149 protein-coding genes, 1 other RNA gene and 3 riboswitches (1 of these 153 running past the window's edge) are annotated in these 176,629 nt (G+C 29.9%); of the genes, 127 read left to right on the forward strand and 23 right to left on the reverse strand.

Annotation, left to right across the window (positions count from 1 at the left end; all coding sequences use genetic code 11):
• Together eno and secG are read left to right on the forward strand one after the other, a co-directional pair.
• Nucleotides 1–246: the 3' portion of a phosphopyruvate hydratase gene (gene eno, locus EG57_RS0204290; protein ID WP_032076048.1), read on the forward strand. It extends 1,050 nt beyond the left edge of the window; the window shows 246 of its 1,296 coding nt (coding positions 1,051–1,296); the start codon falls outside the window, past its left edge; it ends in the stop codon at nt 244–246.
• A 93-nt stretch (nt 247–339) separates the two neighbouring features.
• Entirely contained in the window at nt 340–576 is a 237-nt protein-coding gene (gene secG, locus EG57_RS0204295) for a preprotein translocase subunit SecG (protein ID WP_007060553.1), read from the forward strand.
• Nucleotides 577–614: 38 nt separating this feature from the next.
• On the opposite strand, the gene EG57_RS0204300 is transcribed toward secG, so the two are convergent.
• Nucleotides 615–1,130 (reverse strand): DUF6241 domain-containing protein, encoded by a 516-nt coding sequence (locus EG57_RS0204300; protein WP_032076049.1) that lies wholly within the window; start codon nt 1,128–1,130, stop codon nt 615–617.
• Nucleotides 1,131–1,526: 396 nt separating this feature from the next.
• Here EG57_RS0204300 and rnr point away from each other — a divergent pair, with 396 nt between their 5' ends.
• Nucleotides 1,527–3,692 carry a ribonuclease R gene (gene rnr, locus EG57_RS0204305; protein ID WP_032076050.1) on the forward strand — a complete coding sequence of 722 codons (2,166 nt, stop codon included), beginning with the start codon at nt 1,527–1,529 and terminating at the stop codon, nt 3,690–3,692.
• 112 nt (nt 3,693–3,804) lie between these two features.
• Here the strand turns inward: rnr and EG57_RS0204310 are convergent, their stop codons facing one another.
• Nucleotides 3,805–4,584, reverse strand: coding sequence for a response regulator (locus EG57_RS0204310; protein WP_032076051.1), 780 nt, complete (start codon nt 4,582–4,584; stop codon nt 3,805–3,807).
• Nucleotides 4,585–4,906: 322 nt separating this feature from the next.
• Between EG57_RS0204310 and smpB the strand changes: the two genes are divergently transcribed.
• The 9 genes from smpB to EG57_RS0204350 all read left to right on the forward strand — a co-directional run bounded on the left by smpB (nt 4,907) and on the right by EG57_RS0204350 (nt 15,372).
• Entirely contained in the window at nt 4,907–5,380 is a 474-nt protein-coding gene (gene smpB / locus EG57_RS0204315) for an SsrA-binding protein SmpB (protein WP_032076052.1), read from the forward strand.
• A gap of 208 nt (nt 5,381–5,588) precedes the next feature.
• Nucleotides 5,589–5,949: a transfer-messenger RNA gene (ssrA, locus tag EG57_RS25675) on the forward strand.
• Between the two features lie 597 nt (nt 5,950–6,546).
• Entirely contained in the window at nt 6,547–8,445 is a 1,899-nt protein-coding gene (locus tag EG57_RS0204320; protein ID WP_242859808.1) for a sensor domain-containing diguanylate cyclase, read from the forward strand.
• Nucleotides 8,446–8,687: 242 nt separating this feature from the next.
• Entirely contained in the window at nt 8,688–8,996 is a 309-nt protein-coding gene (locus tag EG57_RS0204325) for a UPF0175 family protein (protein ID WP_032076054.1), read from the forward strand.
• Nucleotides 8,989–9,504, forward strand: coding sequence for a PIN domain-containing protein (locus EG57_RS0204330; protein ID WP_032076055.1), 516 nt, complete (start codon nt 8,989–8,991; stop codon nt 9,502–9,504). The genes EG57_RS0204325 and EG57_RS0204330 overlap by 8 nt, the downstream gene beginning before the upstream one ends.
• 379 nt (nt 9,505–9,883) lie before the next feature.
• Nucleotides 9,884–10,606 carry a response regulator transcription factor gene (locus EG57_RS0204335; RefSeq protein ID WP_032076056.1) on the forward strand — a complete coding sequence of 241 codons (723 nt, stop codon included), beginning with the start codon at nt 9,884–9,886 and terminating at the stop codon, nt 10,604–10,606.
• A 9-nt stretch (nt 10,607–10,615) separates the two neighbouring features.
• Nucleotides 10,616–11,995, forward strand: coding sequence for a sensor histidine kinase (locus EG57_RS0204340; RefSeq protein WP_032076057.1), 1,380 nt, complete (start codon nt 10,616–10,618; stop codon nt 11,993–11,995).
• A 176-nt stretch (nt 11,996–12,171) separates the two neighbouring features.
• Nucleotides 12,172–14,664, forward strand: coding sequence for an ABC transporter permease (locus EG57_RS0204345; protein WP_032076058.1), 2,493 nt, complete (start codon nt 12,172–12,174; stop codon nt 14,662–14,664).
• A 21-nt stretch (nt 14,665–14,685) separates the two neighbouring features.
• Nucleotides 14,686–15,372: an ABC transporter ATP-binding protein gene (locus EG57_RS0204350; RefSeq protein ID WP_032076059.1), complete on the forward strand. Its 687-nt coding sequence runs from the start codon at nt 14,686–14,688 to the stop codon at nt 15,370–15,372.
• A gap of 320 nt (nt 15,373–15,692) precedes the next feature.
• On the opposite strand, the gene EG57_RS0204355 is transcribed toward EG57_RS0204350, so the two are convergent.
• The 3 genes from EG57_RS0204355 to EG57_RS0204370 all read right to left on the reverse strand — a co-directional run bounded on the left by EG57_RS0204355 (nt 15,693) and on the right by EG57_RS0204370 (nt 19,381).
• On the reverse strand, nt 15,693–16,235 hold the full coding sequence (locus EG57_RS0204355; protein WP_032076060.1) for a PadR family transcriptional regulator: 543 nt from the start codon (nt 16,233–16,235) through the stop codon (nt 15,693–15,695).
• Between the two features lie 169 nt (nt 16,236–16,404).
• Nucleotides 16,405–17,643 carry a flavodoxin family protein gene (locus tag EG57_RS0204365; protein WP_032076062.1) on the reverse strand — a complete coding sequence of 413 codons (1,239 nt, stop codon included), beginning with the start codon at nt 17,641–17,643 and terminating at the stop codon, nt 16,405–16,407.
• Between the two features lie 457 nt (nt 17,644–18,100).
• Nucleotides 18,101–19,381 (reverse strand): PucR family transcriptional regulator, encoded by a 1,281-nt coding sequence (locus EG57_RS0204370; RefSeq protein WP_032076063.1) that lies wholly within the window; start codon nt 19,379–19,381, stop codon nt 18,101–18,103.
• A gap of 223 nt (nt 19,382–19,604) precedes the next feature.
• Here EG57_RS0204370 and EG57_RS0204375 point away from each other — a divergent pair, with 223 nt between their 5' ends.
• Nucleotides 19,605–20,555, forward strand: coding sequence for a flavodoxin family protein (locus EG57_RS0204375; RefSeq protein WP_032076064.1), 951 nt, complete (start codon nt 19,605–19,607; stop codon nt 20,553–20,555).
• Nucleotides 20,556–20,674: 119 nt separating this feature from the next.
• Here EG57_RS0204375 and EG57_RS0204380 read toward each other — a convergent pair whose 3' ends face one another.
• On the reverse strand, nt 20,675–21,328 hold the full coding sequence (locus tag EG57_RS0204380) for a flavodoxin family protein (protein WP_032076065.1): 654 nt from the start codon (nt 21,326–21,328) through the stop codon (nt 20,675–20,677).
• A 132-nt stretch (nt 21,329–21,460) separates the two neighbouring features.
• Between EG57_RS0204380 and EG57_RS0204385 the strand changes: the two genes are divergently transcribed.
• Nucleotides 21,461–21,841 carry a winged helix-turn-helix transcriptional regulator gene (locus EG57_RS0204385; RefSeq protein ID WP_032076066.1) on the forward strand — a complete coding sequence of 127 codons (381 nt, stop codon included), beginning with the start codon at nt 21,461–21,463 and terminating at the stop codon, nt 21,839–21,841.
• An 83-nt stretch (nt 21,842–21,924) separates the two neighbouring features.
• On the forward strand, nt 21,925–22,368 hold the full coding sequence (locus EG57_RS0204390) for a GNAT family N-acetyltransferase (protein ID WP_032076067.1): 444 nt from the start codon (nt 21,925–21,927) through the stop codon (nt 22,366–22,368).
• Nucleotides 22,369–22,518: 150 nt separating this feature from the next.
• Here the strand turns inward: EG57_RS0204390 and EG57_RS0204395 are convergent, their stop codons facing one another.
• Together EG57_RS0204395 and EG57_RS0204400 are read right to left on the reverse strand one after the other, a co-directional pair.
• Nucleotides 22,519–24,051, reverse strand: a complete 1,533-nt coding sequence (locus EG57_RS0204395; protein WP_032076068.1) for a methyl-accepting chemotaxis protein — start codon at nt 24,049–24,051, stop codon at nt 22,519–22,521.
• A 37-nt stretch (nt 24,052–24,088) separates the two neighbouring features.
• Nucleotides 24,089–25,075, reverse strand: a complete 987-nt coding sequence (locus tag EG57_RS0204400; RefSeq protein WP_032076069.1) for a 3-oxoacyl-[acyl-carrier-protein] synthase III C-terminal domain-containing protein — start codon at nt 25,073–25,075, stop codon at nt 24,089–24,091.
• A 132-nt stretch (nt 25,076–25,207) separates the two neighbouring features.
• Nucleotides 25,208–25,296, reverse strand: a riboswitch (cyclic di-GMP riboswitch).
• A 621-nt stretch (nt 25,297–25,917) separates the two neighbouring features.
• On the opposite strand from EG57_RS0204400, the gene EG57_RS0204405 reads away from it, so the two are divergent.
• The 17 genes from EG57_RS0204405 (at nt 25,918) to EG57_RS0204485 (ending at nt 45,678) form a co-directional block, all read left to right on the forward strand.
• Nucleotides 25,918–26,793 carry a pirin family protein gene (locus EG57_RS0204405; RefSeq protein ID WP_032076070.1) on the forward strand — a complete coding sequence of 292 codons (876 nt, stop codon included), beginning with the start codon at nt 25,918–25,920 and terminating at the stop codon, nt 26,791–26,793.
• A gap of 220 nt (nt 26,794–27,013) precedes the next feature.
• Nucleotides 27,014–29,407, forward strand: a complete 2,394-nt coding sequence (locus EG57_RS0204410; protein ID WP_032076071.1) for a BglG family transcription antiterminator — start codon at nt 27,014–27,016, stop codon at nt 29,405–29,407.
• Between the two features lie 66 nt (nt 29,408–29,473).
• A complete protein-coding gene (locus EG57_RS0204415; protein ID WP_032076072.1) occupies nt 29,474–29,785 on the forward strand; it encodes a PTS fructose transporter subunit IIB in 312 nt (103 codons plus the stop codon).
• 49 nt (nt 29,786–29,834) lie between these two features.
• Nucleotides 29,835–30,914 carry a PTS fructose transporter subunit IIC gene (locus EG57_RS0204420; protein WP_032076073.1) on the forward strand — a complete coding sequence of 360 codons (1,080 nt, stop codon included), beginning with the start codon at nt 29,835–29,837 and terminating at the stop codon, nt 30,912–30,914.
• Between the two features lie 15 nt (nt 30,915–30,929).
• Nucleotides 30,930–31,781, forward strand: coding sequence for a class II fructose-bisphosphate aldolase (locus EG57_RS0204425; protein WP_032076074.1), 852 nt, complete (start codon nt 30,930–30,932; stop codon nt 31,779–31,781).
• A gap of 50 nt (nt 31,782–31,831) precedes the next feature.
• Nucleotides 31,832–32,698 (forward strand): ketose-bisphosphate aldolase, encoded by an 867-nt coding sequence (locus tag EG57_RS0204430; protein WP_032076075.1) that lies wholly within the window; start codon nt 31,832–31,834, stop codon nt 32,696–32,698.
• 149 nt (nt 32,699–32,847) lie between these two features.
• A complete protein-coding gene (locus EG57_RS0204435) occupies nt 32,848–33,726 on the forward strand; it encodes an ROK family protein (RefSeq protein WP_032076076.1) in 879 nt (292 codons plus the stop codon).
• 380 nt (nt 33,727–34,106) lie between these two features.
• Nucleotides 34,107–35,411, forward strand: coding sequence for an ATP-binding protein (locus EG57_RS0204440; protein ID WP_152563668.1), 1,305 nt, complete (start codon nt 34,107–34,109; stop codon nt 35,409–35,411).
• A gap of 22 nt (nt 35,412–35,433) precedes the next feature.
• The gene (locus EG57_RS0204445) at nt 35,434–36,153 is read left to right on the forward strand and encodes a LytR/AlgR family response regulator transcription factor (protein ID WP_032076077.1); all 720 of its coding nucleotides are present in this window, start codon (nt 35,434–35,436) and stop codon (nt 36,151–36,153) included.
• Between the two features lie 1,039 nt (nt 36,154–37,192).
• Nucleotides 37,193–38,632 (forward strand): L,D-transpeptidase family protein, encoded by a 1,440-nt coding sequence (locus EG57_RS0204450; protein WP_052037736.1) that lies wholly within the window; start codon nt 37,193–37,195, stop codon nt 38,630–38,632.
• A gap of 274 nt (nt 38,633–38,906) precedes the next feature.
• A complete protein-coding gene (locus EG57_RS0204455) occupies nt 38,907–39,542 on the forward strand; it encodes a CatB-related O-acetyltransferase (protein ID WP_032076078.1) in 636 nt (211 codons plus the stop codon).
• 25 nt (nt 39,543–39,567) lie between these two features.
• Complete coding sequence (locus EG57_RS0204460; RefSeq protein ID WP_032076079.1) at nt 39,568–40,272, forward strand: alpha/beta hydrolase; 705 nt, start codon at nt 39,568–39,570, stop codon at nt 40,270–40,272.
• Between the two features lie 64 nt (nt 40,273–40,336).
• Nucleotides 40,337–41,029 (forward strand): response regulator transcription factor, encoded by a 693-nt coding sequence (locus tag EG57_RS0204465; protein WP_032076080.1) that lies wholly within the window; start codon nt 40,337–40,339, stop codon nt 41,027–41,029.
• 7 nt (nt 41,030–41,036) lie between these two features.
• Nucleotides 41,037–42,026, forward strand: coding sequence for a sensor histidine kinase (locus EG57_RS0204470; protein WP_032076081.1), 990 nt, complete (start codon nt 41,037–41,039; stop codon nt 42,024–42,026).
• A 176-nt stretch (nt 42,027–42,202) separates the two neighbouring features.
• The gene (locus EG57_RS0204475) at nt 42,203–43,054 is read left to right on the forward strand and encodes an undecaprenyl-diphosphate phosphatase (RefSeq protein WP_032076082.1); all 852 of its coding nucleotides are present in this window, start codon (nt 42,203–42,205) and stop codon (nt 43,052–43,054) included.
• A 15-nt stretch (nt 43,055–43,069) separates the two neighbouring features.
• Nucleotides 43,070–43,816, forward strand: a complete 747-nt coding sequence (locus EG57_RS0204480) for an ABC transporter ATP-binding protein (protein ID WP_032076083.1) — start codon at nt 43,070–43,072, stop codon at nt 43,814–43,816.
• Complete coding sequence (locus EG57_RS0204485) at nt 43,816–45,678, forward strand: FtsX-like permease family protein (protein WP_032076084.1); 1,863 nt, start codon at nt 43,816–43,818, stop codon at nt 45,676–45,678. The genes EG57_RS0204480 and EG57_RS0204485 overlap by 1 nt, the downstream gene beginning before the upstream one ends.
• Nucleotides 45,679–45,747: 69 nt before the next feature.
• Here EG57_RS0204485 and EG57_RS0204490 read toward each other — a convergent pair whose 3' ends face one another.
• A complete protein-coding gene (locus tag EG57_RS0204490) occupies nt 45,748–46,455 on the reverse strand; it encodes a YoaK family protein (protein ID WP_032076085.1) in 708 nt (235 codons plus the stop codon).
• A 458-nt stretch (nt 46,456–46,913) separates the two neighbouring features.
• On the opposite strand from EG57_RS0204490, the gene EG57_RS0204500 reads away from it, so the two are divergent.
• The 12 genes from EG57_RS0204500 (at nt 46,914) to EG57_RS0204555 (ending at nt 59,001) form a co-directional block, all read left to right on the forward strand.
• The gene (locus EG57_RS0204500) at nt 46,914–47,312 is read left to right on the forward strand and encodes a cytidine deaminase (RefSeq protein WP_032076087.1); all 399 of its coding nucleotides are present in this window, start codon (nt 46,914–46,916) and stop codon (nt 47,310–47,312) included.
• A 42-nt stretch (nt 47,313–47,354) separates the two neighbouring features.
• Nucleotides 47,355–47,999 (forward strand): deoxyribose-phosphate aldolase, encoded by a 645-nt coding sequence (gene deoC / locus EG57_RS0204505; protein WP_032076088.1) that lies wholly within the window; start codon nt 47,355–47,357, stop codon nt 47,997–47,999.
• 168 nt (nt 48,000–48,167) lie between these two features.
• Complete coding sequence (gene deoB, locus EG57_RS0204510; protein ID WP_032076089.1) at nt 48,168–49,349, forward strand: phosphopentomutase; 1,182 nt, start codon at nt 48,168–48,170, stop codon at nt 49,347–49,349.
• Nucleotides 49,350–49,366: 17 nt separating this feature from the next.
• Nucleotides 49,367–50,668 (forward strand): pyrimidine-nucleoside phosphorylase, encoded by a 1,302-nt coding sequence (locus EG57_RS0204515; RefSeq protein ID WP_032076090.1) that lies wholly within the window; start codon nt 49,367–49,369, stop codon nt 50,666–50,668.
• A 203-nt stretch (nt 50,669–50,871) separates the two neighbouring features.
• Nucleotides 50,872–51,543, forward strand: coding sequence for an Ig-like domain-containing protein (locus EG57_RS0204520; protein WP_032076091.1), 672 nt, complete (start codon nt 50,872–50,874; stop codon nt 51,541–51,543).
• A gap of 214 nt (nt 51,544–51,757) precedes the next feature.
• Entirely contained in the window at nt 51,758–52,351 is a 594-nt protein-coding gene (locus EG57_RS0204525; RefSeq protein WP_032076092.1) for a 50S ribosomal protein L25, read from the forward strand.
• A 367-nt stretch (nt 52,352–52,718) separates the two neighbouring features.
• Entirely contained in the window at nt 52,719–54,740 is a 2,022-nt protein-coding gene (locus EG57_RS0204530; RefSeq protein ID WP_032076093.1) for an HD domain-containing phosphohydrolase, read from the forward strand.
• A gap of 220 nt (nt 54,741–54,960) precedes the next feature.
• Nucleotides 54,961–55,941 carry an efflux RND transporter periplasmic adaptor subunit gene (locus tag EG57_RS0204535; RefSeq protein WP_032076094.1) on the forward strand — a complete coding sequence of 327 codons (981 nt, stop codon included), beginning with the start codon at nt 54,961–54,963 and terminating at the stop codon, nt 55,939–55,941.
• 18 nt (nt 55,942–55,959) lie between these two features.
• Nucleotides 55,960–56,610 carry an HlyD family secretion protein gene (locus EG57_RS0204540; RefSeq protein ID WP_029159074.1) on the forward strand — a complete coding sequence of 217 codons (651 nt, stop codon included), beginning with the start codon at nt 55,960–55,962 and terminating at the stop codon, nt 56,608–56,610.
• A gap of 14 nt (nt 56,611–56,624) precedes the next feature.
• Nucleotides 56,625–58,214, forward strand: coding sequence for a DHA2 family efflux MFS transporter permease subunit (locus EG57_RS0204545; protein WP_029159073.1), 1,590 nt, complete (start codon nt 56,625–56,627; stop codon nt 58,212–58,214).
• Nucleotides 58,180–58,668, forward strand: a complete 489-nt coding sequence (locus EG57_RS0204550) for a MarR family winged helix-turn-helix transcriptional regulator (RefSeq protein WP_032076095.1) — start codon at nt 58,180–58,182, stop codon at nt 58,666–58,668. Before EG57_RS0204545 ends, EG57_RS0204550 begins: the two co-directional genes overlap by 35 nt.
• Nucleotides 58,669–58,842: 174 nt before the next feature.
• On the forward strand, nt 58,843–59,001 hold the full coding sequence (locus EG57_RS0204555) for a zinc-ribbon domain-containing protein (RefSeq protein ID WP_007063126.1): 159 nt from the start codon (nt 58,843–58,845) through the stop codon (nt 58,999–59,001).
• Between the two features lie 65 nt (nt 59,002–59,066).
• Here EG57_RS0204555 and EG57_RS0204560 read toward each other — a convergent pair whose 3' ends face one another.
• The 3 genes from EG57_RS0204560 to EG57_RS0204570 are packed head-to-tail and all read right to left on the reverse strand — an operon-like array spanning nt 59,067 to nt 61,888.
• Complete coding sequence (locus tag EG57_RS0204560; protein ID WP_029159071.1) at nt 59,067–59,858, reverse strand: ABC transporter ATP-binding protein; 792 nt, start codon at nt 59,856–59,858, stop codon at nt 59,067–59,069.
• Nucleotides 59,858–60,910, reverse strand: a complete 1,053-nt coding sequence (locus EG57_RS0204565; RefSeq protein WP_032076096.1) for a FecCD family ABC transporter permease — start codon at nt 60,908–60,910, stop codon at nt 59,858–59,860. Before EG57_RS0204565 ends, EG57_RS0204560 begins: the two co-directional genes overlap by 1 nt.
• Before the next feature lie 24 nt (nt 60,911–60,934).
• Nucleotides 60,935–61,888 (reverse strand): ABC transporter substrate-binding protein, encoded by a 954-nt coding sequence (locus EG57_RS0204570; RefSeq protein ID WP_032076097.1) that lies wholly within the window; start codon nt 61,886–61,888, stop codon nt 60,935–60,937.
• A 154-nt stretch (nt 61,889–62,042) separates the two neighbouring features.
• A riboswitch (cobalamin riboswitch) is annotated at nt 62,043–62,216 on the reverse strand.
• 115 nt (nt 62,217–62,331) lie between these two features.
• Nucleotides 62,332–62,435, forward strand: a riboswitch (purine riboswitch).
• Nucleotides 62,436–62,631: 196 nt separating this feature from the next.
• Between EG57_RS0204570 and EG57_RS0204575 the strand changes: the two genes are divergently transcribed.
• The gene (locus tag EG57_RS0204575) at nt 62,632–64,032 is read left to right on the forward strand and encodes an NAD(P)/FAD-dependent oxidoreductase (RefSeq protein ID WP_032076098.1); all 1,401 of its coding nucleotides are present in this window, start codon (nt 62,632–62,634) and stop codon (nt 64,030–64,032) included.
• 90 nt (nt 64,033–64,122) lie between these two features.
• Here EG57_RS0204575 and EG57_RS25350 read toward each other — a convergent pair whose 3' ends face one another.
• Nucleotides 64,123–66,012 carry a cell wall-binding repeat-containing protein gene (locus EG57_RS25350; RefSeq protein WP_052037738.1) on the reverse strand — a complete coding sequence of 630 codons (1,890 nt, stop codon included), beginning with the start codon at nt 66,010–66,012 and terminating at the stop codon, nt 64,123–64,125.
• 154 nt (nt 66,013–66,166) lie between these two features.
• Between EG57_RS25350 and ytaF the strand changes: the two genes are divergently transcribed.
• Nucleotides 66,167–66,781 (forward strand): sporulation membrane protein YtaF, encoded by a 615-nt coding sequence (ytaF, locus tag EG57_RS0204585; RefSeq protein ID WP_029159067.1) that lies wholly within the window; start codon nt 66,167–66,169, stop codon nt 66,779–66,781.
• 45 nt (nt 66,782–66,826) lie between these two features.
• Here the strand turns inward: ytaF and EG57_RS0204590 are convergent, their stop codons facing one another.
• The gene (locus EG57_RS0204590) at nt 66,827–68,668 is read right to left on the reverse strand and encodes an APC family permease (RefSeq protein ID WP_032076099.1); all 1,842 of its coding nucleotides are present in this window, start codon (nt 68,666–68,668) and stop codon (nt 66,827–66,829) included.
• A 349-nt stretch (nt 68,669–69,017) separates the two neighbouring features.
• Here EG57_RS0204590 and EG57_RS0204595 point away from each other — a divergent pair, with 349 nt between their 5' ends.
• The 15 genes from EG57_RS0204595 (at nt 69,018) to EG57_RS0204660 (ending at nt 90,178) form a co-directional block, all read left to right on the forward strand.
• Nucleotides 69,018–69,290, forward strand: coding sequence for a hypothetical protein (locus EG57_RS0204595; RefSeq protein WP_032076100.1), 273 nt, complete (start codon nt 69,018–69,020; stop codon nt 69,288–69,290).
• 212 nt (nt 69,291–69,502) lie between these two features.
• Complete coding sequence (locus EG57_RS0204600) at nt 69,503–70,372, forward strand: tRNA 2-thiocytidine biosynthesis TtcA family protein (RefSeq protein WP_032076101.1); 870 nt, start codon at nt 69,503–69,505, stop codon at nt 70,370–70,372.
• A 147-nt stretch (nt 70,373–70,519) separates the two neighbouring features.
• Entirely contained in the window at nt 70,520–73,834 is a 3,315-nt protein-coding gene (locus EG57_RS0204605; protein WP_032076102.1) for a cell wall-binding repeat-containing protein, read from the forward strand.
• A gap of 343 nt (nt 73,835–74,177) precedes the next feature.
• Nucleotides 74,178–75,230: a cell wall-binding repeat-containing protein gene (locus EG57_RS0204610; protein WP_032076103.1), complete on the forward strand. Its 1,053-nt coding sequence runs from the start codon at nt 74,178–74,180 to the stop codon at nt 75,228–75,230.
• A 692-nt stretch (nt 75,231–75,922) separates the two neighbouring features.
• Nucleotides 75,923–79,984, forward strand: coding sequence for a cell wall-binding repeat-containing protein (locus tag EG57_RS0204615; protein WP_052037739.1), 4,062 nt, complete (start codon nt 75,923–75,925; stop codon nt 79,982–79,984).
• Nucleotides 79,985–80,043: 59 nt separating this feature from the next.
• Nucleotides 80,044–80,712, forward strand: coding sequence for a hypothetical protein (locus EG57_RS0204620; protein WP_032076104.1), 669 nt, complete (start codon nt 80,044–80,046; stop codon nt 80,710–80,712).
• A gap of 27 nt (nt 80,713–80,739) precedes the next feature.
• Nucleotides 80,740–85,359: a beta strand repeat-containing protein gene (locus EG57_RS0204625; protein WP_032076105.1), complete on the forward strand. Its 4,620-nt coding sequence runs from the start codon at nt 80,740–80,742 to the stop codon at nt 85,357–85,359.
• A 365-nt stretch (nt 85,360–85,724) separates the two neighbouring features.
• Nucleotides 85,725–86,087, forward strand: a complete 363-nt coding sequence (locus tag EG57_RS0204630) for a hypothetical protein (protein WP_032076180.1) — start codon at nt 85,725–85,727, stop codon at nt 86,085–86,087.
• Between the two features lie 291 nt (nt 86,088–86,378).
• Nucleotides 86,379–86,990: a hypothetical protein gene (locus EG57_RS0204635; RefSeq protein ID WP_032076106.1), complete on the forward strand. Its 612-nt coding sequence runs from the start codon at nt 86,379–86,381 to the stop codon at nt 86,988–86,990.
• 3 nt (nt 86,991–86,993) lie between these two features.
• Nucleotides 86,994–87,353, forward strand: coding sequence for a hypothetical protein (locus EG57_RS0204640; RefSeq protein WP_032076107.1), 360 nt, complete (start codon nt 86,994–86,996; stop codon nt 87,351–87,353).
• 2 nt (nt 87,354–87,355) lie between these two features.
• Nucleotides 87,356–88,252 (forward strand): tyrosine-type recombinase/integrase, encoded by an 897-nt coding sequence (locus EG57_RS0204645; protein WP_032076108.1) that lies wholly within the window; start codon nt 87,356–87,358, stop codon nt 88,250–88,252.
• A 354-nt stretch (nt 88,253–88,606) separates the two neighbouring features.
• On the forward strand, nt 88,607–88,975 hold the full coding sequence (locus EG57_RS0204650; protein ID WP_152563669.1) for a hypothetical protein: 369 nt from the start codon (nt 88,607–88,609) through the stop codon (nt 88,973–88,975).
• Between the two features lie 26 nt (nt 88,976–89,001).
• The gene (locus EG57_RS0204655) at nt 89,002–89,475 is read left to right on the forward strand and encodes a JAB domain-containing protein (RefSeq protein ID WP_032076181.1); all 474 of its coding nucleotides are present in this window, start codon (nt 89,002–89,004) and stop codon (nt 89,473–89,475) included.
• Nucleotides 89,476–89,646: 171 nt separating this feature from the next.
• Nucleotides 89,647–89,793: a hypothetical protein gene (locus tag EG57_RS26475; RefSeq protein WP_161782698.1), complete on the forward strand. Its 147-nt coding sequence runs from the start codon at nt 89,647–89,649 to the stop codon at nt 89,791–89,793.
• A gap of 76 nt (nt 89,794–89,869) precedes the next feature.
• Nucleotides 89,870–90,178, forward strand: coding sequence for a DUF960 family protein (locus tag EG57_RS0204660; RefSeq protein WP_032076110.1), 309 nt, complete (start codon nt 89,870–89,872; stop codon nt 90,176–90,178).
• Nucleotides 90,179–90,219: 41 nt separating this feature from the next.
• On the opposite strand, the gene EG57_RS0204665 is transcribed toward EG57_RS0204660, so the two are convergent.
• Nucleotides 90,220–90,582: a helix-turn-helix domain-containing protein gene (locus EG57_RS0204665; RefSeq protein ID WP_032076111.1), complete on the reverse strand. Its 363-nt coding sequence runs from the start codon at nt 90,580–90,582 to the stop codon at nt 90,220–90,222.
• Nucleotides 90,583–90,740: 158 nt separating this feature from the next.
• On the opposite strand from EG57_RS0204665, the gene EG57_RS0204670 reads away from it, so the two are divergent.
• From EG57_RS0204670 to EG57_RS0204685, 4 genes are all read left to right on the forward strand, one after another.
• Nucleotides 90,741–90,941, forward strand: coding sequence for a helix-turn-helix domain-containing protein (locus EG57_RS0204670; protein ID WP_242859807.1), 201 nt, complete (start codon nt 90,741–90,743; stop codon nt 90,939–90,941).
• Between the two features lie 114 nt (nt 90,942–91,055).
• Complete coding sequence (locus tag EG57_RS0204675; protein ID WP_032076113.1) at nt 91,056–93,545, forward strand: M28 family peptidase; 2,490 nt, start codon at nt 91,056–91,058, stop codon at nt 93,543–93,545.
• 319 nt (nt 93,546–93,864) lie between these two features.
• Nucleotides 93,865–94,059: a helix-turn-helix domain-containing protein gene (locus EG57_RS0204680; RefSeq protein WP_032076114.1), complete on the forward strand. Its 195-nt coding sequence runs from the start codon at nt 93,865–93,867 to the stop codon at nt 94,057–94,059.
• A 116-nt stretch (nt 94,060–94,175) separates the two neighbouring features.
• Nucleotides 94,176–94,481: a hypothetical protein gene (locus EG57_RS0204685; protein WP_032076115.1), complete on the forward strand. Its 306-nt coding sequence runs from the start codon at nt 94,176–94,178 to the stop codon at nt 94,479–94,481.
• 223 nt (nt 94,482–94,704) lie between these two features.
• On the opposite strand, the gene EG57_RS0204690 is transcribed toward EG57_RS0204685, so the two are convergent.
• The gene (locus tag EG57_RS0204690) at nt 94,705–95,244 is read right to left on the reverse strand and encodes a helix-turn-helix domain-containing protein (protein ID WP_152563670.1); all 540 of its coding nucleotides are present in this window, start codon (nt 95,242–95,244) and stop codon (nt 94,705–94,707) included.
• Nucleotides 95,228–95,677, reverse strand: coding sequence for a hypothetical protein (locus tag EG57_RS0204695; protein WP_032076117.1), 450 nt, complete (start codon nt 95,675–95,677; stop codon nt 95,228–95,230). The genes EG57_RS0204690 and EG57_RS0204695 overlap by 17 nt, the downstream gene beginning before the upstream one ends.
• A 240-nt stretch (nt 95,678–95,917) precedes the next feature.
• Between EG57_RS0204695 and EG57_RS0204700 the strand changes: the two genes are divergently transcribed.
• From EG57_RS0204700 to EG57_RS0204810, 25 genes are all read left to right on the forward strand, one after another.
• Nucleotides 95,918–97,000, forward strand: coding sequence for a hypothetical protein (locus EG57_RS0204700; protein WP_032076118.1), 1,083 nt, complete (start codon nt 95,918–95,920; stop codon nt 96,998–97,000).
• 163 nt (nt 97,001–97,163) lie between these two features.
• Nucleotides 97,164–98,066 carry a hypothetical protein gene (locus EG57_RS26480; RefSeq protein WP_052037740.1) on the forward strand — a complete coding sequence of 301 codons (903 nt, stop codon included), beginning with the start codon at nt 97,164–97,166 and terminating at the stop codon, nt 98,064–98,066.
• A 62-nt stretch (nt 98,067–98,128) separates the two neighbouring features.
• Complete coding sequence (locus EG57_RS0204710; protein ID WP_032076119.1) at nt 98,129–99,847, forward strand: DUF927 domain-containing protein; 1,719 nt, start codon at nt 98,129–98,131, stop codon at nt 99,845–99,847.
• 929 nt (nt 99,848–100,776) lie between these two features.
• Complete coding sequence (locus EG57_RS0204715) at nt 100,777–101,640, forward strand: tyrosine-type recombinase/integrase (RefSeq protein WP_032076120.1); 864 nt, start codon at nt 100,777–100,779, stop codon at nt 101,638–101,640.
• 20 nt (nt 101,641–101,660) lie between these two features.
• Nucleotides 101,661–102,413, forward strand: a complete 753-nt coding sequence (locus EG57_RS0204720) for a hypothetical protein (RefSeq protein ID WP_032076121.1) — start codon at nt 101,661–101,663, stop codon at nt 102,411–102,413.
• A 150-nt stretch (nt 102,414–102,563) separates the two neighbouring features.
• Nucleotides 102,564–103,004, forward strand: a complete 441-nt coding sequence (locus tag EG57_RS25360; RefSeq protein ID WP_052037741.1) for a HEPN domain-containing protein — start codon at nt 102,564–102,566, stop codon at nt 103,002–103,004.
• On the forward strand, nt 102,971–103,312 hold the full coding sequence (locus tag EG57_RS0204730; protein ID WP_032076122.1) for a nucleotidyltransferase domain-containing protein: 342 nt from the start codon (nt 102,971–102,973) through the stop codon (nt 103,310–103,312). Before EG57_RS25360 ends, EG57_RS0204730 begins: the two co-directional genes overlap by 34 nt.
• Nucleotides 103,313–103,548: 236 nt before the next feature.
• Nucleotides 103,549–107,502, forward strand: coding sequence for a beta strand repeat-containing protein (locus EG57_RS0204735; protein WP_152563671.1), 3,954 nt, complete (start codon nt 103,549–103,551; stop codon nt 107,500–107,502).
• A gap of 369 nt (nt 107,503–107,871) precedes the next feature.
• Nucleotides 107,872–108,234 (forward strand): hypothetical protein, encoded by a 363-nt coding sequence (locus tag EG57_RS0204740; protein ID WP_032076184.1) that lies wholly within the window; start codon nt 107,872–107,874, stop codon nt 108,232–108,234.
• Nucleotides 108,235–108,524: 290 nt separating this feature from the next.
• Complete coding sequence (locus EG57_RS0204745; RefSeq protein WP_032076124.1) at nt 108,525–109,130, forward strand: hypothetical protein; 606 nt, start codon at nt 108,525–108,527, stop codon at nt 109,128–109,130.
• 3 nt (nt 109,131–109,133) lie between these two features.
• Complete coding sequence (locus EG57_RS0204750; protein ID WP_032076125.1) at nt 109,134–109,493, forward strand: hypothetical protein; 360 nt, start codon at nt 109,134–109,136, stop codon at nt 109,491–109,493.
• Between the two features lie 2 nt (nt 109,494–109,495).
• Complete coding sequence (locus EG57_RS0204755) at nt 109,496–110,392, forward strand: tyrosine-type recombinase/integrase (RefSeq protein ID WP_032076126.1); 897 nt, start codon at nt 109,496–109,498, stop codon at nt 110,390–110,392.
• 106 nt (nt 110,393–110,498) lie between these two features.
• Nucleotides 110,499–110,645 (forward strand): hypothetical protein, encoded by a 147-nt coding sequence (locus tag EG57_RS26485; protein ID WP_161782699.1) that lies wholly within the window; start codon nt 110,499–110,501, stop codon nt 110,643–110,645.
• A gap of 12 nt (nt 110,646–110,657) precedes the next feature.
• A complete protein-coding gene (locus EG57_RS0204760) occupies nt 110,658–111,053 on the forward strand; it encodes a hypothetical protein (RefSeq protein WP_032076127.1) in 396 nt (131 codons plus the stop codon).
• A gap of 63 nt (nt 111,054–111,116) precedes the next feature.
• Entirely contained in the window at nt 111,117–111,422 is a 306-nt protein-coding gene (locus EG57_RS0204765; protein WP_032076128.1) for a DUF960 family protein, read from the forward strand.
• Between the two features lie 177 nt (nt 111,423–111,599).
• Nucleotides 111,600–112,007: a ribbon-helix-helix protein, CopG family gene (locus EG57_RS0204770; RefSeq protein ID WP_032076129.1), complete on the forward strand. Its 408-nt coding sequence runs from the start codon at nt 111,600–111,602 to the stop codon at nt 112,005–112,007.
• Between the two features lie 365 nt (nt 112,008–112,372).
• Nucleotides 112,373–114,163, forward strand: coding sequence for a DUF927 domain-containing protein (locus EG57_RS25365; protein WP_052037742.1), 1,791 nt, complete (start codon nt 112,373–112,375; stop codon nt 114,161–114,163).
• Between the two features lie 668 nt (nt 114,164–114,831).
• Complete coding sequence (locus tag EG57_RS0204780) at nt 114,832–115,698, forward strand: tyrosine-type recombinase/integrase (RefSeq protein ID WP_032076130.1); 867 nt, start codon at nt 114,832–114,834, stop codon at nt 115,696–115,698.
• A 19-nt stretch (nt 115,699–115,717) separates the two neighbouring features.
• On the forward strand, nt 115,718–116,470 hold the full coding sequence (locus tag EG57_RS0204785) for a hypothetical protein (protein WP_032076131.1): 753 nt from the start codon (nt 115,718–115,720) through the stop codon (nt 116,468–116,470).
• A gap of 150 nt (nt 116,471–116,620) precedes the next feature.
• Nucleotides 116,621–117,478, forward strand: coding sequence for an Rpn family recombination-promoting nuclease/putative transposase (locus tag EG57_RS0204790; RefSeq protein ID WP_032076132.1), 858 nt, complete (start codon nt 116,621–116,623; stop codon nt 117,476–117,478).
• 307 nt (nt 117,479–117,785) lie between these two features.
• A complete protein-coding gene (locus tag EG57_RS0204795; RefSeq protein WP_032076133.1) occupies nt 117,786–121,475 on the forward strand; it encodes an Ig-like domain-containing protein in 3,690 nt (1,229 codons plus the stop codon).
• Between the two features lie 331 nt (nt 121,476–121,806).
• Complete coding sequence (locus tag EG57_RS0204800; protein WP_052037743.1) at nt 121,807–122,169, forward strand: hypothetical protein; 363 nt, start codon at nt 121,807–121,809, stop codon at nt 122,167–122,169.
• A 294-nt stretch (nt 122,170–122,463) separates the two neighbouring features.
• On the forward strand, nt 122,464–123,069 hold the full coding sequence (locus EG57_RS0204805; protein WP_032076134.1) for a hypothetical protein: 606 nt from the start codon (nt 122,464–122,466) through the stop codon (nt 123,067–123,069).
• 3 nt (nt 123,070–123,072) lie between these two features.
• Nucleotides 123,073–123,207, forward strand: coding sequence for a hypothetical protein (locus EG57_RS27230; RefSeq protein WP_278246442.1), 135 nt, complete (start codon nt 123,073–123,075; stop codon nt 123,205–123,207).
• 280 nt (nt 123,208–123,487) lie between these two features.
• On the forward strand, nt 123,488–123,727 hold the full coding sequence (locus EG57_RS0204810) for a hypothetical protein (protein WP_032076135.1): 240 nt from the start codon (nt 123,488–123,490) through the stop codon (nt 123,725–123,727).
• A 446-nt stretch (nt 123,728–124,173) separates the two neighbouring features.
• Here EG57_RS0204810 and EG57_RS0204815 read toward each other — a convergent pair whose 3' ends face one another.
• Entirely contained in the window at nt 124,174–124,605 is a 432-nt protein-coding gene (locus EG57_RS0204815) for a hypothetical protein (protein ID WP_032076136.1), read from the reverse strand.
• A 338-nt stretch (nt 124,606–124,943) separates the two neighbouring features.
• Nucleotides 124,944–127,838, reverse strand: coding sequence for a beta strand repeat-containing protein (locus EG57_RS0204820; RefSeq protein ID WP_032076137.1), 2,895 nt, complete (start codon nt 127,836–127,838; stop codon nt 124,944–124,946).
• Between EG57_RS0204820 and EG57_RS0204825 the strand changes: the two genes are divergently transcribed.
• Nucleotides 127,828–128,058: a hypothetical protein gene (locus EG57_RS0204825; protein WP_032076138.1), complete on the forward strand. Its 231-nt coding sequence runs from the start codon at nt 127,828–127,830 to the stop codon at nt 128,056–128,058. The two genes, EG57_RS0204820 and EG57_RS0204825, sit on opposite strands and share 11 nt — an antisense overlap.
• A 371-nt stretch (nt 128,059–128,429) precedes the next feature.
• Here EG57_RS0204825 and EG57_RS0204830 read toward each other — a convergent pair whose 3' ends face one another.
• Both EG57_RS0204830 and EG57_RS0204835 read right to left on the reverse strand, forming a co-directional pair.
• Nucleotides 128,430–129,233 (reverse strand): hypothetical protein, encoded by an 804-nt coding sequence (locus EG57_RS0204830; RefSeq protein ID WP_052037744.1) that lies wholly within the window; start codon nt 129,231–129,233, stop codon nt 128,430–128,432.
• 18 nt (nt 129,234–129,251) lie between these two features.
• Nucleotides 129,252–130,112: a tyrosine-type recombinase/integrase gene (locus EG57_RS0204835; protein ID WP_032076139.1), complete on the reverse strand. Its 861-nt coding sequence runs from the start codon at nt 130,110–130,112 to the stop codon at nt 129,252–129,254.
• A 321-nt stretch (nt 130,113–130,433) separates the two neighbouring features.
• Between EG57_RS0204835 and EG57_RS0204840 the strand changes: the two genes are divergently transcribed.
• The 19 genes from EG57_RS0204840 to EG57_RS0204930 all read left to right on the forward strand — a co-directional run bounded on the left by EG57_RS0204840 (nt 130,434) and on the right by EG57_RS0204930 (nt 153,581).
• A complete protein-coding gene (locus tag EG57_RS0204840) occupies nt 130,434–130,988 on the forward strand; it encodes a hypothetical protein (RefSeq protein ID WP_032076140.1) in 555 nt (184 codons plus the stop codon).
• Nucleotides 130,989–131,339: 351 nt separating this feature from the next.
• On the forward strand, nt 131,340–132,608 hold the full coding sequence (locus tag EG57_RS0204845; RefSeq protein WP_032076188.1) for a cell wall-binding repeat-containing protein: 1,269 nt from the start codon (nt 131,340–131,342) through the stop codon (nt 132,606–132,608).
• Between the two features lie 277 nt (nt 132,609–132,885).
• On the forward strand, nt 132,886–136,407 hold the full coding sequence (locus EG57_RS0204850) for a cell wall-binding repeat-containing protein (protein WP_032076141.1): 3,522 nt from the start codon (nt 132,886–132,888) through the stop codon (nt 136,405–136,407).
• Nucleotides 136,408–136,534: 127 nt separating this feature from the next.
• Nucleotides 136,535–136,972: a MarR family winged helix-turn-helix transcriptional regulator gene (locus tag EG57_RS0204855; protein ID WP_032076142.1), complete on the forward strand. Its 438-nt coding sequence runs from the start codon at nt 136,535–136,537 to the stop codon at nt 136,970–136,972.
• 20 nt (nt 136,973–136,992) lie between these two features.
• Complete coding sequence (locus tag EG57_RS0204860) at nt 136,993–138,156, forward strand: TolC family protein (RefSeq protein ID WP_032076143.1); 1,164 nt, start codon at nt 136,993–136,995, stop codon at nt 138,154–138,156.
• Nucleotides 138,157–138,200: 44 nt separating this feature from the next.
• On the forward strand, nt 138,201–139,397 hold the full coding sequence (locus EG57_RS0204865) for a TolC family protein (protein WP_032076144.1): 1,197 nt from the start codon (nt 138,201–138,203) through the stop codon (nt 139,395–139,397).
• A 33-nt stretch (nt 139,398–139,430) separates the two neighbouring features.
• Entirely contained in the window at nt 139,431–140,657 is a 1,227-nt protein-coding gene (locus EG57_RS0204870; RefSeq protein ID WP_242859810.1) for a TolC family protein, read from the forward strand.
• 388 nt (nt 140,658–141,045) lie between these two features.
• A complete protein-coding gene (locus EG57_RS0204875; protein ID WP_032076145.1) occupies nt 141,046–142,095 on the forward strand; it encodes an HlyD family secretion protein in 1,050 nt (349 codons plus the stop codon).
• A gap of 27 nt (nt 142,096–142,122) precedes the next feature.
• The gene (locus tag EG57_RS0204880) at nt 142,123–143,286 is read left to right on the forward strand and encodes an ABC transporter permease (RefSeq protein ID WP_052037747.1); all 1,164 of its coding nucleotides are present in this window, start codon (nt 142,123–142,125) and stop codon (nt 143,284–143,286) included.
• Complete coding sequence (locus EG57_RS0204885) at nt 143,283–144,467, forward strand: ABC transporter permease (RefSeq protein ID WP_032076147.1); 1,185 nt, start codon at nt 143,283–143,285, stop codon at nt 144,465–144,467. The genes EG57_RS0204880 and EG57_RS0204885 overlap by 4 nt, the downstream gene beginning before the upstream one ends.
• Nucleotides 144,468–144,583: 116 nt before the next feature.
• Nucleotides 144,584–145,384: an SLAP domain-containing protein gene (locus EG57_RS0204890; RefSeq protein WP_032076148.1), complete on the forward strand. Its 801-nt coding sequence runs from the start codon at nt 144,584–144,586 to the stop codon at nt 145,382–145,384.
• A 231-nt stretch (nt 145,385–145,615) separates the two neighbouring features.
• Nucleotides 145,616–146,524 (forward strand): DMT family transporter, encoded by a 909-nt coding sequence (locus EG57_RS0204895; protein ID WP_032076149.1) that lies wholly within the window; start codon nt 145,616–145,618, stop codon nt 146,522–146,524.
• 106 nt (nt 146,525–146,630) lie between these two features.
• Nucleotides 146,631–148,247 (forward strand): ABC-F family ATP-binding cassette domain-containing protein, encoded by a 1,617-nt coding sequence (locus EG57_RS0204900; protein WP_032076150.1) that lies wholly within the window; start codon nt 146,631–146,633, stop codon nt 148,245–148,247.
• A 186-nt stretch (nt 148,248–148,433) separates the two neighbouring features.
• A complete protein-coding gene (locus tag EG57_RS0204905) occupies nt 148,434–148,790 on the forward strand; it encodes a hypothetical protein (RefSeq protein ID WP_032076151.1) in 357 nt (118 codons plus the stop codon).
• Between the two features lie 193 nt (nt 148,791–148,983).
• Complete coding sequence (locus EG57_RS0204910) at nt 148,984–149,886, forward strand: SLAP domain-containing protein (RefSeq protein ID WP_032076152.1); 903 nt, start codon at nt 148,984–148,986, stop codon at nt 149,884–149,886.
• Between the two features lie 187 nt (nt 149,887–150,073).
• Entirely contained in the window at nt 150,074–151,699 is a 1,626-nt protein-coding gene (locus EG57_RS0204915) for a S41 family peptidase (protein ID WP_032076153.1), read from the forward strand.
• 9 nt (nt 151,700–151,708) lie between these two features.
• Nucleotides 151,709–152,428, forward strand: coding sequence for a M48 family metallopeptidase (locus EG57_RS0204920; RefSeq protein ID WP_032076154.1), 720 nt, complete (start codon nt 151,709–151,711; stop codon nt 152,426–152,428).
• A gap of 115 nt (nt 152,429–152,543) precedes the next feature.
• Nucleotides 152,544–153,095, forward strand: a complete 552-nt coding sequence (locus tag EG57_RS0204925; RefSeq protein ID WP_032076155.1) for a manganese efflux pump MntP — start codon at nt 152,544–152,546, stop codon at nt 153,093–153,095.
• A 48-nt stretch (nt 153,096–153,143) separates the two neighbouring features.
• Nucleotides 153,144–153,581 carry a Fur family transcriptional regulator gene (locus tag EG57_RS0204930; protein ID WP_032076156.1) on the forward strand — a complete coding sequence of 146 codons (438 nt, stop codon included), beginning with the start codon at nt 153,144–153,146 and terminating at the stop codon, nt 153,579–153,581.
• Nucleotides 153,582–153,594: 13 nt separating this feature from the next.
• Here the strand turns inward: EG57_RS0204930 and EG57_RS0204935 are convergent, their stop codons facing one another.
• Nucleotides 153,595–153,927, reverse strand: a complete 333-nt coding sequence (locus EG57_RS0204935) for a hypothetical protein (RefSeq protein ID WP_032076157.1) — start codon at nt 153,925–153,927, stop codon at nt 153,595–153,597.
• 116 nt (nt 153,928–154,043) lie between these two features.
• Here EG57_RS0204935 and EG57_RS0204940 point away from each other — a divergent pair, with 116 nt between their 5' ends.
• From EG57_RS0204940 to EG57_RS0204950, 3 genes are all read left to right on the forward strand, one after another.
• The gene (locus EG57_RS0204940) at nt 154,044–154,442 is read left to right on the forward strand and encodes a DUF6762 family protein (protein ID WP_032076158.1); all 399 of its coding nucleotides are present in this window, start codon (nt 154,044–154,046) and stop codon (nt 154,440–154,442) included.
• 47 nt (nt 154,443–154,489) lie between these two features.
• A complete protein-coding gene (locus EG57_RS0204945) occupies nt 154,490–155,548 on the forward strand; it encodes an HD-GYP domain-containing protein (RefSeq protein ID WP_032076159.1) in 1,059 nt (352 codons plus the stop codon).
• Nucleotides 155,549–155,638: 90 nt separating this feature from the next.
• A complete protein-coding gene (locus EG57_RS0204950) occupies nt 155,639–156,610 on the forward strand; it encodes a rhomboid family intramembrane serine protease (RefSeq protein WP_032076160.1) in 972 nt (323 codons plus the stop codon).
• A 182-nt stretch (nt 156,611–156,792) separates the two neighbouring features.
• Here EG57_RS0204950 and EG57_RS0204955 read toward each other — a convergent pair whose 3' ends face one another.
• Nucleotides 156,793–158,532 carry an ATP-dependent metallopeptidase FtsH/Yme1/Tma family protein gene (locus EG57_RS0204955; protein ID WP_032076161.1) on the reverse strand — a complete coding sequence of 580 codons (1,740 nt, stop codon included), beginning with the start codon at nt 158,530–158,532 and terminating at the stop codon, nt 156,793–156,795.
• A 235-nt stretch (nt 158,533–158,767) separates the two neighbouring features.
• Between EG57_RS0204955 and EG57_RS0204960 the strand changes: the two genes are divergently transcribed.
• The 14 genes from EG57_RS0204960 to EG57_RS0205020 all read left to right on the forward strand — a co-directional run bounded on the left by EG57_RS0204960 (nt 158,768) and on the right by EG57_RS0205020 (nt 176,542).
• Nucleotides 158,768–159,685 (forward strand): ribonuclease H1 domain-containing protein, encoded by a 918-nt coding sequence (locus EG57_RS0204960; protein ID WP_032076162.1) that lies wholly within the window; start codon nt 158,768–158,770, stop codon nt 159,683–159,685.
• Between the two features lie 95 nt (nt 159,686–159,780).
• Nucleotides 159,781–159,948: a YtxH domain-containing protein gene (locus EG57_RS25690; RefSeq protein ID WP_084572159.1), complete on the forward strand. Its 168-nt coding sequence runs from the start codon at nt 159,781–159,783 to the stop codon at nt 159,946–159,948.
• A gap of 547 nt (nt 159,949–160,495) precedes the next feature.
• Nucleotides 160,496–161,800, forward strand: coding sequence for a helix-turn-helix domain-containing protein (locus tag EG57_RS0204965; protein WP_032076163.1), 1,305 nt, complete (start codon nt 160,496–160,498; stop codon nt 161,798–161,800).
• 18 nt (nt 161,801–161,818) lie between these two features.
• Nucleotides 161,819–163,075: a helix-turn-helix domain-containing protein gene (locus EG57_RS0204970; RefSeq protein ID WP_032076164.1), complete on the forward strand. Its 1,257-nt coding sequence runs from the start codon at nt 161,819–161,821 to the stop codon at nt 163,073–163,075.
• 220 nt (nt 163,076–163,295) lie between these two features.
• Nucleotides 163,296–165,908, forward strand: a complete 2,613-nt coding sequence (gene clpB / locus EG57_RS0204975) for an ATP-dependent chaperone ClpB (protein ID WP_032076165.1) — start codon at nt 163,296–163,298, stop codon at nt 165,906–165,908.
• 547 nt (nt 165,909–166,455) lie between these two features.
• Complete coding sequence (locus tag EG57_RS0204980) at nt 166,456–167,235, forward strand: short-chain-enoyl-CoA hydratase (protein ID WP_032076166.1); 780 nt, start codon at nt 166,456–166,458, stop codon at nt 167,233–167,235.
• A gap of 55 nt (nt 167,236–167,290) precedes the next feature.
• Entirely contained in the window at nt 167,291–168,136 is an 846-nt protein-coding gene (locus EG57_RS0204985) for a 3-hydroxybutyryl-CoA dehydrogenase (protein WP_032076167.1), read from the forward strand.
• A 59-nt stretch (nt 168,137–168,195) separates the two neighbouring features.
• Nucleotides 168,196–169,374, forward strand: coding sequence for an acetyl-CoA C-acetyltransferase (locus EG57_RS0204990; RefSeq protein WP_032076168.1), 1,179 nt, complete (start codon nt 168,196–168,198; stop codon nt 169,372–169,374).
• 168 nt (nt 169,375–169,542) lie between these two features.
• Nucleotides 169,543–170,682, forward strand: a complete 1,140-nt coding sequence (locus tag EG57_RS0204995) for an acyl-CoA dehydrogenase (protein ID WP_032076169.1) — start codon at nt 169,543–169,545, stop codon at nt 170,680–170,682.
• Between the two features lie 12 nt (nt 170,683–170,694).
• Nucleotides 170,695–171,474, forward strand: coding sequence for an electron transfer flavoprotein subunit beta/FixA family protein (locus EG57_RS0205000; RefSeq protein ID WP_032076170.1), 780 nt, complete (start codon nt 170,695–170,697; stop codon nt 171,472–171,474).
• An 18-nt stretch (nt 171,475–171,492) separates the two neighbouring features.
• Nucleotides 171,493–172,497, forward strand: a complete 1,005-nt coding sequence (locus EG57_RS0205005; protein WP_032076171.1) for an electron transfer flavoprotein subunit alpha/FixB family protein — start codon at nt 171,493–171,495, stop codon at nt 172,495–172,497.
• Nucleotides 172,498–172,697: 200 nt separating this feature from the next.
• Nucleotides 172,698–174,167: a sigma-54 interaction domain-containing protein gene (locus EG57_RS0205010; RefSeq protein WP_084572160.1), complete on the forward strand. Its 1,470-nt coding sequence runs from the start codon at nt 172,698–172,700 to the stop codon at nt 174,165–174,167.
• Nucleotides 174,168–174,455: 288 nt separating this feature from the next.
• Nucleotides 174,456–175,766, forward strand: a complete 1,311-nt coding sequence (locus EG57_RS0205015; protein WP_032076172.1) for a Mur ligase family protein — start codon at nt 174,456–174,458, stop codon at nt 175,764–175,766.
• Nucleotides 175,767–175,807: 41 nt separating this feature from the next.
• The gene (locus EG57_RS0205020) at nt 175,808–176,542 is read left to right on the forward strand and encodes a type 1 glutamine amidotransferase (protein WP_032076173.1); all 735 of its coding nucleotides are present in this window, start codon (nt 175,808–175,810) and stop codon (nt 176,540–176,542) included.
• Nucleotides 176,543–176,629 lie beyond the last annotated feature (87 nt).

Genomic DNA, 176,629 nt, shown 5'->3' on the forward strand with positions numbered 1-176,629 from the left:
TTAAATGCTATAGAAATGGCGGAAAGGGCAGGATATACTGCTGTAGTATCACATAGATCTGGTGAGACAGAAGATACAACTATAGCCGATTTAGTAGTAGCTGTAAATGCAGGACAAATAAAAACAGGAGCACCTGCAAGAAGTGAAAGAGTGGCAAAATATAATCAACTTTTAAGAATAGAAGAGGAACTGGGTGAGGCTGGAGAGTTTAGAGGAATAGAGGCATTTTATAATATTAAAGGTTAAAAATGGAACATCAACTCTGGAGCTTTTTCCTTGTAATAGATTAATTAGTATGTTAAAATATAGGATGTGTTAACATACCAGGAGGTGAAAAGCATGCGAAATGTTATAATGGTTTTACAAATTATAATAGCTATAGCGCTAATAGCTGTTGTTATGGTACAGCCTAGTAAAACTAATGGTTTAAGTGGATTGGTTGCAGGTGGAAGTTCTGCTGAATCATTTTATTCAAAGAACAAAGGAAGAACATCAGAAGCAATGCTAATAAAAGTTACGTCTGTACTTGCTGCAATATTTGCAGGTTTATGTATTGCTCAAAATTTAGTTAAATAATATTGAAATTTATATATTTAGAGTGGAGTTAGTCTGCTCTATTTATTTTTTGAATAATCACCTCTTTTAATAAGATTAATAGTAGATTTTATTGTTGATTCATCAGCTGAAATTGCACGTCCTTTTAATATGTTTTCTGGTTGCCCTTGGCCTAATATTCTCCATACTGTATTATGATCCGATACAATTTGAGAAAAGTCACAAGCTTTCCATCTATTAATAATATTTATAAAATTTGTTTTTTCAGGTCCAGTTGGTAAGGTTTGAATTAGATTATAGGTAGCATTTAATTCATCCATACTCATAGATTTAACTCCATTTTTTGCATTATCTTCTGCTACTATTAAACCATTTGCCATTAAATGTATACTTGCTGCTATCTCATATCTGGTATCCTCAATATTATTTCCGTTAGTTGCACAGCTGATTTTTACTTCATTTTTTGTATTTGATACTGAAGTAGTTAGTAATCTCAGAGTAATGGTATAAGAACTTATTCCAACTAGCATTATAATAGTCAATCCCAAAGTTATATTTCTAATATTTTTTTTCATAATAAGTACTCCTTATAAAATTAAAATTTATACAATTATAACATAATATTACAATAAATGGAATAAAATAAGATTTAATAAATAATTATTTAAAAATTTAAATTAGTTTGGATCTTACATATATTGGTATGTAAAGATGAACTTTAAAGCTAAAATATAAAAGCTTGATGTTGAAATGTATTTAACAACAAGCTGACATGAAGTTTTAGAAAGTTTGCATATCATTGACTACTGGATAAGTTTACTATATTATAAAGCTACAAATATAAATATTGCTATGATTGAATATTTTTAAGAATAAAGCAGAAATATAATGATATGTGAAAAATTGATATGTGAAAAATTGATATGACTATAATATATTATTAAATAGTCATAATAGGATGAGGTGAATTTATGAACATAAGGGAAACATTAATAAACTTTATGACAGAACAAGCATATAAGCCTATGAATATGAGAGAATTGGAAAGAGTATTTGATATAAAAAAAGCTGAAAGAAAAGTTTTTGAAAAGGTACTTGAAGAAATGGAAAGAGACGGTGACGTAGTTAAAACTAGAACTGAATACTACGGAATTCCAGAGAGAATGGGATTGGTAGTTGGAAAACTTCAAGGTCATCCAAAGGGTTTTGGTTTTGTAATCACTGATGATGATAAACCAGACATATTTATACTTTCCTCTTATATGAATGGAGCTATGAATGGAGATAAAGTAGTAGTAAAGATAACTAGAGAAGAGAATAGAGGCAAAAAGTGTGAAGGTGAAATAATAAGAATTCTTGAAAGAGCAAATAAAACTGTTATAGGAGTATATGAAGATAGCAGAAATTTTGGATTTGTTGTGCCAGAAGAAAAGAGAATACATCAGGATGTATTTATTCCAAAGGGAAGTAGAAATGGAGCTAAGACAGGAGATATAGTTATAGCAGATATAATAAGTTGGCCGGATAAAAGAAGAAATCCTGAAGGTAAGGTATCAGAGGTACTTGGTAAAAAAGGGGAAAAGGGAATAGATATTTTAACTATAATAAAAAAGAATAATTTACCAGAAGAATTCCCAGCAAAGGTAGAAACTTATACGGATAGTATATCGGAAGAAATACCAGAAGAAGAATATAGAAAAAGAAAGGATTTAAGAGATTTAACTATAGTAACTATAGATGGTGAAGATGCAAAGGATTTAGATGATGCTGTGTCACTTGAAAAACTTCCAAATGGTAATTATTATTTAGGAGTTCATATAGCAGATGTATCTAATTATGTAAAGGATAAAAATCCTTTAGATAAGGAAGCTTTGAAGAGAGGAACTTCAGTGTATCTTATAGATAGGGTTATTCCCATGCTTCCTAAAAAGTTATCCAATGGAATATGTAGTTTAAATCCTAAAGTAGATAGATTAACTTTAAGCTGTTTTATGGAAATTGATAAAGCAGGTAAAGTGGTAGATCATAACATTGTAGAAAGTATAATAAAAACTAGCGAAAGAATGACATATACAGATGTAACAAAAATACTTAGAGATAACGATGAAGAAGTTACAAAGAGATATGATTATTTAGTAGATACTTTTAAATTTATGGAGGAGCTTTGCGGCATACTTCATAAAAAAAGAATGCAAAGAGGAGCTATAGATTTTGAATTTGAAGAGTGCAAGATAATTCTTGATGAACTTGGAAAGCCTATAGAAATTAAACCTTACGAAAGAGCAATTGCCAATAGAATAATAGAAGAATTCATGTTAGTTTGCAATGAAACTATAGCTGAACATATGTATTGGGCTAACATGCCTTTTGTATATAGAATACATGAGGAACCAGATGAAGAAAAACTTATAAATTTCAATGAGTTTGTTCATAATTTAGGATATGTAGTTAAGATTGGACAAGAAATTCATCCAAAAGCCCTGCAGGATATAGTAGAAAAAGTAAAAGGAAAGAAGGAAGAAACAGTAGTAAGTACTCTTTTACTTCGTTCCATGATGAAGGCTAGGTATGCGCCAGAATGTACAGGTCACTTTGGCCTTGCAGCAAGGTACTATTGTCATTTTACATCTCCTATAAGAAGATATCCTGATTTAATTATACACAGGATAATAAAAGAATTCATAAATGGACAAATTAATGACAAGAGGATACAAAGGCTGACAACAGAAGTTGAATATGCATCAAAGCAATCATCTGAAATGGAAAGAGTAGCTCAAGATGCTGAAAGAGAAGTAGAAGATCTTAAAAAGGCAGAATATATGAGTGAAAGAATAGGTGAAGAGTTTGAAGGCATAATATCTTCTGTAACTAACTTTGGAATGTTTGTAGAACTTCGCAATACTATAGAAGGTCTTATACATATTAGCAGCCTTGATGATGACTACTATGTATATGATGAAAAACATTTAAGCCTTATAGGTGAAAGAACTAAAAATATATATAAACTAGGAGATGAAGCAAGAATAAAAGTATCTAAGGTAGATATGTTTGCTCACGAAATTTATTTTGATCTACTTAAGCCAGAAAAGAAAGAAGAACTTGAAGATACTAATGAAACAAATAGTATTGTGGAGTAATTTTTAAACAATATAAAAAATGTGAAGCATTTTTTAGAGGACAATTAACAGAGGACAGTGAATGTAAGTTTTCCTCCACTGTCCTCTAAAAAAGTTACATAGCACAATGCTTTTACTGTTTTCCTAATTGTTTTACTAAAGCATAAGTTCTCATATTTGATTTTAATTTAGCTATAAATATGTCCTCTTGAATAGGCTTTCTTATATAATCATTGGCGCCAGCATTTAACATACTGGCCACAGTTTTGGTATTAGTTAATGATGAAGTCATTATAATTGAAGAATTTATATTATCGCGTCTAAGTCTTATAATAATGTTTTTTCCAAATTCATTTTCCAGTACAATATCCACAAGATACAAATCATAATGTTTTTGGCTTTCCATTAAATCTTTTCCTGATGAATAGAAATCTACATTTTGTACATCGTATCTAGATAGAATATCTTTTATTATGGTGCGATCAAAATGACTATCGTCTACACAAGCTATTTTAGATTCTTTTAGACAATTTAAAAGTTCATCTTCTTTCATTATGTATTTTACATGTTTAAGAAGTTCTTCACCTAGGTTATTTTTGGTGATATAATCAGAAACACCTAAGTTTAAAATTCTTTTTTGAGTATTTTCTAATTCATTACCAGTGACAACAAATACAGGTATATTTTTGTTTAAATTATTATTGTTAATAGTTTTCATAAATTCCTCAATGCTAGTATCTTCTAATAATAAAGAGGTTATTATTAGGTCAACCTTTCCATTAAGATCTTGCAAAGTTTCATAAGCTTCTTCTGCAGTATTCACAGAAATACAGTTGAAACCATTTTCAAGTAAGATGTTTTTTACTAGTTTTTTTATAAAACTACTTTGTTCAAGATGTAGTATAGTGTACATAATTTCCACATCCAATCTTTTTTATAATTTGAAAGTTTCAAAATGTTATCAAAATTTGTATTTTAAAAGAATTATATAACATTTTACTAATTTTGAAAAGTAGACAATAATGTAGAATTGAGTCCATATTTAACCTATTGTGTTGAAATGTACTAAAAAGTATTATTAATCATAAATAACATTTTTGAGAAATTAATACAAAAAAACATTGAGATTAACCATGATAAACTTATGAATAAGCTATATATTGCATAATGAAGTATATTGATATAGACTTATATGTATAATATAATGAATAAAAATTATAAGGTAGGTGATTTTAATGGCTAAAAAAACATCAACAAATAAAACTCTTGCAGAAAATAGAAAAGCAAGACATGATTATTTTATAGAAGAAGCTATGGAAGCTGGTATAGAGTTAGTTGGAACAGAAGTAAAATCTATAAGAGCAGGTAAGGCAAATTTAAAAGATAGTTATGCAGAAATAAGAAATGGTGAAATATTTGTATGTAATGTTCATATAAGTCCTTATGAAAAAGGAAACATATTTAATAGAGATCCACTAAGAGATAGAAAATTGCTTCTTCACAAAAGTGAAATATCGAGATTACTGGGATTTACCATGCAGCAGGGGTATACTTTAATACCATTAGCTTTTTATCTTAAAAGTGGAAGGGTAAAAGTAAATTTAGCAGTAGCAAAAGGTAAGAAGAATTATGATAAAAGAGATGCTATGCTTGAAAAAGCTGCAAAGAGAGATATAGATAGACAGATGAAAGAAAGAGAAAAATACTAATTTCTAATTAAATGCATGAAACATTTTCTTCTACTGGTTTATAGAAAATGTCTAGATAAAAATTACTATTGATTAATATATAAATTTGATGTAATATAATAGTTACGAGTTGGAGATATTAAATCTTAACTTATTAAAAACTAAATATTGAAATAATAGTTTGCGTGACAATATAAAACCTTAAAATTAGGTAAACCCAATTATACATGGGGGCGTACTTGGTTTCGACGGGGGTATGTTGTATTTGAGAAGCGAGTCGAGGGAACCTGTGGGCCCGCGTTAAAAAACTATGGGATTAAATTTAAACGCAAACGAAAATAATAATTTAGCTTTAGCAGCTTAGTCTGCTGGCCGTCAGCCCGGGAGGACCACGAACTGGAGTCTGGCGTCGATAGTGGTGAAACGAGCCTGAGTAAGCTTTGCCTCAGGAACGGAATTTATGAAGCTACTGAAACTGAAAGCCTGTCCATGGGCGCTCAGTAGAGGGAATGTAAAAATATGGACTGCACTCGGAGATGCTCACGTATTGCGACTTTCGGACATGGGTTCGACACCCATCGCCTCCACCATTGAAACCCACGATACATAATGACCGTACTGGACAAATTCAGTACGGTTTTTTATATTTTATGTGGTTTTTAGAATTATGTAAGATGAAGCGTGTCATAAGTAACGACGTTTTTTTGTATAATCTCTCTAACTGCCTTGCCTCCACCAAATACATAGTGTTATCAACGGTTTACAGCACTTTAACGATTAAAATTACATGTTCGATTCGGAAGAAATTCTTCTGTGTCCGATATCTGTAATTTTTTTATTTGAGGTGTTAAAATTGCTAAAAGACTACAATTAACAAAAAAATGTTACTCCGATTGGGTTTGATAATGTAGTAGCAGAAGAATACTTCTCTGTACAGGTAGCCTTGTAACGATTTTTTAGACATAAATGACATGTAAAAATATACAAATATATCTAAATTAGTAATATTTTTAGTTTTTTAGTGACCTCGAAAAATAACCCTGTATTGAAAAGAAGAAGTTTGTTTTTAAAGATTAGATCTATTTATAGTTATTCTAATAAATGCTATAATGTAATGAATAAAAGCTACTTGTATTTTATAATGTAGTGTAAAGGCTGAAAGATTTGAGGGTACTAATGTGAAATTAATGAAGTTAAATTTTAAAAATAATAACTTTTCTTTAATAAATGAAATACTTTTTAAAATTTTTTATATCTCTATAGGCATTGTTTTAATTATAGCTTTTATTTCTTATATAAATACCTATAAAAGTGAGAAGAATAAAAAATTAGACGAACTAAGCTATTATGTTTCAGAAAGAGTTAGAGTTGATAGTGAGATTTTTAAGCTAGCTGAAGACAATTCAAAGGTTTTTCAAAAGGAATTTATGAAGCTTTATAATTCTGATATAAAAGTGACAAAAGATGAATTTTGGTCCTATTATTTTGTTGACAGCCAAGGTGCTACAAGGATGAAGAAGGAATATTTTGATGGCATTTATACTAAAGATGGCAATTATATTTATGGAATGTCTAGTTTTATAGGTAATAATCAAAAGGTAGATGATGCTGATTTTCAAAGAAGACTTGTACTGTCTATTAAAGTACTATCTAAGTTAGGTCCCGCATGGACTAATCGTTTCCCTAATGTAAGTGTTGCCTTTCCAGAAAATGCAGGTGTTCTTTTCTATCCTGGAGAACTCTGGGGCCTAAATGCAAAAGCAGATCTTCGCATGAATGAACTTGGGGTTATAAAGTCTGTAAATAAAAAAGATAATCCAGAGAGAAAATCCATTTGGTCTGGGCTTTATTATGATGAAACAGCACAAAAGTGGACAATAAGCTATATGCATCCTGTAGATTTTGAAGGCAGGCATCTTATAACTCCAGGAAATGATGTATATTTATCTGACTTAGTAGAACGTTTAATCGAGAAGAGCGCTGACGGTACCTATAATTTTATTATAAGAAAAGATGGATATTTGATAGCCCATCCGAATAATCCCGATGATGGTAAAAAATTGATAGGGGAACTATCCATGGACAAAATAAGTATTCCTTTAGTAAAAGAAGCCTATGGATTGATTCAGAAAAATGTAGGACAAGATTATAATAAAGTAAAAATTATTGAAAGCAAAGCTTATGACAGTTATTTTGCAGTAGGTGATTTTAAAGAGACAAGTTGGTATTTAATAAGAGTTTTGCCTATGAAAAATATTAGAAATGTTGCTCATTTAGCTGCTATGAAAGTTTTTATTGAGGGTATGGCTATTCTTTTTACCATTCTTTTTATAGTTTATTATGTTATAAAATACCAAGCTGAAAGACATTTAATGAAGTTGCGACAGGCTGCTGAAGCCGTTGGCAGAGGAGAATATGATAAGGTGGCTGAAGGGAAAATTGAGCTTCCTATGGAACTAAAAAACGAAATTGGGTTACTATCTAGAAGCTTTTATGATATGTCCATAAATATAAAGAATTTTAAAGAAAATCTTGAAGGCATTGTGGAAGAACGAACAAAAGCACTAGAGAAGGCAAATAATGAGCTAATGAAGTTAAGTTTGCTAGATGGTCTTACAGGTATTTATAATAGAAGAGCCTTTGATAAAAGTATTAATGATGTTTTTTTAGAGTCTAAAATGAAATTAGGAACGTTTTCTATTATGATGATAGATATTGATTTCTTTAAAAGTTACAATGATAGATATGGACATACTAGTGGCGATGAGATTATTAAAATGGTTGCCAATACTTTCAAGGATAATGTAAGAAAAGAGGGTCGTGTTTTTAGATATGGAGGAGAAGAGTTTATAGCAATTTTTTATAATTTAGAGATTAATATGGCAAAAAAAGTCGGAGAAGGAATTATAAAAGCTATACAAAATCTCAATGTGCCTCATGAAGAAAGTCCTTATGAAGTTATAACAGTTAGTGCAGGAATTGCAGAGTATAAAAACACCTTTAATAGTCCAGAAGAAATAATAAAAGTTGTGGATAAAAAGCTTTATATGGCTAAAGGGAAAGGGCGTAATTGTTTAGAGATTTAATGGCTGAAGAAATAGTACTTCTAACTATTTATGCTAAGAGTAAACAAGAAAATATAATGCCTTCAAGGATTGAAGAGATTTTGATTTAGGGTATAAGCAGCGAAAGTAAATGAATATGATGTTTAACGTATTTATATTTTAAATGTAAAAAAAATTATTAATAAAGTTACTATTATGGATATAATAAAGTATAATTAATATATAATCAGTTATATTAAAAATTAGTTAATGGAGGGAAATATATGGCTTTAAGAGAATCTAATATAGATGTTCATATATCTTCTGACTTAGTACCATTGCTTGATGATTTGGCACATGGAAACAGTGTAAATGATAATGTAAGAATATCCATAGCTATTAGCTTATTTGTAGCGAAAACGGTCTCTCTTGCTAGAGCAGCAGAAATTGCAGAGTTATCTTTAAATGATTTTATATATACATTAAAAATAAAGAAAATCCCTTGGGGAGAATATTCAGAAGAAGACGTTGTTCAAGATGATATTGCAGTGAAAGATTTGCTTAGAGAATTAGGAGAAGAAAAGAATGGCTAAAGCAGTTTGCAATGCAAGTCCAATAATAGGATTAAGTATTATTAGTAAGCTAGAATTGTTGTGGGAAATATTTGATGAAGTATTCATACCAAAGGAAGTTTATAATGAAATAGTAGGTAATGATAAATATAAAAACTATGGTGAAAATGAGCTTAAAGAAGCTTTAAAAAATGACAATATAAAATTGTATAAAGTCAAAAATACTGAATTTGTAGAGCAAATGTATGGTAGGCTTCATAAAGGTGAGTTAGAAGTAATGATAGCGGCAAAGGAGCTAAAGATAAATCGTGTTATTATTGATGACAGACCAGCGAGAAATTTTTCTGAAACTATGCTATTAAAGTCAATTGGATTAATTGGAATATTGCTCACAGCAAAAAAATTAGGGCTGATTTCAGAGGTGAAAAAGTATTTGGATATTCTAATACAGGAAGGCTATAGAATATCTAAAAAGTTGTATTTAGAAGGATTAAAGAGTGCAGGTGAAGAAGAGCTATTTAATAAATAGAATTAGTGGATTTCACTTACCGTGCTTCGCCTCCACCATGAAACCCACGACAGAAATGTTGTGGGTTTTTTATATTTTAATAGAAAATAATAAGTGGTGTTTATGCAAATACTTGGTATTAGAAAAATGTTATAGAGATAGCAGTTTAGAATATAGCAACTAATTTCATAAGATTTAAAGTTGATAATTAAGAAACGGAATTGGGATATTCACAACAGAGTCTTAGGATACATAATTTCCGAAAAACTGAAATACTATTAAAAAGTTAATTGCAAAGTATGGTTAATAGAATTACTATATTAGATATAATAGTAATATAAAGGGAATGTTCATTTGGTTAGAGTGACATTTTTTATTATTGCATATTAAGGAGGATTATATGGTAATGCATAACGAACTGAACTTTACTAACTCTAGAATTTTGCTTATTGATGATGAATTAGACATAACTGATCTTATAGAAGAAGTGCTAAAAAGCGATGGTTTTAAAGAAATAAAAAAAGCTCACTCAGGCATAGAAGGCATAAATCTAGCAAAAAAATATTCACCACACATTATTGTACTAGATATAATGCTTCAAGACATAGATGGTATAGAGGTTTGTAAAAAAATAAGAGAATTCTCTTATTCTCCAATACTTTTCCTATCATCAAAAGACGATGAGATAGATAAGATACTAGGTCTTAGTAGTGGAGGGGATGATTATATCACAAAACCATTTAGTCCAAGAGAAATATCCTTTCGCATAAAAGCTCAAATTCGCAGACAACATTATAATAAATCCGTAGAAAATACCAATGAAATAGTTAATATAGGCAACTTATCCATTGATATAGATGGGGGAAGAGTCCTTAAGGAAGAAAAGGAAATAGAATTAACAGGTACAGAATTTAAAATATTATCCTATTTAGCTCAAAATCCAAACAAAATAATAAGTAAAGAGAGACTATATGAACAAATATGTGGAGAATATGCAGTAGGCTATGATAATACTATTATGGTTCATATAAGACACCTAAGAGAAAAGATTGAAATAAATCCTTCAATGCCTGAACTTCTACTAACAGTAAAGGGCTTAGGTTATAAGCTAGTAAAGGAATAGGAGTAATTCATGAAAGTAGATTATAAACGTTTATTACATACCTATATTACTTTATTTATTGGATTGATACTTATTTTAGTCGTTATAATAGTTGTTACTTTTAAAGTTATTACTATAAAGAAGCCTAATGGGGATATGGCATTGAGTAATTGGCCAAGAATTTTCACCCAGAAATTTTCAGAGGAAATTACAGTTAATAAAGACAAGCATTTTATTACGGAAGAGGGAAGAGAAAAGCTTAAGGAAAATAAATTATGGATTCAGATAATTGATAAGGATGGTAATGAAATTGAAAGCTATAATAAACCTAAAAATGTAAAGCAGCGATATTCTCAAGTTGATTTATTAAAGCAACAAAAAAGTAATGAAGTCTTTATTAGCACTGTTACCCTTGATGGAAAGGACTTTGTTTACCTAATAGGCTTTTATAATAAAATATCTAAGGTAACTATGTATTTAGACAATAATGAATTTATAAGTGGTAAATCAATTATTCTCCCTATACTTGGAGTTATTATTTTTATAGTTATTGTTTTGGGGGGAGTTTATGGCATTAGATTAACCAGGGAAATGTCTAAAATAATTAGGAGCTTAGAAAAAATATCCTTAAGAAACTATGAGGCTAAAGAAAGTAAAGGGGAATTTGGAGTCATTTATGAGAATCTAAATAGGTTAGACAATGAGCTTAAATTAAGAGAGAAAAAGAGATATATGGATGATAAGTTAAGAAAAGAGTGGATTTCTAATATAACTCATGATTTAAAAACACCTTTATCACCTATTAAAGGCTATGCAGAGCTAATAGCTAACCCAATTGGGAATAATAATTTGGAAAAAACTCAAGTTTATGGGAAAACTATATTAAAGAATATTCTCTATGCAGAAAAGCTTATTGATGATTTGAAATTAACCTATCAGCTTGAAAATGGTATGCTGCCTTTAAACAAAAAGAACGGGAATATAGTGAGGTTTGTCAAAGAAATTGCAATTGATATATTAAATAATCCTGAATTTAAGCATAAAAACATTAATTTTCATAGTGATGAGGAAGTTATTAATATAGACTATGATTGTCTTCTTTTAAAAAGGGCTTTAATGAATCTAATATATAACTCAATTATTCATAATGATGATGACACAGAGATTAAAATACTTATAGAGAAATGTGGAAATACAAGGATATGTATTTGTGATAATGGAAGAGGCATGAGTGAAGATGAAGTAGAGAATCTCTTTGTAAGATATTATAGAGGAGCAAACACGGATAAGAAGACAGAAGGAACAGGACTTGGGATGGCTATAGCCAATGAAATAATTCAAGGACATAATTGGAATATTTATGTGGAAAGTGAATTAGGAGAAGGGACAAAATTTATAATTGAGTTTTAACATTAAGGTAGTCTTAAGGTTAAATGAAATGGATATTAAGGTTGTTAGTTTATTATTTTTAATAAGCTAACAATTTTTTTGTACAGAAAATATGGTTAAACAAAAAATAAAACGGAGTTAGTGGGCGCAGCTGCTCCTATTTTATTAAAAATGAAAATAAAAAAGTGGGTGAATAAATGAAAATTATATTTAAGTATATTTTAAATAACATTAAGGAAAGAAAGACTAGGACAGCTGTTATGCTGCTATCTGTAGTATTTTCTACTACTTTATTATTTGTTTCCCTTACTATAGGAGATTCTTATAAAGCAGCTCAAAGAAAGATGGAAAGAGGATATTCAGGGACTGCCACAGTAAGTGTAAAAGCAATGAAGAATGAAAATGAACAATTTAAATTTATTAAAGAAGATGTAGTAAAAAATCTAGACAAAATTAAAAGTAAGGTAGGAATAATAAAAAGTACAGGATTATATTGTGAAAATGGATATTTTGAAAACTTTGATATATTGGCAGCAGATTTAGATGGACTTAATACTATTAATAAACCAAGGCTTATGGATAATGATTTAAGTAACTTTAGTGGATATAAAATAATTCTTCCAGAGAAATTTACAACTAAATATAAGATAAAAAAGGGAGACAACATAAATATAACAATTAATCAAAAAACTATCAACTTTCAAGTTTATGGAATTGCAGCCTATGATACAGTATTTTTAAGAAGCACTAGAGGATTTAATGCATTAATTCCAAAGGAAGCCTTAAGAGATATTTTGAACATAAAGGATGAATATACTGAAATTCTTTTAGAGCCTAAAGAAAATATTGATACTAATACCCTAATAACAGAAGTATCAAAAAATGTACCTCAAAATAAATATAAAGTTACTGCTGTTGTAGATGAAAAACAAATAGAACAGGATGCAAAACAAAAAACTATGCCTTTTCTCTTAATAAGTTTTTTTTCGTTAACAATGAGTGTTTTTATTATATATAGTAGCTATAAAGTTATTACAATTGAAAGATTACCCGTAATAGGAACATTCCGTAGTATTGGAGCAACTAAGAAGAAAGTTACAAAGATACTTATATTAGAAAGCTTAGTTTATGGAATATTAGGGGGTGGGATAGGAATACCTTTAGGGATAATTGTATTAAAGTTTATGCTGGGAGGAATGACAGAAAATCTTACACAAGGAGTAGAGATTCCTATGGTTATTACCACTCTAAATGTTATAATAACATTCTTTGTAGCGATTATTATGTCAATTTTAAGTGCTTATATTCCAGTGAAAAGATCTAGTGAAATTCCAGTAAAGGATATTGTATTAGGAACAGTAGAGGAAAAGTGTGTGACTAATAAATTTAAGATAAAAGTTGCAGTAGGTTTATTTATTATATCAATTTTGCTGCCTAATATATTAAAAGGGAATATGCTATTAATTGGAGGAGGAATATCTTTAATAACGTTAATAGTTGCTGCTCTTATCCTAATACCTATAATTACAGATGCTATTTCTTTAGTTTTAGAAAAAGTATATGCTGTGATTTTAGGTAATGAGGGAAAGCTTTCTGCAAGAAATATGAGAGGTAATAAGAATGTTACTCAAAGCATTACTCTTCTTTTTATAAGTATATCAGCTGTTATTGTGATTACTGTAGTAGGAAGTTTTGTAAGTACTTATATTGGAGATGTATTTAAAGGAGCTAAACTAGATGGCTTTACAGAAGCTAAGAATATTGATAAGGCCTTTGTAGATAGATTAAAAGAGAGTGACAATGTGAAATCAGTATTACCACTCTATGTTATTAATGGAACAATGACTTTGGACAGGTTTGGTACGAATAGAGTTGAAGGAGTCCATAGCTTAGAGGAGTACAATGATATGTTTGCATTAAAATATGAGGATAGTGAAAAGAAGAATAATGCAATTAAGAAATTCAATGAGGATAGGAATATATTATTAAATTATGACTTTATAAAAACGCTTAAAGTTAAAGTTGGAGATAAGATTCAAGTAGCTATGGGGAATAGTAAATATAAATATAAAGTAATTGGAATCTACAAATCTAGAGCTAATAACTCACAAGCAGTACTTCCATCTAAATATTTAGAAAGTGACTTTGGACAAAATGCCTATGGATTGGTAGTTTATACTTCAAAAGATCCAGAGGGGACAATGGCAGAAATAAGAAGTATGCATGGAGATAAGGAAAATTACAGCAGAACAGTGAAGGAGTTTACTAAGGATAGTTTGGAAGTGGTAACAGCCTTTTTAAAGCCATTAAATAGTCTTACTTACTGTATTTTATTACTAAGCACTATAGGTATTATAAACAATCTATTGATAAATTATATCCAAAAACAAAGAGAAATAGCTATGTATAGGGCTGTGGGGCTTAGTATAAAGCAGAGTGTAAAGATGACCTTAATAGAAGGTTTTACTTCAGGTATAATAGGTGCTGGAGCTGGTATGATAATTTCTTATTTAGAAGTAAGAACAATATTTATCGTGGCAGGACCTAGAATATCAATGAGTCCAGACTTTCAATTATCTACATTTTTAATAGCAGGATTCATAGGAATAGTTATAACATTAGTAGGTTCAATTGTTCCGATAATAAAGAACACTAAGATGCAAATAGTTGAAAAGATAAAGGCAGAGTAGTTTTTTTGGGAGGAGTTAATTATGAATAGTATAAATGGAAAAATTGCTTTAGAAGGAAAAGAGATAACTAAGGAATTTAAAATGGGCAAAGAGTCATTAATGATATTAAAAGACATTTCTATTAAGATTAATGTGGGAGATTTTGTATCAATTATGGGTCCATCAGGGTCTGGGAAAAGTACACTTATGTATATATTGGGAGGGCTAGACAAGCCTTCAACTGGTAAGGTACTTATGAATGGGGAGGACATATCAAAGTTTAATGATGATAAAAAAAGTGTTATGAGGAGAAGAAATATTGGATTTGTATTTCAATTTTATAATTTAATACCTAACTTGAATGTAGAGGAAAATATCTTATTGCCTGTGCTATTAGATGGTAATAAAACAAAGGATTATAAAAAGGAATTAGATAATATATTAGAGATTGTAGGACTTACTGAAAGAAGAAAACATACTCCAAAGGAATTATCAGGAGGGCAACAACAAAGGGTGGCAATAGCTAGGGCGTTAATTAATAATCCAGAAATAATCTTTGCAGATGAGCCAACAGGAAATCTTGATAGCAAGACTGGAACTGAGATTATGGAACTACTTAGAAAGATTAATAGGGAGAATAAAAAAACGATTATAATGGTTACTCACTCAATGGAAACGGCTGAGTATGGTAGCAGAGTAGTGAACATTAAGGATGGGGGAATTGTTTAGCCTTGATGAAATTACTCATATAGGTGAAGTTACTCCATAAAAATAAGCAAATTTATTTAATGACAAATAAGAGTAGTTAAGTTTTGGGAGGAGTAAGATGGATGAAGAACATGCTATGATCAGCATTCAGCTATCGTGCTTCGCCTCCATCATTAAAAACCACGAATAATGACCGTACTGGAGAAATCTAGTACGGTTTTTTCGAGTAGCAAAATTATTTATTATAATATCAGTATAAAAGGAGTGAATACGAGTGGAGGAATCATAAAGAAAAGAATAAACAAAACTCATAGCCCCTTTAGGGGATCTTTTATGACAGGTTAAAATTTACTTTCCTTTAAAACTTCAATGGTTTCTTTGCACCACTCAATAGATGCTTTTTCTTCTTTAATTCCAGCATCTATAATAAGTTCACGAAAAAGCTTGTGTTTCTCCATATTACACATACAAACAGGCTCGGTTTCAAAACTCTTTTTTAATGATTCTAGTGCTTCTTCATGCAAAGATAGTTGTTCTTCCAATTGAGTAATTACCAAATCTTTGCTAAAGTGTGTACCAATCATAAGTTTTGCAAGAAAAAGATTTCGAGTCTGAGGAAGAGGGGTTGTTTCTTTCATCCATTTGTCTAATTCTATCTTTCCTTTCTTAGTAATATAATAAATTTTGCTATTAGGAGTTCCCTCATTAACCTGAATATCTACATCGAGAAACCCATCCTTTTTCATCTCATTTAAAGTAGGATATATCTGGCTTAAGTTTACACTCCAGAAATTATTTATAGAATAATCCAATAATTGCTTTAATTTATAACCAGTCATACAATGAATATTAAGAAAACCAAGTAAAATGTATCTTAGAGACATAGTATTTCCTTTCTGTATTTAAATACCGTAATAATTTTTTATCTGTTTTGAGTTAATAACTTCTTTGAATGGTATTGGTAGTTTTTTATATCCTAGCATATAATTTTCATTATATCTGAAGGGAAAACCTTTATCAAGCATAAAAGTTACTAAACTTTTATTTAATCTTTTAGTGTGGAAAATCATAATATTCATGGGATTTATAATATTCATGATCAGCTTTCATAATAGATTTTTTGCTAAACACAAGATCTCGGAAAACCTTATGGCCTCCAACACCAAGGAAGGAATCACTTCTTTGCCAGTTAATTTCCAATGTTTTTGAAATTTTTTCTGCAAATGCCTCAATTTCTTTTGTTAACTCATAACTATTATTGAATTCATCAGTTATTATATCAAGTATAGGTGTCTTCCAAATTTGACAGGTTCCCTCTAATATTTGCCTCAAATTAGAATTTTGCTTTAATGGACCTGATATAATAAATCCAAGATACTTATCATTTAGCACAGGTCTGTGTCCGTTAAAGAAATTACGATCAAAGAAAGTTTTCCAGGTAGCACTTAGGTATCTATCCTTCATTGTACCAGCAAATATCAATACATCAGCAGTATTAATTTTTTCATAAAATAGTGCCTCAAAGCCGTCTTTGTAAACGCATTTACCGTCAGAAAGGCAGTGACCACAGCCCAAACAACCACCTTTAATATTTACTGTATGCAAGTTTATCACGTCTATTATGTTACCAAAACAAGAATTGAAGGTTTTAATCATATTGTTTATGTTCAAATCGTATGGTGTTGCATCAGTCAATAAGACTATTTTCTTATCTAGTACAATTTTAGTGTTTATTTGAGGCTCAGGTATATAATTAAAATTGTTACTTAGTAATGGTGCAAATGATTTTGAAATAGGAAGCTTTTTTTCTGAAATATAAAGAAAATATTCCATAAAACCCATAAAATTATTTCTTTTTTCTTCTTTGAGTAAGTCTAACATTTCTGCAGGAAAACCTTCTATGTAATTCATATCCCAATCATTACATACTGCATTCATGTAATTGTGTGCAGCATGATCGAAGAAATTGCCTGATGTTGAAATGGAAGTTGAATATTTACCTTTGAAAGCATAAACGCAATTTTTTTTATATACTAACTCAACAAATCTTTTCAATTGTGAGGGAACCATGTAATAGTAAACAGGGAATGACCAGATTATAATATCACTTTCATGTATAGTTTTAATCATTGCGTTGAAATATGAAGCGTCATTTTCAAGCTTTTTAATTTCTTTTCCTACATAAAATTCAGTATAGTTATGATTTGGTATGCATTCTATTAAATAATCCGTATGTTTTTTTGTTATGCTATTATTGCCTTTAGGACTTCCATGAATAATTGTTATATTCATTTATTGACACCTCCAATTTATAATTTTTAATGTAACATATAAAATAAGGTTACGTATATATAAATGGTTACATATATAAGCTATTATATATATAACCATTTATATATATAATAGCTTTAATTTGAATATTTTGTCAAGTGCTTCGTTATAAAATTTAAATGAATATAATGTAATAAGCATATTCTTTAATAAGCTGTAAAGTAGAGGAAATACTTATATTGAAGATGTAGAAATGATAAAAACTTCAATCATAAATAATATTGTAGATTATTATCTACAAATTAATCCAAAGAAGTATTTTGCAATAAGTGATTTATATAATGGATGAATAATGAAGATGGATATAAAATATACAATTCACGTTCAGTAGTTTATTAAACAGTATGAAAATGCTCTATTAGGTGCAATGCATATTTTAATTAAGAATACAAACTTAGTAAAATCAATATTTCATCTATCATTGAAACTCATGACAGTCTGTTATGTTTTTTGTTAATGCATTATAATTTAAAATTTTAAATGAAAGTTCTAATTTGAATATATCATACTTGTTACCTAATGATGTATTAAGTATATTCTGGATTTTATTAAAGCGGTAAAAAAATGTACTTCTATGTATATTTAATTGAATAGATGTAGCATTTGCATTCCTATTATTTTCTATATAGGTTTTTAAAGTTTTAAGCAAGTCTGTTTTATTTTGATTATCAAATTTAATGAGTTTTTTAATCCAAGGATGAACTAAAGTTAATAAATTTATTTTATAAGAATCATTGGTTGTACATATAGATATATTAAATAAATAATACTCTATATAATCTTCAAAATAATTTATAGTATTATCTATTTTCATACATGATGGTAACTTTAAAGCATATATAGATTGATAAAAGAAATCTTTTATATCTAATAAGTTTTCGAAAACCATGCTAATGCCACACTGTAAATTGTTTAATTTCAAAAATTCTAAAAGGGTTTGTTTAAGAGAATCATCAATAACTTCTTTATGTTCATTACTTATAAGAAAAATAATCCTATCTTTATAATATGTTGAAATACAATTCCTTAGTATATGCTTAAAGTTTTTTATTAATTCCTTTAATCCGAAATTATCTCTATAATCATTATATTTTTGTTTAAATGGTATTGAAAGTATGATGAAGTTTTCATATAAATTAAAATTTATGTATTTTAATCGTTTTGTTATGTATTCAATGTTATCTATTCTATTCATCAATAAATCTGTTAAATAATATTCTTCATCTAATCCAGAATTACTAATAAATAAATTTTCTTTCTGAAATTGAATGGAAAATACCTTAGATAGCACATTTGTCAATTCTAAATCTTCATCATTGAATTCTCTTTTACTTTGTAAAACAGATATATATCCAACAGTAATATTACTAATTCTAATAGAACAAAAAATTAAAATCTCGTCTGAGTTATAAAAAAAGGCGTTATCTGAATTATAGATTTTATCAATACATTTATTTTTTTTCATTAATTGAATAATATCTAGCAAAAGATAACTTTCTCCGTTATAAGTTTCTATACTTGAGTTGTCAAGTTTAGCCAAATTTGAGCGAGTGATAATGCGATAACTGGTATCTAAAATAAAAATAGGATTACCTAAAAAGTTTTCACCTATGTTGAGAATTCCATCTATACTATTTTCAGTAAATAAACTATTATAAATTTCGTATTTCTTTTTATATAAATCATTTTTTTTCTGCATAAGTTTCTCCTTATTTTATGTGAATTAAAAAAATGTCTAATTAGTAAGCAATTTTAGAAATTATTTTAAGACTTATTTTGGATGAATTCAACGTCTTCACATGTTAACATTATAACAAATGATTTGATTTTGTAAGCGGAAATTCATATCTTTAAAAAAATAAAACATAAAAGTATAAAACGCTTTAAGAAAAATATTAAGATTATCAAAAGGAGATTACATTATGGCTTTTACAGTATTAGGTATCACTGCAGGAAGAAAGAATTCAAATTCTGAAATTTTATTAAAGGAAGCATTATTAGCTTGTCAAGAACAAGGCGCAGAAGTTAAAATGATCAATTTAAGAGATTACAATATTATTGAATGTTCAGGATGCACAGCTTGTACACATGGTATGAGTAGTGGAAAAAATGTTGGGTGTACATTAAGCAAAGAAGACGATAAGCAGGCAATAATGGATGTTATGTTAAATGTAGATGCTATAATTGCATCAGCACCAACATATGATTTAATGCCAACAGCAACATTTTCAAAATTTATGCATAGAAATCTTGCATATGAATCAGCATTTTTAGAATCAATTGGAGCAATCGAACATAGAGATAGAGTTGCAGGATTAATTGCAGTTGGAGGATCTACTCGTTCATGGCAATCAATGGCTTTAGAAAGTATGCAAGCTACATGTTTTACCAATGACTTTAAAGTAGTAGATATGTATTTAGCAACAAGAGTACCAGCACCAAAACAATGTTTATTGCATGATAATATGATTGAACGTGCTCATAAGATGGGTGAAAATATCATGAAATCATTAAACACACCAGTATCAGAAAGAGCATGGCTTGGTGATGAAGGTATGGGATGGTGTCCAAATTGTCATTCAAACGCACTAATTTTAGGGGAACCTCAATGGGACGGATTATATTTTCCAGTTGAATGTCAAGTTTGTGGTGCAGGTGGAAATTTAGAAAAGACAGAAGAAGGTAAGTGGAAGTTTGTAATTCAAGAAGATGGATTAAGTCGAGATCGTACAAATACTGAAGGTAGAAAAGAACATGTAAAGGAAATTATTCATACACAAGGTGGTTTTTATACAGAAGAAAATCTAAGAAGAGTTAAGGAAAAGTTTGCTAAATATAAGGATTTAAAATTTCCTACAATTGAAATAAATTAAGAATGGATATGAAGTTTTGATGTAAAATAATAGTATCAAAGTATAATTAAGTAAATATAAAACTCCATTGAAATATAAAGTTTAATTCAATATTTCAATGGAGTTATTTAATTAATAATTTATTTTATTAAATTTACACCTAATTCAAATGCTTTTTGACAATCTAAAGGAAATTGTATTTTTCTATGTGATGCTTTTGCTTCTTCAGAAAAGGCGCTAGATTCATATTTTGAGTAATCATCAAATTGATAAGTATCATTTGAATACATAACTAATGGTTTTGTAAATATATGTTCAATAGTTTGTTCAATGTGATTGAAGGTTTTTGGATAACCAATTTGTTCCATAAGATTTTCTGGAACATTCATTGTGTAAATAAATGCTGTTGGCATTTTCTTTGGTGCAATACAAGAATAATTTTTATCATACACTAAATAAGGAAATAATAGTCTTTCTAAAAAAGCCAGTAGTTGAGCTGTTATATTACTAAAGTATATTGGTGAACCAAAAATAAGTCCATCAGCTTGAGATACCTTTTCTAAAACTTCGTAAATATCATCTTTTATAGCACATTTTCCATAACTTTTACCACCAAGTTTTTTACAGGCAAAGCAACTTTTACACCCAGTATAATTTAAATCATATAAATTAATTATTTCAGTTTCAATTTCTTTATCTTTTGCAGTTTTTTTTACTCCATCTAAAGCTTTTTGAAGTAATGTAGCTGTATTTTTATTTTTTCTTGGACTTCCATTAATAGCATAAATCTTCATAACAACACCCCTCATGTTTATTCTTTTTATTTATGATATAATTATATATCATAAAGGTATAAATATATAAGTACGCAGCTTTTTCTGCTCTAGTATAAAAAGTATACTATTAAATTTAAAAGAGGTGTGATTATGAGGAATGACACGGATTGCAATGAGCAATTTACTGATGGTAATAATATATATGAGACAAAATGTCCACTTATATATGCATTGGAAATTATTGGACAAAAGTGGAAGTTGCCTATCATGTGGTATTTATTTGAAAACAATTTTACTAGATATAATGAATTAAAGCGAAAAGTTAAAGGTATTACTAATATGATGCTTACAAAATCTTTAAAAGAATTAGAAGAACATAATCTTATTGTTAGAATTCAATATGAAATGATTCCACCCAAAGTTGAATATGCACTAACAGAAAGAGGTAAAGCATTATTGCCTGCATTGAATGAATTGTCTATATGGGGTGAAGAACAACTTAAACTTGATAAGGCGAAATCAAATTTTTAATTGATTACTATGTACTTTAATACATAATTTTGTTGTTAAATAACTTAAATGTAAATATATAACTAACTAAAGGAGGAAAAGCATTGAATTGGCAATTAAAAAAGTTTAAAGAATTAAAAGTTGAAGAAATATATAAAATTTTAGAAATAAGAAATAAAGTATTCATTGTAGAACAGCAATGTGCTTACCAAGATTGTGATGGCAAAGATGAAAATGCATATCATTTGTACCTTCAAGATAATGATAAAATTATTGCATATTTAAGAATCTTGAAGAAAGGTGTTTCATATGATGAAATATCTATTGGACGAGTATTAGTAAATAAAAATTATCGAGGTAAAGGTATATCAAGAGAAATGATGTTAAAAGCAATCAATTTTATAGAATTAAATTTAAATGAGAAAGAGATTAAAATTCAAGCACAGGCATATTTAATTAATTTTTATAAAAGTCTTGGTTTTAAAGAAGTTTCAGATGAATATTTAGAAGATAATATTCCGCATATAGATATGTTATATAAAAAATAAAACGATTTAAAATATTGAGATTTTTAAGTTCGTATTTTAACAATGTACCTAGATTTGATTTACTCAAATCTAGGTACATTCCATTCAGTATAAAACTTTAAGGCTTCTCCAATAAATTTAGAGGCATTATCTCCCTAGTTCTTATATTTTTTATTTTACAAGTTTATTCATGTTTTTAGCTATATTTTTCAGCTCATTTATATTTGCTTCAATTTCTTCACCTGCAGCAGCATTTTGAGAAATTGTTTCAGCTACAGTACTATATTCTGATATTGTGTTTTTAGTTATATCTGATATTTTTTTATTGAATTTAACAGCATTTTCAGTCTGAGAAAATAAAGTATTGGATGCTTCACTTATATCAACAACATTGCTGTTAAATGATTTTAAATGCTTGTTCATATCGTTTATTCTACTTACAGTTTCATTTATAATGCTGTTTCCTTCAAGGGATTTTTTATTATTACTACTCATTTGATTCTGTACTATGTTAATTTTGTTTTTTAATTCAGTTACTATTGCACTTGCCTGATCCAAAGATTGTTTTGTATCTTCAGAAAGTTTTCTAATTTCATCTGCCACCACTGCAAAACCCTTACCATACTCACCTGCCCTTGCTGCTTCGATTGAAGCATTTAAAGCAAGAAGATTAGTTTGTTCAGAAATATTTCCAATAATATTCAATATTTCATCGACTTTGGCAGATTTTTCTTCAAGGTCTTTAGTTGACTCAAATGTATTTCCTATTTTATCTTTTATATCTAAAATAATTGCAAGGGTATCATTCAATGATTTTTGATTCTCTTCTGTAATTTCCATCAGGTTATTTATCTTATTTTTACTATCTTTGATCTTATCAACAACGATCTCATTAGTGTTTAACAAAGTATGAAGAATAGCTTCATTGTTGTTTGATTTATCAAGCATTTCATCAGAGTTTTGAGATGCGAGACTTGTTGCATCTGAAACTTTAACAAGAGAACTTGTTTGTTCTGCAATAGCAGTACTTAAATTTTCACTAGATGATAAGATAGTATTTGAAATTTCAGATATTTTTTCAAATAGTTCAAGTAATTGTTCGTTTTCTTCCTTAATTTCAGCTTCTTTTTTACTAATTGATTTCAAGAGTTTTGATGCTATATAAACCATTATAAAGAGGAGTGTAAAAGTAATAGCTACAGCAACTACAGTCATACATATTTCTCCACTTGCCAATCTTTCATATCTAAGAATAGATGGATTATGAATAAATACTATTACAATACATAAAGCACTTAATACTATTGAAGCTATTATCATTTTAATATCAAAGAACAAAGCTCCAAGAATAACAAAAAAAATAGCTATCATCCATACAGAATTTAAATGCATAGTAAAATTAAGATACAAGTATTGGAAATACGTTATTGCTAAAGTTAAAGTTTTAGTTATATTCAAAGCTTTTGAGTCATCACCATCATAGGCAGCTACCCATTTATAGCACTTGTAAAATACTATTCCATAAATAGCAACAAGTATTCCAAGTATAACTAAGGCAGTTGAAGTTATTTCATTGTTTATGCCAATTAATTTCATACCAGAAAAACAGATAAAAGACATAATGCAACATATCATATAAATTGTTAAAACTAGTTTTAAAGATTTCTTATTGAATGTTTTTTGAAAGTTTTCTGTATATTCCATATAATACCTCCATTATATAATTTTATTTGAAACTTATTTAATATTTCAATAATATAACTATGCCCTGTGATCCTGCAGCAAATGTCCAAATCATTACATAGTCTCCCCTTTTTACCTTACCTTTTTCTATAGCCTCATAAAGTGCTATGAACGGACTACTTGTACCTGTGTACCCATATTTGTTGCCAATATATAAACTTTTTTCTTCAGATATACCCATAGCTTGTCTTATTTTATATATATTTTTAACTGCAAGCTGTGAAAAGCAAAACATACTTATATCATCTTTTGTAATTCCATTTTGCTTAATCATCTTTTCCATAATGTCAACAGCATTTGAAATCAATTTTTCAACACTAAAAGGAAGCCACTTAAGATAAAGTTCATCCAAATTTTTTGATTTTAAAAAATCTGAAAATCCATGGCTTGGATAAAGAACTTTGTCCACTATAGCTGTATTTACATAATATTGATTATCAATTAATCCACAATCATCATCAACTTTTTCTAAAATCATTGCACATGCTGCATAACCATAATTGCCATAACACAGTTCATTGTTAGGATCTATAATAGCGTTATCATCATCACAACCAATAATAAGAGCTCTTTTGGCATGTTTTGATGACATAAGATAATTTGACATATTTTCAAAAGCAATAGCCATTCCAGCGCAATTGGCATTGACATCAAGGCACATTACATTAGCACTCATATTCAATTCCTTATGTATAAAAATTGAGGTTGCAGGTGATACATATTCTGGTAATATTGAGGAATATATAATTGCATCAATGTCTTTTCCTTCAAGATTAGCCTTCTTCAATACAGATTTTCCTGCTTTTATAACGAGTTGAAGGACCGATTCACCATCATTCAGCATATATCTTTTATCTCTGCCCATCACATCTTCCAGTAGATGCTTGACATCTTTGTCTTGTCTTCTAAAATGTTCAATATAAAAATCATTTGAAACCACCTTTGATCCATGACATACGTCAATATAACTTAATTTTACTCCCATATTTATTATGCCCTCCTTAAAGAAACATTTTATAACTTTATAAAGCTTATTTTTAAAAAATTAAAAGTGTCTATTATTTACTACTAAATAATAGACACACAAATATACATGAGTTTCTTGAGATAAATTAACTTTGGCAACCTGGCAATCATAGAAAAGCAAATTTCTTAAGACCCATAGCTTTGCGACCTTACCTTTCGATAAGTGTGCTATTATCAATATTTATATAAACTATACTACACCAAAATTTTACAAAATTCAATGGGAACATTTTATTTATATAGTTATATGAATAGATTATACAAATAGCACCTAATGCTATTGTTTCAGGGATTAATTTTACTAAGCTTATAGAAAAATATGAAAAAAAACTGCAAGATGAAAATTATTTATTTTATATAGTTGCTTTATTAAGTTTTTTTCTTGTTTATTGGTGCGTGAATTTTTACCAGGAAAGAATTGAAGAAGCAAAAAAAGAAGTTCTAACAGGAACTTTAAATAAAAAGGCTTTTAAAGCTTTTGTACAGAAAAAATTATCTAAAAAAAATTAAAATCATGGAATTATATTAATTGATTTAAATAATTTCAAAGAGATAAATGATAAGCTTTATGAAATATATTGACATTACAATCAATAAATGAAATAATAAGTACATAATTAATAGTTAATATTAAATAATAAGAAATATTATAAAATTAAGAATAGAGATAAGACATAGATTTTACATCAAAGTTATGAATATGGAAGTCTAAGTATATGCATTTTAAAGTTTGTTAACTAGACTTTAATTCCTGGTAATCATTCTTTGTAATGTATCAGCATTTGAAAGGAGAATATAATTATGGAAAAGTTGAGGAAAGTAATTAAGATCACAAAAGGCCAACCAGCAGTTGATGGAGCAGGTGTAAAGATGGTGCGTGTATTTGGGTATAATGATACTAAAGATTATGATCCATTTTTAATGCTAGATGCTTTTGATTCAGACAAATCTGAAGATTATATAAAAGGTTTTCCTTGGCATCCACACAGAGGTATTGAAACAATAACCTATTTGATTAATGGAAATATCGAGCATGGAGATAGTCTTGGCAATAGTGGGAGCATTCTTGATGGAGACTGTCAATGGATGACAGCTGGCTCTGGTATTATCCATCAAGAAATGCCTAAGGCAAGTAGACGTATGCTAGGTGCTCAATTGTGGTTGAACTTGCCCGCCAAAGACAAAATGACTGAGCCAAGTTATGGAGATATAAAGGCTGAAAATATACCAATAATTAATGAAAATGGAACAAAGGTTCACATAATTGCTGGAGATTATCAAGGCCATAAAGGTGCTTTTCAAGGTAAATACATTAAAGCTACCTATTTAGATGTTGAATTACCTGCTAACCAGGAATGGAACTTCGTAAATGATTCTGAAAATACTTTATTTGTCTATATTTTTAATGGAAAAGCAATTTTTGATCCTAATAAGAGTATTGAGAATTCTAAAGATTTAATTGATGAAAAACAAGCTGTATTATTTAGTCATGATGATAAGTTTTGGATTAAGGCAGCAGACCATCCTGTACGTTTTATACTTTTATCTGCAAAACCATTGAAAGAAGCAATTGCTTGGGGTGGGCCTATAGTTATGAATACAAAGGAAGAATTGAGTTCATCTTTCTTAGAGTTAGATAACAATACATTTATAAAAACTGTTACAGAAAAATTATAGGAATTGTTTGCTATTTAACGACTTGGTATATAATGAAAACTACGATGTATTATTACCGTATTGGAGAAAAATCTGATACGGTTTTTTTATATTTTTAAATGTTAATGATACATAAGTTCCATTTTGAGCGGAACTTATTTGTTATTTTACAAAATTTAAATTCATGTTATCGTATACATATAAAATAATTAGAGATGATAAACAGGAAGGAGGTTGAGAAATGGATAACTTAAATGGAAGGCAAATTGAATTTACAAATTTATTATTAGATAGTGAACAATTTAAAACAATTAAATATTATAGTGAAGCTTTGAACGTATCTGAAAAGACAATCAAAAAGGATTTGATGGCAATTGAACAATATTTAAATAAGTTTAAAGTTCAATTGGAAAAAAAGCACAGCATGGGAATAATGATAAAAGATGTTAGAAAAGCTAAATTGATTTTGAATAATAATCTTCAAATACAGGAATTAAAGAATAAGAAGATTTCAATAAATGAGAGAAGAATTGAAATTATTAAAGAAATGCTCATTAAATCCAATAGTAGTACTTCTATTCAAAAACTTTCTGAGAAATATTATGTAAGTAAAACTAGTATAATAAATGATTTTAAGTATATAGAAAAATGGCTTTCCTTATTTAAGTTAAGATTAGAAAAAACAGTAGAAGGAACTCAAGTAAAAGGATTGGAAGTTAATATTCGTAGAGCAATCTGCTCTTTATTGTTTGAATATTCAAACGGGAAAAAGAATGAAAATACTGTTGAAGAATTGGCAGCACGGTTAGACGTAGTTACTTTAAATGGATTATCAGAGCTTTTTGAAAGAGATAAAATTATATATGTTAATAGACTATTGCTTGATTTAGAAAAAAAATATAATTGTAAAATAGATGAACCATATTACACTAATTTATTGACTCATATTCTGATTTCAATGGAAAGAGGCTCAACAGGGAAATCTATATCGAAGAAAGAAAAAATTGGAGATTTTAAATCAGAAAAGGATTATAAAGAAGCTGTTTTGTGTATTGAGAAAATTAATAACGATTTTGGAATGAAACTAGATGAAGCAGAAGTTTATTATTTGTATCAGTATTTTGTATCATTTGGACTGATTAAGGAAGTAGTGGAAAGTCAAGATAAAGTATTAAACAAATTAGATTCTGTATCTATAGAGTTTAGAAACATGATGACTAAATGCATAGAAGAAATTTTGCAAATAAATATTACAAATGATCAAGATATAATGTATAAATTGTTGCTTCATATAAGACCAATGCTAAATCGTATGGAATATGATATCCAAATATCAAATCCTCTTATTAATGAAATAAGAGAACAATATCCTATTCTTTTAAACGTATGTAAGGCTGCTGCACTTATGGCATCCTATCAGCTAAAACAGAAAGTAATCCCAATGGATGAGATTGGATATTTAGCAGTATATTATCAGTTGGGATTAGAGAACTCTTATATAAAGAAAAGGATCTTAGTAGTTTGTCACAGTGGTTATGGAACATCACAACTTTTAAGAACAAAGCTCAACAGGTACTTCCCAGAGCTTGTAATCGTAGATAATGTTTCAGCTAGTATAATCAAGAACAGAAATGTTAATGATATTGATTTTGTAGTTACAACAGTTCCATTGGAGTTTCAAAGTAAGCCATATATATTAGTATCAACATTTCTAAATGAGTATGATATTAAAAATATATCTGATTTTCTAGTTAGTAACAAAAATAAAAATGAAAAGAAAAAAGTAACAACAAAACTTATTGGAAAGTATTTACAGGAAGAACTAGTATATTTCAACATACCAGAAAGTAATGTGAAAAAAGAAATTAATGAAAATTATAAAACCTGTATTGACTTTAATGAAATAAATATTGATAGAAATCTAAAAATACAATTAGGATTTCATAAAAGTGAATGTATACTTGGACTTTCTATAAATGATATAGAGAACAATGAAAAGCAGTTAACTTTTTATATTGCTGTGGGAGACATTGAGTTAATGACTCATATGCTTAAGGAAATTATAAATTTTGATATGAAAGAAAACTATGCAAACTATTTAAGGAAATGTACTAAGAAAAAAGACGTAAAGCAATATTTTGCATTAAATAGCAAAGGTGGGGGAGAAATGGATATAAATTTAGCTAAAGTAATAAAGAAGGAAACAATAAAGTTAAACATGGAAGCAACTACAAAAGATGAAGCATTAAAAGAACTTACAGAATTACTATATGATGCTGGAGTTCTCTCTGATAAAGAAGCATTTTTGAAAGACGTATATTATAGAGAAACTTTAGGTTCAACAGGAATAGGAAATAAAATAGCAATTCCTCATGGAAAATCTAAATTTGTTAACAAAACATCCATAGCTTTTGGAAAAGCAAAAGCTGATATTGAATGGGAAAGCTTGGATGACAAGCCAGTACATTTTATTATTCTATTTGCTGTGACTGAATCTGATAAGGATAGCGTTCATGTTAGATTACTTTCAAAAGTGGCAGGAAAATTAGGGGATGATGAGGTGTGCGAAAGCTTACTAAATGCAGCAACTCCAGAAGAAGTTTATGAAATATTCACAAGAGAAGAAGAACTTTAAGTTTAAATTGATTTGGTAATTTTATAATATTATATAAACATTAAAAATAAGAAAGGGGATATAAGTATGAAAATTGTAGGAATAGCGGCTTGTACATCTGGGATCGCACATACGTATATAGCAAAAGAAAAACTTATAAGAGCAGCAAAAGCATTAAATCATGAAATTCACATTGAAACTCAAGGAACAATTGGAACAGAAGATGAACTTACTCCAAAGGATATCAAAGAAGCAGACATAGTAATTATTGCAGCGGATATTAAGGTAGGAGGTAGAGAAAGATTCAAAGATAAGAAGGTTATTGATGTTTCAACAGAAATTGTAATAAAATCTCCTAAGGCACTTATTAATAAAATTCAACAAGAGCTAGGCTTGTAGAAAATATTTTAGAATCAATGTAGATTAAAAAATGAGAGGAGAACTTATGATGTTAAAAAAGTTAGAATTGAAAAAGCATGCTATGACAGGTATATCTTATATGCTTCCATTAGTTGTTGCTTCTGGTTTGCTAATTGCTATTGGTAATTTAGCAGGTGGAAATCCAGCTTTAATCTCCGATTATAAGAAGTCTTATACTATTTGGCAGGCAGCAGTTTCATTAGGAGTTTTTGGTATGGGATTATTGCCAGCAGTTATGGGTGCAGCCATTGCATATTCAATTGCTGACCGACCTGGTATTGCACCTGGTTTGTTAATGGGTATGATAGCCAATGCTATGGGGGCTGGTTTCCTTGGAGGAATGCTTGGAGGTTACCTTGCAGGTTATTTTGTAAACTTTTTAAAGAAAAACTTAAAAGTACCTGTATGGGCACAAGGTTTATTACCAATGATGATTATTCCGTTAATATCTTCTGCAGTTATAGGATTAGTTATGTTCTTTGTAATTGGTGGACCAATAGCTGTAGCTTCAGCCGGACTTACGAATATGCTTAATAATATGCAAGGTGGATCAAAAGTTATATTTGGTATTATTATGGGTGCCATGGCAGCATTTGATTTCGGTGGACCTGTTAATAAAGTAGCTTCACTTTTTGCTGATGGATTATTATTACAAGGTGTTTATGGTCCAGAAGCTATCAAAATATGCGCATCTATGATTCCTCCTTTTGGAGTTGCATTATCTTGGGTAATAAGAAAAGCAAGGTATACAAAAAATGAATCTGATAATATAAAAATTGCTTTTCCAATGGGAATATGTATGATTACTGAAGGCGTTATTCCAATTGCAGCTGTTGATCCTCTTCGTGTAATTTTCTCTTGTTCCTTTGGAGCAGCTGTTGGTGGAGCAATAATCATGCTGTTAAATGTTGGATCTCCAGTTCCTTCTGGTGGAATGTTTATTGTACCTGCTATGCAAAATCCAATTGGCTTCTTGATTGCTTTGGGCACAGGTTCTGTTATTACAGCAATTTTACTTGTAATTCTTAAAAAAGATGCAGTGGAAAAAGTAGTTGAAGAAGAAGAGGAAGAAGAAGAAATAGATTTATCAAGTATAAAAATAAAATAATTAGGAGAAATAATAATGTATGTTTCAATGAATGATATGCTTAAAAAAGCAAATAAAGAGAACTACGCAGTTATGGCTATTAATTGTTTTAATCTAGAAACTGTTAGGACTGTAATTAAAGCAGCAGAATTGGAGAATTCACCTATTATAATTAATATAGTTCAGGAACATTTACTTGATCATTGCGATAGTGAATTAATAACTCCGATTGTAAAAACCTTAGCTAATAGAACATCCATAAAAGCAGCACTAAATTTTGATCATGGTGAGGAAGTTTTATTTATAAAGAAAGCAATAGATGACGGTTTTTCATCTGTAATGGTTGATGCTTCACGCTTTGGATTAACAGGAAATATTAATATGACTAAAGAAGTTGTAGATTATGCACATCCAAAAGGAGTAAGTGTTGAAGGAGAAATTGGATGTTTGGGAGCTACAGAAGGCTCAGCATTTACAGCTGATGACATGTATACCAATCCAGAAGAAGCCTTAAAGTTTGCTAGAGAAACTGGCATTGATGCACTAGCTATATCTATTGGCACTTCTCATGGAAATTACCCAGAGGGAATGGTTCCAGAATTTGATTTTGAAAGATTAAAAACTATTAAGGAATTGACTAAAATGCCATTAGTTCTTCATGGAGGTTCTGGTTCTGGAAAAGATAATATTTTAAAAGCAGTTAAATATGGTATTAATAAAATAAATGTTGGTTGTGATTTTATGAATGCAAATGTACAAGCTATTAAAGCTAGATTACAACAAAATCCAAACGTTAATTATTATGTTTTAATGCATCAAATTGAACAAGATAGTATTGATATTGTAAGAAATTATATTAAACTGTCAGGATCAAGTAGCAAAAATTAATGTTAAAAATATTTATAATCAAAAATTAAAATAAAAAGGAGAATATTATTATGTTAATGAATATGAAAGAATTATTATCTGTAGCACAAGAAAATAAATTTGCTGTACCAGCCTTTAATACAAGTAGTTGTATGATTTTAAAAGGTGTTATGGAAGCTTGCAAGGAAAAGCAAGCTCCAGTAATTATTGCAATACATCCAGATGAACTATCATTTGTAGAAGATAGCTTTATAGCAAGTGTAAAGGAAGAAGCTTTTAAATGTGATATACCAGTAGTTATTCATTTAGATCACGGTGGAACTTTTGAACAAGTTCTTAGAGCAATAAGATGCGGATTTACATCAGTAATGATTGATGCTTCACATATGACATTTGAAGAAAATATAGCTATTACTAAAAAAGTAGTTGAAGTAGCACATCCACTTAATGTTTCAGTTGAAGCAGAACTTGGAACTATAGGTACAACAGGCAATGGAGGAGAAGCTGGAGCTGATAAGATAATTTATACAGATCCAGAAAAAGCAAAAGAATTTGTTGATAGAACAGGAGTAGATACACTAGCAATTGCTATTGGAACATCTCATGGAATTTATCCAAAAGACATGAAACCAAAATTGAGATTAGATTTATTAAAAACTATAAGAGAAATAGTTCAGGTTCCATTAGTATTACATGGTGGATCAGCTAATTCAGATGATGAAATTGCAGAATCTGTAAAATTAGGAATATCTAAAATAAATATTTCTAGTGATATAAAAGATGCATTTTATAAGAAATGCCGACAAGTACTAACAGAAGATTTAAGCGCTCGTGAACCAAATGCTATCTATCCTCCATGCATAGAAGCTATGAAGGAAGTAATTTATCATAAAATAAGTTTATTTAATGATGAAGATAAAGTAAAGCATTATAAATAAAAATAGATTATTTTAAATAATTTTTGTAATATAATATAGTCTGTGAAAACTTCATTTCAGTATTTAATTATAGGAAATAAAGTGGACACAGACTATGTTTTTATATGATTATTATTTATTAGTGATATCAAATCAAGGTGGTGGAGAATATGAAGAAAATAGGAATTGATATTGGAGGTACACAATTAAGATGTGCTATTTTTGATGAAGATGGAAAAATTATAAAAAAGATAAAATTTGAAAATGAAAAAAACCTTGGATGTGTAAAGAATTTAAACAAATTAATTGATTTTATTAATATGGAAAAAAGAAACTATGAATTTAGTGGAATTGGGATTGGTTGTCCAGGTCCATTAGATATAAAAAAAGGAAAAATTTTAAATCCTCCTAATTTAGTGGGATGGAATGGATTTAATATTGTTGAGTTTTTTCAGAAAAAAACACTTATAAAAACAAAATTAAATAATGATGCTAATGCTGCTGGGCTGGCTGAAGCCATATATGGTTTTGGAAAAGGATATGAATCAGTATTTTTTATTACAATATCCACTGGAGTAGGTGGGGCATATATACTAAATAATAAGATAATAGGTGGAGCTAATTCTTCAGCTGCGGAAATTAACAATATTATTATTAATGAAGATAAATATTCACACAATGGTTTAAATGCTGGAGGGCTAGAAGGTCAATGCAGTGGCACTAATATTGCAAGAATAGCTAGTGAAAGGTCAAATAAGAATTTAAATGCAAAAGATGTTTTTGAATTATACCATTTAAAAGATAAAATGGCCGTGCAGGTTATAGAAGATTTTTGCGAAAATATGGCTAAGGGCATTGCTAATATATGTGCAGTAGTAGATCCTGATATTTTTATAATAGGAGGCTCTGTTGCTATTCATAATCCTGAAATAATTAATATTATAAAAGAAAAAACCATGTCTAAGGTTCATAATCCTCAAACTTTAAAAATAGAATTAGCAAAATTTGAAGATGATGCTGGTTTAATAGGAGCAGCTCAATTGGTTTAAATTATTAAATATTTTAAATATTATTGTTTTTTAGAAAAACAAGTGATGATATTCATACATATTAGCACTTGTTTATTTAGTTTGATGTAAATTATTCACCATCCTCTCCTCCAGGACTATCGCGTCTTGGTCATGAGGATTCTGGAAGAGGTTCAACATTTTTATATTTATGCTAATAGTAAATATAATAAGTAATAAAATTTTAATGATGAAGAGTTTGCTTGATTAAATCAATAGAGTATAATTGAAATATATTCTATATATGGAGAAGATATAGAATGAAAAATTATTGAGTATGAAGATATTATAATGAAATGAGTAGAAGCTTTCGTAAACGCACTAGCAGTGTAAATTTAACAATAATTAAAGGAATGGATAATATGAAATATATATTAAGTAATACTTTAATAACCTTGATAAATACTATAGATGTTCATTTACTGCTTACTAGAAAAAGAAGTATTAAATACTGTATATCTATAGGCGTAATTAATTATTTAATTGTATTGTGTGGAACGTATCTTTGTGATATTTTTTTAAAACAAACTATTTTTTATAAATATGTGGTCTTTATTTTATTGTGTCTTGCTTTTTATATTTATCTTTCTTTAATTTTCGAAGAATCTATTTCAAAAAAAATATTTACTCTGTTTACTATGTGGCTTTTTTCCATTATTATATTACTTGTAAGTAGTTATATAATAGGTTTATTTCCTATTAAAGACCCTAGTATGTATAAATACTTATCGACCTTATTAAGAACTTTTATTGAAGTTTTTATGATTCCTATAATATATTTAAAATTTAGAAACAAATATAAAGAATTACTAAGATATATAACTAATAGAGTTATTAATATAATATCCATTTATAGTATTATAATATTTATATTTTTAGCTAATTATTATGGTTTCAATGCTAATAAGCCTATTAAATCTTATGATGTTTTTAATAGTTTGTTGTTTGTACTTATAATTACTTTATCTTATGCAATAATTTTTATTGCTGCTTCTTCTGTAAATAAAAATGTAGAATTGGAATATAAATTAAAAAATATAGATGCTCAAATAGAATTACAAAAACAAAATTATAAAACTTTGAATAAATCTATTGAAAATTATTATGCATTTAAACATGACATGAGACATCATCTTTTGGCCATAAAGTCAATGATAGATACTAAAAAGTACATAGCAGCATCAGAATATTTTACTAAGTTTAGTAAAACAGAAATATGTGAAAATATAGATATGTTGTGTAAAAATTTCACTGTAGATTCAATATTAAAATATTATATTAATATTGCTAAGGAGAGTAATATTGAATTTAAGACGAAGATGAATATACCAGAAGATATTAATATAGATGCCCTTGATTTATCAGTTGTTATAGGTAATTGTGTTGAAAATGCCATTGAAGCGTGCAATAAAGAAATTGATGAAATTGAAAAATATATTAATATAAAATCTGAAATTAAGGGTTTTAATCTAATAATCAGAATCAATAATAGCTTCAATGGACAAGTTATAGAAAAAGATAAAATAATCAGAACAAGTAAAAAATCGAAGGAACATGGCATAGGATTATCAAACGTGAGAAAAATAGTGGAAAAATATAATGGCTTTTTTGATGTGAAATATACAGATAGTGAATTTCAAGTAAATATTATTATGAATTTTAGCTAAGTTAAAAGGAGTAGTGATAGATATGATGAATATTGCAGTTTGTGATGATGATATGGAGGAACTTAAGACAATCTCTAACTTTATATCAAAAAATATAGAAGAATTAGATATAGCTTTTAAAATAAAATGCTTTAACGAAGGGCAAGATCTAATTGAACATATAAATTTTAATAAAGATAATTTTGATATAATATTTTTAGATATTTACATGAAAGCTTCACAAGGAATAGATATTGCAAAGGAAATTAGAGAGTTTGATAAAGAATGTAAGATTATATTCATAACTTCTTCACATGAACATGCAATAGATAGTTATGAAGTTAGAGCTCTCTATTACATTCTAAAGCCTATAAATGAAGAAAAATTTAGTACCGCTATTAAGCTAGCTATAGAGGAATTAAATAAGGAGAATAAATATATAGTTATTGCAAATAAAAAAGGAAGTTATAAAATTTTTCATAAGGATATATTATATGCAGAAAGTACAGCTAGGCTTGTGAATTTGCATCTAAAATCCAGTGAAATCATTACTTTCTATTCAAAGCTTGGGGATTTTCTCCAAAGACTTGAAGATGAAAAATTTATTAAGGTTCACAAGAGCTTTATTGTAAATATGGATTATGTTTTAAGGATAGAAGATAAATTTATATTTATAGATAGTTATATAAAAATACCTATAAGTGGTGTTAATTTGACAAATGTAAAGGAAACTTACTTTAACTACTTATTAAAATATACATAAAAAGACAAAACATACATGATAAAAGTATCATGTATGTTTTTTTTAGGAATTTTTACATTTTAAGCTTTGTTTTTTACATCAGCAGAATATATATTGTAACTTATGATATAGTATAGAAACAACAAAAAGATGATGTATATAGAAGACTTTATAGGATTAATTTATCATGAGAAAAGGGGTGAAGTTTTATGATTAACAAATTTATTAGTGGTTTGTCTGTCAAAAAAGTGGGTTTGATTTACAAATTTTTTAAAGTAGGTTTCAAATTTCATAATGGACAAGGAACTCCGTTTATAGAAATTTAATATAATGGTATTCTTGTTTTTTCTCAATAAATAAAATTTTTGCAAAATTCATAGTTTTAAAATTAAAAACAAATAGATATAATATATATGCAATAAGTTTCTAATCATTATCTACATCATATTGTTTTATAGTAATAGTTAATATATTAGATATTAGAAAATTGATAATAAAAATTCAAGTTAGAATATATTGTAAAAAATTTATTTAATTCAAATTTGGCAAGTAGTTCAAAATTAAAAACTACTTGCTTTTTCTAGTTTGTAAAAACAATTTATTAAAAAGAACTTAATGCATTTGAAGGTAAATATTTGAATAGTTAATAAAAAGTGATAAAGGCATTATGAAAGTGTAAGTGATGTTACACTGATATAGCTTTGGTTGCATTAATATTATTAATTTTGCCCTTAAAAAACTCTTTAAAATAGATACTTATAGGCTGTTGTATTTTTCGTAAAAAGGTGGTATCTTTTTTATTGTGTACTGTAAATAATATTTATAAATATACTTTCTATTTAATGTAAGTAGTTAGAATATAAAGTGCTAAATTAACTATATAAGTAATTCAATATCCGTTCTTTTAGTTCCTTTATTCTATTATTTTTTATAAAACGATAATTGTTTTAAGTATGAGTTTTATTACATAAAATACAATATAGTTTGTATGTATGCAAAATTCACTAATATTTAAAATTATAAAGCATTAATTCTAAATTTTGTTGTAATTAAAAAGGGGATGGGTATTTTGGAAAAGGATGCAGAAAAGAATAAACAAATTAGAAGACGCAGCAGTAAAAAAAATAATAATAAGTATAATAAAGTTATAATAGGTACTGCAAGTTCTTTTTGTATTTTACTTGCTATATATTTAGGTGTATCAATATATTTTAGTAAGCATTTTTATCTTGGATCAAAGATTAACTGCGTCAATGTTTCTGGAAAAACTGTTGAAGAAGTAGACAAACAAATGGCAGCTGAAATAAAATCCTATAAGTTGAATTTAAAAGAACGTGATGGTAAAAGTGAACAAATTAAAGCTGAAGATATTAAATTAAAGTATAATTCAAATGATGAATTTAAGAAACTTAAGAATAAACAAGGTGCCTATAAATGGCCCTTAGCGATTTTTAGCACAAATGTTTCCAACATGAGGGCTGAAGTTTCATATGATAAAGATTTATTAGAACAAAAGGTGAACAATCTTTCTTGTCTTGATAGTAAAAAGGTAGTTGAGCCTAAAAATCCTAGCTTTAAGTATACAGATAAGGGCTATGAAATCGAAAGTGAAGTAAATGGAAATAAGATTAATAAAACTTCTTTATATAACAATGTGGTAAAGGCAATAGCTAATGGTGAAACTACTGTAGATTTAGAAGTACTTAATTGTTATGTAAAACCAAAATATACTGTAAAATCTAAAGAAACTACTGAAAATAAAGACATGCTTAATAAATATGTATCCTCCAAAATTACTTATACTTTTGGTGATAAGCAGGAAACTATAGATGGTTCTAAAATAAATAATTGGCTTAAGGTTAATGATGACTTTAAAGTTGAAGTTGATGAGAAAAAAGTAAAAGAATATATGAATGAACTTGCTGGTACTTATGATACAATTGGTAAAACAAGAAGCTTCACTACATCATCAGGATCAACAATAAAAGTTGGTGGTGGTGATTATGGATGGTGTACTAATGCTTCAAAAGAAACGCAAAACTTAATTGCTGCAATTAAAGAAGGAAAGTCCGTAAAAAAGGAGCCAACTTACATTCAAACAGCAGCATCTCACAGTAGTAATGATATTGGAAACACCTATGTAGAGGTAGACATGGGAAGACAACATTTATGGTTTTATAAAAATGGTTCTTTAGTGGTTCAAGGTGATGTTGTTACAGGTAAGGTAAGTGATGGACATGCAACGCCAGAAGGTATTTATACTTTGAAATACAAAGAAAGACATGCTACTTTGAAAGGACAGGGATATGCTTCTCCTGTTGATTATTGGATGCCGTTTAATGGTGGTATTGGAATTCATGATGCGACATGGAGACCAGTATTTGGTGGTAGTATATATATGTCAGATGGTTCACACGGTTGTGTAAACTCACCACATTATCTAGCACAAACAATATATGAAAACATTGAAGAAGGAACTCCAATCGTTTGTTACTATTAGTAATTTCAGTAAGTGAAAAGTTCAACATTAAAAAATCTTGGAGTGAAGATAGTACTAGAAGAATAATTAGAGAAGAAAAACAATTAGCATAACTAAAAAGGATATTTTTATATTATTGCGTATATGATATAAAAATATCTTTTTTCATTTGTCAATGAAAAATTAGACAAGTTTAGTACAGAATTATTTATGAACTAGATAAAATAAAAGAGATGAAGGTATAATTTTACTATAAGCTTTAGTTATGAATGCTTAAGCAAAGGAGTTGGAAAGTATGAAGCAAGAACCTAATCCTAATAAAATTTATCCTAGAGCTAATGATTTTACTACTGTTTACTTGAAAAATGTAATAAATAATTCAAATATAATTGTTGATGATTTTACAATGTATAATGATTTTTATAATGATCCAAAAGATTTTGAAAAGAAAAATGTTTTGTATCAGTATCCTATCAACAAAGATAAACTTATCATAGGAAAATTTTGTTCCATTGCTTGTGGAGCAAAGTTCATTTTTAACAGTGCCAATCATACACAAAAATCGATTTCTACATACCCATTTCCTATTTTTTATGAAGAGTGGGATAATACCATGAAGGTTTGTGAAGCTTGGGACAACAAAGGTGATATTATAATTGGGAATGACGTTTGGATTGGATTTGAAGCTGTTATTATGTCTGGAGTGCATATTGGTGATGGAGCTATTATTGGAACGAGAGCTTTAGTAACCAAAGATGTTCCACCATATACTATAGTTGGTGGTATGCCAGCAAGGATTATAAAAAAGCGTTTTGAAGATTCCGTTATAGAAGAATTACTTAAAGTTCAGTGGTGGAATTGGAGTACTCAAAAGATATCTGAAAAATTAACTGCTATTAGAAATGGTGATATAGGAGCATTAAAAAGATAGAGTATATGATGGAGGAAGAATTGTAATGTTAAAACAAAGTTTAAAAATAGAAAATATCCCTGTAATCTTGTGGGGAAATAAATCGGATAAACTATTTATAGCCGTACATGGTAATATGTCAAATAAATCGGATGATGTTATTGTTGCATTTGTAGAAGAAGCAGTGACTAAAGGTTATCAAGTGCTAAGTTTTGATTTACCTGAACATGGTGATCGTAAAGGTGAAAATTATGCTTGTAAAGTTCAAAATTGTGTTCATGATCTTAATATTATTATGAGTTATGCAAAATCTTTATCAAATATCATAAGTTTATTTGCTTGCAGTATGGGAGCGTATTTTAGCTTGCTTTCATATAAGGAGGATTCATTGAAACAGAGTTTGTTCTTATCGCCTGTGGTAAATATGGAACTTGTGATAAATAATATGATGACATGGTTTAATGTAAGTGAAAATAGATTGAAAAAAGAAAAAGAAATTCCTACACCTATTGGACAAAAACTTTATTGGGATTACTATTGTTATGTAAAAGAGCATCCTATTGTTGATTGGAATAAAGAAACATCAATTTTATATGGTTCAGAGGATGATATATGTAAGTTTGATGTGATATCTAATTTTGCTAAGGCTTTTCACTGTGATCTTCAGGTAATGGAACATGGGGAACATTATTTTCACACCGAAGAGCAATTGCAATATTTTAGACAGTGGGCGAAAAGACATGTGTATTGAAAGTTATCTCCATATCATTTAAACTTAAATGTATATTAAAATACTGAATTGAGGAAGAATCGATATGAAATATAAAATATATATTGTAGAAGATGATGTTTCAATAAGTACTGTGTTAAAAGAATGCATAGATAAATATGGTTTTCAAGTGGTAATAGTAGAAGACTTTGAAAAAGTAATGGATGGCTTTAATGAGTATAATCCGGATTTAGTGTTATTAGACGTTAATTTACCTAAATTTGATGGATTTTATTGGTGTAGAAAGATAAGACAACAATCAAAGGTACCTATAATATTTATATCTGCAAGAGACAGCGGAATGGATCAGGTTATGGCTTTAGAAAGCGGAGCTGATGATTATATAACTAAACCATTTTATTATGATGTGGTTATTGCAAAAATAAAGAGCCACTTAAGAAGAGCTTTTGGAGATTATGCACCTAAAATAGAAGAAAGAATAGTTGAAGTTGATGGCCTTAGATTTTATCCAGAAAGGTTAGAATTAGAATTTAAAGAACAAAAGTTAATTATAACTAAAAGAGAAGGAATATTGATAGAATATCTTATGAAAAAATATCCTAAGGTAGTTAGTAGAGATTTTCTTTTAGAAAAAATATGGGATGATATTGAATTTGTGGAGGAAAACACTTTAAGTGTAAATATAAGTAGGATAAGAAAAAGACTTCAGAATTTAGGCATAGATGGAGGAATAGAGACTATAAGAGGAGCAGGTTATAAATTAAACAAAACCTGGTAGATATAATATGAATTTATTTTTTAAACATAATAAAGGTTATATTTTTGTATATTTAATGAGTTTGATTCTTACAACAATGTATTGCAATGTTATTGGGTTTATAAAAGTTAGTGAAATTATTTATATATTCATGTTCAATACATTTATTTTAATTTGTTTTTTAGCTTTTAAATATTATCAAAATAGACGATTATATAAATTATTAAAAAATGGAGTTACATCCCTAAATGATGTTTTTATAGAGCTAGGTAGCTCAAAATTAAGTGAAAATATTTCTGACACATTAAAACAACAGCATAATTTATATGATGCTGAAATAAGAAAATTAAACAATATTCATAGTGAACATTTAACTTTTATCAATCAATGGGTTCATCAAATGAAGACACCTTTATCTGTTATACAACTACAGCTTAAAGAATATGAAGGAGAAGAAATAGCATTAAGCATTGAAGAAGAGGTTAACAAATTAAATAAAGGTTTAAATATGGCAATGTATTATGCAAGAATAGATTCTTTTAAAAAGGATTTTTTAATAGAGCAGTTTGATCTGAAAGGATTAGTTTTTGACATAGTGAATGAAGAAAAAAGAATTTTCATAAAGAATAAAATAACTCCTAAATTGGAAATTGATAAAGACATTAAAGTTTATAGTGATAAAAAGTGGTTGAAGTTTATATTAGATCAGTTGATTATTAATGGCATTAAGTATTCAAAGGATAAAGGAAAAGAATTAATTATAAAATCCTATGAATATGAAAAAGAAATTAAATTAAGTGTCATTGATAGTGGAATAGGAATTCCAAGTAAGGATATTAAAAAAGTATTTGATCCATTTTTTACTGGAGAAAATGGACGTAGGTTTGGGGAGTCTACAGGTATGGGATTATATATAGTAAAAGAAGTATGCAAAAATTTGGGACATAAGGTGGAGATAGAGTCTAATATTAATGAAGGAACAAAAGTTACAATAATGTTTGAATGTTTTCCATCATAATCAAGAAGAATCTAAAATAATCTTAAGATTCTTCTTTATTTATTTTTTGAAAATAGGGGAATAAATAAATCTTACATACATGTCACATTCCTGTAAGCTTTGTAGATAGCACCTTACACATTATTATTATAGACTATATACAAGTAATGAATAGTTTGTAAGGAGTGTGTGTAGACATGGATATAATATTTATATTAAAAGCAATTATAATAGCCATAGTAGAAGGAGTAACTGAGTTTATTCCAGTATCTTCTACAGGACATATGATATTAGTTGGATGGGCAATTGGATTCAAAGGAGAATTCACAAAGATGTTTGAAGTTGTAATTCAGCTTGGAGCAATAATGTCAGTAGTTGTTTTATACTGGAAAAAGATCAAAGAAAGTATAGTAGAATTTTTTAAATTTATATTTACTAAAGGAAGAGAAGGAAAGACAGGCTTTAATTTTGGAATAAATGTTATTGTATCATCTATACCAATGGGAATTGCAGGAGTGCTGTTTTATAGTAAAATAAAATCAAAGTTTATACCAGAAGCTGTAATAATAGGGTTTGTAGTTGGAGGATTGTTGTTATTAATAATTGAAAATAAATTTAGAAATAGAAAATACAAAATTGAAAGTATAGATAACATAACTCCTAAGCAAGCATTTAAAGTTGGTTTGTTTCAGTTGATTTGTATATGGCCTGGAATGTCCAGAAGTGCATCTACAATAATGGGTGGATGGATTGCAGGATTATCAACTCCAGTAGCAGCAGAATTTTCATTTTTCATGGCAATCCCAGCTATGATAGGATCTACAGGAAAGGATTTATTTGAATTTGATTATTCCATAATGACATCAACATTGTGGATTTCATTAATACTAGGATTTGTTGTAGCATTTATAGTAGCTTTGATTGTTATGAGAAAATTTATAGACTTTTTGAAAAAGAAGCCAATGAAGGTATTTGCAATTTATAGAATTATAGCAGGTAGTTTGCTTGGAATATTAGTATTAACAAAGGTTATTGCTTTAACAGCATAGAAAGTGGTGGTGTAAATGAAGATTTTAGAAGTTATGAATTTAAGCAAGGTATATGGTAGAAAAGTGGTATTTAATGCATTAGATAATATAAGTTTTGATATAGAAAAAGGAGAATTTGTAGGGATAATGGGACCTTCAGGTAGTGGAAAGACAACACTGCTAAATATGATTTCAACAGTAGATAAGCCAAGTTCAGGAGAAATAAGAATAAATGACAAAAATCCGTTAAAGCTTAAAGGTGATGCTCTGGCTCTGTTTAGAAGGCGAGAATTAGGATTTGTATTTCAAGATTTTAATTTATTGGATACTTTAACTGTTGGAGAAAATATAGTACTTCCACTTACGTTAGATGGAGTATCAGTTAAGAAACAGGATTGTGAGCTGAAAAGAATATCAAATATACTGGGTATATACAACTTAATTAATAAGAGAACCTTTGAAATATCAGGAGGTCAGTCTCAAAGAACAGCTATTGCAAGAGCCTTAATGCATAAGCCCACTTTGCTGTTAGCAGATGAGCCTACAGGTAATTTGGATTCAAAGGCTGCTAAAACCGTAATGGAGTTATTTGAAAAAATCAATAGAGAAGAACAGGTAACTACAATGATGGTAACTCACGACCCATTATCAGCAAGTTATTGCAGTAGGATTTTATTTATAAAAGATGGAACTATATATAATGAAATTTATAAGGGAGATAGTAGACAAAGATTTTATCAAGAAATTATTGATGTGCTTGCATTACTTGGAGGTGAAAATTAATGAACTTTATGGAATTTGCCACTAAGAATGTGTATAGAAACTCAAAAGCATATTTTGCGTACTTTTTAAGCAGTAGTATGTCAGCAGCCTTACTATTTTCATTTACAATGATCATATTTCATCCTAAGTTTATAGTACTTAAGCTGCCTGATCATATGATAAATGCACTTCATATCACAACGATTATTGCATATTTATTTTTATGTTTCTTTGTATTTTATTCAGTTAGTACTTTTTTAAAAGGAAGATATAAGGAGTTTGGAATACTTTATATTATAGGTTTATCAAAAAAGCAAATACAAAAAATGATAAGTATTGAAAATATAATTATTACTTCAGCATCAGGAATAGTAGGAATAGTATTTGGAATTGTTTTTTCAAAAATACTTTTAGCTGTAAGTGGAAAATTATTAGGATTTAATGCATTAGGATTTTATATTCCAGTTCAGGCTATGATTATTACTTTTGTTGGATTTTTAATCATGGGGATGTTAATTTCAATATTTTGCTCATTTGTCATAAAAGAAGATATGGTTTTAAAGCTTTTGAAAGGAACTAAAAAACCTAAAGCTGAACCAAAGTCATCTATTATTCTTGTCATTGTCTGTATAATATTGCTTACAACAGGATATTATATGTCGCTTACATGTAGTGAAAAAACAATATCGTATAGGATAATGCCTGTAACAATAATGGTAATTATAGCAACCTATCTTTTATTTTCACAATTAAGCACATTTATAATTAAAATTATGAAAAAGAATAGAAGTTTTTATATGAAAAAAACCACAGTATTATGGATATCAAATTTATTGTATAAGATAAAGGACAACACAAGGATGTTTTTCTTAATCACAATAACTACAACAATTGCACTTTGTGCAATAGGGTCAGTATATGCTTACTGGAAAGATAAAGAAGCTCAAATAGACAGAGATTTTCCACAGGCATTTTTTTATTCAGATACTTATGAAAATAAAAGCAAAGTTAATCTAAAAAGTTACTTTATAGAAAATTTACTTAAAAATAAAGCTGTGGATTATACTAAAGATAATGGTGAAATGAAGTTTATACCTTCTAGAGGGGAGGAGGATAAGGTAGTTATAATTAGAGAAGAAAATTATAAAAAATTAGCATCAACAATAAATTTAAATATTGATTCTTTTAATAAAAATGAGACATTAATATTAGGTTGTTCAGTGAAGCATAAAAAAGAAAATGTTGTCTTAGATAATATAAAATTGAAAATTGCTAAAGAAAGTAACAAAGGAATAATGCCAGCATTTTATGGTGATATATATGTAGTTAAGGATGACGTATATCAAAGAATAAATGGTACTAGAGTTTATTTTACTGCACTTAATGTAAAAAACTATAAGGATACATTAGGTATATGTAAAAATTATATTAGTAGATTTGAAGAAGACAGAGGAGATAAAGTTTTTAAAAACTTTCTTAAAGCTAACATATTAGAAGTGACAAAAATAGCTTATGGTGTAATTTTGTTTACTGCAACATTTATAGGACTTATTTTCTTTGTAACTACTGCAAGTTTTTTGTATAACAAATGTTATATGGATATTATACAGGATAAAATTAAGTATAAGCAGCTAAATAAAATAGGATTAACCTATACTGAAATAAAAAAGGTGTTAAACATTGAAATAGGAGTGCTATTCTTATTACCATATATAATAGCTGTAATACATTTTATCTTTGCTATGAATGCATTAAATGCTTTTCAAATTAAAATATTTATACCAGCATTTCAGCTAATAGTAGCTATGATGATTATTCAAATCATATATTTCCTAGTTGTAAGGAAAAGTTACTTATTAGAAATAAAAAAAGGTTTGTTATAAAATATAAATAATAAAAAAACAAGGGAATTATGAATTTCAAATAATTCTCTTGTTTTTTGTAAAATTAGATTAAAGTTTATCTTCATTAAGCAATATTAGTGAAAGAATTAATATAACCACAGAAAACCATACTGCTTTAGATCCAATAGATAATGTTAAAAGTCCACCTAAAAAAGCACCAAATAAAAATGAAAATATTACAATAAAATAACGAGTGGCCTTTATGGCAGAATCTCTATCTTTTGTTGTAAAAGCTATATAAGCTGCTTGTGAAGCAGAACGTAAATTACCAGTACACATAGTTGTAGCATATGGGGAATCAACCAATTTTCTAAAAGAAGAAGTTTGGATAGATGCTACAAAAGAAATTGTAACAGTTACAAAAAAATTATAAACATTATTAGGTATAAATCCTATAATGAAAAGTAAGATTATTTCAATTATCAATATAGCACGCTCTGAATTTTTTATAAAAGTAGCAGAACGGTTTTTCTTGATAGTTTCAGCAACTACTACTCCTAATATAAATGCTAAAATAGGTAGAGCTTGTACTAAAGTTTCTTTCCAATTTTTATTTAAAGCAGCTATGCCTACTAGGACAATATTTCCTGTTTGAGCATTAGCAAAAACGCCATCCCTCCCTATGAAGGTATAAGCATCTAAGAATCCACCAACTATAGCTAGAAGTATTCCTAAATGTAATGATTCACAAGTTACGTTAAATATAGAATTTTTTATTTTGTTATTTCCCATTATATTTACATCTTTAGTAAGCAAGGTATAAGAGCCCCTTTCAACGAAATGATAACCAATATTTATTATACTATTAATTTAAGTCATATGCATAATATTTTTACTGCGTAATAGACGATATTTTTCGGTGTAATGCTATTCAATTGATTTTTTTTAAATAATTGTAACTTATATTTAATATAGGATATAAGGATTGTAATAATGATATATAATATAAATAAAGATGATTTAGAATTAACTAATAGCATTATAGAAATCCTAAGCTTAGGAGGAATATATATGAATTTGAATAAAAAGATAATAGCCTTATTAATAGTAGTTGGTATCATAGCACTTATTACATTAATTTTAATTATAATGTATTTTTTTGGATATAGAATGATCTAGATACATATTAATCAAGGATATTTCATTACTTTATTTACAAGTGTTTAAAGAAGTTTTATTATAAAACTATAACAGCAGTGAAAAGGAGAGTTGAAATGGATTATAAGATGTTAATTTCTAAAGCTTTAGAAGGAAGAAAAAATGCTTATGCTCCTTATTCTAAATTTAAAGTTGGAGCAGCAGTGCTTACTGAAGATGGAAAAATGTATACAGGGTGTAACATAGAAAATGCGTCTTATGGTGCAACTAATTGTGCAGAAAGAACTTCCATATTTAAAGCAGTATCGGAAGGACATACAATTATTAAAGCTATAGCTATAGTTGGAATAGAAAATGAATACACATATCCTTGTGGTATCTGTAGACAAGTAATAGCAGAATTTGGATCAGAGGATATTGAAATAATTTTAGCAAAAAATGAAAACCAGTATATAGTTAAAACATTAGATGAAATTTTGCCAGGAGCTTTTACTAAAAAAGATCTTATAAAGTAAAAATAATTATAAAATTATAAAAGAAAGTGAAGGAGATTTACAATGAATATTTCTAAAATGATTGATCATACAGCCTTAAAACCAAATACAACAAAGGAACAGATTTTAAAATTAATAGATGAAGCTAGAGAAAATAAATTTGCATCTGTTTGTGTTAATCCAACATGGGTTAAGTTAGCAAGCGAAAAGTTAAAAGATACTGAAGTTAAAGTATGTACTGTTATAGGCTTTCCACTTGGAGCTAATACAACAGAAACAAAAGCATTTGAAGCTAGTGATGCCATTAAAAATGGAGCAACTGAAGTAGATATGGTCATCAATGTTGGAGAGCTAAAAGATAAAAATAATATATATGTAGAAAAAGACATAAAAGCTGTTGTTGAAGCAGCAAAGGGAAAAGCATTAGTAAAAGTAATTATTGAAACTTGTCTTTTAACGAAAGAAGAAAAAATTAGAGCTTGTGAGTTATCTAAAAAAGCAGGTGCTGATTTTGTGAAAACATCAACTGGCTTTTCTACTGGAGGGGCTACAGCAGAGGATATTGAATTAATGCGTAAAACTGTAGGTAAGGATATGGGAGTTAAAGCTTCTGGTGGTATACATACTAGGGAAGAGGCTTTAAAAATGATAGAAGCTGGAGCAACTCGTATAGGAGCAAGTGCAAGTATAGCTATTATATCTGAATAGCAAAGATACTTATTTTTAGTTAATAGGTAAGAATGAAGAATTAATAGTTAATGTGGATTTTTTGCGACAGCAAAAATCATCCTTCACTATTAATTCTTAATTATTAACTCTTAACTTGCGAAGCTTTGCTTCGCATTATGCTTAAAAGAGGAAGGAGAAAAATAAACTATGAAACCATTTAAAAGAATACATATTATTGTTATGGATTCAGTTGGAATAGGAGAAGCACCAGATTCAAAAGAATTTAATGATTTTGGAGTAAATACATTAGCGCATATTGCTGAGAAGAAAAATGGTTTAGAAATGCCTAATATGTCATCTCTTGGGTTATCTAATATTTATGAAATTAAAGGGATAAGAAAAGCATTTCATCCCAAAGCTTATTTTGGAAAAATGCAAGAAGCTTCTTGTGGAAAGGATACAATGACAGGACATTGGGAAATGATGGGCTTGCATATTGATAAACCATTTCGTGTATTTCCAGAGGGTTTTCCAGATGAATTAATTAAAAAAATTGAAGATTTTTCTGGCAGAAAGGTTATTGCAAATAAACCTGCCAGTGGAACAGAAATTATAAAGGAACTTGGTGAAAGACAACTTAAAACAGGAGAATTAATAGTATATACATCAGCAGATTCTGTACTTCAAATTGCTGCAAATGAAGAAGTTATACCACTAGATGAATTATATAAAATTTGCAAGTATTGTCGTGAAATAACATTAGATGAGCCATATACTTTAGGAAGAATTATTGCCAGACCGTTTGTTGGTAAAACTGCGGATACATTTAAAAGAACCTCTAATCGTCATGATTATGCGTTAAAACCATTTGGTGAGACAGTAATGAACTATTTACAACAAACAAACTTGGAGTCTATTGCCATTGGAAAAATTTCAGATATATTTGATGGAGAAGGAGTTACTAGAGCAATCAGAACCGTATCCAATATGGATGGTATGGATAAATTAATTTCGCTACTAGATGAAGAGTTTCATGGCATTAGCTTTATTAATTTAGTGGATTTTGATGCTGCTTATGGACATCGACGTGATCCAATTGGCTATGGGAATGCTTTAGAAGAATTTGATAAAAGATTACCAGAGGTATTTGGAAAATTAAAAGAAGATGATTTATTGTTGATTACAGCAGACCATGGAACTGATCCAACTTATGTTGGAACAGATCATACAAGGGAGTTTGTTCCCCTAATCGCATATTCCAAACGCTTCAAGGAAGGAAATAATTTAGGAATACGTAAGACCTATGCTGATTTAGGTGCCACAGTTGCTGAGAATTTTAATGTAAAAATGCCTAAGTATGGGGAAAGTTTTTTACAAAATTTAAAGTAAAAAGGAGGGTGACTAAAATGAGAATGGTAGACATAATTTCAAAAAAGCGTGATGGAGAAGAATTATCAACAGAAGAAATAAACTTTTTTGTAGAAGGTTATACAAAAGGAACAATTCCTGATTATCAAGCAAGTTCTTTAGCAATGGCTATTTATTTTCGAGACATGAATGATCGTGAAAGATCAGATTTGACTATGGCAATGGTTAATTCGGGAGAAACCATTGATTTATCAGCTATTGATGGTATAAAGGTAGATAAACATTCAACTGGAGGTGTGGGTGATACAACAACGCTTGTATTAGCTCCTCTTGTTGCTGCATTAGATGTTCCTGTTGCCAAAATGTCTGGACGTGGACTTGGGCATACAGGTGGAACTATTGATAAATTAGAATCAATTAAAGGCTTCCATGTAGAGATTACAAAAGATCAATTCATCCAACTAGTCAACCGTGATAAAGTTGCTGTTATTGGTCAAACAGGTAATTTAACTCCAGCAGATAAAAAGCTGTATGCACTTCGTGATGTAACTGGAACTGTTAACTCAATTCCTTTAATTGCTAGTTCAATTATGAGTAAAAAAATTGCAGCAGGAGCAGATGCAATAGTACTAGATGTTAAAACAGGTGCAGGTGCTTTTATGAAAACAGATAAAGATGCAGAAAATTTGGCACATGCAATGGTTAAAATAGGTAATAGCGTAGGCAGAAATACCATGGCCATAATTTCTGATATGTCGCAGCCACTAGGTTTTGCTATTGGTAATGCACTTGAAGTAAAGGAAGCTATTGATACGTTAAAGGGAGAAGGCCCAGAAGATTTAACAGAACTTGTGTTAACTCTTGGAAGTCAAATGGTTGTATTGGCTAAAAAAGCAAATAATTTAGAAGAAGCAAGAAAAAAACTTGTTGAAGTAATAAAAAATGGTAAAGCATTAGATAAATTTAAGCTATTCCTTAAAAATCAAGGTGGAGATCCATCGGTGGTAGATAATCCAGAAAAGCTGCCGCAATCAAAATATAAAATCCACGTTCCTGCTAAAGAAAGTGGTTTTATTTCTAATATTGTAGCTGATGAAATTGGAATTGCAGCAATGCTTTTAGGTGCAGGCAGAGCTACAAAAGAGGATACAATAGATTTAGCTGTAGGTTTGATGCTTCATAAAAAAGTTGGTGACAAAGTAGAAAAGGGAGAATCACTTTTGACTATTTATTCAAATCGTGAAAATGTAGAGGATGTAAAAGCTAAAATTTATGAAAATATTTCAATCACTAATCATGCAGAAAAACCAATATTAATTCATAAAGTAATCATAGAATAGAAATTTTTAATAATAACTTATAGTTTATATGATTTAGAAGCACATCTATTCAGGTGTGCTCTTTCTATGATATAATCATGGAAAGTTATTATTTATAAATTTGGTAATTTATATGATTTTAGTGGAAATATGACCTTATAAGGTATATATTTAATATATATGTAAAATTTTAAATAAATATTTGTACAGAGGTGGTTAATGCTATGAAAAAACTAAGACTATTACTTATATTGTGCATTTTAGGAACAAGCTTATTGTTTTCGACAAATGTACTTGCATTTCAAGTTGCTGACAATCAAGTAGTATATGCTAACAAAAAGTGGATACTTGAGTTTACAGATGCTGTCGGTTATGATGATTTAACTAAGCAAGCAATTGTGGTTACTGATAGTAAGGGGGATAAAGTAAATATAAGCTTTCAACTAGGTAATGATAACAAAAGTATAATAGTGTATCCACCAACAGAAGGATACAAACCAGGTGAAAGCTATACTTTAAAGGTAGGAAAGCAAGTACATTCAGCTAAAGGAGTACAGATGAAGCAAGATAGATTTGTACATTTTAGCATTGAAAAGATTGGTAAGATTGAAATAACTTCAACTGCTTTAATAAGTTTTGATGGTGGAAGTAGTGGAAAAGTAAATTATAAAGTTTTAGATCAAAATGGTAATGATATTACAAACTCAACTACTGCTAATAACTTAACGTTCCAAAGTGGAGTTGGTACTATAAAGGGAAGCAATGGAGTAATTACAATAACATCTCCTTTAATAAACTTAAATACATTAAAAAATGTTCAGATAACTATATTGGATTCAAGTAATGGAGTTTATGCAAGTGGTATATATACTGTAGAATCGTTTGAAGATAAATAAATATTTTTAAACACAGTCAACTTCTGGACAACAGTGTTATAATAAAATTGAATGTTTAAATCACTAACGTTACCGCATAAGTAGAGAACACTTTTTAATTTGGTGCGAACCACTTACCCTTTCATTATGAAAGGGGAGCTCAAAAACTCTTACGGATGCTAGCGATTGGATAAAATTAAGAACGGCTTAATAGAGGCCAGAGGAGTGATTTATTTTGGAACAAATTATTTTAAACGCAGAAGAAAGAATAAAAAACACTAAAAAATTTAGAGAAGAGGGATTTATACCAGGAGTAATTTATGGTGACTGTGTTTCTAAATCAGACCCAGTAAAATTTGAAAAAGTATCATTAATGAAAATTCTCGCTAAACATGGTTCAAATGTAAAGTTGTGGATTAAACGTGGAGATGATAAGAAATTTGGATTTATAAAAGAAGTTCAAAGACATCCAGTTTCAAATAAAATTATACACTTAGATGTACAGCTTGTATCTAAAGATCATGAAGTAAAAGTACAAGTCCCAATTACATTTAATGGAGAAGCAGCTTTAGCCAAAAATCAATTACAACTTCAAATTCAAAAACCAGAAGTTAGTGTTTTAGGGAAAATAGCTTTAATACCAGAAGTGATACATGTAGATATATCACAAAAAAATGCAGGAGATGCTATTACTTTAAAAGATCTTAATTTGGACAAACAAGTTAAAATACATGATAAAGAAAATGAGATATATGCAACTATAACTAAAGTGATAGATAGGTCTATGGAAGATAGCGATGAAGAAGTAGAAACAGAAACAGAGGATTAATATATAGTAATTAATAAGTAAGAGTGATTATTAACTCTTCATTAAAAATCCGTATTAGAATTGTGAGAAAATCATATTACAATTTTGATACGGTTTTTTTTAAAGTAAAATAATTTTAAAAATAAATTAGCTTTGTTACATAAATATGAAAAATTACCTTCATTATCCTATAATAATTGTCTCCTAAAAATATTGTGTAACAATATTTTTAAAGTTTGACATGATTTATGCTGTAGAATATACTAAAATCAAAACGAAATTTAACTGAATGTTAAATATATTGTAACAAAATGCTTGGAATCAGTTTTTGTATAAAAACATGGAATTTTATAACATTTTTTATAAAATTATCAGGGGGATGAAGTTGATGAGTGTTAGGGGTAAAGCTCTATTAATGTATTTTATAAGTTTTTTATTTATTATAATTTTTACGTTTGCTGCGTTTAGATTCATCATTTTTAAATATATTAATAGAGTTGAGACTGAAAGTCTAAATAATAATTTTAATGCAGTGACAGATATACTTAATAGGGAAGAAATGAATATACAAAGAACATGTGCTGATTGGGCTTCATGGGATTATACTTATAATTTTTTATCAGGAGAAAATAAAGAATTATATGTTAAAAATTATACATTAAATCGATTAAATTTAAATTTTATGTTTTTAGTAGATAAGAAAGGAAGTTTAGTTTTTAATGAAACAGTAAGTTTGGAAGATAAAACAAAACGTGCACTAATAAATGAATTCTTAAATAAAAAAAGCAAATTTAGTCAGGAAATAGTTTTTAAGAATAATAATAATAAACACTCTGGCATTTTAATGGTTGATGGAAGGCTATTTATTATAAGTTATGCACCTGTTACGACAAGTGATGGAAAGGCATTTAGCAATGGAGAACTAATAATTGGAAGATGTGTGGATGATTCATTGTTAAATTATATAAATTCAATAGTTCAATGTAAAGTTAGATTTATAGAAAGTACATATGAAGATAAAAAAGACAATGTAATTAGAAAAAATGATTCTATTATGGCTTATAGGCAGGTAGAAGACATAAATGGAAAGGCATCTATAATAACTTCTGTATCTATGCTGCGTAATGAATATAATTTGGGTAAATTTTATTTTAAAATTTTTATTGGTATTTTTTTATCGGTATTGATTCTAGTAATACTTACGTTTATTAGCCTTTTTAATAAAATTATATTGAAGCGGCTTAAGGTTGTTAATGATTTTATTGATACTGTATCAAAAACAAAAGATACAAAAGCACGCTTAAGCATTTGTGGAAATGACGAAATAAGTAATATTGCTGATTCGACTAACAAAATGCTGGCTAAATTGGATTATGCTAATGATGAAATTTTGGATTTAAGCTATTCTGATAGATTGACAGGCTTAAAAAATAGAGTATATATGGAAAAAAAGTTTTCCAAGCTAGATTCTGAGGATGGGGCAAATTATTCTATAATAATGGGAGATTTAAATGGATTAAAGCTTACAAACGATACTTTTGGACATAAAATAGGTGACAGATTAATTTGCAAAATAGGAGACATATTGAAAAATATATGTTTACAAGATGATATTATTGCTAGATGGGGTGGAGATGAGTTTATAATACTTATTATAAATAAAGAAGACATATATGCATCCAATTTAATTGAAAATATTAAAAAAGAATGTGAAAGAATTACTGAATTTGGTTTTAAGATAAGCATAGCTCTGGGAAGTGCAAAAAAGGATGAAGCTAAAAGTACTGAGGCAGTAATGAATTTAGCTGAAGAAAGAATGTATAGAAGTAAGCTTACTGAAAGTAAAAGTTCCAGAAATGCAACTATAATGTCCTTAGAAAGAACTTTGTATGAAAAAAATAGTGAAACAGAAGAGCATACTCAAAGAGTTAAAAAGCTTAGTATGAAATTAGGTAAAAAGGTTGATTTGTCTAAAGATGAGCTGGAGGAATTAGAACTATTAAGCTTGCTGCATGACATAGGAAAGATGGGAATACCAGATAATATATTGATGAAACCTGGAAAGTTAACAAGTGAAGAATGGGAAACAATGAAGCGACATACTGAAATAGGTTATAGAATAGCTAAAGCCACGCCAGGCTTAAATCATGTTGCAAATGAAATACTTTGTCATCATGAAAAGTTTGATGGAACAGGATATCCTCAAGGTCTTAAAGGAGAAGAAATACCAATCTTATCAAGAATAATTAATATAGTTGATTCTTTTGATGTAATGACCCATAAAAGAGTGTATAAGGATGCTTCTAATAGTGAACATGCTATTAAAGAATTAAAACGTTGTTCAGGAACTCAATTTGATCCAGCTATAGTAGATGAATTTTTAAAGCTCTTAGAAGAGGGAAGTATTTAAAGAAAAAAATATTTTATATAAAAAGCTGTGAAATTAAGATGATAATCTTATATTTAATAGCTTTTTTTAGTTTAGAGGATAAAATTAAAAATATTTTATTGTTTATATGAAAATATTTCAATAAATGGCAATATGCATGGTTGAAAATAGAAATTAAGAGGTATATAATGTTAGCAGACGAACAGTATATATAGAAATAATTCGCATAAGGAGTGTTACAATGAAAAAGGCTAGCTTACTTTGTTTAGTTTTGGCAGTATTTTTAAGTGGATGCGGTGCTAGTAATGCCAATACAAACAAAAATGTACAAAATACAAAAACAATTCAGCAATCATCTAGTAATCAATTTATAATGGCTGGTAAAATTCAAGCAAATGATGAAGCAAATATAACTTCAAAAATTTCAGCAAAAGTTACTCAAATATCAGTAGACGTAGGTTCGAAGGTAAATCAAGGAGACGTTATTATTAAGTTAGATGCTCAGGATTTACAAGCTCAAGTTGATAAAGCACAAGCCACAGTTAATACTGCTAGAGCAAACTTAGCAAATGCTTCAAGTGGGTCACGTCCTGAACAAGTAGAACAAGAACAAGATATTGTGGATGGTGCAGCACAAGGTTATGAAACTGCTAAGAAAACTTATGATAGAATACAAGCTTTAGTTAGTTCAGGAGCAGAAGCTCAGCAGCAACTTGATTTAGCAAAACAGCAGCTTGCAAGTGCAGAAGGACAATATAAAAGTGCACAAGCACAATTGGAGTTGCTAAAGAATGGACCTACAAGTTCAAGTATAGATGTTTTTAAAGCTCAGGTAAATGAAGCTGAAGCAGGGTTAAAAATAGCACAAACTTCATTAAACAATGCTACGATTACAGCACCTATATCAGGAACAGTTAATGCAAAAAATATAAATGTAGGAGAAACAGCATCCCCAGGAGCAGCTCTTGTTTCCATATCCAATTCTGGAGCTTTATGTGTAAATGCATATGCTCCTGTTGAAATTGTAAATGGATTAAAAGAAGGCCAGGATGTAATAATTAAGGTATCAGAAATACAAGATAAAGAATTTCAAGGAAAAATAACTGTCATAAATTCAAAATTAAGTTCTGAAAGCAGAAATATTTTGGTTAAGGTAAGTGTGGTAGATCCTAATTCATTATTAAAACCTGGTATGTTTGCAGAAGTTGGATTGAAGAAATAAGCAAGAGGTGATATTAGTATGGAAAAGCGTAAAAAATTAATTTTTATAATATTAGCAGTGATTGTTATTGCCATAGGAAGTGTAGGAGCTTATTATTGGTATCAAAATACTTACTTTGTTTCTACTGATGATGCCAGAGTTAGTGCGGATTTAGTAAGTGTAACACCACAGATTCAAGGTAAATTATTAGAACTTAATGTAGATGAAGGAGAAACAGTTTCCAAGAATCAAATATTAGCTCGTCAAGATATGAATAATATTGCAGATTCAAATGTGGAACAAGCTTTAGTAAGAGCACCTATTTCTGGGATAGTAGTAAAAAAACAAGGTACTATAGGAGAAAATTGGTCACAAGGTCAGACTTTATATACATTAATAGATCCGAATAAACTTTATATAACAGCAGATGTAGAGGAAACAAAGCTTGGAAAAGTAAGAGTAGGTCAAAATGTTGATATTACAATAGATCAGTTTTCATCACAAAAATTTACTGGAAAAATTAAATCCGTAGGAGAAGCAGCAAATTCTGCATTATCTATATTGCCAACATCAACTAGTGGTACATTTACAAAAGTAGTTCAAAGAATACCTGTAAAAATTGAACTCAATAAGTTTAATACCAAAATACTTCCAGGAACTAATGCTGTTGTTAAGATTCACATTAAATAACGAGGTGAGGTATAATGGAAGAGAAGGATAAGGTATCATTAAATAGTTGGTTATCATTATGCGTAGTTGTAATTGGTACATTTATGTCTATATTAGACAGTACTATAGTTAATATTGCTCTTCCTAAGATGATGACTGTTTTTGGAATGCCCATGGATGATGCAAAATGGATACTTACAGCTTATTCATTGGCGCTTGGAGCAATTATACCACTTACAGGATATGTACAAGATATATTTGGATCTAAAAGGGTGTATATGTTTGCTCTGTCAATGTTTACTTTTGGATCGCTGCTTTGTGGATTTGCATGGAACAGTGCATCCATGATAGCATTCCGTGTAATTCAAGCTATTGGCGGTGGTATGATAATGCCAATAGGAATGAGTATAATATATGAGATATTTCCTAGAAAAAAAATAGGATTAGCATTGGGTGTTTGGGGAATAGCAGCAATGGCAGCACCTGCCATAGGACCGACCTTAGGTGGATATATTATTGAAAAGCTAGATTGGAGACTTATTTTTAATGTTAATGTTCCTATAGGAATAATAGGAGTAGTACTTGCAGGTATTTTATTAAAGGGAACAAAAATTCAAAAATTCAAACCCTTTGATATAGTAGGATTTTTATCTTCTACCATTGGTTTAGTAAGTGTATTGTATGTTTTTGGAGAAGGTTCTTCAATTGACTGGACTCAAATTCATAATCCTATTCTTATGACCTTGGGGTGTTTAAGTTTAGTATTATTTGTAGTAAATGAACTTACTCATCCAGACCCTTTATTAGACTTGAAAGTGTTTAAATTATTTGATTTTAGTTTAAGCTTAATTATAACTAGTGTTTTATCTTTGGCAATGATGGGAGGAATGTATGTATTACCATTATTCCTTCAAAATATAAGGGGTTATACAGCTATGGAGACAGGTATGATTATGTTCCCATCAGCTATTGTAGTTGGTATTTTAATGCCTATAAGTGGTAATTTGTTTGACAAATTTGGAGCAAAGCCAATTGTTATACCTGGACTTGTAATATTGGCAATAAGTTCTATTGAGCTTTCAACTGCAATAAATATGAATTCAAGCAGAGAACATATAATATTCATTACTTGCCTAAGATCAGTGGGAATGGGGCTTGCAATGATGCCAATTAGTACAGCAGGAATGAATGTAATACCAACAAAATTAGTTGGAAGAGCATCAGCGCTTAATAACACCATAAGGCAGGTGGCAAGTGCTCTTAGCATAACTATAATGTCAACCTTAATACAGAGTAAAACAAATTATAACTATTTAAAATTAGCTGAACAAGTAAATAATTACAATCAAACAGCTATTAATACTATTAGTACATTGACAAAATCATACATGCATTCAGGTTTATCACAAGGAGCAGCAAAAGTTTCTGCAGTAGCCTATTTAAGTAAAATGTTGCAAGGACAGGCAACTTTAGATGCTATGGGATATGCTGTTGCTGTAACTGCATTTGCAGTATTAGCAGCAATAATTTTAACTTTACTTATGAGAAGTAAAGATTCAATTAAAAAACAAGATAAGGAAGGTGAACGTAATGATGCAAAAGGAGGAGTTGTCATGTCCGAATAACGAATTGGCATCAGAACAGTCTGATAAAATAATTGAAATAATTAAAAGCGTTCAAAAAACTCTTAGATGTAAGTTTAATGAATGTGCAAAAAAATATGGATTTACAGCACCACAGCTTGCAGTTATAGTACATTTATACAAAATGCCAGGTATAACTCTTCATGAATTAAGTAATCATTTAATGCTTACTAAAAGTACAGTTTCAGGTATTGTAGATAGACTGTCAAAACAAGGGGTAGTAGTTAGAGAAATACCTAAAAATAATCGTAGAACTGTGAAATTATCTATTGAGGAGAACTTTAAAAACAATAATGATATAGATAGTATGAAGAAAGAATTTATTTCTCATATAATATCCGATGCAGTTAAAAATATGGATGCAGAAAAGGTTGATAAAATTATATATGGATTGCAGGAGTTCAGTTTGTTATTACAAAATAGTAAATGTGAATAATTTATTTTTTTACCATTGATAATTATTTATGAATGTGGTATAGTAAATGAGTAATGTAAATAAAACAATTACAAAAAGAGATTTAATACGGTTAACAACATTTCCTCTTTTTAGGAACATAGTTTAGATCAGTTTTTAAATCTTAATATTAAAATTAAAAGGAGAGATGTTGAAATGGCAGATAAGACAATAGTTTGTAAAGACTGTGGAAAAGACTTCATATTCACTGAAGGAGAACAAGAATTCTACAAAGAAAAAGGATTTGAAAATGAACCACAAAGATGTCCTGATTGTAGAAGAGCTAGAAAACAACAAAGAGGATTCAGAAAGTAGTATAAATTTGTACTATACACCCTATAAGAATTAATTCTTATAGGGTTTTTGATTTTTGTAAAATTTTACACATTACCAATAGGAATTATATATGGTTTACCTGTCACAGGATTTTTTATCATACACATATTTATATTGTAAACTTTTTTAATATTTTGTTCTGTAAGGACTTCTTCTGGAATTCCTTGAAAAGAAATTGAACCTTTATTTACTAAAATTAGATAGTCACTGTACTGTGCTGCTAAATTTAGATCATGAAGTACAGCTATAATAGTTACTTTTTTGCTTAAAGATTTAATGGTGTCTAGGATTTCAATTTGATGCTGTATATCAAGATGAGATATAGGTTCATCTAATAGTATAATATCAGTATCCTGCGCTAGTGCTCTTGCAATAACAACTCTTTGTTGTTCTCCTCCACTTAATTGGTTTATACACTTATCATGAAAATGCCAAGTATTAGTTATTTTCATTGCATTTTTGGCAATATCATAGTCTTTTTTTGATTCTTCTCTAAATCTAGAAATGTAAGGAGCTCTTCCCATAAGCACAATATCTAAAGCAGAAAAATCAAAATCTGAAATAGTATTTTGAGGTACTACAGCAAGCTTTTTAGCTAGAGCTTTATTTTTGAAGTCTATAACATCCTTATTTTCTATAAAAATGGTTTTTTTCTCAGCTTCTAAAGTTTTTCCAAGTTTTTTTAATAATGTGGTTTTTCCAGAACCATTTGGTCCTAAAATGCTATAAAATTTATTTTTTTCAAAGTTTATGTTAATATTGTGAAGCACTTCATTGTTTTCAAAACTGCAGCTTAAATTATTAACTCTAATTTCAGGAAAATCTATGGCTTCCATTACATCACCTTCTTTTTTGATTTAATTAAGAGATATATAAAATAAGGAGCTCCAAATAAAGCGGTTATAGCACCTACAGGTATTTCAGCTGGAGAAGCTATTGTTCTTGCCAAAGTATCTGAAATTACCATAAATGCAGCTCCAAAAACCAATGAAAAAGGAATCAGAATTTTATTATCTGGACCTAAAAGTATTCTCACTGCATGAGGTATAATAAGCCCAACGAAACCTATTATTCCACTTACAGATACACAAGCAGCAACAATCATAGAAGAAACAATGAGAACTATTCTTTTTACATTGTCAACTTCTATACCTAAGCTTCTAGCAGTATCATCGCCTGTGAGTATTATGTTTAAATCCTTTGAAAGAGCTATTATTATAAAAATGCCAATACACAAAAAAGGTAGCAGCAAAAGGATTTCATTGTAGTTTGCAGCAGAAACACTTCCCATTGTCCAAAAAACAATTTTTTCAACTTCATTTCTGTTAAATACCATAATAACAGAAATAAGAGAAGATAAAAGGAAGCTTACAGATATACCTGCTAAAAGAAGGGTATTAGTAGGTATTTTGTTTTTTACCCTAGCAATGTTATATACAAGTATAGTAGTTAAGATTGAACCTATAAATGCTGTTATTGTAATTGAAGCTGATCCTAAAAAGGAATTTTCTAATTTCAATACAAATCCAAGTGCAGCTCCAAGGGCCGCACCAGAGGATATACCAAGAATATAAGGATCTGCCATTGGATTTTTAAATATTGCCTGAAAAGAGGCACCAACTATGGAAAGTCCCATACCAATAAGAGCTGAAAGAAATATCCTAGGCAGTCTAATTTTAAGTATTATAAGAGTATGATTTTTAGGTATTTCAGATATTGAAGCAAAATTATTTAAAAATGGTATTTTGCTTAAGATTACATTTAAGGTTTCAGTAAAGGCTATATTTGCTGTTCCAAAAGTGCTGGATAACAGCATTATGCAGAATAACAAAACTATGCTTATTGGAAACATAAATCTTATTATTTTTTTCTTATCATTTAAATTCATAACTAAATCCCTTCTATAAGTGCGTTATTTAAAGGCATCAGGATGGATTATCTTGGCTAAAGCTTCTAAACCATCAGCTAATCTAGGACCCTGCCTATTAATAATATCTTCATCAATTTCAAAAAGTTTATTCTTTTTTATGGCATCCAGATCCTTATATCCTTCTTGCAGCTTAATTTCATTTTTTGAATTAAATTTATTAGAACATATAATTATATCTGGATTTTTTTCAATAAGCTTTTCTAAACTATATTTCCAGCCAGTTACATCGGAAGCAGTATTTTTCCCACCAGCTGTAATGATCATTGTGTCTATAAAGGTATCTTTACCAGCAGTGAAATCACCACTTTTACCAAAGCTTACTACATAATAAGTACTTGGAGTGCCTTTGCCTTTGATTTTTTCTTTTACATAATCAACTTTTTTTGTCATATCAGAAACTATAGTATTAGCCTTATCGTTGGAATTAAGAATTTTACCTACATTTCTTATAATGTCATAAGTACTTTGAAAACTTTCAGGACCAGAAAACATTACAACCTTTATATTAAGCTCCTCTAATTTTTTTAAATCCTCTTCTTTAAAGTGATTAGAAGCTATGACTATATCAGGTTTTAAACTAGTTATTTTTTCAATATTAGGATTTGTAAGACCTCCAATAGATTGAATTTTACTAGCTTCTTTAGGATATGTACAAAAATCAGTTCTTCCTATTAAGGTGTTCTCTTTGTTAAGAGCATAAATGGTTTCTGTAATATTAGGTGCTACAGATATAACCTTTGTAGGCTCCTTTTCTATAGTTACTTCTCTATTAAGTGAGTCCTTTATTTTAAGTGGATAAGTAGTATTTTTTACTGATTCAACTTGTTTTTTATCTTCATTTGAAGAAGTAGAGTTGTTTTTATTGCATCCAATTACTGAAAAAGCAAATAGGAAAACAATAAGTAAAATAAAAGATGTTTTTTTCAATTTATGCATTTTTCTATTCCCCCTAATTTAATTTTTTCATATGCAAAATATTGACTTAATATAAGCATACTATGTAAGTAAAGCAACTAAAAAAGCCATTATCCAAACGAATAATGGTTAAAAGCAAAAGCATGCTAATATTCCCTATCCGCGTAAGGTAAATCAATAACTATAATTTTAGGCAGGTCTCCTGGCTAAGATTCATCATATATTAAGGCCTTCCCCATTACTGAGTGGCATAATATTAATATACTCATCATTACAGTGGCGGGACCGCATAGGCTTTTAACCTATTTCCCTTTTAAACTCAATAAGTACCTAAAACTTTTATTAAATTAATTATAACACTATTTTGAAAATATGACTGCTGAGTTAAAAAAGTTATATAAAAAACTATTGCATTTTATAAAAATATGGGGTAAAATTTCTTTGTAATAAGAACTTTTTTAAGAGAATATTGTTTAATGTTCACTTGTATAAATCTAGCAATATGGGCTGGATGTATCTACCGAGCTACCTTAAATAGTTGTAGGCTATAAGTGTATGTGCTTATTAAGGCTACAACTTTCATGCTTTTCTATATTAAAATTTCCTTTAAATAAATGTGTGAAAGATGTAAAATTAAAGATGATCCATTTGAAAAAAATATCTAATGTTCGTTATGTAACGAACTAAATTGTTGACGAAAATGTAATAATATTTTCTTTATTAAGGGAAAAATAATTAATGATTTTGTAATGGAGATGATTATTGTGAAGTATGATGTAATAATAGTAGGAGCTGGTCCATCAGGAATTTTTACTGCATTGGAGCTAGTTAGACAAAAATCTAATAAGAAAATTTTGATGATTGAACAAGGAAGAAGTATAGATAAAAGATATTGTCCTAAAGAAAAAACAAAAAAATGTGTTTCATGTAAACCTTACTGTCATATAACAACTGGTTTTTCAGGAGCAGGTGCATTTTCAGATGGAAAATTATCATTAAGCTATGAAGTTGGAGGAGAACTGCCAAGTTTAATAGGAGCTGATAGAGCTCAAGAACTTATAGAATATACAGATAAAATTTATCTTGAGTTTGGTGCAGACACTAAGGTAGAAGGATTAGAAAATACTGAAGCAGTTAAGGCAATTAGAATAAAAGCTATAGAAGCAGGTCTTAAATTAGTAGATTGTCCTATAAGACATTTAGGAACAGAAAAGGCACAAGAGATATATTTAAAAATACAGAAGTATCTCTTAGATTCTGGAATAGAAATTAAGTTTGATACTGTAGTTGAAGATTTGATCATTGAGGATAAAATAGCAAAAGGCATAAAAATAGCTGATTCACAAACTAAAACTAAAAAAGAAGATTTGTATGGTGATAATATAATAGTAGCAGCAGGTAGAAAAGGAGCAGACTGGCTTAAAGATATGTGCATAAAACATGAAATAAGTCATTCAGCTGGTACTGTAGATATAGGCGTTCGTGTTGAAATTAGAAATGAAGTCATGGAGAAAGTAAATAACGTTTTATACGAATCAAAGCTTATAGGATATCCAGCACCTTTCAAAAATAAAGTTAGAACTTTTTGTCAAAATCCTGGAGGTTTTGTAAGTCAGGAGAACTATGACAATAACTTAGCAATAGTCAATGGACATTCTTATAAAGAAAGAAAATCTGATAATACTAACTTAGCTATATTGAGTTCACATAATTTTTCAGAACCTTTTAACCAACCTATAGAGTATGGAAAAAAAGTAGCTGAATTAGTTAATATGTTAGGTAATGGAAGAATACTAGTTCAAAGATATGGAGACATATTAGATGGAAAGAGAACCTGGCAGAAGGAATTAGATCAGACAAATATAAAACACACCTTGCCAGATGCTGTAGCTGGAGATTTAACTTCTGCTATTCCATACAGACCAATGATTAATATTTTAAACTTTATAAAAGCTATGAATATAGTTGTACCAGGTTTTGCGAGCGTTGAAACTTTATTATATGGTCCAGAAATAAAGTTTTATAGTAACAAGATAAATTTAAATGACAAATTTGATACTAATATAAAAGGACTTCACTGCTTAGGAGACTCCAGTGGATGGACGAGAGGTTTAATGATGGCGTCTATTATGGGAGTGCTTATGGGGAAAATATTAGAGAGTTAAAAAGTAACTTTTTTAGATGACAGAGGACAATGAAGAATGATTTTTAATAATCATCTTCATTGTCCTTTTAAAATTAAATGTTGATTTTTTCTATTTATTATATTTAAAACCTAATACGAAGTTAATTTGGTCAAAATATATAGTTAAGTTATCTAAATCTAATTCATCTGGATTAAAAGGTCCACGGTTTTTAGCATTTTCGCAGAAGTTTACTCTTGTTATTCTACTTTTAATAAAGTCTAATATTTTATCTGAATTTTCTACTCCAAAAGTAGAGGATAAAGAGTTTCTGAGGTTTTGCAACTTTGAGTTATCAAGTTCATCAGAGTCAAAACGGTCATCCAAATTTAAAACAATACGCATACTGCTTTTTGAACTTGTTAGATTATAAAGCCATAGGAACGTATCACAATCTGGAAAAGCGTCTGTGAATTTTATACTTGCTTTATTTTTTAAATCGTCTCTTACAAATATTATAGAATAATCTAAGTTATTATTGGTAGAAACATTAATAGATGGACCTAAGTAATTGGTACCATCTGAGTCGGGCACATATCCGGTAGACTCTAGAGAAATTTTAGTGTTAGTACCATAGCCGTATTTAATAAAACCATTCAATATTTCATAAACCTGTTTAGATGCTAGTTTTCCTCTCTCAGAATTAGAAATAAGTTCACTAAAAGATTCAGTATTTGATGTATTTTCAATTATTTTTAGGTCTCCATTCTTAGTAAAAAAATGCATAGGTGTCAAGTTTTTTTCTTGTTGACCATAATTTTGAAAAACAATTGAAGTTTTATTTATTTTATCGGAGTTATCTTTATTAAAATAAGGATTTGTAATTACTTTGTCATCAATAGCATATTTATCCCAAGTAGTATTTATAAGATTTTCATATGATCCTGAATCAGGCTTTATATTGTAACTTGAAAATGTTGGAGCAGGTTTAAGGTCTACGTTGTAATTTCCACTGTTGGAATCATTCTCAGTTAGCAATTTTTTAGTATTACTACTTATAGAGGCTTCTCCTCCAAGAAATATTAAATTTGAATAGGATGAATTATCCATAAATGTCTTTTGTTTAGAAACATCTTTGTTATCTACAAGAATAATAGGAGCAGATTTAAGAGCTGCAAGGGCAGAACCGCTTAATGCATCTGGGAAGTTTTCTCCATTTGCTGCAATAGCGGTATCTGAATTTAAGTTAAAAAATTCTGCTATTTTCAAAGATGTTTCATATCTATTTTCTCCTGCAATACGTATTATGTCAGAAGAAGATAAATTCATTAGGTCTTTAATTTCATCAAGGTTTTTTTCTGATATAGCAGCTGTACCTCCAATAATATAAAGTTTAGAAGGATTAATATCTATTAATTCTCTCTTGGCATTTTCCGTCAATGAATCTTTAGATGTTAAAAGCAATGGATATCCTTTAGATGCTGCCACGCTGCTTATTGATAGAGCGTCTGGGAAATTATCACCACTTGCTATAACGACAGGTGTACCTTTAGATGGATCAAGTTCATCAATTGCTTTTATATTTGTATCAAATCTATCTTCACCATTTATTCTTTTTACAGTATATCCATAAGATTTTAAAGAGTTTTCAACATCTAATTTTATTCCACCTATACCTCCTAGGATGTATACAGTTTTTGAATTTGAAAGATTGGATCTGATAAAATTTAATGCAGCACTAGTCTCACTTTCTGTTTTTCCGCATAAAAGAATAGGTGCTTTGTATTTATTAGAAATCATACTTCCTGATAAAGCATCTGGAAAGTTATTACCAAAAGCTAGAATTACAGCATCTATACTTTTAGTGTAATTATATTCCTGAGCTATTGAAATTGAAGTATAAAATCTATTTTGTCCATTTAAAGTTTTAACTGAAACGGACTTAGCCTGGACATTTACTGTACTGATGGTTAATAATATGCTAATACATGTTACTGCTGGCAATAATTTTTCTTTAATCATTTTGACACCTCCTAACTCTAATTTTACTATATTTATGAGGATTATAAAAGATATTGAACAAATTACCGTATAAGGATAAAATTTGTAATCATCACACATTTCACGAATTTCTCATATTATAACAATGTACTAACTTATAGGAGGGTGCATTGCTATGCATTTAATATATACGATTTTTATTGCACTAGTAAACAACCTAGACAATATAAGTGTTAGAATTGCTTACAGTATTCGTGGAATAAAAATAACAACTTCAAAAAATTTATGGATTTCTGTGATTACCTTTTTAATATCTTCTATTGCTGCTTTTTCAGGAAATGCTGTGTCGCAAGCATTCAGTAATAAAATATCTTCTGTATTAAGTATGGTGATGCTTGTAATCATCGGTCTATGGATTATATTAGAGCCTTACTTTAAGAAAGAAAATAAAGTTAAAGACAAAGAGAGTTCCATTCAAAATAGCAATATATATAATATTTTAAAAGAACCAGAAACTGCAGATGCAGATAACTCTAAAGATATTGATTTTAAAGAAGCTACATTCCTTGGTATTGCACTATCAATTAATAATGTAGGTGGAAGCCTAAGTGCAGGTATGATTGGGCTAAATTCATTTTTTATAGGCTTCTTTTCTGCTATAATAAGTTTTTTAGCATTATGGGCTGGAAATTATATTACAGAGTTTTTTAATAAATGGAATTTAACTAAAAAGGCTAACATAATAGCAGGAATTATGTTGATTTTGATAGGGATAAAACAGATATTGTAATTAGAATTGATAGAATAGAGAGGAAAATTATCCTCTCTGTTTTTACTATTCTTCCTCGATTATATATGGTACAGTAACTATAGCTATATTCCTTTCCTTTAAAAGCATTCCTTTTATAAAAAGTGAAGTTTGATTATGAAGTATATTACCCCACCATTTTGAAACTACAAATTGAGGTATAACTACAGTAACTGTATCATTAGGACCAGCTACATACTCTTCAGATTTAATAAATTTAACAAGTGGATGTATAACACTTCTATAAGGAGATTCCTTAATAACAAGAGGTATACCTATATTGTATTCTTCCCATTTCTTCATAAGTTTTTTTGTCGCTTCTTTATCCACAGATATATGAAAAACTATAATATTGTTAGAAATAGTTCTTGCATAGTTTAGTGCTTTGAGAAAAGATTTATTTAAAGTATCAATAGGTACTATAGCATACCTTTTCTGTTCTTCAAAATTAATTACCTTTGGTCTTTGATTAATATCCAATTTAAGTTGAGTTGCCACAGCAGTATAATGTTTTTTTATTGTTATCATAATAAAAACGAGAAAAGGAATTAAAATAAATATAATCCAGGCTCCAAGATGAAATTTGGTTATGCCTATTATTAGAACAGTTGCAAAGGTTACAAGAGCACCTAACCCATTAACAAAAGCCTTATGTCTCCAATAAGGGGATTTTTGCTTTACCCACCTACAAAACATTCCTGTTTGAGAAAGTGTAAAGGAAATAAAAACTCCCACAGCATATAGAGGAATTAATAAGTGAGTTTCTGCGTGAAAAATTATGACAAGAATGCATGCCATTGAGCATAAAAATATTATTCCATTAGAAAAACTTAATCTATGTCCTCTTTTTGAAAATTGTCTTGGAGCAAAACCATCCTTTGATATTAAGGCTAATAAAAGTGGGAAACCTGCAAAAGCGGTATTTGCAGCCATGATTAATATTATTGCTGTTGTGCATTGAATAATGTAATACATAAAGCTGTGACCAAAAATTTGAGTGGCAATTTGAGATATAAGTGTATTTGATGAATTAGGTACAGCATGATAAAGTGTGGTCAAATAAGAAAGTCCTCCAAATATAAACAATACAACAATACCTAAAAGCATCAAAACTATTTTTGCGTTTTTTTGAGAAGGTTCCTTAAAGCTAGGTATTCCGTTACTAACAGCTTCTATACCCGTTAATGCAGTACATCCAGATGCAAAAGCTCTTAAAAATAGAATAATAGATATATCGCCAGTGGCCTGTGGTATTGGATATAGGGCTTGAGAAGAAGCACCAAAAAAGTGAACCTTGACTATTCCTGTAACTATCATAAATGCTACAGAGAGAATAAATAAATAAGTAGGAATTCCAAATAGTCTTGAAGATTCCTTTACACCTCTTAAATTGCCTAAGGTCATGAAAATGATCAGAATTACTGTTATAGGAACCTTGTATTTTAAAAGAGAAGGTATAGCGGATGTTATTGCAGCAGTTCCAGCACAGGTGCTTACTGCGACAGTTAAAGTATAATCTATTGAAAGTGCTGAACCAGCAATGAGTCCAGGGATAGTTCCCAAGTTGTCCTTTGCCACAATATATGAGCCGCCGCCATTAGGATAAGTGTCTATGGTTTGTCTATAAGAAAAAACCAGTAAAAACATTAAAAAGACAATACATAAAGCAGCATAAAACATATATTTGTAAGAAGCTAGTCCTACAACACCTATTAAAATCCACAGAATTTCTTCCCCTGCATAAGCCACAGAAGATATTGCATCACTAGAAAGTATGGGAAGTCCCCAAAAGACGTTATATTTTTCATTCTTTAAATCATCACTTTTTAAATTACGACCAAGTATGAAGTTTACTAATTTAGATTTCATATCTTTTCCCTCCCCAATATTTCATATGCCAATGATGAAATGATTATACATCAACTAAAAATTTATGTATAACCCTAATTATGTTGTTATAGCACTGAATTTAACTCAATTTTCAAAATTTTTGAGGATAAATCTGGATTTTTACACATTTAATTGTGGTAGGTCACGCATAATTTCATGCTCAAAATTTAGATTAGTAATATAAGCAAAATGCGACACAACTTTTTTAGAGGACAGAGGACAGTGAAGGATGATTTTTCTCCGCTTTGTTGCGAAATATTTTTTGCGGTTTACAATTCTCATTAAATGTGTAAAATTAAATGTAATAGTTCAAAACGGAGGAATTAAGATGCTAAAAATATGGGGTAAGATTATAAAAAATAATAAAATTGTAATAGATGATGTAGTGATATCAGATATTGAGGGAAGTTATCAAGAAAATCTTAAGGTATGTATTACAGAATTATGTAATAAATTTGATATTTCCAAGCCTTACTGGCTGCCTGTAAATTTGGATCAGTATAATAAAATGAGCAAAACAAGCTTTAATCAAGATAATTTTATAGAAGAAATAGATTTTGATAAATTTATGATAGTTGAAATAGAAGATGAGGATAAATAAACATAGTCATTTAGATGTTAAATGACTATGTTTATTGTAATTTAATATAGTCATAATGTAATAAACATATTCATTTGGTATCTAAATGAATATGTTTATTTGGTTTTGGGTATGTTTATGATAGTATTAATTATAGGCAATATAGATTAAAAAAGACAAATTATATAAAAAAGTGCTATAATGTTTTTTAGTAAAAAAGTGAGGTGCATATGATGAGTGATATAGCAGGAAGCGGTTGTGATATATTGGTTCCTTTTAATGAAAGGAAACCTTTAGAAGAAATAGAACGTAGTATTACTAAAACTTATAAAAAGAAGATATGGTCAAAGTTTGTGAAGGCAATAAAGGATTATAAATTGGTAGAAGAAGGAGATAAGATTGCAATAGCTATCTCTGGAGGCAAGGATAGTCTATTAATGGCAAAGTTGTTTCAAGAGTTACACAGGCATAGACAGATGAATTTTGGTCTAGAATTTATTGCTATGGACCCAGGGTATCATAAGGATATCAAAAAACTTCTAATTGATAACTGTGAGTATTTAAATATACCAATTCAAATTTTTGAATCAGGGATTTTTGAAGTTGCAGATAGAATAGCTCAAAAATATCCTTGTTACATGTGTGCAAGAATGCGTAGGGGCGCACTATACACAAAAGCAAAGGAGTTAGGCTGTAATAAACTTGCACTTGGTCATCATTTTAATGATGTTATAGAGACAATACTTCTTAATGTGTTGTATTCAGGAAACTATAAGACCATGCTTCCAAAACTTAAATCAACTAATTTTGAAGGAATAGAATTAATAAGACCTCTTTATTATATAGAAGAAGAAAATATTCAACGTTTTATTCAAAAAAGTGGAATTTGGCCTTTAAATTGTGCTTGTATGGTTTCAGCAGGAAAAATAGGCAATAAGCGATATGAAATTAAGGATTTGATTAAAGAATTAAAGAAAAACTTTCCACAAGTTGATAAATCCATTTTTAAGTCAGCACAAAATGTAAATATGGATTCTATTTTAGGATGGCAAAAAAATGGAGAAGATCATTCCTATTTGGAATTTTATAATGATGAAGAATAAATAATTAATGACTTATAGTAAGCTTTTTGTTGATTGAAAATGAGCATAAATATGTAAAACATCAATTTTATGAGTATTTATAATCTAGTATTTATAGTATAATATTCTTATGATAGATTATTAAGGAATATCAGGAGGGATAACAAAATGAAGGTAAATTGTACAAAAGCCTTGAGTAGAGCAACGATTATGTCCTTGATTTTAGCGGCAGCTTTGTCAACATCATCAGTTAAGGCTGCAGAGGGACAAGTTACAACTGTTGGGGGAACAAGCATATATGAAACTGCAGCTAAGGTAGCTACTACAAATTGGACTAGCTCTAAAAATGTAGTACTAGTATGTGGTGAAGGATATGCAGATGCAGTAAGTGGATCAGTTTTGGCAAAGCAATTGGATGCACCAATACTTTTAACTACAACTGGAACACTTAATTCTTATGCTAAAAGTGCACTGGATACATTAAAGCCACAGAATGTATATGTTATAGGTGGACCAGCTTCAGTTTCAGAAAGTGTAAGAAATGAGTTAAGAAATTCTAAATATAGTTTGGTAGAATTAGGTGGAAAAAATAGATACGAAACTAATGTTGCTGTAGCAAACCAATTAGTTAAACTAGGAGTATCTCCTAGTAATGTTATGGTAGTTGGTGGAGAAGGATTTTCTGATGTACTATCAGTTACTCCTATAGCAGCAGCTAAAGGACAGATACTTCTATTAGGAATCAATGACAACAATGCTCTTAAACCAGCACTTGATTTTGTAAAAACAAATAATTCAAATGTTACTGTTGTTGGAACTCAAAATACTATAACAGATAGTACTTATAAAACTTTAGGTGCTACTAAAAGAATAAATGGTGGTGCTGACAGATTTGAAACTAACTTAAATGTACTAAATGAATATAAAGATGATTTGAAAAATAGTAAATTGTATATTGCTAATGCAAGTGGAGATAGATATGCAGATGCTTTAATAGCTTCATCTTTAGCAGGAAAATGGTCATCACCATTAGTGTTAGTGGACACAGATAATTCCACAGCTACAAGCAATGCAATTAGCTATATTAGGAATAAGGCAGTTGATACAACGGATGTAAATGCTATAGCTGAATCAGGAGTTATTTCTGATAATGTTATTTCAAAAATAAATTCAGCAATTCCTCTAAGTAATACTCCTACTGTAAAAACAGTTACTACAAATGGATTAAATCAAGTAAAAGTAGTATTTAATACAGAAGTTGATGAGGATACAGCAGAAAATGTAAGAAATTATCAGATTGATGGTGAAGATTTAGGATCAATTTCAGATAATAATTGTAAAGCATATCTGCAAGATGATAAAAGGACAGTAACAATCACATTTTCAAATCCATTTAAATCTTCAAAATCTGTAAATTTTACAGTGAAAAATTCTGTATTAGACAGAAAGACATATAAAAATATAGAGAAATGTGAAAAATATATTACTTTTTCTATTGCTGATTTACCTACACTAGAATCAGTAAAAGCACGAGGAGGTAATAAGTTAATAGTCAAATTTTCACAACCAATAAAAATGGTTTCAGGTGATTTGGGTTCTATAAAAATTAATAGACAAAGTTTATTGAATTTTTCATTAAATACATCTATAACCAAATTTCAAGGAGAGTCAAATGATTGGTCAGATACTGTAGAATTGTATTTTGATTCACCACTACCAATAGGAGAAAATACATTGACAGTTCCAAGTGGTAATGATGATAAAGCGTTTTATGCTGCAGGTGGGTTTCCTTTAAAAGGGTCAAGCTTAACTTTTAATGTGGATGTAGAAACTGGGACTCCTAAAGTTACAAATGTATCTGCAGATAATTCAGGGGTTATTTATATAACATTTGACAGAACTATGGATGAACGAACAGCCCTTAAATATAGTAACTATAGAATAAATGGAAGTACTGTTGGAGTTAATTCATCAGATATATGTTTTGATACAAATTCAGATGATAAAGTTGTTAAAATAAAGAGAATAGGTTATATGTTTAAAGATGGAGAAAATCGCCTTATTGTAACTGATGATGTGGAAGATACTTATGGAAACTCCATTAATGAAAAAGAAACAACTTTTAATGTTGGAAATGATAACTTAAAACCACAAGTTTCAAATGCTACTTTGATAGATAGTAAAACTCTTCGAATTAAATTTAATAAAGATGTTAGTTATAGTAGTGCAACAAATAAATCAAACTACAAAATAGTTGATTCAGATGGTGGGGATGTAAGTTATAAGATTGATTATATATCATCAGTAAGGGATAATGATGGAAACACTAGTAAAATTTTTGATATTAAATTTGGTAGTGACAATTCTTTAAAGGATTACGAATATAAATTAACAGTGAAAAATGTCAGAGATACTAATTCAGTACCAAATGTAATGGACACATATGAACAAAAGATTGATGGGGTAGATACTGAAGGAGTAACTGTAAAGTCAATAACGAAATATGTAAATAGTGATAATCAAGTAGTTGTATTTTTCAATAAAGTTATGGATGAAAGATCAATCACTAATCCTTCAAATTACCGTTTTATGGATGGTACAGGAGAAGGAAGAGAGTTGCCAGCAAGTACTGTCCTTACTGCAAGTTCAGATGACAAGAGTGTAATTATTGAATTTCCTTCAAGCTATGTGATAGGTGATTCAGAGAGGTCAAACTATATAAAGCAAATGTCAGTTGCTAATGTTAAAGACCAAAATGGTAATTTGTTAGAAACCTCCTATAATAGTGCAATAGGTACAAACTATGGTGATGGTCCAAAACTTATAGATAATACTGCAAAAATGACTTTTGAAGATGATAATATAGTAGTTAGATTTTCACTAACAGATACTTTAGATGTAATTAATGGAAATGACTTTAGAGTAGATGGTCAAACTCCAGATAGATGCACAATGTCAGGTAAAAGCATAATTCTTACATTTAGACCTGGAATTAAAAATAATGAGAAAATTGATGCTATAAGAAATTCAGGAAGTAGTACTACACTTAGTATTTATAGCAATAATTCTTATGATTCAGCTGGACGTAGAATACAGTCTGGTTCAGATAAAGTGTTGATTCCACCAATAACTCGTCCAGATTCATGGGTTGCAGAAACTAATAAAAATAGAGGTATGAATCCTTCTATAACTATAGCCTTTAACCAAGATATTGATAGTGATGCTAGAAGTTCCTACTATGATGATTTCATATTTATAAATGAGACAACAGGGCAAACAATTAAACCTCTTTCACTATCAGTTGATGGAAGAAAAGTTATTTATAATTTTAATACTGGAACAATGAGCTCTGGAGACAAAATTCGTGTTAAAGCAAATTCTTCAAGTATCAATATAAGAGGCAAGGAAGATGATGATGGAAAATATTCAGTATTTAGTCCATTTACTGATGATTTAAATGGAAGAATATTAATTGCACAATAGAATGGTGATTTTTGTTTAAAATTCCATTTTAACAAGTTAATTATTTTAGAATGGAAGGTCTATAATAAAATAACATATTTATTTTACTATAGACCTTTCTTCATACTATTTTTGCAGTTATAAATTTTAAATAAAACTATTTTTCTAAATGTGAAGTAATTTATATAAAGATTCATGGCAAATGTTATTGTGTAAGTAAGGTATTATAGTCCTAATTTAAACTTTATTTATAAAAATTAACAAAATATCTGTAAAATTTATGTATGTTATTATATAATTGAAATTAAGTATAAATTTTATGAAGCAATGTACGATTATCATTAACAGTAGGAGGAATGATTTAATGATTAGAGGAAGAAAATTTTTAAGTTCTATGCTTACAGCATTAGTTATAACAGTAACTTTAAGTGCAGGAAGTGTACAAGCTGCAACAGTAAGTAGAACTGATGGTGGTTCAGGTGGAAGAATAGGAACAGCTAATAAAGTTGCTGTAGACCTATTTGGTAAAGCAAAAAGTGTAATATTAGTAAATGGATACGGCTATGCAGATGCAGTAAGTGCTACACCACTTGCAAAGCTTTTAGGGGCTCCTATACTTTTAACAGCAGGAGGAGATGCCTTAGAATCAGATGTATACTCAACTATACAGAATCTTGGAGCTTCCAATATATATATAGTAGGTGGAAAAGGTGTAGTGTCAACCTCTATAGAAAATACATTGAAAAATAAGTACACAGTAGAGCGTGTAGCTGGAGTTAAAGATACAACAAGAATGGGAACTAATGCAGAAGTTGCAAAAAAAGTTTTAAGCTTAAGTGGACAAAAATCAGCAGTTCTTGTTAATGGACAAGATGGTTATGCAGATGCATTATCTGTAGCGTCTATTGCAGCACAAAAAGGATATCCAGTATTATTTGGAACTTCTCAAATGATATATTCTACAGTTAAAGATGTAATAACTTCCAATAATTTAAGTATTCTTGCTGTAGGTGGAGAAGGAGTATTACCTCAATCAGTAGTAGATACAGTATCAGGCAAAAAAATAACTAATAATGCAGCAGATAGATTTGCTACAAATTTAGCTGTTTTAGATTACTTCAAAAATAATGGAGGATTGGACTTTGGTACAGTTTATATAGCAGCAGGTGGTGCAAGTGATGATCAATTTGCAGATGCTTTAGTTGCTTCAGCAGCAGCAGCAAAAACTGGATCTCCATTAGTACTTACTGGCGCTGGTGCAGGTGAAAGCCAGATACAAGCAGCTCAAAATTATATAAACTTAAATGCAACTGACAGCTCAAAACTTATAATAATAGGAGGAACAGCTTCAGTTTCACAAGAAATTCAATCAAGCTTATCTACAGGAGATGATCTTAAAGTAATAGAAATTAGTTAAATAGCTTTTTTTAACTCAACATGTGTAAAAAAGCTGCTTTGCAGTTTTTTTACACATTTTTTGCACATTAAAGGAGGAAAATAAAATTTTATGTAGAATATTTACTAAGGCATTCTTATAGTTCAATACATTACCAGAAGATGTATTACTAAACATAGTTAAAGCTATTAATTAAAAAAAATAGAAAAATTTGAAACACTTTTTATTGTGGTTGCGTCTAATATTGTGTTCTATAAATATATCATTATTAGAATCTCAAGGCAAAAAAACTAAATAATTACATTTAAAATACATTTATTTGCCAACATTAAAACTGTAGAAAAATTAAAAAAATTATTGTATAATTAAACCATAGTTAATTTTCCTATAAAATAAAGTATTTACTCGTTGATCATAAAAATTAAAGAATATGCATTATGTAGAAATGTAAGAAGATATATGCTATAATGAAGAGTGAATTTTGGAACATATAACTAATACATAATACAAAATGAATAAATGATTAAATTAATCAAAAATACTGGAATATACAGGATTAATATGGTATAATAGTTTCTGTTTTAAAATGCTATCAAATTTTCCAATATAAAAATAAGAAAGTTTGAAGCTTTAAAAAAGTATATATTTAAAAATATATATATATATTAAGAATTTTAATTAAAATTCACTTAAATCGAGGAGGGTATTACAATATGAGTAAAAAAAGTACAAAAGCACTTGCAAGTGCTACGCTTATGTCTTTAGTCTTGACTACAGCTTTATCAGCTGGCCCAGTTCAAGCAGCACAAGGAAAGGTAACAAGAACAAGTGGTGTTGACAGATATGCAACAGCAGCTTCAGTTGCTACAACAAACTGGACAACTAGTGATGATGTTGTATTAGTATCAGGAGAAGGATATGCAGATGCAGTAAGTGCTTCAGCATTAGCTAAAAAATTAAATGCACCAATACTTTTAACAACAGCAAAAGCATTAAGTACAGATACTAAAAATGCATTAACTACTTTAAAAGCTAAAAATGTATACGTAGTAGGCGGAACTGCATCAGTTTCTGATGACGTAAGAACTGAATTAAAGAAAAGCTACACTGTTACAGAATTAGGTGGAGCAAATAGATATGAAACTAACGCAAAAGTTGCTCAAAAATTAGTTGACTTAGGCGTTAAAGCTGACGAAGTTATGATGGTTGCTGGAGAAGGATTCTCAGATGCATTATCAGTAGCTCCAATAGCAGCAGCTAAAGGACAAATCTTATTATTAGGAGTAAATAATGCTGATTCTATGAAATCAGTTATAGATTTTGTTAGCAATAACAAATCAAAAGTTACAGTAGTTGGAACTGAAAATGTTATAAATAGCAGCATTTACAATAAAGTTAATGCTACTAATAGAGTAAGTGGTGGATCAGATAGATTTGATACTAACTTAAAAGTTTTAGCAGCATTCAAAGATACAATTAAAGCAGACAAGATGTATGTTGCTAATGCAACAGGTGATGGATATGCAGATGCTTTAGTTGCTTCAGCAGTAGCTGGAAAAACAGGCGCACCATTAATATTAGTTGATACTGAGGATTCAAGTGCAACAACTGCTGCAATTCAGTACATTGCTAAGAATGGTAACAAGCAAACTGATTTAAATGTAGTAGGAGGAACAGGCGTTGTTTCATCTAATGTTGAAGATAAAATAAATAAAGCTATTAATGGTGATAGCCCAATTGTAACTCCTGGTGTTTCTTCAATGGAATCAACAGGATTGAACGCAATCAAGATTGTATTTGACAGTGATGTTGATGAAGATTCAGCAGAAGATGTTTCAAACTACAAAATTGATGGAGAAAAATTAACTAAGACAACAGCAGTAGCTACTCTTGAAGATGATAATAGAACTGTTTTCATAACATTAGCTGACAAAAAGAGTCAAAACAAAAACTATCAAGTTTCAGTTAAAGATGTATTATCAGCTGATATGACAAATACTGTACCAAAGGTTGAAAAGACAGTAAACTTCATAGATACTAAAGCACCTACATTAAAATCTGTAAAAGCTACAGGACAAAATAAATTAACTGTTGAATTTACAGGACCAGTTGATATGAAAAATATCAATACTGTAGCAAGCAAATTTAGAATAAAAGATCAAAATATATCAGGCTTTGGTCTAGATTCATCAAATGTACCAGGTACAACTACACCATTAAGTGAAATCAAAGATTCAATACAAAGTACAGAAGGAAATCATGTTTGGGCACGTAAAGTAGAATTCTATTTTAATACTAAGCTTTCAACAGGAAGCAATACATTTAAAGTTCTAGAAGGAGATGACAATGTTCTTGTTGATGCAGGTGGATTTACAGTTCAAGAAGAAACAATGGATTTCAATGTAGATTCAAAAACTGGAGATTTAACAGATAAGGACATCACTGCAAAATCTGATCCAGATGGAACACTTTGGGTTAAATTTGGAAGAGAAATGGACAAGAGAACAGCTTTAGATGCATCAAACTATGTATTAAATAATTCTTCACAAACTTTAAGAGATTTAGGAGCTACATTAAAGCTTAAGGAAAGTGACTGCACTATAAAAATTACTGGAATAAGCAGCAAAATTAATACAGGTGCAAATAACATATTAATAAATGAAAATGTAAGAGATGCTTATGGCAATGAAGTAGATAATGATACAAGAGTTAACTTCACAAAAGAAAAAGATGAAACTAAACCTGTAGTTGTAAATGCTAAGATTCAAGATGAGGAAACTATACGTTTGACATTCAGTAAAGATATAGATGCTACTTATGCAGTACATCCTGAGAACTATGTTTTAGAAGATTCAACAGGATTAGATATCAGCTCACATATTAAAGAGGTTAAACCTGCAAATGGTGCTACAAAGGCTGATGGAAGTGCTGATGATAGCAAAGTATGGGATATCAAAATGTATAAGAACCCACATGATAAAGATGCTACCAACAGTGATACAACAACTGAATGGAGATTAACTGGTTCTAACTATAACCTAACAGTTAAGCAGTTGGCTGATACTACAAGTAATAAAAACATCATGGATTCATGGAGTACTACATTAAAAGGTAGTGATGAGTTAAAACCTAAGGTAACAGCAGTATATGCTAAAGCAGATAATGGATCAGATTCAGAGTACAAACGAAAAGCAATTGTATGCTTTAGTGAGGAAATGGATAGTTCTTCCCTTACTACAGCAAGCAACTATAAATTTAGTAATAAAAATGACGAAGCAAAAGATTTACCATCAGGTGTAGTTATAACACCTAGTAATGATCGTAAATCTGTAACAATCAAATTCCCATCAAATTATGGAATGAATGATTCGTCTAAAGATGATGATAATGATGTAACAGGAATAAAAGCACAAGGTGTTAAAGATGTAGCAGGTAATGAAGTAGATACATTTAATAATAGTGGTAAAATTATAGCAGCAACAGGAACTGTAAAAATAAAAGAAAATTCATATAGAATGATGTATGATGGTACTGGAGATAACAGAGATATATTAGTTAAAATTCAGTATCAAGGAAGTATAGACCCAGATACTACAAGAGCACAAGACTTCAAGATTGCTGGTGAAACTCCAACTAGTATATCATTAGATGGTTCAGACATAGTATTAAGATTTTCTAAAGATGACGTTTCACAAAGCGTAGCATCATATAAGAATTTACCAGGATATGCACTTAATCCAACTTCAAAGGCTAATGACAAACCTAAGAAAGTTGATGTTTTAAAATACTATGCTCCAGGTGAAGCAAAACTTGCAGCTGCAACTGATGGTAATCCATCTACAAAGGATATTGCAGGTAATAAGATAGCTACAGAAACTATTAATGATGGTGTATATGCTAGTTCAGTAGGTCCAAAGACTACATCAGATTATTGGTATGCTACTACAACTCAGAAAGTAAATGGTGTTGACCAAGCAGCAGTAGTTCTTTCTTTCGATACAAAATTGCTTCAAACTAGTGGCCTTGAAACTAATGACTATGCATTTACTCTTGGTGGAAAAACACTTAAACCAGATACTATAAACATTAAAGATAACAATATAATATTCCTATTCAAAGTTAATAAAGATGTTACACAAGCTGACTTAGATTCATTTAAAGATGGAGCATCAATTAAGCCAAGATTATTGAATAAGAGTGTTAAGATAAAATCATTAAAAGATTCAAACGGAGGAAATAGTGCTGAGTACACTCCAACAAATAAGGATATTACTGATGATAGAACTGTTAGTGTAAGTTCTACTGTAGATCTTAACAAACTTCTTGGAACAACAGTTGTAAATCCAGGAGAGGCAGCTTTAGCAACAGCATTATCTGATGCAGCAGCATTAAAAGCAGCAGATTATACAGCAGATAGCTATAAAGTAGTAACAGATGCAGTAACTGCAGCAAAAGCTTTACCAGCAACTGCAACTGATGCAGATAAAGCAGCAGCAGCAAAGACTATAACTGATGCAATTGGTAAATTAGCAAAAGTAGGAACACCAACAACAGTTACTGGATTAAAGTTAGATGTAGATAGTACTACAATGCTAGGATTTTCTTTCTTAAAAATATCATTTGATAATATGAGTCAAAATGGATATACAGTTTCTTATGATGGAACAACTGCAACTTGGAGTTCAAAATTCAATTGTTTCACAGTTAAATACGATGGAACAAAAACAGCAGCTGATTTTGATCAAAACAAAGTTTCAGTAAATAAAGTTAACTAATTGATTAATATTCTGAGGGACTTTTTCCCTCAGAATATTTAAAAAAGGATGTGGCTATTTTGAATAAGAGAAACTTTTTGCTAATAAGCTTTATTTCATTGCTTATTTCAATATCGATAAGTAGCCAAGCTTATGCCAAAGTAACTCATGCCATAGTAAAAGACAAAAGTGGATTATACTATAAATATAATTATCCAGCTTTAGCAGATTCATTAGTTAGTGATGGAATACTGTATGATAGTTTTATTTCTAAGATTAATGATAATGGTAAGCTTTTTGCTTATTTAGATGATAAAGTTGGCTTTGTAAATTCTGATGATGTATGTGATGCAGTCATAATTCAAGGAAAGGATTTTCAACAATTTATAGATAAATCCCAAAACACTAGTAGTGTTATTAATATTAATGGAGACTTTAAAGCTGTTTCAATGAAAGATGGGAAATTAGTTGAGGAAGATGAATCTACTTCAATTAAAGATTTCACATTAGAAGCAGATAGTTCTACTATGTTAGGATTTACGTATTTAAAGATAAAATTTGTAGGTGCAAATTCCACAGATTATGTAGTTAAATATGATTCTCAACAGGCTATGTGGAGTGAACAATTTAATTGTTTTATAATTCAATTTAATGGAACGCATAGTGCTACTGAATATTCAAAAGAAAAAGTTGAAATTACTAATAATAACCAAGCGGAAACGGAATTTGATCTCGAAAATGTACAATAGTACACAATTTGAAGGAGGAACAATAGTATGTCTAAAAAAACCACTTTGAATGTTTTATCTTCAACTGCAATAGCTGGTTTAATTGTAGCTGCAGTTTCATCTACAGCTTATGCAAAAGTAACTAATGTTGTAGTTCAAGATAAAGATGGAAAACAATACGAATATGATTACAATAAGTTAGCAGATTCATTAGCTGGGATTCAGGCTGCTGACTATTTTAACAATTTTTCAGCAAAATTAGTTGGTGGAAAAACTGTATCATATGTTGATGATAAAACTGGATTTGTTGATGCAAGTAAAGCAGCGAATGCAGTTATAATAGACGGAAAAGATTTCAAAACATTTACAGAAAGTGCTACAACAGCTGATCTTGTAAACATAAATGCAAGCTTACTTACTGATGTTGTTTTAAATAATGATGGAACAATAAAAGAACAACCACATCAGGCACAAACAGGAGTAACTGTTAGTTCTGTAAGTGCTATTACTACTACTACTGCAAAAGTAACATTTGCAGCAGATACAGATTTAGCAGATACAGCTGAAAATTATGCTAAATTTAACTTAACAGTAAACGATGGAACAGCATTCCATCCAACAAAGATAACAAAAGTTGATAGCAAAAATTACACATTAACATTTGCTACACTTGATAATACTCAAGGAGTATTAAAAGTTAATGGAACAGCAGCTGATTTAATCAATAAAGGAAAGACAACAGAAGCTGAATATAACTTTGACTTTAAAGCACCAGAAGTAACAGCAGTACAAGCAGTTGACAGCAGACATTTAAAAGTTACATTCTCAGAAAAAATGGATGCTTCTGCAGCAGATGCTGTGAATTTCGCATTATATAAATTAGGAGATGCTCAAGCAGCAGGAACTAACTTACTTGACACTACAGCAGCAACTACAGATGCATTTGGTGTGTTAAGTGCTGATAGCAAATCAGTTGTATTTACATTAAAAGATACAACAACTTTAGCACCAGCAACATATTACTTCAACGTTGCAACAGCTGGCGTAAAGGATATTCAAAATAGTGCTACTTACGTTGTTGCTAACGGAACACAGTTAACATTTGCTCCAAAGGCAAGTGAGTTAACTGATGTAACAGCACCAAAAGTAGTTTCAGCAGCATATAACTCAGAAACTAAGAAATTAGCAGTTCAGTTTGATGAAACTGTAAAAGTTAGTTCATTAGATTATACAAAAGTTAAACTTGGTGGAGTAGCATTAACAAGTTCAGATGCTATTGAAGAATCAAGTGATAGTTCTAAATTAACATTTAGAATATCAGATGCTACAAAAGCTAAATTACCAGCTGGAGCAGTATCACTTGAAATAGCTGCAGGAGCAGTAACTGACATCGCAACAACAGCAAATGCTATAGAAGCAACAACAGTTGCAGCAGTTCAATTACAAACACCACCATCATTAGTAGCTGCAAACTCAAGCTATGATGAAAATACAAGAACATTAACATTGAAATTTGACCAAAAGGTAACTATAGGAGCTAAGGCTAATATCCAATTAGGTGGAGTAGCTTTAGATGATGCTAAGAATGTATGGACAAAAGATATAGATAAGACAGCTACAGATACTGTAACAGTTGTTCTTGCAGCAAGTGATGCTTCAGCAGCAGGAATTTCTGGAGTAACTGTAGATAAGATAAAAGCAACAATACCTGTAAGTGCAACAGTTAAGAATGAAGCTGGAACACCAACAACTCTTGCTATTGATTCAGATATAGCTATGACTCAAGATATTAAAGCACCATCACTTGTAAATGCAACATTCAAGAATCTTGATAAAAAATTGTATTTTGAATTAGATGAGGCAGCACAAGTTGCGGACATAGCTAATGGAACATTAAAAATTGGTTTTGGAACTGATGATCCAGTAGCAGTAAGTGCAGCAATAGTTAAAGGAAATATAAAAGCTGTAGATGCAAATGGAACTTTATTAGCAGATCAAACAGCATACAGTAAATACTTAGTAGTTGACTTACCAACAGATACTGCTACTATAACAGGAAAAGCTGATGGAGCTACATCTACAACTGGTCAAATTGAAGCACAATTACAAACTGCATATAGTAATGGTGTTCCAATGACAATACAGTTAGGAGCAAATGCATTCTATGACTTTGCTAATGACCAAACAACAGCTAAGTCAAATGGTAACCTTGCAATGGCTAAACCAATGACATTAAACTTTGCAAATAGTATGATACCAACAGTTTCAACAAAGAGTGCAACAGCTGATGACAATACAACAACAGATGCAGTTGTAAGTACAACTCAATTAAAGGTTACATTTGATGCAAGAATGAACAAAGATGAAGCTGAAAATGTAAATAATTATACAATAGTAGATAAGATGTATTCATCAAAAGCATACAAGGTTACAAAAGCAACATTAGGTGCAGACCAAAAGACAGTTTACCTTGTAGTTGATAATGCTATGACTGATGTAGCAGCAGGAGCAACAGTAAATGCATACAAGCTTACAGTTGCTAATGTTCATAGTGTAGATGGAGTTGCTTTAAGTACTACAGCTAATAACTTCGAATTTGAAGGTATAGTAACTGCAGCTGATACAACAGCACCAGCAATTAAAACTGCAGCAAATGATGGTGTAGTTTTAACATCAACAGCAAATAAAGAAAATGATACAATAGCAATTACATTTGATGCTAATGATGTAAGTAAAGCAACAGCAGAAAATCTTGCTAATTACCAATTATTCGATTTAGGAACTGATGGTAATAGTAATACTGAAATAAAACTTGACTCAAATAGTGTATCATCAATTAGCTTTAATGGAACTAACAAAGCAACAATGACATTAAAGACAATCGATTTACAACAAGATCATCAATATAAAGTTGTAGTTAACAACATTGCTGATAACTATGGTAACGTAATTGTTACTACTGATAAAGCTAATGAAAGAGTAATTAAACCAGTAGCAGATAACGCTCAAGTAACAACAGATGTAAGTTTTGTAAGAGATATACAAGCTCCAACTACAACAGCATTAGGCTCAGTACAAACTGGAAAAACAACAGTTGTTGTAACATTTGGTGAAGATGTGGTAGCAACTACTGCTCAAAATCCAGCAAATTACAGAGTAACATTAAATGATGGAACAAATGTAACACCAACATCAGTAGCATATGATGCAACTACAAAGAAAGCTACATTTGATATTCCGAACACAATAACAGGAACAACATTTAAATATGCAGTTAAAGGTGTTAAAGATTTAGCAGGTAATGCAGCAACTACGTTCGTAGATCAAACTGGAGTACTTGCAGATCTAGTAGCTCCAGCATTTGATTCAACTACACCAATAACAGCAGAAGCAAAGGACGAAGCTACTCCTGCTGCTGATGTTATTACTTTGAAGTTTACAGAAGCTGTAAATGATACAAAGGCTTTAGATGAAACTAACTATGTAGTTAAAATAAATGATACTACATTAGCAGCTAAAGGAGCGATTGCTGATACTGATACTCCAGTTGCAGATACAAATGACTATGTAATAAAGAAAGTTGATTCTAAGACATTCCAAATCGTTCTTGGAAAAGCAGATGGAACAGCTCCAACTAAGAACTTCTTAAAAGGAGATACAGTTACTGTAACTGCTAAAAACATAGAGGATTTAATAGGAAACAAAATGGCAGATACAACAGTAAGTACAACTGCTATAAATAATGTTACAGCAGCTAATACTGCTATAGCAGCTGCAGATGTAGTTATAAAGACTGCTAATACAATAGAGTTAACATTTGCAGATGATTTAGCAGCATCAACTGTAAGTGCAAGTGACTTTGTAGTAGATAGTAACGTAGTAACAAAGGCAGAAGTAGCAGGCAAAAAAGTTACATTAACAGTTGCAGCTCCAGTACAAGATGGTGCTAAAGTAACTGTTAAGGCATCAAGTAATTATGATGTAAAAGATGCTGTAGGTAATGCACTTGATAAAGCATTAACAACTGATGGAGTAACTTCAGCTGCAGCATTTACAGCACCAGATACAATGGCACCAACAGCAAGCGTTGGAGCAGTAAGTGTTACAGCAGGAACTGATGTAACAACAGCTCAAAGTAATGAATTGGGAACAGTTTATTTAGTAAAATCAACAGATACAGTTACTGATAAAGCTTCACTAGATGCATTAGTAGCTGGTACAAAAGCTACTAAAGCAACTGTAGGAACTATAAATAATAATACTACAATTGCTACTACTAATTTAGCAGCAGGATCTTATCATGTTTATGCTGTAGATGCAGCAGGTAATGTATCAGCAGCTTCAACAGCTGTTGTTACAGTAACAGCACCAATAACAAATGTGACATCATCTCCATTCACACTAGTAGCAGCAAATAACACTGTTACAATAACATTAACTGGTGGAACATTTAAGGCAGGTACTATAACAGCAAGTGATTTCACTTTTTCAGGAACAGATAATGCTGCATTAGCAGGAGGAACATTCACAAGAACTAGTGATACAGTTGTAACTATAACAGGAGCGGGAATAACAGGATTAACAGGAACAGACAATACAGTACTTGTTAAAGCTGCAACACAAGCGACACAAGCAACATCAGTAGCAGCAGTAGCTTCAACAAACTAAGCAGTAAGCTCAACCTTTCAGGTCTCGCAAAGACCCCAGGGGTGTAAAATTTTCCAGTGACAAGCTGTGAAAAGAGAACGGATAAATAAAAGAGAGGAGGAAGGGAAGTACAACCTTCCTTCTCCCATTTAAATAAATGAACGGATAAAATTGTACTATCATATCTAAAAATACCTTTAAGTCATAAAAATAGTCAGGTCACACACTGATTGAAAAACTAAATAATCAAATCAAAATTGAGAGTATCTTTAGGGGTACTCTTCTATTCTTTTTTGAATTAATATAAAAATATGAGTTAAATAATTGAATGATATAGATAATAGTAATATAATCTAATTATGTGTAAAATACAGGAGGTGAGGCAGATGAAAAAACAAACAAAGGTAATAGCTGCAATAGTATTAGCAGTAGTAATAATTATTGGTGGATACTATGGTTATCAAAAATATAGTCTTAATAAAAGAGTACAAACATCAGATAAAATGATGAAAGACAAAGGTATAAAGCAAAATAATACAGATAAAGCTATAATAGATGAGATGTTAAATAATGATAATGATTTAGAGTATGCATACATAAGTCATAATGGTGAAACTATAATGTTAAACTTAAAGTTTAAAAAAGGAATACAAGATAAAGACAAGTATGCAAAAGTTAGTAAATACATGGAGAAAGTTAGAACTCAGTACAAAGGAAAGAATATAAATGCAACAATGATTCCTAATTAGTATATGTGATATTTAGAATAAAATTATATTTGAATCAGAAAATGGATAGCACAAGTTGTTATCCTTATTTTTATTTCACTGCAAAAGAATAAGAAAATACACTGCATAAAAACTTTGTAAGAACAGAAAAAGCGATAACACTAGGCATATCAATATTTTCTGCTAAATTACACACCTAAAACTTAACTGCATAATCTAAATAATGCAGTGAACCAGCCTGTAACGAATCAACCTTCAAACATATATTATTCCTTTGAATAAGAAAATAAAAATTCAAGGGAGGAAATAAGTATGAACACATCAAATAGTGCTTCAATCCTTAGCAAATTCATAGCTAATGAGATAGAAATGATCTACAGAAGGTACAACGGAATTCCACAGGAAGAAATAGACATGGTATCAGAATTCATAGAAAAATTAGAAAGAAATAAGGTAGAGCTTGAACCATATCTATCTTATAACACTACAAAGGTATTAGCTGAAGCGTGTAAAGATATAAAAGATGGAGATTTGATTAATTTCTATGTTTTTGTAAGATGTGGTGTAGGTTTAGACTTAGATATTGAAAAGGTAAAAGATGCTTATGGAAGATTAAAAGACTATGGATATGTAGAACTAAACTGCTATTATATCTACTATAAGCATAGAGAAGATGTAATGAAGAAAATAGCTGAGGATGAATTAAATGATAAGCTATATGATGCTGATTATATAACAGCTATGTATAATGAAGAAGAACTTGCTGACATGTGGATCTTTGGTACAACAAAGGAAGAAGCAGCAAAACAATATCTAATAGACAATGACTGGTGGAATGTATTAGAATCCAACGAACCAATAGAAGGCTACATTGATTCTAACGGCAATGAAATCTACTACTGCTACGCTGGAAGAGAGGTGTAGGAAATGATTAAGATAGCATATAGAAGCGAAATAGTAACTATAAAACACTTACCAGTAGAAGTTGTAAATGTAGTATCAGAGATAGCAACCATACTTGATGATAACTATGGAGAAGAAAGAAATGCAGATGATGATGGTGGTTATATTCTAGTAGTGGAAAATGAAGAGGATATTAAGAAGCTCAATGATGAAATAGGAATAGATATAAGTACTGCTATACCAGAATATGTTGATTTAATTAAATGTAGCAATGGAGAAGAATACACTAATTCACTAATACTATGCAATAACGACTTTGGGATAAGTTTAATAATCTCTCTAAATCTAACATCTGAAAATCTACTTGATTATAGGCAGGAATAGCTATGGATGCTAATACTATTGCTGAAAAGATAGCTATTGAATTTGAAGAAGCACTAATTGCAGATGGTAAAGCAGAGAAAACAATAGAAAGCTATGTAGGTGATGTTGGAGCCTTTTTTCAATGGTTAGAATCTAAGGATAATACCTTCACAGGAACACTAAAAAGATTCCATATCACAGCCTATAGAAATTATCTAGTGCAAAATAATTATGAGGTAAATACAATCAATAAGAAAATCAATAGCCTTCAATCCTTAAATCAATTCCTCATAGACAGTAGCTACCTAAAGGAGCAGGTAGTAGATTTAAGAAAAGATAAAGTAAAGGTAGCTGCAGGTAGTGAAGGAGAAGTTGAAGTATTTATTGATGCAGAAATAGAGAAGATCCTATTCTACATTCAATCAGAAGAAGTAACTTCAAGGGACAGACTAATACTACTACTGCTTCTATATACAGGCGTAAGAGTTAGCGAATTAGTAAATGTAAAGCTAAAAGATGTAGATGTATTAGCAATGAATCTAACTGTAGCTTGGGGAAAAGGTGGCAAAAGAAGAGAAGTCCCTCTAAAGGGAGAAGTCATAGATGCACTGAGGGAATACCTAGAGGGAGAACGGAAGGACAGTAAATTTGCAGACAGTGAATACCTAATACTGACCAACCGTTCCCCAAAGATGGACAGGGATGCAGTTAATAAACTCCTAAGCAAACTGGAAAAGAAGCTAAGCATAAGGATGCACCCACACAAATTCCGCCATACATTCTGTACAAGGCTTCTGAGAAAAGGCGTAGAACTCACCACAGTGGCAAAACTGGCAGGACATGCATCCATCCAGACAACAGCAAAATTCTACATCAACACATCACAGAAGGACAAGAGGGATGCAGTAGAGCTTCTATAACGAAATAAAAAAGAAAATAAGCATATATCATAATCTTAGAAGGTACATTCATACATGATGAATAGTACCCTAGGAACACAGAGGATCATAAAAAGGAGGAGATATTAATATTAGTAAAATGGGCTGTAGGTGGTGCTGTTATAGGAGCAATAGATGCTGTAATGACAGGTACAAGCATTGGTTCAGGAATAGTATTTGGAGGGATAGTTGGTGTGGTCGTTAGAAAATGGATAGCAAGAAAGCTATGGATGTAGAAGATGAAGTAAGATGAAAATAATTAAGCATCTAATCTCAAATAAATGAGGTTAGGTGCTATTTTTGTGTATAAAAACAGAAATGAAAGGAATGAGGAAGATGATAAATAGTCAATTAACAATAGAAGATATTGAATATATCGAAAGAAGAACTAAGAAAGCTATTGAAAAATTCAACATAGAAAATCTAATGGACTATACTCTTGATTCTTATGGAGGATGTGACCTAATAGACTTCTATAAAACAATAGTTGAAGAGACTCTAATTGAAGAAGTTACTGTATGTGGAGAAGAATTAAGTGATGGAAAGTTTGAAATAACCTTTGAATTTGATGATAAAGACAGATGGTATATAGATAGTTATGCTTGGGATACTGTAGAAATTATATTAGAGAGCTTAATGGATAATGTAATAATTCCACATATGAAAAGGGGGAGAACATCATGTCAAAATCAATATATTGCATAGGAAAAAGTAAAGAAGAACAAGTAGCAATGACGGTTTGTGAAAAAAATAGTAAGACAGCAGCTAAAAGAGTAAACATAGTATCTATAAAGATGGTTAGAGAAGGAAGTATTCTCTATGATGTAAGAAAGATAGGTTCACCATCAGATGCAGTAGATTTAGGCAGAAGATTCTTAGAAGAAGCAGATAGAGAACAACTAATAGTATGTTGCTTAGATACAAAGAATCAGCCGCTATCATTAAATGTAGCAAGTGTAGGTAGTTTAAATAGCTCAATAGTGCACCCAAGAGAAGTATTCAAAATAGCAGTTTTATCAAATGCAGCTTCAATAATAGTATTCCACAATCATCCATCTGGAGATACTGCTCCTTCTGCAGAAGATATAAATGTAACCAATCGGTTAAAAGAAGCAGGAAAGCTAATAGGAATAGAGCTAATAGACCATATCATCATAGGTTCAGAGGGTAAATACTGCAGTCTGAAAGAAAAAGGGATATTGTAGGAGAAAGGAATGAATAAGATGTCTAATAATAAAAGGTACATGACTAAAGAAATACAACAGGAGATATCATTAGAACTACAATTATTCCTGTGGAATTGATTGATACACTAAAGGAACAAGGACAGAAACTAGACTACTTGCAGAAGAATACTAAAGAAGGAGGTACTACTAATGGCGGAGATATTAGCACTAATAGGAAAGATAATACTAATTATAGCAGGAGGAATGAATGCAATTGAGGCAACAATGAAAGTAGCAAGAGAAACAGGAATAGACTTTGATATATTGTGGGACTTTCTACCTAATAAGTGGAAGTGATACCACATAGCAGCTGATTTGAGTAGGCTGCTTTTTGCTTATTAAAAGCCTGAAATAATATTAAGGAGGAGAAAAGATGTTTGATAAGAATAGATACATTACAAGAGGAGTAAAAGAAGAAATAGGACTAGATATTCAAATATTGATATGGAGCTATATAGATGCTTTAAAAAAGAGAAAAGATATTAATGTTGACTACTTACAGGTATTTGAATTAAATACTATTAATAGAAATGATATATTCAATCAAAAGCTAGTACACAAACAAGAATTAGCACCGTATGAAAAATTGTATTTACTAAATGTTGAAGAACCAGTAAATAAGAAAGTATATGTAATTGATGAAGGTGATTACTCTACTATGTTATTAGCAGAAGAGTATTAGAGATAATAAAAGGACAAGTCTTTCACATAAAATTACATCAGCTACTTATTATCTCTTAACACCTTTTTAGCCTCTAAATAGTGCAATAGTTCCCTCTTATCCTCTATGCTCCAGTTTTTAAAATCCTTAAGCAATTCAACTACAGGAACGAATTCTGTATCTTCAATAGCTCCACCAAATAAGCTGTTTTCTGAATCATCTACAAAGTATGAAACTGGTGTATTTAAAGCTTTAGCAATGATTTTTAGATTATCTATTGATGGATTGCTTCTATAATTTTCAATATCACTCAAAAATGATACAGATATCCTGGATTCTGACATTTCAGCAGTAGTATCAGATAGTTTTTGTAATGACATTCCATTAGCTTTTCTAATAGCCTTTAATTTATCTCCTAATTTCATAATAACCTCCTAAAATTTCCGCAAATAACGTATTAGTTTTAGTATAAACAAATTCAAGTAATTTGTAAAACCTCATAGAATAAACACAAAATTATTTTATACATACCATAAAAAATATTGTATTTTTACGTAATAATCGTATAATAAATATTGTGGGGGTGGTAGTTTTGGATAATATAGGTGAAAAAATTAAATGTGAAAGACTTAAGAAAAGTTTAAAGCAATATGAGTTGGCAGAAAAAGCGGGTATATCAAATACATATCTTTCAGATATTGAGCTTGGCAGGACAATTCCTTCATTGAAGACACTAAATAGAATAGCAAAGGTTCTAAAATTAGATGTCAAAAATCTTTTGTAAAAAAAGAAGGTGAATAAATAGAAATTTTCAGCGTCAAGTTATGTTATAATTTTTAATCCTATCATTAGGAATGGTAGTAGTATATATGTAGTTGAAATTTAAGGGGGACATAGTATGAAAAAATTATTAACTAAGTTATCAACTTTAGCGATTATATTATTCTTGTTTCAAGGTACTGTATTTGCAAAGTACGATGGAAAGCCCTTCACTGATACAGCAATTAATAAGGTATGGACTGTCCAAATGACAAATAATGTAGATTATACTACATTGGATGATAATACTGTATTTGTAACTAATAATACTACGCATGAAAAAATACCAGTTACTTTATCACCTGTTCCTAATAATCCGAAAGCATTTCTTATTCAACCTAAAAGAAACTATGATTATAGTACAACATATACTATAACTTTAAAGGGTTTAAAAAGTGCTAAAGGTAAGTCAATGGAGGCAGAAAGAACTGTTACATTTACTACAGTAGCTAAATCAGAAACTCCTATAAATATTGGAAGCGCTCCAGATAAGAGTTTATCAGACCAACAATATGCGTATGAAGTAACTAAAGAGTTATCTGAAAATAAATATCAAGGAAGACTTGTAGGAACTAACGGATATAAAGCTTCGGCAGATTATATTGCTAGCGTATTTAGTTCTCTTGGATTAAATACTGTGGATAATAATTATCTTGAAAGTTATCCTGCTTCTATAGCACAACTTAATAGTATGCCTACAATAAAAATTAATAATAAAACTTTAACTATGTTTACAGACTATAAGCTTCATGGTAATACTCCATCAGCTAATATTAATAGCAATCAAATAGTTTTTGTTGGAAATGGTTATTCAGAAGATTATAATGTGGATGTTAAAGGTAAAATAGTTTTATTCAAAGCAGATGTAAAGACAGGAAATTCAATGGGTGTATTAGATAGAGTTAATATAGCAGCTCAAAAAGGTGCTATTACCGCTTTAATGATACCTAGCCAATACATGCCAATAACTACTGCTGAGAAACCTCTTAAATATGAACAAGGAAGCATACCTTGTATTTATATTACTAGAGATGTATCAAGTAATACCATAGGTCTTAATGTAGATTCATCTAATTTAGGTACTTTTAAAACAGCCACAGTGCAAATGACTATAGACGTAAATAGAAATAAAGTTAATGGATACAATGTATTAGGTATGATAAAAGGTAAAGATACAACTAAAACTATTGTAATAAGTGCTAGTTTAGATGGTTATGGTTCGTTACCAAATGGAAGAGTATTCCCAGGTGCTTCGGCAGATGCTTCAGGTGTAGGTACAATTGCTGCTGTTGCTAAATACTTTTCAACTAACCAACCTAATTATAATGTGTTATTTGCCGCATTTGGTAGCCAAACAGCACAAAGAGAAGGCTCCATATATTTTGTAAATAATTATAGCAATATAAAGAATGTTATAGCAGACATAGATATATATGATGTAGGTAATTCAAATGGTATGCTATTCAATGCAGTAAAGAAAGAGTTTACAGATTTACATGATACTATAGCAAAACAACCAGGAATACATCTTACTGATACTGGTGCAGATGCCAATTATCCATTTGGTAATAGCTATGACTTTGCATCAAAGGATATCCCTAGTGCATTTGTAAGATTTGGAGAAACTTCTGATTCATTAAAGGATACTATTTCAACAATAGATATTAATAAACTAGGTACAGTAATAAATGAAATCAAGAATGTAATAACCCAGTATCCATATAGCGGTACTTCTACTACTCCAGATACTCCTTCTGATACTCCTATAAAATTTGACAGTTCTAAAGTTGGTCATGAGTTAGTTCCATCTACAAATAAGACATTAAATACTTATGAGACAAAGTATACTAAAATCTATTATACAGATAATTTTGCTGGATCTGTACAAGCAGCAATAAATGATTCAGATAAAGTAGATAAAGTATATGAAGACACTTTATGGTGGAATAAATATCCAACACTACCAAATGAAAAATTAAAAATATACTGTGTTAACCAATGGGATGATGGATGGATAGTTACTAACAGAATGGACAAGAAAGGAACTGGAGAGAAAGGTGGCGGATATCAAAGCTTTACCGATTTTAGTTTAAGTGTAGTAAGACTTGATACTGAAGGTGCAGATAAAGAAGACGATTTTTGCAGTACAATTGCACATGAATTTAACCATGTATGTGCAATTCATAATCCTGTTTCCTTTAATACAGATTCTGATATGCAAAATCAAGAAGTAAGCGGTCATGTATATGCATTTGGTGGTCCAAGTATGAAATGGAACTATAAACGTTTAGTGCCAGGTACTACCAATAAGGCGGTCTATACTAACTTATCATATTGGGATGAATTTAATGGTGGAAAAATAACCGACCAATACGAAACATTATATAATAAATTAGCTACTATAGAAGTTTATATTTGGGCTAAGTATGGACAAGAGAAATGTAGAGACTTTCAATTCGACTTCTATGATGGACCACAAGTTACTCTAGATGATACTGTTAAGAAAGAATTAAATATACCATTACAACAATTATTAGATGATTGCTATAATTGGTATCAGCAAAATTAATAAAGAATGAGAGCTATAGGGGATAACCTTGTAGCTCTATTTTATGTTTATTAGCATGTTTTTAAATCCTAAATATTGCATAAAATCATTCTTCTCTTGTACGCTTCGATTATTTAACCATTCTAATGTCTTTCGATTTATTTCTTAAATCCATAATAAATTCCTAAATTTCCGTAAATAGCGTATTGATTTAAACATATAAAAGATTAGTGAATATGTAAAAGTAAATAGAAAAAATAAGATGCTTTATGTTCAATGCGTAAAATATCTTGCATATTATACGTTTGAAACGTATAATATATTTGAAGGGAGATGAAGGATGAATAATATTGGTGAAAAAATTAGATATGAAAGACTTAAGAAAAGACTAAAACAATATGAATTAGCTCAGAAGTCAGGAATATCCAATACTTTTTTGTCTGATGTAGAAGTAGGACGAACTATGCCTTCAATTAAAACTATGGAAAAAATTGCTAAGGCACTAGAATTAAGTATTAAGGATTTTCTTGATTGATATAAGTTGAATTTTATCAATTTAAAAAGGGAGGTAAGCACATAAAGGACAAGCATAGTATTAATAAATTTTATTAAAATAATTACAAAAATAATTTATAATGGGGGAATTTACAAATGGTAACTTTATTAAAAACTATCTTTGGTGATATATTTTTTGCAGCAATTATTGCAGGACTTATTACTTATGTTGGAATTAATTATTTTATAAGGATTATGAACAGAATAGGTATTGTACCTATAATGTCTTATTCAGGATTATTCAAAATGTTTAAAGTAATTTTCGTTATTTGCATCGCAATAACATTATTTAATAGCTGCCAAGATTACACAAAACATAAAAAAGAAACTTCCCAAATAGAAAGTAATTATAAAGTAAATCAAGCCAATTGCCAAAATTCAAATGTTAATATTATTATCTAAGTCGATAACAACAGATTAAAAATGCTAAAGACAATCTATAGGGGGTTGTCTTTAGCATTTTTTTCAATAATATGCATCTTGTTTAATATTTATAAAAGGAAAAGAATAGCAAAAACGAAGGTTTTCCTTGAAAATCAATGGGTTTGCGAAAAAAATACACCTTAAATTTTGGGGCATATTTTATATAGATATACCCCAAAAATTGGGGTATATCTAAAATAAGTTACTTGAATGAATCTAGTTTAATATGAAACATAGAAAGAAGAGTTGTATCAATTCTATTGCCTTGATAAGCAATTCTTGGATCAAGATAGTAATTCACACTTTTTCTAACCTTAACAGAAGCAAATACGCCTTTTTTAATTAAAGCAGCCATGTGTTTGTCCACTGCATTCTGTCTAATTCCAAGTATTTTTTCTAGGTCTTTTTTTATCACAGGAGTACCATCAGTATTAGTAATAAGATTATTCTCATAAGTTATATGCTGAGATAAAATAAATATAATACCTATTTCAGTAACAGAAAGACCATGCACTTTTCTAATTTGCTCAAGGTAAGACTTGAAATTTTTATTAAAGTACTTTTCTGGTTGCCACAAAGGTCTATCATCACCTTTGACAGAAATGGTGACAGGAGGAACCTCTAGCCCCTCTTTTTCCATTTTCTTTTTTTCTTCTAAAACAGCATTGGCAAGCCTATTGTGGACGGCAATAGCGTTCCTTTTTTTCTCCATGCCAAGTTCAGCACTAGTTTTCTTTTTCATCATCAGCACCATCCTTAGATAAAGCAAAATAAGATTCCAGCAGTTCGTTAAGAAAAGAAGATATGTTTTCAATACTCCCCTGTTCTTTCAAATCCTTTAGAATCTTACTATTATGTGTTGTAAAATAGCAGGTCATTCTGATGTGTGTATTCTTATATTTTTGTGAATCATCTTTTGTAGGTCTACCTCTCCTATCAGCATTGTAACCGAGGATTGAAAGTTTCTGAATTAGTATTTTTTTCTTATTTACTTGTAAATTCAATTTTCTCTCATGATGATAAAGTTCTGATTTAGTCATAGAAGAGGTATCTTGTTTTTTTAGTTGGAATATAAGTTCCTTACACTGATTAAGCTCTATCAATTTAGTTTTAATAGAGTTCTGTCTTAATATTTCTAATCGTTCCTTATAATTGGTTATAGATTTAGTTTTCATTTTTAGCACCTCCAAAAATTTTCTAATATAATGTTTTTGTGGGGAGACCAAAAATAATAAAAAAACAGAATTATTTAAGGACATAGGAAAGTGAAAAATAAGCTTATTATTGGGACGACTAAAAAATAATATATTGATCTAAATGTGACTTATTTTACAGGCGCTTTTGTGATGGAAACTAATGTATAATATATTATAAAAGCATAATTTCTAAAATAAAGAATAAAGAAGGTATTACATATGGGTCAAGAAAGTAATTATTATAAAAAAGATAAAGAAAACTTGAGTAGAGAAAAAATAATAAGTGATAGTCTAAATAAACAGGACATAGGAACTGAAGAATTAGCAGTAGTCTTAGGAGTTACAGATCGTAGTATTAGGAACATGTTAAAAAAGTTATGTAATAGATATCCAGATTCAATAGAAGAAAAAGATTTTAAAGATGGGAAAGTATATTCTTTTAAAGCTTCTTGGAATGGGATTTTAGCAGCTCTATTAACAGCAACAGATCTAGCAAAGTATGATAGTAGAAGAGAGCAAAATACATTGATTGGTTATTTAGATTTTGTAGAAACTTTAATAGATGGAATTGACCAATATATAGTAGAACAAGATAAAACTATAATAAAAGGACATTCTACGTATCAGCAAGCTGTTTTAGAGAAAGATTTGTATGATTGCATAATTAAGAGATTAGGTTCAATTGTAAATCAATTAGGAATGTTACCAGCGTCCCTTAGATTTCAAACGTTAGCTGGAATAAATGAAATATTAAAGTCAGTACCTGTTCACTTAGCCCAACAACATGCAGCATATGCAACGGAGAGATACATACATAAAGCAAAAGTATCTGATGATGAAAAAGAAAGACTTTTTAAAGAAGACTTAGAAGAATACTTAGTGTCAGTATTAAAACTTAAAATGCAAGGAAAATCAATTAATAAAGAGTTAGTTGAGGATAATATCTTAGTCAAAGCTCTTTTAAAACAGTATATATTGGGGAACCTTAAAGATCCTAAATTAAAAGGAATAGAAGAATTAATTAGCAAAGGTCGGAGAAATATATTAGAGCAACAAGAGCTTAAAGAAGTAATGGATAAAGTAGCAAATGTGCTTAATAAAGACAAACCTATAGAACAAATGATGTTAAATTGGATTGAGCAAACATTAGTGTTGTTTGAATTGGCAGTAACTAATGGAGATAAAGATAAGGAATTAGGAAAAGAATTGTTACGTCAATCAGTTACGGAAGAAGCTTTCAGGACATTAGAAAATTTTAATAAAACTGATGATGAAAATAGTATAAATAAATTATTCAGATGATGTAGATTAAAAGCCTTTAGTGGCTTTTTTTCTTGCGGAAAAATAGGGCTAGAGTTCTTTCCTCGCAAATAGTACAGAAGATAATCCATAATAGTAGATACCAAGAGGTTATTACCTGTAAAAGTAAATAAAAATTAATCATAAGATTCAGGGAGGAATAAAAATGTCAAAAAGAAAAAATGAGAGTAACAAAAAGTTAAAAATGAAACAGAAGCCAAAGGTTCATAAGAGAAATACGGAATTTGATGAAACAGAAAATGAAGAAGACTTGGAGGAAGAGCTAGAAGATGAAGAAAGCTTAGAAGAAGATCCAGAGGATGAGGAAGAGCTAGAAGATGAAGAAGACTTAGAAGAAGATCCAGAGGATGAGGAAGAGCTAGAAGATGAAGAAGACTCAGAAGAAGATCCAGAGGATGAGGAAGAACTAGAAGATGAAGAAGACTCAGAAGAAGATCCAGAGGATGAGGAAGAGCTAGAAGATGAAGAAGACCTAGAAGAAGATCCAGAGGATGAAGAAAGTACAGAGATAGAAAACGGTCAAAACAAGAGAAAGAAAAACAAAAAGTATAAACATAAAAAATCAAAGTTTGGCAAAGAAGCAAACGCAGAAAGCGTAGTAGTAAATAAGAAAAAAACTAAGAATCAAGTTTCAGAGATATCGAAAGAGGTGTTACAAGACTTTGACTCAACACTATATAAGCCAATAAATATTGAAATGCATACAAGAAGTATTGGAAAAGCTGGTGCTGCATCTATTATAAATTCGCCTAAGAATGGTAAGAGGTTTACAATATCTAAAAAAGTGATGGATAAGATAAATAGTCCTAAAGCAGTAAAAATATCTATTGGTAAAAACAGAATAGCTATTTTAGCAGAAGAAGAGGATTCAGAAGCATTAAGGTTAGGAAGAATTGGAGCAAAAGGCGTAATATATTCAGCTGAATTAGTAAAAATATTAACTGAAAAATTTGATCTGGATTTCTCAAGTAGGATATGTATTACATTTGATAAAGTAAAGTATACAGTAGATGGAGATCAGATAGTTGCAGAAATAACAATGAGGTAAAATGTAAAGAATATTCGGGAATGTGCTAGTTCACGTTCCCGAATAAAAGGGGGTGTAGTAAAATGGAAAATCAAACATTTCAGCCTTTTAAGGATGTTGTATTACATGATGAATGTGTATGTACATGGCAAAAGTCACCTAGTGGAAATATAGAATATAGTCGAGTAGCTGATTTTATAGATGTATCAAAAGTAACTGAGAATTTAGATACAGGAAATATGAGTATAACTTTAATTTACAGTGATTCTACTGCAAATTCTGAGACTAAGGAAATAACAGTTGGACTTGCTGAAATTGCTACAAAAGCTAAGATATTAGATTTAGCATCAAAAGGTGTAGATGTTAATGAAAGCAATGTAAAATGTGTGATAAAACACATAAGAAACAGAAGAGAAGGTGTAGAGAAAAGCTTTGTACACTCTAATATAGGATTTTTTAATAAAAATGGAGAGTACTATTTCAAGAGCTACAAGATATTTGGATGTACTAAGGAATTGGATCTATTATCAGACTACATAGGGACATTTTTAATAAAGACTGAAGGTGATGGCAAAAAGTGGTTGGAATTAGTAAAAAGAGTAGTCGTAGGAAAATACCCTTTAGAACTAGCATTATCAATTGGATTTTCTGCACCAGTTGTAGGATTTATTGCAGGTGATATTGGTATTGAAAGTCCATTAATTCATATCTATGGTGATAGTACTCAGGGTAAAACAACTGCAGCGATGCTTGCAGTATCAGCCTTTGGATCACCAAATATAAAAGAAAAAGGTTTAGTAATGACGTGGAATACAACAAGTAATGGAATGCATGGTAGTATTGCAGGTAATACTGGAGTTCCTGTTGTATTTGATGAATCCAGCATGGCAAACAAGAAAGATTTTACAAAAGATATTTACTCACTTACAGCAGGTAAGGATAAAATACGAATGAATAAAGAATGTGAAATAAGAGAAGAAAAGAGCTGGAATACAACAATAATCTCAACAGGAGAACATTCAATTTTCTCAAAGTCTAAAGCTAATACAGGCATGAGAATGCGATTGTTCGAGTTTGGAAACATAAGTTGGACAGAGAGTGCAAAACAAGCAGATGAAATAAAAGAAACTATCCTAGCAAACTATGGACATTGTGGTAAGGTTTTTGTAAGGAAACTAATGAGGTTAGGTAAAGAAAAAATACTAGAAATTCATAAACAATGTAAAACTAGATTAATAGATAAGCTAGATGATTCAGACTTCAGAGATAGAATAGCTGGGAAACTAGCAGTAATAATGGTAGCAGCAACAATATTAAAAGAGCAGATGAAAATAAACATTAACATTGAAAAAATAGAAGAGTTAATTATAAAAAATGAAGCGGAAAACTTTGATGATAAAGATATATCAGAGAAAGCTTATGATATATTAATTCAAGTTGTTGCAAAAAATGCTAGCAAGTTTGAAAAGTATAATGAAAATAGCAGGTTTAAACCTATTCCTCCATCAGATCGGGAAAGCTGGGGCATAATTGAAACAAAAGGAAAAAGAGACAAGGAAGAAGTAAGGTTAGTAGTAATATCGGAAATATTTAATAAAATACTAAAGGAGCATGGATTTGATGAACCTAAAATCGTTTTGAAAAAGTGGAAGGAAAAAGGAATGTTGGACTACGAGGCTAACAAACTTACAAGAAGAAGGAAAATAGAAGGTATCGACAAAGTGACATGCTATGTAATAAATCTTAAAAAGCCAATTAAAAATAAGGCAGAAAAGAATGAACTAAAAACTAATACAAAATAGGAGCTGATAGAGATATAAAAAATATGTTGTGCATTTTAGAATTAGGACATGGGTAAGACACAGAAACCCAAGGAGACTCCACTAAAAACTTGGAACTACCTCTTGCTAAAACACAAGCAGGGGCAGCACAAATCATTGAAAATCAAGGAATCTAGAAAAAAGTCCAAGTTACCAAGTGAAAAAATTGGGTGAGATAAAATCTTCTCAAACTAAATCAATAAAAATCTAAAAAACAAAAATGGAAAAAGGGACTATGTGTGTAGACACGAGCAAAATCAAGGCAGCACACAGTCCCAATTGACACTTCAATTCCTAGTCCAAAAGGGACAGAGACTGAAACTGCATCAAAATAATACTCCTTACAATAAAAGATGCAGTTTCTAAAGTCAAACAGGAAGAAGCGGCACAAAAGAACGGCTCAAGGTCGGAAAAAGAAAGCTGTCAACAAGCCAGCGAAATGTACTAATCCAATCCAGAAATAGTTTTGAGGAAAACTCAACTGGAAAGCAATAAGAAACTGACGAAAAGAATCTATTCAACTTCAGGAAAGTGCATGTGAAAGCAGGTTGAAGCAAAGGAAAAAGAGTAAGATTAAAAAACAACAGGTAATTCTAAATATAAACTGGCTACAAAATCCTTTGTAGAATCAGTAATACCCATTACAAAACTGAATGTTGATGATACAAAAGTTACAATATGTAATACCCATATCAATTAATAGATATATACATTAGTTAAAAATATCAGGGGAATAGGGACTATATTATTAGAACCCAGTAAAATCAATGACTAGTAAGTACCTAATGAAATTCTTAGTACCTTAATTGATAGGGAGTCAAGATAAAATATATTGGATTAAAAAGAGTAAATAATAACTTTTCAGACATATATTATTTCATTGATATAGATAAAAGAAAGGAAGAGATAAGATGATACCTCTAAAGTCAGCAATTAATCAATATGAAGAGTATCTAGTAAATACTGAGAAGAGTAAAGAGACAATAATTGGATACAGAAATCAACTTAAAAAGATGGAATCATATCTTCTTGAAAAATTTAACTACCCTCCATATTTACAGGATATAACATTAACTAATCTTGAAGAATATTTAGGCAATCAATTGACTGCTGGGTTAGCACAAGCAAGTAGGAGTAGATGCTACCATATCATAAGAGCATTTTATAATTATTGTTATAAGAAGGAGTTAGTTGAAAGAAATATAGCCTTAAGCCTTGAACCAATAAAAGTGAAGAGAAAAGAAAGAACATATTTAACGGAAGATGAAGTAGCAGCACTAATAAAAGAAATAGAAAGTGAATTAGTAAAGATAGTAGTAACTTCAATATATTATACAGGTATGAGAATATCAGAATGTACTAAGCTAAAATTAAAGGATGTAGACCTTGAATCTAAAGTAATTCACGTAATAGAAGGCAAAGGAAATAAAGATAGAAATATTCCAATTAGTGATAAGTTATATGGAATTCTAGCTGATTATGTTGAAAATAAAAGGTTAAAAGTAGATAGTGATTACTTTTTCTGCAATAAAAGATCAGGTAAAATTTCAACACAGCATGTTAATAGACAAATAAATGAGGCGGTGCAAAGACTTAAATGGGACAAACATGTATCAGCACATATATTAAGACATAGCTTTGCATCTAGGTTAGTACAGAAAGGCGTTAACTTGGTTAGAATTCAAAAGTTATTAGGTCACTCAGATCTTAGAGTAACATCAATATACACACATACAAGTCAAAATGAGTTAAGACAAGCTGTAAATGTAATTTAGTAGAAGGGAGATCATTTATTATGGGAGAAGCATTAAAGAAAGCAGGCTATGATGATAAAGTAGAATTAATTTTAAAAGGGCTAACAGAGGGCAAATCAAGAGAAGGATTAGCAAAAGAATTTGGATATAAAAATTATAAAGGCTTAGATATGTACATGAGGAGAAAGAATTGGAGATGGAATTCAAGAACCGAAAACTATGAAGAAGAAGCGCCGAAAGCAACCTTTCAAGATAATCTGAATCAAGTAAAAACAATTGGTACAAAAGTAGGTAGAGTAATAGATTTATTTAATAGTGGAATAGAAGATCCAATGGAAATTGCCAAGAAAGCAGGATTTAGAAATCATATTGAAATGGCAGATTACATGACAAATAAAAATTATGTTTGGAATGATGAATTAGGTAATTATGTAATGAAAACAGGAAAGTTAGAAGATAAACATGCTAAACCTGTAATAGAGCAAACTTTAGATATAACAGAAGAAGTAGATATTAAACAATTCATACCAATTTTAAAGGTACTTCAAAATAATAAGGACAAGATAGTTGAAAATTTAACACCAGAACTACAAATAAATAAAATACCAACCTATTTAGTTCCAGGCATTGCAACTATATTATCAGCACAAATGATGAGTAGCTTAAAATCTTTATTAAAAGAATTTTCAAATGAAAAAAATATAACACAGAGGCAAATATTAGAGGTAGCACTAATAGAATTCTTTAATAAATATGGATATAGCTATAGGGTAAAGGAAATGCTTAATGCTTAGGTATGATTGATAAGTACTATTTAAAGAAAAAAAGGTATAGTGAAACTACTTGAGTAAATATTAAAGGAAAATCTGCAATATAATTTTATTAACTAGATAGTGCAGTTTATTTGAAATCTGGATATAATATATATAAGGATGTGGTTATTAATGAATAATAGGGAGAAATATGAGTATTGGTTAGACATTGCAGAATATGACTTAGAAACAGCTAGAGCAAATTATGGATCAAATAGATACCTATATGTTGTATTTATGTGTCAGCAAGCAGTAGAGAAAATAGTTAAAGGACTTCATGTACTATACATAGGAGAGGAAGCTGATAGAACTCATAATATAGCAAGGGTATTTAATAAGATATTTAATAAAGAAGAAAACAGTAAAATTATAATTGATAAAGAATTTGATAACAAGGCTAAAGAATATATGGATTTCTTTGGAGAGTTACTATATTATTATATAGCAGAAAGGTATCCATCATATAAAGAGAAGTTATCAACAGTTATTTCTAAAGATAAAGCAAAGAGTGTATTAGATAAATCAGAGGAGGTGTTTGTATGGTTAAAGTCCCTGAGTCAATACAAAGGATAGTAGAAGATTATGTACAAAAGATAAGTACACAAATTCCAATTAAAAAGGCAATATTATTTGGTTCTTATGCAAAAGGTACTTATGACAAAGATAGTGATATAGACTTAGCAATTTTTTCTGATTATTTTTTAGAAATGGAAGGTGTGCATGCCTTCAAATTTCTATTTATGCAAACTCTTGAATATGATGTGGATTTAGAACCACTTGCTTTTACAGTAGCAGATTATGAAGAACCTGTGGGCATAGTTGAGGATATACTAAAGACAGGTATAGAAATACAATTTCCCACAATACCTAAAGCAAGCTAGAACAAACTTGAATATAACAAATGAGTATAGCAAATCATGTATTCACAAAGGTATGCAGTATCAATAACAGTGATGAAAGTCGCTGTTATTTTTTTACCTAAAAGTTGAATTATTTGTCTACAGTACAATAAAACTGTAGAGAAAAAATAATTTGATTTGTAATTATTAGTGTATCTAATAATAGTTTATCTATAGTTCAACAAAATATAGAATTCCTAACTGTCAACAGCATTGATTTGACTAAGGTTCAAGGGTATGAAAATAGGAATAATTTGGGTTCAGTTAGTGCTATTAATGCTACAACTGTACAAGTAGTATTAGCAACAGCACCAACAGCTGACTTAACAGTTGCAGATGCTGCTAAATTTGCTGTAACAGTTAATGGACAGACAGTAGCTGCTCCAACAGCAGTTACAAAAGTTGCTTCAGATTTAACTGGAAAAACTTATAAATTAACAATAGCTACATTAAACGGACAACAAGGTGATGTAGCCGTTAACGGAACAAAAGCAGCAGTAGCAACTGGAATGGCTTATGGATTTGACTTTAAAGCACCTAGTGTTACTGGAGTAATAGCAAAAGGAACAAAAACAGTTGAAGTTTCATTTGATGAAAAATTGAATGCTGATACTACAGCAACAACAGGAAACATAATTCCAGCAAACTTTATAGTTAAGAAAGTAATTGCAGATCCAACAATTACAACAAATTCAGCTGTATTAAGTGCTGATGGTACAAAAGTTACATTAACTTTTAATAAAGACCTTACAGCAGCTGACTATACATTAATATTAGGTAGTGGGACTACTCCAAATCTTGTAAATGTAAGAGACGTAGCAGGAAACGGAATATATAATGCTACAGAAATATCATTCAGACCAACTGCAGATCAATTAACTGATACATCATCACCAGCTCTTGTTGCAGCAACTTATGATAAAGTTTCAGGAAAATTAACTGTAGCATTCAGTAAAAATACAACATCTTCAATAGATACAACAAAATTAAGCATAAATGGGGTTGCTCTTACAGCTAATGATGTTGCTGTTGTAAATAATAATACAGCAGTTATAACAATGTCATCCGCAACTAAGACTTCATTAAATGCTTTAACTGGTGCATTAACATTGACATCAGCAGCAGGAGCATATACTGATGGAACAACTGTAACAACTGGAGAAACAATGGCTATTACATTGCAACAACCAGCTGTAATATCAACATCATCATATGATCAATCAACAAGTATATTAACTGTAACATTTGATCAACCTGTAACATTAAATAATACAAATGTATTAACATTAGGAGATGGAACAGGTACTGCAGTAGTAACAAAATCAATGGCTATTAATGCAGATGGTACAGCTAATGATGGTACTGTTGCAAGTGCTACATGGATATTTGATTGTACAAAAGGTGCTAACATTGCAAGTGCAGTTGAAGGTTTAACAACAGCTAACTTAAAAGCATATATAGCATTAGATGCTGTTACTAATGCTGCTAAAGTAAATAATGTAGCAGGACAAGATACTTATGCTAATGGAGTAAGTACAACTTATACTGCAATCACAGCTAAGCCTACTCTTGCTTCAGCAGTATATAATAACAATGTGCATAAATTAGTATTAACATTTAGTCAACCAGTAAATGTGTCTGGTGTTGTTCCTGCAAATATTAAATTATGGCAGGCAGATACTGTTGCACTTACAGGCTTTACTAGTTTAGCTACATTGACACCTTCTGAATCAGGCTATTCAAAAACATTAACATATACTATACCAACAGGTGCTAGTAGTGATGAAGCTGATCTTGCTCTAGCATTTAATACAGGTAAGACTGTTAAGGTTACTTTAGATGCAAATACAGTTAGTAATAAAGCAGTACTTTCTGCAGATGCTACAACTTATACAACTGGTGGAGTATCTATAGCATATCAAGATTTTAATTTACCAACAGTAAATTCTACTGCTTCAGTAACTAATCAAAATCTTATAGCTATAACATTCTCAAAACCAGTAGATGCTACAACAGCTCAAACAGCTAGCAATTATGTAATAAAAGATACTACTGGAAAACAACTTGTTGTTACAAATGCAGTTCTTCAACCAGTATCTACAGATGGAACACAAACAGTTTACTTGACAACAGCTACTCAGGCAGCTGGAACTCCATATACTTTAACTGTTAATAATGTGAAAGATACAACTGGTAATATAATAACAACAACAAATACTGCAACATTTAATGGTTCTTCAAATACTGACGTATCAGCTTTAGCAGTAAGTTCTATTACACCAGCTGCACCTGCAAATAGCAAGAATGATACATTAAAAGTTACATTTAATGCAGCAGTAGATTCAACTTCAGCTACTAATGTTGCTAATTATGTAGTTTTACAAGCTGATGCAGATACTACAACAGGATGGGCTAATGCAACTCAGGTATCTTTATCAGATGCAACAGCTAAGTTAGTTACAGCAGATCCTGCAAGTGTATCAATTACCTTAGGTTCAGCAAATTTACAAAATAGTAAATATTACAAAGTAGTGGCTTCTAATGTTTTAACTTCAACAGGAAAAGCACTTGGAACTACTAATAGTGCTGTAGCTCAGTTAACAGCTGTAACAGCACCAACAGCACCAACTATGACAGCTAGTCAAACAGCTGCAGGAGCAATTAAACTTGTATTTGGTGAAGAATTAGATTCTTCAGCAGCAACATTAGCTTCTAACTATACAGCAACAAGTAATGCTACACCTGTAGCAGTAACTAAAGCAACTTATTCATTTGATGCTACAACTGGTAAGGCAACAGTAGTTCTTGACCTTGCAAGTGCACCATCTGCACCAGTTGCAGTAAGCTTAAATGCAAATGTTAAAAATCTTGCAGGTGTATCAGTAGCAGGAAATCCAACACCTGTTACAACATTATCTGATAATGTTGCACCAACTGTTAAATCAGTAGTTGCAAAAGCGGTTGCAGGTCCTATAAATGATGTTATTACTGTAACATTCAATGATAGTGATATTCTTCCAGCAAGTATAACTTCAAATGATTTTGTGGTTAAAGATGCTCAAGGAAATGTAATTCCATCAGCAGACTATACTGTTGCACCTGTTATTACAAGTCCAAATGGAGCAACAATAACATTTGATAAGACTGGTGATAATGCATATAATTTACTAAATGGTGCTAACTATACTGTAACAATTACAGGTGTAGTTGATACATCAGGTAATGCATTAGCAAGTATTACAAATACAGCTACTTGGGATGCAGCAACAGATAAAACAGCTCCAGCAATAGCAACACCTAGTGGTTTAGCATTAACAACTGGACCAGCTGGAACTGGTAACATAAAAGTTACATTTAATGAAGATGTAGATGCTACTACAGCTACTAATAAAGCTAATTATGTAGTAAAAACAGGATCTACTACATTAACACCAAGTTATGTTACTTATGCAAGCAAGGTTGCAACAGTATACTTTGCAGAAGCATTAAGCAATGCTCCATATGATGTTACTGTAACTAATGTTAAAGATTTAGCTGGAAATATACAAACAATTGCTAATAATCAAACATTAGCAGCAGCAGCAACGGCAGTAACAGCAGCAGCAAGTGCGGTATCAACAGCTACAGGAACAACTACAGTAACACTAGGTCAGACAATTACAGGATTAGCAGCTGGAGACATCGTTGTTAAAAAAGGAGGAGTAGTATTAACAAGTGGTACTGATTATAATCTAACAGGATTAGCTACAACTTCAGTAGGAATAGGATTTACTGGAAGCGCAGCGCTTGATAATACAAGTGTAATTACAATAGAAATTACAAAAGCAGGATATACAGTAAATGGTGGAAGTGCAATAAATGTAACAAATTCTATTGCAGCAGCAGTAACAGCATCAGCAAGTGCGATAACAACAGCTACAGGAACAACTACAGTAACACTAGGTCAGACAATTACAGGATTATCAGCTGGAAACATCGTTGTTAAAAAAGGTGGAGTAGTATTAACAAGTGGTACTGATTATAATCTAACAGGATTAGCTACAACTTCAGTAGGAATAGGATTTACTGGAAGCGCAGCTCTTGATAATACAAGTGTAATTACAATAGAAATTACAAAAGCAGGATATACAGTAAATGGTGGAAGTGCAATAAATGTAACAAATTCTATTTAATAGTAAAATCAACCTTTTAGGTCTCGCAAAGACCGCGCGGGTGTAAGATTTCCAGTGACAAGCTGTGAAAAGAGAACGGATAAATAAAACAAAAGGGAGAAAGGAAGGAATGTACAACCTTCCTTCTCCCATTTAAATAAATGAACGGATAAATTGTACTAACAAATCTTAAAATATCTTTAAATCATAAAAATAGTCAGGTCACACGCTGATTGAAAAATTAAATAATTAAATCAAAATTAAGAGTATCTTTAGGGGTACTCTTCTATTCTTTTTTGAGGTAATGTAAAAAATATGAGTTAAATAATTGAATGATATAGATAATAGTAATATAATCTAATTATGTGTAAAGTACAGGAGGTGAGGCAGATGAAAAAACAAACAAAGATAATAGCTGCAATAGTATTAGCATTAGTAGTAATTATTGGTGGATACTATGGTTATCAAAAATATAGCCTTAATAAAAGAGTACAAACATCAGATAAAATGATGAAAGACAAAGGTATAAAGCAAAATAATACAGATAAAGCTATAGCAGATGAGATATTAAAAAATGATAATGATTTAGAATATGCATACATAAGTCATAATGGTGAAACTATAATGTTAAACTTAAAGGTTAAAAAAGGAATACAGGATAAAGAAAAGTATACAAAAGTAAGTAAATATATGGATAAAGTTAGGACACAGTATAAAGGAAACAATGTAAATGCAACAGTTATTCCTAATTAGTATATATGATATTTAAAATAAAGTTGTAGTTGAATCAGAAAATGGATAGCACAAGTTGTTATCCTTATTTTTATTTCACTGCAAAAGAATGATAAAATACACTGCATAAAAATTTTGTAAGAATAGAAAAAGCGATAACACTAGGCACATCAATATTTCCTGCTAAATTACACACCTAAAATTTCACTGCATAATCTAAATAATGCAGTGAACTAACCTGTAACAAGCCTAAAATCAAACTTATATTATCTCTTTGAATAATAAAATCATAATTTGAGGAGGAAGATAATATGAGTACATCAAATAGCATTTCAATCATTAGTAAATTCATAACTAAGGAGATAGAACATATCTACCAAAGATACAACAGTATTCCAGAAGAAGAAATAAACAAAGTGAAGTCATTCATAGAAATACTAGAGGAGAATAATTTGAACTTTGATCCATATCGAAGCTATGCTGCTGCAAAGGCAACTGCTGAAATATGTGCTGAATTAGAGGACACAGAACTTATAAGACTTTATTTATTCATACTGGACGATTTAGGATTAGACATAAAAGCACAGGATACTAAAGAAGCATATATGAATCTAATGGAAAAAGACTATTGTAAAATCCCAGGGTACTACTTATATAAAGCAGAGGAAACAATGAAGGAATTAGCGAAAGATGAACTAGACTGTAAGCTGGATGACACTGAGCAAGTAGCTGATATGTTTGATGCAGAAGACTTGGCTAATCTTTGGGTGTTTGGAACTTCAAAACAGGAAGCAGCAAAACAATATATGAGAGACAATGACTGGTGGGAAATACTAGGCTGCGAGCAAGGAGAGGAAGGCTACACTGACTCTTACGGTGATACGATCTACTACAGTTTAACTGGTGAGGAGGTGTAGTAAATGATTAAGATAGCATATAGAAATGAAATAGGAATTATAAATCATCTACCAGTAGAAGTTGTAAATGTAGTATCAGAAATAACAACCATACTAGATGATAACTATGGAGAAGAAAGAAATGCAAACGATTATGGTGGATATATTCTAGTAGTGGAAAATGAAGATGATGTTAGCAAGCTTAATGATGAAATAGGAATAGATATAACTACTGCTATACCAGAATATGTTGACTTAATTAGATGCAGTAATGGTGGAGAATATACTAATTCACTAATACTATGTAACAATGACTTTGGTATAAGTTTAATAATACCTCTAAGTCTAACAGCTAAAAATCTCCTTGATTATATGGAGGAATAGCAATGGATACTAATACTATTGCTGAAAGGATAGCTACTGAATTTGAAGAAGCATTAATTGCAGATGGTAAAGCAGAGAAAACAATAGAAAGCTATGTAGGTGATGTTGGAGCATTTCTTCAATGGTTAGAATCTAAGGAAAATACCTTCACAGGAACACTAAAAAGATTCCATATAACAGCCTATAAAAATCACCTAGTACAAAATAACTATGAGGTAAATACAATTAATAAAAAAATCAATAGCCTACAATCCTTCAACCAATTTCTCATAGACAAAAACTACCTAAAGGAGCAGGTAGTAGACCTAAGAAAAGATAAAGTAAAGGTAGCCGCAGGTAGTGAAGGAGAAGTAGAGGTGTTCAATGATGCAGAAATAGAAAAACTCTTATTCTACATTCAATCACAAGATGTAACTTCAAGGGATAGATTAATAATGCTAATGCTCCTATATACAGGTATAAGAGTTAGCGAGTTAGTAAATATAAAGCTAAAAGATGTAGATGTATTAGCCATGAATTTAACTGTAGCCTGGGGTAAAGGTGGCAAAAGAAGGAAAGTTCCTTTAAAGGGAGAAGTCATAGAAGCACTAAAAGAATACCTTGAAGGAGAACGGAAAGAAAGTAAATTTGCAGATAGTGAATACCTAATTCTAACCAACCGTTCTCCAAAGATGGACAGAGATGCAGTAAACAAGCTCCTAAGCAAGATGGAAAGGAAACTAGGCATAAGGATGCACCCACACAAATTCCGCCATACTTTTTGTACAAGGCTTCTGAAAAAAGGTGTAGAACTCACCACAGTGGCAAAACTAGCAGGACATGCTTCAATCCAGACAACAGCAAGATTCTACATCAACACATCACAGAAGGACAAGAAAGATGCAGTAGAGCTTCTATAACGAAATAAAAAAGAAAATAAACATATATCATAATCTTAGAAGGTACATTCATACATGATGAATAGTACCCTAGGAACACAGAGGAACATAAAAGGAGGTGATACTAATGTTAGTAAAATGGGCTATAGGTGGAGCTGTACTAGGAGCAATAGCTGCTGTAAAAACAGGTACAAATGTTGCATCAGGAGCTGTATTTGGAGCAGCAGCAGGAGTAATAATACGCAAATGGATAGCTAAAAAACTTTGGATGTAGGAGGAGTAAAAAATGTTTGTAATTCAAACGAAACAAGACTTAGATGTACTAAAAAAAGCTAATGTAATCAATCAAAAGTACATGGAAGTGGTAGAAAAGCAATTTATGAATTTGTACAAGAATTTAGGAGAAGAAGGAATATTACTTAATGAGTTCTCACTAACTGATGAAGGAGAAATTATTCTACTAGAAATTGGAGATAATCTAAGGAATCTTAGTGTAATAGGATTAGATCCAACTGGAGGACTGCTTGAAGTTATACCAGAATTCATAAATGAAATAGAAATTGAAGAATCTATACTGTATGAAGTAATAATAGCTTATAATAATCAATTTGCAATAACTTTATATGTTCCAGCAGCAATAGTAGACAAAGAAATAATGGAATGGATAGAAGAATATAAATAGTACCCTTAGCCTTAAGTAATAAGGTTAAGGGCATTTTTATATACTAAATTAAGAAGAAAGGAGATGGACAAGATATTTAATAATGATAGATACATAACTGCAGGAGTACAGAATGAAATACCACTAGAGTTACAACTATTCATGTGGAATTGCATAGATACACTAAAGGAGCAAGGGAAGAAATTAGATTATCTACAAGTATTTGAATTATCAAAGGAAAGAGCTGATGATGTATTATACCAAAAGATAGAACATAGACAGGAAGTGCCTGAATATAGTGCGACCTATAGATTATTCCCTAAAGAAATGATAGATGCAAAAGTATTTGTAATAGATGATGGAAAGCATTCAACAATGGATGTTATCTAATGAATACTAGCTGATTAAATCAAAGAACTAACATAGAAATAGCAGCTAATACAATGGTGTTAGCTGTTATTTTTTTGCCATTAAAATGTAAAAACACATAAACAATATAATAAAGTCGATGTAGATATCGACATAGACTAAAAAGTCGACAAAAATGTAGATAAGGAAGGTGCAAAAATGAGAGAAGATTTAAAGCCAGGGGGCTTTGCACACAGAAGAAAAAGGAAAGTAAATTTCTTTAACAAAGCAGGAGGCGATGGAGAAATAGCTACAGGGATAAACTGGACAAGAACATCAGAGGAACCAGTATATTATCAAGAAGAACCAGAAGAATATAACAATGAGGAGCTTATAGAAGGATATGAAGAAACAATAGAAGAAGACCATATAGAACCAATGATGATAGGTAAAAAGCTTATAAACCTAGACAAGTTAAAGGTTAAAAGCAAGCAGCAAGAGATGGAAAAGATAACAATATATCTTGATAAGAACCTAATAACCATACTAAAGATGCTTAAAAAGGATAAAAGAATAAGTAGCTATAGCCAGCTAATAAAGGAAGCTTTGCAGGAGTATTTGACATAGGGGGGAATAAATCAATTAGCGATAACTAATATAAATTTTAGACAATCAATAAAAGAGCTAACTCTAGATTATGGAGTTAGCTTAAAATAAGTGGTAAAAAATAATAAAATCTATTGACTAGTAGTTAATAACATGATAAAATATGTTAAAATCATATATTTTGTAAGTAATTAGCACCAAAGCCAGTGGACAACCTTTAATTAGCTAAGGATAACCAAAAGGCAGGTCTAAGTTATTTGTAAAGAACCTATAAAGGATTCGGATAATAACGCTGATTGCAAGAATACTTCAATAAATAATTTGGAGTGTTGCTGCAATGAGCGTTTTTTTGCGTTCTTCAGTAACACCACTAGGAGGGTGTAATAGTGGAAAATAAAGTAACAAAGAAAAGAAATATTCCAATGATAGGGAGCATAGAACAAAGCCCACAGAAGCAAATAATAGTTTCCAAATCAGATAAGCTTTATCCTGAAATTATAGTTCATAATGGCGATGTTTGCACATGGAAAAAGTGTAATGATGGAAGCATAGATTACAAGAAAATATCAGACTATGTAGGAGTAAAGGAAGTAGTTGAAAACCTTGATACAGGTAAGAAGGAAATAATCTTAACCTACAATGAAGGTAAAGATGTGAAGGAAATAATGGTACCATTAGGAGAAACAGTGACGAAGAATAAGATACTTAATCTAGCAGATGTAGGAATAGATGTAAATGATAATAATGCAACTAATGTAATAAAGCAAATTAGAAACGAGAGAGAAAATGCTCCAAGAAAGTTAGTACATTCAAACATTGGATTCTTTGAAAAGGACGGAAAAAATTTCTTTAAGCATAATAAGATAATATCAGATAACAAGCAAAATGATATTGATTCAGCCTATATTGGTAGGCTTAATATAAAGCCAAAAGGTAGTGGTAAGACATGGCTAAACATGATCAACAAAGAAGTGCTGGGAAGACCTCCATTAGAGCTTGCATTAGCAATAGGATTTTCTGCTCCAGTAGTAGGCTTCATAGCAAATGAACTGGGTATAGAAAGCCCACTGATACATTTATACGGAGATAGTTCTAAAGGAAAAACTACAGCTTTAATGCTTGCAGTATCAGCTTTTGGTTCGCCAAGTATAAATGAAACTGGATTGATAATGACCTGGAATACAACAACAAATGCAATGCATGGAAGTTTGGGCGGAAATACAGGAATACCAGTGGTGTTTGATGAATCCAGTATGTCTGGTAAGAGTGATTTCACCAATGTAATTTATTCTCTGACAGCAGGACTAGATAAAGAAAGAATGGATAAGGAAGGCAATATAAGGAGTAGAAAGAGTTGGAACACAACAATAGGATCAACTGGAGAGCACTCTATATTTGTAAAGTCAAAGGAAAACACAGGAACAAGAATGAGGTTATTTGAGTTTGAAAACGTAGACTGGACAGAAGATGCAGAACACGCAGACAGGATAAAAGAAATAGTAATATCAAACTATGGACACTATGGAACATTATTTGCAAGAGCACTAATAATCCTTGGAAAAGAAAAGGTAATACAAATCTATAAAGACTGCAAACAAAATCTAATTGCAAAGATGGTAGAATCAGAATTTAGAGAAAGATTAGCAGGGAAACTAGCAATACTAATGGTAACAGCAACAATAATAAAAAAATATCTTAAGATAAATCTCACCCTTGAGGAAATAGAAAAAATACTAATAGAAAACGAAAATACCAATGTTGAAGATAAGGACATAGGGAAAAAAGCCTATGAAGTAATAATGCAAGAAGTTTCAAGAAATAAATCTAAGTTTGGAGTAGAGTATGAATATTGGAAGGATGGTAATAAGCCAGCTAGTGACAAGGAAACATGGGGAAAAATTGAATACAAAGGAACTAAGAAGAATCATACAATGCAGATAGTAATAATAGAAACAATACTAAAAAGGATTTTGAAGGATAATGGATTTGAAGACCCAAGATTAGTAACAAAAAAGTGGAAAAGCAAAGGATGTCTTGATTTCGAGGAAGGCAAAACCTACAGAAGAAGAACAATAAATGACATAAAAACAAAATGTTATGTAATAAAGGTAAATCAAGATGATGTTCCTAAAAGAGAGAAATCATTTGAAACAGTAGAAAGCCTAGATGCAATGTAGTAACCGAAAAATTCTGGGAAAATAGTGTTAGTAAAACCATAGACTGGGGAACCACGAATCTATAAAAATCAACAAATCTTTAGAAGGTACCCCAGTTTCCCAGTAAAAAATTTCAGAGACAAAAAATCAATAAAGAGGATTAAGCGGTAGATAAATAATAATCTAATAAAAATAAAAAGGGAAAAGGGGAAAATAAATATAAAACCCATAAAAATCAATAGCTCTAACAGTCCCAGTTAATGCCCCAGTTCCCTAAAACCAAACGGGATACAACAATAAAAACAATAGATAGAAAAAGTAGTAAGCAAGATTTAAAACATAGGTGGTTATTTAAAAATAAAAGTTTGGTACATAGCAACTGTTGATTCAGTAATACCCATACCCATTACAAATGTTACTGAAACAAAAGTTACAATACACGATACAATCATTAGCTTAGCACTTATAACCAATAATATGTAGATATTACTTGAAACAATAGGGAAATAGGGAGTATATAGTTAGAAAGCAGTAATATCAATGGTTAAATAATTCCCCTTGAAGTGTTCATTCCCTATCGAGCATAGGGTGACAGCATGGAATAAATAATATAAGGCACAAAGCAGTAACTAAGTACTTTTCAGACATATATTATTACATTGATATAGAAAAAGAAAGGAAGAGATACTATGATACCTCTAAAATCAGCGATTAATGGATATAATGAGCATCTAATAAATACTGAAAAAAGTCCAGAAACAACATATGGATACGGTAACCAACTTAAAAAGATGGAATCATATTTTCTTAAAAAATTCAACTATCCTCCATACTTAGATGATATAACGCTAACTAATCTTGAAGAATACCTAGGCAGTCAATTAGCTGCTGGATTAGCACAAGCAAGTAGGAGCAGAAGCTACCACATAATAAGATCATTCTATAGTTATTGTTACAAGAAGGAGTTAGTTGAAAGAAATATAGCTCTAAGCCTTGAACCAATAAAGGTAAAGAGAAAAGAAAGAACTTATCTAACAGAGAATGAAGTAGTAGTATTAGTAGAAAAAATAGAAAATGAGTTAGTAAGGATAGTAGTAACTGCAATATATCATACAGGCATGAGAATATCAGAATGCACTAACTTAAGGCTTAAAGATGTAGATTTTGAAAATCAAGTGATTCATATAATAGGCGGAAAAGGAAATAAGGACAGAGATATTCCAATCAGTGATAAACTAAATGAAATTCTAACGGACTACATTCAAAATAAAAGATCAAAGTTTAATTATAGTGAGTACTTTTTTGCAACAATGAAATCAGGGAGAATTTCACCACAGCATATTAATAGACAAATAAGTGCAGCGGTTAAAAAGCTTAAATGGGACAAGCAAGTATCAGCACATATTCTAAGACATAGCTTTGCATCAAAATTAGTCCAAAAGGAAGTTAATATAGTTAGAATCCAAAAGCTACTGGGACATTCAGATCTTAGAGTAACATCAATTTACACACATACAAGTCAAGATGAATTAAGACAAGCTGTAAATGTAATTTAGTAGAAGGGGGAAAATTATTATGGGAGAAGCAGTAAAGAAAGCAATGTATGATGATAAGGTAGAACTAATCCTAAAAGGGCTAACAGAAGGTAAGTCAAGAGAAGAGTTAGCAGAGGAACTTGAATATAAAAACTATAAAAGTTTAGATATGTACATGAGAAGAAAGAATTGGAGATGGAATCAAAGGACTGAAAACTACGAAGAGCAAGTAACAAAAGCTACCTTTGAAGATAGGCTAGATCAAGTAAGAACAATTGGTACAAAAGCAGGTAGAGTAATAGATTTATTTAATAGTGGAATAGAAGATCCAATGGAAATTGCCAAGAAAGCAGGATTTAGAAATCATATTGAAATGGCAAATTACATGACAAATAAAAATTATGTTTGGAATAATGAATTAGGTAATTATGGAATGAAAACAGGGAAGTTAGAGGATAAACACGATAAACTTGTAACAGAGCAAACTTTAAATGTAACAGAAGAAACAGATATTAAACAATTCATACCAATTTTAAAGGTACTCCAAAATAATAAGGATAAGATAGTTGAAAATTTAACACCAGAACTACAAACAAATAAAATACCAACATATTTAGTTCCAGGTATTGCAACTATACTATCAGCACAAATGATGAGCAGTTTAAAATTTTTATTAAGAGAGTTTTCGAATGAAAAAAATATAACACAGAGGCAAATATTAGAGGTAGCATTAATAGAATTCTTTAATAAATATGGATATAGCTATAGGGTAAAGGAAATGTTTAATGCTTAATGATACTTGAAAAGATTCTATATAATAACCTACAGAAACTATTTAGTACAGGAAGGCTACGAGGTAAACATCATAATAGAACTACTGTAAATAGTATAGATAATATTGTAATTTTCTGATAAAATAAAGATAGAAGAAGGGAATGATTACATGAATAGATTAAAACCCCTAAATGATTTCGTCTTCAAAAAAGTCTTTGGAGAAGAAGAAACAAAGTATAATCTAATAGCACTACTTAATGCAATATTAAGTAAAAAGGATACAGATAAGCTAGTAACACTAGAAATAGTTGAAAATAAAGAGTTAACACCAGAACTTATAGAAGATAAGACGGGTATAATAGATGTCAGAGCAAAAACAGCAGATGGTACACAATTGGAGATAGAAGTACAACTAACAAACCAGCATAATATGGATAAAAGAACCTTGTGGTACTGGGGAGAAATATATTCAGAAGGTATTAAAAAAGGAGAAGATTACAGAAATCTAACCAAGGTAATTACAATCAACATAGTAGACTTTGAATATATTAATATACCTAATAAATTTCATACAACCTTTCACCTATGGGAAGATGAAGTTAAAGACTATATGCTGACAGATGTAGTAGAGATACATTTCATTGAAATGGAGAAGTTTAGAAAGCTAACAAATAAGAATCTAAAAGAAGATAAGCTTCAAAGATGGCTGTCATTCTTTAGAGAAGATATAAGTAAAGAAGAGTTAAAGGAGTTGATGGATATGGATGTTGATATTAAAAAAGCAGAAGAAAAAATGGAATATCTAAGCAGTGATCCAAAAACTTTAGAACTTTACAAAGCAAGAGAAAGATCACTACATGAGAGGGCTAATATGATAAGTTCTGCTAGAGAAGAAGGAGCAACTGAAAAAGCATTGAGAGTAGCTGAAAAAATGTTAAAACGAGGAGATAGTATAGAAGATATTGTTGACATAACTGAACTTTCAGTGGATACAGTAATGGATCTAAAAAAGAAAATGATGCATTAAAATAGTATTAAATTCTTTGTAAGAGTTAAAGGAATTGATGGATGTGAATGTTGATATCAAATCAAAGGAAAAGAAAGAGCATTTAAAAATACTTGATAAATAACAGTGATTAAAGTCGCTGTTATTTTTTTGTCCAAAAGTCAAGTTTTTGTCTACAGTACAATAAAACTGTAGACAAAAAATAATTTGATTTGTAATTATTAGTGTATCTAATAATAGTTTATCTATAGTTCAACAAAATATAGAATTCCTAACTGTCAACAGCATTGATTTGACTAAGGTTTGAGGAGGTGAAGATAGGAATAATTTGGGTTCAGTTAGTGCTATTACTGCTACAAGTGCTACAGTTACATTAGCAGCAGCTCAAACAACTGCTCCAACAGCAGACAAGTTTGATGTAGAAGTAACACCAGAAGGTGCTACAGCAGCTACAAAATATGCTGTTAAAACAGTAACACCAGTAGATGGAGATACAACAAATACTAAATTTGTTTTAACTTTTGAAGACGGAAAAACATTAGATAAGACTCAAGGAAACTTAAAAGTTAATGGACAAGCTCCAGCAACAAAAGTAGTAACTGGTTCAGAATATGATTATGATTTTAAAGTCCCAGAAATTAAGAATGTTGAAATAAGGGATGATCAACACATAGTAATTCATTTCTCAGAAAAAATGGATGCTTCAGCTGCTCCATCAACAACTGTATTTAATACTTATGAATTCACAAAAATTTCAGACCAAACTAAATTGATAGGGAATGTTGGAGACACTGCTGATCAAACAGGCGTACTAGCAGCATTAAGTGCTGATAAGAAATCAGTTACACTTACTTTAGGACAAAAAATGGTTCCTGCAACTTACACGTTAAAGGTTAAGACAGGAGCAGCAGTTAAGGATATTCAAAATAATGCAAATTATAAAGTATATCCAGGAACAGAAGTTACAGTTACACCAACAGCTGATCAATTAACTGATAAAACAGCACCAGCAATGACTAAAGCTGAATATGATTCATCAACAAAACAATTAAAATTAACATTTGATTCAGCAGTAAAAGATTCAACTTTTGCGCAAGCAAATGTGCTATTTGGTGGAATAGCTTTAACTGCATCAGATGTAATAATAGATACTACACCAGATGATAATGTATTAACAATTCAATTGTCAGATGCTACAGCAGCTAAATTAAACTTAGCAAGTGGTGCTAATGTAGAATTGAAGGCAGTAGATGGACAATCATTAGCAGATGCTAATGGAAATGAAGTAAGTGGAACAATGGCTGTTTCATTACAAACGCCACCAACACTTGCTGATGCAACAGCAACAGGCACTAGTTTTGATGAAGCTTCAAGAGTATTAACTATTAAATTTAATGAGCCTGTTAAATTAGTAGATGCAAGTTTAATTACTCTTGATAATCAAGCAGATGTTGCTCAAGCTTTATCAAAAGCAAATGATACTATTGTTGCAGGTACTGATGGAACTGATACAATAAAAATTCAGTTATCAAAAGCTACTTATGACAATATAAGCGATAATACTGGAAAAACTATTGGATTAGTAGTAGGTGCAGGAGCAGTTAAAGATTTATCTGATACTCCAAACAAAGCTATATCAAAAGTTGAAGTTGCATATGCTCAAGATACAACAGCACCTGTGTTTGCTACAACTGGAGCAGCAACATTTAATAACAGAACTGGAGAGCTTGTATTAAGTTTTAGTAAACCAGTAATAGAAACAGTTTCAACAGAAGCAAATGTTAAAATAACTGATGGTACAGTTACTAAGTCATTAGCAGATTTAAAAGCAGGTGGTGGAAGTGTTGTAGTAAAAGATAACACTATAACTGTTAAAGTGGGAACTGAGTTAGCTAATGTAAAAGGATGGTTTGATGCAGGAAGCAAAGTAATAGTATTTACTACAGCTGATGGAGATGTTATAGACTATGCAGCAAACGGATTAAAAGCAATAGCTTCAACAGATGCTAAAGCACCAGTAGTTACATTAAAAGATGAGATTGCACCACAAATTGTAACTCCTAATGCTGTTGGAACATTATCCTCAACTAAATTCTCATTAAAATTTAATGAAGCAATGGATGCAACAAGTGCTAATACAGCAGCGAACTACAAAGTATATGATCAACAAAACGATAAATATATTGCTTGTACAGCAGTTCAATTACAGAGTGATAATCAAACTGTAGTATTAACATTCGCTGAAGCATTAACAGTACCAAATAATGATAACTATAAAATATATGTTAATAATGTAAAAGATGCTTCATTAAACAGAATAGCAAATGATTCAACTGCTGCATTTACTTTAGGAACAGCTGATACAACAGCACCTGGAGTAAACAAGGCTGAATTTACAAATAAGGATGCTAATTCAATCGAGGTAACATATACTAAAGTTGTAAATCCATCAGACGCAGAAAACATAGCAAACTATGTAGTAAAAGATGGAACAACAGCTTATGCATTAACAAATGCAAAAGTAACTTCAAAAGTAACTGCAGGAGTTACAGTAGCAACAATTACATTTGACAATGTAATACCAACAGCAAAATCTACATTAACATTAAAAGTAAATAATGTTAAAGACTTAGCTGGAAATGTAATAAAAGTAGCTGGTGATGCAGATACACCTGCAACAGCTGTAGATGATAACTTTGTAACTATTGCAGCTAAAACAGGATCAATAGACAGTGTAGCACCAACTTATGTTGCAACAATACTTGATATGGGTGGAACAGCAAATGATAAGGTAATCTTAACATTTACAAAAGATGTAGATACAACATCTGTTATGAATCCAGCTAGTTATGCAGTATCAAGTTCAACTGTAACTGGATTAACAGTTGCTAGTGTAGAAAAATATGATGCAGCAACAAAACAAGCTACATTAGTATTGAATAAAAATGTAGGAACAGCCAATGATATATCATTTAATGTAGTTGCAAATAAGATAGCAGATAAAGCAGGTAACTATGTAGCAGCTACTGCACAAACTGGATTAGCAGCACAAGATTTAACTGCACCAACACTTGATACAGTTACAGCAGATGCTAAATTAGCTGATAAAAGTGATGTAATTACATTAAAATTTAATAAAGATGTTTACGAAAATACAACTGGAACAGCTTTAGCACCTGCAGATTTATCAAAATACTTTACAGTTAAAGTAGGAAATACTACATTAACTGGAAGTGATTTAGATGCATACTTCACAGAACTTGGAAGTGGTTCAACATTTACATTAACTACTCAATCAGGAAAAGAAATTAAGAATGGTGATGTAATAACAGTTACATTAAATTCAGGAAAAGTATTATATGATGCGTCACAAAATCCAGTTTCTTCAATAACTAAGACAGTAACAGCTACTACAACAGAAACTGCTTTAGCATTAGGTACAGGACATACAGCTGATGGATCAAAAATAACATTAAAACTTAACCATGCAATAGATCCTGCAACATTAAAAGCTGATGGTTCAGACTTTGTAGTACCAGGATACATTATAAAGAATGCAGTTCTTGCAAACACTAACCAAGATGTAGTACTTACATTAGCTAATGCAATTCCAGCAAGTACAAAAATAAATGTATCATTAGCAGATAATGCTAACATTTGTGATCTTGTAGGAAGTAAATTAGTAATTAGTACTCCAGTAGAAATAACTTCAGCAGCAGCAGCAACACCAGCAGCAGCATTAACAGCAACAGCAACTCAAGGATCAGTTACTGGATCAACAGCAATAACAGCAACACCAACAGGAACAAATACTTTAGTATATAAGGTTTCTAGTACAGCTGTTACAACACCAAATGTTGGAGATACAGTGTCAGGAACTAGTGCATTAACAAGTGGAGCTGATATAACAGGAGTAGATGATACAACTAATAAATATGTAGCTGTATATGAATTAGATGGAAGTAACAAAATAGTTTCATTTAAGTTAATAACATTAACTTCTGCTGAAATAAAGTAGCAAACTTAACTTTTCAGGTTTCACAAAGGGATCAAACCCGTAGAAAATTTATAAATACAAAAATTAAAGGAGAGGAAGGAAAGTACAGCCTTCCTTCTCCCATCTAAATGAACGGATAAAATTGTACTAACATATCTAAAAATATCTTTAAGTCAAAAAAATAATCAGGTCACATACTGATTGAAAAACAGAATAATCAAAACTAAGAGTATCTCTAGGGGTACTCTTCTATTCTTTTTTGAATTAATATAAAAATATGAGTTAATTAATTGAATGATATAGGCAATAGTAATATAATCTAATTATGTGTAAAGTACAGGAGGTGAGGCAGATGAAGAAACAAACAAGGATAACAGCTGCAGTAGTATTAGCATTAGTAGTAATTATTGGTGGATACTATGGTTATCAGAAATATAGTCTTAATAAAAGAGTACAAACATCAGATAAGATGATGAAGGATAAGGGTATAAAGCAAAATAATACAGATAAATCTATAGTAGATGAGATATTAAAAAATGATACTGATTTAGAATATGCATACATAAGTCATAATGGTGAAACTATAATGTTAAACTTAAAGTTTAAAAAAGGAATACAGGATAAAGACAAATATTCAAAAGTAAGTAAATATATGGAGAAAGTTAGAGGACAATACAAAGGTAAGAATGTAAATGCAACAATGATTCCTAATTAGTATTTGTGATATTTAGAATAAAATTATATTTGAATCAGAGAAATGGATAGCACAAGTTGTTATCCTTATTTTTATTTCACTGCAAAATAATAAGAAAATACACTGCATAAAAATTCTCTAGATATGGTAGAAAGCAAAATGCTACTAATAGCAACAGTTCGTGTCAAATTACATGCCTAAATTTTCACTGCATAATCTAAATAATGCAGTGAACTAACCTGTAACAAGCCTAAAATCAAACTTATATTATTCCTTTGAATAATAAAATTATAATTCAAGGAGGAATATAATAATATGAACACATCAAAGAACACTTCAATCATTAGTAAATTCATAACTAAGGAGATAGAACACATCTATCAAAGATACAACAGTATTCCAGAAGATGAGCTAAACAATGTAAAACAATTCATAGAGATACTAGAAAAAAATCATCTAAATTTTGATCCCTATAGAAGCTATGCTGCTACAAAAGCAACTGCTGAAATATGTGCTGAATTAGAGGATATAGACATTATAAGACTATATTTATTCATACTGGATGATTTAGGACTAGACATAAAAGCAGAAGATACTAAAGAAGTATATATGGATTTAATTGAAAAAGGCTATTGTAAAATTCCAGGGTACTACTTATATAAAGATGAGGAAACAATGAAGGAATTAGCTAGAGATGAACTAGATTGTAAGCTAGATGACACTGAGCAAGTAGCAGATATGTTTGATGCAGAAGACCTAGCTAATCTATGGGTATTCGGAACTTCAAAACAGGAAGCAGCAAAACAATACATGAGGGACAATGAGTGGTGGGAAATACTAGGCTGTGAGCAAGGAGAGGAAGGATACACTGACTATTATGGTGATATGATCTACTACAGCTTAACTGGTGAGGAGGTGTAGTAAATGATTAAGATAGCATATAGAAAGAAAATAGAATCTATTAATTACCTACCACTAGAGGTTGTAAGTGTAGTATCAGAAATAGCAGCTATATTAGATGATAACTATGGAGAAGAAAGAAATGCAGATGATGAATAGCTCGGAAAAACTTTCCTCGCAAAGGGGTCAGACCCTTGGGGAAATATGTAAATAACAAATTAAAGGAGAGGAAGGAAAATACAGCCTTTCATATACCATAGTCAAGGTCACACACTGGCTGAAAACTAAATAATTAAATCAAAACTGAGAGTATCTTTAGAGATTCTCTTTTATTCTTTTTTGGGTGAATAAATTCCTATTTAGCGAAATTATAATCCACTACTTGAAGTTACACTATATTGGTGATAAAATGTGTTTATAAATTAATGGTGGTGAAAAAATGGATAAAGAAACGAAACAGATGTTTGAACTTATTTTACAAAAACTAAACAACATGGAGAAAAGACAGGAGAATATGGAAATAAGGCAGGATGAAATATATTCTGTAGTAAAATCAATAGAACATAGCAATAATGTAAGGAAAGCAGAAATAGATAATTTGATTTATAAAGTAGCACATGTTGAAGGAACAATTAATGGTGTAGGCGAATTAATTGAAAAAAGAAGATCAATTAAATAGTTGATATATTTAGGAGGGTAACCTCTTTTTTTTTAGCAAGCTCGGAAAAACTTCCTCGTAAAGGTGTCAGACCCTTGGGAGAACATGTAAGCAAAAGAGAGGAAGAAAGTACAGCCTTCCTTCTTCCATTGTCCATTTAGCGAAGTTAGAAATTTACTTAGGATACGATTAAATTGATGTTAATATTAAAAATATAGGTGGTGAAAAGATGGATAATGAAATTTTACATTTATTAAAAACTATTAATAATAAGCTTGATGAACATACGCAAATATTTAGATTTTTAGAACATACAAGTGAAGTTCATAAGTCATAAATAGATAAAGTTAATTATGCTGTTACAAGACTTGAAGGGGAAGTTAAAGGGATAAGAGAAGATCTTACAGCAGTAGAAATGATAACGTCAAAAAAAGAAAAAGTACCCCTAGAGATACTCTAAATTAAGTTTATTTATTTACTTCAAATGGTTTTTCTTCTACTATATTTCCATCATAGGATGCTTGAAGTATGTATTCTCCTCCATTTTTAACTTCTATGGGTTGTATAGGGTATTCTAGCTTCTTATTATATGTCTTAAGTTCTTTAGAGTATATTTTATTTTTACCATCCTTGGATTTAACCACTATGGAAATAGTGCTATCTTTACTAAAATCCTTTTTTGATACTATATCGTAATAGACTACATCACCTAATTTAAATTTGTTTTTCTCTTCTTTTATTCTCATTTTATCATTAAATGTACTTCCAACTCTGATATTAAAATAATTGCTAGATTTTTTTATATTAAAAGATTCTTTATTATTAATAAACAATCCAGCACCAATCCCTATAATCAATAATATTATTAAAACTAATATCGTTTTAGTTCTTTTTTTCACAATTATTACCTCCATATAGTTTCTATGTTATGATTTATATGTGTATATTTTAAAGCAATACTATCATTTAATAGCTTACCTTGTTGTAGCTTTACCTATGTTATCATCTTTTATTATGCTTCTTATATATCCAACTTAATCACATTATTATTTATTAGATTATTCAATTTATAATTTTAATATAGATTCCTCAAAAAGAATAGAAGAGCACCATAAATAGGTACTCTATTTTTAATGTGATTATTTAATTTTTCAGCCAGTGTGTGATCTGACTATTTTGTGATGTTTGGATGTGATTTCATTTAAATCAGAGAAGGAAGGTTTCCCTTCCCCTTATATTATTGAGCTGTTACTACATATCCTGATGCAGATGAAGCATTTCTGCTTATCTTGTTACCGGATGCATCTACTGCTGTTTGAGTAGTATCGCCAGCAACTACATTAATTGTAGTAATTCCAGCATCAAATACTGCATTAGCATCAAGTTTAATAACAACTTGACCATTTACTACTTTAGCAACTGGAGCTGTACCAAAGCTATATCCACTTGATAAAGCAAAGTTGTTAGCAATTGCAGCTGCGTCCATATCTGCTGCATTTACTTTTTCACCAAATGATACAATTATTACTTTATCAGTTCCAGCTCCTGCTGTACCGTTTGTATAATCATAAGTTGTACTGTAAGTAGCTCCTGTTATTGAAGGTCTTGTTGTATCTGCACTTGTTACAGTTTTAGCTGTTCCATTTCCGTCTGCTACTACTGTCCAAGTATTTCTAACTGGATTATTTGTTCCCGCTTTTACAGTAAGACCTCTTAAGTAAGATAATGCTGCTGTTGCATCAAGGTCAATACCATTTCCACCAAGAGTTATTGTTACTGAATCTGCTCCTGCGTAAGCAAACGTTGCAGCATCGCCTACGCTTGTACCTGCTGGCAACACAAATGTATCTGTTGCAGCTGTTCCAGCAGTCATACTAGCTACAGCTACTCCATTTGGATCTAAGTTTTGATCAAATACTACTGTAAGAGTATCTCCAGCACTTACTTTTCCATCATTATTGGCATCTGCATATACTGCGGATTTAACAGCTGGTGCAGCTGTTGCAGCTGTTGGTGCTGTCAATACTTGTTTGTTTTCATCAGTTGTTCCTACATTAGTTGTGTTATCGTAGAATTTAATTGCTGTTTGTCCAGCTTTAATTCCTATTTTATCCCCAAGTGCTGCTGTATATCCTGTTCCAAGTGAAACTTTCAATTGGTTAGCATAATCTCCAGGTGTTACTGTTATGTTACCTGTTCCAAGATCATGGTTGTTATTGTTAGTGAATATTACATCATGAACTCCTGACACATTTCCATTAACTACTACAGGTTTATCAAATGTAACTACAAATGTATCTCCAGCATTCATTCCTGCCGCTCCATTATCAATAAATGCTGTATTTTGATCAGTTGTATTTGTTGCAGTAATTGCTGAATCTGTTAATGCTGGTGCTGCTAAAGCAACTCCTGTTGTTAATGCTTGTGAATCTGCATAAGCATAAGTGCTTGTCATTACAGCTCCGCCTACTTTAGCTGCTATGTTTTTAATACCAATCTTATATGATGAATTAGATAATGTTAATGGAGTAGCTGAGTGCAGATATACTGTTTGTTGATCTGATAATAAAGTAGCACTATCAAAATTAAATGTAACAGTTGAATCAGATACTAAATATGCAATATAGTTAGATACTGTTTCAGCTGTAGTTTTGTCAACCACCTGGTCAAATTTAACTTTTACATAGTTTGAACCATCAGCTGTTCTTATTGAAGCAGCTGGTGCTGCTGCTGGTGTCGCAACATAAGTAACTGGTACTTTATTAGCAACTGGTACTGCAAATGTTGAAAGACCGCCTTGGTCAGTAACTGCTCCTGCTGTAACTGTTAAGTAAACTTTATCAGTTCCAGCCTTAACACCTGCTGTTTCTATTTCAGAATATTCAGCTTGAGAAGTTCCATTTGCATGAGTATTTATTAATGTATAAGTTAAAGTTTTTCCATCATTTGTTATTTCTTCAGAAGCAATTGCTAATGGTGTAGCTGCATCTGTTCCTATAACTCCTGCTAATGTATCATTTACGTATAATGATAATTTTGTACTATCATCTGCATCAACTCTTACATCTTTGTTGAATGTAACTTTTAATTTGTGATCAGCTTCTGTGTATTGGGTTGAAACTATTGAAAGAGCTGTCTTCTTTAATGTAACTATTCCACTGTAATCTTTTTCTACAAATTGTACTGGTGTAGTTGCTGCAGTTTCGATATCAGTTACATTTTCTAAATTTTGAGTTCCATCAAGTGTAATTCTTAATTTAGGTTGTTCTATAGTTATAGCTTCTAATGCTCTAGCAGTAGTTTGGTCTACAACTACAGTTACAGTGGCACTATTAACTGGTGTTACTAAAGATCCATTGATGTTTGCCCATGTATCTCCAGATGTAGTTTGAACTTTAACTTTATTTGCTCCTAAAGCAGTTGCAAATTTAGCTACATTTATTGGTTCTGAGAATGTAAATGTCATTCTGTTAGTTGTATCATCATATGAAACAGCTGATACTGTTGGTACTGCTGTAACTACTGGTGTTACTGTGCCTGCTGCTGAAGTTGTAAATGCAGCATCTCCTAATACTATTTGAGGGTTATCTCCTAATGCATTGATTGCATCTATAGTTGCTTGCGCTGGACTTATTGTTCTTGTTATTGTTCCTGTACCACCAATTCCTACATAATCAGCAGCCTTTAATAGAACTTTATTTGTTCCAACTTGTACATAAACTGCATCATCAGCTGGAGTTCCTGAAACAGCTTTGTCAAATGTTAAAGATATTTGTCCATTTCCTCTGTTATAAGTTGCACTTACAACATTTGCTGCAGCTGTATCTGGTGTCAATGTTCCATTAAATTCCATTGGAGAAGCAGCTACTATGGTATTAGCAACTGTTGCTCTATCATCTACACCTGTTGCATACAATATATATCCAGCATTTGCAAGTCCACCTTGTGGGAAGCCTGCTACGCTTGCACCAGCTGAAATTGTGAATTTAATTTGAGTCTTATCTGTATTAGCAAATGCTGCTACTGCATTTAGGTCAGTTGCTGCACTTGTTCCAACAAAGTTATTTGTTGTTCCATTAGTTTTGTTATATAATGAGTATTTTCCTGCTACTGTTAATGCAGTGTCAGCCACTGGTTCACTAAATGTAACAAGTACTGTTTTATTATTTAGTGCTTCAACTTTTGATATTTCAGGTTTCTTGAAATCGAAGTTCGAAGCTGTGCATCCATTAACTGTTAATGAACCTTCTTGTCCAGTTAATGATATTGATAATTTAGCAGTTTTAGCTGTAGAATCTACAGTTACAGCTGTTGGATTAACTGCTGCTGTTCCGTTTACAGATATTGAATAGTTTGTTACATTTCCTGCTGCAGTAACATCAAATCCTGTTGGTAATGTTACTGTTACTGTTGTTGTGGTAATAGCACTTATATTTCCATTTTTTAAACCATATTTTTACATCCTAAAAATGGCAGTATAGCTTGTACTATACCATTTGAATATTTAAAACATTTATTAATCATATATTATATTAATGAATTGTAATTCTTGCATTGATAAATATTTATTAAATATTTAATAAATTAAAAATATTGTTTTATTATAAAAATAAATAAATAATAAATATTAAAATATAAAATATTATAAAAAGCAAGTAACTGACGAAAAAATAAATGCTATAGTTGATATATAGCATTTTTGTAAAATAATATATAAATTTTCTTATGATAAAAATAAAGCGTTAATTTCATTTTCATAGCCATATTTTTTTAGAAATTCTATTACAGCTATTTCAAATATTTCTCTTTGGCTTATATTTTTTTCTTTGCTGAATTCTTTAACAAGCTGTGAAAGAGAATGAGACATACATAATGATTTGGTTATGGTAATGCCACCTATAGAATATCTTGGAAGAGTAGAGTTTGTGCATAAAAGCTCTGCTAGTTTTTCCTTATTTTTATTTATCATTTCAAGCATAGGAAGCAGTGTTTCTAATTTATCTAATTCATTAGGTAGTACGTTTTCAATTTCACTAGAATGATTATCAAAATTATAGTCTTCTACAGTTTCTTTAAAATCAATGTGTTCTTCAGATGGAAGTTTACCTTTTAAAAGAATATAGTTATGCTTTTCAGGTGACCATACATAGCCCTTTGATTTCATGTAGGTAGCCATAGCTCTGTGATCAGCCATACCTGATTTTTTAGCTATTTCCAGTGGTTCAAGTCCAGCATTAAAAAGGGAAATTATTTTTTCTGTTTTGCTGAAGCTTGGAGATTCATAGTCTATATTTGTATTAGAATTAATTTTTTTTGTGTAAATTTGTTTTTCAGAATCCCAAAAATAACCTCTTCTTCTCATGTACATATCTAAGGTTCTATAGTTTTTGTGATTAAGTTTAACTGCTAAATCCTCTCTAGTTATACCTTGCATGAGGCATTTTTGTATATATTCATCATCATATTCATTTTTTTCTGAATTACTTAAAGCTGCAGCAGATTCTGTAATTCCATTATAAAATTCCATTAAATTCACTCCTTGTTGTTATAAAACATTTATACATTTATTTAAATCATCAAAATTGGCATGAGTATATATAGATGTAACCTTTAAATTAGAGTGCCCTAAAAGTTTTTGAACGTAAACAAGGTTAACTCCATTTTTAATTAAGTTGGATGCAAAACTGTGTCTAAGTATATGAGCACTTATATGTTTTTCCCATCCAAGATTTTTTGCAGTATCATTTAAAATTCTGTTTACATAAGCTGCACTTAAGCTTCCAGATTTTTCTGTAGCAAAAAAATAATTATTTTTTGTTGAGCAATCATATGTTTTTGCATAGCTTTGCAATATGGATAGTAAATGTATATTAATAGGTATATTTCTATTTTTAGAACCTTTACCATTTATTACATGTATAATTTTATTTTTAATATCAACATCTTCCACTTTTAAATTCAAACATTCACTAATTCTAAGTCCTGTATAAAAAAGTGTTTGTGCAACAGTTTTAACTATTGGATGTTCAATTGCATTTATAAGAGTACGTGCTTCTTCCATTGACAAAAAGGTTCTTTCTTTTCTTTGGATTTTTATAGGTTCTATAGACATAGCTATATTTAAATTACAAAGATTATTTTTATATAAGTAATTCCAGAAAGACCTAAGAGTATAAAGTTGCCTGCTTCTACTAGCTGAAGATAGCTTTTTCAATTTTAGCTGGTATAGGTAGTCATCTATATCTACATTTTTTACTTCATTTATATAAACAGCACAATTATATTTTAATTCTAGAAAATGCTCAAAGGCTGTTAAATCTGAAGTATAGGATTTTATAGTTTCTTTGCTTTTATTTGTTATAGTAATATGGTAAATGAATTTTTTTATTCCATTATTTAACAGCATGATATACCTCCTTTGTAGTAAAATGAAGAAATATGTAAAATATTAGACAATATGCACATGAATATAATATCTTTATGGTATAATTTTGTCAATTATCCAATTAGTATTATGCATGTTATTTACAATATGTTTATAATATTTTTTACTTAATTAATTATATTATTCTTATAATATAAATAGTGTAAAAATTTCCAGCTATAAGGTTGTTTTTTTATTAACTAAATATAGTGAAGTTAGTATTTAAATTAGGTATAATCAATTGAATGACAAAGTAAAAAGTAATATAATCTAGTTATGTGTGAAATATGGGAGGTGAAATGGATGAAAAAGCAAACAGGAATAGTCGCTGTAGTTATATTAGTAATAGTAGTGATTATTGGTGGATATTACGGTTATCAAAGGTATAGTTTAAGCAAAAATTCAAATGTACCAAATACTGCTAAAGTAGATAAAAATGTAAAAGAGGCAAAAGATGCAGTTGATAAAGCAACGTCCACTAAAAGTAAAGAAGACATATCAAAAGCAAGAGAAGCAGTTAATAAATTATCAGCAGGTGAAATCAAGGATTCTTTAGCTAAGAGAATATACTCTATAGATGTAAATGCAGACAAAGCAAACAGTACAGCTAATATTAATATAAATGATAAAGCTGATAAGGTAAAGCTTGATGTGGATAATACGACTTTGCTAGGATTTAGTTTTTTGAAGATATCTTTTGATCAAATGAATAAAGATGGTTATGTAGTAAAGTATGATGGAAATAATGCAGCTTGGAGTGCAAAGTTTAATTGTTTTGTACTTAAATATGAAGGAAAGAAAGTGTTAAGTGAATTTGATGCTAAAAAAGTTTCTGTAGAGAAAAAAGCTGCTCAATAATTAAATTCTAATTATTATTCAATATTATGGATATATAAATTATTTGCTTCAAAGTACATTTAATAATTATGGAGTATTTTGATCGGTTTGCCATATACTAGTTTGAAACTTACATAAAATTATGCATATAGTGAAAAATATATAATTACAATTTAATATTTTATGAATTTATGGTTTTTTATTGAATCATTTACATGAATTAATACATTGTAAAAGTATTATTTTAACATTAAAATGAAACTATCGATATAGTTGATTAGTACAATCTAAAAGAGAATTTTATGTCTAGATTTGCTTATTAACATTGCAGTTAAAATTGAATAACTTTATTCAATACAGGAGGTAGAAGATATGAGTAAAAAAGGTACAAGAGCTCTTGCAAGTGCCACTCTTATGGCATTGATTTTAACTACAGCTTTATCAGCTGGTTCAGTTAAGGCAGCAGAAGGAAAAGTTACAAGAGTAGGTGAAATTGATAGGTATGCTACTGCAGCCAAAATTGCTACAACAAATTGGACAAACAGTGATGATGTAGTATTAGTATCAGGAGAAGGATATGCAGATGCAGTAAGTGCTTCAGCATTAGCTAAAAAGCTAAATGCACCAATACTTTTGACAACGGCAGCAACATTAAGTACAGATACTCAAAGTGCATTAAGTGCATTAAAAGCTAAAAATATATACATAATAGGCGGAAATGCTTCAGTTTCAGCTTCAGTAAGAACTGTATTAAAATCTAATTATAATTTAATAGAACTTGGTGGTTCTGACAGATACCAGACTAATGTGAAAGTTGCTCAAAAATTAGTTGACTTAGGAGTTAAAGCTGACGAAGTTATAATGGTTGGTGGAGAAGGTTTTTCAGATGCCTTATCAGTAGCACCAATAGCAGCAGCTAAGGGACAAATTCTTTTACTTGGAATGAACAGCAGTGAACATATGAAACCAGTTGTAGATTTTGTAAATCAGAATAATTCAAAGGTTACTGTAATTGGAACTAGCAACGTTATAAACAGTTCTATTTATAGTGAGGTAAAGGCTGTAAATAGAGTAGATGGTGGAACAGATAGATTTGATACAAATATGAAAGTTTTAGCAGCATTTAAGGATACTGTTAAAATGGACAAAATGTATGTTGCAAACGCATCAGGTGATGGTTATGCAGATGCTTTAGTTGCATCAGCAGTTGCAGGAAAATCAGAAGCACCACTAATATTAGTTGATACTGAAGGATCAAATGCAACAGCTAACGCTATAACATATATTAAAAATAATGCTAATTCTAAAACAGATTTAAATATTATAGGTGGAACAGGTGTTGTTACAAATGACACAGAAGATTCTATAAATAAGGCTATACCTGCTGCAGAAGATCCTGATAATCAAACAGGTGAACAAGTTGATATTAAAGCTACTATTGATGCAGATAATACAACTTTATTAGGATTTACTTTCCTAAAAATATCTTTTGATGGAATGAGTAAAGATGGATATAATGTAAAATATGATGGAAATGATGCAACTTGGAGTACAAAATTTAATTGTTTTGTTGTTAAATATGATGGATACAAGCAATTAGGCGAGTTTGATGCTTCAAAAGTTTCTGTAACCAAAAAGTAATTAAAACTAAAATTAAAAGGAAGAAGGAAATCATATTCCTTCTTCTGTTATTTTTTGAGTATATTACACGTAATGGGTAATAGTGCCATATGTACCTCCGCTTAGTTAAAATGTTATATGATATTTTGCATATTATAAAAAACATGGAATTAAGTTTTCATGTTTTTTAATCTTTTAGTTTAATATTCAATAATTGCTATAAATTAATGCATTGAACATATGATAATCTAACATTAAAATTATTACATAAATAATAAAATGTTAGGAGATTTAAAATATGAATAAAAAAAGTACAAAAACCATATTAGGTACTGTTTTTATGTCATTGATTTTAACCACAGCTTTAGCCTATAAAGTTGAAGCTGCTGCAGGAAAAGTTACAAGAATAGGTGAAATTGATAGATATGCTACTGCAGCTAAGGTTGCTACATCAAATTGGACAACCAGTGACAATGTGATATTGGTAACAGGAGAAGGATATGCAGATGCAGTAAGTGGTTCAGCATTAGCTAAGAAGCTAAATGCACCAATACTTTTAACGTCGTCAGCATCAATAAGTACATATACTCAAAATGCATTAAGTACATTAAAGGTTAAAAACATATACATAATAGGTGGAAATGCTTCGGTTTCATCTTCAATAAGAAGTTTATTAAAATCTAATTACAATTTAATAGAACTTGGAGGAGCTAATAGATATGAAACCAATGCAAAGGTTGCTCAAAAATTAGTTGATTTAGGAGTTGACTCATCTAATGTTATGCTAGTTGGTGGAGAAGGTTTTTCAGATGCATTATCAGTAGCACCAATAGCAGCAGCTAAGGGGCAGATTCTCTTGCTTGGAGTGAATAGTATTGATTATATGAAGCCAGTTATAGACTTTGTAAGCAGAAATAATTCAAAAGTTATGGTAGTTGGAACTAAAAATGTTATAAATGATTCTATTTATGGTGCATTAAATGCTGTAAGTAGGATAGATGGTGGAATGGATAGATTTGATACTAATATGAAGGTTTTAGCTGCTTTTAAAGACACTATTAAAATGGATAAAATGTATATTTCAAATGCATCAGGTTATGGGTATGCAGATGCTTTAGTTGCATCAGCAGTGGCTGGAAAATCTGGTTCACCATTGGTATTAGTTGATACTGAAAGTTCAAATGGAACAGCTAATGCTATAGAATATATTAAAAATAATGCTAATACTAAGACTGATTTAAATGTTGTAGGCGGTTTAGGGGTTGTTTCAAAAAATACTGAGAATGTTATAAATTCTGCTGTAACTAATAGTAATAATGAAAATGGTGAGGCCGCTGTTCAATCTATAGAAGCGGTTAATTTAAGCCAATTCAAAGTTCATTTTAACACAGCCGTTTATAGTAATTCTGCTGAAGATGTAAGGAACTATAAATTAAATGGTGTTTCGTTAACACAAGTAGATGCAGGAGGAAATGCATTAGATGGAAACGGAGCAGTAGCTAAGACTATTGATGATAATACAGTTTTAATAACTTTATCAACTCCGAGAAAACAATATGAAAGTGTTGTAATTTCGGTTAAAAAGTCTATTTTAACTGTAGATAAAACTCAGACTATAGCTGCCTTTGAAAAAAATATAATATTAAGTGATACTGAAGTTCCTAAATTAAAATCAATCAAGGTAGAAGGAAATAATTTATTAACATTAGAATTTTCAGAAGTTGTTAATATAAATGATATTTTATCCTTGCAAAGGAAAATTAAAATTGATGAACAAAATATAGTTAGCTTTGGTATAGATAGTGATTTGTCTTTAACTAAAGTTAAAAATGGTATCATAGTAAATGGAAATACTTGGGCAAATAGTGTTCAATTTTACTTTAATGTGCCAATAGCGGCAGGAAGTCATATATTAAAGATCTCAGATGGGGAAACAGATAAGATATTAAACGATGCAGCTGGTTTTACTTTAAGTGAGTCTAGTTTACAGTTTAAAGTAGATACTAATAATATTAGTCCATCAATTGTTTCTGTGGTCAAAGCTGCAAGTGGAGAAATTCATATTACTTTTGATAGATCAATGGACAAAAAGACAGCTTTTGATAGTAAGAATTATGAGTTAAATGGTATAAATTTAAAGTATATGTCTGGAGTTAGTTTTGATACGGATAATGATGATTCTACAGTTAAAATAAAAGGAGTAAATAATATTCAACCAGGGGCCAATACTCTTTATATAAGTAATAACGTTAAGGATGCTTATGGTAACAAAATTCAGGATGATACTAGAGTAAACTTTAACGATATTAAAGATGAGGTAAAGCCAACAGTTGTAAATGTTACAGCCATTGATGGAGAGACCATTCGTGTGAGATTTAGTAAGGATGTTAATTATTTTTATGCTACAAATAAATCTAATTACAAATTACAAGATTATGAAGGTATAAATGTAACAAATCATATTGATACGATATATAGTGTTGGTGGTGGAGATGAAACTAGTAATACCAATATTTTTGATATTAAATTAAAGAAGGTTAATCCTAGTGATTCTAGTGACAGTTGGAGATTAACGGGTTCTAATTATACTTTAACAATTAAGAATATCATAGATACAGCAACAAGACCAAATACAATGGATGATTATTCAACTATATTTACATGTGTTGATGATACAGCACCAAAGGTAACAGGAGTGTATTATAAGCAGAACAGTTTCTCAGGTAAGGATCAGATTGTTGTTTATTTTAATGAAGAAATGGATGTAAACACTGTTATGAATAAGAATAATTACAAGTTTGGAAATGGTGAAGGAGACACTGAGCCTTTGCCAGGTGATGCAAATATTGTATATGGTGGAGATGGCAAAAGTGTTATAATTGAATTTCCTACAAGATATCATGTTAAGATAGCTGATGCTCAAGGGAATATTGCTAACACTGGGATAAGCAATGATGTACTTAGACTAGTAGTTTCTAATGTTAAAGATAAGTCTTTTAATGTGTTAGATGGAGTAGCATATACAAGTGTAATATCTGTTAATTCTAAAGGAACTAAGGTGAAAGCCAATACACTTAAGGTTTATTATGAAGGGCAAGATTTGAAAGCTTCAGTTCAGTTTGATAGAGCTATAGATAATTTAAATCCAAAAGATTTTACATTGGGAAAAGTGGTTCCAACTAGTGCAAGTGCCGATGGCAATAAAGTAATACTTACATTTAACGAATGGGATTTAGCTGATACAGATGAAAAAAATGCAGTACCTCAAATAGTTTTTGCTAATGGAAAAGTTAATAATGATAGTAATACAACCAAGATAGAGCTTATAAAATCTCAAGGTCAAAAGGCATATTTAGGAATAAAATCATATGCTAAAACAACCGATGAAACTGGTGCTTCTATAGATATTTTGTCGGATGAAGTAGCCAATAGTCAAAATACAATATATGATTATAGGATAAATCCTAAAACTACTTCGGAATATTGGACAGCATCAAAGGATGCAAATGGTGGAAAGGTTTATGTAACTTTTGATACTATACTTAATGCAAATAGTGGAGTAAAAGCAGATGATTTTGTATTTATAGGTACTAATGGTACAGAATTAAAACCTGATTTACTATCAATAAATAAGAATACTATAATATTTACTTTTAATAGTGATAATGATAATATACAAGCATTTAATGGAAAGGTTAGTATAAAAGTTAAGAGTACAGTGTCAGTAACAACTGATAGGGATTTAGATGGGAAATATGTTAATTATATTCCGTCTAATGATGATTTGAAGGAAAGAAGCGTAAGTGTAGTATCTTCTTAAAATGTATTATGAAAAACAGAGGTTTTTAAGCCTCTGTTTTTTTGTAATAAAAAAGATGTGGAAATAAAATTTCCAATGTGGTAAAATTGTTTCATAATTGAAATATTTAATATTGAAAGGAAATAGTATGGAAAATGATAAAATTTATGAGTTAGTAGAAGAAATTAATTCTATTTCCAAGTTAATAAATCGAAAAATAAGTAGTGGCAAACACAGAAAGTTTACTATAACTACTTTAATGATAATGAATCAATTAAGAATTGGAAATGTAAAAACTTTGACAGGAATAAGTGAAACCTTAGGTATTCCTAATAGTACAGTTTCTGTGGTAGTAGACAAGCTTGTAAATTTAGGTATTGTCAGAAGGGAGAGGGATAAAAAAGATAGAAGAAAAGTACTTATATATATTGAAGACGAAGGATTGCAGCAAGAAGAACAAGTTATAAAGTATAGAATGGAATATTTTAGAGATTTGTTTAGAAATGCTAGTGATGAAGAAATTAATTGTATTTTAAAAGGTTTAAAAATATTAGAAAAGTTTATGGATGAAAGCTCACAAAGGTAATTAAGAAGGAGGTTTTGTATATGAAGAGACTTAGAATGTTATGTATAACAGCAGCTTTAACCACTACTCTATTTTCATCAACAGTTTTTGCTGCACAACCTACACAAAACTTATTAGATGTGGATAAGGCGGTGAATATGGCTGTTGAAAATTCATATTCACTTAAAAAGTTGGATATAAATATAGATCAACTTAAAAATAAATATGAAGATTCTCAAAGAAATGCTGCAAAATATAATGATCAATTAAGGTATATCCAATATACTCAAAGCTATAATGATAGTATGAAATTAAATCTTGTAAAAGCAAGAGATTTTTATCAATTAGAATATAAATATGCTATATTTCAATATACAAATATAAAGGAAGCAGTAAAAAATGAGCTGACATTTAATATATATAAATTATATTCAGGACTTGTTAGCTTAAAGGAAGGCTTAGATGTAGAACAGCAAAATTTCAATAATGTAGAGGACCAGTATAAAAAGGCACAACTTCAATTGCAGCTTGGATTGGTATCAAAAGTGGAAGTGAAAAATAGTGAGGCAGCATATACTGCTGAAAAAGCAAAATTAACTCAGCTTCAAAGGCAATATGATGCATATACTAAGCAGCTTAATCAACTTTTAGGAGTGGATATTAATACAAAATATACAGGTTTTACAAAAGATAACTTAGCAACTTCAGCAGGTACGAAAAATTATGATGATTATGTAAATGATGCATTTACAAATAGAGTTAAAATAAAAAATGATAATGAAATGATTAGTACAAAAAATATAGAGTTTAATTTTGTAAAAGGAATATATAGCAATAGTAATACAGCTGAATACAAAGTAGCGGAATATCCAGTAGAAGCTGCTAAAAATAAGTTGGATACAGATAAAATTGATATATCAATAGAAATAAATAATTTGTACAATGATTTACAGGTTAAAGCTAAAAAATTAGAACCTGTAAAGAAGGATTATGATTCAATGAAGAAAACCTATGATAAGGCACTGCAAAGTTACAATTTGGGATTGATAAGCAAAATCGATTTTGATAAGGCGACAGTGGGTCTTAAAGCCAAAGAAAGTGCATTAAAATCTGCACAAAGAGATGTATGGTTAGCTCAAATAAGTCTTGAGTATGCTTCAAATGCAGGTGCTGATGGGTCAACTCTTGTAACTGCTAATAATTAAGGTAGAGTAATTTATAACATTAGTTTAAAATTGGAGGTAAGATTATGAGAAAGAAATTAAGTCTTTTAATTGCATTAGCAATTTGTTTAAGTACAACTACTACTTCTTTTGCAGCAGCGGAAAACGCTAGTGCAGCAAATAACAATAGTAGTATTGTACAAGTTGATAATAGTACATTAAGCTTAACAATGTATGATGCAGTAAATAATATAGAGAAAAATAATACAGAAATAAAGCTTATGAAGGATAAAGTTGACTATTTGCATAAACAATATGATTTAGATCATGAAGTAGCTACTGCTCTTAATACTAATGTAGCTGGAGTAGATAAAATACAGGCAAAAACACAGAAAATTATTGTTCCATTAAAAGATGAACAAAGCATTAAAAATCAGCAAGATGCTTTAGATGTTAGACTTAATAACTTAAAATTTGATATGGAAAGACAGTATCTAAATATTTTAACTTCTAATGATCAAATAGATAATATAAATAAGACTTTAAAAAATTTAGATGAACAAATTAATAAATTACAGCAGCAAATTAATTTGGGATTGGCAACAAGTGATTCACTAAATTCTTTAAATGTACAAAAAAGTCAGCTAATGAATCAAATCGATTCTATTAATGCAGATATAGATAATTCAATGCTAATTATGAAGCAGTATTTAAATGTAAATTTAAATAGAAATTTAAATCTGGCTGATGCTAAGAAAGAATTCGCTATATTTGATGATACAAATACAGCAAGTAAAATTGATGAGGCTGTAGAAAAAGATTATGGAGTAAGTCAATCACAAACTTCTTTGGATATTGTAAAAAAACAACAGGAAATATATAAGCAATATGACAATGATATTAAAGGTGGGATTACTGGTACTCAATCGGATTTGCTAAAGGCACAAAATGATTTAGTTGCAGCTAGAGAAAATGCAAAGACAAACTTATGGAACAAGTATTATACATTAAAAAGTGATGAAAATGCAATTGAAACTGAAGATTTAAATTTAAAAAGTGCACAAGCTGATTATGATAAGGCAAAAAGTAATTATGATAATGGAATGATAGATAAACTTGCATTGGATTCAGCTGCTTTAGCTTTAGATAAACAAAAAAATATGAGTCAAAGAGCAAAAAATGAATATATGATAGTACAGGAGCAATTTAAGTATATGTTAGATGGTCATGCTTCTGCACAACTTTCTAATAAATCTATAGGAACCTCAGGTATAGAGTATTAAAAATATAATAATGGAGGTAAAAGGTTGAAAGAAATGCTTTCATCATGTCTTGTGCCTTCAGTGAAAGGGATGAATATAATTATGAGAAAAAGATTAAGCATTTTAATTGCATTAGCTATTTCTTTGAGTGTGTCAACTACTTCTATGGCAGCGGCATCTATAATGACTACTAGAAGTGATAATGTGGTTACAAGTGTTAACATATCAGACTTAACATTGGAACAAGCTTTAAATAAAGTGGAAAGTGATAATATAGAGGTACAATCTTTGAGTGAAAAGATAGATTCACTTAATAAGCAACTTGATAGTGATAAGAGAGCTGTTATAGGTTTAAATATGGGAAACAAAACTCAATATAATTACTCTTCTGATGAATATGCAGGAATTATGGTACAAAAAGAAGTTACGCCACTTAAGGATCAGCAAGATATAGATACTACAAAAAATAGTAAGGATGAAAAGATCAATACTATAAAATTTGATTTGCAAAGGCAATATATGGATGCTATTACAGCTAAAGAACAAGTAGATAACATTAATAAAAATATAACTAATTTAGATGAACAAATAAAGCAGACACAAGCCAAAATAGACTTAGGTCAAGTAACCAAGGATTCTCTAAATCCATTAAATGTACAAAAAAGCAAACTTTTGTCTCAGTTAGCAACACCGTATATGCAACAACAGCAGGCTATATCCAATATTAAAAAGTATTTAAATATGGATATAAATAAATCTTTAAATTTAATGTCTACTAAAAAGCAATATGTTAAATTTGATGATACTGCCATAGAAGACAAAATAAAAGAAGCTGTTAGTAGGGATTATAATTTAAATAGTATACAAAAAAATGTTGATATTCAAAAAACACAGGTAGATATTCAGATAAAATATGCATTTAATTCTCTTATTGAACCTATGAATTCTAAAGGGGATTTAGAAGATTTACAAAATAATTTACAAAATACTAGTACAAATACTAGTGTAAGTTTGTGGAAAGCGTATTATGCTTTGAAGAATAAGGAAGATATAGTGCAGTCACAAGTGGTAGCTGAAGACAGCGCACAAGCAGCTTATGATAAGGCTAAGCAGAGTTTTGATACTGGACTAATAGACAAGGTGGCGCTGGATTCTGCAGAGCTAGCTTTGAACACTCAAAAGGTGGCATTGGAGCAGGCTATAAATGAGTATATGATTACACAGGAACAATTTGCTTATGCTTTAAATGGTCATGCGTCTACAGCAGCTTCTATTCAATAAGGGGATAAAATATTATATTAATAATGTACTTTTTTATAAAATGTAAGTGAATTTATTTGCTTGCATTTTATTTTTAATAGAAGATTATAAATATAAAGTTCTAGTATAATTGCAGTTGTAAATAGTTTTAAATTATGAAGAATTGATATTAATGAATTTTATCATATAATTTATTGCAAAAATTAAGCTTAATATTTTTAATTTATGAAAACTTGTGATTTAGGTATATTGACAATAATATTAGTATGTGTATAATTATTATATAAATAGTAAATATGTTTACTATTTGTATAAGTTACCTAAGGTTATGGTATAAATTTCAAATAAAGTAGTAAATAATTATACTTTTGTATAAAATATAATTACAATATGATAAGGAGGTTTTTACATGAAGAAAAGAGGTTTAATTTTCACATCATTAATTATGGCAGCATGTTTTTTTACAGGATGCAGCAATAATGCAGCAGCACTTACAGGAGATAATTTAACAAAAAAAAGCACTTCTAATTTAGTTGTTCAGGGAAATATAGAAACTAAGGAAGTAAATATAAACTCTAAAATTGCAGGAAAGATAACAGCGATAAAAGTAGCTGAAGGTGACAGCATAAAAAACGGACAGGTCTTGATAACTATAGATAATAGTTCGTTGGTTGCAAAGGATGCTCAATCTAAAGCTCAAATTGATGCAGCTACTGGACAAATGAAAGCAGCACAATCAGCGAAGGCAGCAGCACAAGCACAGCTTCAAAAGGCTCAAAATGGAGCAAGACCAGAAGAAATAGATGAAGCTAAGGCCCAATATGATTTAGCGCAATCTACATATGATAGAGTAAAGGGACTATTTGACAAGGGGTATGCAGCTCAAGCAGATTTAGATAAAGCTAAGGCTAGTTTTGATGTAGCAGCAAATCAATATAATATGGCTAAAGATGGAGCAAGAAAAGAAGATATAGCAGCATTACAAGCACAGGTAAATCAAGCAGATGCAACAATACAGGGTTATCAAGCACAGATTAAGCAGGCTGAAGGTGGACAAAGTGAAGTTCAAAGCTATATAGCCGATACTACAATTACAGCACCAGCAGATGGAATCGTAAATCAGCTGAATGTTGAGGTTGGTGAACTTGTATCTACAGGTATGCCTCTTCTTGTAATAACAAATACAACCAAGCCATGGATTGAATGTAATATAAAGGAAACAGATCTTTCAAAGGTAAAATTAAACGGAACGGTTTCAGTAAAACTTCCAAGTTATCCTAAAGAAAAGCTTACAGGTAAGATAGTAAGAATAAATGAAAAACCAGATTTTGCCGTTAAAAGAGCTACAAATGATAATGGAGATTTTGATGTACTATCTTATGGTGTTAAGGTTGAATTACAGGATACAACTAAACAGCTTCACCAAGGTATGACAGCCCTTGTTGACTTTGGAAAGTGAAGTGAATAATTTATTATGAAGGATAAAATGCTGAACTTTATAAAAATAGCTTTAAAATTGAAAGGAATTTTAACTTTTATTTTCTTCATATTTTTAATTCCTATAGCTTGTAGTTTTATTTTAGGAAGTGAAATGCGTGAAGGTGTAATTAAAAATATTCCAACTGTAATTGTGGATCATGATAATTCTTCTTATAGTCAAATGCTTATTAAGGAAATAAAGAATAATGAAATATTTAATATAACTAATTACAGTGATAATGATTCAGATGTTAAAAATTTAATAGAAAATAATAAAGTAAGAGTTGGAGTAATTATTCCAAAATCTTTTGCAAAGGACTTAACAGGAGGAAACGCTCCTAAGGTTCTTATATTCTATGATGGTTCACAGATGTCTATTACTAGTGCTGCAAAGTCAAGGATGGATGAAATACTTTTAACCATTAAAACTGGATATATACAACAGGTGATGCAAGGAAAGCTTGGGATAATGCCTGAAATGTCTAGAAATTATATGCTTCCTATGTATTTCAATTATAGAATCTTAAATAATCCTGCTAGAAATTATACTAATTTTTTAAATATAGGAATGTTGATTTCTGTTGCTCAAGTATGCTTTGTAATGCTGGGAGCAGATATGGTAAAAAAAGAAAAACATTATTTCTCTATATGGATAAAGACCATTTTAGGAGGTTTGGCAGGAACTGTTTCTACATTAATAACTTTGGCAATACAAGTCAAATATTATGGTGTACCCTTTAGAGGGACGACTAAGGAAACTGTTTTGCTTACTATGCTGTTTTGTATTGCAATAGTGAGTTATGGTGTATTAATAAGGCTTATTGTGAATCAAAAAATACTATCCATACAAATTGGTGCGGTAACAGTTTTACCTACAAGTATACTTGGAGGATATACATTTCCAATACTTGCAATGCCTGAATTTTTCCAAAATTTATCAACAATTCTTCCCTTTGTACATTATGCAGGTCCTATGAGAAGAATATTTCTTGTTGGTATAGGAGCGGAGTATATTAACTCAGAAATAATCTGGTTTATTAAATTTACAATTTTGATGTGGATATTTTCAATAGGAGCATTCTATATAAAGAAAATAGTTAAAAAAGAATATAAGCATATTAAGGAGAAGAAGAATAATGTCAAGAATACTGGAGAGGTGGTGGAGGTATGAATAAACAGGAACTCATTAAAATCACTGTTGCAAAGATAAAAAATGTTGCGATACTTGTACTTTTACCCATTTTCTTTACCTTGGTTTTTTCTCTAGTATTCAGTAAGGTGTTTGTTGAACAGATACCTTTTGGTGTTTTAGATTTGGACAATTCTTCTACCTCAAGAACTATTGTGAGACAATTTGAAGACCATCCAGGGTTTAAGGTAACATATCATGCTGGATCTTATGATGATATCAATGAAAAAATAAAATCGGAAAAAATTCAAGCAGCTATTATTATACCAAAGAATTTTGGCAAAGATGTGTTAGAAATGAAAGCTCCGAAAACTATACTTTTGATAAATGAAACAAATATAGTTATAGGAAATAATGCATTATCTTATGGAAGTGCTATATTAAATACTTTAAATGCGAAAATTCAGCTTAATGTATTGCAAGGTAATAATATGATTCCTTATTTGGCGCAGCAGTCAGTTAGTTCTTTATCTTTTACTGAACGTATATTGTATGATCCTCAATTATGTTATGGAAAGTATTTAATTTATGGTCTTATAGCTATTCTAATTCAACAGACTTATTTAGCAGTAGTTACACCTATTTTAATTACTGAAAAATCTAATTTGGTTAAGATAAAGCTTAGATCAAAAAAAGGTATGAAAAAAATAGCTGTTGTTTGTTTGAGAATATTGTTATCCATTTTATTTGCATATGTAGGCTTCAGTCTTTGTTTATATTGTGCAGGGAAATATTTCAATATGCCTCTTAGGGGAACTTTGATAAATTACTTTAGGATAATGAGTATACTTATTATGGATCTTACTGGAGTAGCTTTTATATTATCTTTTATTTTCAATAAGGTTCCGGACTTTAATAGATTTTCCATGTGTTTATCTGTACCTACATTTCTTACAGCAGGTTATTCATGGCCTGGATACATGATGCCAGGTGGATTTAGTGGTATTGTTGAAACATTATGGCCTGTTATATATTCGGCAGATCCTTTAAGAGTAATAAGTTTAAAGGGTTCAAATATAGATTTTTTACGCCCATATATACAGCAGGGAATTCATTATGCTTTAGTATGGATACCTATGGGCATATTATTATACTTTATTAAGATTATAGTACTTAAATATATGTATAAAAAGTTTTTAAATACACAAAAAGAAGCAGCGTAAAGAATACTGTAATGGAAGAAGGCAACTATTACCTTCTTCCATTTTCTTATGCAAATGGTGAAAATTTATTAATATATGGTATACTTAAAGCATATTGAATAAAGTGGAGGTGTAGTATGTCACAAGAAAAACAAAATGTAGAAATGGAATTATCGCTAACAGAAAGATTTGATGCTGTAGTATCGGATGTACAAAAAGATATTATGAATGAGGAAATTTCAGGGCTTGAACCTATAAAAGAAAATGATATAAATATATCAACAATATATGTTTTTGATGATGGGGATGAAATAGAAGCTAAAGTATACTTTAGAAATGGATTTCCCAAAAAAGTTAATTTTGAATATTTACCTTTAATCATGGTAAATTCAAATGGAGATATTGTTGCTTCTAAAATCTTCGATTTAAGAGACATGGGAGATATTCCAACAGGTGGAGCAAGACCATGGAAGCTTTATTTTGAGAAGTCCTGTGTAAATATGGAGAAGTTTTCTTCGGAAAATTGTAAAATAATTTTTGATAGAAGCATAAAAGCAGTAAATTATGCTAAGTTTGAATTTGAAAGCTTCCCAGAAGAATTTAGCGATTTTAAAGGTGAATTTCAAAGATTTCTAGAAAATCTTCCAAATATAGAAAAGGGAAAGTTTAGTGCATCAGTGTTTAATATAGCTTTGAGACAAGATGGTAATTTAATAGTAACTGCTATAATGAGGAATTCTGTAGAAAAGGCAGTTAAAATAGAAGAAATTCCAGTGACAATTAAAGATGAAAATGACAATGTGATAACTGGTGGAAAGTTTCAATTAAATGATTTTTCAATAAGTCCCATGAAGGCACGAGTATGCACATTAGCTTTTAGCACTAATTTAGATCCTTTAGATATAGATACTAGTAAGTGGAAGGCTATTTTTCAATAGAAATTGAAATTATTGTATAAAAGTTAGTACATAAAAGAAGCATAATGCGAAGCAAAGCTTCGTAAGTTAAGAGTTAATAATTAAGAATTAATAGTGAAGGATGATTTTTGCTGTCGCAAAAAATCTACATTAACTATTAATTCTTCATTCTTAACTATTAACTAAAAATATTGTGTCGTATTATTTTTAGACTGCGAAATTTAAATTTAATGAAAGGAAAATTTAATAATTATGGAAAAGGTAAGGGGTGACAGTAAAAAAAGCTTTTGGGCTGATATGTCACTGTTTTTAACAGCTTTATTATGGGGAGGAGGCTTTGTTGCAGTAAAAGATGCTGTAAGCAACGTAACTCCTTTTTATATGCTAGCTATTAGGTTTTTAGCTGCATCAATATTTTTAACCGTAGTATTTCGTAAAAAATTCAAGGGTATAAGAAAGCAGGATATTGTATCAGGTTCTATTGTAGGTGTTTTTTTATTTTTATCTATGGCAGCACAAACCATAGGAATTCAATATACTGCTGCAGGTAAACAGGCTTTTTTAACTACTGTATATGTAGTTATAATTCCTTTTTTTGTTTGGATAGTAGATAAAAAGAAACCAGATACATATTCTATAATGTCAGCACTGTTGACTTTTATAGGTATAAGTTTTTTGAGTATTAGTAGTGACTTTAAATTAAGTATGAATTTAGGTGACTGGATTACATTAATTTCAGCTTTTTTGTTTGCTGCACATATAGTTTCTATAGCTCATTTTACGAAAGATACCAATCCTATTGTGCTTTCAGTGCTTCAAATGAGTTTTGCAGGAATTATGTCACTTGTCTTTGCATTAATATTTGAAGGTAAATTTACAGGGATAAACAGTAATGCTGTATTTTCAATGTTTTATATCATAATTTTTAGTACAACAATACCTTTTTTAATTCAAAATGTAGCTCAAAAATATACACATCCAAATCATGCAGGTATAATACTAAGTTTTGAATCTGTATTTGGAGCAATTTTATCTGTAATATTTTTAAGGGATGTTTTTACAATAAATATGATTTTAGGATGCATTATTATATTTATTGCTGTAATTATATGTGAAACTAAATTAAGTTTTTTAAAGAATATTAAAAAAAGTGATTTATAAAGCATGCATAGTTATGATATAATAGTGCAGTGTTTTGACGATTTTAGTTAACATTGACATAGATTTAATAGTATATACATTTTATAAGTGGAGGAATTTAATAAATATGATAAGTACAAATAATGTTAGTTTAAGGTATGGCGCACGTAAATTATTTGAGGACGTTAATGTAAAGTTTACACCAGGAAATTGTTATGGACTTATAGGTGCTAATGGAGCTGGAAAATCAACATTTCTAAAAATACTTTCAGGTGAGATTGAGCCTAATACGGGAGATGTAATAATAACTCCTGGAGAGAGAATGGCAGTTTTAAAACAAGATCACTTTGAATTTGATGAACATAATGTTTTAGAGACTGTTATAATGGGACATGGAAGATTATATAATATTATGAAGGAAAAAGAAGCTATATATGCTAAAGAAGACTTCACAGATGAAGATGGAATAAAAGCATCAGAGCTTGAAGGTGAATTTGCAGAGCTTAATGGTTGGGAAGCAGAAGCAGAAGCTGCATCACTGCTTATGGGTCTTGGAATAGCTATAGAGCTTCATGATAAGCTTATGAAGGATTTAGATGGTGCCGAAAAGGTAAGAGTTCTTTTAGCTCAAGCTTTATTTGGAAAACCTGATATATTATTACTAGACGAGCCTACAAACCATTTGGATATAAAATCTATTAACTGGTTGGAAAACTTCCTTATGGATTTTGAAAATACTGTAATTGTAGTATCTCATGATAGACACTTTTTAAACAAAGTATGTACTCATATGGCTGATTTGGATTTTGGAAAGCTTCAAATGTATGTTGGAAACTATGATTTCTGGTATGAATCAAGTCAGTTAGCTCTTCAAATGGCTAAGGACCAAAATAAAAAGAAAGAAGAGAAGATTAAGGAATTGGAAGCCTTTGTTGCAAGGTTTAGTGCTAATGCTTCTAAATCAAAACAAGCTACTTCTCGTAAAAAGCAGTTAGATAAAATAACTTTAGATGATATAAAGCCTTCTTCACGTAAGTATCCTTTTGTTGGTTTTAAGGCTGATAGGGAAGCTGGTAACGATCTTCTATTAGTAGAAGGTTTAACTAAAACTATAGATGGAGTGAAAGTTTTAGATAATTTAAGCTTTATAGTAAATAAAGGAGATAAAATAGCTTTTGCAGGAACAAATGAACTAGCAAAAACTACTTTATTCCAAATATTAACTGGTGAGATGGAATCAGATGCTGGTGAGTATAAATGGGGAATAACTACTTCTCAATCTTATTTCCCAAAGGATAATACAAAATATTTTGATGGAGTAGATTTAAGCTTAGTGGATTGGCTTCGTCAATTTTCAGAAGAAAAATCAGAAAGCTTTATAAGAGGTTTTCTTGGAAGAATGCTTTTCTCAGGAGAAGAGGCATTAAAAAATGCAAGTGTACTTTCAGGAGGAGAAAAGGTTCGTTGTATGCTTTCAAGAATGATGCTCAGTGGTTCTAATGTTTTAATATTAGATGAACCAACTAACCATCTTGATCTTGAATCCATTACAGCAGTGAATAATGGTTTAATGAATTTTGATGGAACAATACTTTTCACATCTCATGACCATCAATTTGTTCAAACTGTTGCTAATAGAATTATGGAAATTACGCCTAAAGGATTAATGGATAGACAAATGACTTATGATGAATATTTAGAAAATGAAGATATTCAAGAGCAGCTAGAAAATATGTATAAATAATATCTTGATGATTATTATATAAATTCAAGAAATTATTTACAAAATGTTGAATATTTCTCAATATTAATTATACCAGTGTAATGGTATAATTAATGTTGAAATATTCACCTAATGATATGCATTAGCTTTTGAAAGGTGAATTAAAAGTTTGTTAGTTTATATAAAATAAGAGAGGATGTTTAATTTATGAAAAGTTTTTTAAAAAAGCTGACATTAGTTACTATATGTATAGCCATGTTTGCATCTTTGACAGGTTGCTATACAGCTGTTAAACCAGATAAAGATCCTAAAAAGCTAGTTCAAGATGTAAAAAGAACAAATCAGATTAAGAAGGAAAAGGACTTAATTACTGGAGAAGTATACATTCGGGATAACAGGGTAACTGCCACTATGGTTTTTAAGGATGATATAAGTAAAGAAGAATCTAAAAAATTAATAGATAAGTATGTTGAAGCGTTGAAAAAAGAGTATAAAGGCATGAAGATAAATGTTCAAGCAGTTCAAAAAGATAAAAGTATAGCTAATATAAACGTAAATAAATAGAATTATAAATTGTTGTTACTAAATTAGAATATTTTACAACATTTTTTATTTATTATTAAGTTTGATTTTCAAAGTTCAGTGTGTTATATTAGATTAGAAATATAAGTAGAGTTGAGTAAAATAAAGAGTTGTTGTATTTAATATAAGTAATAATAAATGTATTAGTATATAAAACTTGGAGGTTTGTATTATAATGGTGAAAAAAGTACAAAACAATAAATCAGATAAAGTTGAAGACTTAAATATTGAAACATTAGAAGTACCTACAGTGCTATCCCTTTTAGAGAATGATGATAATGTTATGTCAGATATTCAAAAAGATATATTGGGAGATGAAATAGAGGAACTTCCTCCGATAAAGGAAGGACAATTGAATGTTTCAGGAATATATGTTTATGATCTAGGAGAAAAGTTAGAAGTCAAAGCTTACATAAGAAATGGATTTTCAAAAGAAGTATCATTAGACGATGTACCGTTAGTTATATATAATTCTAAAAAAGAAATGTTAGCTTATCAAATTTTTGATTTAAAAAGTATAGGTGCAATTCCGCCTAAGGGTGCAAGACCAGTAAAAGTTTATTTTGAAAAGAAAAATGTTTATGTAGAAAACATTCCAATGGATGATTGGAGTATAGGTTTTGATACAAGTATTAAGGCTTCAAAAAGAGTTAAGGTGAATTATGAAAAGTTACCTAGAACTATAGAGGTACAAGACAAGCTTGTGCTTGATAACTTTTTGAAAAATCTTCCAGATATAAATGAAGGAGAATTTGTTATTTCTACATTTAGCATAGGAATACAAAAAGATGGCAATATAATAGTTACAGTAGTTATGAGAAATGGTAATACTGAAGCAATAGCACTAAACAAACTTCCGGTATCAGTAATAGATGCTAATGGAAATGTTGTCAAATCAAATTTATTTAAGCTTGAAAATTTTGAAGTTGGTGCTCTTAAAGCTAGAATATTTAATTTTGCATTTCCAACAAATTTTAAGCTGGAGAAAGATGTTGCTTTAGATGATTGGAAGATTGAATTTGCTTTAAAAGAAGTAGCGAAACAGCCTTTAAATAAAGAACAAAATACAGAAAATTAATTTATAAATAAGCATGAAAAAGCATTTTAGAAAAAGTATTTTTTTAAAGTGCTTTTTTATATAAATATTTGTTTTAATGGATAATTTTACATCAGTAATTTTAATAAATTATTTATTTCAATAAATTCCAAAATGATGTATAATTTCTATAATACATAATATAAGAATTTTCAGGAGGATGAAAATAATGAACAACAAAATAAAGTTCATTAAAGAGAAAAAACAATGCAGTATAAACAGGAATATGAAAGTGTCAAGCATATTAGCTACATTTGCTTTTGTGTTATTTTTCATTACAAGTATGACATTTAGTGTACAAGCTGCTAGTTCCTCTTTATTGGAAGAAGCTAGACAAACTATTAAAGATAATTATGTTAGTGAAGTACCTGATAGTGTATTAAATGCATCTACTATAGAAGATATGGTGAAAGGCCTTAATGACCCGTATTCTGAGTATTTTTCTAAGCAAGAGCAGCAGGATTTTGTAAATACTATAGATAATAAAATGTGTGGAATTGGAATATATATGGATATTGTTCCAGAAGGAGTTAAGGTAAAAAGTGTTATAGGTAATTCTCCAGCATTAGAAGTTGGTATTAAAGCTGGAGATATAATAATTTCTGCTAATGGTACATCTTTAGCAGGGGTGACATTAAAACAAGCGCCTTCTTACATAAAAGGAGAAGAAGGAACTAGCGTTAATTTGATAATAAAAAGAGGAGATTCACAATTAAATTTTACTGTGACAAGAAGAGAAATAAGCATACCAACAGTAGAAGGAGATATGTTGAATGACAATGCTGCCTATATACAGGTATCTTCTTTTGGAAGTGATACATCAGGATTATTTACTCAAAAGCTTCAAGAACTCAGAATGAAAAACCCACAGTTTTACATAATTGATTTGAGAAACAATGGTGGAGGATATATGAGTACTGCTTTAGATATGGCAGGAAACTTTATAGGAGAAAAACGTGCAATAATTATAGAGAACAAACAAGGAAAAAAGACAGGATATTTAGCTAGTGATAAAGGAAGTATTATAGACAAGCCTGTATTCTTTCTTATAAATGAAAATACTGCTAGTGCTTCAGAAATTTTGTCGGCTGCAGTAAAAGATTATAATAAAGCATTTTTTATAGGCACTACAACATACGGCAAGGGAGTGGCACAGCAAATGTTTCCACTATCTGATGGAAGCTATTTGAAGCTTACAGTAGAAAAGTTTTACTCACCTAAGGAAAATGTTATACAAAAAACTGGAATATCTCCAGATTTTAAAGTGGAAAATGTAGATTCTTTAGCAGTTGCAGATTTATTTTCCGGGAAATGTAGAAATAATGCAGATAAAACAGGTTATGTAAAGGTAACTGCAGGTGGCAAGGATTTTGAAATAAATTTAAATACAGCCAAAGATGAAGCTCATTGGGCTGCATTTAAATATATAGTAAACACAGTGTCAAAGGACAATGTATATATAGGAACTAAAGATGGATGGAGTAAAGCACCAGAAGATTATTTTAATAATGTATATAAGTTTTTCTATGGTAATCTTAAAGCTTTAGATTCTGCAAGCAATGTATCAAAAAATAAAACATTTAATGTAACTTTTAATAAAAGTGTAGATGCGGATACTGCTAAAAATAATTTAGATATTGAAATTATAGATGTTGAAACTGGAGAGCGTGCTGCTTTTGACATAAAAAAGGTTGATGATAAAAAGGTAAATTTAATACCTAAGGAAGAATTAAAGTCTGGAGACACTTATTATGTAAAAGTAAAAGACACTATTAAATCTTATACTGTAAAGTAGGTCTAAAATATGGAAGATAGTCATGAGTTAAATACATTTAGTTACAAAATTTTTAGAAAAAAAAGAAAGACTATTGGGATTAAAATAACTAATAAGGGAGAGGTTATAGTTACTTCTCCCTTTGGTATTAGTAATGAAACCATAGAAAATATAATTAAGAAAAAATCTTTATGGATATTAAGTAAGCTTAATATTATTAAGAGTGAAAAGTTAGGAGAAAAAACATCTTTAAAGAATGGTTATAAACTTTTATATTTGGGAATACAATTAAAATTGGAGTTAATTTATAAAAAAACAGATAATTGTAATTTTATTATTGATAATGAAAGTTTTAAAGTCTATTTTAATAGTAATATAGAATTAGATGGGGATACTATTAAAAAATATGTAATCGATATATATAAAAAACAAGCAAAAAAGGTATTGATGGAAAGAACTGAAATTTACAGTAAGTTGATTAATGTAAGTCCATTAAAGATTACTATAAAAAGCCAGAAAACTCTTTGGGGGAGTTGTTCATCTAAAAGAAATATAAATTATAACTATAAAATAATAATGGCACCTATAGAAGTGGTAGATTATATAGTAGTGCATGAATTATGTCATTTAGTGCACATGAATCATTCTAGTCAGTATTGGAATGTAGTACAGAGTATATTGCCTGATTATAAAATTAGAAGACGATGGCTTAAAGATAATGGGTTTAAATTAATGAGATTTTTTGAATAACAATGAATATTTTATTGAATTCACAAATATAAGTATGTATCTGGACATTGTAATGGATATAAAGTAAAATTATATTGGTATAGTACAATGGCAAATAATAATAAGGAGAATGGTTATGGTTTTTCATTCGTTATTTATAATTGCAATGGCTCTTTCGCTAGATGCGTTTGGAGTGGCTTTATGTATAGGATTAAATAATAGTGTAAAAACAAAAGATAGGGTTTTGTTTGCAGGTTCTTTTGGATTTTTTCAATTTCTGTTTTCTATTTTAGGAGCTTATACAGGCTTTCTATTTAACAGATATATAGCTTCAGTTCCTAGTATTATAGGAGGTGCACTAATAGCTATAGTTGGAATAATGATGTTAAAAGAAGGATTTGAAAACAAGGATGAATGTCCTGTAATAAAGCCAGGTATGGTTATAATTTTAGGAATATCAGTAAGTATAGATGCCATGGTTATAGGATTTACTACTCTCCATAATGTAGGAAACAAGTTTGTCATTTTAAATGATACTATATTTATAGGTGCAGTTACATTGGTAGTAGCTTCAATAGCATTTTTTATTGCAAAGTATTTAAAGCGTATAGAAATAATAAGTAAATATGCAGATTACATAGGTGGAATTATACTAGTTATTTTTGGCATAAAAATGATGTTTTTCTAATAAATTGACATTTCATTGGTTTGGATATGGAAAAATTGGGGTGATGGTATGGAAATAGAGCATTATTTGAGACAGCATGGTATAAAGGTAACAAAGGCAAGAGTAAATATACTAGATATCTTATGTAAAAATGATAGTGCGTTAAGTGCGGAGTTTATATTTGATGAATTTAAACATAGGAAAATAAATATTGATTTATCGACAGTTTATAGATCATTAGAACTGTTTGAAAAAAAGAACATTGTAAGGAAGTTTGATTTGGGCTGTGGAAAATATAATTATATTATAAAGCAAGAAGATCATAAGCATGTAATTCAGTGCAAATTATGTCATAAAAAAGTGGAGATAGACTGTCCTATGCAGCAAATTAGAGAAATAATAAAAAATACCACTGGATTTACATCTGTAAATGAAGAGTTAAATATTAATCTTGAAGGAATTTGTGATGAATGTAAAAAGAAAGAACACAAAAAAAGTAAAGAATAGAGATTCTATTCTTTTATTGTTCTAAATTCAAATTAGGTTTAGAAACATATACATTTTTTACTTTCCATATACCTTTAGTATTTTTTTCTAAAAATACATTATAAGCTACTTTCTTATGAGGAGATTTATTTTCCATTCCATCCACATTTATTACCGCTATGCTACCATTAGAAAAACTTAAATTTATTTTGGATATACTACACATTTTATTATCATTAAAAATTCCAGTAGTAAAGTATTTTTGAACTGCGTAATTTATGTCTGTACATTTATTATAAGTATATTTGTATTTTATTAAGCCGCCTATAATGGCAAGGGATAACAAAATCATTAAAAATTTTTTCATAAGCTACCTCCTAAAAAATGGGATACAACATAATAATAACCAAAAAATGGAAATAAGTAAATACCTATTTATTATATATAGAAATAATTATAGTTTTGTAAAGGATGGTGTTAACATTGAATTTTTCTTCCTTAGTATTAATGGAAAAGGACAAGGAAACCAATCTTATAGTAAAAGAATTGGGCAGCTATGAAGTTAGTGATGGCGCAGAATACATTACAAAGATGTTTTATAATGGTGATAAAGTAAATGTGTACTTTGATACAAATTCAGATGTAGAAGAATGGGAGTATTCTGCAATATTTGATTTGTTTGATATTGAAGCTTTTTCAAAAAGTGAATATATCATAGAAGATGTGGATGATGAATATAATCCAACTTGGCTTGTTAAATTTGATTATGTTGAAAATCATGAGGATATGAGCGAAAAAATAAATAATTTGTGTGGTTTGATAAAAGATTCTATGGTTAAGGTTTTTGATGATATAAAAAGTAAAAAAGAAGAATACCAATAAGGATATTTAATAAGTTTAAACCCATTAAATTTTATTGAGGTGGAAAAATGAGATTAGAGTTTATAAACAGGGTAAAACCAGGTGAGGTAATTAGTAAAAGCATTTTGAGTAATGAAGGACGTGTATTATTAAGATCAGGTGTGAAGCTAAGTAGTAGTTACATAAAAAAGTTAACAGAACTAGGTGTGTTTTATGTGTATGTGCAGGATGAGAGACTAGATGATGTAAATGTGGAAGATGAAAGATTGACAGAATTAAAGCAGGTTACTATACAGAGTATGTCTGGAATTATGAAAAATGTTAATAATGTTAATAGCAGAGAACTTAAGGAATCTTTAAGTAGTGTAGAAGAAATGATAAATTATGTAGTAGAACTGGGTGATGTTAATAAAAGCCTTTATGACATAAAAACTTTTGACAATTATACATATATACATTCTTTAGACACGTGTATAATGACTGCTTTTTTGGGCATGACAGGAAAGTACAACCAGTGGGATTTAAAAGAAATGGTTATAGGTGCAATTCTACATGATATAGGAAAAACAAAAGTATCTGCTGATATATTAAATAAGGGTGGAAACTTAACAAAGGAAGAGTTTGAAGAAGTAAAAAAGCACACTATATATGGTGCTGAATTACTAAAAAAGAATATTACAATGCCGGAGTCCATAATTAAAATCGTTGAACAACATCATGAAAGAGTTGATGGAAAAGGATATCCTTATGGTTTAACTGGTAATCAGATATCAAAATTTGCTAAGGTTATATGTGTATGTGATGTATATGATGCAGTAAGTAATGATAGATGTTATAGAAATAAATTTACACCTAATGATTCTTATGAACTCATCCTTTCAGGAGCTGGAACTAGTTTTGATAGTGAAATAGTTGCAAAGTTTAAGGATACATTTTCTATTTATCCTTTGGGGTGTTGTGTAAGACTTTCAAATGGTGATGAAGGATATGTAATAAATCAGAATAGGGGATTTCCTGATAGACCAATAATAAGAGTTTTATATGATTTTAGAACAAGAAAACCAGTTCCGTTTTATGAAATAGATCTTCTTAAAAATCCTAGTATTGTAATAGAAGACATTGTATAGTATGAATTAAAAAGCTTCCGTATTTAAGATTTCGGAGGCTTTTTTAAATATAATTATAAAAATACTTTTGAGAAAAATAAGGAGAATAATATGGATAAGTATATAAAGAACCTAATAAATAAGCTGTGTGGAATTTATGGATACAATATTATAGAGTTTCAGGGAGCTATGACTGGATTCCAAAGTACTTGGGGAGCTGTGAAAAAGTATGAAAATGCTGCAGAAGTAATATTTTTTTCAAATGTAAATGGTTATAACTCTTTAAATAAAGAAAATTTTCTAAATTCATTAAAAAACACTCTACAATGTGACAATATAAGATTAATACAAATTATAGTAGGTAATAATGTAAATGAGAGAATTTATCCACAGTGTGAATACATTTTTATAAACATTGTGGATAATAAAATACTTTATTATAGTACTGGATTAGAAAATAAAGTCGAGGAGTTATTAAATTGCATGAGAAGATCATCATCAAACTATGAAAAAACGGAAGTATCAATTATAACATACATTTTAATTACTGTAAATGTACTTGCATATATTGTAACTGCTTATTTATCAGGGAACTTTATAGATAGTAATACTAATGTATTAGTATTTCTAGGAGCTAAAGTAAATTATCTTATAGCAAGAGGAGAGTATTATAGATTAATTACTTGTATGTTCCTGCATGGGGGTATTATGCACTTGCTTTTAAATATGTTTGCACTTTACTCACTAGGACCTTTCATTGAAAAAGTTTATGGAAAAATTAGATATTTAATTATATACTTTTTAGCAGGTATAGTTTCATCAATCTTTAGTTATATGTTTTCATCTGCAGTTTCTATAGGAGCTTCTGGAGCAATATTTGGACTCCTTGGAGCAGCACTAATATTTGCAATGAAAATGAAGGATAGAATAGGAAAAGGCTTTATAACTAATATCGTGTCAGTAATACTTATAAACTTATTTATGGGACTTTCCATGAGTAATGTGGATAACTTTGGACACTTAGGAGGACTTATAGGAGGAAGTGCAATAACGCTTTTGTTAGGCATAGGAAAAAGGTACTAATAGAAAGGATTTGTTTTTAATTAATAGTTAAGAATGAAGAATTAATAGTTAATGTGGATTTTTTCCTGTTTCACTAAAAAAATCTTTGAAGGCTCGTTTCGCTAAAGCGAAATCATCCTCCACTATTAATTCTTCATTATTAATTCTTAACTTGCCAAGCTTTGCTTCGCATTATTTTTAAATTATTCTAAAACAAGGTCTTCTTTATATAAGGTTTCTTTTTCTAAAAGCAAGTTAGTTATATTCTCTAAATTATGCTTTTCATTTAAAAGTAATGTCTTAACTTCTTCATATATAGAATCTATAAATTCTTTACACTCTTTAACTATTTCATCTTGATTTAAGTTCAAATTTAAAAGTTCTTCCATATTTAAGAGACCTAAAGTTTCACCCATACCATATTGAGTTACCATGTTAAAAGATATGCTTGTACTGCGTTTTAAGTCATTATGAGCACCTGTAGTTATATAGTCAGCTCCAAATATGATTTCTTCAGCAGCTCGTCCTCCAAGCAGTACCATTATTCTGTTTTTTAAATAGTTTTTATTTTGATATAGGTTGTCCTCAGGTATACTTAAAGTATATCCTCCAGCACCTTTAGTACTTGGTATAATGGTTATTTTTGATACTGTTTCATTAGGCAGAACCTTTAAAGATACAAGAGCATGTCCAGCTTCATGATAAGCAGTAATTTTTCTATCAATATCTTTTATATAATCTCTATTTTTCTTTTCGTGGCCTGCTAAAACTATAGAAAATGCTTTATCCAAGTGCAAATCATTTATGTTTTTACTATTTTCTTTACAAGCCAATATTGCAGCTTCATTTACTAAATTTTCAATTTTGGCTCCTGAAAAATAAGAGGTTTTTTGTGCCCATTCTTTTATATTTATATTTCCAATAGGTTTATTTTTTAAATGTAAATCAAGTATTTTTTCCCTTGCACTTATATCGGGAAGCATTATTTCTATATGTCTGTCAAATCTTCCGGGTCTTAGCAATGCAGGGTCAAGCATATCTAATCTATTGGTAGCAGCCATTATTATAATGCCTTCTTTTTCATTAAATCCAGACATTTCAGTAAGAAGAGCATTTAAAGTTTGATCTCTTTCGTCAGATCCACCGGTGCTTTTTCCAGAATCTCTTTTTTTACCTATAGCATCAATTTCATCAATGAATATAACTGCTTTTCCAGTGCTGTTATTTCTAGCTTTTTTAAATAACTGTCTTATACGACTGGCACCTACTCCAACATATACTTGAATAAAGTCAGAACCAGAAACAGCATAAAATGGAACTCCAGCTTCGCCTGCAACAGCCTTTGCAAGGAGAGTTTTCCCTGTACCAGGCTCCCCATAGAGTATAACACCTTTTGGCATTCGTGCACCGTAAGAGGCATATTTATCAGGCTTTTTTAAGAAATCTACTAAATCTTTTACACTTTCCTTAGCTTCTTCATTACCAGCAATACTCTCAAAGTTATAATCAGTGTTTCCAACTTCTACTGTATCTAAATTATCTACTGATAAAATTCCCTTAGAAGGAATGTTAGAGGATTTTAACCACATGACGGCAATAGCAATAATAGATATAACTAAACCAACTGTAGAAAATAGACCTCTATTATCATATGGAGTGTCTTCAGAAACAGAAATGTTGTTTTTTAGCAAAGATTCTTTAAAATCATTTGTTCTAGGATTGTCTGTTTCATATACAGTTCCACTTTTTAATTTTACAGATATTTTAGGAGAATTAGTCATATAAACAGTAGAAATATTTTTATTAGATATATCCTTTAAAAATAAAACATAAGATTTATAATCTTTAGTTTTAAGTGCATAATTAAAAAATATAGAACAGCCTAGGAAAACTATAGCGGTAAACACAGGAATTAATATAAATTTGTTTTTGATTTTATTCATAAATACCTCGCCTTTCTAAATTTTAATGTTTTCACACTATTCAAATACCTTGATTATGATATTATAATATTTTTGATTTTTAGTCTAATGAAAATCATAAAATTTGTTAAAGTAATTTATGGAACTTAATATATAAAAGATTTATTGCAGAAATTATAATTTATTGTATACTTTATTTATGAAATGATTTCACATGGATAATATATAAATAGCTGTTAAAAAAGAGAGGTTAGATATGGGAAAAAAAGTATATGCAATAAAAGAAGGATTTAATTTTAAAACTAATGAAAAAGTGGAAAATAAAATAGTTAGCACTTGGGCGGAGTGTTTAAAGTATGTTAAAGGGGTTAAAGGAGCTAAGTATAAGAGTTTTCCAGACATTGAAAGTGCAAGTAAGTATTTAAGCGAGGATACAAAATTATTGAGAAAAGAAGATAACAATTATCCGCAGGATTGCTTGCATGTTTATGTTGATGGAAGTTACAATATTAATACAGAAGAATATTCTTATGGACTGGTAGCAGTTAGAAATAATGTAGTTGAATACATTAATAGTGCGTCAGCAAAAGATAGTTCTAAAAAGAATATAAGGCAGATAGCAGGAGAGTTAGAAGCTGCTATTAAAGCTGTACAATATGCAATTGAAAAGGGAGATAAGCGTGTAGTAATATTTCATGATTATGAAGGAATATGCCATCATGCTACAGGTTTTTGGGAAAGAAAGGAACAATCTTCAGCTGAATACTATGAAAAGATGAATGAGTTAATGAGTCAAGGTATTCAGGTGATTTTTGTTAAAGTAGACAGCCATACAGGTGATTTTTTTAATGAACTTGTAGATGAGAAGTGTAAGGAAAAACTATTGATTGCATCAGATAAAGTAGTGGAAAAATGGCTTCTTACAAATTGTGTAAATGTGTCAGATGAAAGAGTAAAACAACAAATTCTAAATATAGCTCCTAAAGGAGAAGAGAATATAATAATAATTAATTCTAATGAAAAAAAAGTCGAAAATAACACAAAAGAAAACCAATTTAGCATTATAATTTCAGAATATGATAAAGATCCTGAATATGCTAAGAGCTTGATATGCAGCTTAAGCAGCAAAGAAAAAAATGATTTTATAGTTTATTTGTTAGATAAAAACAATTAGTATAATTTTCTTTGTTTAATATATACAAAAATGCATATTCTATATATGAAGCTAAAAAATATTTAACTACATAGTTAAAAAGGAGTGGATAGAATATGCGTGGTAAATTTGTAACAGGTGCTTTAGTAGGTGCTGCTTTGGGAATGATGATAGTTCCAGGAATGGACCGAACAACAAAGAGAAGAATAAAAAGAACTGCAAAATACATGAAAAATATGGCAGAAGATGCTTATGATGGTATGAAGGACAAAATGAGACAGTAAGGTGTTATGCTAAGAAGATAGTAGATCATTCAAAAGTTTAGTTGATCATTGTTTCAATAAAAAGGGAAAAATAACAATTTATAAATTGCGTACTATGGATTTATATAAGTAATATAGTACGCAATTTTTGTATAAATTTAAAATGTTGAGGATAAATTTGGGTACAATGTAATTAAAGTTAAAAAAATGTACGTTATATTAAAAATTTTTATATTATTATTAAAAAATATGTTATAATAATATATGTAATTCAAAAAAATTTAATACAGTTAAATTTATCTTACAGTCAAATAATTGGAAATTTTATAAAGGACTATTATGAAATTTTCCAAAGTCTGATTATACTTTTAGTTAAATAGTAAATGTTCAAAAAAACTAAAGACTTATTTGCTTATCTAGATATATTAAATAGATTAATGATTGTAGACAAACTAAATTAAAAATAGTTTTGATTTTGGATAAATACTTGGACTAAAATATATGTTTGAATTTTTCCCGAATATTTATATATGCATCAATATGTATGTAATAAAGGAAGAGTGAATTTATGGAGATACTATCTTTAGGAGAAAAAATTAAAAGAAGAAGAAAAGATCTTAATATGACCCTTAAAGATTTAGCAGGAGATAGAATTACTCCTGGGCAAATAAGCCTTGTTGAGTCAGGAAAATCAAATCCTAGTATGGATTTGCTAGAATATCTTGCTAATGCACTAAATACTTCTATAGAATACCTTATGGAATCTGAAGAGACACAAGCAGAAAAAATTTGTACTTATTTTGAGAACATAGCTGAATCTTATATAATAAATGAAGATTTAAATCAGGGTGAGGAGTACATAGAAAAAGCTTTATATTATGCAGAAAGGTATAATCTTGAGTATTGCAAGGCAAAAAATTTGTATCTTAGAGGGATTATATATATGTCCAAAGACGAATGTGCTTTAGCTCAGCAGTTTTTCCTATCATCTAATGTAATATTTATAAAAAATAATAATTATGAAGAAACTATTAAAACATTTGTAAATTTAGGGGAAATTACAATGAAGCTAAAAGCTTATCATTCTTCTTGTAGTTATTTTCAGCAAGCAGAAAGTGTGTACACTGAGAATGAGATAGGAAATGATTTTCTACTTGGACAGATATATTATAATATAGCTTGTGTGTATTTTAAGTTGGAAAACATGGAAAAGTCTATGAACTATTCTTATTTAGCAAAAGAAAAATTTAGGCAAATGGATAATAAAAAAGAATATGCTAAGACATTATTACTATTATCAGAACAATATAATAAAAAAGGTGATGTAGATAATGCCATAAAGTATTCCAAGAAGACATTAAATGTGTATAAAGAAATTGAAGATGTTATACATATTGCTAAAATAGAAAATAGTCTTGGTAAATTATTCTGTGAGTTTGATAACTTGGAAGAGTCATTTATACATTTAAACAAAGCTAGAGAACTAAAGACAAAAATTAAAGATTCTAGTATAGTAGAAACCTTGGTGAATATATGTGAAAATTATATAAAACTTAAAGATATAGAAAACTCTAAGTTAATACTTAAAAACATAATTGATAGTATTGAGGATGGCAGTGATAGAACTTTAATACAGTATTATTTACTTAAGTATAGAATAGATATGTTAGAGTCCAATCTAAGGGAGGCTGAGAATACTTTAATTATGGTGTTAAGCTTTGTCAGAAATATGGATTATACAAAGGAAATTGCCGAAATATGTATTATGATAGGAAAATTTTATATAGACAATAATAAAGAACAAGAGGCTGCTCAGTATTTAAATGAAGGTGTGGAAACTTTTAAAAAGCTTGGAATATTAAAAGACTGTTAGTGTGGATAGGTGAAAAATATGGAGATACTTTCTACAGGTGAAAAGATTAAAAGGGCTAGAACATATAAGGGATGCACTTTAAAAGATTTATGTGGGGATAAAATATCAGTATCAAAAATGAGTTGTATTGAAAATGATAAAATCAAACCTGAAGACTGGATATTAGAATTTGTAGCAGAAAAACTTCAGATTGATGAATCATATTTGAAACAAGATATTAAATCCCAAGTAATAAGGAATATTAATGATATAGAAAAAAGCGAGTATTCAGATGAGTATGAGAGTATACTAGAATATAATTTAAAGTACTCAGAAGAATATTCATATTTCGATATATCTTTTAATATAATGCACTTGTTATTTAATTATTATTTGGATAAAAATAAAATTGAAAAAATACAGCTTATAATATCTAAGTACTATGATTATTGGAAAAAGTGTTTTACAGAAGAGAATGGCGTAGTATACTACATGGATATAGCTAGATTTTTTTATAACACTAAAGAATTCTCTCAAGCAGCTAATTATTATAGCAATGTGAGAGATGTTTCTAAAAAAAGTAAAGATTATGCATTATTAGCAAGAGCAACTTACAATGAGGCAGCTTGTTATGTTATGTTAGAAAATTATGAGACGGCTTATGAAATAGCTATAAATCTTACAGATTTGATTGATTATATAGAAAATGATATTAAAAAAGCAGAAGCTTACCATATGCTTGGAATACTATGCCTTAGAAGAAATCACGTGGAAAATTTTGATGAATATGAACAAAAATCTTTTAAATTGTATGAAAATAATTTATCACATAAAGCTCAAGCTATATACAACTACGCTGTAGTTATGTTTAGCTTAAATATGAAGGATAAGGCTATAGATTATATAAATAGAGCATTGGAATGTTATCCTAAGGATAACAAAGAAACTTTAGTTAAATTTATGCTAATGAATATAAATAAATTAATTGAAAATGGCGTATTGGATAAAGCTCAGAAAGTTTGTGATATGGCTTTAAACTATGCCATAACTTTAAATAATATAACTTTTATAGAAAGAGCATATTATTATAAATCATTAATTTTGGAAAGAGAAGGCGATCTTTCATCAGCAGAAATGTATATAAACTTATCCTTGGATGCGTTATTAAAATTTGCTAATAATAATGAAATATATAGAAGATATATGGAAATGGGCAATATGTACTATAGAATAGGAAATGTAAGAGAATCAATAAAGTATTTTAATTTCGCAATTAATTTAGAAAAGAAAATGTAATAGGTTTATATGAATTCAATAGATTATTCTTTTGAAAAAATCATCTTTATTTATTTTAAAGATGGTTTTTTCTTACGTGCATTTAAAAATTAATAGTTTTTTAATGATAATTATTATATTAAATATTGAATGAGAAGTGAGATTGGGTATAATAGTAATTAAAAGCATAATGAGACACAATTTTTTTAGATTGTGTGTTAATTTCTAAGGAGGTTTTTTTATGGATGTAGAAAAATTAACTATAAAAGTTCAAAAAGCTTTAAATGAAGCACAGTTAGTAGCTGTTAGATATAATCATCAACAGATAGACAATATTCATCTTTTTTCAGCCTTAGTGTCTCAAGAAGATGGTCTTATTCCTAATATATTTAGTAAGATGGGAGTAGATATAAGGGCGTTAAAAGAAGAAATAAGTAAGGTTTTAGATAAAATGCCAAAGGTTCTTGGAGAAGGAGCTCAAAATACATCTATTTATGCAACTAGAAGATTTGAAGATGTTTTTGTAAAAGCAGAAAAGGAAGCCAAAAAATTTAAAGATTCTTATATAAGTGTGGAACATGTTATGCTTGGGCTTATGGAAGTTAATTCTAAAGAGGTGCAAGATATTTTAACAAAATTTAATATTGCAAAAAATGATTTCCTAAGCGCATTATCTAAGGTTAGAGGAAATCAGAGAGTAGAAACTCAAGATCCGGAAGGAACCTATGAAGCCTTGGTTAAGTATGGAAGAAATTTAGTTGAAGAAGCTAAAAAACATAAATTAGATCCTGTCATAGGTAGAGATGATGAAATTAGGAGAGTTGTAAGAATACTTTCAAGAAGAACAAAGAACAATCCAGTACTCATAGGCGAACCTGGAGTTGGTAAAACTGCTATAGTGGAAGGATTAGCGGAGAGAATAGTAAAAGGTGATGTGCCAGAAGGGCTTAAAAATAAAATAATATTCTCTTTAGACATGGGTGCACTTATTGCTGGAGCTAAGTTTAGGGGAGAATTTGAAGAAAGACTAAAGGCAGTATTAAAAGAGGTTGAAAATAGTGAAGGAAGAATAGTTCTTTTTATAGATGAAATTCACACTATAGTTGGAGCAGGAAAAACAGAAGGTTCTATGGATGCTGGAAACCTTATAAAACCAATGTTAGCTAGAGGGGAACTTCATTGTATAGGTGCTACAACCTTTGACGAGTATAGGAAGTATATAGAAAAAGATAAGGCTTTAGAGAGAAGATTTCAGCCAGTAGTAGTAGCTGAACCTACAGTTGAAGATTCTATATCTATACTTAGAGGACTTAAGGAAAGATTTGAAATATATCATGGTATAAGAATTCATGATTCAGCTATTGTTGCATCAGCAAAGCTTTCTAACAGATATATAACAGATAGGTATTTGCCAGATAAAGCCATAGACCTTATAGATGAGGCTTGTGCAATGATAAGAACTGAAATAGATAGTATGCCTGCCAATATGGATATGGTAAAACGTAAAATATTTCAATTAGAGATTGAAAAAGAAGCATTATCCAAGGAGAAAGACAATGCTTCTAGAGAAAGACTTAAGTTTTTGGAAAAAGAATTAAGTAATTTAAAAGATAAAGATAATGAAATGACTGCAAAATATGAAAAAGAAAAGTCTAAAATAATTGAAATTAGAAATTTAAAGGAACAGCTTGATAATGCCAGAGGTGATATTGAAAAAGCTGAAAGAGAGTATGATTTAAATAAGGTAGCGGAGCTTAGATATGGATTAATTCCTAAGCTTGAAGCTGCAATAAAAGAAAAAGAGAAATTGATTAAAGAAAATAATGAAGATGCAATGTTAAAAGAAGAGGTAACAGAACAGGAAATTTCACAGATAATTTCAAATTGGACTGGCATACCTGTAGCGAATTTAGTAGAAGGAGAACGAAAAAAACTTTTAAGGCTAGAAGATGAACTTTCACAAAGGGTAATTGGGCAAAAAGAAGCTATAACGGCTGTATCTAATGCAGTTATTAGGGCAAGAGCTGGAATGAAAGATCCTAAGAGACCTATAGGTTCTTTCATATTTCTTGGACCTACAGGAGTTGGAAAAACAGAATTAGCTAAAACTTTAGCTAGAACTTTGTTTGATAGTGAGGAAAATATAGTAAGAATAGATATGTCTGAATATATGGAGAAATATTCCGTATCTAGGCTTATAGGTGCACCTCCAGGATATGTGGGGTATGAAGAGGGAGGACAGCTTACTGAGGCTATAAGACGAAAACCTTATAGCGTAATACTATTTGATGAAATAGAAAAAGCCCATGATGATGTGTTTAATATATTTCTTCAAATATTAGATGATGGGAGACTTACTGACAATCAAGGAAAAGTTATAGATTTTAAAAATTGTATAATAATCATGACGTCAAATATTGGAAGTAATTATTTATTGGAGAATAAAGAAAGTTCAGAAATAGAACAACATATTCGTGATAGAGTTATGAGTGAAATGAAATCGAAATTTAAGCCAGAATTTTTAAATAGATTAGATGATATTATATTATTTAAACCTCTATCAACAGAAGAAATAAAGGATATAATATCAATATTTATTGACGATATAAGAAAGAGGCTTAAAGACAAGAATATATCATTAAAAATAACAGAATCCGCTAAAAAGCTTATGGCAGAAGAAGGATATGATCCAATATATGGTGCAAGGCCTTTAAAAAGATATATTGAAAATGCACTAGAGACATCTATTGCAAAAAAGATCATTAAAGGTGATTTATACGAAGGATGTACCGTAGGAGTTGATGTCAAAAATGATGAAATTATTATAGAAAATGTAAATACCAATATAAAGTGATTCTTAGAAGGACTTATTCATCCGCGCAGCAGTGGTTATCAATGGTTTTAAGAAGTTAGAGGTATTAGCAATAGTAGTGATCAGATAAAATAGTTATAAGGATATCAATTATGATATCCTTATAACTATTTTTTTGTAATTTTGTTAGTAGATTTAATTGGAAAATTATGACTTAATATTTAGTTTAATAATATAAACTATAAAATTTTACAGGTAGTAATTTGCAAAAAAGTATCTATTGATGTAATATTGCAACTTGATTTTAAAGAGAAACTAACAAAAATATAGCAATAAATGCTTGTATTTAGCAATAATTTCATTTGATGCAAAAATACAACATGTTTCTTATTTGCAACATAAAAAAGTCTGAAAATAAACATATTTTAGAACTTAATTTGGCGTTTGAAAGTTAAATTATTAACGAACTTGGTGTTAATAATTTAACTATCTCAATAGTTTCCCAACTTTTAGTAAAAATATGTTTACTAAATTAATTATTGTTTGGCACAGGTTTTGCTAAATAAATATAGTATAAGGGGTGATTATTTTGGAATATAAAAATATTAAAGTAGAAAAAGAAAACCATATTTCTATATTGTCTATTAATAGACCTAAGGCACTAAATGCATTGAATGCTGAACTATTGAATGAAATTGATCAATGCATAGATCAAATTAAAAATGATGAAAGTACATATGTGCTTATAATTACAGGGGAAGGTAAGGCATTTGTAGCTGGAGCAGATATAGCAGAAATGAAAGATAAAACTCCAGAACAGGCAAGAAAGTTTGCTGAATTAGGATTAGCTATATTTAGAAAAATAGAGCTTATGGAAAAACCAGTTATTGCAGCAATTAATGGATTTGCGCTAGGCGGCGGTTGTGAATTATCAATGAGTTGTGATATAAGAATAGCTTCACAAAAAGCTAAATTTGGACAACCAGAAGTTGGTTTAGGAATTATACCTGGATTTGCAGGAACACAAAGACTTTCAAGATTAGTAGGACCAGGAAAAGCAAAAGAATTAATATATACAGCAGATATGATTAAAGCTGAAGAAGCTGAAAAAATAGGATTGGTTAATAAAGTAGTTGCACCTGAAGAATTAATGAATGAAGCAAAAGCAATGGCAGAAAAGATTGCTTCAAAAGCACAAGCTGCTATAAGATATTCAAAAATATCAATTAATAAAGGTTTTGAAACTGACATTGACACAGGAATGACAATTGAAAATAATTTATTTAGTTTATGTTTCGCAACAGAAGATCAAAAAGAAGGAATGGGAGCTTTCTTAGAAAAAAGAAGTCCAAATTTCACATTAAAATAGTTTAAAAATAATTATCAATTTATTATAAATTAAAAGTTTATTGGAGGGAAAATATATGAAGATATTTGTATTAGGAGCAGGAACAATGGGATCAGGAATTGTTCAAACATTTGCTCAATCAGGCTATGAAGTAGTAATGAGAGATATTGAAGATAAGTTTGTTGAAAAAGGAATTTCAAATATTACTAAAAATCTTGATAGAAGTGTTAAAAAAGGAAAAATGACTGAAGAAGCTAAAAAAGAAATCCTTGGTAGAATAACACCTACTACAGATATGGGTTTAGCAAAGGATGTAGATCTTGTAGTAGAAGCTGCTATAGAAAATATGGAAATTAAAAAGAAAATTTTCGCTGAATTAGATGGAATTTGCAAACCAGAAGCTATACTTGCTTCAAACACATCATCTTTATCAATAACTGAAGTAGCAAGTGCTACAAATAGACCAGATAAAGTTATAGGAATGCATTTCTTTAATCCAGTACCAGTAATGAAATTAGTAGAAGTTATAAAGGGAATTTGTACTTCAGAGGAAACTAAAAATACAATAGTTGAAACAGCTAAAAAATTAGGAAAAGAACCAGTAGAAGTGGAAGAAGCGCCAGGATTTGTAGTTAATAGAATACTTGTTCCTATGATAAATGAAGCAGCTGGTATCTTAGCTGATGGTATCGCTAAGGCAGAAGATATTGATTTAGCAATGAAGTTAGGTGCTAACCACCCAATAGGACCTCTAGCTTTAGCAGATTTAATTGGTATAGATGTATGTTTAGCTGTTATGGATGTTTTATATACAGAATTTGGTGATTCAAAATATAGACCTCATCCATTATTAAGAAAAATGGTAAGAGGAAAATTATTAGGAAGAAAGACTGGAAAAGGATTTTATGACTATACAAAATAGTTAGGTAATATAAACATATTTAATAATTGTATAAAATAAGAATTTTAGGAGGAAATAACATGAGAGAAGTAGTTATAGTTAGCGCAGTTAGAACTGCTATAGGTAAATTTGGAGGAGCATTAAAAGATGTAACAACTGTTGATTTAGGATCTATTGTTATTAAAGAAGCTGTAAAAAGAGCAGGAATAAAACCAGAACAAGTTGGAGAAGTAATGATGGGCTGTGTATATCAAGCAGGACTTGGACAAAATGCAGCTAGACAAGCATCAGTTAACGCTGGCATTCCAGTAGAAGTTCCAGCTATGACAGTAAATATACTTTGTGGTTCAGGTCTTAGAACTGTAAGTTTAGCAGCACAAATAATAAAAGCAGGTGACGAAGATATTATAGTTGCAGGTGGAATGGACAATATGTCAAGAACTCCATATGTTCTTCAATCAGGAAGATGGGGACAAAGAATGGGAGCATCAGAAATGCAAGATTCTATGCTTCATGATGGTTTACATTGTGCATTTAATCATTACCACATGGGAGTTACTGCAGAAAATATAGCTGAACAGTGGAAATTAACTAGAGAAGAACAGGATGCTTTTTCAGTAAATTCACAAAATAAAGCAGAAGCAGCAATAAAAGCAGGAAAATTTAAAGATGAAATAGTTCCTGTAGTTATAAAAACTAGAAAAGGTGAAGTAATATTTGATACAGATGAGGGACCAAGACCAGGAACAACTATTGAAGCATTAGCTAAATTAAAACCAGCCTTCAAAAAAGGTGGAACAGTTACAGCAGGAAATTCTTCAGGAATAAATGATGCAGCATCAGCACTAGTAATTATGAGTGCTGATAAAGCAAAAGAATTAGGATTAAAACCTATGGCTAAAATAGTTTCTTATGGAACAAAAGGATTAGACCCATCAATAATGGGATATGGTCCATTCCATTCTACTAAACTTGCTTTAGAAAGAGCTGGTATGACAGTAGATGATTTAGATTTAATAGAAGCAAATGAAGCTTTTGCAGCGCAAAGTTTAGCAGTAGCAAGAGACTTAAAATTTGATATGAGCAAAGTTAATGTAAATGGAGGAGCTGTAGCATTAGGTCATCCAGTAGGATGCTCTGGAGCTAGAATTTTAACTACACTTTTATATGAAATGCAAAAAAGAGGTTCTAAAAAAGGCCTAGCAACTTTATGCATAGGTGGAGGAATGGGAACATCTGTAATAGTTGAAAGATGCTAAGTAAAAAAATTAAAGAGTAAGAGCTTGAGACCTTTGGCGGCTTGAGACTTTAGACTTATTTAATTTTAAAATATCATAATGTACAGCTAAGGTTATTGTTAACTTTAGCTGTATATTAAAAAATTAGATGTTATTTAATTAAATAAAATAAATTTAGGAGGACTTTTTATGGATTTTACATTGACAAAGGAACAAGAATTTGTAAAACAAATGGTAAGCGAATTTGCAGAAAATGAAGTTAAACCCCTAGCAGCAGAAATAGACGAAACAGAAAGATATCCACTTGAAACTGTAAAGAAAATGGCTAAGTATGGAATGATGGGTATGCCTATTGCTAAAGAATACGGTGGAGCTGGTGGAGATACTCTTTCATATATACTAGCCGTAGAAGAATTAGCCAAAGTATGCGCAACAACATCAACTATCCTTTCAGCACATACTTCTCTTTGTGCGTCTTTAATTCAACAATTTGGATCAGAAGAACAGAAACAAAAATACTTAGTACCTCTTGCAAAAGGAGAAAAGATAGGAGCATTTGGCTTAACTGAACCAAACGCAGGTACAGACTCATCAGCTCAACAAAGTTTGGCTGTTCTTGAAGGAGATCATTATATATTAAACGGTCAAAAAATATTTATAACAAATGGTGCTTATGCAGATGTATTTGTAGTATTTGCAATGACAGATAGAAGCAAAGGAAACAAAGGAATATCAGCATTTATACTAGAAAAAGGAATGCCAGGTTTCTCATTTGGAAAAGTTGAAAATAAATTGGGAATAAGGGCTTCATCAACAACAGAACTTATATTTGAAGATGTTAAAGTACCAGTAGAAAATTTGATAGGAAAAGAAGGAAAAGGTTTTGGTATAGCAATGAAAACTCTTGATGGAGGAAGAATTGGTATAGCAGCACAAGCATTAGGAATATCAGAAGGTGCTTTAGATGAAGCTATAAAATATATGCATGAAAGAAAACAATTTGGAAAACCACTTAGCAAATTCCAAGGCTTAGCTTGGATGGTAGCAGAAATGGACGTAAAAATTGAAGCTGCAAGAAACTTAGTATATAAAGCAGCAATGAAGAAGGAAAAGGGACTTCCATATACATTAGATGCAGCAAGAGCAAAATTGTTTGCAGCAGATACAGCCATGGAAGTAACAACAAAAGCAGTACAGTTATTTGGAGGATATGGATATACTAAGGATTATCCAGTAGAAAGAATGATGAGAGATGCCAAGATAACAGAAATATATGAAGGAACATCTCAAGTTCAAAAAATGGTTATATCAGGAAGCAGATTAAAATAGGAGGTTTTTTAAATGAATATAGTTGTTTGCTTAAAACAAGTACCAGATACAACAGAAGTAAAAATAGATCCAAAGACAGGAACATTAATAAGAGAAGGTGTTCCATCAATAATAAATCCAGATGATAAGAATGCTTTAGAAGAAGCATTAGTGTTAAAGGAAAATTCAGGTGCTAAGATTACAGTAATAAGTATGGGACCTCCACAGGCAGAAGCAGCTTTAAGAGAAGCTTTGGCTATGGGAGCAGATGAAGCTATACTAATAACAGATAGAGCCTTTGCAGGAGCAGATACATTAGCAACATCACATGCACTTGCAGGTGCATTAAAGAAATTAGATTATGATATAGTTTTCGCAGGAAGACAAGCAATAGATGGAGATACAGCACAAGTAGGACCAGAAATAGCAGAACATTTAGGAATACCTCAAATAACATATGTTGAGAAAGTTGATATAGATGGAGATAAAATAAAAGTAAGAAAAGCATGGGAAGATGGATATGAAGATTTAACAGTAAAAGCTCCAGTGCTTTTAACAGCAATAAAAGAATTAAATGTTCCAAGATACATGCATATGAAGAATATATTTAATGTATTTAAACAAGAAGTAAAAGTATGGACTGCAAATGATATAGGTGTAGATAAATCTCTTCTAGGACTATCAGGATCACCAACAAAGGTAAAGAGATCAGCAACAAAAGAAGCAAAGGGTACAGGAGAACTTATAAACAAGCCATTTAAAGAAGCAGCAGCTTATGCAGTTTCAAAATTAAAAGAAAAACACTATGTATAAATTAGGAGGTTTTTTAGCATGAATATAGCAGATTATAAAGGCGTATGGGTATTTGCTGAACAGAGAGATGGAAAACTACAAAAAGTAGCCTTAGAGCTAATAGGAAAAGGCAAAGAGTTAGCAGATAAATTAGGAACAGAAGTAACAGCATTATTACTTGGAAGCGAAGCTGATGATATAGCAAAAGAATTATCAGCATATGGAGCAGACAAAGTAATATATGCAGATAGTCCATTATTAAAACACTATACAACAGATGGATATGCAAAAGTTATATGTGACTTGGTACAAGAAAGAAAACCAGAAGCAATACTTGTAGGAGCAACATATATAGGAAGAGATTTAGGACCAAGAGTATCAGCAAGATTGTCAACAGGACTTACAGCAGACTGTACAGGACTAGATATAGATGCAGAAACAAAACATCTTCAAATGACAAGACCAGCATTTGGAGGAAACTTAATGGCAACAATAGAATGTGCAGATAATAGACCACAAATGTCAACAGTAAGACCTGGAGTATTTGAAAAATTAAAAAAAGATGCATCAAGAAAAGGTGAAATAGAAAAAATAAATGCAGATATAAAAGCATCAGATATAAGAGTAAAAGTAGATGAAGTAGTAAAAATAGCAAAAGATATTATGGATATAGGAGAAGCACAGTTCATAGTATCCGGAGGAAGAGGAATAGGAAGTAAAGAAGGTTTTGCACCATTAAAAGAATTAGCAGATATACTAGGAGGAACAGTAGCAGGTTCAAGAGCAGCAGTAGAAAATGGCTGGGTAGACAAAGCATGCCAAGTAGGACAGACAGGACAAACAGTAAAGCCTATAGTATATATAGCATGTGGAATATCAGGAGCAATTCAACATTTAGCAGGAATGCAAGATAGTGATTATATAATAGCAATAAATAAAGATGAAGGCGCTGCAATAATGAAAGTAGCAGATTTAGCTATAGTAGGAGATTATAAAAAGGTGATTCCTGAAATGGTAGCTGAAATAAAAGCTTTAAATAATTAGCATACATTAAAACTCAATTCAAAATATATAGATAAAAAATTTCGTATATAAGTTTGTAAAAATGCGTATACGAAGTTTTTTATTTTTTGAATTAAATATAATTATATAGTATAATTGATAGAAAATATAAGTAATTGTATTTTCTATCAATTATTTATATTTTTTATCAATGTATAATAGGTAGGAGGTTGCACTACTTTATGGAAATTGAACAATTAGTAAATAACATTCTTTCTGATTCTTGTGACTTAGAAATGGAATTGGAGTTCGTAAAGTTTAAATTAAAGGAATTGCAGGATGTAATTGAAGAATTTAATGATGGTGTTTACGTTACAGATAAATATGGCAATACTATATTAGTAAATAAATATTGGGAAAAGATTACTGGTATAAAAAGAGAAGAAGTATTGAAAAGAAACATGTTGTCTTTAGAAAAAGATGGATATGTGTCAAAATCAGCAACCCTTATAGTTTTAAAATATAAAAAAAGTGTAACTATTGAACAAAAGTTAAAAACTGGGAAGAAGGTATTGGTTTCAAGCAATCCAATATTGGATAGGGAAGGAAACGTAACTATGGTAGTTACAAGTGTAAGAGATGTTATAGAGTTGTATGAATTAGAGGAACAGCTGGAAAAAAAAGAGGAAATGCTTAATAGTCAATATTCTTCTAATACAGATAAATTGAAAAATCAGCTTTTAAATTTTTCAGATATTATAGTAGAAGATGAGAATACAATTAATGTTTTGCAAATGGCTAAGAAAGTAGCAAAAGTAGATGCTACTGTACTTTTACTTGGCGAAACAGGGTCAGGTAAGGAAGAAATTGCTAAATATATACATAAAAATAGTAAAAGATGTAATAACAATTTTATAAAAATAAATTGTGGAGCAATCCCAGAGCATCTTATGGAATCAGAATTTTTTGGTTATGAAAAAGGAGCCTTTACTGGAGCTAATAGAGAAGGTAAAATTGGATTATTTGAAATGTGTAATGATGGAAACTTATTTTTAGATGAAGTAGGAGAATTGCCATTAGATATGCAAGTTAAGCTTCTTAGGGTGCTTCAGGAAAGAGAGATTACTAGAGTAGGTGGTACTAGGACTATTAAAATAGATGTAAGGGTTATAGCGGCAACTAATAGAGATTTAAAAAAAATGGTGGATAAAAAGCTTTTTAGAGAAGATTTATATTATCGTTTAAATGTAATACCTATCACAGTGTTGCCTTTAAGAAAAAGAAAAAAAGATATTAAGCCATTAGCAATGCATTTTTTGAATAAATTTAACAATAAATATAACTTTAATAAATCTCTAACTTGTGCAGCAATGGATTATTTATATAAATATGATTGGCCTGGAAACGTAAGAGAACTCAGAAACATAATAGAGAGAACTGTAATTATGAGTAAAGGTGATAAAATACTTAGAGACGATTTAACTGTTAGAATGCTTGGAGATTACAATTTGGTGGAGAATAATAATAAAGATAAACATTTTACTTTGAAAGAAGCTGTTGAAAATTTAGAAGAAGTACTTATAGAAACTACTTTTAAAAAATATGGTAATGTTAGAGCAGCAGCCAAGGAGTTAGGCATAGATGCATCAACCCTTGTAAGGAAAAGAAAAAAATATAGAAGTAAAAGCAATTCTAAAAATAGTGATACTTAGTTGTACAAGTAATAATTTTGAATAAAGAATATAGATAAGATTAAGATATATTGTGAAAAATGTTGTATACCTTCGAAATTTTGAATTTGTTTCATAATTCACGAATTAGAAGGGGTTCATTGTAAAAAAGTGTGATGTAAAAAAAGTAATATTGTATTATAATATTTAGAGTTAGGGGTAAAGTTACAATTAATAATTTAAGTTAATTTTTTCAAAAATCTTAACCAAATAACAAGGGTGGTGTGAAAAATTAAAATTAAATCTTTTTTTAGTATTATAATTTCTAAAATGGTAATAAGTCTATCAAAGGTTTTATTTAAAGGGGGAAGCAACTTTCCAGGCAGGATTGCCTTAAAATTAGATGAAAGTATTTTAAAAACTCTATGCGAAGATTATAAGATCATACTTATCACAGGAACTAATGGTAAGACTACAACTACAAGTATGATATATAATATGCTAAAAGATAGTGAAAAATATGTAATTACAAATAATACAGGTGCAAATATGCTTCCAGGAATAGTTTCTTGTTTTGTGGAGCATTTTTCTTTTTCAAGCTGTTCAGCTACAAAGTACGCAGTCATTGAGTGCGATGAAGCTAACGTGAAGCTGGTTACAAAATATGTGACTCCAGAAGTTATAACTGTAACTAATTTATTTAGAGATCAATTAGATAGATATGGTGAAGTATATACTACACTTAAAAAGATACTTGAAGGAATTGAAAAAGTTCCATTAGCTAATTTAGTATTAAATGGAGATGAATCTTTGCTAGGAGATTTGGAACTTCCTAATAGGACTATATATTATGGATTTAAGGATTCTTTAAATAAGAACAAAATAATAGATATAAATGCTGATGCTAAATTTTGCAAAAAGTGTAAAAGTCCTTATAAGTATAATTATCTTACTTATAATCATTTGGGAGATTTTTATTGTGAAAACTGTGGATATAAAAGACCTGAGTTGGATTATTATATAGATGAAATAAAAGAACAAGATACAGAAGGATCCTTAGTAATAATGAATGGAAACGAATATTATATAAATCAACCAGGTACATATAACATATATAATGCCTTATGTGCATATTCAGTTGGAAAAGTATGTGGGATTCCAGATTCTATAATCTTTAATTCCTTGAAAAGTCAAAAAAGCAGCTTTGGTAGACAAGAAAGTATAAATATAGATGGAAAAGATATAAAGATAATTTTAGTTAAAAATCCGGCTGGATATAATGAAGCAATAAACACTATAAGTTTAGATAAAAGGAAATTTTCTTTGGCAGTACTTTTAAATGATAATTATGCAGATGGCAGGGATGTGTCCTGGATATGGGATGTTAATTTTGAAATGTTGTCTACATTGGATATTGATAAAACAATAGTTTCTGGTATAAGACTGTATGATATGGCTATAAGACTTAAAGTGGCAGGGATTCCACAGGATAAATTTGCTATATGTGAAAATTATGAAAATATTCTAGAAGAAATAAGAAAATGTGATAATGATACTCTTTATATACTTGCTACTTATACTGCTATGATTAATTTTAGAAAGTTCCTTAATAATAAAGGGTTTATTAAAAATCTTTGGTAAAGCTTCCGTGAGAATAATAAAGATAAGGAGTTGTAAATATAATGGAACTTAATATATGTCATTTATATCCTGATTTGTTAAATGTATATGGAGATTTAGGCAATATTCTTATATTAAAATATAGAGCTGAACAAAGAGGAATAAAGGTAAATGTGTTTAATGTATCTATAGGAGATTCTTTTGAAGCTTTAAAATATGATATAGCTTTTTTTGGTGGTGGACAAGATTATGAACAGTCCATAGTTTCAGATGATTTAAATCAAACTAAAAAAGAAGATATGATAGAATATATAGAAGGTGGAAAAGTATTTCTTGCTATTTGTGGTGGATATCAGCTTCTGGGTAAATATTATACAACACCTGATGGAGAAAAACTTGATGGACTTGGTATTATAGATGTATATACAGAAGGTGGGAGTGTAAGATTTATAGGAAATACAGTGATTCACAATGAAGAATTTGATGAAACTTATGTAGGTTTTGAGAATCATTCAGGAAGAACTTATATAGGTAAAGAATTAAAACCTCTTGGCAAAACAATTGCAGGGTACGGTAATAATGGCGAAGATGGATATGAAGGTTGTATATATAAAAATTGTTACTGTACATATTTTCATGGTTCTCTTCTTTCGAAAAACCCTGAGTTAGCAGATAGACTTATTGAAACAGCTTTATCTAATAAATCTGGAGAAAAAATAGAATTAGATCCATTAGATAACAGCTTGGAGCTTAAAGCTAAGGAGTTTATTGTAAATAGGGAAACTAAGAAGAACTAGAAATTGTTACATGATAAGCACATTGCGACGTAATGGTGCAGTGGAAGTTTGAGTTTCAACTTTTATTCCATGGTATATCTAATTTAA

This window comes from Clostridium drakei (genome assembly GCF_000633595.2).
GTDB classification, from domain to species: Bacteria; Bacillota; Clostridia; order Clostridiales; family Clostridiaceae; genus Clostridium_AM; species Clostridium_AM drakei.

Bases quoted from the DNA above. Each gene is read 5' to 3' on its own strand.
- secG (WP_007060553.1), top strand. From the start codon at position 340: ATGCGAAATGTTATAATGGTTTTACAAATTATAATAGCTATAGCGCTA.
- EG57_RS0204300 (WP_032076049.1), bottom strand. From the start codon at position 1,130: ATGAAAAAAAATATTAGAAATATAACTTTGGGATTGACTATTATAATG.
- rnr (WP_032076050.1), top strand. From the start codon at position 1,527: ATGAACATAAGGGAAACATTAATAAACTTTATGACAGAACAAGCATAT.
- EG57_RS0204310 (WP_032076051.1), bottom strand. From the start codon at position 4,584: ATGTACACTATACTACATCTTGAACAAAGTAGTTTTATAAAAAAACTA.
- smpB (WP_032076052.1), top strand. From the start codon at position 4,907: ATGGCTAAAAAAACATCAACAAATAAAACTCTTGCAGAAAATAGAAAA.
- EG57_RS0204320 (WP_242859808.1), top strand. From the start codon at position 6,547: ATGAAGTTAAATTTTAAAAATAATAACTTTTCTTTAATAAATGAAATA.
- EG57_RS0204325 (WP_032076054.1), top strand. From the start codon at position 8,688: ATGGCTTTAAGAGAATCTAATATAGATGTTCATATATCTTCTGACTTA.
- EG57_RS0204330 (WP_032076055.1), top strand. From the start codon at position 8,989: ATGGCTAAAGCAGTTTGCAATGCAAGTCCAATAATAGGATTAAGTATT.
- EG57_RS0204335 (WP_032076056.1), top strand. From the start codon at position 9,884: ATGGTAATGCATAACGAACTGAACTTTACTAACTCTAGAATTTTGCTT.
- EG57_RS0204340 (WP_032076057.1), top strand. From the start codon at position 10,616: ATGAAAGTAGATTATAAACGTTTATTACATACCTATATTACTTTATTT.
- EG57_RS0204345 (WP_032076058.1), top strand. From the start codon at position 12,172: ATGAAAATTATATTTAAGTATATTTTAAATAACATTAAGGAAAGAAAG.
- EG57_RS0204350 (WP_032076059.1), top strand. From the start codon at position 14,686: ATGAATAGTATAAATGGAAAAATTGCTTTAGAAGGAAAAGAGATAACT.
- EG57_RS0204355 (WP_032076060.1), bottom strand. From the start codon at position 16,235: ATGTCTCTAAGATACATTTTACTTGGTTTTCTTAATATTCATTGTATG.
- EG57_RS0204365 (WP_032076062.1), bottom strand. From the start codon at position 17,643: ATGAATATAACAATTATTCATGGAAGTCCTAAAGGCAATAATAGCATA.
- EG57_RS0204370 (WP_032076063.1), bottom strand. From the start codon at position 19,381: ATGCAGAAAAAAAATGATTTATATAAAAAGAAATACGAAATTTATAAT.
- EG57_RS0204375 (WP_032076064.1), top strand. From the start codon at position 19,605: ATGGCTTTTACAGTATTAGGTATCACTGCAGGAAGAAAGAATTCAAAT.
- EG57_RS0204380 (WP_032076065.1), bottom strand. From the start codon at position 21,328: ATGAAGATTTATGCTATTAATGGAAGTCCAAGAAAAAATAAAAATACA.
- EG57_RS0204385 (WP_032076066.1), top strand. From the start codon at position 21,461: ATGAGGAATGACACGGATTGCAATGAGCAATTTACTGATGGTAATAAT.
- EG57_RS0204395 (WP_032076068.1), bottom strand. From the start codon at position 24,051: ATGGAATATACAGAAAACTTTCAAAAAACATTCAATAAGAAATCTTTA.
- EG57_RS0204400 (WP_032076069.1), bottom strand. From the start codon at position 25,075: ATGGGAGTAAAATTAAGTTATATTGACGTATGTCATGGATCAAAGGTG.
- EG57_RS0204405 (WP_032076070.1), top strand. From the start codon at position 25,918: ATGGAAAAGTTGAGGAAAGTAATTAAGATCACAAAAGGCCAACCAGCA.
- EG57_RS0204410 (WP_032076071.1), top strand. From the start codon at position 27,014: ATGGATAACTTAAATGGAAGGCAAATTGAATTTACAAATTTATTATTA.
- EG57_RS0204415 (WP_032076072.1), top strand. From the start codon at position 29,474: ATGAAAATTGTAGGAATAGCGGCTTGTACATCTGGGATCGCACATACG.
- EG57_RS0204420 (WP_032076073.1), top strand. From the start codon at position 29,835: ATGTTAAAAAAGTTAGAATTGAAAAAGCATGCTATGACAGGTATATCT.
- EG57_RS0204425 (WP_032076074.1), top strand. From the start codon at position 30,930: ATGTATGTTTCAATGAATGATATGCTTAAAAAAGCAAATAAAGAGAAC.
- EG57_RS0204430 (WP_032076075.1), top strand. From the start codon at position 31,832: ATGTTAATGAATATGAAAGAATTATTATCTGTAGCACAAGAAAATAAA.
- EG57_RS0204435 (WP_032076076.1), top strand. From the start codon at position 32,848: ATGAAGAAAATAGGAATTGATATTGGAGGTACACAATTAAGATGTGCT.
- EG57_RS0204440 (WP_152563668.1), top strand. From the start codon at position 34,107: ATGAAATATATATTAAGTAATACTTTAATAACCTTGATAAATACTATA.
- EG57_RS0204445 (WP_032076077.1), top strand. From the start codon at position 35,434: ATGATGAATATTGCAGTTTGTGATGATGATATGGAGGAACTTAAGACA.
- EG57_RS0204450 (WP_052037736.1), top strand. From the start codon at position 37,193: ATGGGTATTTTGGAAAAGGATGCAGAAAAGAATAAACAAATTAGAAGA.
- EG57_RS0204455 (WP_032076078.1), top strand. From the start codon at position 38,907: ATGAAGCAAGAACCTAATCCTAATAAAATTTATCCTAGAGCTAATGAT.
- EG57_RS0204460 (WP_032076079.1), top strand. From the start codon at position 39,568: ATGTTAAAACAAAGTTTAAAAATAGAAAATATCCCTGTAATCTTGTGG.
- EG57_RS0204465 (WP_032076080.1), top strand. From the start codon at position 40,337: ATGAAATATAAAATATATATTGTAGAAGATGATGTTTCAATAAGTACT.
- EG57_RS0204470 (WP_032076081.1), top strand. From the start codon at position 41,037: ATGAATTTATTTTTTAAACATAATAAAGGTTATATTTTTGTATATTTA.
- EG57_RS0204475 (WP_032076082.1), top strand. From the start codon at position 42,203: ATGGATATAATATTTATATTAAAAGCAATTATAATAGCCATAGTAGAA.
- EG57_RS0204480 (WP_032076083.1), top strand. From the start codon at position 43,070: ATGAAGATTTTAGAAGTTATGAATTTAAGCAAGGTATATGGTAGAAAA.
- EG57_RS0204485 (WP_032076084.1), top strand. From the start codon at position 43,816: ATGAACTTTATGGAATTTGCCACTAAGAATGTGTATAGAAACTCAAAA.
- EG57_RS0204500 (WP_032076087.1), top strand. From the start codon at position 46,914: ATGGATTATAAGATGTTAATTTCTAAAGCTTTAGAAGGAAGAAAAAAT.
- deoC (WP_032076088.1), top strand. From the start codon at position 47,355: ATGAATATTTCTAAAATGATTGATCATACAGCCTTAAAACCAAATACA.
- deoB (WP_032076089.1), top strand. From the start codon at position 48,168: ATGAAACCATTTAAAAGAATACATATTATTGTTATGGATTCAGTTGGA.
- EG57_RS0204515 (WP_032076090.1), top strand. From the start codon at position 49,367: ATGAGAATGGTAGACATAATTTCAAAAAAGCGTGATGGAGAAGAATTA.
- EG57_RS0204520 (WP_032076091.1), top strand. From the start codon at position 50,872: ATGAAAAAACTAAGACTATTACTTATATTGTGCATTTTAGGAACAAGC.
- EG57_RS0204530 (WP_032076093.1), top strand. From the start codon at position 52,719: ATGAGTGTTAGGGGTAAAGCTCTATTAATGTATTTTATAAGTTTTTTA.
- EG57_RS0204535 (WP_032076094.1), top strand. From the start codon at position 54,961: ATGAAAAAGGCTAGCTTACTTTGTTTAGTTTTGGCAGTATTTTTAAGT.
- EG57_RS0204540 (WP_029159074.1), top strand. From the start codon at position 55,960: ATGGAAAAGCGTAAAAAATTAATTTTTATAATATTAGCAGTGATTGTT.
- EG57_RS0204545 (WP_029159073.1), top strand. From the start codon at position 56,625: ATGGAAGAGAAGGATAAGGTATCATTAAATAGTTGGTTATCATTATGC.
- EG57_RS0204550 (WP_032076095.1), top strand. From the start codon at position 58,180: ATGATGCAAAAGGAGGAGTTGTCATGTCCGAATAACGAATTGGCATCA.
- EG57_RS0204555 (WP_007063126.1), top strand. From the start codon at position 58,843: ATGGCAGATAAGACAATAGTTTGTAAAGACTGTGGAAAAGACTTCATA.
- EG57_RS0204560 (WP_029159071.1), bottom strand. From the start codon at position 59,858: ATGGAAGCCATAGATTTTCCTGAAATTAGAGTTAATAATTTAAGCTGC.
- EG57_RS0204565 (WP_032076096.1), bottom strand. From the start codon at position 60,910: ATGAATTTAAATGATAAGAAAAAAATAATAAGATTTATGTTTCCAATA.
- EG57_RS0204570 (WP_032076097.1), bottom strand. From the start codon at position 61,888: ATGCATAAATTGAAAAAAACATCTTTTATTTTACTTATTGTTTTCCTA.
- EG57_RS25350 (WP_052037738.1), bottom strand. From the start codon at position 66,012: ATGATTAAAGAAAAATTATTGCCAGCAGTAACATGTATTAGCATATTA.
- ytaF (WP_029159067.1), top strand. From the start codon at position 66,167: ATGCATTTAATATATACGATTTTTATTGCACTAGTAAACAACCTAGAC.
- EG57_RS0204590 (WP_032076099.1), bottom strand. From the start codon at position 68,668: ATGAAATCTAAATTAGTAAACTTCATACTTGGTCGTAATTTAAAAAGT.
- EG57_RS0204595 (WP_032076100.1), top strand. From the start codon at position 69,018: ATGCTAAAAATATGGGGTAAGATTATAAAAAATAATAAAATTGTAATA.
- EG57_RS0204600 (WP_032076101.1), top strand. From the start codon at position 69,503: ATGAGTGATATAGCAGGAAGCGGTTGTGATATATTGGTTCCTTTTAAT.
- EG57_RS0204605 (WP_032076102.1), top strand. From the start codon at position 70,520: ATGAAGGTAAATTGTACAAAAGCCTTGAGTAGAGCAACGATTATGTCC.
- EG57_RS0204610 (WP_032076103.1), top strand. From the start codon at position 74,178: ATGATTAGAGGAAGAAAATTTTTAAGTTCTATGCTTACAGCATTAGTT.
- EG57_RS0204615 (WP_052037739.1), top strand. From the start codon at position 75,923: ATGAGTAAAAAAAGTACAAAAGCACTTGCAAGTGCTACGCTTATGTCT.
- EG57_RS0204625 (WP_032076105.1), top strand. From the start codon at position 80,740: ATGTCTAAAAAAACCACTTTGAATGTTTTATCTTCAACTGCAATAGCT.
- EG57_RS0204630 (WP_032076180.1), top strand. From the start codon at position 85,725: ATGAAAAAACAAACAAAGGTAATAGCTGCAATAGTATTAGCAGTAGTA.
- EG57_RS0204635 (WP_032076106.1), top strand. From the start codon at position 86,379: ATGAACACATCAAATAGTGCTTCAATCCTTAGCAAATTCATAGCTAAT.
- EG57_RS0204640 (WP_032076107.1), top strand. From the start codon at position 86,994: ATGATTAAGATAGCATATAGAAGCGAAATAGTAACTATAAAACACTTA.
- EG57_RS0204645 (WP_032076108.1), top strand. From the start codon at position 87,356: ATGGATGCTAATACTATTGCTGAAAAGATAGCTATTGAATTTGAAGAA.
- EG57_RS0204650 (WP_152563669.1), top strand. From the start codon at position 88,607: ATGATAAATAGTCAATTAACAATAGAAGATATTGAATATATCGAAAGA.
- EG57_RS0204655 (WP_032076181.1), top strand. From the start codon at position 89,002: ATGACGGTTTGTGAAAAAAATAGTAAGACAGCAGCTAAAAGAGTAAAC.
- EG57_RS26475 (WP_161782698.1), top strand. From the start codon at position 89,647: ATGGCGGAGATATTAGCACTAATAGGAAAGATAATACTAATTATAGCA.
- EG57_RS0204660 (WP_032076110.1), top strand. From the start codon at position 89,870: ATGTTTGATAAGAATAGATACATTACAAGAGGAGTAAAAGAAGAAATA.
- EG57_RS0204665 (WP_032076111.1), bottom strand. From the start codon at position 90,582: ATGAAATTAGGAGATAAATTAAAGGCTATTAGAAAAGCTAATGGAATG.
- EG57_RS0204675 (WP_032076113.1), top strand. From the start codon at position 91,056: ATGAAAAAATTATTAACTAAGTTATCAACTTTAGCGATTATATTATTC.
- EG57_RS0204680 (WP_032076114.1), top strand. From the start codon at position 93,865: ATGAATAATATTGGTGAAAAAATTAGATATGAAAGACTTAAGAAAAGA.
- EG57_RS0204685 (WP_032076115.1), top strand. From the start codon at position 94,176: ATGGTAACTTTATTAAAAACTATCTTTGGTGATATATTTTTTGCAGCA.
- EG57_RS0204690 (WP_152563670.1), bottom strand. From the start codon at position 95,244: ATGAAAAAGAAAACTAGTGCTGAACTTGGCATGGAGAAAAAAAGGAAC.
- EG57_RS0204695 (WP_032076117.1), bottom strand. From the start codon at position 95,677: ATGAAAACTAAATCTATAACCAATTATAAGGAACGATTAGAAATATTA.
- EG57_RS0204700 (WP_032076118.1), top strand. From the start codon at position 95,918: ATGGGTCAAGAAAGTAATTATTATAAAAAAGATAAAGAAAACTTGAGT.
- EG57_RS26480 (WP_052037740.1), top strand. From the start codon at position 97,164: ATGTCAAAAAGAAAAAATGAGAGTAACAAAAAGTTAAAAATGAAACAG.
- EG57_RS0204710 (WP_032076119.1), top strand. From the start codon at position 98,129: ATGGAAAATCAAACATTTCAGCCTTTTAAGGATGTTGTATTACATGAT.
- EG57_RS0204715 (WP_032076120.1), top strand. From the start codon at position 100,777: ATGATACCTCTAAAGTCAGCAATTAATCAATATGAAGAGTATCTAGTA.
- EG57_RS0204720 (WP_032076121.1), top strand. From the start codon at position 101,661: ATGGGAGAAGCATTAAAGAAAGCAGGCTATGATGATAAAGTAGAATTA.
- EG57_RS25360 (WP_052037741.1), top strand. From the start codon at position 102,564: ATGAATAATAGGGAGAAATATGAGTATTGGTTAGACATTGCAGAATAT.
- EG57_RS0204730 (WP_032076122.1), top strand. From the start codon at position 102,971: ATGGTTAAAGTCCCTGAGTCAATACAAAGGATAGTAGAAGATTATGTA.
- EG57_RS0204740 (WP_032076184.1), top strand. From the start codon at position 107,872: ATGAAAAAACAAACAAAGATAATAGCTGCAATAGTATTAGCATTAGTA.
- EG57_RS0204745 (WP_032076124.1), top strand. From the start codon at position 108,525: ATGAGTACATCAAATAGCATTTCAATCATTAGTAAATTCATAACTAAG.
- EG57_RS0204750 (WP_032076125.1), top strand. From the start codon at position 109,134: ATGATTAAGATAGCATATAGAAATGAAATAGGAATTATAAATCATCTA.
- EG57_RS0204755 (WP_032076126.1), top strand. From the start codon at position 109,496: ATGGATACTAATACTATTGCTGAAAGGATAGCTACTGAATTTGAAGAA.
- EG57_RS26485 (WP_161782699.1), top strand. From the start codon at position 110,499: ATGTTAGTAAAATGGGCTATAGGTGGAGCTGTACTAGGAGCAATAGCT.
- EG57_RS0204760 (WP_032076127.1), top strand. From the start codon at position 110,658: ATGTTTGTAATTCAAACGAAACAAGACTTAGATGTACTAAAAAAAGCT.
- EG57_RS0204765 (WP_032076128.1), top strand. From the start codon at position 111,117: ATGGACAAGATATTTAATAATGATAGATACATAACTGCAGGAGTACAG.
- EG57_RS0204770 (WP_032076129.1), top strand. From the start codon at position 111,600: ATGAGAGAAGATTTAAAGCCAGGGGGCTTTGCACACAGAAGAAAAAGG.
- EG57_RS0204780 (WP_032076130.1), top strand. From the start codon at position 114,832: ATGATACCTCTAAAATCAGCGATTAATGGATATAATGAGCATCTAATA.
- EG57_RS0204785 (WP_032076131.1), top strand. From the start codon at position 115,718: ATGGGAGAAGCAGTAAAGAAAGCAATGTATGATGATAAGGTAGAACTA.
- EG57_RS0204790 (WP_032076132.1), top strand. From the start codon at position 116,621: ATGAATAGATTAAAACCCCTAAATGATTTCGTCTTCAAAAAAGTCTTT.
- EG57_RS0204800 (WP_052037743.1), top strand. From the start codon at position 121,807: ATGAAGAAACAAACAAGGATAACAGCTGCAGTAGTATTAGCATTAGTA.
- EG57_RS0204805 (WP_032076134.1), top strand. From the start codon at position 122,464: ATGAACACATCAAAGAACACTTCAATCATTAGTAAATTCATAACTAAG.
- EG57_RS27230 (WP_278246442.1), top strand. From the start codon at position 123,073: ATGATTAAGATAGCATATAGAAAGAAAATAGAATCTATTAATTACCTA.
- EG57_RS0204810 (WP_032076135.1), top strand. From the start codon at position 123,488: ATGGATAAAGAAACGAAACAGATGTTTGAACTTATTTTACAAAAACTA.
- EG57_RS0204830 (WP_052037744.1), bottom strand. From the start codon at position 129,233: ATGGAATTTTATAATGGAATTACAGAATCTGCTGCAGCTTTAAGTAAT.
- EG57_RS0204835 (WP_032076139.1), bottom strand. From the start codon at position 130,112: ATGCTGTTAAATAATGGAATAAAAAAATTCATTTACCATATTACTATA.
- EG57_RS0204840 (WP_032076140.1), top strand. From the start codon at position 130,434: ATGAAAAAGCAAACAGGAATAGTCGCTGTAGTTATATTAGTAATAGTA.
- EG57_RS0204845 (WP_032076188.1), top strand. From the start codon at position 131,340: ATGAGTAAAAAAGGTACAAGAGCTCTTGCAAGTGCCACTCTTATGGCA.
- EG57_RS0204850 (WP_032076141.1), top strand. From the start codon at position 132,886: ATGAATAAAAAAAGTACAAAAACCATATTAGGTACTGTTTTTATGTCA.
- EG57_RS0204855 (WP_032076142.1), top strand. From the start codon at position 136,535: ATGGAAAATGATAAAATTTATGAGTTAGTAGAAGAAATTAATTCTATT.
- EG57_RS0204860 (WP_032076143.1), top strand. From the start codon at position 136,993: ATGAAGAGACTTAGAATGTTATGTATAACAGCAGCTTTAACCACTACT.
- EG57_RS0204865 (WP_032076144.1), top strand. From the start codon at position 138,201: ATGAGAAAGAAATTAAGTCTTTTAATTGCATTAGCAATTTGTTTAAGT.
- EG57_RS0204870 (WP_242859810.1), top strand. From the start codon at position 139,431: ATGCTTTCATCATGTCTTGTGCCTTCAGTGAAAGGGATGAATATAATT.
- EG57_RS0204875 (WP_032076145.1), top strand. From the start codon at position 141,046: ATGAAGAAAAGAGGTTTAATTTTCACATCATTAATTATGGCAGCATGT.
- EG57_RS0204880 (WP_052037747.1), top strand. From the start codon at position 142,123: ATGCTGAACTTTATAAAAATAGCTTTAAAATTGAAAGGAATTTTAACT.
- EG57_RS0204885 (WP_032076147.1), top strand. From the start codon at position 143,283: ATGAATAAACAGGAACTCATTAAAATCACTGTTGCAAAGATAAAAAAT.
- EG57_RS0204890 (WP_032076148.1), top strand. From the start codon at position 144,584: ATGTCACAAGAAAAACAAAATGTAGAAATGGAATTATCGCTAACAGAA.
- EG57_RS0204895 (WP_032076149.1), top strand. From the start codon at position 145,616: ATGGAAAAGGTAAGGGGTGACAGTAAAAAAAGCTTTTGGGCTGATATG.
- EG57_RS0204900 (WP_032076150.1), top strand. From the start codon at position 146,631: ATGATAAGTACAAATAATGTTAGTTTAAGGTATGGCGCACGTAAATTA.
- EG57_RS0204905 (WP_032076151.1), top strand. From the start codon at position 148,434: ATGAAAAGTTTTTTAAAAAAGCTGACATTAGTTACTATATGTATAGCC.
- EG57_RS0204910 (WP_032076152.1), top strand. From the start codon at position 148,984: ATGGTGAAAAAAGTACAAAACAATAAATCAGATAAAGTTGAAGACTTA.
- EG57_RS0204915 (WP_032076153.1), top strand. From the start codon at position 150,074: ATGAACAACAAAATAAAGTTCATTAAAGAGAAAAAACAATGCAGTATA.
- EG57_RS0204920 (WP_032076154.1), top strand. From the start codon at position 151,709: ATGGAAGATAGTCATGAGTTAAATACATTTAGTTACAAAATTTTTAGA.
- EG57_RS0204925 (WP_032076155.1), top strand. From the start codon at position 152,544: ATGGTTTTTCATTCGTTATTTATAATTGCAATGGCTCTTTCGCTAGAT.
- EG57_RS0204930 (WP_032076156.1), top strand. From the start codon at position 153,144: ATGGAAATAGAGCATTATTTGAGACAGCATGGTATAAAGGTAACAAAG.
- EG57_RS0204935 (WP_032076157.1), bottom strand. From the start codon at position 153,927: ATGAAAAAATTTTTAATGATTTTGTTATCCCTTGCCATTATAGGCGGC.
- EG57_RS0204945 (WP_032076159.1), top strand. From the start codon at position 154,490: ATGAGATTAGAGTTTATAAACAGGGTAAAACCAGGTGAGGTAATTAGT.
- EG57_RS0204950 (WP_032076160.1), top strand. From the start codon at position 155,639: ATGGATAAGTATATAAAGAACCTAATAAATAAGCTGTGTGGAATTTAT.
- EG57_RS0204955 (WP_032076161.1), bottom strand. From the start codon at position 158,532: ATGAATAAAATCAAAAACAAATTTATATTAATTCCTGTGTTTACCGCT.
- EG57_RS0204960 (WP_032076162.1), top strand. From the start codon at position 158,768: ATGGGAAAAAAAGTATATGCAATAAAAGAAGGATTTAATTTTAAAACT.
- EG57_RS25690 (WP_084572159.1), top strand. From the start codon at position 159,781: ATGCGTGGTAAATTTGTAACAGGTGCTTTAGTAGGTGCTGCTTTGGGA.
- EG57_RS0204965 (WP_032076163.1), top strand. From the start codon at position 160,496: ATGGAGATACTATCTTTAGGAGAAAAAATTAAAAGAAGAAGAAAAGAT.
- EG57_RS0204970 (WP_032076164.1), top strand. From the start codon at position 161,819: ATGGAGATACTTTCTACAGGTGAAAAGATTAAAAGGGCTAGAACATAT.
- clpB (WP_032076165.1), top strand. From the start codon at position 163,296: ATGGATGTAGAAAAATTAACTATAAAAGTTCAAAAAGCTTTAAATGAA.
- EG57_RS0204985 (WP_032076167.1), top strand. From the start codon at position 167,291: ATGAAGATATTTGTATTAGGAGCAGGAACAATGGGATCAGGAATTGTT.
- EG57_RS0204990 (WP_032076168.1), top strand. From the start codon at position 168,196: ATGAGAGAAGTAGTTATAGTTAGCGCAGTTAGAACTGCTATAGGTAAA.
- EG57_RS0204995 (WP_032076169.1), top strand. From the start codon at position 169,543: ATGGATTTTACATTGACAAAGGAACAAGAATTTGTAAAACAAATGGTA.
- EG57_RS0205000 (WP_032076170.1), top strand. From the start codon at position 170,695: ATGAATATAGTTGTTTGCTTAAAACAAGTACCAGATACAACAGAAGTA.
- EG57_RS0205005 (WP_032076171.1), top strand. From the start codon at position 171,493: ATGAATATAGCAGATTATAAAGGCGTATGGGTATTTGCTGAACAGAGA.
- EG57_RS0205010 (WP_084572160.1), top strand. From the start codon at position 172,698: ATGGAAATTGAACAATTAGTAAATAACATTCTTTCTGATTCTTGTGAC.
- EG57_RS0205015 (WP_032076172.1), top strand. From the start codon at position 174,456: ATGGTAATAAGTCTATCAAAGGTTTTATTTAAAGGGGGAAGCAACTTT.
- EG57_RS0205020 (WP_032076173.1), top strand. From the start codon at position 175,808: ATGGAACTTAATATATGTCATTTATATCCTGATTTGTTAAATGTATAT.